This window comes from Streptomyces sp. LS-MS-L19 (assembly GCF_058382285.1).
The window spans coordinates 6,533,148-6,759,434 of the sequence record NZ_JBYCLL010000001.1; the positions used below are offsets into that span (position 1 = coordinate 6,533,148).

Consider the following 226,287-nt stretch of genomic DNA (forward strand, 5'->3'; position numbering starts at 1 on the left):
GCGGCGCTCCTGGGCGGCGACGAGGACCTGGTCTCGGCGGTCGAGGCCGCCCAGGGCTACGGCGCCCGCGTCCACCTGTGGGGCATCGAGGCACCGGAAGGCCGCAACCAGGCGGAGCCGCTGCTCTGGGAGGTCGACAGCCAGCGCACCCTCGACCTCGACTTCTTCAAGCCGTACGTCTCCCGGCGCACCCCGGCCGCCTACGAGGCGACCGCCGCCCGGCCCACCCGCGAGGCCGTCCGTTTCGTCGGCGCGCAGATCGCGGCCAAGTGGCTGGGAGAGCGGGGGAGGGATGCGCTCCAGGAGCTCCTGCCCGGCCATCCGTATCTGCCGGGCTCGGTGGACCAGGACCTGCTGGTGGAGGCGGAGGGACTGCTCCAGTACTCCCTGCGCGGGCAGTCCGACCTGCGGCGGGCCCTGCGGGACGGGTTCTGGGAGCACCTGCAGGGGCAGTACTGATCCCTTATCGGCCGGTGCCGCCGTGTTCTGTGCTGTCCCAGAAGTCGGCCAGGGCGCGGGCCGTGGGGAGCGGCTCGTCGGCGTTGGGGGAGTGGTCGGCGCCCGGGATCACCGTGCGGCGGGCCCGGAGCCGTACGGCCATGTCGTCCAGCAGCGGGACGGGCCAGGCGTCGTCCTGGGAGCCGGACAGGACGTGGAACGGCAGCGGAACGGCGGCCAGTTCCGCGACCCGGTCCGGCTCGGTGCACAACTGGCGGCCCGCCGCGAGGAGTTGCGCGGGCTTGTTGCCGAGCCAGCGGCGGCGGAGCTGCACGACGTCCCCGATGCCCTTCGCGGGGCCGCCGACCTCCTCCGGCGGGCCCATGGCCAGGATCGCGTCCCACACCTCGGCCATCGTCATCACACCGAGCGCGTCCCGCAGCAGCTTCACGCGCTGCTGCTGGGAGTCGGAGATCTGCGCCGGGCCCGAGGAGACGAGGGTGAAGGACAGGAAGGGGGAGTGGTCGAGGAGGACGGCCGCGCGGGAGACCTGGCCGCCCATGGAGTGCCCGACCAGGTGCAGGGGCGTCCCCACGGCGGCGGCCTGGGCGAGCACGTCCCGCGCCAACTCGTCCTGCGCGTAAGCGGATTCGTCGGACTCCGGCCCGTCCGACTCGAACTGTCCCCGGCCGTCCACCGCCACGACCCGGTACCCGCGTGCCGTCAACGGCTCGTGCAGCAGCGTGAAGTCCTCTTTGCTCCCGGTGAACCCCGGCACGAACAGGACGGTGCCCTTCTCGGCGACACCGGCGGGCACGTCGGAGTCCACGACCGCGAAGTCGCCGCGGGCCGTGTGCAGGGGGTAGGTGCGGGCGCCGGGGGGCGGGGCGAAGACGGCTCGGGTGCTCACGGGGTGAGGGTATCTGGCGGGGTGGGGGGAGGGGTGGCTGCCGGGGGCGGGCGGGGGTGTGGCTGCGGGTGCGGGCGCTGGGTGCGGGCCTGTGGGGGGCCGGTCGCGCAGTTCCCCGCGCCCCTGGGTGGGTGCGGTGGGGGCGGCTGCGTGGTTCCGGAGTCGGGGGGGAGGGGGGGAGGTGGGACGCCGACGGCCCGGCCCCCGTGAGGTAGGCCGGGCCGTTCGGTGTGGGATCAGCTGTCCGCGGGTTCCGCGGCGGCCGTCTTGCGGGTACGGCGGCGCGGTGCGGCCGCCTTCGGCTCCTGGTCGGCCTGAGCCGGGATGTCGGCGGTCACCGCGGGCTCGGCGGCCTTGCGGGTGGTGCGCCGACGGGGCTTGGCCTCGGCGGTCTCGTCCGCGGCGGTCTCCGCCGGGGCGGCAGCCGTGGTCTTGCGGGTGCGGCGCGGCTTGGTGGCCGTGCCTTCCGCGGTGTCCACCGCTGCCTCGGCGGCCTTGGTCGCGGCCGTCTTGCGCGTCCGGCGCGGCTTGGCGACCTCGGCCACCTCCGGCTCCTGGACCGTCTGGACCGGGATCTCGGCGGTCACCGTCTCGGCCGGCTCGACGGCCTTGCGGCTACGGCGGCGCGGCTTGGCCTCCACGGCCTCGACCGTGTCCACGGCAACCTCGGCAGCCTCGGCGGCCTTGGTGGCAGCCGTCTTGCGGGTGCGGCGCGGCTTGGCCTCCGTGGCCTCGGCGGTGTCCACCGCGGCTTCGGCGGCCTTGGTCGCGGCCGTCTTGCGGGTGCGGCGCGGCTTGGCCTCCGTGGCCTCGGCGGTCTCCACCGCGGCTTCGGCGGCCTTCGTCGCGGCCGTCTTGCGGGTCCGCCGCGGCTTGGTCTCCGCGACCTCCGTGACGTCCGCGACCTGCGAGGTCTCCACCGTCTCCACCGCGGCTACGGCGGGCTCGGCGGCCTTGCGGGTACGGCGGCGCGGCTTGGCCTCCACGGCCTCGGCCGTGTCCACGGCAGCCTCGGCGGCCTCGGTGGCCGGAGCGGCGGCAGCGGTCTTGCGGGTACGGCGCGGCTTGGCGGTCGGCGCCTCCGCGGCGACCTCCGTGACCGGCGCGGTCTCGACGACCGGGGCCTGCGTCTCCGCGACCGCGGCCTGCGTCTCCGCGACCGCGGCCTGCGTCTCCACGGCCGGCGCTTCCGCGGACCTGCGGGTCCGGCGGCGGCGCGGCTTGGCCGGGGCCTCGGTGTCGAGGGACGGACCCTCCGCCGTGGTCACCGCGGCCTCGGCCTCGGACCCGGCCGGCTCGACCGCCACCGCTGCCGTGGACGCCGTGACCGGCGCGGAGTCGGCTGCTCCACCGCGGGTGCGGCGACGGCGGCGCGGGGTACGGGTCGCGGTCACGTCCTCCGCCGGGGTGGTCGCGCCGGTCTCCGACGGGGCGACCGTCTCGGCGGTGGCCGTAGCGTCCAGCGGGGTCCCGCTGCGGGTACGGCGGCGACGGCGCGGGGTGCGCTCCGAACGCTCGCGGTCGGCGGAGCGGGACTCGTCCCGGCCGCCCCGGCCGCGACCGCGGTCCCGGTCGCCGCGGCCACGTGCACCGCGTCCGCCCGGCTCGCCCAGGTCCTCGAGCTCCTCCGCGTCGAGCCCCGCGCGGGTGCGCTCGGCCCGCGGCAGGATGCCCTTGGTGCCCGCGGGGATGTTCAGCTCCTCGTAGAAGTGCGGGGAGGTGGAGTACGTCTCCGGCGGGTCGTTGAAGTTGAGCTCCAGCGCCTTGTTGATGAGCTGCCAGCGCGGGATGTCGTCCCAGTCGACGAGGGTGATCGCGATGCCCTTGGCGCCCGCGCGGCCGGTACGGCCGATGCGGTGCAGGTACGTCTTCTCCTCTTCGGGCGACTGGTAGTTGATGACGTGCGTGACGCCCTCGACGTCGATGCCGCGGGCGGCGACGTCGGTGCAGACGAGGACGTCCACCTTGCCGTTGCGGAAGGCGCGCAGCGCCTGCTCGCGGGCGCCCTGGCCGAGGTCCCCGTGGACCGCGCCGGCCGCGAAGCCGCGCTGCTTGAGCTGGTCGGCGAGGTCGGCCGCGGTGCGCTTCGTACGGCAGAAGACCATGGCCAGGCCCCGGCCGTCGGACTGCAGTATCCGCGCGACCATCTCGGGCTTGTCCATGTTGTGCGCGCGGTAGACGAACTGCGCGGTGTTCGCGACCGTCTTGCCCTCGTCGTCCGGCGCGGTGGCGCGGATATGGGTGGGCTGCGACATGTAGCGGCGCGCGAGACCGATGACCGCGCCCGGCATGGTCGCCGAGAACAGCATGGTCTGGCGGCGGGCCGGCAGCAGGTTGATGATCTTCTCGACGTCGGGCAGGAAGCCCAGGTCGAGCATCTCGTCGGCCTCGTCGAGGACAAGCGCCTTGATGTGGCCCAGGTTCAGCTTCTTCTGGCCCGCGAGGTCCAGGAGCCGGCCCGGGGTGCCGACGACGACGTCGACGCCCTTCTTGAGGGCCTCGACCTGGGGCTCGTAGGCGCGGCCGCCGTAGATGGCGAGAACGCGTACGTTGCGCACCTTGCCCGCGGTCAGCAGGTCGTTGGTGACCTGCGTGCACAGCTCACGCGTGGGGACGACGACGAGCGCCTGCGGGGCGTCGGTGAGGTCCTCGGGCTTGGCGCGGCCGGCCTCGACGTCGGCGGGGACGGTGACGCGCTCGAGGAGCGGGAGGCCGAAGCCCAGCGTCTTGCCGGTGCCGGTCTTGGCCTGGCCGATGACGTCGGTGCCCGAGAGGGCGACCGGAAGCGTCATCTCCTGGATGGGGAAGGGGTTGATGATGCCGACGGCTTCGAGGGCCTCGGCCGTCTCGGTGAGAATCCCGAGATCGCGGAAAGTCGTAGTCAGGGTGCTGCCTCTTCTGTGTGCGCGGTGCGAGGCGAGCGCGGGGGTCGTCATGACCGTGCTGGGGACGTCGGCTGCCTTACGGGCGAAGCCGTAATGGCACGGGACCACTGCCGACGCTCTAGCGCTCGTACCGCTGAGGGTCCCCCTCCGAACTCCGTACGCACAGTGCCGTACGGGCGAGGAGGGCTGTCGGGTCGGAGCCGATCGGGCCACCGACCGGGCATCCTCATACGTGCGGCCTGTCGAGGTATGGCGCACTAGTGAAGTGCCGTCGTACCAGCAGGCGCATTACCACCATACCCCGGAATCGCGCACATGTGATGGCCGATTTGGTCACGTAGTCGTCGTCACACTGATTGACCAGGGACTTCCGAGGCGCGGCGGGCGGACTATTGTGCGCTTCATGACGACGCCTGACAACACCTCTGACGCACCCGCCGAACGCACCGGAGTGGCCGCCCAGGACTGGGCCCAGGCCGCCGCGGAACCGCAGTACCGGGCCGCGGTCGTCGATCTCCTCGGCGCGCTGGCGTACGGCGAGCTCGCGGCCTTCGAGCGGCTCGCGGAGGACGCCAAGCTGGCGCCGACCCTGGCGGACAAGGCGGAGCTCGCGAAGATGGCGTCGGCCGAGTTCCACCACTACGAGAAGCTGCGCGACCGGCTGACCGAGATCGGCGAGGAGCCGACCCTCGCCATGGAGCCGTTCGTCGCCGCGCTGGACGGTTTCCACCGGCAGACGGCGCCCTCGGACTGGCTGGAAGGGCTCGTCAAGGCGTACGTCGGCGACTCGATCGCCAGCGACTTCTACCGCGAGGTCGCGGCGCGCCTCGACACGGACACGCGCGAGCTGGTGCTGGCCGTGCTCGACGACACCGGGCACGCCGGTTTCGCCGTCGAGAAGGTGCGGGCGGCGATCGACGCGGAGCCCCGGGTCGGCGGCCGACTCGCCCTGTGGGCACGGCGGTTGATGGGCGAGGCGCTGTCGCAGTCGCAGCGCGTGGTCGCGGACCGGGACGCCCTGTCGACGATGCTCGTGGGCGGGGTCGCCGACGGGTTCGATCTCGCGGAGGTGGGCCGGATGTTCTCCCGGATCACCGAGGCGCACACCAAGCGGATGGCCGCGCTGGGGCTGGCCGCGTAGCGCCTACGGGCTCGGGGGGCCGTGCTTGTCGGGCGGCCGTGATCGGTGGTGCCCGGTCGCGGCCCCACGGCGGAACCGCGCGTCGGCACGGCCCCGCGCCCCCGGAATGTCCGCTACGCCGTCGCCGAGCGACGGAGTCTTCCCGACGGGCGCAGCAGGAGCGACAGCGACGCCACGGAGACGACCGCCGCGCCCAGGAGGATCAGCAGGACATTGCCCGGGTCCAGGGCGGTGTGGGTGACGAAGGCGCCGAAGAGGGCTCCCGCGGGGCCCGTCGCGAGGACCAGGGAGCGGGCGGGCAGGCGGTGCGAGAGGCGGTGGACCGCCACCCCCGCCAGCACCAGACCGAGCAGAGCGGAGCCGAGCGCTTCGAACAACATCATGGGGTCCCTCCCACACGGCCACACTGCGCGTCACGGTCGTAGCCCGTCATACCCGTGACCTGCGGAATGCAATCCTCCTCCGGGCGCGACTTGTGCTCCATATGCGGAGGGAGAATTCCGCGTACGACGCGCGGAGGGGCCCGGCGACTTCGAGTCGCCGGGCCCCTCCGCGTCTGCTTCGTCCGTCTGCCTACAGCGCGCCGAAGCCCACCTTGCGCGGAGCCGGCTCACCGAGCTCGACGTACGCGAGACGGTCGGCCGGGACGAGGACCTTGCGGCCGTGCTCGTCCACCAGGCTCAGCAGCTGAGACTTGCCGGCCAGCGCCTCCGCCACCGCCCGCTCGACATCCTCGGCGCTCTGACCGCTCTCCAGAACGATCTCGCGGGGCGCGTGCTGCACGCCGATCTTGACCTCCACGGCTATGTCCCTCCGACGGTCAGTGAAGTGCGCGACCTTCCGCGCCGTACCCAGCACACATTAGCCCGGTGAGGGGACGTACACGCTCCGCGCGAGAACGCCAACAGCGAACACCGGACGGGAACAAACGACCCGCACGCGTGCGTGCGGGTCGGATGGTGTTCCCGGCGGTGCCCGGTGGCGGCGTCCTCAGTGGTGGTCGGTGCCGTGCAGCGGGAAGCCGGCGATGCCCCGCCACGCCAGGGAGGTCAGCAGCTGGACCGCCTGGTCGCGCGGCACGCTGCGGTCGCTGTGCAGCCAGGAGCGCGCCACGACCTGGGCGAGGCCGCCGAGACCGGAGGCCAGCAGCATCGCCTCGGCGGGAGACAGGCCGGTGTCCTCGGCGATCACGTCGCGGATGGCTTCCGCGCACTCGTTGGTGACCTTGTCGACGCGCTCGCGGACCGCGGGCTCGTTGGTCAGGTCCGACTCGAAGACCAGCCGGAAGGCGCCGCCGTCGTCCTCGACGTACGCGAAATAGGCGTCCATGGTCGCCCGGACGCGCTGCTTGTTGTCGGTCGTCGACGCCAGCGCGCTGCGTACGGCCTGGATGAGGGACTCGCAGTGCTGGTCCAGCAGGGCCAGGTAGAGGTCGAGCTTGCCCGGGAAGTGCTGGTAGAGCACCGGCTTGCTGACGCCGGCCCGCTCGGCGATGTCGTCCATCGCGGCCGCGTGGTAGCCCTGTGCCACGAAGACTTCCTGCGCGGCGCCCAGCAGCTGGTTCCGTCGGGCACGGCGCGGCAGGCGCGTCCCTCGCGGGCGTGCCGCCTCTGTCTGCTCGATGGCTGTCACGCCGCCTCCCAATGTCGTCCACATGCGGTGTGCGCCGCGCCGCCATCGTACTTTTCGGTAACCGTGCTGTGCGCGGTGCGAACGCAGAATTTCACGGACCGGACGGTGACGAAAGCCGCGCAAAGGTTTCAAACAGGGATCTCACGGGCAGTGCCCGCCCGCTTCCTGCTCAGGAATGCCCTGATGAGTGCTTTGTCGTGGGCCCTTCGCCGGCGGACCGGTGTCGTGTCGACGTCACCGATAGTCGTCCTCGTCGATCGAGACGACCCTGGCCTGCTCGATGAGGTCGGCCTCGCTGGCCCGGTCGGGGTCCACACCGGTCAGCGGGTCGTCGCGGTTCGGCGCGATGTCGGTGTGCTGCTCGGCCGCGTCGACCTCCGGGGCCTCGACGTCGAGCTCGACGACGTCGGTCTCCTCCTCGAACTCTCCCTCGAAGGCCTCGGGGTCGGTGGGGTCGTAGGCCATGGCGGGGGCTCCCTTCCTAGAACGTCCCTGATGCGCACAGGGGGCCACATGCGGGTGCCCTGCCTACGAGCCTAGGAGACACACGATCTGGACGCCATGCGGTGTGCGTGCGGTGTGTGTGCGATGTATGTGCCCCGGTGTGCCCCACTCTTGAGCCTTGTGCGGCGTGCCCTTGTGCCTCATGTGGCGCGTCGCACGCGTGTCTGTGACAGCGAACACGTGAACCACTGCGTGATCGTCTCGTAACATTGCCGCATGTCTTCGACCGAGGTGCCCTTCGTGCCGCCCGCCAACGTGCTTCCGAAGGTGTCACCCGTCAGGGTCGGTGAGGGCGAGCGGCTCCGGTCGGTGGGGCTCCAGGGGATCACCCTGACGGTGCGTTCCCGGCCACCCGCGCGCGAGGGGCTGCCGCCCGCGTTGTACGTCCACGGCCTCGGCGGTTCCTCGCAGAACTGGTCGGTGCTGATGGAGCAGTTGGAGGGCGATGTCGACGGCGAGGCCGTAGACCTGCCCGGCTTCGGGGACTCCCCGCCACCGGACGACGGCAACTACTCGGTCACCGCGCACGCACGCGCGGTGATCCGTTTTCTCGACGCCTCCGGCCGCGGACCCGTCCACCTCTTCGGGAACTCCCTCGGCGGCGCGGTGTCCACGCGCGTCGCCGCGGTGCGGCCGGACCTGGTCCGCACCCTCACCCTGGTCTCGCCGGCCCTCCCGGAGATCCGCGTCCAGCGCTCGGCCGTGCCCACGGGACTGCTGGCGCTGCCCGGCGTGGCCCGGCTGTTCACCCGGTACAGCAGGGACTGGACGGCCGAGCAGCGCGTCCGCGGCGTCATGGCCCTCTGCTACGGCGACCCCGGCCGGGTCACTCCCGAGGGCTTCCAGCATGCCGTGGAGGAGATGGAACGGCGGCTGCAGCTGCCGTACTTCTGGGACGCGATGACACGCTCCGCGCGCGGGATCGTCAACGCGTACACGCTGGGCGGCCAGCACGCGCTGTGGCGCCAGGCCGAGCGCGTCCTCGCCCCGACCCTGCTCGTCTACGGCGGCAAGGACCAGCTTGTCGGCTTCCGTATGGCCCAGAAGGCGGCCCGCGCCTTCCGCGACTCCCGGCTGCTGACGCTGCCGGAGTCGGGGCACGTGGCGATGATGGAGTACCCGGAGACGGTGGCGGGCGCGTTCCGCGACTTCGTCGCGGACAAGGAGGAGGCCTCTGCGGAGGCTTCCGGTTCCGTGGGGCGCGCTGAGGGGAGCTCTGGTCCGGGGGGCTCGGGTGAGGGGAACTCGGGTCCGACGGGGTCGGGTGAGGGGAGCTCGGGCCGGAGGGGCTCGGGTCGCGGGGGCGATGCCGGGGCGGCCTCCGGTGACGGCGCCGATGCCACGACCGTGGGGAGCTGAGGCGGGGCGTGGGACGCCACAGTCGACGCGGGCCCGCTCCCAAGAAGGGGTCCGACAAAGGCAGTGCAGGTAAGGGCGGTTCCGGGCAGCCGGGGGGTGCCGGCGCCACGGGTTCCGCGGGTGTGGGCGCGGAGGTGACCGGTCGGGGACGGAACCTGACCCAGGCTTTCCCGGCGCAGGCACAGTCGCCGTCGCAGCCGTCGTCGTCGCAGGGGGTGCCTGCGGCGGGCGGACGCGGAGGGACAGGGGCAGCCGGAGGGGCCGGATACCGGGTCCCGGCACAGGGCGGCCCGAGGCTCCCCGAAGGCACTCCCGCGCACGGCTTTCCCCGGCTCCCGGAGGGCGGCCCCGCTCGGGGTCTGCCTCGGCCGGCGGACGGCACGCCGGCGCATGGATTTCCGCGGCTTCCCGACGGTACGCCTGCGCATGGGTTCCCTCGTCTTCCGGACGGCACTCCCGCGCGGGGACTGCCTCGGCCGGCGGACGGTACGCCGGCGCATGGATTTCCGCGGCTGCCGGACGGCACGCCTGCGCACGGGTTCCCTCGTCTTCCGGACGGCACTCCCGCTCGGGGCTTTCCCCGGCTGCCTGACGGCACCCCCGCTCACGGCGTCCCCAGGGCGCGTGGTGGGCATCCCGAGCAGCGGGAATCCGGGGGCGGCTGGGGGGAGTTGGGTGGCCGTGGTCCGGGCGGGCAGGCTGCCGCCGGGCCCAGGGGCGCTTTTCCGCGGCAGCGGCAGCAGTCGGCGGGGTCGCGGTCGGGGCCCCGGCAGGAGTATCTCGACGCGTTCTCCGACGACGCCGATCTCTTCGACGCCGGTGCCCCGCGGGGTCCTCAGGGCCCTCGGGGCCCCCGCGGCCCTCAGGGGCTGCGTACGGCGCAGGGGCCCCGAGGCGCCGGGATGCCCGTCGCCGCGCACCCCTCCGACCCGTACGGCACCGATCCCCACGGCTCCGTCACCGACTGGCCGGACGACACCTTCGGCGGCACCGGCACCGGCACCGAAACCGGCGCTGGCCCCGATGACGTACCGCCCCTCGACGCGCCGCCGGCGGCCAAGGGCGGCAAGGGCCGGGCGTTCACCGGCATCGCGGCCGCCGCCGTCGTCACCGTGCTCGCCGTCGTCGTGGCCGGACAGGTCACCGGCGAACGCGGCACCGCCGTCGGCCCCCGGTCGGCGACCGACCAGGCGAGGGACGCCCGGGACCCGGTCACGGACGGACAGCCGACGCCGTCGGTCTCGCCCAGCGTCGCGACGCTGACGTACGACCAGAAGATGGCCACGAAGTACCCGCTCAGCCCCAAGCTCGACGGCTCGGGGAAGTTCGACGCGGTCCCGGGCGTCGACAAGGCACCCGGCAAGGGCCAGAAGTACACCTACCGCGTCGACGTGGAGCAGGGGCTCGGGCTCGACGGCGCGCTCTTCGCCGAGGCCGTCCAGAAGACGCTCAACGACGACCGCAGCTGGGCCCACGACGGCGCCCGGACCTTCGAGCGCATCTACTCCGGCAAGCCCGACTTCGTCATCACGCTCGCGAGCCCCGGCACCACGGCCGACTGGTGCGCCAAGTCCGGCCTCGACACCACCGAGGACAACGTCTCCTGCGACTCGGCCGCCACCGAACGAGTGATGATCAATGCGTATCGATGGGCGCAGGGATCAACCACATACGGTGATCGGATCCATGCTTACCGTCAAATGTTGATCAACCATGAAGTCGGTCACCGTCTGGGCTACTCCCATGTCACCTGCGACAAGAACGGCGAGCTCGCCCCGGTGATGCAGCAGCAGACCAAGTTCCTCGACCATGACGGGATCCACTGCCGGGCCAACCCCTGGCCGTACCCCGGGAGTTGACGGATTGAGCAGGCGTCACATTGACATGGGTTGATTCGGTCGTACATATTGCTGGGCATGTGGTCTAGTCATGCCGTCGAGAACAGCGCCGCCATTCAGCTGGCGCTCATCGGCGTGACCCCGCTCTGCGTGGCCGACATTCTCTGTCGCTGACGCCCGCCCCTCAGGCGCGCGTCGCGAATTCCGTATTTCCTCCCGTGACCTGGGTCACGGCTTTTCGACGACCTGACGCCGGGGCAGACGTCCGTCCACGTTCGTCTCACTCTTCGTCAATCCGTCTCGCAATTCGAGACTCATCATTCCGAGAGGTCGTCTCCGATGCGTCAACCGTCCCTCACGAAGCGCCGCGTGGCCGCGGTGTCCGTAAGCCTGGTTCTGGCAGCGGGCGCCGCTGCCTGCGGCCCTGAGGACAACGATGCCAAGAGCTCCGGTGGCGACTCCACGCCCCACAAGGGCGGGACCCTCACGGTCCTGAACGCCGAGGCCCAGTCGGACTTCGACCCGGCCCGCCTGTACACCTCCGGCGGCGGCAACGTGCCGTCCCTCGTCTTCCGCACGCTCACCACCCGCAACCGCGAGAGCGGCGCGGCCGGCGCCAAGGTCGTCCCGGACCTCGCCACCGACACCGGACGCCCCAACAAGGACGCGACCGTGTGGACGTACACCCTGAAGAAGGGCCTCAAGTACGAGGACGGCACCGCGATCACCTCGGCCGACATCAAGTACGGCATCGAGCGGTCCTTCGCGCCCGAGCTGTCCGGTGGCGCCCCCTACCTGCGGGACTGGCTGGTCGGCGCGGCCGGCTATCAGGGGCCGTACAAGGACAAGAAGGGCCTCTCGGCGATCGAGACGCCGGACGCCCGGACCATCGTCTTCCACCTGAACAAGCCCGAGGGCGAGTTCCCGTACCTCGCCACGCAGACGCAGTTCACGCCCGTGCCGAAGGCCAAGGACACCGGTACGAAGTACGAGGAGCACCCGGTCTCGTCCGGTCCCTACAAGGTCGTCAAGAACGAGAACGACGGCCAGACGCTCCTCCTGGAGCGCAACACGTACTGGTCCGCCGCGACGGACGCCGAGCGCAAGGCCTACCCGGACAGGATCGACGTCAAGTCCGGACTCGACTCCTCGGTGATCAACCAGCGGCTGTCGGCGTCCCAGGGCGCGGACTCGACCGCGGTCACCACCGACACCAACCTCGGCCCGGCCGAACTCGCCAAGGTCGCCGGCGACAAGGAGCTCGCGGCCCGCGTCGGCACGGGCCACTTCGGCTACACGAACTACATAGCGTTCAACCCGACGGTCAAGCCGTTCAACGACATCAAGGTGCGGCAGGCGATCTCGTACGCCGTCGACCGGTCCTCCGTGGTGAACGCGGCGGGCGGCTCCGCGCTGGCCGAGGCCGCCACGACCTTCCTGCCGAACCAGAAGTCCTTCGGCTACGAGCCCTACGACCTCTTCCCTGCGGGCGCCACCGGCAACGCGGCCAAGGCCAAGGAACTGCTGAAGGAGGCCGGTTACCCGAACGGGCTGACCGTCACGCTGACCCACTCCAACGCGCAGGACTTCGAGACGAGCCCCGAGATCGCGACCGCGCTCCAGGACGCGCTCAAGAAGGCCGGCATCACGGTCAAGCTGCAGGGGCTGGAGGACAACAACTACCGGGACAAGATCCACGGTGTGAAGACCGAGCCCGGCTTCTTCCTCGCCCACTGGGGTGCCGACTGGCCCTCCGGCGGTCCCTTCCTGGCCCCGATCTTCGACGGCCGGCAGATCGTCAAGGACGGCGCCAACTTCAACTCGGGCCTGCTCGACGACAAGTCGGTCAATGCCGAGATTGACGCGATCAACAAGTTGACCGATCTTGACGCTGCCGCCAAGCGCTGGGGGGCACTGGACAAGAAGATCGGCGAGCAGGCGCTGACCGTGCCGCTGTTCCACCCGGTCTACAAGCGGCTGGTCGGCAAGGACATCAGGAACGTCGTCATCAGCGACTGGACCGGCGTCCTGGACATCTCGCAGGTTGCGGTCAAGTAACCCGATGAGCGAGGCACTTGTCGCCACCGAGATCCCCGAGGCAGCCGCCCCGGGGGTCTCGGGGGCGCGTCAGTTCTGGCGGCGGCTGCGGGCGCAGCGCGCCGCCATGGCCGCGGCGGCCGTCGTCGCGCTGCTCGTCCTGGTCGCGCTTGCCGCGCCCCTGCTCACCGCGCTGGAGGGCCAGGACCCGACCACCTACCACCCCTCCCTGATCGACTCCGCGCGCGGCGGTGTGCCGATCGGGCCCTTCGGGGGCGCCGGCGGGGACCACTGGCTCGGCGTCGAACCACAGACCGGACGCGACCTGTTCGCCCGTCTGGTGTACGGCGCCCGGGTCTCCCTGGGCGTCGCGCTGGGCGCCACCGCCGTCCAGGTCCTCCTCGGTGTCGTCGTGGGCGTCGCCGCCGCGCTCGGCAATCGATGGGTTGATCAACTGTTGAGCCGGATCACCGACATCATCGTGGCGATGCCGTTGATGATCATGGCGTTGGCCCTGCTCGCGATCGTGCCCGAGAACTTCCCGAGGCCGATCCTGGTCGCGCTCATCATCGGCTTCGTCGCCTGGGGCACCATCGGCAAGATCGCGCGCGCCCAGACCCTCACCCTCAAGGAACTCGACTACGTGGCCGCCGCCCGGCTCAGCGGCTGGGGCACCTGGCGGATCGCCCGCCGGGAACTGCTGCCCGGTCTCGCCGCGCCCGTCATCACCTACGCCGCGCTGATGGTCCCGGCGAACATCAGCATCGAGGCGGCCCTGTCCTTCCTCGGCGTCGGCGTGAAGCCACCCACCCCGTCCTGGGGGCAGATGCTCTCCTCGGCCAACGTCTGGTACCAGGCGGCCCCGCAGTACCTCCTGCTGCCCGCGGCCGCGCTCTTCGTGACCGTGCTCGCCCTCACCGTCCTCGGGGACGGCGTCCGCACCGCCCTCGACCCGCGCGCGGCCTCCCGGCTGCGCATCGGGACGGGCCGGCGGCAGGAGGCCAAGGCGGGCGAGTCCACAGCGGGCGGGCCGAAGGCCGGCGAGTCCCAGGTGGGCAAGGCGGACGAGTCCAAGGTGAGCAAGGAGACCACCTCATGAGCGGCTTCGCGGGATTCGCCGTACGCCGGACCGTGAGCGCCGTCCTCACCCTGCTCGCCCTCTCGGTCATCATCTACGTCGTCTTCTACGCCACCCCCGGCAACGTCGCCCAGATCACCTGCGGTCCGCGCTGCTCGCCGGAACAGGTCCACCAGGTCGCCCAGCAACTCCGGCTCGACGACCCGCTGTACCTGCGCTACTGGCACTTCCTCCAGGGCATCGTCGTAGGCCACGACTACTCCACCGGCACCTCCGTGGAGCACTGCTCGGCGCCCTGCCTCGGACTGTCGTACCAGAGCGACCAGCAGGTCACCCAGATCATCCTGAACAAGCTGCCCGTCAGCCTGTCCCTGGTCATCGGAGGCATGGTGCTGTGGCTGCTGCTGGGCGTCGGCACCGGCGTGCTCTCCGCCTGGCGGCGCGGCCGGTTCACCGAGCGCGCGCTGACCGGCATCACCCTCGCCGGCGTCGCCACGCCCGTGTTCGTCATCGGCCTGGTCCTGATGATCGTGGTCTGCGGCCAGCTGGAACTGCTGCCCTTCCCGGAGTACGTCGCCTTCTCCGACGACCCCGAGCAGTGGGCCTGGGGCCTGCTGCTGCCCTGGGTCACGCTCGCGCTCGGTGAGGCCGCCTACTTCGCCCGGCTGACCCGGGCGTCGATGCTGGAGACGCTCGCCGAGGACCACATCCGCACCTTCCGGGCCTACGGCGTCGGTGAGCGCTCCATCGTCGGCCGGCACGCCCTGCGGGGCGCCCTGGCGCCGATCATCGCCCTGAACGCCAACGACTTCGGCAGCGCGGTGGGCGGTGCCGTCCTCATCGAGTCGCTGTTCGGACTGCCCGGCATCGGCCAGGAGCTGGTCCACGCCGTCACCGTCGTCGACCTCCCGGTCGTCGTCGGCATGGTCCTGGTCATCGGCTTCTTCGTGGTGCTCGCCAACGCCGTCGCGGACGTTCTGTACGCGGTGGCCGACCGACGGGTGGTGCTCGCATGAGTCTCGTCCAAGTAACGGACCTGACGGTCGAGTTCGGCGACCTGCGCGCCGTCGACGGGCTCACCTTCACCCTGGAGCAGGGCGCGGCTCTCGCCCTGGTCGGCGAGTCCGGCTCCGGCAAGTCCACCGTCGCCTCGGCCCTGCTCGGACTGCACCGCGGCACGGGCGCGCGCGTGCGCGGCTCGGTCGAGGTCGCCGGGGTGGACGTACAGCAGGCGTCGGACGACGAACTGCGGCGGCTGCGGGGCGCGAAGGCCGCCATGGTCTTCCAGGACCCGCTGTCGTCCCTTGACCCTTACTACGCGATCGGTGACCAGATCGCCGAGGTGTACCGCGTGCACACGCGTGTGTCGCGTCGGACCGCACGCGCGCGTGCGGTGGAGGTGCTGGACCGGGTCGGGATTCCGGACGCCGTACGGCGGTCCCGGTCCCGTCCGCACGAGTTCAGCGGCGGTATGCGCCAGCGCGCCCTCATCGCGATGGCGCTGGCCTGCGAGCCCGGCCTGCTGATCGCCGACGAACCGACCACCGCGCTCGACGTGACCGTCCAGGCCCAGATCCTGGACCTGCTGCACACCCTGCGCCAGGAGACCGGCATGGGCCTGCTGCTCGTCACCCATGACGTCGGGGTCGCCGCCGAGAGCGTCGACGACGTGCTCGTCATGCGGCACGGTCGGGCGGTCGAGCACGGGCCGGTCGACGCGGTGTTGGGGGCGCCCGCGGAGGCCTACACCCGCGACCTGCTCGCCGCGGTCCCGCGCGTGGACGCGCCCCGGGCGCCTTCCGGGGCGGCGGGCGACGTGGTCCTCGAGGCGAAGGGCCTGCGAAGGGAGTTCGGGCGCGGCAAGAAGGCCTTCGCGGCCGTGGACGACGTCTCCCTGACGGTCCACCGGGGCGAGACCCTCGGTGTCGTCGGCGAGAGCGGCAGCGGCAAGACCACGCTCGGGCGGATGCTGGTCGGACTGCTGGAGCCGACGGCGGGCGAGGTCCGCCACGACGGCCACACGTGTGTGGGCGTGGACCCCGCCGTGCAGATGGTGTTCCAGGACCCCGTCTCCTCCCTCAACCCCCGCCGCAGTGTGGGCGAGTCGATCGCCGACCCGCTCCGGGCCCGGGGCGAGAGGGACGAGCGACGGATCAGGGGGCGCGTGGCGGAACTCCTGGAGCGCGTGGGGCTCGAAGGGGCGCACTACGACCGCTACCCCCACGAGTTCAGCGGCGGTCAGCGCCAGCGCGTGGGCATCGCGCGGGCGCTCGCGGCCGACCCGCGCGTCATCGTCTGCGACGAGCCCGTCTCCGCGCTCGACGTCACCACCCAGGCCCAGGTGGTGTCCCTGCTCGGCGAGCTGCAACGGGAGCTCGGACTCGCGCTGGTCTTCGTCGCGCACGACCTCGCCGTCGTCCGCCAGGTCAGCGACCGGGTCGCCGTGATGCGGCGCGGCCGGATCGTCGAACAGGGCCCCGCCGACGAGGTCTACGACAGCCCGCGGGACCCGTACACCAAGCAGCTCCTGGCCGCCGTACCGGCGCTCGATCCGCGGATCGCGGCCCGGCGGCGGGCGGAGCGCCGGGCAGTGGCCGTGAGCTGACGTTCCGTGTCCGCATGATCTCTTAGCGCGACCGAACGCAACCCGCACGGGAAAGTTACGAGCGTTCACCCCTTTTGGTGGCGCGATGGACAACCGTCCGTCGCGCCACCGCCTTGTCCGCATACGTTCGTCCCGCGGCGAGCCGCCGGGCCAACGGCGGCTCCTCATACGGGAGATCGGGGGTGCACTCGTGCGCATCGGACTGCTTACGGAGGGTGGCTATCCGTATGTGAGCGGTGACGCCAGGCTCTGGTGCGACCGGCTCGTGCGCGGGCTCGAGCAGCACGAGTTCGACATCTACGCGCTCAGCCGCAGCGAGCACCAGGAGGACGAGGGCTGGGTCCCCCTGCCGCCGCAGGTCGACAGGGTGATCACCGCCCCGCTGTGGGTCGCCGAGGACGACGGGGTGGTGTACGGGCGGCGCGCGCGCCGTCGGTTCGCCGAGTCCTACGGGGAGTTGGCGGCGGCGCTGTGCGAGGGGGGCGTCGCGGAAGCTGCCGGGCGGGCCTCGGGAGGGTCCGAGGAGGCGCCCGCCGTTGAGGCGGACCGTTTCGCCAGCGCCCTGTACGGGCTCGCCGAACTCGCCCGTGACGAGGGCGGGCTGGTGGGAGCGCTCCGCTCCGAGACCGCCGTACGAGCCCTGGAGCGCGCCTGTCGTGCGCCCGGCGCCCGGCAGACGGCTCGCGAGGCGCGCGTACCGGATCTGCTCACCGTGGCCGCACACCTGGAACGCGCCCTGCGCCCCCTCTCGCTCGACTGGTACGAGGACGACGGCCTCGGCGCGGTCGACCTCTGCCACGCGGCCGCCGGCGGCGCGGCCGCCCTGCCCGGGCTCCTCGCCCACCACTTCTGCGGCGTACCGCTGCTGGTGACCGAGTACGGCGTGCGGCTGCGCACGCACTACCTGGCCGACACCGAGTCCTCGCCCGTGGTACGCGCCCTGCTCGCCGCCTTCCACGGCCGGCTCGCCAGCGAGACCTACCGGCGGGCCGCGGTCGTCACCCCCGGCAACACCCACGCCCGCCGCTGGCAGGAACGCTGCGGCGCCGACCGGGAGAAGCTGCGCACGGTCTACCCCGGCATGGACGCCGGCCACTTCGCGGAGGTCGGCGAGTCGGCGGAGTGCGTGGACCCGGACACCCTGGTGTGGGTCGGCCGGGTCGAACCCGCCAAGGACCTGATCTCGCTGCTCCACGCCTTCGCGGAGATCCGCAAGGAGGAGCCCAAGACACGCCTGCGGATCGTCGGTGCGCCCACCGGCGCCGAGGGCGAGGCCTATCTGGGGCACTGCAAGGCCCTGGCCGCACAGCTCTTCCCCGACGAGGCGGAAGGGCTGCACGCCGTCGGCGACAACCCGGTCTCCTTCGAGGAGATCGGCGGCCCGGAGGTGCCTACCCTGGCCGACGCGTACGCCTCGGGCGCGGTCACCGTGCTGTCCAGCGTCGTCGAGGGCTTTCCGATCAGCCTGGTCGAGGCCATGTTCTGCGCCCGGGCGACCGTGTCCACCGACGTCGGTGCGGTGGTGGAGGTCATCGGGGGCACGGGGCTCGTCGTCCCGCCGCGCAACCCCAAGGCGCTCGCGGAGGCGTGTGTGACCTTGCTGCGCGACCCCGAGCGCCGTGAGCGCCTGGGCGCCGCGGCGCGCGCCCGCGCACTCGAACTGTTCACCGTGGAACAGAACATCACGGCATTTCACGGCATTTACCTGGAGATCGTCTCGAGCACCCCGGTCCGCCGGGTCGTCCTGGACGGCACCGGCGAGCCCCTGCCGTTCGCCGCCCCCGCCGAGGCCCATGTCCCCGGCCGCTGGACCGAGCGCAGCACCCGGGTCGCGGCCCGCGGCGGCCCCGGCTGGGCGGCGGGGCCTCCGGTCCGCGCGACACCTCCCTTCGCCGCCACGGAAGGAGCGCCGGGATGAGCGACCTGGAACTCGACCGCCCGGGCACTGCTGGCATCCCTGGCAGCACCGGGTCTCAGGACACGGAGTCGGGGGAGTGGCCGGCGGGGGAGCCGGGGGAGACGGGTGCGGGTGACGTGCGGGGGCCCGCTGGGGGTGCTGTCGATGTTGACGGCGGCCGGGGGGAGGCGTCTGTGCCCGGAGCCGGGGGTGACTCCGGGTGGCCGGTGACGGGCGGTACCGACGGGCTGGGGGAGACGGAGGCGGGCGCCTCCGATGCGCTGGGCGAGCGCGGGAGGGGTGGTGCCGACGGGCTCGGTGAGCGCGAGACAGGCGGTATTGGCGGGCTCGGGGAGCGCGATACAGGTAGCACCGGCGGGCTCGGGGAGCGAGAGACGAGCGGTACCGGAGGACCCGGCGAGCGTGAGACGGGCACTACCGACGGACCCGGGGAGCAGGGGCCGCACGCTTCGGAGGCCGCCGGGAATGCGGACGCGCGCGGTGCCGTCTCGCCTGCGGGGCCGGACGCCCTCGCCGACGAGCCTCCGGGACCCGCCGAACCCCAGGTGCGGGCCGACGAGATCCCCGCTCAGGCGCGATCCGCGGCGCGGGCCAGCGAACTCCCGGCTCAGGCGCAATCCCCCGAGCCGGCCGACCCGATCGCCCCCTCCGCAGCGCCGGACACCCCTACTCCACCGGCGCCCGCCCCCCGCGCCCCCGAGATCTCCACCGGCCGCACCCCCACCCCTGCCCGGCGTCCCGCGGCAGACCCGGTGAAGGCCCTGATGCACCGGCACCGCGAACTGTGCGAACGGGCCGTCGACCCCTTGGAGATCGCGGCGGGCCTGGAGGCCCACGGCCTCACCGACCGCACCGCCGTCCGTTTCCGCCACCGGGACGTCTTCTCGCTCGCCGAAGAGATGTACGCCCGCGTCCCGAGGGACGGCGAGACACCCCCGCCCCCCACGGCCGACAAGACACCGCGCTCGCGCGCCGACTGGGCCCTCCTCGCCCTCCTGCCCGGCGCCCTGTGCGCGGCCACGGTCGCCGGCATCCGCCTCACCGAGGGTCAGCCCCGCCTGGTCATCGCCCTGGTGGGCGCCCTGGCCGTCTCCTTCGCCGTACGCGCGGCCCTGTCCCGCGGCCCGCTCGGCACCCCCGACCGCGCCCCCACGACCACCCCCTCCACCTGGACGTACTGGCTGCTCGCCTACGCCGCCCTCGGCGACGGCCTCCTCGGCGCGGCCCTGACCGGCGGCCCCGACGCGCTCCCCACCGGCGCCGCCGACGCACCCTGGCCCGTGGCCACGGCCCCCCTCCTCGCCCTGACCCTGTCCTGCGCCCCCGCGGCCTGGTCCGCCCACCTCTTCAAGGACCGCGCCCGCCGCAAACTGACCGCCAGCCGAGGCCTGGTGGACTTCGCGGCCTCCGTACGACCCCTGCTGCTCGGCACGTTCGCCCTGTACCTGTGCGCCCTGACCGCCCTCCTCGGCCTGTCCGCCACAGCCCTGGACGAACCCGCCCCCTATGCACAGACCCTCACCCTCGGCGCCCTCCTCTTCCTCGCCCGCGTTCTCACCACCCACGGCTTCACCCACGCCCCCGTGGTGGTGCTCATCGCCGCCACGACAGCCGAGGCGACGACCCTGGCCGCGACCTTCGCGTCCCGCCTGCCGGGCTGCGCCTTCCTGGCCACGCCGGTGGACGCCCTCGTGAACCTCTGGGGCCCGGCCGGCATCCAGACCCTCTCCTGCGGAATCGGCGCCCTCACCCTGCTGATCCACGCGATCCGCAAGCTGACCAGGGCATCGGCCCACGCCAAGGAGGAGCCGTGCTGACCCGACCCCGCCCCACACATCCGCCGTAGCGCCGACCACCCGCTCCAGCGACCGCCCGCCCGAGCGACCACCCGGCCCAGCGGCGCTGCTCCGGTGGCGACCAGCTCCGGTGGTGACCAGCTCTGGCGGCGCCCGCTCCAGCCGCGACCGCGGCGGTAGATGGCGCGGCCAAGGTGCCCCGCCCGGCGTGGGCGAGGCCGCCGGCCCCCTGAACCCGCCCCAGGGCGCGACCACCATCCGCCGCAGGCACACCGGCCCCACCGCCGGAGGCAACTCGCACACCGGCCCCACCGCCGGAGGCAACCCGCAAGCCCCTCCCGAAGGAGAACCCGCAATGACCACCTCCCGACCCGCCCCCAAGGCCCCGGGAGCAGCCCGATGAGAGTCCTGCTGATCGGAGCCAACGGCTACCTCGGCCGCTTCGTCGCCGACCGTCTGCTCGCCGACCCCGCCGTCCAGCTCACCGCCCTCGGCCGCGGTGACGACGCCGACGTCCGCTTCGACCTCGCGTCCGGCAGCCCCGGCGCCCTCACCCGCTTCCTCGACGCGGTCCACCCGGGCGTCGTCGTCAACTGCGCCGGCGCCACCCGCGGCGGTGCCCGCGAACTCACCCGCCACAACACGGTCGCCGTCGCCACCGTCTGCGAGGCCCTGCGCCGCAGCGGCTGCGGAGCCCGGCTGGTGCAGATCGGCTGCGGCGCGGAGTACGGCCCCAGCCAGCCCGGCTCCTCCACGGCCGAGGACGCCGTCCCGCGCCCCGGCGGCCCGTACGGCGTCAGCAAACTCGCCGCCACCGAACTGGTCCTGGGCTCCGGCCTCGACGCGGTCGTCCTGCGCGTCTTCTCCCCGGCCGGCCCCGGCACCCCCGCCGGGTCCCCGCTCGGCCGGCTCGCCGAGGCCATGCGCCGCGCCATGCAGTCCGGCGACGGCGAACTGAAGCTCGGCGGCCTCGGCGCCCAGCGCGACTTCGTCGACGTCCGTGACGTGGCCCGCGCCGTCCACGCCGCCTCGCTCTCCGCCGCGCAGGGCGTCATCAACATCGGCTCCGGCCGTGCCGTCCGCCTCCGGGACGCCGCCGCGGTGCTCGCCCGGGTCGCCGGATACGGCGGCGCCCTCCACGAACTCGACGGCCCTCCCGGCCCGCTGCGGGCGACCATCGGCCACCCCCGCTCCGAGTCGGACCACGCGGCACCGGTCGCGTACCCGTACCCCGACGGCTGCGGCAGCTGGCAGCAGGCCGACGTCCGCACCGCACGGGACCGGCTGGGCTGGCGCCCCCGGATCAACCTCGAAGAGTCCCTCGCCGACATCTGGATGGAGGCGGCATGCCGCATCTGACCAGCACGAAGAGCAGTACGCCGAGCACCGAACTCCATACCGGCCTGGGAGTCCCCGGCTTCGCCCACCCCCTGGTCGCGCCCGCCGAGTGGGCCGAACTCACCCGCCCCGGCACCCCGTTGCACTGGACCGTCCTCAACATCGCCGACGGCCCCGGTGCCCGCCCCGACCCGCACTGCCTCGAGGCGGTCGGCCGGCTGCGCAACGCGGGTGTCCGGGTCCTCGGCCACCTCGACACCACGTACGGGTCCCGGACCTTCGGCGAGCTGATCTCCGAGGGGCAGCGCTACCTCGACTGGTACCGGGTCGACGGCTTCCTCCTGGACCGCTGCCCGACCGGACGCGCCGCGCTCCCCGAGATCCGCCGCACCGTCACCACGCTCCGCGCGCTCCGTGACGACGCCCACATCGTCCTCGGCCACGGCACCCACCCGTACCCCGGATACGCCGAGAACGCCGACCAGTTGATCACCTTCTCCGGCCCCTGGAGCGACTACCGCTGGTCGCAGGTGGCCGAGTGGACCGCCGACTACCCGCCCGAGACCTTCTGCCACCTCGTCCATGGAGTGCCGGGCCCCCATCTCGACGAGGCCCTGCGGATCGCCCGCTGGCAGGGCGCCTCCACCATCTGGTTCACCGACCGCACGGACCGGGGCGGCCGTGTGGACCCCTGGGAGACCATGCCCGGCTACTGGGACGAAATCGTCTCGCGGATCGGAACGGGTGTCTCGGAATGAAGAAGCCCATGGCAGTGTTACGGGGAGAACAACTGTAGTGATTGACCGACCAACGGAGTCCCCGTGTCGCTGCCACCCCTGGTCGAGCCGGCCGCCGAGCTCACCGTAGACGAGGTCCGCAGGTACTCCCGCCACCTGATCATCCCCGACGTGGGGATGGACGGGCAGAAGCGGCTGAAGAACGCCAAGGTGCTCTGTGTGGGCGCCGGCGGCCTGGGCTCGCCGGCGCTGATGTACCTGGCCGCGGCGGGCGTCGGCACGCTCGGCATCGTGGAGTTCGACGAGGTCGACGAGTCGAACCTGCAGCGGCAGATCATCCACAGCCAGGCCGACATCGGCCGCTCCAAGGCCGAGTCCGCCCGCGACTCCGTCCTCGGCATCAACCCGTACGTGAACGTGATCCTTCACGAAGAGCGGCTCGAGGCCGAGAACGTGATGGACATCTTCAGCCAGTACGACCTGATCGTCGACGGCACCGACAACTTCGCGACCCGCTACCTGGTCAACGACGCGTGCGTGCTGCTGAACAAGCCGTACGTCTGGGGCTCGATCTACCGCTTCGACGGCCAGGCGTCCGTCTTCTGGTCCGAGCACGGTCCCTGCTACCGCTGCCTGTACCCGGAGCCCCCGCCGCCGGGCATGGTCCCCTCCTGCGCCGAGGGCGGCGTCCTGGGCGTGCTGTGCGCGTCCATCGGCTCCATCCAGGTCACCGAGGCCATCAAGGTCCTCACCGGCACCGGCGAGCCGCTCGTCGGTCGCCTGATGATCTACGACGCCCTGGAGATGCAGTACCGCCAGGTCAAGGTCCGCAAGGACCCGAACTGCGCGGTCTGCGGCGAGAACCCGACCGTCACCGAGCTCATCGACTACGAGGCCTTCTGCGGCGTCGTCTCCGAGGAGGCCCAGGAGGCGGCCGCCGGCTCGACGATCACTCCCAAGCAGCTCAAGGAGTGGATCGACGACGGCGAGAACATCGAGATCATCGACGTCCGCGAGATCAACGAGTACGAGATCGTCTCGATCCCCGGCGCCAAGCTGATCCCGAAGAACGAGTTCCTCATGGGCACCGCCCTCGAGGGCCTTCCGCAGGACAAGAAGATCGTCCTGCACTGCAAGACGGGTGTCCGCAGTGCGGAAGTCCTCGCGGTCCTGAAGTCCGCGGGCTTCTCCGACGCGGTCCACGTCGGCGGCGGTGTGATCGGCTGGGTCAACCAGATCGAGCCCGACAAGCCGGTCTACTAGACCCGCGTTGTCCCGGCAGGGGCTCGGCACCAGGTGTGCCGGGCCCCTTTCCGTCATTGACCCTGGGCGCAGACCTTGCCGTCCTTCGGCACCGTGCCCTTCAGCAGATACGCGTTCACGGTGGAGTCCACGCAGTCGCTGCCGTTCCCGTACGCCGTGTGCCCCTGGCCCTCCCAGGTGAGCTCCACACCGACCCCCTTGCCCAGTTCGTCCGCCATCTTCCTGGCGCCCTCGTACGGCGTCGCCGGATCGCCCGTGTTGCCGACCACCAGCACCGGTGCCGCACCCGGCGCGCTCACCTCCGGCGTCCGCGACTGCCCGGCCACCGGCCAGTCGTGGCACCAGCCGGCCGCGTCCCAGCCCAGGAAGGGACCGAACACCGGCGAGATCCTCTCGAACTCCGGCAGCAGCCTCTTCGCCTGCGCGAGCGTGGGCCGCTGCCTGTCGTCCAAGCACGATATGACCCGTTGGGAATGCGGGAGCAGTCCGTAGTGCCCGGACGGATCACGCTCGTTGTAGCCGTCGGCGAGCGCCAGCAGTTCGGAGCCGTCCCCCTGCTCGGCCGTCTGGAGAGCGCTGGTCAGTGAGGGCCAGCTGTCCTGGCGGTACAGCGGATAGACGATGCCGGTGAACGCGAGCACCTGGGTCAGCTTCCGCCCGGAGAAGGTGTCCAACGGCTTCGCGTCGATCCGCTCCAGCAGGTCCGCGATCTTCCGGGTGCCCCGCGCGGGGTCCTGGCCGGTGGACTTCAGGTAGTTGTCGAGCGCGCGCTGGAAACCCCGGGCCTGGTTCCTCCGGTGGCCCACCGCGTCGGCGCTCGGGTCGACGACCGCGTCGAGCACCATCCGCCCGACCTTCTCCGGGAACAGGTGGGCGTAGACACCGCCCAGCTGGGTGCCGTACGAGATGCCGAAGTAGTACATCTCGCGGTCGCCCAGGACCTGACGCATCAAATCCATGTCGCGCGCGGTGTCGGTGGTCGAGACGTGCGCCAGCAGCTTGCCCGCGTCCTTCTCGCAGCCCCGCGCGAAGTCGCTGGCGTCCTGGAGGTAGGCCCGTTCCTCGGCCGGGGTGTCCGGGGTGGCGTCCACCGACTCGGCAGCCTGGATGTCCTTGTCGCTGCGGCAGCGGACGCCTTCGCTGGCGCCGACCCCGCGCGGGTCCCAGCTCACCAGGTCATAGCGCTCGCGCAGGAGGGAGGCGGTGGCGGCGTACGCCGGGAGTGTGCCCACACCGGTGAGGCCGGGGCCGCCGAAGTCGAAGAGGAGTGAGCCGATGCGGTCGCCGCCGCGGGCCTTGGTGCGGATCAGCGCGAGGTCGATCGTCTCGCCGTCCGGCTGCGACCAGTCCAGGGGCGTCTTCAGCGTCGCGCACCGCCAGTCCTTGCCCGGCGGGGAGGAGTCCCCGGTGGCCTTGCAGCGCCCCCAGTCGAGCCGCTGCGAGGTCAGCGAGGCGGGCAGCGCCTGCGCGTCCCTCGTGCCGGGCCCCGCGCTGCGGGCCGGCTCGTCCCCGTCACCGCCGGACGAGCTCCCCGACGAGCCGCCGGAACAGCCCGCCGCCAGCAGCGCGGCCGCGGCGGTCGCCGCCGCCCACCGTACGAAACGCCCCATGACAGTCCCCCTCCCAAGCCGTCCGTGCCGAGCCACGAACGTCGGTCCGGCCATCGTAGGCCGAGCACGTGAAGCCCGTCGGGGCCTGTGGATAACGCTGTGACCTGGGAGTTCATGGACGGTGGGGAGTCATGAACAGACGGTGCCCGCCGCCGGCACCTTCCCGTTCAGGAGGTAACCGTCCACCGCCGCCTGCACACACCTGTTCTTGCTGCCGTAGGCCCCGTGCCCCTGGCCCTTGTACGTGAGCTCGACACCCACGCCCGTGCCGAGCGCCTCCACCATCTTCCGGGCGCCCTCGTAGGGGGTGGCCGGATCGCCCGTGTTCCCCACCACGAGGATCGGCGCGGAGCCGGCCGCGTTCACGTCGGGATGGTCGGCGGCGCCCGCCACCGCCCAGTCCGTGCAGCTCACCATGGACCAGGCCATGAAGTCGCCGAACAGCGGGGACGCGGCGCGGAACGCGGGCAGCCTCCGCTCGACGTCGGTCGCCGTGTACCGGGGTCTGTCGTCGGCGCAGTTGATGGCGATGTTGGCCGCGGTGATGTTGCTGTACTCGCCGTTCTCGCTCCGCCCGTTCATCGAGTCGGACAGCAGCATCAGGATCCTGCCGTCACCGTCGTACGCCTGCTCCAGGCCCTCGACGAGGTACTCCCAGAAGTCCTTCGAGTACAGCGACTGTGCGATGCCGTTGGTCGCGGCGGTCTGTGTCAGCGGCCGTTGGCCGATTCCCGGGATGGGTTTCCTGTCGAGGTCCGCGAGCAGCTTGGCGATGCGGTCCTTGACGTCCTGGGCGGTGTCGCCGACGGGACAGTCCTCGGGCTTGGAGGTGCAGTCCTCGGCGAAGTTGTCGAGCGCGAGCTGGAAGCCCTCGGCCTGTCCGAGGGAACCCTGCTCACTGCTCTGCGTCGGGTCGACGACCGCGTCGAAGACCGCGCGCCCCACGTGTTTCGGGAAGAGGTGGGCGTAGACGCCGCCGAGTTCGGTGCCGTACGAGATGCCGAAGTAGTACAGCTTGTCGTCGCCGAGGACCTGGCGCATCAGGTCCATGTCGCGGGCCGCGTCGGTGGTGCGCACATGCGGCAGCATCTTCTGGGAGTTCTCCTCGCAGGCCGCGTTGAACTCCTTGGTGTTGGCCATCAGCGCGGTGCGCTCGGCCGAGTCGTCCGGGGTCCAGTCCTGTTCGAACCAGTAGTCGAGCTGCGGGTCGTTCAGGCACTCCACGGGGGCACTGCGGCCGACTCCCCGGGGGTCGAAGCTCACCAGGTCGTAGCGGGTGCGCAGGGTCGCGTAGTCCGCGCCGAAGGCGGGCAGGGTGGTGACGCCCGAACCGCCGGGGCCGCCGAAGTTGAAGACGAGCGAGCCGATGCGCCTGTCCTCGGCGCCGCTGGTCTTGGCCCGGATCAGCGCGAGGTCGATCGTGTCGCCCTTGGGCTTGGCCCAGTCGAGCGGGGCCTTGAGGGTGGCGCACTGCCACTCGGCGCCGCCCGGCAGGGGAGAGGGCGGGTCACCGCCGCCCTCGGCCCGGGACGGGGCCGGGCAGTCCTTCCAGCTGAGCTCCTGGGCCGACAGGTCCTCGTCCTGGGAGTCGCCGCCGCAGCCCGCCAGCGCGCAGGACAGCAGCAGGACGGCGGCGGTCAGGGCGGCAGTGCGCGGTCGAGGGGGGTTCGGCATGCTTCCATCCTGCGGTCGCGCGCGGACGAACGCTCGGGGCGCGCGCCGTAAGGGGTACGCCCCGCAGCGTTACAGCGCGCCCTTGCGGGACAGGTGGTTGAAGGCCAGCCAGCCCGGCAGCACCGGCAGCCAGAGCGTCAGCAGACGGAACAGCAGGACGGCCGGGGCGGCGACCTCCTTGGGCAGTCCCACGGCGATCAGACCGACCGTCAGGGTCGCCTCGACGGCGCCCACGCCACCCGGGGTCGGGGCGGCCGACCCGAGGGCGTTGCCGGCGAGGAAGACGACGGCGACGCTGGCGATGCTCAGTGACGTGCCCTCCTGGCCGAAGGCGCGGATGGAGGCGTCCAGGCACATCACGAAGCAGGCCGTCAGCAGCAGCATGCCGCCGATGCCGGTGACCAGCTTCTGCGGTCGCTGGAGCACGTCCAGCATGCGCGGCACGACACCCGCGAACAGCGACCTCACGCGCGTGACGACGAATTTCCTGAGGAACGGCACCGAGGTGACCACGAGCACGAGCACCGCGACCGTCAGCAGACCCGCGATGACCGTCCGGGACGGCGACAGCGACGGCGTCTTCTCGGTCCCGGTCAGATAGCCGAAGGACAGCAGCATCAGGATGTGGCAGCCGAGCCCGAAGAGCTGCGAGGCGCCGACGCTCGCGACCGCGAGCCCGGGCCGCACCCCCTGGCGTTGCAGGAAGCGCGTGTTGAGCGCGACACCGCCCACCGCGGCCGGCGCGACGATCTTCACGAACGAACCGGCGACCTGGGCCGCGACCGTCCGCAGGAACCCCACCCGCTCGGGCACGAAGCCCAGCAGCGACATGGCCGCGGCGAAGTAGCTGCACGCCGAGAACAGCACGGCCGCGGCGACCCAGCCCCACTCGGCGTTCTCGATGAGCGGCCCGAACTCGATGTGGGTGAGCTGCGTCAGCAGGAAGTACGCGCCGATGGCGCCCGCGATGACGCTGATCAGGGTGCGCGGCTTGACCCGCTCCAGACGGGCCGGCTCGACCGGCGCCTGCGGCCTGATCAGCAGGACCTCATGGCGGATCTGGCTCAGCAGATCCTCCTCGCGGGCCTCCTCCAGGGCCTCGTCGATGGCCCGCTTCTCGGCCCGCGCCTCCGCGCGTACGGCCTTCTTGTCGGGCTTTTCCAGTACGGGCCTGGAGTCCTGCGGCCCCTCGTCCAGGTGGGCCTGCTTGGCCTGCCGGGACGCCTCCAGGACCGCCTCGCGCTCGCGCTGGGCCCGCTCCCGGGCGAGTCTGCGCAGCGTCGCGCGCGTGGAGCGGGTCAGCGCGATCGGCTGGAGCATCGGCAGGCAGTCGGCGACGGCGTCGGGACCGAGGACCTCGACCCCGGAGGCGACCGCGCGTTCCGCGCCCGCGAGCAGCCCCAGGGTCGTCACCAACTGGGCGACGTCCATGCGCAGCAGCAGGGTGCTGGCCGCGATCTCGCCGCCGCGCAGGTCGGTGAGGATCACCGCGCCGGAACGATCCACCAAGATCGCGTCACCGGCGAGCCTGCGGTGCGCGATGCGCCGCGACTGGAGCGCCTTCACCTGGCGCCAGGTGTTGCGCAGCAACTCGTCGGTGATCTCGTCCTCGGCCAGCGATTCCAGCGTGCGTCCGCCGGTGTGCTCGTAGACGAGCATCACGGCGTCGGGGCCGAGTTCGGAGGTGGCGATCAGCTTGGGCGCGTTGGCGCCGGCCGCGATGGCGGCGTAGGCGAGCAGGGCCTCCTGCTCCAGGGCCTGGCGCAGCGACTGGAGGCTGCTGCGGGTGGCGAAGCCGCGCAGCGTGAGGTTGCGCCAGACCCGGTAGAAGAAGCCCTGCGCCTGCTGCTCGCGGTCGACCACGGTGACGTCCAGCGGCGGGCCGTCCTCCAGGGTGACGAAGTAGCGCCGGCCGCGGTCGCCGTTCTCGGCGGTCTCCGGGGCCTCCTCGCGGGCCGCGCTGACCGGGTGGAAGCCGACGGTCCGCAGGCCCGCCATCAGGGTCTGCCCGGTGGGCCGGACATTGGGCGAGCCGACCGCGTAGAGCGTGCCGTAGGCGACCGTCCAGCCGATCAGCACCGTCAGGATGATCGAGAACGGTGTGGTGTAGCCGGTGACGAGCATCGAGAACGCGTCGAGCATCAGCACGATCCACAGAACCGCCCGCCAGCGCGGCCTGCGGGACATGCCGACGGCCGTCATATAGGCGATGACAGGCGCCAGATAGCCGTGCACGGGATCCGTGAGGGCGTGGATGTCGCCGGGGGAGGGCTGGGTGAGCGCCTCCTGGATGGAGTCCGGGGCGGCCTTGGCGACCCACAGGTCGGTGGCGAGCGTCACCCCGTGGGCGAGGACCGCGGCGAGCACGCCGTCGGCGATCCGCAGTCCGTCACGCTTGATCAGCCGTTCGATCGCGAACGCGACCGGGACCAGGAGGATCGCGATGCTGGAGGCGAGACCGGCGATCTTGATGAGCAGGTCGGGCGCCTGTCCGGTGCCCTTGTTGATGTCCTGTTCGAGACCCGAGGTGGTGCCGTGCGCGAACGCGGCGATCGCCAGCAGGACGACGACGGCCAGCACGCCGACCAGCAGCCGCATGAGGTCGGAGGGCCGGTGCACGCGCGCGGGGAGCAGCGGCTCGTCGCCCTCCACCTCGTCGGCGTGCACCTCCGCGGTGTCCGCGTCGGCGGTCTGGTCGTCCGCGTCGGCGGCGTCAGGGCGCGACGAGGCGACAGAGGTGCTCTCGGCATCCTCCGGGTGCACACCCTGTGGCTTCATCGTCTCTTCTTGATCTCGTATCACCAGTCACCGCCCGCACGATGGTGGCATGCCCCACCGACACACGGGGATGTCAGGGTGCACCTGCGGGGGCGCACAGTCTGCCCGAAGCGCCCTTCCCGGGCGAGGAATACGCACGGTCGCGGGCCCGTCACATTGTCGGTGGGGTGGGGCAGGATGGGGCGGATGAGCGAGCAGAGCCTTCCTCGGGACGCCCACCCGGAGTACGCGGACACCCTGCCGGAGTACGCCGAGCGGGTCCTCGACGTCGCCGAACGCATCCCGCCCGGGCGTGTCATGACGTACGGCGACGTCGCCGAGTGGCTGGAGGAGGGAGGGCCCCGCCAGGTGGGCCGGGTCATGGCCCTGTACGGCTCGCCGGTGCCGTGGTGGCGTGTCGTGCGCGCGGACGGCGTCCTGCTGCCCGGTCACGAGCTGGAGGCGCTCGGCCGCTACCGCGCGGAGGGCACGCCCCTGAAGGAGGCGAGCAGGGCCGCCGAGGGCCATCTGCCGCGTCTCGACATGAGACGGGCGCGCTGGGACGGTGACGAACGCGCGGAGGGTCACACCTGACAGCTTCCGCCATCGTGCGGGCCCGGGGACACCCCGAGACCCGTACGGGGGAAGCGGGGCATGTCCGAGGCATGGCGTACGTTCGTGAGGAGTGGGACGCACGGGGCGGCGGTGTCGTGAGTGGTCCGAGGGAAGAAGGGGAAGCCCTGCTTCCGCTCCACTCGTCGGCGTAGCGTCGGCTGCACGCGTCCCCCTCACCCCCCGTCCACCGCCCTCCACGCGCGGCGGGCCGCCCAACAGCACACCCACCAGGACCGGCGAACCACGTGAGCTCCTCTTCCTCCACCAGGCGCCTGTCGCACTCCCCGGTGCGACAGGGGGCCCGTGGCGCTTACCGACTGGTTCGTACCCCGCCGGCCCGAGTGGATCCCCCTCTACTGGACGCCGCACAGCGCGCCGTGGTTGAGCACAAGAGCGGTCCTTTGCTCGTCCTCGCAGGTCCGGGCACCGGCAAGACCACCACCCTCGTCGAGTCGGTGGCCTCACGAATCGCCCGCGGAGGCGACCCCGCGCGCGTGCTCGTGCTGACGTTCAGCCGCAAGGCGGCCGTCGAACTGCGCGACCGCATGGCGCTGCGCATAGGAGCGGCGCGCGCGCCCCAGGCGACCACCTTCCATTCCTTCTGCTACGCCCTGGTCCGCGCCCACCAGGACAGCGACCTGTTCGTGGAGCCGCTGCGGCTGCTGTCCGGACCCGAACAGGACGTCGCCGTCCGCGAACTGCTCGCCGGACAGCCCGACCTGGAGCGGCTCGGCCTCGCGCACGTGCGCTGGCCGGACGAACTGCGCGCCTGCCTGACCACTCGCGGCTTCGCCGACGAGGTCCGCGCGGTGCTGGCCCGCAGCCGCGAACTGGGCCTCGGCCCCGGCGCCCTGGACGCCTTCGCCCGCCGCATCGGCCGCCCCGACTGGCGGGCCGCGGCCGCCTTCCTCGCCGAGTACCTCGACGTCCTCGACCTCCAGGGCGTCCTCGACTACGCCGAACTGGTCCACCGCGCGGTGCTCCTCGCCCGCCGCCCCGAGGTCGCCGGGCAGCTCGCCGCGCAGTACGACGCCGTGTTCGTCGACGAGTACCAGGACACCGATCCGGCCCAGGTACGGCTGCTCGACGCCCTCGCCGGCGGCGGCCGCACCCTCGTCGCCTTCGGCGACCCCGACCAGTCGATCTACGCCTTCCGCGGCGCCGACGTGAACGGCATCCTCGACTTCCCGTACGCCTTCCCGCGCGCGGACGGCCGTCCCGCACCCGTGGAGGTCCTGCGCACCTCCCGCCGCTCCGGCGCCGACCTGCTGGCCGCGACCCGCCTGGTGACCCAGCGGATGCCGCTGACCCGGCTGCCGGCCGAGAAGGTCCGCGCCCATCGGGAGCTCGCCCCGGTCCGGGACGGGGGGCGCGTGGAGGTGTACACCTACCCCACGTCCGGCACCGAGCTGGACAACATCGCGGACATCCTGCGCCGGGCGCACCTGGAGGACGGCGTGCCCTGGGGCGAGATGGCGGTTCTGGTCCGCGCGGGGTCCCGCACGATCCCGACGGTGCGGCGCGCGCTCACGGCGGCCGGAGTGCCCCTCGACATCGACGGCGACGACCTCGCACTGCGGCACGAACCGGCGGTGGCGCCCCTGTTGACCGCCCTGCGGGCGGTGGCCATGGCGGAGGCGGCGGAGGGCGTCGTACGACCGGAAGCGGCGCGGACCGACGAGGGCGCGGCTTCCGAGGAACCGCTGCCGGAGGGGGAGGCCGTCTCCGAGGAGCAGCTGTCGGAGGCGGCCGCCGTGTCCGAGGAGCAACCGGCGGACGCGGACGCTGTCTCAGGGGAGCAGCCGTCGCCCACAGAGCCGCAGCCGACAGCCACCGAGCCGCAGCCGTCGGTCACGGAGTCGCAGCCGACAGCCACCGAGCCGCAGCCGTCGGTCACGGAGTCGCAGCCGACAGCCACCGAGCCGCAGCCGTCGGTCACAGAGCCGCAGCCGTCGGCCACCGAGCCGCAGCCGTCCGTCGCCTCCTGGCTCGACACAGAGACCGCCCTCACCCTCCTCGCCTCCCCCCTCGCCGGCATGGACGCCGCCGACCTGCGCCGCCTAGGGCGGGCCCTGCGGGACGAGGAGCGGGCCGCCGGCAACGCCCTGCCGCCGCCCTCGGACGAGCTGCTCGCGCGGGCCCTCGCCGAGCCAGAGCGGCTGGCCGTGCACGACCCCGCGTACGCGCGCGGGGCGCAGCGGCTCGGCGCGCTGCTCGGCAAGGCCCGTCAGCGCCTCGCGAACGGCGGCAGTGCCGAGGAGGCGCTGTGGGACCTCTGGGAGGGCACACCGTGGCCCGGTCGCCTGGAGCGGGCGGCCAGGCGCGGCGGGGCGGCGGGGCGCAACGCGGACCGTGATCTCGACGCCGTGTGCGCGCTGTTCGCGACGGCCGCGCGCGCGGAGGAGCGCACCGGCGGCCGGGGCGCCCTGAACTTCCTGGAGGAGATCGACGCCGAGGACATCGCCGCCGACACCCTCACCCGGCGTGCCGTACGCCCCGACGCGGTCCGCCTGATGACCGCGCACCGCTCCAAGGGCCTGGAGTGGCGCCTGGTCGTCGTCGCGGGCGTCCAGGAGGGCCTGTGGCCCGACCTGCGCCGCCGGGGCTCCCTCCTGGAGGCCGACCGCATCGGCCGCGACGGACTCGCCGAACCGCTCACCCCTGGCGCCCTGCTCGCCGAGGAACGCCGCCTGTTCTACGTCGCCGCCACACGCGCGCGTGAGCGCCTGGTCGTCACCGCGGTCAAGGCACCGGCCGACGACGGCGACCAGCCCTCCCGCTTCCTGACCGAACTCGGCGTCGAGCCCAAGGACGTCACCGGCCGCCCCCGCCGGCCCCTGTCGGTCGCCGCCCTGGTCGCCGAACTCCGCGCCACGACCGTCGACCCGCGGGTCTCGGACACCCTCAGGGAGGCCGCCGCGAGGCGCCTGGCCCGGCTCGCCGCCCTCGCCGACGACGACGGCCGCCCGCTCGTCCCCTCGGCCCACCCCTACCGCTGGTGGGGCATGTTCGAGCCGACCGAGTCCAAGGTGCCGCTGCGCAACCGCGACCAGCCCGTCGTGCTCTCCGGCAGCGCACTGGACCAGCTCGCCAACACCTGCGCCCTGCAATGGTTCCTGGGCCGCGAGGTGAAGGCCGACGCACCCGCGACCGTCGCCCAGGGCTTCGGCAACGTCGTGCACGTCCTCGCCGACGAGGTCGCCTCCGGACACACCCCCGCCGACCTCGACGTCCTCATGGAGCGCCTGGACTCCGTGTGGAACGCGCTCGCCTTCGACGCGCCCTGGAAGTCGGCGCAGGAGAAGGAGCACGCGCGCGTGGCGCTCGAACGCTTCCTGAAGTGGCACGTCATGGACCGCACCGGCCGCACCCCGGTGGCCAGCGAGCACGACTTCGACGTCACCCTGGAGGCGGGCGAGGTCGAGGTGCGCATCCGCGGCCAGATGGACCGCGTGGAGGCCGACGGCGAGGGCCGCGCCTACGTCGTCGACTTCAAGACCGGCAAGCAGCCGGTGAGTTCGGCCGAGGTGGAACGCCACCCCCAGCTCGCCGTCTACCAGCTCGCCGTGCGCGAGGGCGCCGTGGACGAGGCCTTCGACGGCGTACGGCCCGAACCGGGCGGCGCCGAACTCGTCCAGCTGCGCCAGGGCGCGCCCAAGCGGGACGGCGGCGAGACCCTGCCCAAGGTGCAGGCCCAGGAACCGCTGGAGGGGGAGTGGGTCGGCGACCTGCTCGCCACGGCGGCCGGCAAGGTCCTCGACGAACGGTTCACGCCGAGCGCGGGACAGCACTGCTCCCACTGCGCGTTCCGGGCCTCGTGCAGCGCGCAGCCGGAGGGACGGCACGTCGTGGAGTGAGCGGAACGCGCGGGTGTGATCAGTCGCACCACGTGCGCTGACCTGCGTATCTTCCGGACCGGGGGGCGATTCGTCCTCCGTTGTCAGTGCACGCCGCTAGCCTCTCCGACATGGCCGCCCGTATCACCGATCCCGATCAGCTCAAGGAGCTCCTCGGGATCCCGTTCACCCCGGAGCAGACGGCCTGCATCACCGCGCCGCCCGCCCCGCAGGTGATCGTGGCCGGTGCCGGCTCGGGCAAGACGACGGTGATGGCGGCCCGCGTGGTCTGGCTGGTCGGCACCGGCCAGGTCGCCCCCGAACAGGTCCTCGGCCTCACCTTCACCAACAAGGCCGCCGGTGAACTCGCCGAGCGCGTCCGCAAGGCGCTCATCAGGGCGGGCGTCACCGACCCCGACGTCATCGACCCGGACAACCCCCCGGGCGAGCCCGTGATCTCCACCTACCACGCCTTCGCGGGCCGCCTGCTGACCGACCACGGGCTGCGCATCGGCCTCGAACCGACCTCCCGCCTCCTCGCCGACGCCACCCGCTACCAGCTCGCCGCGCGCGTGCTGCGCGAAGCCCCCGGCCCCTATCCCGCCCTGACCCGCTCCTTCGCCGACCTGGTCAGCGACCTGCTCACCCTCGACGCCGAACTCTCCGAGCACCTCGTACGCCCCGAGCAGGTGCGGGCGTACGACGCCGAACTGCTGCTGACCCTCCAGGCCGCCAAACTCACCAACGACACCCTGCGCAAGGTCCCCGAGGCGGCCGCCGCCCGCCGCGAACTCGCCGACCTGGTCGTCCGCTACCGCGCCGCCAAACGCGAACGCGACCTCCTCGACTTCGGCGACCAGATCGCCCTGTCGGCACGCCTCGCGGGCATCCCCGAGGTGGGCCGCGTCCTGCGCGAGGAGTTCAAGGTGGTGCTCCTCGACGAGTACCAGGACACCTCGGTCGCCCAACGCGTCCTGCTGGCGGGCCTGTTCGGCGGCGGCACCGGCCACCCGGTCACCGCCGTCGGCGACCCCTGCCAGGCCATCTACGGCTGGCGCGGCGCCTCCGTCGCCAACCTCGACGACTTCCCCGAGCACTTCGCCCACCCCGACGGCCGGCCCGCCACCCGCCAGGCGCTCAGCGAGAACCGCCGCAGCGGCGGCCGCCTCCTCGACCTCGCCAACGGCCTCGCCGAGCCCCTGCGCGCCATGCACGCGGGCGTGGAGGCCCTCCGCCCGGCCCCGGGCGCCGAACGCGACGGCATGGTGCGCTGCGCCCTCCTGCCGACCCACGCGGAGGAGATCGACTGGCTCGCCGACTCCATCGCCCATCTCGTACGGACCGGGAAGGAGCCCGGCGAGATCGCCGTCCTGTGCCGCACGGCCACCGACTTCGCCGAGATCCAGGGCGCGTTGGTCGAGCGGGACGTCCCGGTGGAGGTGGTGGGCCTCTCGGGCCTGCTGCACCTGCCCGAGGTCGCCGACCTGGTCGCCGTCTGCGAAGTCCTCCAGGACCCCGGCGCCAACGCGGCCCTGGTCCGGTTGCTGACCGGCCCGCGCTGGCGCATCGGCCCGCGCGACCTCGCCCTCCTCGGGCGGCGCGCCCGGCGCCTGGTGTCCTACGCGCGCGTGGACGGCGACGACGACCCCGACCGCCGGCTCGCCGAGGCCGTCGAGGGGGTCGACCCGGCCGAGGTGATATCGCTCGCCGACGCCCTGGAGACCTTCCTGGAGACACCCCTCCACAGCGACGAGGACGACGACGGGCTGCCCTTCTCGCCGGACGCGCGCGTGCGGTTCGCCCGCCTGGCCGCCGAACTGCGCGACCTGCGCCGCTCGCTCGCCGACCCCCTGATGGACGTCCTGCACCGCGTCCTCGCCGTCACCGGCCTGGAGGTCGAACTGTCGGCGTCGCCGCACGCGTTGGCCGCCCGCCGCCGCGAGACCCTGTCCAACTTCCTCGACATCGCCGCCTCCTTCGCGGCGGGTGACAACGAGGCGACCCTGCTCGCCTTCCTCGCCTTCCTGCGCACCGCGGCCCAGTACGAGAAGGGCCTCGACAACGCCCTGCCGGGCGGCGAGAACACCGTCAAGGTCCTCACCGCGCACAAGTCCAAGGGCCTGGAGTGGGACGTGGTCGCCGTCCCCGGCCTGGTCACCGACACCTTCCCCAGCGCCAAGGGCCGCGAGAAGTGGACCGCGCAGAGCAAGGTGCTGCCGCACGCCCTGCGCGGCGACGCCGAGACCCTGCCCGACATCGCCTCCTGGGACTCGCGCGGCATGAAGGCCTTCCATGAGGCCATGAAGGACCACCAGCACACCGAGGAGCTCCGCCTCGGCTACGTCACCTTCACCCGCCCCCGCTCCCTCCTCCTCGGCTCCGGCCACTGGTGGGGGCCGACGCAGAAGAAGCCCAGGGGACCGTCCGACTTCCTCCAGGACCTCTACGACCACTGCGCGGCCGGCCACGGCGAGATCGAGGCCTGGGCCGACGAGCCCGCCGAGGACGAGGAGAACCCGGCGCTGCACAGCCGGACCGAGGACCAGGTCTGGCCCCTGCCCCTGGACGACAAGGCCCTCGCCCGACGCCGGGCGGCCGCGCAGACGGTCCTGGACCACCTGGATGCCCTCGCCGACCACACGGACCCGCATCCCGCGGCCGTACACGATCCCGACACCTACGACGACCCGGACTGGCCTCCGCCGCCGGACGACGACGAGGTGCCCTACGAGGACGTCGTCGAGCAGGACAGCGCGTCCGACTGGGACAGCTGGACCACGGAGCGCCCGGCCGTCCCGCACCAGGCCACGGCTCCGGAAGCACCCCCGGCCCCACGCCGGCCCACGCCGGGAGCCCCCACCGCACCGGCCCGCCCGCACCCCCTGGAACGACAGCCCCTCACCCCCGAGGAAGCCCGCACCATCGCCTCCTGGGACCGCGACCTCGACGCCCTCACCGGCGAGCTCCTGCGCGCGCGGGAAGCCGTGACCGACGTACCCCTGCCCGCGTCGCTCACCGCGTCCCAGGTGCTGCGGCTGGCCGCCGACCCGGACGGGCTCGCGCAGGAACTCGCGCGCCCCATGCCGCGCCCGCCACAACCCGCCGCACGTCAAGGCACCCGCTTCCACGCCTGGGTCGAGGCCCGCTTCGAAGCGCTGACCCTGCCCATGCTGGAGCCCGACGACCTCCCCGGCGGCGACGCCGAGATCGCCGACGAGCGCGACCTGGAAGCCCTCAAGGACGCCTTCGAACGCAGCGAGTACGCCCACCGCACCCCCTACCGCCTCGAGACGCCCTTCCAGCTCGCCATCGCCGGCCGCGTGGTCCGGGGCCGTATCGACGCCGTCTACCGCCACACCGACGGGGAGACGACGAGGTACGAGATCGTCGACTGGAAGACCAGCCGCACCCGCACCGCCGACCCCCTCCAGCTCGCCGTGTACCGGCTGGCCTGGGCCGAGCGGCAGGGGGTGCCTGTGGAATCGGTCACGGCCGCCTTCCTGTACGTCCGCACCGGAGACGTCGTCCGCCCCCGGAACCTGCCCGGCCGGGCCGCGCTGGAACGGCTTCTGACCCAGGAACCGGGCGGTTCCGCACCAGCAAACTGTGAGGAACCGCCCAACGAGGATGTCGGTGCGGGCCGATAGGCTCATGACCATGAGCCAGACCCCGGACAGCGCCGTCCGTACGTACATCGAGCAGCACCGCGCCGCCTTCCTCGACGACCTCGCCGAATGGCTGCGCATCCCGTCCGTCTCCGCCCAGCCCGACCACGGACCCGATGTACGCCGCAGCGCCGACTGGCTCGCCGCCAAGCTCAGGGAGACCGGTTTCCCCACGGCCGAGGTCTGGGAGACCCCGGGCGCGCCCGCCGTCTTCGCCGAGTGGCCCGCACAGGACCCCGCGGCGCCCACGGTCCTCGTCTACGGCCATCACGACGTCCAGCCCGCCGCCCGCGAGGACGGCTGGGACAGCGACCCCTTCGAGCCGGTCGTCCGGGACAACCGCCTCTACGCGCGCGGGGCCGCCGACGACAAGGGCCAGGTCTTCTTCCACACCCTCGGCGTCCGCGCCCACCTCGCGGCCACCGGCCGCACCGCCCCGGCCGTGCACCTGAAGCTGCTGATCGAGGGCGAGGAGGAGTCCGGCTCCCCGCACTTCCGCGCCCTCGTCGAGGAGCGTGAGGAGCGGCTCGCCGCCGACGCGGTGATCGTCTCCGACACCGGCATGTGGGACGAGAACACCCCCACGGTCTGCACGGGCATGCGCGGCCTCGCCGAGTGCGAGATCGTCCTGCACGGCCCCGACCAGGACATCCACTCCGGCTCCTTCGGCGGCGCCGTCCCCAACCCGGCCACCGCCGTCGCCCGCCTCGTCGCCGCCCTGCACGACGAGCACACGCGTGTGGCGATCCCCGGCTTCTACGACGGCATCGTCGAACTCACCGACCGTGAGCGGGAGCTCTTCGCCGAGCTGCCCTTCGACGAGGAGCGGTGGCTGCGCACCGCCAAGTCGTACGCCACCCTCGGAGAGGCCGGACACACCACCCTGGAGCGCGTCTGGGCCCGCCCCACCGCCGAGGTCAACGGCATCGGCGGCGGCTACCAGGGCCCCGGCAGCAAGACGATCGTCCCGTCCTCCGCGATGGTCAAGATCTCCTTCCGGCTGGTCGCCGGCCAGGACCCCGACCACATCGAGAAGGCCGTCCGCGACTGGGCCACGGCACAGGTGCCCGCCGGGATCCGCCCGGAGATCACCTTCGGCGCCGGCACGCGCCCGTGTCTGACCCCGCTGGACCACCCGGCCCTCCAGTCCGTCGTACGGGCCATGGCCCGCGCCTTCGACCAGCCGGTCCGCTTCACCCGTGAGGGCGGCTCGGGCCCCGCCGCCGACCTCCAGGAAGTCCTCGGCGCACCCGTGCTGTTCCTCGGCATCTCCGTCCCCTCCGACGGCTGGCACGCGCCGAACGAAAAGGTCGAGCTCGACCTGCTCCTCAAGGGCGTCGAGACCTCCGCGTACCTGTGGGGTGACCTCGCCGAGAACTTCAGCCATGCGCCCTGAGCGTCCCGCGTCGTACGTCCCGCCGAACCGCCCGCCGAAACAATCCGCTGCACCGGGGGAGTTGGAAGCACCCGTGACCACCTGGACCGACCACACCGCCGACCGTCCCGTCTCGCTCACCGCCCCCAGTGGCATCGACCGCGCCGCGCACCACCGGCTCGACGAGGCCTGGCTCGCGGCGGCGTGGAGCCACCCCACGACCCGCTGCTTCGTGGTCTCCGGCGGTCAGGTCCTGATAGACGAGACGGCGGACGGCCGTACCGAACTCGTCATGACCCCGGCCTTCGAGGCCCCGCTCACCGAAGCGCACCGCTACTTCCTCGGCATCGACGAGGAGGGCGTGCGCTACTTCGCCCTCCAGAAGGACGCCCTGCCCGGTCGCATCGACCAGTCCGCGCGCCCTGCGGGACTGCGCGAGGCGGGTCTGCTGCTGTCCGCGCGTGAGGCGGGCCTGATGGTGCACGCGGTCGGGCTGGAGAACTGGCAGCGCACCCACCGCTTCTGCTCGCGCTGCGGCGAGCGCACGGTCATCGCAGCGGCCGGCCACATCCGCCGCTGCCCCGCCTGCGGCGCCGAGCACTACCCGCGCACCGACCCGGCCGTGATCATGGCCGTCACCGACGACCAGGACCGCATTCTGCTGGGCCGCCAGGTGCACTGGCCGGAGGGCCGCTTCTCGACGCTGGCCGGGTTCGTCGAGCCGGGCGAGTCCATCGAGCAGTCGGTGCGGCGCGAGGTCTTCGAGGAGGCCGGCATCACTGTCGGCCCGGTCGAGTACGTCGCCAGCCAGCCCTGGCCGTTCCCCTCCAGCCTCATGCTCGGCTTCATGGCCCGCGCCACCTCCACCGACATCAATGTCGACGGTGACGAGATCCACGAGGCCCGCTGGTTCTCCCGCGACGAACTCCAGACCGCCTTCGAGTCCGGCGAGGTCCTCCCGCCGTACGGCATCTCGATCGCGGCCCGACTGATCGAACTCTGGTACGGCAAGCCGCTGCCGACGAGGAGCTTCGTCTGAGGCAGCCGCGTCATCGGCGCGTGAACAACGGAAGGCGGCCCCTGAAGCGCCTCAGGGACCGCCTTCCGGACAGCACGTCCGCGGTGCGGACTACGCGCCGATCTTCTGCTTGACCTGTGCCAGCGACGGGTTCGTCAGGGTCGAACCGTCTCCGAACAGCACGGTCGGAACCGTCTGGTTGCCGCCGTTCGCCTTCTCCACGAACGCCGCGGACGCCGGGTCCTGCTCGATGTTGATCTCGGTGTACGCGATGCCCTCGCGGTCCAGCTGCTTCTTCAGCCGCTGGCAGTAACCGCACCAGGTGGTGCTGTACATCGTCACAGTGCCCTGCATGTCTCGCGCGCTCCTTCGGTGACTCGGGGAAGAGCTCGTCCTGTAGGGGAACGTAAGGGACCGGGGCGCAATTCCCGGCCCCGGATACCCGGCGAGGTGACGCCTGCCGCATTAGTACGACTGCGGCTGGTTGCCTGTGGACAACCGGCTCACCCGTCTCCGCCGACCTGGCAGCATGGCCGTGTGACAGCAGCAACGCATTCCACGCTCTTCCCGCGCACACCGGACTCGGCCGACGCCGTGCTCGAAGGGCTCGACCCCGAGCAGCGCGAGGTGGCCACCTCGCTGCACGGGCCGGTGTGCGTGCTGGCGGGCGCCGGCACCGGCAAGACGCGGGCCATCACCCATCGCATCGCCTACGGGGTGCGGGCCGGGATCCTCCAGCCCTCCAGCGTGTTGGCCGTCACCTTCACCAACCGGGCCGCCGGGGAGATGCGCGGCCGACTGCGCCAGCTCGGGGCGTCGGGCGTCCAGGCGCGCACGTTCCACTCGGCCGCCCTGCGCCAGCTCCAGTACTTCTGGCCGAAAGCCGTCGGCGGGTCCATGCCCCGGCTCGTCGACCGCAAGATCCAGCTCGTCGCCGACGCGGCCGCCGCCTGCCGCGTCCGCCTCGACCGGGGCGAACTGCGGGACGTCACCGGCGAGATCGAGTGGTCCAAGGTCACCCAGACCGTGCCCGCCGACTACGCCCTCGCAGCCGCGAAGGCCGGCCGCGAGACGCCCCGTGCCGCCGCCGAGATCGCCCAGCTCTACGCCGCCTACGAAGACCTCAAGCGCGAGCGGTCCGTCATCGACTTCGAGGACGTGCTGCTGCTGACCGTCGCCATCCTCCAGGACCGGCAGGACATCGCCGACCAGGTCCGTTCCCAGTACCAGCACTTCGTCGTCGACGAGTACCAGGACGTCAGCCCCCTCCAGCAGCGCCTGCTGGAACTGTGGCTCGGACGGCGGGACAGCCTGTGCGTGGTCGGCGACGCCAGCCAGACGATCTACTCCTTCACAGGAGCAACTCCCGACCATCTGCTCGACTTCCGCACCCGCCACCCCGGGGCCACCGTCGTCAAGCTGGTCCGCGACTACCGCTCCACGCCCCAGGTCGTCCACCTCGCCAACGGTCTGCTCGCCCAGGCCCGCGGCCGCGCCGCCGACCACCGGCTGGAACTGATCTCCCAGCGCCGGCCGGGCCCCGAGCCCGTCTACACCGAGTACACCGACGAGCCCGCCGAGGCCGAGGGTGCCGCCCGGCGCATCCGGGACCTCATGGACGCCGGCGTGCGGGCCAGCGAGATCGCGATCCTGTTCCGCACCAACTCCCAGTCCGAGACCTACGAACAGGCCCTGGCCGACGCCGGAGTGCCCTACCAGCTGCGCGGTGCCGAGCGGTTCTTCGACCGGCCCGAGGTCCGCAGGGCCATCGTCAACCTCCGGGGCTCGGCCCGCTTCGGCGGCAACGACTCCCGGCTGGACGACGCCGTCGACCTGCCCTCCCAGGTGCGAGCCGTGCTGTCGGGCGAGGGGTGGACCAGCGAACCGCCGGCCGGCTCCGGTGCCGTCAGAGAGCGCTGGGAGTCACTGGCCGCCCTGGTGAACCTCGCGCAGGACTTCGCCGCCGCCCGCCCCGGCGCCACCCTCAACGACCTCGTGGCCGAACTCGACGAGCGGGCCGGCGCCCAGCACGCCCCGACCGTCGAGGGCGTCACCCTGGCCTCCCTGCACTCCGCCAAGGGCCTGGAGTGGGACGCCGTGTTCCTGGTCGGGGTCGCCGAGGGCATGATGCCGATCACCTACGCCAAGACCGACGAGCAGATCGAGGAGGAGCGCCGGCTCCTCTATGTCGGCGTCACCCGCGCCCGTGAGCGCCTCCACGTCTCCTGGTCGCTCTCCCGGTCGCCCGGTGGCCGCCCCAACCGCCGTCCCAGCCGCTTTCTCGACGGACTGCGCCCCGGTTCCACCGCCACCGCGGGGCGCGCCGCCGCGGGCGGGCCCGGAGGTGTGGAGCGCGGCTTCACGACCCCCGCGGCCGCCGCCCCCAGACGCACCCGGCGCACCCCGGCGCGCTGTCGGGTCTGCGGGCGCACGCTCACCGACGCGGGCGAGATGAAGCTGATGCGTTGCGAGGACTGTCCCTCCGACATGGACGAGGGGCTCTACGAGCGGCTGCGTGAGTGGCGGGCCGTGCAGGCGGAGCGCAGCGGACAGCCCGCCTTCTGCGTCTTCACCGACAAGACGCTGATGGCGATCGCCGAGGCCGTCCCCGACGACGAGCAGGAACTGACCCGGATCCCGGGCGTCGGCCTGCGCAAGCTGAACCGTTACGGAGCCGATGTGCTGGCCATCTGCGCAGGCCAGGAGGTCGCGCAGGAAGAAGACGAGGACTGATCCGAACTCGTCGGAAAAATAGTTTGCGCATGCCCCGGGAATCCCCATAGGTTCTTAGCCACGGGGACGGAGGCCTTCTCGGAGGCCCCGATTCCGTGTTCTACTTGCATATCCGTCGGACAGTGGCTCGCGCCGCGGTCCCCTTAGACGCCGAGAGGAGGCGATTGAAGTGATCAGCATCAACAGCAGCAAGGCCGTCAACACCGCCAAAATGACCGATCGCTCGGTCGTCTCCATGTGCATGCTCGGCGTCTCGAACCTGGGCACCGGTCTGTCCGGCATTCCTGCCGCGCGTCCGGCGTCCGCCCTGTCTCTCGCGGTCCTTCCCGTCCGTGAGCGCAATGAGCGACCGACCAAGGCACTGGATGCAGTAGTGGCACAGGCCCATGCCTATGCCTTTGCGGCGGCCGGTGCCGGATTCCGGAAGCAGACGACGCAGCACCACCTGATGTGGGCCTTCCGTGGGCCAGAACCCTGGAGTGATCCAGCCTGATCATCGATCAGGCCGGCGCCTTCAGGGCCGCGGAACCCCATCCGGGATCCGCGGCCCTTCTGTTTTCCCCGAACGGGGAGAGCGGAGCGAAGGGGCCTCGGGACAAGAAAAGAACCCGGTACCAAGCCGACTACCGGTCCAACAGGGCCGGACCGACAGACGAGGAAGACGAACCGTGCAACTCGAAGCGCACGCCCCGTCCGTACCGCCTTCCGAAACGATCCCCCCGCCCGGCCTCACGGAGGACTCCACCTTGATCCCGCTCACGGCGCTCACCGCGCTCGACGACGCCATCGAGAACCTCGGCGTACCCGTCCCCTGCCGTTCCTACGACCCGGAGGTCTTCTTCGCCGAGTCGCCGGCCGACGTCGAGTACGCCAAGTCCCTCTGCCGCACCTGCCCGCTGATGGAGGCCTGCCTCGCCGGCGCCAAGGAGCGGCGTGAGCCCTGGGGCGTCTGGGGTGGCGAGCTGTTCGTCCAGGGTGTTGTCGTAGCCCGGAAGCGGCCGCGTGGTCGCCCGCGCAAGAACCCGGTCACGGCATGAACACCATCGCAGGAACGATCGACCGCCCCCTCACGAACGACCCCAAGAAGCAGGCCCCGATGAAGCCGTCCACCAGCGAGCCCGCAGGCTCCGCGATCCCAGACTTCACCACCACCGGCGCGATCGACTCGCGTCAGAACAGGACCCGAGAGATGCAACTCATCCCAGAAGCCCTGGCTCGTGCGCATATGCACGACCGGCTGCATGAGGCTGAGCAGGAACGCCGGGCGATCCGCCTGGCGAGTGCCCGCCGGATGCAGCGCCGGGCCGAGCGCGCCTCCCTGCGTGCTCGCCGTGCGCTCGCCATGGCCGTCATGCAGTAATCCGACCCGGTAGTACCCCCGCGGGGGCCGGTCCGTCCGAACGGACCGGCCCCCGCGGTGCGTTGTCCGCACCGAAGCCGCGACCCGGCTTATCGTCGAAGGGTGACGAGTGTTCCCGGGGACGGTGGCGACAGCGAGACGGAGCCCCTCGTGTGTGCCCGCTGCGGCACGCGGGCCGAGGGTCGCGTGCCCACCTGGACCTGCTCCGTGGAGAACGGCGTCCGCCAGTACTTCTGCGACACCTGCTCCCGGGAGAACCTCCGGTCCATCGAGGGGAGGCTCGACTCGGCCTGGTGGTAGGACGGGTCGGGCGTCACGCCTCCGCGGCCGACTCCTCCTCGCCGCTCTCGTCCTCCGGCAGGAACCCCGGGAGCCACTCCTCCAGTTCCTCGCGCAGGCGGACCGCGGCGCCCAGCTGGCACAGGACACCGATGGTGCTCAGGGTCACCCGGTGGATCAGCAGGTAGGCCGGGGGGAGGTTGAGCTGTTTGCCCAGCTGGTGGGCGGGGGAGCGCGGGTCGGCGATCCGGGCGGCCTGGCTGCGCATCCAGCCGCGGGTGAAGGTGAACTCCTCGACCACCGCCGGTTCGATGATCGGCAGGAGGTAGTCGAGGACGGCGTCCGGGTCCAGCTCTATCGAGTCCTTGACGAAGCCCTCGGTGCGCAGGAGTTCGTAGACCGCCTCGGCGTCGCCGTCCAGCGTCATGCGCAGGGACGTGCCGATGGTGTCCGGCAGACCGCCGGGGAGCCGGTCGACCGTGCCGAAGTCCAGGACGCCCAGGCGCCAGTCGTCCTCGCCGTCGGGGCCGCCGGGCAGGAGACGGAAGTTGCCGGGGTGCGGGTCGGCGTGCAGCAGACCGGTGCGGGCGGGGCCGGAGAAGAGGAAGCGGGCCAGGAGCTGGCCGGCGCGGTCGCGCTGCTCCTGGGTGCCGTCGGCGATCACCTCCGACAGCGGGACGCCGTCGATCCACTCCGTGATCAGGACCTGCTCGCTCTGGTGGACCACCGCCGGCACCACGACGTCCGGGTCGTCGGCGAACTCCTCGGCGTGGGTCTGCTGGGCCTGGGCCTCCAGACCGTAGTCGAGTTCCTCCGAGACCCGGTCGCGCAACTCGTTGATGAGGGGCTTGATGTCGATGCCGGGTACGAGGGGCCCCAGCAGGCGGGCGAAGCGGCCCAGTTGGTTCAGGTCGGACAGCAGGGCCTCACCGGCCCCCGGGTACTGGACCTTGACCGCCACCTCGCGCCCGTCGTGCCACACGGCCCGGTGCACCTGGCCGATCGACGCCGCCGCGGAGGGCCTGTCGTCGAACTCGGCGAACAGCTCCTGCCAGTCCTCGCCCAGCCGCTCCTCGAGCACCGTGTGCACGGTGCGGGTGGGCATCGGAGGTGCCGCCTCCTGGAGCTTGGTCAGGGCGGCGCGGTAGGGACCGGCGACCTCCTCGGGGAGCGCCGACTCGAAGACGGACAGGGCCTGGCCGAACTTCATGGCCCCGCCCTTGAGCTCCCCGAGCACCTTGAACAGCTGGTCGGCGGTGCGCTGTTGCAGTTCGCGGCCGACGATCTCCGCGGACTCGCCCACGATCCGCTTGCCGAGTCCCCAGGTGGCCCGTCCGGCGAAGCCGAGCGGGAGCGCGGCGAGTTTGGCGGTCCGGGTGACCGCCTTCCGGGGAAGATCAGACATGCGCCCTCCAGGTCCCAGCAGGCCGTGGTGCGGTTGCCTTGCGGCACGACGTTCCCGACGACCCTTGCACCGTCATTGTCTCGTGTGCAGCCTCCTCCTTGGAGGTGTGTTCTCCCTTACCTTTCTCCGCGGCCCCGCACGGGCATGCGGAATGCGGCCACACCGGTCGCGCGTGCCAGGTCAGACCGGGCAGCGACACCTCCCAGCGGGCACCCGCGCTCGACGGGACCCGGCCGTCCAGGAAGGCGAGGGCGTGTGCGGCCGCCAGTCCCGCGACGGTCGTGGCCAGCGCCAGGTCGCAGGGGCGGGCCTGCGTGGGCCTGCTGCCCGAGCGCCACTGGGTGACCAGCCGGGGCCAGGCCCGGTCCCGGTCGGTCCGCGTCTCGTGCAGACAGCCCGCGCAGCCCGTCTCGCCCGGAAGGACGAAGGGGCCGACCACTCCCGTCGCCTCGACCACTCCCGCGTACAGATGAGGTGTCCCGGACCGAACGAGGGGTTCGGCGCCGGCCGGGGCGGGCGCGTACACGTCGACATCGTCCCGCGGGGTGAGGATCACCAGGGAGAAGCCGGGGTCGTCCGCTCCCGTCGCGGTCCGGGAGACGCGGCGCGGCGGGCGGCCCGGAGCCGCCGCTGACACGGCCCGGCGTGCGGCCGTGTCCCTGCGGTCACCGACGGACGCGGCGGGCAGTCCGCCCGGGGCCACGTCCCCCGGTTCGACCCGGCCGTAGTCCCGCACGTCGACCTCCCCCACCCCGGCGCCCGAGAGCACCGCCGCCAGCGCCACGCCCACGCGGCCGGCTCCCCTGACCTGCACGCGCAGTGACCCGCGGGCGGCCAGCAGCCTGATCGCGTCGCCCGGTTCCGACGTGGTCAGGGAGAGGGACGCCAGGTCGGGCGCCAACCGGTCGAGGACCTCCTTCTTGCCGCGCAGCGCATCCGCGGCCGGCCCGCCGCCCTTCGCGTCCTCGACGAGCCCGGCCCGGGCGAGCCGGTCCACCAGCGAGTCGACATGGCCCTCCGGGAGATCCATCCGGCGTGCCTCCTCCCGCAGCAGCGCGAGGCCACGCGTGCCGTTGAGCAGGTCCAGGAAGCTGCCCGTCGCCGTGTCCATCGGGCCCAGCGTCATCGCGTGCGCCGGGGTCATCCCGAACTGCACGGTGTTGAGATCGCGCCAGCCGCGCCGCAGCGCGGGCTTCATCCGCGGAACCATGGTGTGTGCCGGCGGAACCACTGCTTCCATGACAGGCCCCCGTAACCCTCGTAGATCATCCCCGTGCACCGCCGGAGCCGGGCGATGGTCGGTCGCGGTCCCGGCGGCGGTGCCAGCATGCCCCGACCCGGCCCACACGTGCCGAAAGTTGTCCACAGGTGAGGGCTGTTCGTCGTACAAATCAGACGCATGGTGGGCGATCGGAACCGAACCGTCCCGGAGTCGGGACTTCCCCCGTGTGCAGCGGGTAACGTCGGGGCGTGCCCGCCGACCCACTGCACAGCGCCGGAACGCCACAGCGCAGCACGACGAGCCAGCCGCCGAGCGGCTCGGGGGCGAGCGCGATCGAGGTGCGCAGGAGCAGCCGTCGACGCCGGACGGTCTCCGCGTACCGCGAGGGCGATCGCACCGTCGTGCTCATCCCTGCCCGGATGTCCGAGGCCGAGGAGCAGCGCTGGGTCAGCGTCATGCTCGACAAGCTGGCCGCGCAGGAGAGCAAACGGGTGCTGGGCGACGCCGAGCTCTCCGAGCGGGCCCGGCGGCTGTCGGCGCAGTACTTCGACGGCCGGGCACGGCCCGCCTCGGTGCGCTGGGTCACCAACCAGAACACACGCTGGGGCTCGTGCACCCCGTCCGAGGGCAGCATCCGGCTGTCGCACCGGCTCCAGGGAATGCCGGAGTACGTCGTCGACTACGTGCTGCTCCACGAGCTCGCGCATCTGCTGGTGCCCGGTCACGGTCCCCGGTTCTGGCGGCTGCTGGAGGCGTATCCGCGCACCGAGCGGGCCAAGGGCTACCTGGAAGGCGTGGTCGCCGCGGACCGGTTGCCGCATCTGCCGTCCACGCGCGGAGAGTGACCACCGACCCGAACGGGTTTTTGTACCGGATCTGTACCGACCTGCGCCGGTGTCGGACTTTGCAGTTAGCCTGTCGCGACGCACTCGCATTCGGGATGGGGGACGGTCGTTACGCATGGCCAGGGAATTCCAACGCGGCCACAAGGCCAAGATCAGTGACCTGACCGCGGGCACGGACCTGTACGTGGGCGTACAGATCTCCGGCCCCGGACTGACCTTCGACATCAGCTGCTTCGGCCTCGACGCCGAGGAACGGCTCTCCGACGACCGGTACTTCATCTTCTTCAACCAGCCGAAGTCCCCCGAGGACTCCATCCAGCTTCTGGGTGCGCAGTCCGGCGACACGGAGTCGTTCCGGGTCACGCTCGATCAGATTCCGTCACAGATTCAAAAGTTGTCGTTCACGGCGACGATCGACGGCGACGGCCAGATGTCGCAGATCGCCCCCGGCTACCTGCGGATCGTCGCGGGCGGCGAGGAAGTGGCCCGGTACTCGTTCGACGGCAGCGAGTTCTCCACCGAGCGTGCCGTGATGGTGGGCGACCTGTACCTGAAGGACGTCTGGCGGTTCGCCGCGGTCGGCCAGGGCTTCGACGGCGGGCTGGAGGCGCTGCTGAGGAACTTCGGCGGCGAGGTCGCCGAGGAGGAGTCCGCACCCGAGGCCGCGCCCCAGGCCGGCGTCCCCGCCCAGTCCCAGGCGCCGGCCTTCGCCCCGCCCCCGCAGGCCGCCCCGGCGCCCTCGTTCGGCGCGCCCCCGGCGCCCGCCCCGGCCCCGACCACTCCTGCCGCGCCGTCGCCCGCGCCCGCCGCGCCGACGAGCCCGCAGACGTTCACCCCTCCCGGGCAGACGTTCACCCCGCCCGGAGCACCTCCGGCGGGCCAGTACGCGCCGCCCGGAGCACCCCCAGCGAACCAGTACGCGCCCCCCGGCGCACCCGCCGGCCAGTTCACGCCTCCGGGTGCCATCGCCGGTCAGTTCGCGCCCCCCGGAGCGCCCGGCGCGTTCCCAGGTCAGGCGCAGCCCTTCGGCGGCGGCACCCAGCTCGCCCCCGTGCCGCCGGAGGCGAATGTCCGGGTCGTCCTGACGAAGTACGCGGAAGCGCCCGTCGGCGACCGCTGGACCGAGCAGAACGCCAACCTGGTGCGGGCCACCCTCACCAAGGACGCGCCCATCCTCGCCAAGCAGGGCAGCATGGTCGCCTACCAGGGCGACATCGACTTCGCCCACAAGGGCTCGGGACTGCTCGGCAAGCTCACCGGCGCGCTCACCGGCCAGGGCATGTCCCTGATGCGCTGCACCGGCAACGGCGAGGTGTTCCTCGCCGACGAGGCCAGCCGGGTCTTCGTGATCCGCCTCCAGGGCGAGCAGCTCTACACCAGCGCCCAGGGCGTACTGGCCTTCGACGAGACCCTGGAGACCGAGGTCCGCCGCATCGAGGGCGCGGGACTGCCCGGCGGGGGCTTCTTCAGCATGCTCTTCTCCGGCACCGGCGCGGTCGCCGTCAAGACCCGCGGTGTGCCCGTCGTCCTCCCGGTCGGCGCGGCCACCTACGTCGACGGCAACGCCGTCATCGCCTGGTCCGCCGGTGCCCAGGCGGTCACCACGACCTCGCTCAGGCTGCGCCGCTCCGGGTACGCCCGGCAGACCACCGAGGCCGTGAACCTCCAGTTCCGCGGCGCCCCCGGCAACTTCGTCGTCGTACAGCCCTTCGAGGTGTGAGGCCATGGACTCCCAGACTCTGAGTGCGCACCGCGCCGCCGCGACCGGCGTCCGTATGAGTGTGCACAGCTCCAAGACGCTCAAGGTCACCATGGTCACCGGGCAGGACCTGATCGCCAAGGCCGGCTCGATGATCGCCTACGACGGCTATGTGCAGTTCGACGGGGCGCCCGCGAGCCTGCGCCGCTCGGCGGAGGAGATGGTCACCGGCGAGGGCGGCCGGCTGATGCTGGCCCGCGGTGACGGCGACCTGTACCTCGCCGACTACGGCGGCGACATCCTCGTCCTGCACCTCAACGGCGAGGCCCTCTCGGTCAACGGCGCCACCCTGCTGGCCTGCGACGCCTCGCTGGAACTGGCCATCGAGCCGGTCAAGGGGCTCGCCAAGCTGTCCGGTTCCGGCCTGACCAACCTGGTCGTCAAGGGCACCGGCTGGGTCGCCCTGGTCAGCCGGGGCATCCCGATGGCCCTGGACTGCGCCGAGCGCGAGACCTACGTCGACCCGGACGCGCTCGTCGCCTGGACGACCGGCATGGAGATGAAGGCCCGCCGCACCATCAAGGCGAGCGCCCTCATCGGCCGCGGCAGCGGCGAGGCTTTCCAGATCGGCTTCAAGGGACAGGGCTTCGTCGTCGTCCAGCCGAGCGAGGACACCGGCGACCGATTCAAGATCCGGGGCTGAGGGGAGCACCAGGCACCATGCACAGCACACTCTTCGCACACGTCCCGGTCGAGTCGACCGGGCGCTACACCCTGCAGAACCCGCAGCTTCTGAAGACCGAGGTCACCCAGGGCGGCAGTCCGATCCTGGCCCGGCAGGGCGCCATGGTGGCCTTCGAGGGACAGGTCGAGTTCGACAGCCAGTACCGCAACCGCAGCTGGCGCAACGTCGAGCGGATGACCGGCGAGGGCCTCGACCTCATGCGCTGCAAGGGCACCGGCACCGTCTACCTGGCCAACGTCGCCCAGCACTTGCACATCATGGAGGTCGGCCGCGGCATCACCGTCGACAGCTCCTACATCCTCGCCTTCGACGGCTCCCTCGGCGTCGGCATCGTCGCCGTGGACAGCGCCGTCGAGGTGGCCTCCGCGGGCGCCTACAACCTGGAGCTGTCCGGCTCCGGGCAGGTCGTCCTGATGACCTCGGGCGAGCCGCTCGTCCTCGAGGTGGGACCCGACAAGAACGTCTGTGTCGACTCCGACGCCGTCATCGCCTGGTCCACGTCCCTGCGCACCCAGCTCCAGGCGCCCACCTCCACCTCCGGAGTGTGGCGTCGCCGGGGCACCACCGGTGAGGGCTGGGAGATGCACTTCGGCGGCACCGGCCACGTCCTGGTCCAGCCCAGCGAGCTCCTGCCACCGCAGGGCATGCGCAACGGCGGCATGCTCGGCCAGTTCGGCATGCGCGGCAACTCCCTCGGGGGCAGCAACAGCTAGACCCCTCGAAGGTCACGTGTAGGGGGCGCCCGCCATTGCCGGGCGCCCCCTACATATGCGCTCACCGTCCCGCGTACCGCGCTCACAGCCGCGCGCGCGTCGCTTCCAGCAGTCGTACGACCGAATCGTCGGCGACCTCCGCCACCTCGTCGTAGGCGAACCAGCGCACGTCGAGGGACTCGTCGCTGATCGTCTCCACGGCCCCGGACGGCGCGAGGGCCGCGTACTGGACGTCCAGGTGCCAGTTGCAGGGTGCCGGGATGGGGTGCCGGTCCAGGCGGACCGGGCCGCCGGCCAGCAGGGCCAGACCGGCGACGCCGGACTCCTCCGTCGCCTCGCGCACGGCCGCCGCCTCCAGGGAGACGTCCTGCGGCTCGCAGTGGCCGCCCATCTGGAGCCACATCCGCAACTTCTTGTGGAGGGTGAGCAGGACCTGGCCCCGTGACGGGTCGATCACCAGGGCGCTCGCCGTGAGGTGCCCCGCCTCGCAGGACTTCCACATGCCGTCCGGATGCGCCGCGAGGTGGTCCAGGTAGGCCTGGCGAAGATCTGCCTGGTCCTCGTATCCCTTGAGGACCAGGGCAGCGTCGTCATGGAGGCTCACTCGGAGTCGTCGTCCTTCTTCTTGAGGTCGGGCTTCTCCGCCGCCTCGCCGAGCATCTTGTCCAGCTCGGAGAAGTCCAGCTGCTCGCGGTGCACGAAGCCGTCCGGGTCGTCGAGGTCGGACGCGGTCGGCAGCATGTCCGGGTGGGCCCACAGGCCGTCCCGGCCGTCGACACCGCGCGCGTCGGTGAGCGAGGCCCACAGACGGGAGGCGTCCCGCAGGCGGCGCGGGCGGAGCTCCAGGCCGATCAGGGTGGCGAAGGTCTGCTCGGCCGGACCGCCCGAGGCGCGGCGGCGGCGCAGGGTCTCGCGCAGCGCGTCGGCGGACGACAGACGCGGCTTCGCGGCCGCGTGGACCACCGCGTCCACCCAGCCCTCCACGAGCGCCAGGGCCGTCTCCAGACGGGCCAGGGCCGCCTTCTGCTCCGGGGTGTCCTCCGGCTGGAACATGCCCTGCTGAAGGGCGTCCTGGAGCTGCTCGGGGTTCTGCGGGTCGAACTGGCCGACCACGTCCTCCAGCTTGGCGGTGTCGACCTTGATCCCGCGCGCGTAGCCGTCGACCGCGCCGTACAGATGCGAGCGCAGCCACGGCACGTGCGCGAAGAGGCGCTGGTGGGCGGCCTCGCGCAGGGCGAGATACAGCCGCACCTCGTCCTTGGGAACGCCGAGGTCCTTGCCGAAGGCCTCGATGTTCACCGGCAGCAGCGCGGCCTTGCCAGCCGGGCCGAGCGGCAGGCCGATGTCGGTGGAGCCGACGACCTCGCCCGCGAGCACGCCCACGGCCTGCCCGATCTGGGTGCCGAACATGGCGCCGCCCATCGAACGCATCATGCCGATCAGCGGGCCCGCCATGGCCTGCATCTCCTCCGGCAGGACATCGCCCATCGCGGTGCCGACCCGCTCGGCGACCGGGTCCACGAGCTCCTTCCACGCGGGCAGGGTCGCCTCGACCCACTCCGCGCGGGACCACGCCACGGCGGTTCCCGCACCGGACGGCAGGGACGTCGCGTCGTCGAGCCACAGGTCCGCCAGGCGGACGGCCTCCTGGATCGCAGTGCGCTCGGCGGGGCCGACGCTCGCGTCCTTGGTGCCGTCGGAGGTGCCCTGGGAGACCGTCTGGCGGGCGATCTGCTTGGCCATGTCCCAGTTCACCGGGCCGCCCTCGTACGAGAGCATCTGGCCCAGCTGCTGGAAGGCGGCGCCCAGGTCGGTGGGGTTCAGCGACCCGAACATGGCAGCGAGCGGATTGTCCGCGCCGGGGCCGCCAAAGCCTCCGGCGCCGGGCAGGCCGCCGAAACCGAACGGGTTGTTCGGTCCCTGACCACCGCCGCTCTGCTGGTCCTTCTTCTTGCCCTCGTCGCCGTCGTCCGGCTCCTCCGGCGGAAGGCCGAATCCGAATGGGGTGTCACTCACGGGATTCCTCGGCTGGTAAGGCCACCGGTTGCCCCGGTGGCGCGGCTGCCCGATAACACCCCCCAGCGTAGACACCAAGGGCCGTGAGGGCCTCGGTGCTCCGCCGACTCTCCGCCTGCGGCAGGATGGATGCCACCTGGTACGTACGCGTCACTCGCGTTCCTACTGAAGACAACCGCTGGAGACGCCCGGTGAGTTCCCCTGATCCGCAGGTTCGCGCAGCGCGAAACCAGTCAACCAATCCCGCCACGCGCGGGCCAGTCGTCGCGGTCACCGGTGCCGCGTCCGGCATCGGAGCCCTCCTCACCGAGCGGCTCGCCGCCTCGGAGGAGATCAAGCAGGTCATCGCGCTGGACGAGCGGCGCGGTGAGTGCGCCGCGGCGCAGTGGCACATCCTGGACGTGCGGGATCCGGCCATCGCGGACAAGCTCCGCGGGGCCGACGTCGTGGTGCATCTGGCCCTCGACCTCGACCTGGAGACGGACCCCGCCGCGCGGACGGCCTACAACGTCCGGGGGACGCAGACCGTGCTGACCGCGGCCGCGGCCGCCGGCATCCACCGGGTCGTCCTGTGCACCTCCGCCATGGTCTACGGCGCGCTCCCCGACAACGAACTGCCGCTCTCGGAGGACGCCGAACTGCGGGCCACCGCGGAGGCGACCGGCGTCGGGGACCTGCTGGAGATCGAGCGGCTCGCGCGGCGGGCCCCCCGCGCGCACCCCGGGCTCAACGTCACCGTCGTGCGGCCCGCCGTGCTGGTGGGAGGCGGCACCGACACCGCGCTGACCAGGTACTTCGAGTCGCCGCGGCTGCTGGTGGTGGCGGGGTCCCGGCCCGCCTGGCAGTTCTGCCACGTCGAGGACCTGTGCGCCGCTCTGGAGTACGCCGTCCTGGAGAAGGCCGACGGGGAGCTGGCCGTCGGGTGCGACGGGTGGCTGGAGCAGGAGGAGATCGAGGAGCTCAGCGGGATCCGCCGGATGGAGCTGCCGTCGGCGGTGGCGCTGGGCGCGGCCGCGCGGTTGCACCGGATCGGACTGACGCCGTCCCCCGCCGGGGACCTCGCGTACACGATGTACCCCTGGGTGGTGAGCGGGAGCCGGCTGCACGACGCCGGGTGGCGGCCGCGGTGGACCAACGAGGAGGTGCTCGCGGAACTCCTTGAGGAGGTCGCGGGGCGGCACACGGTGGCCGGGCGGCGGCTGGGGCGGAAGGACGCGACGGCGGCGGGGGCGGCGGGGGCGACGGTCGCGCTGCTCGGTGCGGCTGCCGTTGTGCGGCGGGCTCGGAAGGCGCGGCGGAGGATCTGAGGTGCGCCTCGGGGGGCGCCGCGTTCGGTCGGGCGGCGGCTGACGGCCGGTGGGGGCGGGTCGCGCAGTTCCCCGCGCCCCTTCGGGCGCACACACCTGGACGAGCCTCCAAACGCGCACACGCGTGTGCCGGGCGATCACGCTATTCCCTGTCGTCTTCGGCGTGCGGCACGATGGACGTATGGCACCCACCTTCGATCACCCTGGCGAGCAGACCGCCGATGAGCCCATCAAGCTCATCGGTATCCGCGAGACCCCCCTCTCCCTCGACGAGGTCTTCCGGGCCGTGGGGGACGACGCCGCCGGGGGGACCGCGCTGTTCGTCGGGACCGTCAGGAACCATGACGGGGGTGCCGATGTCGACAAGCTCGGGTACTCCTGCCACCCCAGTGCCGAGGCCGAGATGCGGCGGATCGCCGAGAAGGTCGTCGCCGAGTTCCCGGTGCGGGCGCTCGCCGCCGTGCACCGGGTCGGGGATCTCGGGGTCGGTGATCTCGCCGTCGTCGTCGCCGTGTCGTGCCCGCATCGGGGCGAGGCCTTCGAGGCCTGCCGGAAGCTGATCGACGATCTCAAGCACGAGGTGCCGATCTGGAAGCACCAGACGTTTTCTGACGGTACGGAGGAATGGGTCGGCGCCTGCTGAACCCTTCCTTCACCCCTCCGGTTGCGTAACCGCACCCTGGGTACCAGCGTTGTCAGTGCGGATGGTTAATCTGCTGATCAGTCAGTTTTCCGCGATCGCTCGGCGCACGCCCGGCGGTCGCTCGGTGCGGGGTCGGAGGTCGGCATGGGGGCGCTCGTCTGGTTGTTGATTCCGTTGTTGGCCGCGGTCGCGGCCGGACTGTGGGGCAGCTGGGCCAACCGCACCCGCAAGGTCCGCAGCGACGGCCCCGAGCTCGACGGATACGCCCGCTTTCGCGCCGCCATGGAGAAGTCTCACTCCGGTACCTGACGATGGTCTGACAGACACGTCCCGTACTGTCGTGCCATGCCACGCCGCACCGCGACGATGCTCGCCTCCACCCTGATGCTGATCGCGCTCCTGTGCGCGGGAGTCTTCATCAACGTGCCCTACTCCGAGATGTCACCGGGCCCCACGGTGAACACCCTCGGGGACCACGGCGGCGAGCCGGTGCTCCAGATCGCGGGACGCAAGACGTATCCGACGAGCGGTCACCTGAACATGACCACCGTCCGGGTCACCAGCGCCGACTACAAGATGAACCTCGTCGAGGCCGTCTACGGCTGGCTGGCGCACGACGCCAAGGTCGTCCCGCACGACACCCTCTACCCGGACGGCAAGACCGAGGAGCAGTCGACCCAGGAGAACGCCGAGGAGTTCAGCCAGTCCCAGGAGAGCGCCAAGGTCGCCGCCCTGAAGGAGCTCCGCGTCCCGGTGCAGTCCTGGGTGATCGTCTCCACCGTCGTCAAGGACTCCCCGGCCGAGGGCAAGCTGCACGCCGGTGACGTGATCAAGGCCGTCGACGGTACGACGGTGAAGGCGCCGGACGACGTCGCCAAGCTGGTGACCAAGCACAAGCCCGGCGAGAAGGTCGTCTTCACGATCGTGCCGGCCAAGGAGCAGGCCGCCGCCGAGAAGGCGAACAAGGCGGCGACGAAGACCGAGCAGATCACCATCACCACCAGGGCGTCCGACGACGACGGCGCCAAGCGGGCCATCGTCGGGATCGCCGCCGGGACCGACCACACCTTCCCGTTCACCATCGACATCAAGCTCGCCGACGTCGGCGGCCCGAGCGCCGGTCTGATGTTCGCGCTCGGCATCTACGACAAGCTCACCCCGGGCAGCCTCACCGGCGGCAAGTTCGTCGCCGGGACCGGCACGATCGACGACGACGGGAAGGTCGGCCCGATCGGCGGCATCGAGATGAAGACGGTCGGCGCGCGCGACAAGGGCGCCCAGTACTTCCTGACGCCCGCCGACAACTGCGCGGCCGCCGCCAAGGACACCCCGAGCGGGCTCACCCTGGTCAAGGTGAACACCATCGACGACGCCCTCGGCGCGCTCAAGGACCTCCGCGAGGGCAAGACCTCCGACCTGCCGAAGTGCACGAAGAGCTAGCCGGCCTCTGACGTCCGGCTCGGCCGGGCTACCCCTCGAACGTCGCCGACAGGGCCTCCGCGAGGCCCGGGACCAGGTCGCCGCCCGTGAGGACCTCCGTGGGGGAGTCCTTCTCGCGCAGCCGCAGGGCCGAGTCGCGGGTGCCGTCGCGCAGCACCGCGACCGTCATGCGGACCTCCTGGCGGTCCGGGTGCTCGGCGACCCACTTCGCCAGCTTGGCCTCGCTCAGCCCCTGCGGGACGGACGCCTCGGCGGACGGCGGCAGCATCAGCCGCTCCACGGTGAGCGCACAGCCGGCGACCCCGTCGGGCCAGGCGATGGTGCCGAGGAACTCGTCGAGCGGCTTGCCCGCGGGAATCTCCTCCTGCTCGATCGGGGTCAGGGCCGCGGCCTGCTGCCCGTCCTCCAGACCGAGCTGACGCGCGAGAGCGGGTTCCTGGGCCCGCAGCCGGGCGGTGTCTACGAGGGCGAAGAGGCGGGCGGGCTGGTCCCAGCCGAGGCCGGACGCGTACTCGTCGATCTCGAGTACGGCCCGGGTGAGCGGGCTCGCCGCCATGGGGGTGTTGGACATGGTCACAATCCTGCCTCGTTCGTGACCTGAATCGGGAACCGAGTAAACGGTGAGTAAGTTGCATAGGTGTGGACCCGCGATCACGGGGGCCACCCAGGGGTCCGCGAACACGAGGGCCTGACGGATCGACAGCGAACTTCGAGGTGCGCACCTTGGCTTTCCAGATGCCGGACCGCGGCGGAGGCCCGACAGGGCCGCGGATGAGAGTGGGCCGCCCGTCCCGGCGTGCCAGGACCCTGCTCATGACGCTGGGCGTCCTTGCCGTCCTCGGCATGGCGTTCACCATGTTCGCGGGCTTCTGGACGGACTGGCTCTGGTACCGCTCGGTGAACTACTCGTCCGTGTTCACCACCACGCTGTGGACCAAGATCGGGCTGTTCTTCGTCTTCGGCGTGCTGATGGCGCTCGCGGTCGGCGTCAACATCTGGCTCGCCCACCGGCTGCGCCCGCCGCTGAGCGCCATGTCCATGGAGCAGCAGAACCTCGACCGCTACCGGATGGGCATCGCGCCGTACAAGCGGTGGCTGCTGCTCGGGGTCACCGCGCTGGTGGGCCTGATCGCGGGCGCCTCGGCGGCCGGCCAGTGGCGGACCTGGCTGATGTGGGTCAACGGCGTCTCCTTCGGCCAGAAGGACCCGCAGTTCCACCTCGACATCTCCTTCTACACCTTCGACCTGCCCTGGTACCGGTTCCTGCTCGGCTTCGGGTTCGCCGCCACGATCCTGTCCGTGATCGCCGCGGCGCTGACCCACTACCTCTACGGCGGCCTCAGGATCACCTCGCCGGGCGCGCGGGCCACCGCCGCGGCCACCGGGCACCTCTCGGTGCTGCTCGGCGTCTTCGTCGCCCTGAAGGCGGTCGCCTACTGGCTCGACCGGTACGGCCTCGCCGTCAAGTCCAGCGACTTCAAGGCGACCGACAGCTGGACCGGCCTCCGGTACGTCGACGCCAACGCCTATCTGCCGGCCAAGACGATCCTGTTCTGCATCGCCGTCATCTGCGCGCTGCTGTTCTTCGCCACCCTGTGGCGGCGCACCTGGCAGCTGCCCGTGATCGGCTTCGGCCTGATGGTCCTCTCGGCGATCCTCATCGGCGGGCTCTACCCGGCGATCGTCCAGAAGTTCCAGGTCCAGCCGAACGAGCAGGCCAAGGAAGCCCCGTACGTCGAGAAGAACCTCAAGGCGACGCGTGAGGCGTACGGCATCGACGACGCCTCGGTGACCGAGTACGACGGCAAGTCCACCACCACGGACAAGACCCAGCTGCGCGACGACGTCGACGCCACGGCCAGCATCCGGGTCATGGACCCCAACGTCGTCTCGCCGACGTTCCAGCAGCTCCAGCAGATGCGGAACTACTACGCGTTCCCGACCAACCTGGACGTCGACCGCTACAGCAAGGACGGCAAGGACCAGGACACGGTCATCGGGCTGCGTGAGCTGAACCTGGCGGGCATCCCGAAGAACAACTGGATCAACGACCACTTCCGCTACACCCACGGCTACGGCGTGGTCGCCGCCAAGGGCACCGAGGCCGACGACGAGGGCCGCCCGGTCTTCACCGAGTCCAACCTGCCCTCCCAGGGCGACCTGGGCGAGTACCAGCAGCGCGTCTACTACGGCGAGAAGACCACCACCTACTCGATCGTCGGCGGTCCCCAGAAGGAGATCGACTACTCCGACGACGACGGTGAGAAGACCTACAGCTACAAGGCCAAGAGCGGGGTCAACCTCTCCAACCCGGTCAACCGGGCCGCGTACGCGGTGGCGTTCAGCGAGCCGCAGATCCTCTACTCCGGAGCGATCGGCGAGGGTTCGCGGATCCTGTACAACCGCACGCCCAAGCAGCGCGTCGAGGCGGTCGCGCCCTGGCTGACCATCGACGGCGACGCCTACCCGGCAGTGGTGAACGGCAAGATCCAGTGGATCGTCGACGCGTACACCACGACCAACGGCTATCCGTACTCCTCGCGTACGACCCTCGGTGACACCACGGCCGACTCGCTGACCGCGACCAACAACCAGCGCGCGGTGGTGGCCCAGCAGAACCAGGTCAACTACATCCGCAACTCGGTGAAGGCGACCGTCGACGCGTACACGGGCGAGGTCAAGCTCTACCAGTGGGACACCAAGGACCCGGTCCTCAAGACCTGGATGAAGGCGTTCCCGGGCACGGTGGAGCCCAAGAAGGACATCTCCACCGACCTCATGGCCCATCTGCGGTATCCGCAGGACCTGTTCAAGGTCCAGCGTGAACTGCTCGCCCGCTACCACGTCGAGGACGCCGACACCTTCCTCAGCGGCAGCGAGGTGTGGCAGGTGCCGGACGACCCGACCAACAAGTCGGGCGACGCGGTGCCGCCGTACTACCTGAGCATGAAGATGCCCGACCAGTCGGCACAGGCGTTCTCGCTCACGACGACGTTCACGCCCAACGGCCGGGACAACCTCAGTGCGTTCATGTCGGTCGACGCCGAGGCGGGCACCCGTGACTACGGCAAGATCAGAATCCTGAAACTGCCGACCAACACCACGGTCAACGGGCCCAAACAGGTGCAGAGCCAGTTCAACTCCGAACAGGACATCGCCGAGACCATCAGCCTCCTCAACAGAGGCGACTCCAATGTGGAGTACGGCAATCTCCTGACGGTGCCGCTCGACGGAGGACTGCTCTACGTGGAGCCGGTCTACGTACGCGGTGGTGGACTCAAGTACCCGCTGCTGCGGAAGGTGTTGGTGACCTACGGCGGCAACACCGCCTTCGAGGACACCCTGGACCAGGCCTTGAACAAGGTGTTCGGAGCGGACGCCTCCACCACCCCGCCACCGGAAGACGACGGCGGGGACACCACCAAGCCGCCGCCGACCTCCAGCAACCCGACGGTCCAACAGGCGCTGGACGACGCCCAGAAGGCCTTCACTGCCGGCCAGGAAGCCCTGAAGAAGGGTGACTGGGAGGCGTACGGCCGGGCGCAGGCGGATCTGGAGGACGCGCTGAAGCGGGCCGAGGACGCGCAGAACGCGGCCGACAAGAGCGGCAGCAGCCCGAAGCCCAGTAACAGCGCGAAGCCCAGCAGCAGCCCCAAACCCAGCGGCAGTCCGAAACCCAGCAGCAGCCCCAGCGGCTGAGCAACCGCTCGGTAAAAGCCCACCTCCGCGCCGTGATACGGTTGCAACACAACGGCGCGGGGTGGAGCAGCTCGGTAGCTCGCTGGGCTCATAACCCAGAGGTCGCAGGTTCAAATCCTGTCCCCGCTACTGGAATCGAAGGCCCGGATCCTTTTCAGGATCCGGGCCTTCGTGATGTGCGAACGCATGTGCCGGACAAGTGACGGCCGCGCCGCCGACGGCAGTTGGCGGGAACTGTGTTTCACTTGTCGTTCTGTGGGCATGTCGACAAAACGCTGAAGTGACCTCACTGGCTGCGGTATACCAGGTGTACCCAGGTTGCAGGTGGTGCGACGATGGACGTTATGGGGGACAAGGCAACTCTGTTCGAGACAGGGCGTTTTGTGCAACCTTCCGGGCGGGACGGGGCCGGGGAGGCGCCTGACGACGCCGCCGAGGAGGTCCGGCAGCGGCTCGCCGCCGAAGCCGGCGACGTCGAGGCGATGAGCGTCCTCGGCGCCCTGCTGCTGCGCCGCGGTGATCTCGACGGAGCCGAGCCCCATCTGCGTGCCGCCACCGCCGCCGGCGACCGGGCGGCCGCCAACAACCTGGGTGTCCTGCTGCACCAGCGCGGCTACGCCGACGACGCGGCCGGCTGGTGGCGCATCGCCGCCGTCGCCGGATCCGCCGCGGCCGCGCACGCGCTGGGACGCCACCACCGTGAGCGGGGCGACGAGCCGGCCGCCGAGTACTGGCTGCGCCAGTCCGCCGAGCAGGGCCACGCGCTGGGCGCCTACGCGCTCGCCGACCTGCTGGAGCACCGCGGGGACGTGGGCGCCGAGCAGTGGATGCGGACCGCCGCCGAGCGGGGGCACCGGGAGGCGGCCTACCGGCTGGCCCGCGCGCTCGACCGCCGGCTGGGTCCCGAGGGGGACGTCGGGGACGACCAGGGGGCCGGGGCCGACGCCGAGCAGTGGTACCGGCAGGCCGCCGCGCGCGGGCACCGGCGGGCGGCCCTGCATCTCGGGGCGATCCTGGAGCGGCGCGGCGCGCTCAAGGAGGCCGGGCGCTGGTATCTGACCTCCGCGAAGGACGGTGAGGCGCGGGCCGCCTGCGCGCTCGGGTTCCTGCTGCGGGATGCGGGCGACACCGAGAGCGCCGCCGTGTGGTGGCTGCGCGCCGCCCAGGACGGCGACGGCAATGCGGCCAACGCGCTGGGCGCATTGCACGCCGAGCGTGGCGAGCCGCAGACCGCCGAGCGCTGGTACCGGGCCGCGATGGACGCCGGTGACGACAACGGCGCGTACAACCTCGGGCTGCTCTGCGCCGAGCAGGGGCGGACCGCGCAGGCCGAGCAGTGGTACCGGCGGGCCGCGTACGCGGGGCACCGGGAGGCGGCCAACGCGCTCGCCATCCTGCTGCTCCAGGGCGGCGACACAGCCGGCGCCGAGCCGTGGTTCTCCAAGGCCGCGGAGGCCGGAAGCGTGGACGCCGCGTTCAACCTCGGCATCCTCTTCGCCGGGCGTGGCGAGGAGGCCGTCGCGCTGCGGTGGTACGAGCGGGCGGCCGCCGCCGGGCACACCGAGGCGGCGCTCCAGGTGGGCATCGCCCTGCTGCGGGACGGCGACGAGGCCGGCGCCGAGCGGCATCTGCGGTGCGCGGCGGGGGGCGGCAGCGCGGAGGCCGCGTACCGGCTCGCGACCGTGCTCGACGCCCGGCGGCCGCCGGTGCCCGCGCACACGCTCGGGGAGCCGGTGGACGAGAAGAGCGAGTGCGAGGAGTGGTACGAGCGGGCGGCCTCGCAGGGGCACCGCCGGGCTCAGGTGCGGGTGGGCATGCTCGCGGCCGCTCGGGGTGACGTCGTGGAGGCGGCCCGCTGGTACCGGGAGGCCGCGGAGGCGGGGTCCCGCAACGGCGCCTTCAACCTGGGGCTGCTGCTGGCCCGGGAGGGGAGTGAGCCGGAGGCCGCGGTGTGGTGGACCCGGGCCGCCGACGCCGGGCACGGACGGGCGGCGTTGCGGCTGGCCCTGGTCTACGCGCGTCGGGGGGAGCTGGCGGAGGGGCAGCGCTGGGCGGACCGAGCGGTGGCGCTGGGGCCGGCCGAGGTCTCGGAGCGGGCGGCTCGGTTGCGGGACGCGCTGCGGGAAGAACTGTCCGCCTGAGGGGGTGGCGGGTCAGGTCGTACGGCGGGTGCGGGTCCGTCGTGGCTTGTCGCGCCCGCGCGGCGGAGCCGCACTGATACAGCCCCGCGCTCCTGGGTGGGTGCAGTGAAACGATTTGCTTCTGGGCTCGTCCCTCACGTAACGTTGCATTCATCGACGCGGGGTGGAGCAGCTCGGTAGCTCGCTGGGCTCATAACCCAGAGGTCGCAGGTTCAAATCCTGTCCCCGCTACTGAAGGCCGAGGGCTGGAATCCGAAAGGGTTCCGGCCCTCGGTGTTTTCACGGCGTGTGGCCCACCGCCTCCTCGTACAGGGCGCGGTCCACCGTCCTCGACTCCGGCAGGGGGTCGCCCTCCGCCACGCCCTGTGCCTTGTACGCCGCCTGCAAGCGGTCCGTCGTGCCCGTGCGGATCTCCCAGTCCATGCGCAGGGACGGCGTGGACCGGAGGATCGCCTCGTCGGTCTTCAGGAGCTTCGCCAGGTAGGTGACGAAGGTCGCGTCCGCCTTGTAGTCGCCGGCGAAGTACGTGTTCACGGTGCGGATGTACGCCCGCAGCAGGGCGACTCCCGCGTCCACGTCGTCGTTCAGCAGGCCGGGGCCGTACAGCATGCCGCCCAGGGGCTCGCCGAGCGGCTGGCCGCCGAGGAAGGCGTAGCCGGGGGCGCCGTCGACCCTGCGCCAGACCGGGTCCAGGAGCCAGGCCGAGTCGACGCCGCCGTTCTGGAGGGCCGTCAGGACGTCCGCCGAGCCGAGCTGCTGGTACTGGATCTCGTCGAGGCCGCCACCGTGTTTCTCCAGGGCCTTCTCCATCGGGTACGCGATCACCGAGCCCTTGCCGATCATCGTGCCCATCCTGCGGCCGGCCATCTTCACCTGGCCGGCGCTCTCGCCGTCCTTGAGCCGTACCCACAGGCCGCTCTTCGACTTCGGGTCGGGGGAGAAGTTCGCGGCGACCCAGCGGATGTCGAAGCCGCCCCTGACGCCGTTCATGACAGCTGCCTCGGGGGCCGCCCACAGTGCGTCGATGTCGCCCTTGGCGAGCAGCGGGAGCGAGTCCGGAGTGGGCAGGACCTTCAGGGTGACGTCCAGGCCCTCCTTCTTGAACTCGCCCTTGTCCACGGCCACTTGCAGCGGTGCCACGTACTCCGCGCTCAGCGTGCCCGTCGCGATCGTCAGCTTGCGGGGCTCGGCGAGGGGGCGTGGGGCGGGAGCGCCGGTGTCACAGCGGGCCGGCGCGCGGGTGGGGGAGAGATCGGCGGGGTCGGTCCAGGAGTGCGCCCCGCAGCCCGCCACCGGGCGGACGGTCCGGGCCCCGCCCCCGTCCGCCTTCGACTCCGGGCTTCCTGGGGGCTGGGACGCCGTGCAGGCTGTTGACGTCAGCAGGGTGAGGGCGGTCAGGAGGGTGCCGTAGAAGAGTGTTTTCATGACTGGCCCCTTCCGCGGTCCTTCGGGGCCCAGGGGGTGAGCAGGCGGCCCAGGAGGCGGACCAGTTCGGAGAAGAGGACGCCGAGGACGGCCACGCAGACGATGCCGACGAACATCACGTCGTTCTGGAAGAGGGCGCGGGAGTCGAAGATCAGGTGGCCCAGGCCGTCGGTGGCCGCTATCTGCTCCGAGGCGACGATCACCAGGACCGCCACGCCCGCCGCGATCCGGGCGCCGACCAGGACGGACGGGAGGGAGGCGGGGAGGAGGATGTGGCGGAACGTCTGCCACGCGGAGGCGCCGAAGACCTGGCCCGCGTCGCGGTGGCCGGAGGGGATCGAGATCACCGCCGACATCGTCTGGATCCACACGAAGAAGAAGACCGTCGCCGCCACCAGGGCGATCTGCGGGCCCTCGCCCAGGCCGAACATGTTCAGGAAGATCGGGAGCAGGGCCAGCTTCGGGACCACGTACAGGGCGTCCAGGAGGGGTTCCAGGGCTGCCCGGACCAGGGGCAGTGAGCCCATCAGGAGGCCCAGGGCGTAGCCCGTGGCCGTGCCGATCGCGTAGCCGGCCAGGACGCGTTGTGTGGTGGCCCGGACGTCCGGCCACAGGTCGCCGGCCGCCGCGCGGCCCCAGCCGTCGGCCAGGATCGTGGCGGGGGCCGGGTAGACGCGGTCGTCGATCCAGGCCCGGGTGGCGGCCAGTTGCCAGAGGAGGACCAGGAGGAGGGGGACGGCGGCCGCCAGGGTGAGTTCCAGGGCTCGTCTGCGGCGGTGGGTGCGGGCCGGGTGCAGTTCCTCCGGGCCGGGGCGGCGGACCAGGACGGATTCCGGTTTCTCGGGGGCCACGGTGGTCATGCCGGTACCGCTTCCTTCCTCAACAGGTCCCACAACTCGCTCTTGAGGGAGGTGAATTCGGGTGCGGAGCGGATGTCGCCGGTGCGGGGGCGGGGGAACGGCGGGCGGCGTTCGGCGATCAGCCGGCCCGGGCGGGCGGACATCACCAGGACGCGGTCGCCGAGGACGATCGCCTCCTCCAGGCTGTGGGTGATGAAGAGCGTGGTGGTGCGGAGGGTTTGCGTGATCTCCAGCAGCTCGTCCTGGAGAATCATGCGGAGTTGGGCGTCCAGGGCGGCGAAGGGCTCGTCCATCAGCAGGAGTTCGGGCTCCACGGCCAGGGCCCGGGCGATGGCCACGCGCTGGCGCATGCCGCCCGAGAGGGTCGCGGGGTAGGCGTCGGCGAAGTCGGACAGGCCCATGCGGGCCAGCCACTCGTCGGCGCGGGCGTTGGCCTCGCGGCGCGGGACGCGCTGGATGTCCAGGCCGAAGCGGACGTTGGCGCGGACCGGCTTCCAGTCGTGGATGCCGTAGTCCTGGAAGATCATGGCGGCCGGGCGCGGGGTCCGGGCGCGGATCTCCAGGGTGCCGGCGCTCGGGCGGAGCAGGCCCGCGGCGATGCGCAGCAGCGTGGACTTGCCGCAGCCGGAGGGGCCGACCAGGCAGACGAACTCGCCCGGGGCGACGGCGAGATCGAGGGGGCCGAGCGCGTCGACGGAGCGGGGCGGGCGGCCGAAGACGCGGGTCAGGCCGGTGGCTCGGAGTTTGGGGTGCGGGTGGTCCGGGGGCGGTGGTTCTGGCGCGGTGGGGTCGGGGTGCGGGTCTCCCACGGTTGCTCCCTGGGGCAGGAGTTCGGTACGGAGAGGGTGGCCGGACGACGATATGACGGTCCGTCAGATTCAGGAAGGCCGTGGACCGCTCGAATGCCTGTAGGCAGCACAAAGCCCCGGTGTCCGGGAAGGACGCCGGGGCTTCGGTGAAGGGTGTTACGCCGCCGCGCAGTTCGGGCACACGCCGCGGTACGTCACCTCGACGTCCGAGACCGTGAAGCCGAAGCGCTCGGAGTCGGGCAGGTCGGCCATCGGGTTGCCCGTCGGGTGGACGTCCCGGATGGCGCCGCACTGGGCGCAGACCAGGTGGTGGTGCGGCCGGTGCGCGTTGGGGTCGTACCTCTTGGCGCGCTTGTCGGTGGCGACCTCGAGCACCTCACCGAGGGAGACCAGCTCGCCCAGGGTGTTGTAGACGGTCGCCCGGGAGATCTCGGGCAGCTTGGCCACGGCGCGCGCGTGGACCTCGTCGGCCGTCAGGTGGACGTGTTCGCCGTCGAGGACCTCGGCCACGACGCGCCGCTGCGCGGTCATCCGCCATCCGCGGCCGCGCAGTCGTTCCAGAAGGTCGCTCATGCGCACCAGCCTAACAGCTGGAGACCAGAATCCGAACGGGTGTGAGATTGGATGGCTGCTTGAATTGGATTGAGTCCAGTGTGGCGGGTCTGGTGTCCTAGTGTGACGAGCCGCTGCCGGCCGGTACGCGCTGCCGTGCCGGTGCCCAGCAGCGGATGATGTCGCGGACCGAGACGATGCCCGCGGGCTCACCGCGGTCCAGGACGATCAGGTGCCGGAAGCCGCCGTGCGCCATTGCCTGCGCGGCCTCCTCCAGGGTCCAGGTCGGGGTGGCGAAGACGACGTCGGTGGTGGTGTGGGCGTGGGCGTACTCCGTGTCCGGGCTCTGGCCGAGGCCCACGGAGTTGAGGATGTCGCGCTCGGTCAGAATGCCGGTGCCGGTGCCGTCGGGATCGAGGACCACGGCCGCGCCCACCCGGCGGGCGGACATCAGGGCGGCGGCCTGGCGGAGGGTGTGGGCGGGGCCGATGGTGAGGACCACCGTGCTCATGGCGTCGCGGACGAGCATGGGTTCTCGGTCACCTCCTGGGAGCCGGTGAAATAGTTCACCGATTCACAAGTTCACAAATGAGGGTCCCCTCAGAGTCCCAGGTAAAGCGGGGGTCAACAAGAGGGCGCGCGTCGCCGATTGAGGGCGTGCGCGCTCAGATGTGCTCCCCAAGAGCGCTGCCCTGTCCTAATACCGCTCGTTGAGGTAGCCCAGCAGCTCGTCGTGGAGCAGGCCGTTGGAGGCGGCGGCGTTGCCGCTGTGCGGGCCGGGGCGGCCGTCGAGGCCGGTGAAGGTGCCGCCGGCCTCGGTGACGACGATCGCGTTGGCCGCCATGTCCCACAGGGACAGCTCCGGCTCGGCGCAGATGTCGATCGAGCCCTCGGCGACCATCATGTACGGCCAGAAGTCGCCGTACGCGCGCGTGCGCCAGACCTCGCGGGTCAGGTCGAGGAAGCCGCCCAGGCGGCCCTGGTCCTCCCAGCCGGTGAGCGAGGAGTACGCGAAGGACGCGTCGGTGAGCTTGCCGACCCTGGAGACGTGCAGGCGGGAGGCCGAGGACAGGCTGCGGCCGGTGAAGGCGCCGTGGCCCTTCGCGGCCCACCAGCGGCGGCCGAGGGCGGGGGCCGAGACCACGCCGACGACGGGCTGGTAGCCGCCCTCCGCCGCCTCCATCAGGGAGATCAGGGTGGCCCAGACGGGGACGCCCCGTACGTAGTTCTTGGTGCCGTCGATGGGGTCGATGACCCAGCGGCGGGGGCCGGTGCCCTCCACGCCGTACTCCTCGCCGAGGATCGCGTCCCTCGGGCGGGCGCGCTTGAGGTGGTTGCGGATGAGTTCCTCCGCCGCCTTGTCGGCTTCGCTGACCGGGGTCATGTCCGGTTTCGTCTCGACCTTGAGGTCCATCGCCTTGAAGCGGTCCATGGTGGTCGCGTCGGCCGCGTCGGCGAGGACGTGGGCGAGGCGGAGATCGTCGAGGTAGTCCGGCATGTGGCGAACGGTATCTGCCGACGTCGGTACGGTGCTATAGGGGTCGGAGTGTGGACGCTCAGGGGATGCCGGGCCGGGTCGCCCCCGCGACCGTGGGTGCGGCTGAGCCGCCAGCGAGGTTCACGCGCTCCCTCATGCCCCCGCGAACCCTTGACAGTGCCTCCGTGCGCGTCAAATCTGGGCGCAGAGCTGCTTGCTCCCTGGGAGGCGATGATGCCTGCTGCGCGGGAATCGCTGCTGGATGCCGCTTACGCGGCGCTGGCGCGCCGGCCGTGGTCCGCCGTGAGGATGGTGGATGTCGCGGCGGTGGCCGGAGTGTCCCGGCAGACGCTGTACAACGAGTTCGGGAGCAAGGAAGGGCTGGCCCGCGCGCTGGTGAGACGAGAGGCCGACGGGTATCTCGTGGGCGTCGAGCGGGCGCTCACCGCGCACGGCGACGCCCGCGAGCGGCTGACCGCGACCGCCGAGTGGACCACGGTCCTGGCGCGGGAGAACGCGCTCGTGCGGGCCATGCTCACCGGCTGCTGGAGCGAGCGGCTGCCCTCGCCGACGCTCTCCGCGGTGCCGTCCTCCTCCGCGGTGCCGGCGCAGCGCCGGGCGGACGGGCCGCTGCCCTCGCCCGGCGAGTTCGTGGCCCTGGTGCGCGACCGTGCCGTGACCGTCCTGGCCGGGCCCGGTGTGCACAAGGCGGACGTCCCCGAGCTCGCCCGCTCCTGCGAACTGGCCGTCCGGCTCGCGCTGTCCTGTGTGGCCGCGCCGCCGGGTGAGGGCGGGGTCGCGGACCTGGTCCGCAGCGCGCTGCCCCGGCAGTTCGCGTGACGCCGGGAGCCAGGGCCTCTCGGACGATTCCCGTCTGCCGCGCGACGCCCGGCACGCGCGCTCGCGGCGTTGCCGAGACGCCCACGTGACAATTGTCAGACAGGCCCTAGTGCTGGGACCCCGACAGCTGGAGTCCGATCACGCCGATGATCACCAGGCTGATGGAGACGATCTTCAGCGTGGACACCAGGTCGTCGAGGAAGATCATTCCGTAGATCGCGGTGCCGGCCGCGCCGATGCCGGTCCACACCGCGTACGCGGGGCCGACGTCCAGCTTCTTCAGGGACAGGGTCAGCAGACCGAAGCTGCCGAGCGCGAAGATGCAGAACGCGATCGTCGGCCACAGCCGGGTGAACCCGTGGGAGAGCTTCAGACACACGGCGAAACCGGTCTCCAGCAACCCGGCCACCACCACCAGCAGCCACGCCATGTGCTGTCCTCCCGTATGTCCGGCTCGGTGCGAGTATGCACTTACCGAACTCGCGTACACCCAAACACCGGGGAGGTCAGTCCCCCTCGGTCCGCTCCCGCGTGGCCAGCAGCCGGCGCAGCGAGTACAGCCGGGCCGGATCGGCGTGACCCTGTGCCACCCACTCGTCCAGCGCGCAGTCCGGCTCGTCGTGACTGCACGCGCGCGGGCAGTTCTCGGTGCCGGGTTCCAGGTCGGGGAACGCGTGGATCACCCGGGACGGGTCCACGTGGTGCAGCCCGAACGACCGTACGCCCGGGGTGTCGATCACCCAGCCGTCGTCTCCCGCCAGGGGCAGCGCGAGCGCCGAGGTCGTGGTGTGCCGGCCGCGTCCGGTCACCGCGTTCACATGCCCGGTCAGCCGCCTGCGGTCCTCCGGGACCAGCGCGTTGACGAGGGTCGTCTTGCCCACGCCGGAGTGGCCCACGAACGCCGTGATCTTGCCGTCGAGCTGTTCACGCACCCGGTCCGCCGCGTCGCCGTTCTCCAGTTCCTCGCGGCTGGTGACGACGTACGGGATGTCCAGGTCGCCGTAGAGCTCCAGGAGCTTGTCCGGCGGGGCGAGGTCCGACTTGGTCATGACCAGGAGCGGGGTGAGGCCGCCGTCGAAGGCCGCCACCAGGCAGCGGTCGATGAGGCGGGGGCGGGGTTCCGGGTCGGCGAGGGCCGTGACGATGGCGAGCTGGTCGGCGTTGGCGACGACCACCCGCTCGTAGGGGTCGTCGTCGTCGGCGGTACGGCGCAGGACCGACGTGCGCTCCTCGATGCGGACGATCCGGGCGAGGGTGTCCTTCTGGCCGGACAGGTCGCCGACCAGGGCCACCCGGTCGCCGACGATCGCCGCTTTGCGGCCCAGTTCGCGGGCCTTCATCGCCATCACGATCCGGTCGTCGACGAGGACGGTCAGGCGGCCCCGGTCCACGGTGAGGACCATGCCCCAGGAGGCGTCCTCGTGCTTGGGCCGGATGTGCGTGCGCGGCCGGTTGCCCTTGCGGTTCGGGCGGCTGCGGATGTCGTCCTCGTCGGTGTGCTTGCCGTAGCGGCGCATCGTCTACGTCCCTACGGCCTGTCGCTCCCGAGCATCCCTGTCCACATATCCGGGAAGTCCGGCAGGGTCTTGGCCGTCGTGGCGACGTTCTCGATCCGTACGTCCTCGACCGCGAGGCCGATGATCGCGCCGGCGGTGGCCATGCGGTGGTCCTCGTAGGTGTGGAAGACACCGCCGTGCAGCGGGCGCGGACGGATGTGGAGGCCGTCGGCCGTCTCCGTCACGTCTCCGCCCAGTTCGTTGATCTCCTTGGTGAGCGCGGCCAGCCGGTCGGTCTCGTGCAGGCGCAGATGGGACACCCCGCGCAGCGTGGAGGGGGAGTCCGCGAGGGCCGCGACCGCCGCGATGCCCGGGGTCAGCTCGCCGACCTCGCCGAGGTCGACATCGATGCCGTGGATCGCACCCGAACCGGTGAACACCAGGCCGTACTCGGTGAGTTCGCAGGAACCGCCCATCTCGGTGAAGATCTCGCGCAGCCGGTCCCCGGGCTGGGTGGTGCGGGCCGGCCAGTCGGGGATCACGACCTTGCCGCCGGTCACCAGCGCGGCCGCGAGGAACGGCTGGGCGTTGGAGAGGTCGGGCTCGATCGTGAGGTCCCGGCCCAGCAGCGCGCCCGGCGTCACCCGCCAGACGTTCGGCTCGCCGCCCGACTCCGGGGTGTCCACCTGGGCGCCGACCGCGCGCAGCATGTCGACGGTCATGCGGATGTGGGGCAGGGAGGGCAGGGTGGAGCCCACGTGGCGGACCTCGACGCCCTGGTTGAAGCGCGGGCCGCTCAGCAGGAGGGCGCTCACGAACTGGGACGAGCTGGAGGCGTCGATCTCCACCGGGCCGCCGTCCAGGGCGCCGCTGCCGTGGACCGTCAGGGGCAGCGCGCCGCGGCCGTCGTCGTCGATCCGGGCGCCGAGGACGCGCAGGGCGTCGATGACGCCGTGGAGGGGGCGCTCGTACGACCTCGGGTCGCCGTCGAAGCGGATCTCGCCGTCGGCGAGGGCGGCGACGGGAGGCAGGAACCGCATCACGGTGCCCGCGTTGCCGACGTCGACCGTGGCGGGGCCCCTGAGCCCTGCCGGGAGGACGCGCCAGGTCTCGCCGGTGCCGTCGGGGCCCACTCCCTCCTCGATGCCCACGCCCATCTCGCGGAGGGCGGCGGCCATGAGGAGGGTGTCGCGGGAGCGGAGGGGGCGGCGGAGCCAGCCCGGTTCTGAAGCGAGGGCCGCCAGTACGAGGGCTCGGTTGGTGACTGACTTCGACCCCGGGACGTGGACTGTTGCGTCGACGGCTCCGCTTGCTTGGGGGGCGGGCCAGAGGGCGGTGTCTGAGGGGTTCAAAGCCATGGGTTCACTTTAGTCGGGGGTCGCGTGTCGGGTGCTGCGCCGTTGGGGCTGGTCGCGCAGTTCCCCGCGCCCCTGACGCCTGCCCCTTCGGGGCGCGTCATACCTCCAGCAGCCACCTGCCCCCGCCTATCAGCGAGCACAAGCTCACCGCGTGGAACAGGAACAGCCACAACCCCGCCGGGACGTGGGTCAGGCGGGACAGCTGGTCCGCGTCCGAGTCGCCCGCGCCGCCCCTCGACCGCTTCGCCTGTAGCTCGAAAGCGGGACGGACGCCGCCCAGGAGCAGGAACCACACCACCGCGTAGGCGAAGGCCGCCTGCACCTGCGGGCCGGCGAGCCAGGAGACCACCACGAACGTGCTGCCGGTGAGCACCACCGTCAGCGCCCCGTAGGCGTTGCGGATCATCACCAGCATCGCTATCAGCAGGGCCGTCGCCGCCCACAGCAGCAGGGTGATGCGTCCCGCCGCCAGCAGGGCCGCCCCGCCCAGGCCCAGCAGCGGGGGAGCGGTGTAGCCGGCCGCCGCCGTGAGGATCATGCCGATGCCGTGCGGCTTGCCCCTGCTGACGGTGAGGCCGCTGGTGTCGGAGTGCAGCCGTATGCCGGTGAGCCGGCGGCCGGTGCACAGGGCGACCAGTCCGTGCCCGCCCTCGTGGGCGATGGTGATCGCGTTGCGCGAGACGCGCCACAGCGGATGCGGGACCACGATGGCCAGCGCCGCCACCAGGGTGGCCAGCACCACCCACAGGTCGGGGTCGGGCTGGAGGCCGGTGAGCTCGTCCCAGAGAGAGGTCGCTGTGCTGGTGTCCATGTTTCCCGGTGGCTCCCTCTCCTCGTACGGAGTCTGGCAGTGTGGCACGTATGTGCGGACGGTATGCAGCGAGTCGTGGGCCCGAGGATCTCGCAGGAATCTTTGAGATCGAGAAGTGGGAACCCGAGGAGACCCTGGAGCCCGATTACAACGTGGCCCCGACCAAGGAGGTCTACGCCGTCCTCGACCGCCCTCTTAAGGACGTGGATGATCCGCGACCGGTTCGACAGCTGCGCAGGCTCAAGTGGGGACTGGTGCCGAGCTGGTCGAAGACGCCCGAGGGCGGCGCCCGGATGATCAACGCCCGCGCGGAGACCGTGCACGAGAAGCCGTCGTACAAGAGGGCCTTCTCCACCCGCCGGTGCATCATCCCGGCCGACGGCTACTACGAGTGGGTCACCGGCACCCAGGAGCGCGACCTGGAGGTCGAGGGGAAGAAGAAGCGGCCGCGCAAGCAGCCCTACTTCGTGCTGCCCGCCGACGGCTCGGTCTTCGCGATGGCCGGGCTGTACGAGTTCTGGCGGGACAAGACCCTGCCCGACGACCACCCGGGCGCCTGGTGGGTGACCTGCTCCGTCATCACCACCGAGGCGGAGACGGGCCCCCTGGCCGTCTCCCCGGCCGACGGACCGCGCTCCCTCGCCGACATCCACCCCCGGATGCCGCTCATGCTCACCCCGGACCGCTGGGACAGCTGGCTCGACCCGTCCCGCACGGACGTGGAGGACCTGCGCTCCCTGCTCGCGCCCCCGCCCGAGGGCCTCATGCGCGCCTACCCGGTCAGCACGGCCGTCAGCAACGTCCGCAACAACGGCCCGGAGCTGCTGAAGGAGCTGGACGGGCCGGAAGAGGGCACACTCTTCTGACGTGACCAAAGAGACCTCCGAAGCGACCTCCGAAGACACCTCGGAGATCATCGGCACCGAGGCGGGGGACGCCCGCGTCACCTGGCACCGGGCGGGGAACGCACGGCTCGTGCTGGCCGTCAGCCATGGCGCCGGCGGTGGCATCGGGGCGCGGGACCTCCAGGCGCTGGCCCGGGTGCTACCCGGCCACGGAGTGACCGTCGCCCTCGTCGAGCAGCCCTGGCGGGTGGCCGGCAAGAAGCTCGCGCCCGCGCCGAAGACCCTGGACATGGGCTGGCGGGGCATCTGGCCCGCCCTGGCCAAGCCGGGCCTGCCGGTGATCTCCGGCGGGCGCAGTGCCGGCGCCCGGGTCGCCTGCCGTACGGCCGTGGAGCTGGGCGCGGCCGCCGTGCTCGCCCTCAGCTTCCCGCTGCACCCGCCCGGCAGGCCGGAGAAGTCGCGCGCCGACGAGCTGCTCGGATCCGGGGTGCCCACCCTGGTCGTCCAGGGCGGCAACGACCCCTTCGGGAGGCCGGAGGAGTTCCCGGACGGCTCCTTCGAGCTGGTCGAGGTGCCGTACGGCGATCACGGCTTCGCCGTACCGAAGCGGGCGGAGATCACCCAGGAGGAGGCCGTGACGGTCATCACGGACGCGGTCGTGACGTGGGCCGGGTCACTGGGGTGAAGGCCCGGGAATGTTGAGCCGCGGCCCTCTGTTGAGGCGGACAGAAGTGCTGAACACCCAGCACTGACCGCCGTGGAGAGGAAGTCCGCCGCATGGGTTCGACCTTCTGCCCGAGCCGCAGCAGCCGTGCTGACCTGGACTGGACGGTACTGCATGCGGCCAAGACCACCCCGATTCGAGGGGCGGCCGGGACGGGTAGTCGTCTATCCTCCAATTCCGGTGGCACCGGTTTCGGTGCTGCCCGGAATCTTGAGGAGGTGGGTCCGGTCACTGGGATCGACGCAGGGACCGACAACGGCCAGGCGGAGCAGCCCGAGGGCCAGGGCACGAGCACGGAGTCCACTGCGGAGCGCACCGCGCGCTTCGAGCGGGACGCGCTCGAATTCCTCGACCAGATGTACTCGGCCGCTCTGCGCATGACGCGCAACCCGGCCGACGCCGAGGACCTGGTGCAGGAGACGTACGCCAAGGCGTACGCGTCCTTCCACCAGTTCCGTGAGGGCACCAACCTCAAGGCGTGGCTGTACCGGATCCTCACCAACACCTTCATCAACTCGTACCGCAAGAAGCAGCGCGAACCCCAGCGCTCCGCGGCCGAGGAGATCGAGGACTGGCAGCTCGCCCGCGCCGAGTCGCACATGTCGACCGGTCTGCGCTCCGCCGAGTCGCAGGCGCTCGACCACCTGCCCGACTCGGACGTGAAGGAAGCACTCCAGGCGATCCCCGAGGAATTCCGCATCGCCGTCTATCTCGCCGACGTAGAGGGCTTTGCGTACAAGGAGATCGCGGACATCATGGGGACACCCATCGGTACGGTGATGTCCCGCCTGCACCGCGGCCGCCGTCAACTGCGCGGCATGCTCGAGGACTACGCCCGTGAGCGCGGGCTCGTCCCGGCCGGTGCAGGGGAGTCGAACGAAGCGAAAGGCTCGGGCTCATGAGCTGCGGAGAGCCGCACGAGACGGACTGCTCTGAAGTCCTGGACCATCTCTACGAGTTCCTCGACAGTGAGATGCCGGACGTCGACCGCGCCAAGTTCAAGCAGCACTTCACGGAGTGCTCGCCGTGCCTGGAGAAGTACGGGCTCGAAGAGGCCGTGAAGAAGCTCGTCAAGCGGTGCTGCGGTCACGACGACGTGCCGACCGACCTGCGCGCCAAGGTCCTGGGGCGGCTCGACCTGATCCGCTCCGGGCAGACGGTGCCCGAGCACGACGTGGCGGCCTCGCCGGCGGCACCGCAGGAGTCCTGAGCGCGGACGCAGGAGTCCTGAGCGCCACCGGCCGCCGAGCCACCGGATCCCGCGGAATACCGCGGGATCAGATCTCCAGGCCGTTCTCGATCCGCTTGAGGCCGTGTCGTGCCAGGGCCAGGTTGCTGCGGGACCGGTCCAGGGCGACGTAGAAGAACAGCGAGCCCTGGCTGCTCGTGAGCGGGCGGATCAGGTGGTACTGCTTGCCGAGCGTGATGAGGATGTCCTCGATCACGTCGTCCATGTCCAGCGAGGCCAGGGTGCGCATCTTCGCCCGCACCACCTCGGTGTTGCCCGCTCCCGCGAGTTCCAGGTCGAGGCCCGGCCCGCCGCCGAGTGAGCCGAGGGTCATGCCGCTGTCATAGTCCACGACGGCGGCGCCGATCGCGCCGTCCAGGCTCATGGCTTCCTTGAGTGCGGTCTCGATGTTCACCGGTTTCCTCAATTCTTCCGTGCTGCTGACCGGTCGATGCTCGGCCAACTACGATCGACGCCAAGCGACTCAGGGGTCACTTCGCGCCAACTTCGGCGTGTGTGGCGAAACTTGTCGTTCAAAGTAGTGCGTGGTGTCTGACCGTGGAGGGCCAATGGGGGAAAAGGCGACGGCGCTCCAGACCTCCCTGGACCGGCTGCTCGATTCCCCCGGCGTCACGGGCGTCGCCCTGATCGACGCCGTGACCGGACTGGTCTACGGTGCCGCGGGCGACGTCACCGAGGCCGGCGACGGCGCGGAGCACAGCGAACTCGCCGCCCTCATCGCCCAGCGGCTCGGCGAGGCCGGGGCCGAGGGCGACCTGGAGAGTGTGATCCTGACCAGCCGGCGCCGCCACCAGATGCTGTTCTCCGTCGTACGGCCCGCCGGTGACCCCCTGATCCTCGCGGCCGGCCTGGACCGCGACCGGGCCAACGTGGCGCTCGCCCTGCGCAGCCTGGGCGACCGCGTCACCGAGGTGCTGGCGTGAGGGCGCCCGCCGCGCGCAATGTCCCCGCGCTCCTCCAGGCGCTGCGGGAGGAGGAGTTCACCGGCACGGTCCGGGTCTCCGGGTCCCCCGGCGGAACGATTCACCTCCGGAACGGCCTGGTCGGCGCGATCGAGACGCCCGGTGCGCCGACCGCCACCTCGGCCCTGCTCACCACGGGCCGCATCGACGACGAGGCCTGGCTCGCCGCCCGCGCCGCGGAACCGGACGTGGACCGGCTCGGCGCCCATCTGGTCACCGCCGGGCTGATCGGCGCCGCGGAACTGGAGATCGTCTGTACGGCCGCTGTCCACGACGGCGCCTTCGCGATGTCCCTCGGCACGGCGGGCGGCTGGGACACCGGCGACCGCGAGCCGACGCTGGTCGCGGCGCCGGGGGTGGAGCCCCGGGCGGTGACCGAGGAGGCCGCCCGCCGGGTGGGTCTGCTGGGGCGGACGGGGGCGACGGCGGGGGAACTGGCACGGCTGCGGCCGCAGGCGGTGGGGGAGCCCGGGCCGCACACCGCGCCGCTCGCCGGGCGACGGGGCGCACCGTGGGTGTCGCCGCGGCTCCGGGAACTGCTCGGTGCCGTCAACGGTCGCCGGACTTCCCGAGACCTCGCCTTCGCCCTGGGGCGCGGGCTGTACGCGGTCATGCTGGACCTGAACCGCCTGGACTCGCAGGGGCTGATCCGCTGGGAGGCCAGGACCGCCCCCGGTGGCCGACCGAGCACCGCGCCCCGCGTGACACCGGGGGACTCCGCCGCCGACGGGAGCGCACCCACCGGCGGTCCCCTGCCGAGACGCCGACCGGGGGGCGGTAGGGCTTCGGGCGGGGAGCGGGGTGCTCGCGGTGATTCCGGCGGACGTGGTGATGCTGGGAGTCGTGATGATTCCGGTGATCGTGGCGATCGTGGAGAGAAGGGCGACCGGTGAGCCCGGCAGCCGAAGAGCCCGCGAGACGGCGGAGGGCTCGGGGGCCGGGGTCCGGGAAGCCGACGCGATCCGTCGGGCCTCCGGACGCCGAGGAACCTTCCGAGGCCGGACAGCCCGGCCCGGAACCCACCCCGCCGTCACCTCCCGCACCGAGGTCCGAGCCCGACCGGGGCTTACGTCCGGCGAAGGCGCCGAGAGCCGCCAAGTCCTCTGATGCCGCGAAGACTTCGGGTGCCGCGAAGTCCTCCGGCGCTGCGAAATCTTCCGGCACCGCGAAGTCCTCCCGTGCCGCGAAGTCCTCCGGCACCGCGAAGACCTCTCGAGCCGCGAAGACCTCCGGCACCGCGAAGTCCTCCCGTGCCGCGAAGTCCCCCGGCGCGGCGAAATCTTCCGGCACCGCGCAGACCTCCGCACCCGCGCAGACCTCCGCACCCGCGAAGACCTCCGCCACCGCGAAGAAGCCGGGCACCGCCACGCCCCGGAGTGCCCCCGGCTCCGATCTTCCGCCCGCGCACCCGCCCCTCCCGGTGCGGGGTGTGGATCCCTCCTCCGCGCCACCGTTCGCGTATCCGACCCCCTCGCCCGAGGAACTGGCCGCCGAACAACCCTCGACCGAAACACTGCGGCGCGTCCGTCAGGGGCTCAGGGCTCTCCCCGAGAACACGAGCCCGGCCGAACCCCCGACGACATCCGGACCAAGGAGCACGTGTCCATGACCGAAACCCCCTCGCCCCGGCCGGACGGCGAACCGCACGACTCCGGCACCGCCCTCACCGACATCCTGGCCTCCCTGCGGGACCGGGTGATGGGCGTCAGCGAGAGCGTGCTGTCCACCGCGGACGGACTGCTCGTCGTCGCCGACGTCGACTCCGTGCACCCCGAGTCCGTTGCCGCACTCGCCGCTGCGACCCTCGGCGTCGGTCGCCGCATGGCCGACCAGGGCGGTGCGGGACCGCTGCGCGAGGTGGTCGTGCGGGGCGGCACGGGACATGTCGTCGTCACGGCCGTCGGCGCCCGCGCGCTGCTCACCCTGATCTGCGACGAGGGCCTCGACCTGGCCGCCCTCCAGCGCGAGTCGCCCGCCGTCGTGGAGGAACTCGGCAAGGTGCTCGCCGCGGACGTCCCCCACTGACGCAGCCACGCCCCGCAAGCACGCCCCGCAAGCACGCGCGGCAAGCACGAGTCCGCCCCCGCCCGGCCACCGTACGAACCGCACAATCGCCCTCGGGAACACCCGCTCGCAGATCACCCGATCGGGCTAATCCTGCTGCCATATGCTCGCAGATTCCCCCATAGCGGCACCCGCGGCCCGCACCTCGTTCTAGGCTCCGGAGCCGGAACAGGCGCGGCCGGGGAGGGCGTTGGCGTGGAGGCGGTACCGGCACGCGCGCGTGCGTACGTCGCCTGTGTCGCCGTAGCCGCACTGCTCTGTCTCCTGCCGCTGCCCGCCGTCCACACACCCTGGTGGGAGACCGCCCTGCTCGCCGCGCTGTACGCCGGATGCGAGCGGGCCGCCGCCCGGTGGCGGTTCGCCGGCACCTTCCACCCGGTCCTGCTCGCCGGCGCTTTCCTGCTGCCGCCCCCCGCCGCCGCCCTCGTGGCCCTGCCGGGGGCGCTGCTGTCCTCCGTCGAGCAGCGCCCGCGGTGGCTGCGGCGGGTCTGGCGGGCCGCGCAGCTCGCCGTCGGGGTGTGGGCGGCCGCCCGGGTGCACCGGGCGCTGGGCGGCCGGGACGCGGTCACGGCCTCCGACTTCCCGTACGCGCTGGTCCCGGCCGGGGCCGCGGTGCTCGTCTGCTGCCTGGTGCTGAGCCTGCTGGACGGCGGCATCCTGGCCCTCGCCGACCGGATTCCCGTACGGCGGGCCTGGCGCGGTCTCTTTCTCCGCTCCCTCGCCCCGCTCGCCGTCCACGGCCTGGCCGGGCTCATGATGGCGGTGCTGTGGCGCAGTCCCTACGGTCCCGTGGCGGCCCTGCTGGTGCTGCTGCCGATGTGTGTCTCCTGGTGGGTGTTCGCGCAGTACCACCGGGAGCGGGCCGCGCACCAGGCCACCATCCGGGCCCTCGTGCAGGCCGTCGACATCAAGGACGAGTACACGCGCGGGCACAGCGAGCGGGTCGGGCAGGCGTCGATGATGATCGCGCGGGAGCTCGGCATGGACGACACCCGGACCGAGGTGCTGCGGTTCGCCGGGATCCTGCACGACGTGGGCAAGCTCGGGGTGCCGACGCGGCTGCTCCGCAAGGACGGCCCGCTGACGCCGGAGGAACGGCGGGTCATCGAGCTGCATCCCGAGTACGGGCACGAGATGGTGCGCGGCATCTCCTTCCTCGGGGAGGCCCGGGCCGCCGTGCTCCATCACCATGAGCGGCTGGACGGAAGCGGCTACCCGTACGGACTGATGGGGACTCAGATCCCGGAGTCCGCGCGGGTGGTGGCGGTCGCCGACGCCTTCGACGCCATGACCTCCACCCGCTCCTACCGCCGGGCCCGGCCGGTCGGCGCCGCGTTGGAGGAGCTGGAGCGGTGCGCGGGCAGCCAGTTCGACCCACGGATGGTGACGGCCCTCGTCCGTGCCCTGTCCCGGCACGGCTGGCATCCCGCGGTCACGGCCGACGAGACGGACGAGGCCGGTGTGCCGCGTCCCCGGCCGACCGTCCCGGGGCGGTCGGGGGCACGCCGGTGAGCGCCCCCGGCGCAGCCCGCCGGTCGCCGCTCCTCACCCTCGCCCACACCTCCGCCGCCCTCCTCGCCCTCGGCTCCCTGTCCTGCACCCTCTGGACCGGACTGGAGGAGCGCGGCACGGCTCTCGCCTTCGGGGTGCTGGTCGCGCTCGGGGAGCTCAACCGGCGCAGCGGTCCCCATGTCCGGGAGTCCGCGCCGCTCGGGGCCGCCGGGGCGCTGTCGTACGCGCTGCTCGGGGAGAACGCGGGCGCGCCCACCCATCACGGCGCCGCCCAGGTCGTGACCGTCGTCCTCGCCGCCTCCCTCGTCGGCAGCGTGCCGCACGTCGCACGCGGCCAGGGCCCCACCGCCGACCAGTCGGCCCGCCGGGTGCTCACCGTCGGGTTCGCCGCCGTGTGCTTCCAACCCCTGTACAACCAGGGCACGTTCACGCACTGGACCGGCCCCGCCTATGCCCTGCTCCTGCTCGCGCTGCTCTCCCTCACCGCGCTGTGCGACGCCGTGCTCGCCGCCGCGCTCGCCCACTCCCGCACCCGCTGGCCCTTCGCCCCGCTGCTCAGGGACGAGCTGCGGGCGCTGCTCGGCATCGGGTCCGCGGTGGTCGCCACCGGGGCCGTGATGGCGCTCGCGGTGGCCGTCGCGGGGCTGTGGGCGCTGCCCGTCTTCTCGGTGCCGCTGCTGCTCACCCAGCTCGCCGTCCGCCGGTACGCCGCCGTCCGCGCCACCAACCGGCAGACCATCGCCTCCCTCGCCCGCGCCACCGAGATCGCCGGCTACACCCCGGCCGGACACGCGCGCCGGGTCGCCGCGCTCAGCCGGGAGGTCGGCCGTGACCTGGGCCTTTCCCGGCCCGAGCTCACCGTCCTGGAGTACGCGGCCCTCATGCACGACATCGGCCAGCTCAGCCTCGTCGACCCGGTGCCCGCGGGCGCCACCGCCGGGCTGCCGGTCGCCGAACAGCGCCGGATCGCCCTGCTCGGCGGGGCCGTCGTACGGCAGACGGGCGTGGACGCGGCCGTAGCCGTGGTCGTGGAGCGGCAGGCGGACCCCTGCCGGGAGCAGCCGACGGCCGCGCGGATCGTACGGGCGGTGAACGCGTACGAGGAGAAGACCCGGGACGCCGGACCCGGCGGGCCCCTGACCGCGCTCGAGGAGCTGCGCCTGGGCACCGCGGGGGACTACGCTCCGGAGGTCGTGGAGGCGCTGGCCAGGGTGCTGTCGAGAGACTGTCTGACCTCGCCTGCGACGGGGTAACCCATGGGTAATGAGCGCCCTTCCGACGACACGTGGTTGGATGCGAGAGAGCGGGTGTCCGGGGGCACAGCCAGCCCACTCGACGGAACTGGCAGGCGGGAATCGTGAGGATCTTCGGCAAGGGACGGCACCGGCCCTCCGCCTCCTGGCGGCAGGCCACGGACCGTGCGTTCACGCTGATCGGCGACGGCCGGTACGAGGACGCGGGCGCGCTGCTGACACGTGCCGCGGACCTGGAGCCGTGGCTGTCCGAGTCCTGGTTCAACCTCGCCCTGCTGCACAAGTTCCGGCACGACTGGGAGCAGGCGCGGGCGGCGGGCCTGCGGGCCGTCGCGCTGCTCGACCGGGAGACCGGGGCGCCCGACTGGTGGAACGTGGGCATCGCCGCGACCGCACTCCAGGACTGGCCGCTGGCCCGGCGGGCCTGGCAGGCGTACGGGCTGCGGGTGCCGGGGGGTGCCACGGCGTCGGGCGAGCCGCTGGGGATGGACCTGGGCAGTGCCGCCGTACGGCTGTCCCCGGAAGGGGAGGCCGAGGTCGTGTGGGGGCGGCGGCTGGACCCCGCCCGCATCGAGGTGCTGTCCATTCCGTTGCCGTCCTCGGGGCGGCGCTGGGGCGAGGTCGTGCTGCACGACGGGGTGCCGCACGGCGAGCGGACCACCGCGTCCGGCCACGCCTATCCCGTGTTCGACGAGATCGAGCTGTGGGCGCCTTCGCCGGTGCCGACGTGGGTGGTGCTGCTGGAGGCGGCCACCGAGGCGGACCGGGACGCGCTGGAGCAGCTCGCGGCCGACGCCGGGTTCGCCGCCGAGGACTGGTCCTCCTCGGTACGGCTGCTGTGCCGGATGTGCTCCGAGTCGCGGATGCCGTCCGACGAGGGCGACGGGGAGCATCTCGATCCGCACGACCACAGTGAGCCGGGGCATCCCGGGCCGCTGGGGCATCGCACGGACGGGCAGTTGTGGGTGCCGGAACGGGAGTGCGGTGTCGCGGCGCCCGCCTCGCTGGTACGGGGGCTGCTGGACGGGTGGGTTGCCGACAGCCCTGATTCGCGGGACTGGCGTGACCTCGAAGAGGTCTGCTGACACATCGCCGTACCCTTTAGCACTGAATCCCAGTTTTCCAGGAAGGCATCCGTAGGTCATGGCCCAGCAGGACACCGATCAGCAGCACGCGGGCGTGCTCCCCGTCGACGACGACGGGTTCGTCATCGACACCGAGGAGACCGAGGAGCGGGAGAACGCCTGGCGTGAGCGCGGCACCTCGCGGCCCATCACCGTCGTCGGGAACCCCGTGCTGCACAAGGAGTGCAAGGACGTCACCGAGTTCGGCGCGGAGCTCGACCAGCTGGTCGCGGACATGTTCGCCAGCCAGCGCACCGCCGAGGGCGTCGGCCTCGCCGCCAACCAGATCGGCGTCGACCTGAAGGTCTTCGTGTACGACTGCCAGGACGACGAGGGCAAGCGGCACGTGGGTGTCGTCTGCAACCCGAAGCTCGTGGACCTGCCCGCCGACCGGCGCCAGCTGGACGAGAGCAACGAGGGCTGCCTCTCGGTGCCGACCGCCTACGCGCCGCTCGCCCGCCCCGACTACGCCGAGGTCACCGGGCAGGACGAGAAGGGCAACCCGATCAAGGTCCGCGGCACCGGCTACTTCGCCCGCTGCCTCCAGCACGAGACCGACCACCTGTACGGCTACCTCTACATCGACCGGCTCTCCAAGCGCGAACGCAAGGACGCGCTGCGGCAGATGGCCGAGAACGAGCCCCGCTACCCCGTGGTCGCGAACGACTGACGTCGCACAACGCCCGTCCGCACGGCGCCTGTTCAGGGAGCACTCCCTCAACAGGCGCCGTTCGCATGTGCGTCGCACGTTCGATCGGATGTGCTCACGCAGTGATCCGATTCAGGTCACGTACGGGGAGAATCTCGGCATCGTGGGGTAGTGAACGAAGCAAATCCGTTCTCAAAACGGTCAGTTGTGGTGCTGAATGGGAAGTGCGGGGATACGCAACGGCGCACGCCCGGTTCAGCGGAGGGTGTGCGTCAACTGGCGGCTGGAAGGGGTTTGTTCGTGCCTGCTTTCCAACACAGCATCACGTCGTCGGCGCCGTCGCCGACGGCGATCGCGGTTCCACCGTCACTCTCTCTCCCGGTGATCGAGGCAGCGTTTCCCAGGCAACTGCATCCGTATTGGCCCAGGCTCCAGGAGAACACCCGCACCTGGCTTCTCGAAAAACGGCTCATGCCGGCCGTCGCGGTGGCGGAATATGCCGACGGACTGTGCTACACGGACCTCATGGCGGGGTACTACCTCGGCGCCCCCGACGAGGTGCTCCAGGCGATAGCGGACTTCAGTGCGTGGTTCTTCGTCTGGGACGACCGGCACGACCGTGACATCGTCCACCACCGCCCGGCGGCCTGGCGGCGGTTGAGGCGCCGGCTGCACGCGGCGCTCGACTCGCCGCGGACCCATCTGCGCCACCAGGACCCGCTGGTCGCCGCCTTCGCGGACACCCTCGCGCGGCTGTACTCGTTCCTGCCGCCGACGTGGAACACCCGGTTCGCCCGGCACTTCCACGCCGTGATCGAGGCCTACGACCGGGAATTCCACAATCGTGTCGAGGGGGTCGTTCCCCCGGTCCAGGAATACCTGGCACTGCGCCGCCTCACTTTCGCCCACTGGATCTGGACGGACCTCCTGGAGGCCGGTGCGGGATGCGAACTCCCGGACCGCATAAGGAAACACCCGTCCTACCGGCGGGCCGCTCTGCTCAGTCAGGAGTTCGCCGCCTGGTACAACGACCTGTGTTCACTCCCCAAGGAAATCGCGGGCGACGAGGTGCACAATCTCGGAATCAGTCTCATCCACCATGAGGGACTGACCCTCGAAGAGGCGATCCGGGAAATGCGGCGGCTGGTCGCGAAATGCGTGGACGCATTCCTCGTGGCCGAGGCCGACGCCCTCCAGTTCGCCCTCGGTCTCGACGACGGCACCGCGCGCGGAAAAGAGCTGAGCGGGGCCGTCCGGGCCTGCGTCGGCAATATGCGCAACTGGTTCAGCACCGTCTACTGGTTCCACCACGAGTCCGGCCGTTACATGGTCGACAGCTGGGACGACCGGTCCACGCCCCCGTACGTCAACAACGAAGCGGCAGGTGAGAAATGACCGTCGAATCCGTGAACCCCGAAGCAGCGGTGGCTCCCGAGCCCGGTGAGCCGCCGATCGCCGGCAGCCGGGTGCCCCTCCTCGGGCACGGTCTCCGGCTCGCGCGCGACCCGCTGACCTTCCTGTCCGGGCTCCGGGCCTACGGCGACGTCGTACGCCTCAGGCTCGGCCCCAAGACGGTGTACGCGCCCACCACCCCGGAACTGACCGGAGCGGTGGCGCTCAACCCCGACTTCATCATCGCCGGTCCGCTCTGGGAGTCCCTGGAGGGGCTGGTCGGCAAGGAGGGCGTGGCCACCGCCAACGGCCCGCAGCACCGGCGTCAACGGCGCACCATCCAGCCCGCGTTCCGGCTCGACGCGATACCGGCGTACGGGCCGGTCATGGAGGAGGAGGCGCAGGCGCTGGCCGAGCGCTGGCAGCCCGGTGAGACGGTCGACGCCACCCTGGAGTCCTTCCGGGTCGCCGTGCGCATCGCGGCCCGGTGCCTGCTGCGCGGCGACTACATGGACGAGCGCGCCGAGCGGCTGTGCGTCGCGCTCACGACCGTCTTCCGGGGCATGTACCGGCGGATGGTGATACCCGCGGGGCCGCTGTACAAGCTGCCCCTCCCGGCCAACCGCGCATTCAACCGGGCGCTCGCCGATCTGCATCTCGTGGTCGACGAGATCATCGCCGAACGCCGGGCATCCGGTCAAAAGCCGGACGATTTGCTGACGGCATTGCTGACGGCGAAGGACGCGAATGGCGATCCCATCGGGGAACAGGAGATCCACGACCAGGTCGTCGCGATACTCACCCCCGGCGGGGAAACCGTCGCGTCCACGATCATGTGGCTGCTTCAGGTGCTCGCCGAACACCCGGAACACGCCGACCGGGTGTGCGCGGAAGTCGAATCCGTCACCGGGGGGCGTCCCGTGGCATTCGAGGACGTACGGTCGCTCACGTACACGAACTATCTGGTGGTCGAGACCATGCGTTTGTGGCCCGCGGTATGGATATTGACGCGGCGGGCGGTACGCGACACCGAACTCGGTGGCTATCGCATTCCGGCCGGGTCCGACATCGTCTACAGTCCCTACGCGATCCAGCGGGACGCGAAGTCCTTCGACGACAGCGCGGAGTTCGACCCGTTGCGCTGGAGTCCGGAACGCGCCAAGGCCGTTCCGAAACACGCCATGAGCCCGTTCAGCACGGGCAACCGGAAGTGCCCGAGCGACCACTTCTCGATGGCCCAGCTGACGCTGCTCACGGCGGCGCTGGCCCGGAAGTACCGCTTCGAGCAGGTGGCCGGCTCCGACGACACCCCCCGCCCCGGCATCACCCTGCGGCCGAACCGGCTCATGGTGCGGCCGGTGCTCAGGTGACGCCTCAGGCGGCCGCCTCCGGGCCCTGGAAGGTGCGCCGGTAGGCGTTCGGGGTGGTGCCCACCGCCCGCAGGAACTGGTGGCGCAGCGCGGCCGCGGTGCCGAACCCGGTTCGGCCCGCGATCGCGTCCACCGTCTCGTCCGTCGCCTCCAGCAGCCGCTGGGCCAGCAGCACCCGCTGGCGCAGGATCCAGCGGTAGGGAGTGGTCCCCGTCTCCTGCTGGAAGCGGCGGGCGAAGGTGCGCGGGGACATCAGCGCGCGTTCGGCCAGCTGTTCGACGGTGACGTCCTCGTCGAGGTGCCGCTCCATCCACACCAGCACCTCGCCCACGGTGTCGCACTTCGACGCGGGCAGCGGCCGCTCGATGTACTGGGCCTGTCCGCCGTCCCGGTGCGGGGGTACGACCATCCGACGGGCGATCTTGTTGGCGACCTCGGGGCCCTGCTCCGTGCGCACGATGTGCAGACAGGCGTCGATGCCGGCGGCGGTGCCCGCCGAGGTGATCACCGGCCCCTCGTCGACGTACAGGACGTCGGGCTCGACGGTCAGCCGGGGGTACGCCCGGGTCAGCTCGTCCACGTGCTTCCAGTGCACGGCGGAGCGCCGGCCGTCGAGCAGCCCGGCGGCGGCCAGCACGAACACGCCGGAGCACACGCTGAGCACCCGGGCGCCGCGCTCGACCCCGCGCCGCAGGGCCTCCAGCAGCTCGGGCGGGAACTCCCGCGACTCGTAGCAGGCGCCGGCCGGCACGGCGATCAGGTCGGCCGACTCCAGCCGCTCCAGGCCGTGCTCGACGTGCAGGGAGAAGCCCGAGCGCGAGGTCAGCGTGGGGCCCTCGGCCGAGGCCACCGCGAAGTCGTACACCGGCAGTCCGTCATCGCTGCGGTCGGTGCCGAAGACCTCGCACACGACACCGAGCTCGAAGGGATTCACACCGTCCAGGACGACGGCGGCCACGTTCGTCAGCATGCCGCCAGTGTGCCTCAGGCTTGGCAGTAAATCGAGGGTGTGCGGCAGTCCTGCCACTGTTTGTCAGGAGTCTGGGGCGCGACAGTAGTGACATGACTTCAGCGCAGACAGAAGGACTGATCGGAATGCTGATTGTTCTCGGAATCCTCGCTCTGCTGGTGCTCCCGTCCGTGATCGGGATCGTCCACGACAAGCGCGTCGACCGTCAGATCCGGCAGGCGCAGCGGCGCTACTTCACCACCACGGTGACCCACCACTCCTGAATGCCCTTGCAGGAGACCTTGCCGGTCTCGGTGGCGCACAGGGGGCGCGACGACGTCAGTCGCACCTGTCCCGCCGAGACCGCCCTGTACGCCGCGTTCGCGTCGCCTGGCTGGAGCACGAAGCCGCTGTTGACGGGCTCCAGACCGGTGCCCTTGACGGTGACCGGGCTCCAGGGGCGGCTCTTCGTCCCGTCCAGGCTCAGCCGGACGGTGTCGCCCACGGCCAGACAGACCGTGGCGCCACTGTCGGAGGCGCCGAGCTCGGGGACGGACGTACAGCCGGGTGACGGCGGTGCGGACGCCGAGGGGGACGACGACGGGGGTGACGGCGACACGGTGGTGCCGTCACCCCCGTCGCTTCCTGCCTGGGTGCCGCATCCCGCCCCCGCCAGCAGGGTCAGTGCGGCGAGGGCGAGGGTCGTGCGGTGGGTCGTACGACGCATGGGGATCTCCTCTCCCCCCTTGGACGTACGACACCTACTCCTGGATCCGGGTCAGCTGGTCGTGACGGCCGTGTCGTCGATGACGAAGCTGGTCTGGAGCGAGGAGTCCTCCACGCCGCTGAACTTCAGGGCGACGGTGGAGCCGGCGTACGAGGAGAGGTCGAAGGACTTCTGGACGTAGCCGGAGGCCGCGTTGACGTTGGAGTAGGTGGCCAGGGTGGTCGAACCGGCGGTGACCGTCAGCTTGTCGTAGGCGGTGCTGCCGGTCTCCGCGGTGTCGATGTGCAGGTAGAAGGTGAAGGTCGCCTTGCACCCGCTCGGGACGGTCACCGACTGGGAGAGCGTGTCGGTGTGGCTCGACCCGTAGCCGTCGAGCCAGGCGTAGTAGGAGCCGGCGTGCGCCGACTCGCCGGTGGCGTTGGTGATGACGCCGCTGGAGGAGGTCCAGGTGGTGCTGCCCGACTCGAAGCCGGGGTTGCCGAGCAGCTGGGCCGAGGTGCAGGTGCTGCTGGACGAACCGACGGTCCAGGTGAAGGAGGCCGAGCCGGAGGCGCCGGTCGAGTCCTTCGCGGTGACGGTGACCTGGTAGGTGCCCGCGGTGGACGCCGTACCCGTGATCTTGCCGGTCGAGCTGCTGATCGACAGCCCGGTCGGCAGGCCGGTCGCGCTGTAGGTCAGGGCCGCCCCGGCGCTGTCGGTCGCGCTGATCTGGAGGCTGGCGGTGCCGCCGGTGGTGGTCGACTGGCTGCCCGGATTGGTGACGGTCACCGTGTTGCCGGTGGTGGTGCCGGCGGTGAAGGCGGTGGTGCCGTTGGGAGTGCCCCAGCCGGTCGGGCCGTCGTAGCCGGTGGCCGCGGTGCAGAAGTACGACGGGGAGCAGGAGCCGTTGTTGCCGCTGGTGACGTCGTACAGGTTGCCGGTGTGGGAGTAGGGGTACTTCGCCGGGTAGTCACTGGAGCCCGGGGTGCCGGCGAGGGCGTACACACCGGCGATGATCGGGGCGGAGGCGCTGGTGCCGCCGTAGACGGCCCAGCCGGAGCCGCCGTAGGTGTCGTAGACCGCGACACCGGTGGCCGGGTCGGCGACCGCGGAGACGTCGGCCTCCATGCGCTTGGAGCAGCCCGTGTCCGTCTGCCAGGCGGGCTTCGGGTCGTACGCGGAGCAGCCCGAGCCGGTGCCCTCGGTGGAGCTGGTCTTCCACACCGACTCGGTCCAGCCGCGGGAGTTGGAGGACGTCGACAGCGCCGTACCGCCGACCGCCGTCACGTACTGGGAGGTCGCCGGGTACTCGGCGCCGTAGGCGGAGTCGCCGGCGGAGACGGTGATGGCGACACCGGGGTGCTTGAAGTACGAGGTGTCCTCGCTGGTCTGGGAGGAGGCCTCGTCGCCGCCCCAGCTGTTGGAGACGAACTTGGCGCCCAGGGACACGGCCTCGTTCTCGGCGATGCCGAGGTCGGAGTCGTTGGCCGAGTTGGCCTCCACGAGGATGATGTTGCAGTTCGGGCAGACCGCGCTGACCATGTCGATGTCCAGCGCCTCTTCACCGGCCCAGCCGGTGTCGTTGCTGGGCAGCGAGGTGGTGGAGCCGGTCTGGCTGACCTGCTTGAAGCAGCCGTTGGCCTTGGTGCAGGCGGAGAGGCCGTACTGCGAGCGGTAAGTGGCCAGGTCCGACTCGGCGTTGGGGTCGTTGTAGGCGTCGACCACGGCGACCGTCAGGCCGGAGCCGCCCGTCGAGGGCAGGTTGTAGGCGCTGTGCAGGTTGGCCGGGCTGAGGCCGGAGGGGGCCGCGGCGGCGGAGGCCAGCGCGGTGGCGAGCCGCTGCTTGATGTCGGTGCGGCGCTGGGCGAAACAGGAGGCCTGGCCGGGGGCCGCCGTCGCGCACAGGTGGGTGGTCGGCACCTTCTGGCCGGCCTTGCCGGTGGTGTGGAAGGTCTGCCGGGCGGGGGAGGTGAGGGCGGTGGCGTTCTGGGCCACACGCGAGGTGTGGGTGGTCGCCGGTGCCGCGTGGGCCGGGGTGGCCGCGAATCCGGCGAGGGCGAGCGCGAGGGCGGGTATCGCGGTGGTCAGGAGTCTTCGCAGGCTCCGTCGGGGCGTTTCACGCATGGGGTACTGCCTCCATCGGTGGGGTTACAGGCAGGCCCGTGACGCGCGTAGCGGCGGCAGATCACGCAGTCATGAGCATGACGTGCCAGAAGCTAGCGGCCCACGTGAAGGCGGGAGAAGCGGCGAAGGGAGATCTTTGCTGCTCCATAGCAGGCTCATGGACGGCCCATGGAAGCTCCATGGGCCGTCCCAGGGCCCGGCTAGAAGTCCCGGCTAGAAGTCCTCGTCCAGGTCGACCGTGCCCTCCACGGCCACCTGGTACGCGGACGGCCGCCGCTCGAAGAAGTTGGTCAGCTCCTGGACGCCCTGCAACTCCATGAAGGAGAAGGGGTTCTCGGAGCCGTACACCGGGGCGAAGCCGAGCCGCGTGAGGCGCTGGTCGGCGACGCACTCCAGGTACTGCCGCATCGATTCGGTGTTCATGCCCGGCAGTCCGTCGCCGCACAGGTCCCGCGCGAACTGGAGTTCCGCCTCGACGGCCTCCGCCAGCATGTCGGTGACCTGCTGCCGGAGCTGCTCGTCGAAGAGCTCCGGCTCCTCCTTGCGGACGGTGTCGACCACGTCGAAGGCGAAGGACATGTGCATGGTCTCGTCGCGGAACACCCAGTTGGTGCCGGTCGCGAGACCGTGCAGCAGGCCCCGGCTGCGGAACCAGTAGACGTACGCGAAGGCGCCGTAGAAGAACAGGCCCTCGATGCACGCGGCGAAGCAGATCAGGTTGAGCAGGAAACGGCGGCGGTCGGCCTGGGACTCCAGGCGGTCCAGCTTCTCCACCTCGTCGATCCACTTGAAGCAGAACTCCGCCTTCTCGCGGATCGAGGGGATGTTCTCCACGGCGTCGAAGGCCGCCGCCCGGTCCTCCGGGTCGGGGAGGTAGGTGTCGAGCAGCGTCAGGTAGAACTGGACGTGCACGGCCTCCTCGAAGAGCTGGCGGCTCAAGTAGAGCCGCGCCTCGGGGGAGTTGATGTGCTTGTAGAGCGTCAGCACCAGGTTGTTCGCGACGATCGAGTCACCCGTCGCGAAGAAGGCCACCAGACGGCCGATGAGGTGCTGCTCGGCCGGGCTGAGCTTGGCGAGGTCGGAGACGTCGGAGTGGAGGTCGACCTCCTCGACGGTCCAGGTGTTCTTGATGGCGTCCCGGTAGCGCTCGTAGAAGTCCGGGTAGCGCATGGGCCGGAGGGTCAGCTCGAAGCCCGGGTCGAGGAGGTTCTTGGCTTCGGTGGTCATTACTGGCATGCCTCGCAGGACTCGGGGTTTTCCAGGGAGCAGGCGACGGCGTCTTCCGGGGCCGCCTGCTGGACGGGGACGGTGGCCTGAGCCGCGCGGGCGATCCGGGTCGCCGGGCGCGAGCGCAGGTAGTACGTCGTCTTCAGCCCGGACTTCCAGGCGTACGCGTACATCGAGGAGAGCTTGCCGATGGTCGGCGTCTCCAGGAAGAGGTTCAGGGACTGCGACTGGTCGAGGTACGGCGTGCGCGCCGCCGCCATGTCGATCAGGGAGCGCTGCGGGATCTCCCACGCGGTGCGGTACAACGCCCGTACGTCCGCCGGGATCCACGCGAAGTCCTGCACCGAGCCGTTGGAGTCGCGCAGCGCCTCACGGGTGCGGGCGTCCCAGACGCCGAGCTCCTTGAGGTCGTTCACCAGGTACGAGTTGACCTGGAGGAACTCTCCGGACAGCGTCTCGCGCTTGAACAGGTTGGAGACCTGCGGCTCGATGCACTCGTACACTCCGGCGATCGAGGCGATGGTCGCGGTGGGCGCGATGGCGAGCAGCAGGCTGTTGCGCAGCCCGGTGCCGGCCATGCGCTCGCGCAGTGCTGCCCAGCGCTCGGGCCAGTTCGAGGTGACGTCGTAGTGGTCGGGGTGCAGGACGCCCTGCGCGGTACGGGTCTTCTCCCAGGCCGGCAGCGGGCCGTTGCGCTCGGCGAGATCGGCGGAGGCCTCGTAGGCGGCGAGCATGACGCGCTCGGCGATCCGGGTGGAGAGCGCCTTGGCCTCCGGCGAGTCGAAGGGCAGCCGCAGCTTGAAGAAGACGTCCTGGAGACCCATCGCGCCCAGGCCCACCGGACGCCACTTGGCGTTGGACCGCCCGGCCTGCTCGGTCGGGTAGAAGTTGATGTCGACGACCCGGTCGAGGAACGTGACGGCGGTGCGGACGGTGGCGTCCAGCCGCTCCCAGTCGAGGTCGGTCCCGTCCACGAAGGCGCCGAGGTTCACCGACCCCAGGTTGCAGACCGCCGTCTCCCCGTCGTCCGTGACCTCCAGGATCTCCGTGCAGAGGTTGGAGGAGTGGACCGTGTGCCCGGGCAGGGCCGTCTGGTTGGCGGTGCGGTTGGCCGCGTCCTTGAAGGTCATCCAGCCGTTGCCGGTCTGCGCGAGGGTGCGCATCATGCGGCCGTAGAGGTCGCGGGCCGGGATGGTCTTGCGCGCGAGCCCCTGCGCTTCGGCCTTGCGGTACGCCGCGTCGAACTCGTCGCCCCACAGGTCGACCAGCTCCGGCACGTCGGCGGGGGAGAACAGGGACCACTCGGCGTCGGCGTTGACCCGGCGCATGAACTCGTCCGGGATCCAGTGCGCGAGGTTCAGGTTGTGCGTACGCCGGGCGTCCTCACCGGTGTTGTCCCTGAGCTCCAGGAACTCCTCGATGTCGGAGTGCCAGGTCTCCAGGTACACCGCGGCGGCACCCTTGCGCCGGCCGCCCTGGTTCACGGCGGCGACACTCGCGTCCAGCGTCTTCAGGAACGGGACGATGCCGTTGGAGTGCCCGTTGGTGCCCCGGATCAGCGAACCGCGGCTGCGGACGCGGGAGTACGCGATGCCGATGCCGCCGGCGTGCTTCGAGAGCCGGGCCACCTGGTGGTAGCGGTCGTAGATGGAGTCGAGCTCGTCCTTCGGGGAGTCGAGGAGGTAGCAGGACGACATCTGGGGGTGCCGGGTGCCGGAGTTGAAGAGGGTGGGGGAGGAGGGGAGGTAGTCCAGGCGGCTCATGAGGCCGTAGAGCGCGGCGACTTCGGTGAGCGCGCGAGGGGTGTCGTCCTCGGCCAGCCCGGCTGCGACACGCAGCATGAAGTGCTGGGGCGTCTCGATGACCTTGCGGGTGATCGGGTGCCGGAGGAGATAGCGGCTGTGCAGGGTGCGCAGACCGAAGTAGCCGAAGCGGTCGTCTCCCTCAGGGTCGATGAGCGCGTCGAGGCGGTCGGCGTGGACCCGTACGAACTCGGCCGTACGGTCGGCGATCAGGCCCTCGCGGTGGCCGACGGCGACCGAACCGGTGAACGAGGTGACGCCCTGGGAGGCGGCCTCGGCGGCGATGGAGATCGTCAGCAGCCGCGCGGCCAGCCTGCTGTAGGCGGGGTCCTCGGAGATGAGTCCGGCCGCGGCCTCGGTGGCCAGCTCGCGCAACTCCGACTCGTCGGCCCGCGCGGACCGGCCGCGGAGCGCGGCGGCGGCGACCCGGCCGGGGTCGGCGTCGGGAAGGTCGGCCGTCAGGGCGGTCAGGGTCCGCAGCAGCGCGGCACCGGGGCCGTCGGTCTCCTGCTCGGTCCGCTCGATCGCTGCTGAAGCCGGGTCGGCTGGCGCGATGGTCACGTGGGGGCTCTCCCTCGCTGGCACGGGGCCTTGAGGGCAGGGGGCAGCACGCGAGCGCGCACGGCGTCGCGTCCACCGGCCCATTCCACGAGGCCCGGACGTCATGACACCCGGGCCACGGTGGCCGGGCGTACTGTCGGCAGGTCCTCGGACTTACGCTCATGTGTGCTGATGCACGCATGAGTACACCGTTGCGGGACAGTTCCGGATTCACACCGGATTCCCCTGCGGCGACAGCGAGCATGAGCATACATCTTGTGCCGGGTGATGGAAGCAGGCCCATATGTTGTGTCGCGGTGACTTCAGAGCGTCAACTCGTAGGTGAGGAGCGTGAAGTCGGGGGACTCCGGAACGGGGTGCCAGTCGCGCTCCGGGGCGCGGGTGAAACCCAGGCGTTCGTAGATGCGGTGGGCCGTGTGCATAGTGGGCTGGGTGCACAGGACGAGGTCCGTGCCGGCGGCGCTCGCGCGGTCGATGCAGGCCTGGACGAGAGCTCGTCCTACGCCTCGGCCGCGGGCCTCGTGGGTTACGGCGAGCATGCGGATCTCCGCCTCTCCGGGGCGGGCTATCTCCGACAGGGGGCCGCCGTCGGGGACGTAGGTGACTCCGCCGAGCAGTTCTGATCCGGAGACGGCGACCAGGACTTCGGCGTGTGCGGCTCGCTTGGCCACGTTCTTGAGCTCTTCGAGGTACCAGTCGTCCTCGTCGCCGAAGGCCAGGAGGCCGTCGTTCAGGTAGGCCCTTGCGGTGATCTCGCCGAGGGCTGTGTAGTCGGTGGGGTCTGCGGGGCGGATCACGATCGTCATGGGGGTGAGTGTGCACGAAAGCGGGCCGCCGAGGGTCTTGCTCCTCGGTGGCCCGCTGCCGGTTGTGTGTGGTTGCTCGCGCAGTTCCCCGCGCCCCTGGGTGGGTCAGTGGGAGGTTCCCGCGGTAGCGGGCGGGAGTTCTACCTCGACCCCCGGGTCGCCCGCGTCCGCCGTGTAGTCCTCCGGGCTGGTCTCGTCGATGCCGTCGGGGGCCTTGGCCGCCTTCAGGATGAAGGTGAGGACCACCGTCACCGCCACGTTCAGGATGAACGCGGTGAGGCCGATGTAGCCGATCTCGCCGATGCCCGGGATCTCCTTCGCCGAGCCGCCGAAGTGCTTCTGGGTCGGGGAGGCGACGCCGTACGCGGCGACCGTGCCGTAGATCATGCCGACCGCCCAGCCGGCGAGCAGCGCCCAGCGGTGGAACCAGCGGGTGAACAGGCCGCCGACCAGGGCCGGGAAGGTCTGGAGGATCCAGATGCCGCCCAGGAGCTGGAAGTTGATGGCGACCGTCTTGTCCATGGTGAGGACGAAGACCAGGGCGCCCACCTTCACCAGCAGGGACACCAGCTTGGAGACCTTCGTCTCCTGGGCCGGCGTGGCGTCCGGCTTGATGAAGTCCTTGTAGATGTTGCGGGTGAAGAGATTCGCGGCCGCGATCGACATGATGGCCGCGGGGACGAGCGCCCCGATGCCGATGGCCGCGAAGGCGACGCCCGCGAACCAGTCCGGGAACATGTCCTCGAACAGCTGCGGGATCGCCAACTGCGGGTTGGTGACCTTGACCCCGGCCGCGATCGCCATGAAGCCGAGCAGGGCCAGCAGGCCGAGCATCAGCGAGTACAGCGGCAGGATCGTGGTGTTGCGGCGGATCACCTCACGGCTGCGGGAGGAGAGCGTCGCGGTGATCGAGTGCGGGTACATGAAGAGCGCGAGCGCGGAGCCCAACGCCAGCGTGGCGTACGTCCATTGGCCCGCCTCCAGGGGGACCAGTCCGCCCGCCTTGGCCGCCGTGTACTTCTCGCTCGCGGCGCCGAAAACGTCGTCGAAGCCGCCCAGCTTGATCGGGATGTAGATGATCGCCACCGCGATGACGATGTAGATCAGCGTGTCCTTCACGAACGCGATCAGGGCAGGGGCGCGGAGGCCCGAGGAGTACGTGTAGGCCGCGAGGACACCAAAGGCGATCAGCAGCGGGAGGTCCTTCACGAACCAGTTGGTGTTCTCGCCGCCACCGACGCCCATGACGTCCAGGACCGCCTGGATGCCGACCAGTTGGAGCGCGATGTACGGCATGGTCGCGAGGATGCCGGTGACCGCCACCGCCAGCGACAGGCCCTTGGAGCCGAAGCGGCCGCGCACGAAGTCCGAGGTCGTGACGTACCCGTGCTTGTGGGAGACCGACCACAGGCGGGGCAGGAAGGTGAAGATCAGCGGGTACACCAGGATCGTGTACGGCACCGCGAAGAAGCCGGCCGCGCCCGCCGCGTAGATCGCCGCGGGCACCGCGACGAAGGTGTACGCCGTGTAGAGGTCGCCGCCCAGCAGGAACCAGGTGATCCAGGTGCCGAACGACCGGCCGCCCAGGCCCCATTCGTCGAGGCTGTGCTCGTTCTCGGCCTTGCGCCAGCGTGCGGCGAGGAAGCCCATGACCGTGACGGCCAGGAAGAAGAGGATGAAGACGGCGAGAGCCACGCCGTTGACGCCGTCGTTCACTTGGAACCTCCACGACGGGCGCGCTGGTCACGCTGCCACAGCTGGTACGCGATCATCGTCAGCGCGGTGGAGATCAGCACCCACAGCATCTGGTACCAGTAGAAGAACGGGATGCCGATGAACTCGGGGTCGACCTTGGCGTACGAGCCGACCCACAGCATCGCCACGAACGGGGCGATCAGACAGAGGGCGATGACCACCCGTACCGGTGTCACCACCGGTGGTCTCGCTTCAGGCGCATCCGACATGTCCTGCCTCCGTCCCCTCGCTGATCACCTGTAACGCGCAGGCAATCTAGGTCACCGTGTCACGTGAGCGAAAGACCTCGTCCGCATATCGGTATGTCGATTCTGTGAAGCAGCGAGGTCCTCCCGTCCAGTTGGAGTCGGGAGGACCGTAGAGCAGGAAGCGCGGTTGCGCCACAGGGTGTGCGTCGGTCGACGGGCCGCTTGAGGCAGGCCACGCTGCATTGTTCCGGGGGGCGACCCCCGGACCCCCCAGCCGACGCCGCTTGCCGCGTGCCTCAATCCATCGGCCGCTTGAGCCTGGCCACGAACTTGTACCGGTCTCCCCGGTACACCGACCGCACCCATTCCACCGGCTCGCCCGTCTTGTCGTACGAGTGCCGGGACAGCATCAGCATCGGCAGGCCCACGTCGGTGCCGAGCAGGCCCGCCTCGCGCGGGGTGGCCAGGGAGGTCTCGATCGTCTCCTCGGCCTCGGCGAGATGGACGTCGTAGACCTCGGCCAACGCCGTGTAGAGGGACGTGTACTTGACGAGGGACCTGCGCAGGGCCGGGAAGCGCTTGGCGGAGAGGTGGGTCGTCTCGATGGCCATCGGCTCGGCGTTCGCCATGCGCAGTCGCTCGATGCGCAGCACCCGGCCGCCGGCCGTGATGTCGAGGAGCTCGGCGAGCCGGTCGTCGGCGGTGATGTAACCGATGTCGAGCAGCTGCGAGGTGGGTTCCAGGCCCTGGGCGCGCATGTCCTCGGTGTACGAGGTGAGTTGCAGCGCCTGGGACACCTTCGGCTTCGCGACGAAGGTGCCCTTGCCCTGGATCCGCTCCAGGCGCCCCTCGACCACCAGTTCCTGGAGCGCCTGGCGGACGGTCGTGCGGGAGGTGTCGAACTCGGCGGCGAGGGTGCGCTCGGGGGGTACCGGGGTGCCGGGCGACTGGGTCTCCGTCATGTCGAGCAGGTGCTTCTTCAGGCGGTAGTACTTGGGCACGCGCGCGGTACGGACGCCTGCCCCGCCCTCGGTCTCCGCACTGCTGACGTCGCTGCTCATGGTCTGCCTTCCCGGCTCCGGATGCGGGTCACATCGTGATCCCTTCTGTATACCGTCGCCGACTCTTTTGGTCTAGTCCACAGAGGTGAGTGGTATAGCGGACGACACTACTCCGCCGCCGCTGTTTTCGCTGGCTTCTTTACTAATGGTTCCTGCATATGTAGCTCGCATAACGGCTGGTCAGAGCGGTTTCGCAGGCTCTTGACAGGCCCCGTGGTCTGGTCCAAGCTCCCCCTACTGGTCTACACCATTGGTCCAGGTCCCGGCTCGTGGGCGGGAGGTGTGGGCATCCCTGAGGAGGGTGGCGTGAAGCGCAAGCTGGCAGCCGCGATAGGCATCGCGGGCATGATGGTCTCGGTCGCGGCATGTGGGGGCAGCGACAGCGGAAGTTCGGACAACAGCGGCGCGGACGCCAAGGAGCTGACCGTCTGGCTCACCGTCGACGCCCAGAACAACTGGCCCGAGCTGGTGAAGGCCGCGGACGCCGCGGTCCAGAAGAAGCACCCCGGCATCAAGATCAACCACGAGTACTACGGCTGGCCCGACAAGAACACCAAGCTCGACGCGGTCCTCGCCACCGACAAGGCCCCCGACGTGGTCGAGATGGGCAACACCGAGATGCTGGGCTACATGGTCAAGGGGGCTTTCGCGCCCCTGGACGCCTCGAAGTTCACCAACTCCTCCGCCTGGCTCGACGGCCTCAAGGCCTCGGTGACGTACGACGGCAAGACCTACGGCGTCCCCTACTACGCGGGCGGCCGCGTCGGCAACTGGCGCAAGGACGTCTTCGCCTCGGTCGGCGTCAAGTCCACCCCGAAGACCTACGCGGAGCTCACCGCCGCGCTCGACAAGGTCCAGAAGAAGGAGGGCGACAAGTTCTCCGCCTGGTACCAGCCCACCCGTGACTGGTACGCGGCCATGTCCTTCGTCTACGACGCCGGCGGCTCCATCGCCGTCGACTCGGGCGGCACCTGGAAGGCCAACCTCTCCTCGCCCGAGTCCATCAAGGGCCTCACCGAGTTCAAGAACGTCGTCGACAAGTACATGCACGGCGACAAGACCAAGGACGAGTCCGACCGTTACATCGTCTACGGCCAGGGCAAGTCCGGCATGATCTTCGGCGCGGCCTGGGAGGGTGCGACCTCCGCCGACCCGAAGAACGACAAGACCGGCAAGCTCAAGGACAACCTCGAGAACTTCGTGATGCCCGGCCCGTCCGGCAAGAACCTGCCCGTCTTCCTGGGCGGTTCGGACCTCGCCGTGCCCGTGAAGTCGAAGGCGCAGGCCGTCGCCGCCGAGTGGATCAACGCCTTCACCGGTCCCTCCGGCCAGAAGGGCCTGATGGCCAAGGGCAACCTGCCCAACAACAAGACCGACCTCGCCACCCTGAAGAACGACCCGGCGACGGCGGTCCCGGCCACCGCGGCCGAGTCCAACTGGTTCGTGCCCATGGCACCCGGCTGGGGCCAGGTCGAGAAGGCCCAGGTCCTGCAGAACATGCTGCAGAACATCGGCACCGGCAAGCAGTCCGTCGAGGCGGCGGCCAAGGCGGCCGACGCGGCGATCGACAAGGTCATCAACACCAAGTGACCGCAGGCAGGGCCCCGTTGAGAACGGCGGGGCCCTGCTTCCCGTACGACCAGAGGGACCGCTGAGGAGCGCGCCATGAGTGCCGCAGACACGACCACCCCCACCGAGGTGCCGCCGCCGATGCCGGTACCACCGCCCTCCCCGCCGGTGGCGCCCCGCAGACGGCGGAGCTCCGGCACCACCCCCTGGCTGCTGCTCGCGCCCTGCCTGCTCATCCTCGGCCTGGTCATGGGCTATCCGCTGGTCCGCCTGGTCACCCTGTCGTTCCAGAAGTTCGGCCAGTCCCAGCTGTGGGGCTTCCAGCCCGCCGAGTGGGTCGGCTTCGACAACTTCACCGGCGTGCTCGACGACGGCGAGTTCTGGGCGGTCGTCGTTCGGACCATCGTCTTCGCCGCGGGCTGCGTCATCTTCACGATGGTCGCCGGCATGCTGATCGCCCTGCTGCTCCAGCGGGTCTCCGGCTGGGTGAAGACCCTGATCAACATCGCGCTGGTGGCCAGCTGGGGCATGCCGATCATCGTCGCCACCACGGTCTTCAAGTGGCTGTTCGACGCGGACTACGGCATCCTCAACGCGCTGCTCAGCAAGCTGCCCGGCGTCGAGATGATCGGCCACAACTGGTTCGCCAGCGGTCCCCAGGGCCTTGCCGTGATCATGCTGCTGGTGGTCTGGGGCGCGGTGCCCTTCGTGGTGATCACCCTGAGCGCCGGACTCACCCAGGTCCCCAAGGAGATGGAGGAGGCCGCCCGTCTCGACGGCGCCGGCGCCTGGGGCGTGTTCCGGTACGTCACCCTGCCGATCCTCAAGCCCATCATCGTGATGCTGACGACCCTGTCGGTCATCTGGGACATGGGCGTCTTCCCGCAGGTGTTCGTGATGCGCAACGGGCACCCGGAGCCGGAGTTCCAGATCCTGCCCACGTACTCCTACGACCGCGCCTTCGTGGTCAACGACTACGCGCAGGGCTCCGCGATCGCCCTCATCACCGTGCTGCTGCTGCTCGGGGTGGTCGCCGTCTACATGCGTCAGATGCTGAAGATCGGAGAGGTCGAATGACCATCATGGACGCCGTCGCCAGGACGGGGAGCGGCTCGGGGAGCACCGCGCGGGCCCGGAAGTCCAAGGTCGGCTGGAACCTCCTCGGTCTCCTCGTCTTCCTCACCGCCGGCTTCCCGGTCTACTGGATGCTCAACACGGCGTTCAAGCCGGCGAAGGACGCCATCGACCCGGACCCGAGCCTGCTGCCGACGGGCGTGACGCTGAGCAACTTCAGCCGCGCGCTGGACATCGCCGACTTCTGGGGTCCGGTCGGCCGCAGTCTGATCGTCTCCCTGGCGGTCGTGGCGATCGGCATCGTGGTCGGCACCCTGGCCGCGCTCGCCATCTCCCGCTTCGCCTTCCGCGGCCGCAAGATCGTGATCGTGGGCATCCTCGCGGTCCAGATGGTCCCCCTGGTCGCGATGATCATTCCGGTCTTCCTGCTCCTGAACGACCTCGACCAGTACGACAAGCTGTCCGGCCTGATCATCACCTATCTGACCTTCATCCTCCCCTTCACGGTGTGGACGCTGCGCGGCTTCATCGTCAACATCCCGAAGGAGCTGGAGGAGGCGGCGATGGTCGACGGCTGCTCGCCCACCGGCGCCTTCCTGCGGGTGGTCTTCCCGCTGCTGGCCCCCGGCATGGTCGCCACCTCGGTCTACGCCTTCATCCAGGCCTGGAACGAGTACCTCTACGCCCTCATGCTGCTCAGCCAGAAGAACCAGACCGCGACCGTCTGGCTCGGCAACTTCACCACCAAACACGGCACCGAATACGCCCCGATGATGGCCGGTTCCACCATGATGGCCGTGCCGATCGTGGTCCTCTTCCTCCTCGTCCAGCGCAAGATGGCCGCGGGCCTCACCGCGGGCGCCGTGAAGGGATAACGCCCCCCGATGACGACTTTCGCCAGCGGCACCGACACGCTCACGCGGGACGCCCTCACGGTCCTCCAACCAGGCTTCACCGGCACCACCGCCCCCGACTGGCTGCTGCGCCGGCTCGGCGAGGGCCTCGCCTCGGTCGGCCTGTTCGGCCGCAACATCGCCTCCCGGGAACAACTGGCGGCCCTGACGGCCCAGTTGCGTGCCGAACGCGACGACGTCCTGGTCGCCGTCGACGAGGAGGGCGGTGACGTGACCCGCCTGGAGGTGGGCACCGGCTCGTCCTTCCCCGGCAACAACGCCCTCGGCGCCGTGGACGACGTGGAACTCACCCACGCGGTGGCCGCCGAGCTGGGCCGCCGCCTCGCGGCCTGCGGGGTCAACCTCAACTGGGCCCCCTCGGCCGACGTGAACTCCAACCCCGCCAACCCGGTGATCGGCGTGCGCTCCTTCGGCGCCACCGCCGACCTGGTCGCCCGGCACACGGCGGCCTACGTCACCGGGCTCCAGTCGGCGGGCGTCGCCGCCTGCACGAAGCACTTCCCGGGCCACGGCGACACCGCGATCGACTCCCACCACGCCCTGCCGCGCATCGACGTGGACCGGTCGGTACTGCTGGAGCGCGAACTGCGGCCCTTCCGCGCGGCCATCGCCGCCGGCACCCGCGCGGTGATGACCGCCCACATCCTGGTCCCGGCCCTGGACCAGGACCGCCCGGCAACGCTGTCCCACCCGGTCCTGACCGATCTGCTCCGCGGCGAACTCGGCTACACCGGCCTCATCGTCACCGACGGCATGGAGATGCAGGCCATCGCCGGCACCTACGGCATCGAGCGCGGCAGCGTCCTCGCCATCGCCGCCGGCGCCGACGCGATCTGCGTGGGCGGCGGCCTCGCCGACGACGAGACGGTACGGCGCCTGCGCGACGCCCTGGTCTCCGCGGTCCGCGCCGGCGAACTCCCCGAGGAGCGCCTCGCCGAGGCGGCGGAACGGGTGCGCACCCTGGCCCACTGGACGGCGGCCGGTGCGGCCGACACCCAGCTCCCGGCCGACGAGGAGGTGGGCCTGCGCGCGGCCCGAAGGGCGTTGCACGTCACCGGCGCGGACGGCTTCACCCCCCTCACCACCGCCCCTTATGTCGCCGCCTTCACCCCGGTGGCCAACATCGCGGTCGGCGACGAGACCCCCTGGGGCGTGGCCGCCGAACTCGCCCGGCTCCTGCCCGGCACGGAGACGGGCAGCTTCGCCGGCGACGACGCGGGCCTCGCGACCCTGGCCGCGGCCGGCCCTCGCCGCATCGTGGCCGTGGTCCGCGACGAACACCGCCACCCCTGGATGACGGCGGCCCTGGACACCGTCCTGCGCACCCGCCCCGACACCATCGTCATCGAAATGGGCCTTCCCCAGGCCCCCACCCGAGGAGCCCTCCACATCGCAACCCACGGGGCGGCAAGGGTGTGCGGCAGGGCGGCGGCGGAGGTCATCGCGGGGGAGAAGTAGGCCTTACGACGCAACAGGTGCCGGTTCCTTCGAAAGGGACCGGCACCTGCCTTTGTCAGGGGTACGGGGCAGCGTTGGATATGCGGCTACCGCCGCGTGTGCGCGACCAGCCACAGACGACCGCACCCGGCAACAAACAGAACCCCGCGGACGCGAACCGCTTTAAATCCCCTGCCAGTCAGGCTTGTTGACAAAGGTGTGCCGGAAGTAGTCGGCCAGCTTCAACTTCGACGCCGCCCCCTCGTCCACCACCACCGTCGCATGTGGATGCAACTGCAACGCCGACGCAGGACACACGGCGGCCACCGGTCCCTCCACCGTCGCCGCCACCGCATCCGCCTTGCCCTCGCCCGTCGCCAGCAGCACCAGATGCCGGGCCTCCAGGATCGTCCCGATCCCCTGGGTGATCACATGGTGCGGCACCTGCGCGATGTCCCCCTCGAAGAACCGCGCGTTGTCCACCCGGGTCTGCTCGGTGAGCGTCTTGATCCGGGTCCGCGAGGCCAGCGAGGAACACGGCTCGTTGAACCCGATGTGCCCGTCCGTCCCGATCCCGAGCAGCTGCAGATCCACGCCCCCGGCGTCGGCCAGCGCCGCGTCGTACGCCTGGCAGGCCCCCGGGATGTCCTCCGCGGTTCCGTCCGGCCCCATGAAGGAGTCCATCGGTATCCCGAGCGGCTCCAGCACCTCCCGCCGCAGCACCGACCGGTACGACTCCGGATGCTCGGCCGGCAGCCCCACGTACTCGTCGAGCTGGGCTATCCGCGCCCGCGAGGCGTCCACGGCACCGGCCCGCACCTTCGAGGCCAGGGCCTCGTAGATCGGCAGCGGGGTCGAGCCGGTCGCCACCCCGAGCAGGGCGTCGGGCTTGCGCCGCAGGAGCTGGGCCATGGCCTCGGCGATGAGCTCGCCACCCGCCTTGGCGTCCGGAACGATGACAACTTCCACGCTGGGCCTGCCGATCTGAGGAAACGATCTGAACTGGAGAAACGCTCTGAACCGGGAGGGCTCGACCGGACCCGGCACAGCCCATGTGGTTTAGACCAATCTAACAGAATCGGCCTCCCCGGCCCAGGGTCCCCGGAGGTCGTCACCACGTCACCTCCGCGTCACGTCCACGTCGGCCGCCCTTCCTCGCGGGGGAGCGGAACGGGTAGTGGAATAGGAGCCATGACCACCGTCACGACACCCGACCCGCACCGCGAACTCCCCGGCCGGATCATGGCCCGCGAGATGGCCGAACAGCCCGCCGTGCTGCGCCGCATCCTGGACGAGGGCGCCCCGGCCATCCGCAAGGTCGCCCAGGAGATCGCCGCCCGGGCACCCCGTTTCGTCCTGCTCACCGCCCGCGGCACCTCCGACAACGCGGCCCTCTACGCCAAGTACCTCCTGGAAGTCCGCCTCGGCCTGCCCTGCGGCCTCACCTCCATGTCGACGACCACCGCCTACGGAGCCCGCCCCGACCTCACCGACGTCCTGGTCGTCACCGTCAGCCAGTCCGGCGGCTCTCCCGACCTGGTGGCCTCCACCCGGGCCGCCCGCGAGGCCGGCGCCATCACCCTCGCGGTGACCAACAACCCCGACTCCCCGCTGGCCGGGGTCTCCGAGTACCACATCGACGTCATGGCCGGCCCGGAGAAGGCCCTCCCCGCGACCAAGACCTACACGGCCTCCCTCCTCGCGCTCTATCTCTTCGTCGAGGGCCTGCGGGGCGGCGACGGAGGCCCCGCCCAGGTGCTGCCCGAGCTGGCCGCCGGACTGCTCGCCCGCCAGAACGAGGTCCGCGCCCTCGCCGCCCGCTACCGCTTCGCGGAGCGCATGGTGATCACCTCCCGCGGCTACGGCTATCCCACCGCCAAGGAAGCCGCCCTCAAGCTGATGGAGACCAGCTACATCCCGGCCCTCGCCTACTCCGGCGCCGACCTGCTGCACGGCCCGCTCGCCATGGTCGACAACGTCTCCCCGGTCATCGCCGTGGTCACCGACGGCAAGGGCGGAGAGGCCCTCCAGCCCGTCCTCGACCGGCTCCGCGGCCGCGGCGCGGACCTGGTCGTGATCGGCCCCCGCGGTCAGGTCGAGCGTGCCTCGGCCGGCTTCGTCCTGCCCACCGAGAACGTGGCCGAGGAGGTCCAGCCCGTCCTGGAGATCATCCCCCTCCAGCTCCTGGCCTACGAGGTCACCATCGCCCGCGGCCAGGACCCGGACGCACCGCGAGCGCTGGCGAAGGTGACGGAGACGCACTGAGCGGCGAGACCGGGTTCCGGGGCGTGCTGCCGCAGGGCCCCGGCGCACTGAGCGGCGAGACCGGGCTCCGGGCCGAGGTGGCTCAGTGCCCACGCGCGCACTGGGCGGCAAGGCCGGGCTCCGGGCCGCCGTGCCACAGCGTCCGGCGCTCTAGTGCAGGCTCAGCAGCGAACCCCCTGTCGCGTCGATGTGCTGCCCGGTGACCCAGCGGGAGTCCGGTGAGGCCAGGAACGCCACCACGTCCGCGACCTCGGACGCCGTGCCGACCCGTCCGAAGACCGACACCGACTCGGCGTGTGCGCGTATCGCCGGGTCGGAGAGCGCGGCGCTGGTCAGATCGGTGTCGATGAACCCCGGCCCCACGGAGTTGGCGGTGATCCCGCGCGGTGCCAGCTCGGCCGCGAGGGAGCGGGTCAGGGTGGTCACCGCGCCCTTGGCCATGTGGGTGGCGGCGATGGGGGCGATCGCCGCCTCCGTGGCCGCCGTGACGTTGATGATCCGGCCCTGGTCGCGCAGCCGGTGCAGGCCGTGCTTGATGATGAAGAAGGGCGCTCTGGCGTTGACCGCCTGCGTCCGGTCGTACATCTCCTCGTCCGTCTCGACGATGCCGGCGAAGATAGCCATCCCCGCGTTGCTCACCAGGATGTCCAGCCCCTGCGCATACCGGTCGAAGGCCTCCCACAAGGTCTCCGCGTCACCCGGCACACCGAGCTCGGCGCGGATCGCGAACGCGCTGCCGCCCGCCGCCTCGATCGCGGTGACCGTCTCCTTCGCCGCCGCCTCATTGCTGCCGTAGTGCACGGCGACCCGCGCCCCGTCCCGCGCCAGCCGCTCGGCCACGGCCCGTCCGATTCCCCGGCTCGCTCCGGTGACCAGTGCTGTCCTGCCCGTAAGCACGCCCATGTCGACGCCCCCTCCACATTGCCTAGCGGTCGCTACAAAAAGAACGTACAGCAGCCGTCCGCCCTTTCTCTAGCACCCGCTATACAATTCACTCCATGGTGAGCCGCCGGGACACGAAAGCGCAGGTCGCAGCCGCGACCGCACCCTCCAGGCCGCGTGGCCGCCCCCGCTCCTTCGACCGGGAGACCGCGCTGGAGAAGGCGATCCTGGCGTTCTGGGAGCGCGGGTACGAAGCCACCTCCGTCTCCGACCTCACCCGGGTGATGGACATCGGCGCCCCGAGTCTGTACGCCGCCTTCGGCGACAAGCGCTCGCTCTTCGAGGAGGTCGTGAGCGTCTACGACTCCCGATACGCGGCCTTCGCCGACCGTGCCCTCGCCGAGGAGCCCACCGCCCGCGCCGCCGTCGCGCGCACGTTGCGCGAGGCCGCCCGCGCGTACACCGACCCAGGCCGCCCGCAGGGTTGTCTCATCGCGCACGCGGCCATCAACTGCACGACTCCCGAGGTCGCGAAGTCGCTGCGGGACCGGCGCAACGCCATGATCGCCGCCTTCGAGAGCCGTATCCGAGCCGGCATCGCCACAGGTGAACTGCCTCCCGGCACCGACGCCCGAGCCCTTGCCCGGCACAGCGGCGCGGTCGTGCACGGCATGTCCCAGCAGGCGCGCGACGGCGCGAGCCGCGAGGAGCTGGAGGCCGTCGCGGAAATTGCCATGGCGATCTGGCCCCGCACATGAACCCACACGCGTTAGGCTGCGTGGTGGATGTTAGGGCGTCCGACTAGTTGGCTCCCGTGCGGGAAAGCTCCAACAACAAACAGGCTCCAACGCATGGACACGCCTAGTGGTCTAGTCCACAATTGAACCGCGCTTCCGTCTTCCCCGCACAGGAAGGCGGACCGAGGAACCGGAGCTCTCTGCCCTGACTGCCCCGGGTCCTCATCCTTCGGCCGACCGGGACCGCACACCCCACGGCCGATATTGCTCCGGGCTGCGGTGCCGGGAAGGTTGAGGGTCCTTCCCAGGCGCCGCGGCCCGCGGGTGTTTCCGGGGCAGGGTCTCCGGTGAGCACGGTGGTTTCACGCCACTCACATACCCCCAGGTACGCTCGCACCCGTGCCCTCCATGAACGAACTGGTCCGCCAGCACACCGCACTCGACGACTCCGACCTCGAGTGGCTGCATCTGCTGGTCTCGGAGTGGCAGCTGCTCTCCGACCTCTCCTTCGCCGACCTGGTCCTGTGGGTCCCCACCCTCGACGGCACCCGCTATGTCTCCGTCGCCCAGATGCGCCCCAACACCGGCCCCACCTCCTACCAGGACGACATGGTCGGCCACCTCGTCCCGCGCGGCCGCCGCCCGCTGCTGGACGCGGCGCTCGACGAGGGCCGGATCGTGCGCGAGGGCGACCCGGAGTGGCGCGAGGAGGTCCCGGTCCGGGTCGAGTCGATTCCGGTACGGCGGGAGGGGCGCGTCCTCGGTGTCATCGCGCGCAACACCAACCTGCTCACCGTCCGTACCCCGAGCCGGCTCGAACTGACCTATCTCCAGAGCGCGTCGGACCTGGCGCAGATGATCGCGGCCGGCTCCTTCCCGTTCCCCAACCAGCAGATGGACATGGACGCGGCCCCGCGCGTCGGCGACGGCCTGATCCGGCTCGACGCGGACGGGATCGTCCAGTACGCCTCCCCGAACGCGCTGTCCGCCTACCACCGCATGGGCCTCGCCTCCGACCTGGTCGGCCAGCACCTCGGCCGGACCACCGCCGAACTCGCCCCCACCCGGGGCCCGGTGGACGAGGCGCTCGCCAAGGTCGCCAGCGGCTGGGCACCCCGAGAGTTCGAGATCGAGGCGCACGACGGGGTCATCCAGTTCCGGGCCATCCCGCTCAAGCCCAAGGGAAGCCGCATCGGTTCACTGGTGCTGCTCCGGGACGTGACCGAACTGCGCCGCCGTGAGCGCGAGTTGATCACCAAGGACGCGACCATCCGGGAGATCCACCACCGGGTGAAGAACAACCTCCAGACGGTGGCGGCCCTGCTCAGGCTCCAGGCCCGGCGCATCGAGTCCGACCGCGGCCGCGAGGCGCTGGAGGAGGCGGTCCGCCGGGTCGGCTCCATCGCGATCGTGCACGAGACGCTGTCCCAGAACCTGGACGAGCGCGTGGAGTTCGACGAGATCGCGGACCGGGTGCTCGCCATGGTCGCCGAGATCTCGCCCGGCAAGGTCACCGGCCGGCGCAGCGGCCGCTTCGGCATCCTGGACGCCGAGGTCGCCACCCCGCTGTCCATGGTCCTGACCGAGATCCTCCAGAACGCCCTGGAGCACGGCTTCCGTGAGGGGGAGACCGGCACCGTCGAGGTCTCCGCCGTCCGCGGCGGCACCACCAAGGAGGCCCGCCTCCTCGTCACCGTCCAGGACGACGGCGTCGGCCTGCCCGAGGGCTTCGACCCGCACACCGCGGGTAACCTGGGCCTGCAGATCGTACGGACGTTGGTGGAAGGGGAGTTGGGCGGTACGTTCGACATGGTCCCGGCGCCGGAGGGCGGGACCAGGGTGATCCTGGACGTGCCGGTGCGGGCGCACAAGTAACGCAGGATCAGCGCAACTGCCGTACGACCGCTGCCGTCGCTGTCGTGGCTACGGCGCCGGACAGCAAAAAGCCCCGGACCGTTCAGGGGTCCGGGGCTCAAATGCTCGTTGCCAGCTTTTGCTGCGCATCGGGGGTACTGCGCGCTGCGGCTCGGGGGCGGGAGAAGCGTACGCGGTGTACGCGCCGCCAAGCTCAGGCTGTTTTGCGGGGCGGGTGTGTCAGGCAGAAGCCTGACGGGCCCGGTTGCGGGCGGCACGGCGCTTCATGGCGCGACGCTCGTCCTCGCTGAGACCACCCCAGACGCCGGAGTCCTGGCCGGACTCGAGCGCCCACTGCAGACACTGATCCATAACGGGGCAGCGACGGCAGACGGCCTTGGCTTCCTCGATCTGCAGCAGCGCAGGACCGGTGTTGCCGATGGGGAAGAAGAGCTCGGGGTCTTCCTCGCGGCAAACGGCGTTGTGACGCCAGTCCATGGCTGCTACCTCTCCTTGGTATTACGTGCAAGTTGCTTGTGAATGTGAACGCTTTCACGAATCCCTCAACAAGTGAAGGGCCGCCCGCCGAGTCTTCCCCGGCGTGGTCCTGTGGATTGAAGAGGGGTTCCGGTGGTCAGTGGACGCTGGTGTTGCGGGCTGTCCCGACCGCCACGTAGAGACTCGCAAACCTCAGCGGCGGATACAACCCCTTCCGGAAAGTTTTTTTTGATTCCTCGGTGTCGACTAGGTCACAGCCGTACTTCCATGGGGTGGACCCTGGTCTAAACGTTCGAGTGAAAGGACTTTAGCCCCTTCTGCTCACACAATCACACGCAGTGCACGGCGTACGCCTGTGAACGTCACGCTCGTGCGCAGTCCGAGGTGGTCGCCGTCCATCTGGAGGGGCAGAGGCACCTTCGAATGCAAGGTGAACCGGTCCAGGTCGTGCAGGGACACAGCGTGCTTGCCGTGGGGGCCGCGTTCGGGGGACGAAGTGAGCAACTGGGTGCCATATCGGGCGATCGCGGTCGTCGTCATGCGGCTGAGACCGAGTACGTCGAGGCCTTTATCGAACGAGGCCTTAGGCGACGCGTACATCGGGTGATTGCCCAGGAAGGTCCACGGAGAGGTGTTCGAGACTATGGAAAGGACCAGATCGGTCACCGGTTCCGCATCCGGCCGTTCCAGGGTGATCGTCCCGTGCCGGCGGTGCGCCTCGCCGAAGAACTGGCGCAGTGCCTGGCGGACGTAGAGAGCGTGTGTGGATTTCCTGCCGCGTTCCCGCTGCTGCTCCACCCGTCCCACCACACCGGCGTCGAATCCGAGCCCCGCGTTGAAGGTGAACCACCGGCCCGGCACGGCTTCGTCCTCGGTGCCGGGTGTGCCGGAGGCCAGTCCGAGGCCGACCGTGCGCTCGCTGCCCTCGCGCAGGGCGTCCAGGAGGGCGCCGGTGGCCTCCACGGCGTCGTTGGGCAGGCCCAGGGCGCGGGCGAAGACGTTGGTGGAGCCGCCGGGGACGACGGCGAGACCGGGGAGGCGCTCGGGGTCGGGGCCGGCGTACAGAAGACCGTTGACGACCTCGTTGACCGTGCCGTCGCCGCCGAGGGCCACGACCAGGTCGATGTCCTTGCTCTCCGCCGCCTGCCGGCCCAGGTCGCGCGCGTGGCCGCGGTACTCGGTGGTGACCGCCTCGAGTTTCATCTCGCTCGCGAGCGCGTGGATCAGGACATCGCGCGTACGTGCGCTTGTGGTGGTTGCCGCCGGATTGACCACGAGAAGTGCACGCATGAGTTGCAGCGTACCTACTGGGTGGTACCGGGCACAGGTCGAGGTAGGGATCACGTAAGACTTGGCTGCGTGAACCTTGCCACGGGGGCGTGAGGCAACCCGCGCGCGGAGGTGTGCGTCGACCACGCCTCACCCGCGGGGTTTCGGGGCCGAGGGCTACCCTTCAAGGGTGAGCAGCGAGCAGACTCCCACCACCCCCGGGACCGGGACCGCCGGTCCGCGCCCACGGCGACTGACGTACGCCGCCGCCCTGGCCGCGCTGGAGGGGCTCGCGCTCGTCGTGGGAGGCGCCTGGATCCTCGTGGAGGGACTCGTCGGCGATCCGGACGACCGGCAGTCCGCCGTCACCGGGGGCATCACGCTGATCGTCCTCGCCCTGCTGCCGCTGCTCGCCGCGCGTGGGCTGCTCGCCCGCCGCAGCTGGAGCCGGGGCCCGGCCGTCATCACCCAGATCATGGCCCTCCCCGTCGCCTACAACCTCCTCCAGGCCGACAGCGCGGCGATCCCGGCAGGCATCGCCCTCGCGGTCGTCGCGCTGGCCGCCCTGATCCTCCTGATCAACTCCGAGACGACCCAGGCACTGGGGATCAGGGGACCGGGACGGACCGAGGGCGGGGAACGGCAGTCGTAGTACTGCGCAAGGGGCGGGGGCGAAGGCTGACCTGCCTCGCCGCCGGGGAGGGGCTCGGGCAGCCTGGCCCGCACGGCAGTGACTGTCGCTTCGGGACGTGCCGCGTCCTTGGCTCGATGCACTGCTGACCCAGGAGGGGCCCACGCGATGTCGTAGAGCCTGAGGGCGGTGGGTGGCCGCCGTGCCGGTGGGTGTCCGAGGGGCCCTGTGAGGCCGGACGGGGTCGGTGGACCGGCAGTCGCCGGGGAGCCTGCGTGGGGGCCGCCCTGTGGAGGCGAGACTGTGCTTTGGAGAGCCGGTCCTGGGGCCTCGGGACGGTCGATGTGGTCGCCGGCCCGTTGTCCGACGGGCGGTCTTGCTGAGGGTGGCCCGGATCGATGTGGCTTGCTCCCCCTGCTCCGCGGCGGGCCGTCTGTCGGCCCTCGGCCCGACCGAGCCCGCCGGTGGGGCAGTCGGGCTCGCCGGGACGTGGGGCTACTCCTCCACCAGGAGCTTTTCCCGGAGCTGGGCCAGGGTGCGGGCCAGCAGGCGGGAGACGTGCATCTGGGAGATGCCGACCTCCTGCGCGATCTGCGACTGGGTCATGTTGCCGAAGAACCGGAGCAGCAGGATTCTCTTCTCGCGCGGAGGGAGATCCTCCAGCAGCGGCTTCAGCGACTCGCGGTACTCGACGCCCTCCAGCGCCTCGTCCTCCGCGCCGAGGGTGTCCGCCACCGCCGGAGACTCGTCGTCGGTGTCCGGGACGTCCAGGGACAGCGTGGAGTACGCGTTGGCGGACTCCAGACCCTCCAGGACCTCCTCCTCCGAGATGGCCAGCTTCTCGGCCAGCTCATGGACCGTGGGGGAGCGGCCGTGCTGCTGGGAGAGCTCGGCCGTGGCCGTCGTGAGGGCCAGTCGCAGCTCCTGGAGGCGCCGCGGCACGCGGACCGCCCAGCCCTTGTCGCGGAAGTGACGCTTGATCTCACCGACGACCGTGGGCGTCGCGTACGTCGAGAACTCGACGCCGCGGTCCGGGTCGAAGCGGTCGACCGACTTGATCAGACCGATCGTGGCGACCTGGGTCAGGTCGTCCAGGGGCTCGCCGCGGTTGCGGAAGCGGCGCGCGAGGTGCTCGACGAGCGGCAGGTGCATCCGGACCAGCCGGTTGCGCAGCTCCGCGTACTCCGGGCTGCCGTCCTTCAGCGCGCGCAGCTCGACGAACAGCGCGCGTGCTCCGCTGCGGTCATGTGGATCATGGTGCGGGACCGGCGTGTTGTTCGCGCCCGCCGCGCCGTCCTCTGCGTTTCGCTCGTGCTCGCTCATCGTCCCGCCCGTCGCCCTTCCACGAGCCCTCGCCTCCGTCCGCACCGGGAAGACCCCGGTCCGCCCTGCCGGAGGCGCGCCCTGCACGGCACCTTCCCGATCACGCTGCCCGTCGTCCAGGAGGCCGGTCGCCGTGGTGTCACCGACGCCCTCCTCCGGGTGCGGCCGGGCCTGCTCGGGGATGCCGTCGATGCCGTCCACCATGCGTCGGGAACCGCCGGGGCCGTCGTCGCCCAGGCTGCCGGCGCCGCTCGGGTGGTCGGGGCGGTGTCCGCCCTCGGCCGGCAGCTCCCGTGTGCCGCGCTCTTCGTCCCGCACCGGCCCGTCCCCGTTCCTCACGCCGGCCCGGGTCCCGCGCCGCGCTGTTTGTAGAGGCTGATCGAAACGGTTTTGTCCTCGTCCACGGCCGACGAGACCTTGCCCGCGAGGGCCGACAGGACGGTCCAGGCGAAGGTGTCGCGCGAGGGTGCGTGACCGTCCGTGGTCGGGGCCGAGACGGTGACCTCCAGCGAGTCGTCGACGAGTCGGAAGACACAGCTGAGCACCGAGCCGGGCACGGCCTGCTGGAGCAGGATCGCGCAGGCCTCGTCCACCGCGATGCGCAGGTCCTCGATCTCGTCGAGGGTGAAGTCCAAACGGGCTGCGAGGCCGGCCGTGGCCGTCCGCAGCACCGACAGGTAGGCACCCGCGGCCGGCAGCCGGACTTCCACGAAGTCCTGGGTCGCGGGCTCGCCTGCGATCTGGGACACCCTCACCTCCAAGGTGGTACAAGCTTTTCGGGGGCCGAGGGTCGCCCCCCGGAGTAACGCGAAGTGTGGTTCTGCGGTGACGCTACCGCGCTCTCGGCTTTCCTGTCCCGGGACCCCAACCCCTTGCCGTCACTCACAGTAAACCTGTGGACACGCTCCGTGTCTAGGGGTTTGCGGCTCCAATTGGGAAGAACGCGCGCCGGGTTGACGTACCCAGACGTCAGACGGTCGAACCGTCCTGGCACCCGGGGGTCCAGCGTCACACAAGGACGTGGTCGACGAAGCACCAACGCCAGTTCTCTCCTGGTTCATGGGTGCGCATGATCGGGTGGTCGGTGTCCTTGTGGTGCTTCGTCGCGTGCTGTCCCGGCGAGGAGTCGCAGCAGCCGACGTGACCGCACGTGAGGCACAGGCGCAGTTGTACCGGGTGGGTGCCGTCCCTCAGGCACTCCGGACACGTCTCGTTGAGAGGCTCGGGTTCCGGGTGCGGCAGCGCGTCGGCGTGCGTGCACTGTTTCATGATTGCCAGGTTACGACGGGCGCGCGGATGCTTGCGCGGAAAAGCGAGGGTGGGCGCACGACGATGGACGAGGGTGGGCGAGGGTCATGGACGTGATGCCACTGCTGTTGCTGGTGGCGGGGAGCGCGGCGGTCGCCGCGGCCGCCCGGCGCACCCCGGTGCCGGCGCCACTGCTGCTGGTCGCGGCCGGGCTCGTGATCTCCTACGTCCCCGGGGTCCCGGAGTACACGCTGGACCCGGACGTGGTCCTGCCCCTCATCCTGCCGCCGCTGCTGCACTCCGCGGCCACCGACAGTTCCTATCTCGACCTGCGGGCGCAACTGCGGCCCGTGGCGCTGCTGTCGGTGGGGTACGTGCTCTTCGCGACCCTCGTCGTCGGCTGGGCGGCGTACCGGATCGTGCCGGGGCTGTCGCTGACCGGGGCGCTGGTGCTGGGCGCGGTGGTGGCGCCGCCGGACGCGGTCGCGGCCACCGCGGTCGCGCGCCGGGTGGGGCTGCCGTCCCGGATCACCACGATCCTCCAGGGCGAGTCCCTGGTGAACGACGCGACCGCGATCACCGCCTACCGGGTCGCGCTCGCGGCCGCGGTCGGCGAGGGCGCGTCCTGGGCGGGCGGCATCGGGGAGTTCCTGCTCGCCGCGGTCGGCGGGGTCGTGGTCGGCCTGTTGCTGATGGTGCCGATCCACTGGCTGCGCACGCACCTCAAGGAGCCGCTGCTCCAGAACACGCTGTCCCTGCTGATCCCGTTCGTCGCCTACGCGGCCGCGGAGTCGTTTCACGCCTCCGGAGTGCTCGCGGTCGTCGTGGTGGCGCTCTTCCTCGGACACCGCGCGTGGGAGGTCGATTTCGCGACGCGCCTCCAGGAGGACGCCGTATGGAAAATGGTTGCCTTCGTCCTGGAATCGTCGGTGTTCGCCCTCATCGGACTGCAGCTGCCCGTCGTCCTCAAGGGCCTCGGGGAGTACGAGGGCGGACCCGCCGCCTGGTACGCGGTCGCCGTCTTCCTCGTGGTCGTCGTGTCGAGGTTCGTGTGGGTCTATCCGGCGACCTTCCTGCCGCGCATGCTGTCCGCGCGGATCCGCAAGCGTGAGGACAACCCGACCTGGAAGGGACCGTTCGTCATCGCCTGGGCCGGGATGCGGGGTGTGGTCTCGCTGGCCATCGCCTTCTCGATCCCGGAGCACCTGCACGACGGCGAGCCCTTCGAGGGCCGCAACCTGATCCTCTTCCTCACCTTCACCACGGTCATCGGCACCCTCGTCGTGCAGGGCGTCACCCTGCCCCCGCTGATCCGCATGCTGAAGCTCCCCGGCCGCGACCAGCAGGCCGAGACCCTCGCGGAGGCCAACGCCCAGGCGCAGGCCTCCAGGGCCGCCGAACGCCGCCTGGACGAACTCCTCTCCGACGAGCGCAACGCCCTGCCCCCACCCCTCGCCGACCGCCTGCGCAACGTCCTGGAACGCCGCCGCAACGCCGTCTGGGAACGCCTCGGCCAGTCCAACCCGCTGACGGGCGAGACGGTCGACGACACCTACCGCCGGCTGTCGCGCGAGATGATCGGCGCCGAGCGCACGGTCTTCGTGAAGCTGCGCGACCTGCGCTACATCGACGACGAGATGCTGCGCACGCTGCTGCGCAGGCTCGACCTGGAGGAGGCGGCGGCCTACCGGGAGGCGGCCGAGTAGCACCGGCAGCGGCGGGGGGTCAGGGGAAGGGGCGGCCCGTGACCACTGCCACGACGGTCGTCCCGCGCGCGAAGGTGCCTTCCTCGGCGAGGGCGACCAGTCCGTACAGCAACTTGGCGACATAGAGACGTTCCACGGCGACGCCGTGCCGATCCTCGAAGTCCTCGGCGAACGCTTCGAGTTCGGGGGTCGTGCGGGCGTAGCCGCCGAAGTGGAAGCGGTCGTCCAGGGTCCAGTCGCCGCGTCGCGCCCCGAAGGCGCGGACTTGCAGGGACTCCACGTCGGCTGTCAGGAAGCCGCCCTTGAGGACCGGTATGCCCAGGGCCCGCTGGCCCGGGGGGAGGCCCGCGGCCAGGCCCGCGAGGGTGCCGCCGGTGCCGCAGGCGATCGCCACGACGTCGGCCAGGCCGGACAGTTCCTCGCCGAGCGCGCGGCACCCCCGTACGGCGAGGGTGTTGCTGCCGCCCTCCGGGACGACGTACGCGTCCTCGGCGTCCGCCGCGCGCAGCACGCGCGCGAGGGTGGCCGGATCGGTCTTGGCGCGGTACGTCGACCTGTCCACGAAGTGCAGTCGCATGCCGTCGGCCGCGCACCGGGTCAGGGACGGGTTGAGGGGACGGTCGGCGAGTTCCTGGCCGCGGACCACACCCACCGTGGGCAGGCCGAGGAGGCGTCCGGCAGCGGCCGTGGCGCGCAGGTGGTTGGAGTAGGCGCCGCCGAAGGTGACGACGGTGCGGCCGGCCGCCGCGGTGAGGTTCGGCGCGAGTTTGCGCCACTTGTTGCCGACGATCTCGGGGTGGATCAGGTCGTCCCTCTTGAGGAGGAGGCGCAGGCCGTGACGGGTGAAGCGGGGGTCCGACAGCTCCTGCACGGGGGAGGGGAGGCGGGGGCGCAGGGTGTCGAGACCGGTCACGCCCCCATTGTGACCTGCGGGGTCACGTCAGGCGCTCGCGGATCCGGCCGCGCAGCCAGGACATGGTGAAGCCGCGGGGGTCCACCTTTCCCGGCTGCCACTCCAGGTGGCCGATGACCGAGCGTTCGGTCCAGCCGTGGTGGCGGCACACCGCCGCGGAGACCCGCTCGATCGCCGTCAGCTGGGCGGTCGGCCAGGGGTCCTCGCCGTCGCCGAGGTTCTCGCACTCGAAGCCGTAGAAGTGGCGGTTGCCGTCGGTGTTGGCCTCGTTGTCGGCCGGCAGCGCCGTCTCCGCGATCACGGCACGCAGGACGTCGTCGTCGCCGAGACCGGCGTGGTTGGCGCGGCCGTAGCCGACGAGATGGACCCTGCCGTCCTTGGTGATGACGCCGTGGCAGAGGGGGCCGGGCAGACCCGTGTAGCCCTTGCGGCACAGCTCCACCGTCGCCGCGCTGCCCTGGGTCACCGTGTGGTGGATCATCACGCCGTGCACGGGCCCCCAGGCGCCGACGTGGTTGCGGTTGTGGTGCTCCCAGTCGCCGACCTCGACGACGGTGGCGCCCTCCGCCCGCAGGACGGCCAGGAATCTAGCGGCGGACATGGGTGAGGCCATGGCCCCTCCTTCGCACTGCGCGCCGGCCGCCGGACGCGGGTCGGCTCGTACCGGTGCTTGTACCGAAGGCGGCGGGATCCGACTCCTGACTCGTACAGCGTGCGAGCTGATTCGGACAGTCATCTTCCGCTCGGGCAAACGGACTTGACCGGACCGGAGTGGACAGAAATCGCTCACATGCCCAGCCCGGCGGTGATCCATTCCCGCTCTTTCGTGTAATAGCACCGGCACACTCCGTGAGGAAGGCTTGGTCCCGCACATCGATGCCCGGGAGCAGATCGCGTCCGGGCATGTACCGGGAGGGCAATTCCTTATGTCGGTAGGCGAAGAGGTCCGCACCGAGCAGGACCGGCCGCAGCAGAGCCTCGGCACGGCGGCCGCGCGGAACCTGGCCACCACCACCAAGTCCGCACCCCAGATGCAGGAGATCAGCTCCCGCTGGCTGCTGCGCATGCTGCCCTGGGTGAACGTCCAGGGCGGCACGTACCGGGTGAACCGACGGCTGAGCTACGCCGTGGGCGACGGCCGGGTGACGTTCGTGAAGACCGGCGACCGGGTCGAGGTGATCCCCGACGAGCTGCGCGAGCTGCCGGCGCTCAGGTCCTACGAGGACGACGACGTGCTCTCCGAACTCGCCCGGCGCTGCCAGCAGCGGGAGTTCGCCCCGGGCCAGGTGATCGCCTCGTTCGGCGGCCAGGCCGAGGAGGTGTACCTGCTGGCGCACGGCCGGGTCGAGAAGGTCGGCACCGGCCCCTACGGCGACGACGCGGTCCTCGGAGTCCTCGCCGACGGCGCCTACTTCGGCGAGCAGGCGCTCCTGGACCCGGACGCCATCTGGGAGTACACCGCCCGCGCTGCCACCACCTGCACGGTCCTGGTGCTGCCCCGCCAGGACGTCGAGCAGGTGGCCGAGCGCTCCGACGCCCTGCGCGAGCACCTGCGGGAACAGAGCGCGATCCCCTCGCAGCGCACCAACAAGTACGGCGAGAAGGAGATCGACCTCGCAGCGGGCCATGACGGCGAGCCCGACATCCCGCACACCTTCGTCGACTACGACGCCCGGCCCCGCGAGTACGAGCTGAGCATCGCCCAGACCGTCCTGCGCATCCACACGCGCGTGGCCGACCTGTACAACCAGCCGATGAACCAGACGGAGCAGCAGATCCGGCTGACCGTCGAGGCCCTCAAGGAGCGCCAGGAACACGAGCTGGTCAACAACCGCGAGTTCGGGCTGCTGAACAACTGCGAGTACGACCAGCGGCTCCAGCCGCACGACGGTGTGCCGAGCCCCGACGACCTGGACGAGCTGCTCAGCCGCCGACGGGGCACCAAGCTGCTGCTGGCCCACCCGCGCGCGATCTCCGCGATCGGCCGTGAGCTCAACAAGCGCGGGCTGGTGCCCGAGACCATCGACGTGGGCGGCAACCGCATCCCCACCTGGCGCGGGGTGCCGATCTATCCCTGCAACAAGATCCCGGTCACGCCGGAGCGGACCACCTCGATCATCGCCATGCGTACCGGTGAGGCCGACCAGGGGGTCATCGGTCTCCAGCAGGCGGGCATCCCGGACGAGATCGAGCCGAGCCTGTCGGTGCGGTTCATGGGCATCAACGAACAGTCGATCATCAAGTACCTGGTGACGGCCTACTACTCGGCGGCGGTGCTGGTGCCGGACGCGCTCGGGGTGTTGGAGAACGTCGAGATCGGCCGGTGGAGGTGACGTTTCTGCACCTGGGAGCCGTGTTCCCGCCCACGGTGGCGGGTACATCCCGGTCGAACACCGGGGTGGAGACACCCCGGTGGAACGCGCCCACCCACAGCGGAGGCGCAACCGTCCACGGACTGACCGAGGGGGGTCCCATGGCGGAGTTCACGACGGACACGCAGGCGCGGGCGACAGATGGAACGGGGGGAAGCGCGCCGACGGCAGGGGGGACGGAGGTGCCGGCCGCCGTGGGGGTTGAGGTGCCGCCTGCCGGGGTGACGGGGGTGCCCAGGGCTATGGGGGTTGAGGTGCCGGCCGTCGGGGTGATGGGGGTGCCCAGCGCCATGGGGGTTGAGGTGCCGGCCGCCGGAGTTACGGCGGTGCCCAGCGCTACGGGGATCCAGGTGCCGCCTGCCGGGGGGACGGAGGTGCCGAGCTCTACGGGGACGTGGGCTGCGGCTGCCACGGGGACGGAGGTGCCGCCTGCCGGGGAGACGGAGGTGCCGGGCGCCGGGGGGACGGAGGCATGGGTGTCCGGGAGGACGGAGGCGTTGACCGCCGGGGGGACCGAGGTGCCGACCGCCAGAGGGGCGGAGGAGCCGGTGTCCGCAAGGGCCCAGGTGTCGGCCGCCACGGGGGAGGAGACGGCGGCCTCCGGCGGGCCGGCAGCGTCGGTGGCCGGGCGGATCCGGGAGCAGACCGGGGTCTCCAGGTGGGCCGGGGAGTCGGGGCCCGGCGGGGAGACAGGGGCGCTCGTGGGGTTCGGGGCGGGTTCCGGGGCGGGGGGCGATGCTCGTCCGTCCGACGGGCACGAGGCCGGTGTGATTCTGGAGCGGGTTCGGGCCGCCGTCGATCCCGCGTTGCGCCGCGCGGTGGAGTCGCTGCCCGGGTCCCTGCGCAGGATCGCGCTCTACCACTTCGGCTGGGAGCGCGCCGACGGCACCCCCGCGGCGGGCAACGCCGGCAAGGCGATACGGCCCGCTCTAGTCCTCACCGCGGCCGCCGCACTCGGCGGTGAACGGGCGCGGGCGGCGGCCGTACCGGCGGCCGTGGCGGTGGAGCTGGTCCACAACTTCACCCTGCTCCACGACGACGTGATGGACCGCGACACCACCCGCAGGCACCGCCCCACCGCGTGGACCGTGTTCGGCGACGCCGACGCGATCCTCGCCGGGGACGCCCTCCAGGCGCTGGCGCTGCGGCTGCTGGCCCAGGACCCGCACCCCGCCGCCGGGGCCGCCGCGGCCCGTCTCGCGGACTGCGTGGTCGAGCTGTGCGAGGGCCAGCACGAGGACACCGCCATGCAGGGCCTCGGACCCGGCGAGGTCACCCTCGACCAGGTGCTCGTCATGGCCGAGGCCAAGACGGGCGCGCTGCTCGGGTGCGCCTGCGCGCTCGGGGCGCTGTACGCGGGCTCGTCCACCGAGGACGTCGAGGCGATGGACGCGTTCGGCCGGGAGGCCGGGCTCGCCTTCCAACTCATCGACGACGTGATCGGCATATGGGGCGACCCGAGCCGCACCGGCAAACCGGCCGGCGCGGACCTCGCCGCCCGCAAGAAGTCCCTCCCGGTGGTCGCCGCACTCACCTCGGGCACGGCGGCGGCCGCGGAACTGGCCGAGCTGTACGCGGCGCCGTACGACGAGGGGGACCTGGCGCGTACGGTCCTCGCCGTCGAGGAGGCCGGGGGACGGGACTGGGCGCAGGTGCAGGCGGCCGACCGGATGGCCAGGGCGATGGGGCAGCTGGCCCGTGCGGTGCCCGATCCGGAGGCGGCGGGCGGGCTGCTGTCGCTGGCCGAGTTCGTGACACGGCGCAGCAGTTGAGGGCCCCGGAGCGGCCGGGACCGGGCGGTTCCTGACCCCGCCCGGCCTCGGCGGACTCCGGTGCGTGCGGGTCCCGCACATCCCCACGGTGTGCGGGGCCCGCTTCCGCATGCTCACCGGCTAGGCTCAACAACCCTGCAAGCAGAGGCTGTTGAGACCAAAGGGGCGGGCAATGGGCGTGGCGATACGGACGGCGGACAGAGCCGACCGCGAGCTGGTCGCGAGGCTGCTGGACTCGGCCTTCCAGGACGATCCGGTCAGCGGGTGGATCTTCCCGGGGGAGGAGTACCGCCGGACCACCCATCCGCGGCTGATGGCCGCGTTCGTCGACATCGTCCTGGAAGAGGGCCGGATCGACGTGACGGAGGACGGGGCGGCCTGCGCGCTGTGGCTGCCGGTGCCGGCGGAGAGCGCCGAGGACGAGGAAGACTTCGCCGCGTTGCGCGAGGCGCTCGATCCGGACAATGAGCGGATCGAGCAGATCGGCACGCTCACGGCCGAGGTGCATCCCGCCGGGCGGGCGCACGAGTACCTGTGGATGATCGGCGTGGCGCCCGGGCGGCAGGGGGAGGGACTGGGGACCGCGCTCATCGGGTCGGTTCTCGAACGGTGCGACCGGGAGGGGGTGCCGGCGTACCTGGAGGCGAGCAGCGAGCGGAGCCGGGGGCTGTACGAGCGACTCGGTTTCGAGCTCGTGGACCGACCGCTCGATCTCCCCGACGGCCCCCAGATGTGGCCCATGTGGCGCGAGCCGGGCGCTGCGCGATAGGGCCGGAGCGGGCCAGTGCCGGGCGCGGGCACCGACACCAACACCGGCACTGGCACTGGCACTGGCACTGGCACTGGCACTGGCACCGACACATGTACCGGCACCGGCACCGCCACCGGTACAGGTGCCCATGACGCTGCCCACGCCGACGGCAGCCCCGCTGGCCGAAGAAGGCCGGTACGGCGCCCGGAGCGGCGCTTCGCCGAACCGACCGAGGCGGTCCCCCTACCGGCTACCGGCTATCGCCCCCCCGGCACGATCGTCTCCACGATCCGTTCGACCAGCCCGTCCGGCACACCCACCCCCGGCAGCACCCCCTCCAGCACCCCCGGCAGCGTCAGGTGCTCCAGCAGCAGGCCCAGTACGGCGAGGTACAGCACCGTGACCGTCTCGTCGCCGCCCGGCAGGCCCGCCTCGCGGTGGAACCGGATGCCCTCCTCCAGGTCCGCGCGGACGGACTTGGTGTAGGAGGCGCGGAGTTCGGGGCGACGGGTGGCTTCCAGGCGCAGTTCCAGCAGGGCCAGATAGCCCGTGCGGTCACCGGTCGCGCGGGCCATCAGGTCGTGCATGAACGCCGCGACCAGGGAGCGGTCCTTCGGCCGCGCCATGAGCTCGGCCAGCACCTCGGGGTTCGGCGCGAGCCGGACATGCAGGCGGGTGTCGATCTGGCGGAGCAGGTCGTCGCGGCTCGTGAAGTAGTTCGAGGCCGTGCCCACCGGCACGCCCGCCTCGGCGTCCACCGCGCGGAACGTCAGCCCGCGCGCCCCCTCGCGGGCGAGCACCTCGACCCCCGCGTCCACGAGCGCGGCCCGGCGCTCCGGGTTGCCGGCCATGCGGAATCACCTCTCCCAGTTAAGTCCGGTACCGAAATCGGCTTGCGACCACTACAAGTGAAGTACTACAACTGAAGCACTACAACTGAAGTAGTTCACGCATCAGAGCGCAGCCTACGAAAAGAGACCAGCTTGCGAAAGCTCACGTATTACATCGCCTGCACCATCGACGGCTTCATCGGGGACGAGAGCGGCGACGCGTCGTTCATGTACCGGTTCGTCGACGAGGAGTTCCTCGCCTACCTCAAGGCCGAGTACCCGGAGACCATCTCGGCCCAGGGGCGCAGGGCCCTCGGCATCCACGACCTGGCGCACCGGAGGTTCGACACGGTCGTCCAGGGCCGCGGCAGCTATGAAGTGGCGCTGAAGGAGGGCATCACCAGCCCCTACGACCACCTGCGCGAGTACGTCGCCTCGCGCACCCTCACCGAGTCCCCCGACCCGCACGTCGAGATCATCGGCGCCGACCTGCTCGGCAAGGTGCGCGAACTGAAGGCGGAGGACGGAGAGTTCGGCATCTACCTGTGCGGCGGCTCCGCGCTCGCGGGCGAACTGCACGAGGAGATCGACGAACTCGTCGTCAAGACGTACCCCGTCGTCCTCGGCACCGGCATGCCGATGTTCGGCTCCGGATTCCCCATCACCGAGTTCACGCTGGACACGACCCGCACGTTCGACAACGGCGTCGTGGTGCGGACCTACAGCAGGACCTAGAGCAGGACCTAGAGCAGGACCGAGAGCAGGGCCCACAGCAGGACCCACAGCAGGCAGCACTGAGGGAAGCGCCCGCGCCCCCTTCGCCCTACCCTGAGGACATGGGCAGCGACGAACGCGTCTGTCCCGCTTGCGGACAGCCGGTCCAGACAGTCGTACGGCGGCACAAGACGCTGGGCGCATGGGTCCCCGTGTGGACGGGCGGCCCGTGCCACAACCCCGAGTGCGAGGCGTACGCCGACGAGGGCGCCGAACCCGACGAGGACCACGGCGGCGCACCCGCCGGAAAAACTTCCTGAACCCGTGTCGAGAATCCGCACCCGGCTCCGACGCCCCCAGTGAGAGCCGCCGATCCGTGCGGCCGAGCCGAAGGAGCGGACTCATGAAGTACCTGGTCATGGTGCAGGCGACGCAGGCCGACTACGAGGCCATGCGCGGCAAGGGCTCCGAGCAGTCCCCCGTCTGGAGCGAGCAGGAGATCCAGACGATGTACGCCTTCATGGGCGCCATCAACAACGACCTCTCCGAGACCGGCGAGCTGGTCGACGCCCAGGGTCTCGCCGAACCCGCCAGGATCCGGCACGTCAGCCGGGACGCGGACGGCAAGGCGGTGATCACCGACGGCCCGTACAGCGAGACCAAGGAGCTCATGTGCGGCTACTGGGTCCTGGAGTGCGAGACCCTGGAGCGGGTCACGGAGATCGCCGAGCGCATCGCCCAGTGCCCCCAGCCCGCGGGCGCTCCCGAGTACCCGGTGGTGATCCGGCCCTTCCTGGACGGCGCCGGGGACATCTGAGGACCGTGTCGGGAACCACCGGGACCGAGGACCTGCTGCGCCTGCACGCGCCGCAGGTCCTCGGCGCGCTGGTCAGGCGGTACGGCCATTTCGACGCCGCCGAGGACGCCGTACAGGAGGCACTGCTCGCCGCCGCCGGGCAGTGGCCTGCGTTGGGAGTCCCCGACAATCCGCGCGGGTGGCTCATCAAGGTGGCCTCGCGGCGGCTCACCGACGCGCTGCGCGCGGAGCAGGCGCGGCGGGCCCGGGAGGAGAAGGCGGCGGCGCTGAGCGTGCGCGTCACGCCGGTCGGCGACCGTGCGCCGCGCGAGGACGACACCCTGTCGCTGCTGTTCCTGTGCTGCCATCCGGAGCTGACCGCGTCCGCGCAGATCGCGCTCACCCTGCGCGCGGTCGGCGGTCTGACCACGGCGGAGATCGCCCGCGCCTACCTGGTCCCCGAGGCGACCATGGCGCAGCGCGTCAGCCGCGCCAAGCAGAAGGTGCGGGGCGTACGTTTCGGGCGGCCGGACCAGTGGGAGGAGCGGCTGCCCGCGGTCCTGCACACCCTCTACCTGATCTTCAACGAGGGCCACACGGCGACCTCCGGCCCCGCGCTCCAGCGGCGCGACCTCGCCGGTGAGGCGATCCGGCTGACCCGCGCGGTCCACCGGCTCCTCCCCGACGACTGCGAGGTCGCGGGCCTGCTCGCCCTGATGCTCCTCACCGACGCCCGCCGCGACGCCCGCACCGGCCCGGACGGCGACCTCGTCCCCCTCGACGAACAGGACCGCGCCCGCTGGGACAAGGCGGCGATCGAGGAGGGCGTCGCGCTGATCACCGGGGCGCTGGCCCGGCGCCGCGCCGGGCCCTACCAGATCCGCGCGGCCATCGCCGCCGTACACGACGAGGCGCCCTCGGCGCGGGAGACCGACTGGCGGGAGATCCTCGGGCTCTACGACGTTCTCGTACGGCTGGTTCCCGGGCCGGTGGAGCGGCTGAACCGGGCGGTCGCGGTGGCCATGGTCCACGGGCCGCGGGCGGGGCTCGCGGAACTCGACGAACTGCCCGACGAGTTGGGGCACCGGCCGGACGCCGTGCGCGGGCATCTGCTGGAGCGGGCCGGCCGGCGCGAGGAGGCGCGGGCCGCGTACGAGTCGGCGGCCGCCGGCACGCTGAGCCTGCCCGAGCAGCGGTACCTGCAGGGGCGGGCGGCCCGGCTGAGGCCTTACCGTGACGGCATGTCCACAACGAACGTCATCGTGCACCTCACCGAGCGCTCCCTCTGGGAGGAGGCCCGGGCCCAGGGCACGTACGAGATCTCCACGCGCGGCCGCACCCTCCAGGAGGAGGGCTTCATCCACTGCTCGACGCGCGAGCAGCTGCCGCGCACGGCCGCCGCGTTCTTCGCCGACGTGCCCGACCTCGTGGTCCTCGTCATCGACCCCGCCCGTCTCGACGTACCCCTGAAGTACGAGGCACCCGAGCCCGGCGCCGAGGAGTTCCCGCACATCTACGGGCCGCTTCCGGTGGCCGCGGTCGTGGACGTGGAGCCGTGGGGGTGACGGATCGCCGTGGGTTATGGCGCTGGGCGCTGGTGGTGTGGGCGGCGCTCGTGGTCGTCGCGGGCGGGCTGACGTTCTGGCTCCAGGACTCGGCGGAGCCGCAGGGGTCGTACGGATGGGAGAGGGCGAGCCCGACGCCCTCGGCGTGTGCCGACGCGACCCCCGACGACGAGGGCCGGACCCTCTGCTTCGTCAGGATCACCCGCTAGGCAGCCCGCCCGTCTCCGGGTCCCGGCCCGTCAGGCAGTACAGTCCGCCCGCCGGGTCCCTCATCACCGTCCAGCTCCTGCCCTCGGTGACGAACTCGGCGCCCAGCCGCTCGTGTTCGGCCCGTGTCGCCCCGATGTCCGCGCAGGCCAGGTCCAGATGGGCGGAGGCGGGGCGTTCCTCCTCCAGGCGCTGGAGGAGGATACGGACCGGGAGCCCGGGCGGGGGCACGAGGACGTGGAACTCCGGGAGTGCGCCGGGACGTGACTCCCACTCCGGCAACAGGGCGGACCAGAGAGCGACTTCAGCGTCGTACAGGGACGGCGGGACGTCCAGGCAGACCTGGTCGAGCCGGCTGCCCCGGAAGACCCGCGGGCGGGCCGACTGCCCGCGCCAGGGATCGGCGCAGAACAGCAGACCGGCGGGGGAGCGCAGCACGACCAACGTCCCGTGATCGGCGACCACATGCGCACCGAGCGCCTGCGCCGCCTTCGCGAACTCCCGTACGTCGTCCACGCAGAAGTCGAGATGCGCGCCGCCGGGCCCCGAGGCGACGGCCTGGATCTTGACGCAGGCGTCGGTCCCCTCATCCGCTACGAGTGTCACGAACTCCCGCCGCTCGCCCCGGAACTCGGACAGGTGCGTACCGGTGACACCGGTCCAGAAATCACAGGCCTGAGCGAACCGGGCTACGGGGCGGTCCACGAAGGCATAAGTCCAGCGGGTAGTCATGCGGTGATCGTAGGCGCCCTACTTCGGCACCTCCATGAACCGCAACATGTTCCCCGCCGGATCCCGAAACGCACAGTCCCGCACCCCGTACGGCATGTCCGTCGGCTCCTGGATCACCTCGGCCCCCGACTCCCGCACGCGCGCGAACAACGCGTCACAGTCCGTCGTCGTGAAGTTGACCCCCCGCAGCAACCCCTTCGCCAGCAGCCGCGCCATCGCCTCCTTGTCCGCGGGCGACGCGTCCGGATCCGCCGCCGGAGGCTCCAGCACGATGTCCACGTCCGGCTGGAGCGGCGAGCCGACCGTCACCCACCGCATCCCCTCGTACCCGACGTCGTTGCGCACCTCCATGCCCAGGACGTCCCGGTAGAACGCGATCGCCTTGTCGTGGTCGTCGACGGCGATGAAGCAGTTCTTGAGTTTGATGTCCATGGGTTCACGTTAGGCCCGCCGGGGCCGGGTGTGCCTGCGGACGACGCACGGGGGGATCCCGGCCGTCTCCTCGTGGGAACGGGCCCGGTACGCGCTCGGTGTCTCGCCCACCAGCTGTGTGAACCGCGAGCTGAAGGAGCCGAGGGAGGTGCAGCCCACGGCCATGCAGACCTCGGTGACCGACAGGTCGCCCCGCCGCAGCAGCGCCTTCGCGCGCTCGATGCGCCGGGTCATGAGATAGCCGTACGGCGTCTCCCCGAACTCCGCGCGGAAACTGCGCTGGAAGTGGCCCGTGGACATCAGCGCGGTGCGGGCGAGCGCGGTGACGTCGAGCGGCTCGGTGTACTCGCGGTCCATGCGGTCCCGCGCCTGCCGCAGCCGCACCAGATCCTCGATGCTCACCATCACGCCAGCATCGCACGATGCTCACCAGCCGGGTGCGTGGATCTGGAGCGGGCTTTGCCTCGCGTTCGCCTGCCGTACGGAAGCGCTTGCTCCCATGAGGGGCATGGACCACATCACGTTCCTCGTGGCGGTCGTCATCGTCACGGCCCTGGCCTTCGACTTCACCAACGGATTCCACGACACGGCCAACGCGATGGCGACGTCCATCGCGACCGGCGCGCTGAAACCGAGGACCGCGGTCCTGGTGAGCGGTGCCCTCAACATCGTGGGCGCCTTCCTGTCGACCGAGGTCGCCAGGACGATCTCCGGCGGCATCGTGGACGACACCCTGGTCTCACCGGCGATGATCTTCGCCGGGCTGGTCGGAGCGATCCTGTGGAACCTGCTGACCTGGCTGGTCGGCCTGCCCTCCAGCTCCTCGCACGCGCTGTTCGGCGGGCTCATCGGCGCCGTGTGGGTCGGCGCGGGCAGCCACGGTGTGCACTTCGACAAGGTGGTCGAGAAGATCCTGATCCCCGCGGTGGCCTCCCCGGTCGTCGCGGGCGTGGCCGCCCTGATCGCCACCTACCTCGCCTACAAGCTCACCGCCCGCGCCCGCAAGGACTCGGTGACCAAGGGCTTCCGCCTCGGCCAGATCGTCTCCGCGTCCCTCGTCTCCCTCGCGCACGGCACCAACGACGCCCAGAAGACCATGGGCGTCATCACGCTGACCCTGATCTCGGCGGGCGCGCTCGGCCACGACGCCGGTCCGCCGGTCTGGGTCATCGCCGCCGCGGGTCTCGCGATCGGCCTCGGCACCTACCTCGGCGGCTGGCGGATCATCCGCACCATGGGCAAGGGCCTCACGGAGATCCAGTCCCCGCAGGGCTTCTCCGCCGAGACCGCGTCCACGACGGTCATCCTGACCTCCGCCCACCTCGGCTTCGCGCTGTCCACCACCCAGGTCGCCTCCGGCAGCATCCTCGGCGCGGGCCTCGGCCGGCGGCTCGCGGAGGTCCGCTGGGGCGTGGCGGGCAGGATGGTCCTGGCCTGGCTGATCACCCTGCCCGCCGCCGCGCTGGTGGGCGGCGTCTCCGCGAGCGCGGTCAAGCACGGCGGCAACTTCGGCACGCTCGTCGTCGCCCTGGTCGGCGTGGCCGTCGCCGCAGGCATCGTGCTCCTCTCCCGCCGCAACCCGGTGAGCGCGCACAACGTGAACGACACCCACGAGGTCACCCTCCGCACCGAGCCGCCGGCCCGCGTCGGCACGGCCGCCTGAGCCCACCGGGAGTTCCTGACATGAGCATCGACTGGACCGCACTCGGCCAGGTCACCGCGGTGAGCGTCGGCGTCACCGTCGCCGTGGTCGTGGTCTTCGCCCTCGGGGTTCTCGGCCTCGCCCGATTCGAGGGAGCGAGGGAGGATGGCGGAAGCACGTCGACTCTCGGCGTCGCCCAGGCCGGCCTGTGCTTCCTCGCCTGCGCGGCGGTGGTGGCGTACGGCATCTACCTGATCGTGCCGCAGCTGCACTGACCCACCGAGAGGAGAGGGGACCCAGGATGACACCTCTGCTGACCGACCTGAAGGTCGACTACACCGATCCCGACGACCCCGTGCTCATCCGCCCCGACGGCAGCCCGATCGACACCTGGCGGGAGAACTACCCCTACGCGCACCGCATGGAGCGCAAGGAGTACGACTGGCACAAACGGCTCCAGCAGATCGAACTGCTGAAACTGCAGAGCTGGATCAAGGAGACCGGGCGCCGGCTCGTGATCGTCTTCGAGGGGCGGGACGCGGCCGGCAAGGGCGGCACGATCAAGCGCTTCACGGAGCATCTGAACCCCCGTGGCGCGCGGGTGGTGGCGCTGGAGAAGCCGACCGAGCGGGAGCGCGGGCAGTGGTACTTCCAGCGGTACGTCGAACACCTGCCGACCGCCGGTGAGATCGTGTTGTTCGACCGGTCCTGGTACAACCGGGCCGGTGTGGAGCGGGTCATGGGCTTCTGCACGGACGACGAGTACCGGCGCTTCATGCGACAGGCCCCGCTGTTCGAGCGGATGCTGGTGGACGACGGCGTGGACCTGCTGAAGTTCTGGTTCTCGGTCTCCCAGGGCGAGCAGCGCACCCGCTTCACGATCCGTCAGATCGATCCCGTACGGCAGTGGAAGCTCAGCCCCATGGACCTCGCCTCCCTGGACCGCTGGGACGACTACACCGCCGCCAAGGTCGCCATGTTCCGTGAGACGGACACCCAGTTCGCCCCCTGGACGGTGGTCAAGAGCAACGACAAGAAGCGCGCCCGCGTCGAGGCCATGCGCAGCGTCCTGGCCCGCTTCGACTACTCCGACAAGGACGAGGAGGTCGTCGGCACCCCGGACCCACGGATCGTGGGCGCGGCGGCGGGACTGCTGGAGGCGGGGGAGGCCTAGGGGCGGTCCGGCGGCAGCTCCCCGGGGTGAAGGGCAGGGGTCGCCTGGGCCCGCAGGAGCTTGCGCAGCGGTGTGGGACCACGCTGCGCCACCGCTTCGCCGACGTCCCCGCCCACGTCCGCGTCCCTGCTTCCCCTGTCGGCTCGCGGATCGACTTACGTGGCGAGTGCCGCCGGAACTGGGGCTGTTCGCCGGGTCGGTATGAGTACCGGTACTCATGTCGGCGTGCGGTGGTCGGGACATCGTGGGGGGAGCCCACCGGACCGTCCCTAAGGAAGCCGCGATGTCGAAAGCCTCCCGTCCACGCCGACTGCTCGCCCTCGCCACCGGCAACCGGCACGCCCGGGGCTACCTCGCGGTCGTCGCCGGTTCGGTCGTGTGCTCGTTGCTCTTCCCGGACAGTCCCCTGGCCATGGCCCCGATGCTGCTCACCGCCCCCCTCTCCTTCCTGGGCGTGGCCCTCCCGTTCGGCGCCGGCACCCAGGGCTCCTCGGCGGTCGAGGCACTCGCGATCGGCCTCTGGGCGCTGTGGTTCCTGGCCTGCGCCCTGGTGAACGCGGCCGTGCTGGGGGCGCTCGCCACGGGTGCGGCGGGGGACGGGACGGTGACCGAGCGGTCCGGCGCGTGGTCCGGGCGGTCGGGGCCGGCCCGTGCCGGTGCGCGGGACGGGGTCGCGCACCGGGTCCGGAACCTCCTGGCGCCCGCCGTCGACAATTGGCCCGCGCGCGGGTACCTCGCCGTGGTCGCGGTGGCCCTGGGGTTCTTCCTGGGCGCCGAGTACGTGCTGGCGGACCCCGGGTTCGCCGGGATCTGGCCGCTCATGACGACGGCTCCGCTCAGCTTCCTGGCCATCGCGCTGACGCCCGCGGCGGACACCGGGCCCGAGTGGCTGAGCCCGCTGCTGTTCGCCGCCGGCTCGGCGCTGTCCGGCCTCGTCAACGCCGTACTGCTCGGCAGGCTCACCCGTCGCCTCCGGTCACCGCAGATCCGCCCGGTCGCCTGAGACGGCGGACCGCCGAAGGGGCCCGGTCGTGACGACCGGGCCCCTTCGGGATTCCCGTTGACCTGCGATGGTGCACCGATCGCGGGTCGGCGGAGGCTGACGCGGAGGTCAGGCCTTCTTGGTCTCCCAGAAGATCTTGTCGATCTGGGCGATGTAGTCCAGAGCCTTCTGGCCCGTGGCCGGGTCGGTGGACGCCTTCGCGGCCGAGAGGGCCTTGAGGGTGTCGTTGACCAGCTGGTGCAGCTCCGGGTACTTCTCGAAGTGCGGGGGCTTGAAGTAGTCGCTCCAGAGCACGGAAACGTGGTGCTTCGCGAGCTCGGCGCGCTGCTCCTTGATGACCGTGGCACGCGCCTGGAAGTGCGGGTCGTCGTTGGCGGCCATCTTCTCCTGCACGGCCTTCACCGACTCCGCCTCGATGCGGGCCTGGGCCGGGTCGTACACACCGCAGGGCAGGTCGCAGTGTGCGCTGACCTTGACCTTGGGGGCAAACAGGCGGGAAAGCATGGAGCATTCCTTCCTCGTGATCGTCTTCTCAGGTGCGACATTACTCCCTGCGAGAGGCGAATTCGCGGGTGCCCCCATGGGCTTAGGACAAAAGTCCGGGGTCAGACTGAGACTGGTGGATGAACGTACCGGGGAGGTGCCGGGGATGCCGGAGCTGTCGCAGGAGACCGAGCGGGGGAGGTCCTTGCTGCCCTTTCTCGGGGTGGCCGAGGTGACCGGGCCGTCGATGGTGCCCACGCTCCGGCACGGGGACCAGCTCGTCGTGCACTGGGGGGCCAGGGTCGGGGTCGGCGACATCGTGGTCCTCAGGCATCCGTTCCAGCAGGACCTGCTCGTCGTCAAGCGGGCCGTGGAGCGCCGTGAGGGCGGCTGGTGGGTGCTCGGCGACAACGCGTTCGCGGGCGGCGACAGCACGGACTACGGCGTCGTACCGGAGGACCTCGTGCTGGGGAAGGCCCGGCTCAGGTACCGGCCGCCGGGGCCCGGTCAGCGTTCGCCGCTGGCCGCGGTGCGCTGGGCGGTGTCCGCGCTACGGCCCGTCCTCGCCGACCGGTCGGCCTCCAGGCGCTTGCGGGCCCGGTAGGCGGCCACGTTGGCGCGGGTGGCGCAGCGGTCGGAGCAGTAGCGCCGGGAGCGGTTGGTGGACGTGTCGAGGTAGGCGTTGCGGCAGGGGGCCGCCTCGCACAGGCCGAGCCGGTCCACGCCGTACTCGGTGAGGTGGAAGGCCAGGCCCATCGCGGCGATGGCCGCGTAGCCCGCCGTCGCGTTGGACGGGTGGTCCGCCAGGTGCATGTGCCACAGCGGGCGGCCGTCGTCGTCGCGGAAGTCGTGCCCGGAGATCTGCGGGCTCACCGGGAACTCGAGGAGCAGCGAGTTCAGCAGGTTCACCGCGGTCTCCTCGTCGCCCTGGTCCGCCGCCTCGAAGACCGCCCGCAGCCGCGCCCGGACCGAGCGGAAGCGGGTCACGTCGGCCTCCGTGGCCCGCCGGCCCGCCTCCTGGCCGGCACCGAACAGCTCGCGGACGGCCTCGACCGAGGTCAGGGAGTCCTTCCCGCGGGCCGGGTCCTCACTGTTGACCAGACGAACGGCGTAGTCCGAGTAATAGGCCAGTTCCACTTGTAGTCCTTACGGAGGCGTTCTATCGTCGTGGTGCGGTCGGGTAACAGCTGATCGTGCTTCCAGGGTATTACGGCTGTGACGGGACAGGGGGCTTTGATGGCGACCGGTGTCGGAACCGACTGGCAGGCCTGGCAGGAGAGCTGGGACCGGCAGCAGGAGTGGTACATGCCGGACCGCGAGGAGCGGTTCCGGGTCATGCTCGACATGGTGGAGGCCCTCGTCGGACCCGAGCCGAGAATCCTCGACCTCGCGTGCGGCACCGGCAGCATCACCGCCCGGCTGCTCGCCCGCTTCCCCGACGCCACCAGCACCGGCGTCGACCTCGACCCCGCCCTGCTCACCATCGCGCGCGGCACCTTCGAAGGCGACGGCCGGGTCACCCTCGTCGAGGCCGACCTCACGGACCCGCGGTGGCCGTCGCGGCTGCCGCAGGAGTCGTACGACGCGGTCCTCACCGCCACCGCCCTCCACTGGCTGCGCCGCGAACCCCTCGCCGAACTCTACGGGCGGATCGCCCAACTCGTCCGCCCAGGAGGCGTGTTCCTGAACGCCGACCACATGAGCGACGACAGCACACCCCGGATCAACGCGGCCGAGCGGGCTCACCGGCACGCCGTCATGGAGCGGGACCGGCGCGCGGGCGCCCTCGACTGGGCGGACTGGTGGCGGCTCGCCGCCGCGGACCCGGTCCTCGCCGGACCCACGGCCCGCCGCTTCGAGCTCTACGGCGAACACGCGGAGGGCGAGACCCCCTCGGCGCAGTGGCACGCGCGCGTGCTGCGCGAGGCCGGCTTCGACGAGGTCCGCCCGGTGTGGTCGTCCCCCTCGGACACGCTGCTGCTGGCGCTGAAGTAGTCCGGAAGAGGGCGTCGGCGCCAAACAGCACGCACCCCGCCATGCGGAAGCGCATGACGGGGTGCAGGGGGATCCCGGTGGCGGGTCAGAGCACCTTGGAGAGGAAGGACTTGGTGCGTTCGTGCTGCGGGTCCGTCAGGACGTCGCGCGGGTGGCCGGACTCGACCACGACACCGTCGTCCATGAAGACCAGTGAGTCGCCGACCTCACGGGCGAAGCCCATCTCGTGGGTGACGACGATCATCGTCATGCCGTCCTCGGCGAGATCGCGCATCACGTCCAGTACCTCGCCGACCAGCTCGGGGTCGAGGGCCGAGGTCGGCTCGTCGAAGAGCATCAGCTTGGGCTCCATCGCCAGCGCGCGGGCGATGGCCACGCGCTGCTGCTGACCGCCGGACAGCTGGGCCGGGTAGTGGCCGGTCCGGTCGCCCAGACCGACCCGGCTCAGCAGCCGCCCCGCCCGCTCGCGGGCCACGGCCTTGCTCTCGCCCTTGACCTGGACCGGTGCCTCCATGACGTTCTCCAGCGCCGTCATGTGAGGGAAGAGGTTGAAGCGCTGGAACACCATGCCGATGTCCCGCCGCTGCGAGGCCACTTCCTTTTCCTTGAGCTCGTAGAGCTTGTCACCGCTCTGCCGGTAGCCGACCAGACTCCCGTCGACGTAGAGCCGGCCGGCGCTGATCTTCTCCAGGTGGTTGATGCACCGCAGGAAGGTGGACTTGCCGGAGCCGGACGGGCCGATGAGGCAGAACACCTCGCGCGGGTTCACCTCCAGGTCGATGCCCTTGAGGATGTGCGCGGCCCCGAAGGACTTGTGCACTCCCTCGGCCCTGACCATCGGGCGACCGCCCGCGGGCTGGGCGACGTCCTTGCTGATACCGCTCATCGGGCCACCTCCGGGCGGCGGAAGGAACCGAAGTGACGGAGGTTCTTCCTCAGGCGCTGCAACGGGGTCGGCGGCAGGCTGCGTGAGGATCCGCGGGCGTAGCGGCGCTCCAGGTAGTACTGGCCGATGCTGAAGACGCTGGTCAGCATCAGGTACCAGATCGAGGCCACGAAGTACATCTCGACCACCGCGAGCGAGGTGCTGGAGATGTCCTGGGCCCGCTTGATGAGTTCGTTGAACTGCACCACGTACGCCAGGGACGACGTCTTGAGCATGTTGATGTACTCGTTGCCCGTCGGCGGCACGATCACCCGCATCGCCTGCGGGAGGATCACCCGCCGCAGGGTCTTGCCCTGGGTCATGCCCAGCGCGTGCGAGGCCTCCGTCTGGCCCTCGTCGACCGACTGGATGCCGGCCCGGACGATCTCCGACATGTAGGCGGCCTCGTTCAGGCCGAGTCCGAGCAGGGCCGCCAGGAACGGCGTCATCACCTGGTTCATCTCGTCCTTGTAGAACCCCAGGTTGAGGACGGGGAACACGAGGGCGATGTTGTACCAGATGAGCAGCTGGACCAGCACGGGAGTGCCGCGGAAGAACCAGACGTAGAACCAGGCCACCGTGCTGGTGACCGGGTTCGACGACATCCGCATGACCGCGAGGATCACACCCAGGACCAGCCCGAGCACCATGGCGAGCACGGAGATGTACAGCGTGTGCCAGGCGCCGGACAGGATCGTCCCGTCCGTGATGTAGTCCGGGATGATGCCGTAGTTGATGTCCGCGTTGGAGAACGCGATGCCGATCAGCACGACGATCCCGATGACCACGGCGCCGGCGACCCAGCGGCCGTAGTGGCGTACCGGGATCGCCTTGATCTGCTCCGGCGGCACCGACGGCGTCGGTGCCTTGTCGACGATGTCAGTCACTGTGACTGCCCTTCAGTATTGCTTCAGGCAGGGTCAGGAGCCGCCGTTGACCTTGGCCTCGGTCACCGCACCGTCCGTGACGTTCCACTTCTCCAGGATCTTCTTGTACTCGCCGTTCTCGATGATGGCGTTCAGAGCCGCCTGGAGGGCGTCCCGCAGCTGGGTGCTCTCCTTGCTGACACCGATGCCGTACGGCCCCGCCTCGATCTGCTCGCCGACGACCTCGAAGTCCTTGCCGCCGCCCGAGGTCTTCGCGTTGTACGCGGCGACCGGGAAGTCGTTGAGGTCGGCGACGGACGCCCCCTGCTTGAGGCGGAGCAGTGCCTCGGGGTCGGTGTCGAAGGTCTGGAGCTTGATGGCCTTCTTGCCGTCCGTCGTGCACTTCTTGCTCTGGTCCTTGGCGATGCCCTCGGACGTGGTGCCCACCTGCAGGGCGACCACCTGGCCGCACAGGTCGTCCAGGGACTTGATCCCCTTGGGGTTGCCCTTCTGGACCAGGATCGAGGTGCCGGCGGTGAAGTAGTCGACGAAGTCGATGCCGTTGCCGACCTTCTTGCCGGTGTCCGAGTCGATGCCGTTCTGGCGGTCCTTCGTGTCGTTCATCGCGGACATGATCACGTTGAACCGCTTGGCCTGGAGGCCCACGATGAGCTGCGCGAACTTGCCGTTCTGGAACTCGAACTTCACACCGAGCTGCTTGCCGAGCGCCTCGGCGATGTCCGGGTCGATACCGACGGCCTTGCCGCCCTCCATGTACTCGACCGGCGGGTAGGCGATGTCGGAGCCCACCTTGATGACGCCGGCCTTGCGTACGTCTGCGGGGAGCTTGGCGGCGAGGGGCGCGGACGACGTGGACGACTCCGAGCTGTCGCCGCTCTTGTCCGTCTGGTCGCCGCAGCCGGTGAGAATCAGGGCGCCTGCGACCGCGATCGCACCTACCGCGGCTGTCCTGGTGCGCGCGGCGGTCGTACGACGGGTGGAGCTTGCGGTCATTTTGGGTTCCTCCGGCGGATGGGTGGAGTTGCCGATGGGCGGGGGCCGCTGCCGATGGGTTCGGCGAACTGCCTTCATTCCTCAGGTCGACGAGAGCACACGCCTTCGAGTGTCGCGACCTCGTGTGATTACGGCATCTTGCCATTCGGACTGGACCATTCTGGGGGCCGGTCATGTCAAAATCGGATAACGGGTGACCCCCGAACCGCACCATGTCCGTACATCGTGACCGGACCATCTGCGGGAATCTGGCATTCCGGCCGGAAGATCTTCGGTGAGGGTCGAGGAGCGGACGACCCGCGCCGCGCCGCCCGACGTCGCCCGAGCGGCTCCCCGATGATCGTCAAGGGCCCGCCGATGGTTTGTCCGGATGCCGTTCCATGATTCATGTCACCGCCCCCCGATGATCGATGATCGATTTGCGTCGCGGCATGTGACCTTGGACGTATTGGACTCGTCCTCGACGCCGGTCGTCCGGTAAGAAGGTTCTTTACACCCCTCATCCGGGGCTCAGGGCGCGTGTGCGGCGCGCCCGTCGCGTACCGGCCCGTACGCATCAGTGACCAGGGCCGTACGCGGTGCCCGCCCACTTCTCAACCAGGAGTGGCCACCCTCAAACCATGAAGACCTAAGGGGTAAGACAAAGTGGCAGCGGAGATCGTCAATCCTCGCAGCGACAGCGATACGGGACAGGACGGAGGGGCCGAGCCCCTCGATTCCTTCGACCCCGCGTTCGCGCTGCACCGCGGCGGCAAGATGGCCGTGCAGGCCACCGTGCCGATCCGCGACAAGGACGACCTGTCCCTCGCGTACACGCCCGGCGTGGCGAAGGTGTGCAGCGCCATCGCCGAGCAGCCGGACCTCGTCCACGACTACACGTGGAAGTCGTCGGTCGTCGCCGTCGTCACCGACGGTACGGCCGTGCTGGGGCTCGGTGACATCGGGCCCGAGGCCTCCCTCCCGGTGATGGAGGGCAAGGCGATCCTGTTCAAGCAGTTCGGCGGGGTGGACGCGGTTCCGCTCGCGCTGGCCTGCACCGACGTCGACGAGATCATCGAGACCGTGGTCCGTCTCGCGCCGTCCTTCGGCGGCGTGAACCTCGAGGACATCTCGGCTCCCCGGTGCTTCGAGATCGAGCGCCGGCTCCAGGAGCGGCTCGACATTCCCGTCTTCCACGACGACCAGCACGGCACGGCCGTCGTGACGCTGGCGGCGCTGCGGAACGCGGCGCGGCTGAGCGGGCGCTCCATCGGGGATCTTCGTGCGGTGATCTCCGGTGCGGGCGCGGCGGGCGTGGCCATCGCCAAGATGCTCGTCGAGGCGGGCATCGGGGACGCCGCCGTCGCCGACCGGCGCGGTGTGGTGTCCGCCGACCGGGACGACCTCACGTCCGTCAAGCGGGAGCTGGCCGGGTTCACGAACAAGGCCGGCCTGTCGGGGTCGCTGGAGGACGCGCTCGCGGGCGCCGACGTCTTCATCGGCGTCTCCGGCGGTACGGTCCCGGAGTCGGCCGTCGCTTCCATGGCGGAGGGGGCCTTCGTGTTCGCGATGGCCAACCCGAACCCCGAGGTGCACCCGGACGTCGCGCACAAGTACGCGGCCGTGGTCGCCACCGGGCGGTCCGACTTCCCGAACCAGATCAACAACGTGCTGGCGTTTCCGGGGATCTTCGCGGGGGCGCTCCAGGTGCGGGCCTCGCGGATCACGGAGGGCATGAAGATCGCGGCGGCGGAGGCGCTGGCGTCCGTGGTCGGTGACGATCTGGCGGCGGACTACGTGATCCCCTCGCCGTTCGACGAGCGGGTCGCTCCGGCGGTCACCGCGGCGGTCGCCGCGGCGGCTCGGGCGGAGGGCGTTGCTCGCCGCTGAGGTCTGGTGAGTGCGGTTGGCCCCGTCCGGGGGTTCTTCGGAATCTCCGGGCGGGGCCGATTTTTTGCCTTCGGGTACGGCTGATCGGGTGTCGGGCGTGGTGTCGGGGTTCGAGGGATGGTTGACATCGCCGACGGTCCTGGACGCAACCTTCGGGTGGGTCCGCGTGTCCACGTGGTGTGCTGACGAAACGCAGAACGTGGCAGACAGCGGCGGCCGCCGCTGTCGCGACCGCCGTCATGGCGCTCGCAACCCCGGCCGCGCACGCCGCCGGAACGACGCTCGTCCTGGACGCCCAGGAGAGCTACACCCTCCCCACCGAGGGCGAGGGCCCGAACCTGGGCCTCGGCATCACCGCCTCGGGCGGGGACGCCCATGACGTCTCGGTCGCCGTCGACGCGTCCTCCCTCGCCGGAAAGGCGACGATGGTCGTCACGGGGGACTGCGTGAGCACCGGCACCCTGAAGGTCAGGTGCGACGTGGGCCCGCTGTCGGGCGGCGAGTCGATCGACCCGTTCTTCCTGAAGCCCACCGCCGCTGCCAAGGCGGGTGGCACCGGTGCCATCACCTACACCGCCACCGCCTCCGACGCGCCCACCGTGACCGGTAGGACGGACGTCCTGGTCGGCGGGCCGAAGCTCGTCAGCCGGCCCTACCCGGCGCTGAAGGGCATCGCCCCCGGCGCCGGCTTCGAGCGCACCCCGGCCTTCGCCAACACCGGCGCGGCCCCCGCCGACAAGGGCGTCATGCTGCTGGTGCAGGACTCGGAAGGCGTCTCGCTCGCCCGGGACCACTCCAACTGCCACTACTCGGACCAGCCCGACGTCGGCGCCTGGTGCAGGTTCGACACCCCGGTCGCGCCCGGCGCCGCCTACGAGACCGACGTGCCGCTGCGCTACACCGCCGCCCAGGACACGATGTACGGCTACAACACCTACGTCGTGTGGCCGGTCGGCGGCACCGCGCCCGACTCCTTCGACCCGTCCGACTTCCCCGCGGCCGGCACCGGCGCGGCGCTCGGCCTGAAGCCCGTCCCCTCCGGCTCCGGCTTCACCGGCTCCGGGTACGGCACCTTCGCCACCACCCAGCACGCCGACTACCAGGCACTCGGCGACACGGTCGAGGGCAAGGTCGGCGACACGGTGAGCATCACCGTGGGCGTGCGGAACAACGGGCCGGGCCGGATGGGCCTCCAGTGGATGGACGCGGACAACTCCGGCACGTTCGTGGTGACTCCGCCCGCGGGCACCACCATCACCGGCGCGCCCGGGCCCGGTGAGCAGGGTGATCCCGGGCCGCGGTGGAACTGCACGCCTCAAAAGGCCGGCGCGAAGAGCTACACCTGCGACATCGGCAGCACGGACTTTCGGCCGGGTGACTCGGTGACGCAGGAGTTCACCGTGCGGATCGACCGGGTCGTGCCTGGCGCGCGGGGCGGTGTGAAGGCGGTGGGGAACCCTGAGTACCCCAACCGTGACGACGACTCGGCGAACGACACGGCGGCGGTTGCGGTGACGGTCACTGGCTCGGCCACGTCCAGTCCGTCGCCGTCGCCGTCGGTTACCGGCGCGGGGAGTCCTGCCGGGGCCGGGGGGCCTGTGACTGGGGGTGCGCTTGCTGCGACAGGGGCGGATGGGGTGGTGCTTCGAGGGGGCGTTGCTGTGCTGTTGGTGGTGGGTGGGGGTTTGGTGTTGTTGATGGTGCGGGTTCGGTGGGGGCGGGCGTCTTTGCGCAGTTCCCCGCGCCCCTGAGAGGCCTGCGGCGGCCCCTTGCTGTCCGGTGGGGGCGTGTGTGGCGCGTGCTGGTTCGTTTGGGGTCGGTGCCGGGGTGGGGGGTGTCCGTCCTCGGTCCGGCGGCTCGGTCCCTTGAGATGTGCTCGGTTCCGGACGCCGGCCGCTGCGGGCGGACACCCCCCACCCCGTCCCCTGCGCGCCGTACGCGGCGAACGGTGCTTCGTGGCGGGCGTGACTGCGACCCCCTAGGGGCGCGGGGAACTGCGCGACGAGCCACAACGCACCTGCACCCGCCCGACGATCTGACCCGGCACTCTGGTAGCCCGCTCTGCGGCACGTGTCACAACGCGTCTTGGTTCCCCGGGGCGGCGGTGGACCCTATCGTCACGGTCATGTTCGCTGTCTACGCCGCCCGAATCGACCGCGACGACCCACTCTCCGGACTGGAGTTGGGGGAGCGTCCGGCTCCCGAAGTCCGACCCGGCTGGAGTGTCGTCGACGTCAAGGCCGCCTCCCTCAATCACCATGACCTCTGGTCCCTGCGGGGCGTGGGCCTCGCGGAGGACAAGCTGCCGATGATCCTCGGCTGTGACGCCGCCGGTGTCGACGAGGACGGCAACGAGGTGGTCCTGCACTCCGTCATCGGGCAGAGCGGACACGGCGTCGGCCCCAAGGAGCCGCGGTCCATCCTCACCGAGCGCTACCAGGGGACGTTCGCCGAACAGGTGGCCGTGCCGACCTGGAACGTGCTGCCCAAGCCGAAGGAGCTGTCCTTCGCGGAGGCCGCCTGTCTGCCCACGGCCTGGCTGACGGCGTACCGGATGCTGTTCACCAACGCCGGTGTGCGGCCCGGTGACTCCGTGCTCGTGCAGGGCGCCGGCGGTGGTGTCGCCACGGCCGCCATCGTGCTCGGGAAGGCCGCGGGGCTGCGGGTCTTCGCCACCAGCCGGGACGAGGCCAAGCGCAAGCGCGCGGTGGAACTCGGCGCGGTGGAGGCGCTGGAGTCCGGTGCGCGGTTGCCGCAGCGGGTGGACGCCGTCATCGAGACCGTGGGTGCCGCCACCTGGTCGCACTCCGTGAAGTCGCTCAAGCCCGGCGGCACCCTGGTCATCTCCGGTGCCACGAGCGGCGACCGTCCCTCGCACGCCGAGCTGACCCGGATCTTCTTCCTGGAACTCAAGGTCGTGGGGTCGACCATGGGCACGAAGGACGAGCTGGAGGATCTGCTCGCCTTCTGCGCCGCCACCGGTGTGCGGCCGGTCATCGACGAGGTGCTGCCCATGGACCGTGCCCGTGAGGGCTTCGAACGGGTCGCGTCCGGCGAGCAGTTCGGCAAGGTCGTGCTCACCAACAGTTGATCTCTCTCGTTTCGCTTCCACGGCCGGCTCCTTCCGGGGCCGGCCGTTGGCGTTTGTCAACTGATGTTGACAGGTGGGATCTGTCAACGTAAGTTGACATCATGACCGAAGCAACGGATCTCGCCGAACGTGCGGGCGATCGCGATCCCCGCGTCGGCCTGCGTGCCGTCGCCGCGCTGCGCAGGCTGCTGGAGCAACTGGAGTCGGTGCAGGTGCGCAGTGCGCGCCATCAGGGCTGGTCGTGGCAGGAGATCGCCGCCGAACTCGGCGTGAGCAGGCAGGCCGTGCACAAGAAGTACGGGAGGCATTGATGTTCGAGCGGTTCACGAAGGATGCCCGGGCCGTGGTGGTGGGGGCGATCGAGTACGCCGAGGAGGCGGGGGCGGAGTCCGTGGACGCCGAGCATCTGGTGCTCGCGCTGCTGGACCAGGAGGGCAGTCGGGCCTCCTTCGCCCTGGCCGCCCTCGGGCTCGCCGAGCGCGGGGACGCCGTACGGGAGGCGCTGGGGGAGGCGCGGCGGCGGGCCGGGCTGTCCCAGGCGGACGCCGAGGCGCTGGCCGGGCTCGGGATCGATGTGTCGGAGATCGTCGCCCGGGTGGAGGAGGCTCACGGGGTCGGGGCGATGTCCGGCGACCGGAAGGGCAGGGGGCGGTGGTCCGGACGGCGTCCCTTCGGGCGGAGCGCCAAGGAGATCCTGGAGAAGTCGCTGCGTGTCGCCGTGGCGCGGCGGGACCGGCACATCGGTGACGAGCACATCCTGCTGGCCCTGACGATCAGGCCCGGAGTGTCAGGAGAGGTGCTCGCCGATCACGGCGTGACCTATGAGTCGGTCCAGCGGGTCCTCTACGGCGGCCAGGGCGGCTACGGCGGGGGAGAGGCCAAGGCCGGCTGACCGGCCCGTGCGGCAAGGGCTGCGGGTGCGGGCGGGCTGCCCGCTCCGGCGGTACGGCGTCGCCGGCGGGGCCGGAGCCGTCGTACCGCCGGAGTGCGGGGCGGTCACGCCTTCGGTGTCCGCAGCAGTGCTCCTATGTGGGCCGCCGCCGTCGACAGGTGGCGGCGGGCGTCGCGGAGCTGGTCCGCTGTGATGCCGTGGTCGCGGGCCGCGTCACGGATGTCGTCGCGGAAGCGGTCGAGCAGGCGGTCCAGGTCGCGGGCCGGATTTCCGGTGGAGTCCTCGTGGGCCCAGGACGGTTCGTGCTCGGCGGGGAAGTCCTCGGGGGTGTGCGAGTACTCCGGGGTGGGCGCCGTGCCCTCGGCCTTGTCGAACCGCTCGGCCTTCTCCGACCTCGCGGCTCCGCGGCCGAAGCCGAAGTCCTTCCCGAACTCCTTGCCGTAGTCCTTCCCGAACTCGCCGAACTCCTTGGCCAGTTCGGTCAGCCCCTCGCGCACCCCCGTCGGCCAGTCGCCGCGCGCGAAGTGGTCCTGCACCTGCTCCTGGACCCGGCGGGCGATGCGCTGCACCTCTTCCTGGGCCTGCTCCCTCGCCCGGTCCTGGGCCTCCTTGGCCTGGCGGCGGGCCCGCTGGGCCTCCTCACGGGCGCGGCGGCTCTCGTCCTTGGCGCGCCGGGCCTGCTCCTTCCACTCCTGCTTGACGCGGCGCATCTCCTCCTTGGCGGCGCGCCACGACTCCTTGTCGCCAAAGTCGGTGAAGTCCCCGAAGGGGCCTTCGTGTTCACCGCCGGAGCCCTTGGAGGCGCTACCGGTGCCGCGGCGGGCCTCGGAGGCGGCCGCCCGCATCTCGCGCCGCAGGTCCCCGGCCGCGCCGCGCACATCGGCGCGGATCTCGGCGGCGAGCTCGGCGACCGACTCGCGGATCTCCAGCTCCAGGTCGGCCAGTTCGCCGCTGCGGTCGGCCAGCTCGGCGCGGCCCGCGTCCGTGATGGCGTACACCTTGCGGCCGCCCTCGGTGGTGTGGGTGACCAGGCCCTCGGCCTCCAGCTTGGCGAGGCGCGGGTAGACGGTGCCCGCCGAGGGGGCGTACAGGCCCTGGAAACGCTCCTCCAGGAGCCGGATCACCTCGTAGCCGTGGCGCGGGGCCTCGTCCAGCAGCTTCAGCAGGTAGAGGCGGAGGCGGCCGTGGGCGAAGACGGGGGGCATGTCAGAGCACCTTCTTGTCGGTCGTGCCGTCGGCCGGGGCGCGGGTGGGGGCGTCGGAGGCGGCGTTCGTCGGGTTGCCCGTGCCGGCGTCCGCGGGGTCGTCGTCCTGGCCGGAAAGGTGATTGTCCCCCGAGGTGCCCCGCTCGCCGTCCACCGGGTCGGTGTCGATGACGTCGGCGGGTCCGTGGCCGGTGGGGCGGTGGGTGGCGTCCGTGGCCCCCTCCTTCTCGAAGGGATCCGTCTCCCACGGCTCCTCCTCGTCCTCCCGGGGTGGGCGGCGCAGCAGGGCGATGGAGCCGGAGACGGTGGTGGCGCGGAGCTTTCCGGTGCCGGCGCCCAGGCGGCCGGTGACCTTGTGGGCGCCCCACTGGCCGTGCACCCGCAGGCCGTCGAAGGCGTTGGAGATCGTCCCGCTCGCGGTGTTGGCCTCCACCTCGGCGTCGGCCGGCTGCGGCAGCCGGATGGCGATCTCACCCGAGACGCTGGTCAGCCGGACGTCGGTGGGGCCTTCCGGGTCGAGGTCGACGATCATCGAGCCGCTGACGGAGTCCGCCCGCACGGAGGGGCCCGAGCCCTCCACGACGGTGAGGTCCCCGGAGACCGAGTTGAAGCGCAGGTCGCCGGTGACGGCCTGGGCTTCGAGATTCCCGGAGACGGTGTCGGCGCGGACGGTGCCGGACAGGCCGACGAGGGTGGTGTCGCCGTTGACGCCCTTCACCACCGACGGGCCGCGCACCCCCGACACGACGGCCGCGGCGCTGACCACGCCGACCTCGACGCGGGTGTCGGCCGGCACGGCCAGTGAGACGACCGCGCTGCGGCGCCAGCCCTTGCGGTCGAGCCACTTGAGGAAGCCCTTCCAGGGCAGGTCCTCGTAGGCGACCGTGAGGGTGCCGCGCTCCTGGGTGACGATCAGGGGCGGGCCCTCGATCTCGGAGACCTCCAGACGGGCGGAACCTTCGTCGGTGCCCACCACGTTCACCGTTCCGTTGACGATGCGTACGTGGAGTTCGCGGACGGGCTCGTCGAAGGTGAGCTTCCTGGGCTCAGTGACGGACCACTCGGACATGGTGCAGACCTCCCCGTAGCAACGCGCCATATCGCGTCTCCTGCAATTCACGATATATCGTGGGCAGGGAAAGTCAAGACACTCTTTCCGGTGACGCCGGAGGCTGGGAGCTGGGAGCTGGGTATAGGCGCGGGGTGAGGGGCCGAGCGTTCTCGTCCGGGAGGGCAGACAGGCCCTGGCTGCGCGGCGGGGAGCCCGAGCAGCGTGTCTCGGCGGGCGGGACACGGCTCTGTGGTGGGACACCGACCGTGGTGACGCACCCGCGTAACTCACACGCACGCGGGACTTGCACATCCGCGGCTGGCATCGGAGCACGACTAAGCCCCCCGCGACTGGCTCGCGCGCGAGGCTGCCCCCGCGTAATGGACGCCCCCGCATGGCTTGCACGCCCTCGGCGGTCGGCGCCCAAGCGCGACTGAGGCCCCCACACGACCGGCACGCGCGCATGGATCGACGCACCCCGCACGACTTGTGCCGCGCGCCACTTACACACCCCTGCGGCTGACTTTCGAGCGCGACCGAGGCACCCCGGCAACCGACACGCGCGCGTGACTTACGCACGTGCACTACACACCCCTGCGGCCGACACCCGAGCGCACCCAAGGCACTTCCGCGCTCACCCGCGCCTGCCCCCGCGCGTGACCTACGCCCCGCGACACTCGAGCGCGACCGACGCACCCCCGCGACCGCCCCCGCACGTGACGCACGCCCCCGCGACACCCGAGCGCGACCGACGCACCCCCGCGACCGCCCCCGCGCGTCATCTACACCCCCACGACACCCCAGCCCGACCAAGGCACCCCCCGCGACCGACACCCCCACCCGACCACCCCCCACCGGCACGAAACCCCACGGCACACAAAAACGGGGCACCCAAAGGCACCCCGTCTCGCCACCGCCGTACCCGCTACTCGTCGTCCTCGTCGTCCAAGCGGGCCAGCCATGTGGCCAGTCGTTCCACCGGGACCTCGAAGTCGGGGTTCAGGTCCACGAATGTGCGCAGCTGCTCGGCGAGCCACTCGAAGGTGATCTCCTCCTCGCCGCGCCGCTTCTCCAGTTCCTCGATGCCACGGTCCGTGAAGTACATGCCGTCAAGGATATGTGGGCGGAAACGGCCGGGCCGCACCCCTCCGGAGAGGGGTGCGGCCCGGTGACGTGCTGTCCGCGCGAGCGGTCGGCGGTTACGCCTCGAACACCTCACGCACCAGCTGCTCCTGCTCGGCCTGGTGGCGCTTCGCGGAGCCCACCGCCGGCGACGAGCTGTGCGGGCGCGAGATGCGCCGCAGGCGCTCGCCGTGCGGGACGTCCGCGCCGACCGCCAGGTCCAGGTGGTCGATCAGGTTGAGCGCGATGAACGGCCACGCACCCTGGTTCGCCGGCTCCTCCTGGGCCCACAGGTACTTCTCGGCGTTCGGGTACTTCGCGATCTCCGCCTGGAGCTCGGCACCCGGCAGCGGGTACAGGCGCTCGATGCGGATGATCGCCGTGTCCGTGATGCCGCGCTTCTGACGCTCGGCCTCGAGGTCGTAGTACAGCTTGCCCGCCACGAAGACGACCTTGCGGACCGCGGCCGCGTCCACCGTCTCGTCGCCGATGACCGGGCGGAACTGACCCGAGGTGAACTCCTCCGTCTTCGACGCGGCGGCCTTCAGACGCAGCATCGACTTCGGGGTGAAGACCACCAGCGGCTTGTGGTGCGGGTTGTGCACCTGCCACCGCAGGAGGTGGAAGTAGTTCGACGGCAGGGTCGGCATCGCGACCGTCATGTTGTTCTGGGCGCAGAGCTGGAGGAAGCGCTCGACACGGGCCGAGGAGTGGTCCGGGCCCTGGCCCTCATAGCCGTGCGGCAACAACAACGTCACACCCGACGTCTGGCCCCACTTCTGCTCCGCCGCCGAGATGTACTCGTCGACGACCGTCTGCGCGCCGTTGACGAAGTCGCCGAACTGCGCCTCCCACATCACGAGCGCGTCGGGGCGGGCCAGCGAGTAGCCGTACTCGAAGCCCATGACCGCGTACTCGGAGAGCAGGGAGTTGTAGACGTTGTAGCGGGCCTGCTCCTCGGCGAGGTACTGGAGCGGGGTGTGCTCCTCGCCCGTCTCACGGTCGATGAGGACCGCGTGACGCTGGCCGAACGTGCCGCGCTGGGAGTCCTGGCCCGACAGGCGGACCGGGGTGCCCTCCAGGAGCAGCGAGCCGACGGCCAGGGTCTCGCCCATGCCCCAGTCGATCGTGCCGTCCTCGACCATCGCCGCGCGGCGCTGCAGCTGCGGCAGCAGACGCGGGTGGACGTGGAAGGTGTCGGGGATGTTGACCTGGGACTCGGCGATCCGCTTCACGGTCTCGGTGGAGATCGCGGTGTTCACTGCGACCGGGAACTCGGCCTGCGGGTCGGAGACGGGACCGGCGGCCGGCTGGGCCGTGACGGCCTCGCGGACCTCGGTGAAGACCTTCTCCAGCTGCCCCTGGTAGTCCTGGAGCGCCTGCTCGGCCTCTTCCAGGGTGATGTCGCCGCGACCGATGAGGGACTCGGTGTAGAGCTTGCGCACCGAGCGCTTCTTGTCGATCAGGTCGTACATCAGCGGCTGGGTGAAGGCCGGGTTGTCCGACTCGTTGTGACCGCGGCGGCGGTAGCAGATGAGGTCGATCACCACGTCCTTGTTGAACGCCTGGCGGAACTCGAAGGCGAGCCGCGCCACGCGGACCACGGCCTCCGGGTCGTCGCCGTTCACGTGGAAGATCGGGGCCTCGATCATCCTCGCCACGTCCGTCGCGTACATCGACGAGCGGGAGGACTCCGGGGCGGCCGTGAAGCCGACCTGGTTGTTGATGACGATGTGGACCGTGCCGCCGGTGCGGTAGCCGCGCAGCTGCGACATGTTCAGGGTCTCGGCCACCACGCCCTGGCCCGCGAAGGCCGCGTCACCGTGCAGGGCGACCGGCAGGACGGTGAAGTCCGTGCCGCCCTTGTTGATGATGTCCTGCTTGGCGCGGACGATGCCCTCGATGACCGGGTCGACCGTCTCCAGGTGGGAGGGGTTCGCGGCCAGCGAGACCTTGATCTGCTCGCCGTCCAGGCCGGTGAAGGTGCCCTGGGCGCCCAGGTGGTACTTCACGTCGCCGGAGCCGTGCATCGACTTCGGGTCGAGGTTGCCCTCGAACTCGCGGAAGATCTGCGCGTACGACTTGCCCACGATGTTGGCGAGGACGTTCAGGCGGCCGCGGTGGGCCATGCCGATGACGACCTCGTCCAGACGGGACTCGGCGGCCGAGTCGAGGACCGCGTCGAGCAGCGGGATGACGGACTCGCCGCCCTCCAGGGAGAAGCGCTTCTGGCCGACGTACTTGGTCTGCAGGAAGGTCTCGAAGGCCTCCGCCGCGTTCAGCCGGCGCAGGATGCGCAGCTGCTCCTCGCGCTCCGGCTTGGTGTGCGGGCGCTCGATGCGGTCCTGGATCCACTTGCGCTGCTTGGGGTCCTGGATGTGCATGAACTCGATGCCGGTGGTGCGGCAGTACGAGTCGCGCAGCACGCCGAGGATGTCGCGCAGCTTCATCAGGGACTTGCCGGAGAAGCCGCCGACGGCGAACTCGCGCTCCAGGTCCCACAGGGTGAGGCCGTGCTCGGTGATGTCCAGGTCGGGGTGCTTGCGCTGGCGGTACTCCAGCGGGTCGGTGTCGGCCATGACGTGACCGCGGACCCGGTAGGAGTGGATCAGCTCGAAGACCCGGGCGGCCTTGGTGACGTCGTCGTCGTGGCTGGCGTCGATGTCCTTGAGCCAGCGGACCGGCTCGTAGGGGATGCGCAGCGCCTCGAAGATCTCGTCGAAGAAGCCGTTCTCGCCGAGCAGGAGGTTCGCGACGATCCGCAGGAACTCGCCGGACGCGGCGCCCTGGATGACCCGGTGGTCGTAGGTCGACGTGAGCGTCATGACCTTCGAGATGCCGAGCTTGTTCAGGGTGTCCTGGGAGGTGCCCTGGAACTCCGCCGGGTAGTCCATGGAACCGACGCCCATGATGACCGACTGGCCGGGCATCAGACGCGGGACCGAGTGGACGGTGCCGAGGCCGCCGGGGTTGGTCAGGGAGACCGTGACACCGGAGAAGTCGTCCATCGTCAGCTTGCCGTCGCGGGCGCGGCGGACGATGTCCTCGTAGGCCTGCCAGAACTCGAAGAAGTTCAGCGTCTCGGCCTTCTTGATGCCGGCGACGACGAGCTGGCGGTCGCCGTTGGGCTTCACCAGGTCGATGGCGAGGCCGAAGTTGACGTGCGGCGGCTTGACGAGGGTGGGCTTCCCGTCCTTCTCCGCGTAGTGCCAGTTCATCGACGGCATGGCCTTGATGGCCTGCACCATCGCGTAGCCGATCAGGTGCGTGAAGGAGATCTTCCCGCCCCGGGCGCGCTTGAGGTGGTTGTTGATGACGATGCGGTTGTCGAAGAGCAGCTTCACCGGGACCGCGCGCACGGACGTGGCCGTGGGCAGCTCCAGGGAGGCGTTCATGTTCTTCGCGACCGCGGCGGCGGGACCGCGCAGGGTGATCAGCTCGGGACCGTCCGCGGCGGCGGGCTCGGCCTTGGCCGCGGGCTTCGCGGCGGCGGGCTTGGCGGCCGGGGCGGGCGCGGCCTTCGCGGGAGCGGCGGCCGGAGCGGCGGCCTGAGCCGGAGCGGCGGCCGCGGGCTTGGCGGCCGGAGCCGCGGGAGCAGCCGCGGCCGGGGCGGCGGCAGGCGCCGGGGCCTGGGCGGGAGCCGCCGGGGCGGGCGCCGACGCCGTGCTGGTGGTCTCTGCGGCCCCCGCGGCCGCAGTACCCGCCGGAGCCGAGGCGGCGGGCGCCCCTGGCTTGTAGTCGGCGAAGAAGTCCCACCAGGCTCGGTCTACCGAATTCGGGTCCTGGAGGTACTGCTGATAGATCTCGTCGACGAGCCACTCGTTCGGGCCGAACGCGGCAGCGGGGTTCTTGCCCGCTTGGTCTGCGTCGGTGGAGATGCTCGAGTTACTGGGGGACTGTGGCGACACGGCGGCAACCGCCCTCTTCCGCTTCACAAGGTGATGGACAGCGGAAATAAAGGCTACGCCCCCGAGACGGTGAAGGTCAGGCCGGGCCGGTCCATCGTCGTGTAAGTCACATCAAAGACCGGGTTTCGGGGGTGAAAATGGCGGGAAACAAGCGTGGTTCTGCCAGATGAATCCGCCTGAGGGAAGCGCCCAGCGGGGCTCTGCGCGACAGCGGCGCGGCCCTCTGCCTGATCACACGTGTCCGTCAGCGCGGACAGAGATGGATCTTGTGGCTCCGCTTTGAACTTTACGTCAACTTGGCACAGAGGGAAGTCCCGGAAGGGTGACAAGAATCCGGCAGCCCCGCTGGGATTCGGCCACACCGATCCGGCCGCCGTGCAGATCCACCGCCCAGCGGGCGATCGCGAGCCCGAGCCCGGTGCCGCCGTCGCTGCCCGGGCCGTGCGGCCGTAGGACCTGACCGCGGTTGAACCGCTCGAAGACCCGGTGCCACTCGGAGCGCGGAATACCGGGGCCCTCGTCGAGGACCTCCAGCTCAAGGGATTCCGGCAGGGCCCCGCGCCGCGCCTTGACGGTCACCCGGCCGTGCGGCGGGCTGTGCTTGACGGCGTTGTCGATCAGGTTGGCGACGACCTGGTGGATGCGCTCCGGGTCGGCGTGCGCGGTCAGCTCCGGCGGCGACACGTCGAGGTGCAGATGGACGTCGTTGCGGGTGTGGCTGCCGGATCCGGAGGCGATGCCCGCGCGCGCGGTGGCGACCATGTTGGCCTCCTTCAGCACGCCCGAGAGATACGGCCACACCTCGAAACGGCGCTTCTTCAGCGGTACGACGCCGTTGTCCAGGCGGGACAGGTCCAGCAGCGTCTCCACCAGCCGGCCGAGCCGCTCGGTCTGCTTCAGGGCGGTGCGCATGGTCTCGGGGTCGGCCTGGGTGACCCCGTCGACGATGTTCTCCAGCACCGCGCGCAGGCCCGCGATGGGGGTGCGCAGCTCGTGGGAGACATTTGCCACAAGTTCCTTGCGCTGGCGTTCCTGGGCCTCCAGGTCGTCCGCCATGCGGTTGATGGTCTGGGCCAGGTCGCCCAGTTCGTCCCGGCGGTTCTCGCGGACCCGGCGGGTGTAGTCGCCGTGCGAGATGGACCGGGCGACCGCGTTCATGTCGTCCAGCGGGGCGGTGAGCGAATGCGCCACGAACTGCGTAATGAGCAGTGTGGCGATCATCGAGAAGACCGTGATGAAGCGCAGCTCGGTCGCCGTGCGCATCGCGATCATCATCAGCCCGGTGGTGATGAGGACCGCGATGACGACCAGCGCGCCCAGCTTCGTCTTGATCGAGAACGGGCTGATGCCGCCCCAGGGCTCCCTGGGGCTTCTCCGGCCGGCCGGACCCTCGCTCATGGCGTCGGCGTCTCCAGGGCGTAGCCCACGCCGTGCACCGTGCGGATCCGCTCGGCGCCGATCTTCCGGCGCAGGGCCTTGATGTGGCTGTCGACCGTGCGGGTGCCGGAGGCGTCCGCCCAGTCCCACACCTCGGCGAGCAGCTGCTCACGCGAGAGCACCGCGCGCGGGGTGTTCGCCAGGCACACCAGCAGGTCGAACTCGGTGGGGGTGAGGTGGACGTCCTCGCTGCGCACCCGGACCCGGCGCTGCGCGTGGTCGATCTCCAGCTCGCCGAGCCGCAGGATGCCGCTTCTGGGCGTGGCGGCGGCCAGCGCGGCCCGCTCGACCCGCCGCAGCAGGACGTGCACGCGCGCGGCCAGCTCACGCATCGAGAAGGGCTTGGTCATGTAGTCGTCGGCGCCGACGCCGAGCCCGACCAGCATGTCGGTCTCGTCGTCCCGCGCGGTGAGCATCATCACCGGCACCGGCCGGGCGGCCTGCACGCGGCGGCAGACCTCCAGACCGTCGAAGCCGGGCAGCATGATGTCGAGGATCAGCAGATCGGGCTGCCAGGCCTCGGCCGTGTCGACCGCCGACGGACCGTCGACCGCCGTTTGCACGAGGAATCCCTCGGCGCGCAGGCGGGTCGCGATGGCGTCGACGATCGTCGGATCGTCCTCGACGACCAGGACCCGGCGCTGTGCGCCCGGAGTAGCCGTCGTGCCGTTCTGGGAGGTGTGTGTCTGCTCCATCGCCCGCCCCTGGGGAGTGCTTTCCGGAACCATGTGGGGTGATTCCTTGTCTGCGCATGACTGCGATTGACGCTTGAATGATCGGCGTAGGGAAGCAGAGTACGGGGAGTCATCACCCCTTTGCTATCCAGGTCGGACGGCGAGATGTACGACGTCGGGTACGCCCCGGGCAACGGGGATCTCCTCGGTACGTACCTGTTGGAACCCGGCATTTGCTAGGGATCCCTCAAATTCCGCTGAGGGCTGCGCGGACCACACGGCCAGTACCCCGCCCGGCTTCAACACCCTTGCGCAGCTTGTGAGTCCGGTAGGGCCGTACAGGCCGTGGTTGCCGTCCGTGACCGTCCAGTCGGGGCCGTTGTCGATGTCGAGGCACAGCGCGTCAAAAGTGGCGCATGTCTCATTGACGAATCCGACTAGATCCGTTTCCAGAATGTTCGTCCGCGGATCGGCCAGCGCCGCCGCCGAGAGCGTCGAGAGCGGCCCCGAGCGGTGCCAGTCGATGACGGCCGGCTCCCGCTCCACGACCGTGATCCGGCCCCAGCGCGGATTCGCGGCGGCGTGTGCGAGCGAGAAGCCGACGCCGAGGCCGCCGATGAGGACGTGCGGGTCCGGTCGGTCGTCGAGCGCGCCGAGCGCCGCGTCGACGAGCAGCCGCTCCGAGCGGCCGTCGGAGGTGTCCATCAGGAAGCAGCCGTTGGCGATGATCTGGAGCAACTCGCCGTGGCGCCGCAGGACGACCTCCCCGTAGGGGCCCTCGCGACGGTCCAGGACTTCGGGGATGTCGTACGAGGTGGGCATCGGCCCATCCTGGCAGGAACGGCGTGCGGGGCGGGACTTCTTGAGAAGTCACTGTGAATCAGCGCCGAGGTGGCGCGGGTCACAGACAGCGGGTGGGTCGGGCGCGAAGGCTGGGGTGAAACGGAAGGAGCAGCTCACCTTGGACCGGACCGCGCCGACGGCTCCTCCCGACCCGACCGGGCCGCCCCCCTCGGTCGGGCCCGCTCCGGACGCCTGCTTCCCGGATGTCGCCGGGCTGCTCGACGGGATGCCCCGGCAGCGGAGCGGGGCACCGGCGGTCACCGGCAGGCCGCGGGAGGCGGCAACGCCCGTACCCGTCCGCCGGGTTCACGCCCTGCGGCGCATGGGGCGGGTCTTTCCCACGCCCACCGAGACCCCGTTCACTTTCGGCTACGGCGCCGTCCTGGCCGTGGTCTCGCTCGTCTCGGCGCAGCTGGACCCCACCCTCGTGCACACCCTGCACCAGGGCTCCAGTACCGACGTCGCGCACCTGGTCCGTACGCCGGTGCAGGTGCTGCTCACCAGCGCGCTGTGGATCGCGGGCGGCATCCTGTCGCCGTACGCCATCGCCCTGTTGTTCGTCCTCACGGCGCTGGAGCGAAGGATCGGCGGGGTCCGCGCGGCCGCCGTCTTCCTGCTCGGCCATGTCGGCGCGACCCTCGCGACGGAGGTCCCCATCGGCGTCGCGGTCCTGGCCGGGCACCTCCCCGCCTCCTCGCTGCACCGCCTCGACTACGGCGTCAGCTTCGGCGTCGCCGCGAGCCTCGGCGCGCTCACCGGGCTGCTCAGGCCGTGGCTGCGGTGGCCGCTGCTCGCCCTGTTCGCCTGGCCACTGCTGACCGACCTGCTCGCCTTCACCGACCCGTTGACGGACTGGGGCCACCCGATCGCCCTCCTGATCGGCGTCTCGACCTGGCCGCTGGTACGGCGGTGGCACCGGGCACGGCTGGTATTTCCCGACGGCGAGGGCTGTTCGGCGGCTTGAGCCGGCTGTTTGGGACGCTGGCGACGGACGCTCCGGCTCCGCGACGCCGACATGACCCGCCGGGTTCGCCGCGCGACCGCCCCCTTCGCCGACGCCGCTGTCCCCCTGCGTCCTGGCGCGTTCAGGCAGGCTCCTCGCCGGGGCCAGGAGCGTGCGCACGTCCCCCTCGGCACGGCCAGGCCGGGGCCGCCAACGGGCTTGCCTTGCGCGGGCATTCGCCGTGTGCGCCGACGCCGCTGTCCCCCCTGCGTCCCGGCGCGGTCCAGCGGGTTCCTCGCCGGGGCCAAGAGCGTGCGCACGTCCCCGTCGTCCGCACGCCGGGCCGGAGCCGTCAACGGGCTTGCCGTGTGCGGGTGTTCGCTGTCCGCCGCGGTCAGCGGTCCGTCGGTATCCAGATGTACGGCGTCGTCGTGGTCACCGCGTGGAAGCCGAGGCGGCGCAGGATGGGCGCGCTGTCGTCCGACGCGTCCACGTGGAGATACGTGACCCCGCGGGAGACGGCGAGAACCGCGCGCAGGGCGACCAGGGCGCGGTAGATGCCCCGCCCCCGCCACTCGGCGAGCGTGGAGCCGCCCCACAGGCCGGCGAACTCCGTGCCCGCGCGGAACACCAGCCAGGCCGCGCACACCACCTCGCCGTCCGCCTCGGCGACGTACACCGCGATCTCGTCCGGCGCGGCGGCGACCCGGCCGATCAGGTCGTCGGCGAGCCAACTCCAGTTCTGGCCCCACACCCGCGACTCCATCGCGGCGATCCGGCGCATGTCCGCGTCGGCCGTGACCCGGCGCACGGTCACACCGTCCGGCAGCGTGGGTTCCCCTGCGGCCATCTCGGCAGCCCGGCCGATCAGCACCGTCTCCCGCCCCTCGGGCACGAAACCGGCCGCGCGCAGCCGCTCGGTGAGGTCGGCCGGGGTGTCGTGGGCCCGGGTCTTCCACTCCAGCGCCTCGCCGCGCGCCGCGAAGAAGTCGCGCTGGCGGGCGATGAGGTCGTCGAGCGCGTCACCCTCGACGCCGAGGTCGCGCGGACCGCTCACGAAACCGCGGAACTGGCCGACGATCCGCAGCAGCGGTCCGTCCTGCTCGTAGGTCACGCCGGCGGGCGGGGTCGGGGGAGCGCCGCGCATCTGGTCGTCGTAGGCGGAGAGGAGGGGGCGTATGTCCACCGTGGTCACGCTCGACGGGCCTTTCGGTTGTCGTGGTTGTCCTGGCTGTACTGGCCGTACTGGCTGTGCCCGGTCGGCGTCCCGCACGGCCGGGAAGAGAGCGGCGCGGCCGGGTGTTGCCCACCAAGCGGTCCCTCCGGGGTGTCGGGTCGATCACCGGCGCAGCATGACAGAGGCCGGGCCGCCGCCGGGTCCCGCGGGCGGTGACGGACGGTCACCCGGCGTCCGGTCCCACGAACTTCGCACTGGTGAGCGGAGCCTCCACATGCCAGCCCAGAGACTCGTACAGCCCCCGGCCCGCCGGGGTGCCCGCCAGTACGCCGGTCTCCGCCCCCGTGGCGGACGCCGTGGTCTGGAGGGTGCGCATGACGAGGCTGCCCAGCCCGCGGCGCTGATGGGCGGCCACGGTCTCGATCTGGTCGAAGACGGCGGTGGCGCCGGTCGGGGCGACCTGGCCGCGGGCCGCGAGGGAGCCGTCGGGCGCGGCGACGAGCACGCGGGTCACACCGCCGACGGTCCAGGTGCGCAGCCGGTATCCGTGCGGGGCCACGGTCCGGTGCGCCGAAGCGGTCAGCGGGACCGTCATCAGGAACCCCGGCTCGGGATCCACCCACCAGCCCTCACCCAGCCAGTTCCCGACGGTCTCCGGCCCCTGGAACACCTTCAGCCACACCCCGGCGCCCGTCACCCCGTCCGCGACCTTGCGCACGGCCTGCTCGTCCACACCGTCGCCCAGGGCGTCGAAGACATGCCGCGAGACCTGCGCGATCTGTCCCACGTCCACGGTGAACCCCCACGGCTCACGCTGCGGCGGGGCGGCCCCGCGGGACACGACCCAGCCGTCCACCCAGGCCTGTACGACTCCGTCCACCGGGCCCCCTGTAATAGTCGCTTTGCCTTCTCGCTTATTACCGGCTTCACGATAGGTGTCGGGGGTTCCCCCGCGACAGCGGTGATCGCCCACAGCGAACAGGGAAGCGAGTGGGGAACATTCGAAAGTCCCCGGGCATTGAGTCGGCATAGCTCAACTTGACTGCCGAAGGGGAGATCATGGCTTCGACGTCCACACCGCTCACTCTGCCTGTGCTGCCGCTCGACGACGAGGTCGTGCTGCCCGGAATGGTGGTGCCGCTGGACCTGAACGACGCCGACGTCCGCGCCGCGGTGGAGGCCGCCCAGGCCGCCGCCCGCTCGGAACCAGGCAAGCCCAAGGTCCTGCTGGTGCCACGGATCGACGGGACCTACGCGAGCACCGGTGTGCTGGGCACCGTCGAGCAGGTCGGCCGACTGGCCGACGGCGACCCGGGTGCCCTCATCCGCGGCCGGGGCCGGGTGCAGATCGGTGCGGGGACCACCGGCCCGGGCGCCGCCCTGTGGGTCGAGGGGACCACGGTCGACCAGACCGTCCCCGACCCGCTGCCCGGTCACGTCACCGAACTGGTCAAGGAGTACAAGGCCCTCGCCACCGCCTGGCTGCGCAAGCGCGGCGCCTGGCAGATCGTGGACCGCGTGCAGGCCATCGACGACGTGTCCGCCCTCGCCGACAACTCCGGTTACTCACCCTTCCTGACCACCGAGCAGAAGGTCGAGCTGCTGGAGACCGCCGACCCGGTCGCCCGCCTCAAGCTCGCCACCCAGCAGCTGCGCGACCACCTCGCCGAGCAGGACGTCGCCGAGACCATCGCGAAGGACGTCCAGGAGGGCGTCGACAAGCAGCAGCGCGAGTTCCTGCTCCGCCGTCAGCTGGAAGCCGTACGCAAGGAGCTGCGCGAGCTCAACGGCGAGAAGGACGGCGAGGAGTCCGACGACTACCGCGCCCGCGTGGAGGCCGCCGACCTGCCCGAGAAGGTGCGGGAGGCCGCCCTCAAGGAGGTCGACAAGCTGGAGCGGTCCTCCGACCAGTCCCCGGAGGGCTCCTGGATCCGCACCTGGCTGGACACCGTCCTCGAACTGCCGTGGAACGAGCGGACCGAGGACGAGTACGACATCCAGGGCGCCAAGGCGGTCCTCGACGCCGAGCACGCGGGCCTCGAGGACGTGAAGGAGCGGATCACCGAGTACCTGGCGGTGCGCAAGCGCCGCAGCGACCGGGGCCTCGGTGTCATCGGCGGGCGGCGCGGCGGTGCCGTGCTGGCGCTCGTCGGCCCGCCCGGCGTCGGCAAGACCAGCCTCGGCGAGTCCGTCGCGCACGCCATGGGCCGCAAGTTCGTCCGGGTCGCCCTCGGTGGCGTCCGGGACGAGGCCGAGATCCGCGGACACCGCCGTACGTACGTCGGCGCGCTGCCCGGCCGGATCGTGCGGGCCATCAAGGAGGCCGGTTCGATGAACCCGGTCGTCCTGCTCGACGAGATCGACAAGGTGGGCTCCGACTTCCGCGGCGACCCCGCGGCGGCCCTGCTGGAGGTCCTGGACCCGGCGCAGAACCACACCTTCCGCGACCACTACCTGGAGGTCGAACTCGACCTGTCCGACGTGGTGTTCCTCGCCACGGCGAACGTCCTGGAGGCCATCCCCGAGGCCCTGCTCGACCGTATGGAGCTGGTCCGCCTCGACGGCTACACCGAGGACGAGAAGGTCGTCATCGCGCGTGACCACCTGCTCCCGCGCCAGCTGGAGCGGGCGGGCATCGACAAGGACGAGGTGACCCTGGAGGAGAGCGCGCTGCGCAAGCTCGCCGGCGAGTACACCCGCGAGGCGGGCGTGCGCACCCTGGAGCGCTCGATCGCCCGGCTGCTCCGCAAGGTCGCGGCACAGCACGAACTGGGCGAGCGGGAGCTGCCGTTCACCATCGGCGCGGACGACCTGCGGGCCCTGATCGGGCGCCCGCACCACGTGCCCGAGTCGGCGCAGGACCCGGCCGAGCGCCGTACGGCCGTCCCGGGCGTGGCGACCGGACTCGCGGTCACCGGAGCAGGCGGGGACGTCCTCTACGTGGAGGCGTCGCTGGCCGACCCGGAGACGGGTGCGGCGGGTCTGACCCTGACCGGCCAACTGGGTGACGTGATGAAGGAGAGCGCGCAGATCGCGCTGAGCTTCCTCAGGTCGCACGGCGCCGAGCTGGAACTGCCGGTCGCCGACCTCAAGGACCGGGGCGTGCACATCCACTTCCCGGCGGGCGCGGTCCCGAAGGACGGCCCGAGCGCGGGCGTCACGATGACGACGGCGCTGGCGTCGCTGCTCTCCGGCCGCCTGGTCCGCACGGACGTGGCCATGACGGGTGAGGTCTCGCTGACCGGCCGGGTCCTGCCGATCGGCGGTGTGAAGCAGAAGCTGCTCGCCGCGCACCGCGCCGGGGTGACGACCGTCATCATCCCGAAGCGCAACGAGGCCGACCTGGACGACGTCCCGGCGGAGATGCTGGACAAGCTCGACGTCCACGCCGTCACCGACGTCCGCCAGGTCCTGGAGCTGGCGCTGTCCCCGGCGACGAACGGGGCGGCGCCGGAGGTTCCGGTCGCGGCGTGACGGACGCGATCGGATGAGGTGAAGGCCCGGGTTCTCGTGAGGGAGGCCCGGGCCTTCGCCGTGTCCGCGAGCGGCCTTGGGGTCAGCCCTTGGCGAGGGCCTGCACGCGGTCCAGGGCCCCGTTGAACTTGTCGTGGTCGCCGACCGTCGGTCCGGAGGACGTGTACTGCCACATCGTGTACGTGCTCCACCCGGCCGGCAGGGTGCCCGCGGTCGAGGCGTAGCGGGCGATCCACAGCGGGTTGGCGGAGAACCCGGCGTAGTTGCCGGTGCACTGGGACCACCAGCTGGTGGACGTGTAGATGACGGCGTTGCGGCCGGTGCGGGCCTTGTACTGGTTCAGGAAGTCACGGATCCAGCTGACCATCCCGCTGGCGGTCTTGCCGTAGCAGGAGTCGCCGTACGGGTTCCACTCGATGTCGAGGGTGCCGGGCAGGGTCCTGCCGTCGGCGGACCAGCCGCCGCCGTGGTCGACGAAATAGTTGGCCTGCGTTGCGCCGCTCGTGGTGTCCGGCGTCGCGAAGTGGTAGGCCCCGCGGATCATGCCGACCCCGTAGGAGCCGGTGTACTGCTGGGAGAAGTAGGGGTTCGTGTAGTACGTCCCCTCGCTCGCCTTGTTGTAGGACCAGCGGACTCCGCTGTTCCACAGGGTCGTCCAGGAGACGTTGCCCTGGTAGCTGGCCACGTCGACGCCCTCGGTCTGGGCGGCGCGGGTGCCGGTGGGCAGACCGGCCTGGCCGTCGTGGGCGACGACGCCCATGCCCATGCGGGCGGTGCCGCGCGGTGGGGTGGTGGGGGCGTCGGCCGTGGCCTGGGCGCCGGCGCTGTCGGCGGCGTCGGGCGACTGCGCGGCCGACGCCGGGGCTATGGGCACCAGGGCGCATACGGCTATGAGGGCGCCGGCGAGGAACAGGCGCCGTGGGCGGGGGGATCCGGGTCTGTGCACGGGCATGGCGGGCCTCCGAAGGGCTCGGTGATGCTCGGTGGGGGAACACCCGGCCGGGGGTGTATGGCGTGGGCATGCCAGACATCGCCTGGTCAAGAAGCTACGCACGTCTGCGAGCGGCTGGGAAGAGGGACCGGCTGCTGCCGTAGGTCTAGCCCTGCGAAATACTTACGGAGCTGCGGCGAGGGCGCAATTTGGCGGAAACTTTCAGGACCGGGAAATCCGAGGCAGGGGCTGACGTGCACGAAGACGGAAACGGCGGCGCGGGCCGGGGCGGGACCGACGCCCCGCCGAGCGGTGTGGACCAGCCGGGGTTCCTCGCGCTCGAACGCGAGTTGACCGTCCTGCTGCGGCGCGCCCGGGCCAACCAGGGGGAGATGGCCCGCGAGGTCCACCCCGACCTGGAGTCGGCGGCGTACGGGCTGCTGGTCCGTCTGGATGAATGCGGCCGCCAGCGGGCCACCGAGCTGGCCGGCTACATCGGGGTCGGCAAGGCCACGATGTCCCGTCAGCTGCGGGCCCTGGAGGAGCTGGGCCTGGTCGCCCGCGAACCGGACCCCGCCGACGGCCGTGCCTGGCTGGTCGACCTCACCGAGGAGGGCCGCACCCGAGTCCAACGCGTCCGCGACGCCCGCCGAGCCCGCTACGCAGGCCGCCTGGCCCACTGGAACCCAGAAGAGGTCACAGAACTGGCCCGCCTCCTGCACCAGCTGAACCGGAACATGGAGAAGTAGGCCCACCGGCCGTCACCTGAACGGACGGGCCGGTCGGGTGGCCCGCCTCGGCCGGCCGAGGCGCCAGGCGCCGGCCGACCGCACCCGGTCGGGTCACCCCTCACAGCTCCGCGTACACCACCGTCGCGTCGTCGTGGGTCTTGCTGCGTCCCAGATACGTCCGCGCCTCCGCGTCGGCGCGCTCCAGTTCTCGGACCCTGTCCACCAGCGCCTGGGCCCCCCGCTTGCGGACGAACGTGAAGCAGTCGGTCCAGTCGCCCTGCTCGAAGCGTTCCACCCAGCGCGCCGCGCCGTCCGTGAGCGCGGTCAGGGTGCGGACCTGCGCGCGGTCCAGGGAACCCGTCACCGCGCGTGCCGCCACCGAAGGATCCGCGGCCGCCGTGAAGAAGCCGCCCTCCTTGTTGCGGAGGTTGGCGTCGATCAGCGCGTCCGTGGCCAGCGCGGCGCGCGGCAGACGCGCCAAGCGGTCGTCCAGCACCGGCGTCACCACCCCCTCGGGCGACTCCACCAGCAACGCCGAGTCGGACAGCACCAGGTACTCCACGGCCGCCGGCGACCACCGCGCCATCACCACCGTCGCCTGGGGCGTACGCGGGTGAGAAAGGTCACAACCTTCACCGTGTGACCGAGCTGTGCGCGTGATGGCCCCGGACAGCACCTCGACCAGCGGAACATCCATGAGCGAAACGGCCAGTTCGGTCAGCGCCCCGCCGAGCCGCGCCGTGAACCAGGGAACCGAATGCAGACACCCCGTGCCACTCCGCGGTGGCGTGACCCCGTCGAGCGCGACCAGTACTCCGCCCCGCCCGGACGCGGGCAGGGCGACACTCGCGAAGTCCTCGTTGGGCCGCTGGACATCACCGGGTTCCGAGACAAGTTCCGTACGCATTCGGCCAGTCTGCACGACCCCTTCACAAGCTTCGTCAAAGCCCGCCAACGGTCGCGGAATTGACGCAGTCGCGCAGGTCAGACGCCCTGTTTAGGGGGGAATGGCGCACTCCGGGCCGGCGTGGTGGCGAATATTGCCACCGGTTCTCCCCGGCGTCCAACCGGCCCACCGCACCCGACACGCGCGCGTGCCCCAGGAACTTGCCCGCCAACTCCCCAACGGGGTTCACTCCTTCGGGTGGCGGCTCAGGTGATGCTCGCCCACCGCCCACCGGCGCTGGGAGGGTCGGGAATCGTACCCCGGTGTGCACACCAGTTGACGGAGCGTCACTCCGGGCCCATGGGTATCACGAGTTCAGGAATGCGAGCAGCGGTGCAGAAGACGCGGCCTCGTCGCACAGGCAAGCAGACGGCCTCCGGCCACGGCACGGAGCCCACGTCCGGCGCCCCCGAGACCCCCGTCGGCAAGGGCCGCCCCACCCACGTCCGCACCCGGCTGATCCTCGCCGTCGCCGTCGTGGCCGCCGCGATCGCCGGAGCCGGTGCCCCCTCCCTCGTCACCGCGTCCTCGGACCTCCACGACTCCCAGGACCTGGTGACGCTCGCCGAGCAGACCCAGGACGCCCTCGACCTCGCCCACGCGCTCGCCGACGAACGCGACGAGGTCACCCCCTACATCGCGGCCGGCCGCCCCAAGTCCAAGGCACCCGGCGAACAGTCCAGCGCCCGCGTCGACCGCCAGGTCGAGGAACTGCGCACCGACACGGACCTCTCCCCGGCGCTGCGCGGCGACCTCGACGCCATCGCCGCCGTACGGCGCTCCGCGCTCACCGGCAAGTCCACCGCCCTCGAAGCGCACAACGCCTACTCGGCCGCCATCACCGAGCTGCACCGCCTCGCCGAGGACCTGGCCGCGAAGACACCGCCCCGCGCGGGCTCCGGCGGCTACGCCCTCGCCGAGCTCGACTCCGCCGTACAGCAGGCCGCCGCCACCCGAGGACTGCTGCTCGCGGCCCTCAGCGTGCCCACGACGACTCAGAGCGTCTACGACCCCATCACCGGCCTGACCACCACCAAGAAGGTCACCTCGGCCGCGGACGCCAAGCAGCGCGACGCGCTCAGCGCCGCCGCCCAGCAGGCCCGGCTGCGCTCCGACGCGGCCCTCTCCGACTTCCAGGAGTCCGCGCCCGCGGCCGCCAAGGCCAGCTACGACTCCACGGTCACCGGCCCCGAGGTCAACTCCGCCGACCAGTACCTCGCGGCCCTCACCGACCAGCCCGCCCTCTCCAACGGCGAGCTGGGCACCAGCACCACCAAGCTGGACGCCGCCCTCTCCGCCCGCGTCGACCTGATGCGCGGCGCCGAGTCCGCCCTCTTCGACCGCCGGGTCAAGGCGCTGGAACAGCTGCGGGACGACGACGTCACCGCGCTGGAGCTCCGGGTCGCGATCCTCGGCGCCCTGATGCTGCTCGCCGTGGGCATCGCCACCGCCATGGCCCGCACCCTCACCCGGCCCCTGTCCGTGCTGCGCCGCGGCTCCGCCCGGCTGGCCGGGGCCGAGGACCCCACCACCGAGGAAGCGGTCTCCTTCACCGGCCGCAACGACGAGTTCGCCCAGGTCGTCCGCTCCGTCAACGCCCTGCACGCGCACGCCGTCGGGCTCGCCGAGCGGATCACCACGCTGGAGGCCGACCGCAAGCACCTGGTCGGCCAGCGCCAGAAGATGGCCGACGCCCGCGAGCAGCTCAAGGGCGAACTGGCGGAGTCCGCCGCCCAGTTGACGCGACTGCGGGAGACGATCGGCGCCACCTTCGTCAACCTCGCGCTGCGCACCCTCGGCCTCGTCGAGCGGCAACTCGCCGTCATCGAGAACCTGGAGGAGCGCGAGCAGGACCCCGAGCGCCTCGCGACCCTCTTCAAGCTCGACCACTTCGCCACGGTCATGCGCCGCCACAGCGAGAACCTCCTCGTCCTGGCCGGCACCGAACACGTCCAGCAGAGCGCGGGCCCGGTCCCGCTGGTCGACGTCGTGCGGGCCGCCGTCAGCGAGATCGAGCGCTACGAGCGGGTCCGTATCGCCGCCCTGCCGCCGCACGCCCATGTGGCGGGCTTCGCCGCGGACGACCTCTCCCACCTGCTGGCCGAACTGATGGAGAACGCCACCGCGTTCTGCCCGCCCGACCTGCCCGTCGAGGTCTCCGGCTGGCTCCTGGAGAGCGGTGAGGTCATGCTCTCCGTCCAGGACGAGGGCATCGGCATGACCGCCGAGCGCATGACGGCCCTCAACTCCCGCCTGGCCGACTTCGATCCCGAGGCCGCCTACGAGTCGTACGACGAGGGCGAGGAGGGACTCGGCCTGGGCCTGTACGTCGTGGCCCGCCTCGCGCACCGGCACGGCGTCCGCGTGCAGCTGCGCGAGCAGAAGCAGGGGGGCGTGGCCGCGGTCGTCGTCCTCCCCGGAACCCTGCTCACCGCCGCGCCCACGTCCGCCGTACCGGCCGCCGACGCCCCGGTCAGCGGCGCCGGCCACTCCTTCGCCCTCCCGGGCGCGGACGCGGAGGCCAACTCCAACGTCCTGAGCGGCCGTTCCCAGGGCGACCCGCTGGTCACGCTGGCCGAGCAGGCCGTACGCGAGCAGACGGCGGAGTCCCCGGCCGAGCAGGCTGCACGGGAGCAGACGGCGGAGTCCCCGGCGGAGCAGGCTGTGGAGGCCCCGGCCGAACACGCCGTGGAGTCCCCGGCCGAGACGACGATGGAGCTGCTGGCACCGGTGCCGGCCCAGGACGAGCCGGAGCCCGTACGCGAAGAGCCCGAGGCGCGTGAACCCGCCGCCGAGGCCGAGACCGAACACACCCGCGCCGACGAGGAGCCCGTCACCGACAAGGGCCTCCCCAAGCGCACGCCCAAGATCACCGCACCCACCGCCCCGGCCCCGCGCCGGCGCAACGCGTCCGTGGATGCCGAGGCACTCCGCCGCAGGCTGGGCGGCTTCCGTCGGGGGGCGGAGGCCGGTCACCGGGACGTGGCGGCCGAGATCGAGGAACGGACCGGCGAGACCAAACTGCCGGCCCCGGAACACCGCACCGCATCCGAAGAAGCCACGGGGGGCACAGTCGAGGAGGCAAGCAGTTGACCGCGCCCAGTACCTTCGGACTGAGTCGTGAAGCCCGCAATCTCCACTTCCTGCTCACCAACCTGGTGGAGGAGGTCCCCGGCGTCCAGTCCGTCGCCGTCGTCTCCTCCGACGGCCTGCTCCTGCTCTCCTCCGACGCCGAGCGGAACGCCGAGGCACGCGAGGCCAGGGACGGGAAACCCGCGGGCCCGCGCGGCTCGTCGGCCGACCTCGCGACCATCGTGTCCGGCATCGGCAGCCTCACCCTCGGCGCCGCCAAGCTCATGGACTTCGGCTCCACGAAGCACACCATGATCGCGATGGACGACGGCAGCCTGTTCGTGATGTCGATCAGCGACGGCTCGCTGCTCGGTGTCCACGGCTCCGCGGACTGCGACATGAGCGTGGTGGCGTACCACATGGCCCTGTTCGTCGGCCGCGCCGGACACGTCCTGACCCCCGAACTCCGCAGCGAGCTACGGCAGTCGCTGGAGCACGAGGGGACGGGGAGCGCCCGATGACGAACCGGCCCGACCTCCCCGTCCGCGGCGGCGACCGCAAACCGGCCCGCGTCCGGCCGTACTCCCTCACCGGCGGCCGCACCCGCTTCGGGCACGTCCTCCTGGTCGAGACGTTCGTGGCGAGCACGGCGGCTCTCGAAGCGCCCGAGGAGCGCAAGGAGCTGACCAACGGCTCGCTGAAGTCGGTGATGCCGGAGCTGCGGGCCATCGTCGAACTGTGCCGCCGGATGCGCACGGTGGCCGAGATCGCCGCGCTGCTGAAGATGCCGCTCGGCGTGGTCCGGGTGCTCCTCAGCGACCTCGCGGACCAGGGAAAGATCCGTGTGTACGGCACCGGTACCGCTCACGGTACGGGCCGTCCCGACCGCGCTCTGCTGGAAAGGGTGCTGAGTGGACTCCGTCGCCTTTAGGGACCTCGCTCTCGAGGACACCGACGACAACCTGAAGTCCTGGCAGACGGACCGCACCCGGGCGCCCGTCGCCACGAAGATAGTCGTGGCCGGCGGCTTCGGCGTCGGCAAGACCACCCTCGTCGGCACCGTCTCGGAGATCGAGCCCCTCCAGACGGAGGCGCTGATGACCGAGGCCAGCGAGCAGGTCGACGACCTCACCGGCACGCCGGAGAAGGTCACCACCACCGTGGCCATGGACTACGGCCGCATCACGCTCGACGACGACCTGGTCCTCTACCTCTTCGGCACCCCGGGCCAGGAGCGGTTCTGGTTCATGTGGGACGACCTGGTGCGCGGCGCGATAGGCGCCGTCGTCCTCGCGGACACCCGCCGCCTCAAGGACTCCTTCCCCGCGCTCGACTACTTCGAGAGCTGCGGACTGCCGTACGTCGTCGCGGTCAACCACTTCGACGGCAGCGAGCTGTTCGACCCGCAGGACGTGCGGGAGGCGCTCACGGTCCCCGCGCACATACCTGTCATGATCATGGACGCGCGGCGGCGGATCTCGGTGATCGAGACGCTCCTGTCCCTCGTCGGCCACGCGCTGGACGTCACCCCCGAGTAGCCCCGGTCCACAGCCCCGGTTAAGGAGCCACCACCCGCATGCGGAAGATACTCGTCGTCGGAGCCGGCCAGTCCGGACTCCAGCTCGCCCTCGGCCTCCAGTCGCACGGCTACGAGGTCACCCTGATGTCCAACCGGACGGCGGACGAGATCCGGGCCGGCCGGGTCATGTCGACGCAGTGCATGTTCCACACCGCACTCCAGCACGAGCGCGACCTCCAGCTGAACTTCTGGGAGTCCCAGGCCCCGAGGATCGAGGGACTCGGCGTCTCCGTCGCGGCCCCCGGCTCCTTCGACCCGGGCCCCTCGCAGCGCGCGATCGACTGGCTGGGGCACCTCGACGGGTACGCGCAGTCGGTCGACCAGCGGGTGAAGATGGCCGGCTGGATGGAGACCTTCGCCCAGCGCGGCGGCCAGCTCGTCATCCACGGCGCGGCCGTCGGCGACCTCGACTACTTCTCCCGTACGTACGACCTGGTGCTGGTCTCGGCGGGCAAGGGCGAGCTGGTGTCGATGTTCGCCCGCGACCCCGAGCGCTCCCCGTACACCGAGCCGCAGCGCGCCCTCGCGGTCTCCTACGTCCACGGACTGGGCCCGCGCCCCGAGCACCCGGACACCGAGGCGGTCCGCTGCAACCTGGTCCCGGGCGTGGGCGAGCTGTTCGTCATGCCGACGCTCACGACCTCCGGCCGGGCCGACATCCTGTTCTGGGAGGGCGTACCCGGCGGCCCGCTCGACGTCTTCAACGGCGTGAAGGACCCGGCGGAACACCTCTCCCTGACCCTGGAACTCATGGAGAAGTTCCTGCCCTGGGAGTACGCGCGCGCCACGAACGTCGAACTCACGGACGCCGGTGGCACGCTGGCCGGCCGCTACGCGCCCACCGTGCGCAACCCGATAGGCCGCCTGCCCGGTGGGGGACTGGTCCTGGGCGTGGCCGACGTCGTCGTCGCCAACGACCCGATCACCGGGCAGGGCTCCAACTCCGCGTCCAAGTGCGCGGCCTCGTATCTCGCGTCGATCCTGGAGCGGGGCGAGAAGGAGTTCGACGAGGAGTGGATGCGGGGGACCTTCGAGCGGTACTGGGCCACGGCCCAGCACGTCACGAAGTGGACCAACGCGATGCTGGCCCCGCCGCCGGAGCACATCCTGAACCTCATCGGCGCCGCGGGCCAGCTCCAGCCGGTGGCGGACCGCTTCGCCAACGGCTTCGACAACCCGGCGGACTTCGAGAACTTCTTCTACGAGCCGGAGAAGACGGGCGCCTATCTGGCGTCGGTCACAGGGGCCTGATCATCGCGGAGGGCGGTCCGGGCGGACGGCTCCGAGGATCGGGTGGGAGGCGATCGGGGAGATCCTGATCTTCTTGCCTGTTCTCGGGGCCTCGATGACCTCTCCCTTGCCCAGGTAGATCGCCACGTGCGTGGCCTGCGGGAAGTAGATGACCAGGTCGCCGGGCCGCAGGTGCTTCAGCTCGACCCTCGGCAGCCGGGCCCACTGCTCCTGGCTGGTCCGGGGGATCGGGGTGCCGGCGTGGGCCCAGGCCTGTGACGTCAGGCCCGAGCAGTCGTACGTCTTCGGGCCCTCCGCGCCCCATTCGTACGGCTTCCCGAGCTGACGTCGGGCGTACGCCAGGGCCCGCTCGCCCTGCCGGGTCGGTTCGCGCCGGACGTCTCCGAGTGCGCCGGAGGTCGTCAGCTCCTCCTGCGCCCTCGCCACCCCCTTCTCCTCGAACTCGGCCAGCCGGGCGAGCTGTTCGGCGGTGAGGGAGGCGAGGAGTTCCTCCACGTCGGCGAGCTTCTCCCGTACGGCGTCCCGGTTCCTCTTCTGCCGGGCCGCGAGGGTGAGCTGGTCGTCCAGGGCTTTGCGGGCCGCGCGGGCGAGGGCGTCGGCGCGGTGCTCGGTGCCGGTGAGGCGGCCCACCGTCTTCGCCCGCTCCCTCGCCAACTGGCCGATGACATGGCCCTGTTCGAGTGCGTGCTGGGGATCGCGGGCGAGCAGCAGACGGACGTACGGCGAGATCTCGGTGACGCTCTGGTACTGCTGGCGGGCCAGCCGCCCCGCGGCACCCCGGCTGTCGTGGAGGGAGAGCCGGGTCCGGGAGAGCGCGGTGTCCAGGCGGGTCACCTCGGCGCGCTTCTCGCGCAGCCTCTCCTCGGTCGCGTTGTAGGTCTCGGTGGCCTGCTCGGCCTCCTGGTACAGCCGCTGAAGGTCCGTCAGCAGCTCGGCCACGGTCCGCTCGCGCGGCTCCGGCCCCGGTACGGCCGCCGCCGGCAGCGGTGCGAGGACGGTGCCGGCCACCACGGCCGCCGTACACACCAGACGCAGAAGCCTTCCTGACACGTCATCACCTCCCGTGCGGAGCAGCCCCTCTGTTCCGCACGGCGAGCATCAGGCGGTGCCCGGCCTCCCGCGCGCCGGGTGGGCGGTTCGGCGCAACCTGGTCACCCGTCGGTGTCAGCCGGCCCGCCGGGCTTGGACCACGGCCACTTCAGCCGGCCCTCCGCCTCCCCCTCGGGGGCGTACTCGTACTTCCACCCCTTCTGGATCCCCAGCCTGGTGTGCCCCCTCGGCACCCGGCGGTACACCAGCACGGTGGGCGGGCCGCCGGCCGCGCCGGGGACCGGGATGCGGTACGTCTTCGGCGGGTGGCCCGTCGGTCCCAGCAGCACGGGCAGCACCCGGCCGTCCATGGGGCCGCCCTCGAAGGGGGTGTCTTCGCTCTTCACGGCACCAGTCTCAGCCATCCGCCGCGAGGGCCGTGACCAGCGCCGCGGTCTGCGGGTCACGGTTCGCGGTCACCGAGAGCACGGCGACGAACTGCTCGACCAGCCAGTCGCGCAGCTCCGCCACGGGGGGCTGCTTGCCCTCGTCGAGCCAGATCAGCGAGGCCGCCTCCACCGCGGTGATCCACATCCGGACGGTCATACGGAGCCTGAGGCCGGGCTCGGGGACGCCGAGGTGGCCGAGGATGTTCTCGGCGGCGGCCCGTCGTACACCGTCGACGATGGCGGTGGTCCGGGACGTCTCGACGACACTGCCGCCCTGGAGCAGGGCACTGAAACCGGCGTCGTGCTCGTCGACGAAGGCGACGTAGCGGTCGAGGGCCCGGGACAGGCGGACGAGGAGGGGCCCCTCCCGGGGCTCGTCGAAGCACTGCTCCAGCTCGTCGGCGGCGGACCTCAGCGCGGCCTCGTAGAGCTGCTGCTTGCCGCCGGGGAAGTACCGGTAGACGAGGGGACGGGAGACTCCGGCCGCTTCCGCCACGTCGTCCAGGGACACGTCCTCGGGGGCGCGGTGCGCGAAGAGGCCGAGGGCGGCCTCCAGCAGCTGGCTGCGTCGCTCCTCGACACTCAGACGGCGGTAGGCGGGCGCGGCAGGGGTCATGGAGGCAGCGTAGTCGGGCGTCCGCGGGTGCGTCGTGGCTGGTCGCGCCCGCGCCGGAAACCCGGTGGCCCCGGGCGGGACCGCCCGAGTAGGTTCGGGCGGTGCCCGAGCTGAAGCGGTTGCATGCCCATCACGCCCCGGCGGTCCTGGCCTTCGAGCTGGCGAATCGCGCGTACTTCGCGGCCTCGGTCTCCGACCGTGGTGACGCCTTCTTCGACCACTTCTCCGACCGGTTCGACGCCCTGCTGGCCGAGCAGGAGGCCGGCGTCTGCGCCTTCCACGTGCTCGTCGCCGAGGACGGCTCGGTCCTCGGCAGGTTCAACCTGCTCGACCTCGAGGACGGCACGGCGGAGCTCGGCTACCGCGTCGCGCGGCACGTGGCGGGGCGTGGTGTGGCGACGGCGACCGTACGGGACCTGTGCCGGCTGGCACCCGACCGGTACGGCCTGCACACCCTGCGGGCGGCCGTCGCCCACCAGAACCCCGCGTCCCGGAAGGTCCTGACCAGAGCCGGGTTCCTCCCGGCGGGCCCCGCCGGCCCGGCCGACCTCGGCGGCAAGCACGGCACCTGGTACCGACGCGACCTGACACTCCTCCAGGTCCCGGAGCGGGAGGACGACGGCCACCGCTGAGCGGCCCCGCCGTCGCCCACCCGACCGCTCAGGCCAGCAGCCCCGACGACCGCCACAGCCGCCGCCCGACGCCCCGGAGCACGCCGATGTCGTCCAGGAAGTCGGTCAGCCGCTTCGCGCCGGTCTGCATGACCTCCTTGCGGTGCCCGCTCGCCTTCACCTGCGCCAACGCCTCCCGCCGGTCGAGGCCCACGTTCGTGTAGACCTCGGGGTTCACGAAGGCCACCGAGAACACCCGGGCGAACTCACCCGAGGTGACCCGGGTGAACTCCTGCGACCACCGCGGCGCGGTCAGCATCTGGCGCCGCAGCTCCTCGCGGGCGTACCGCACATGCCGGGCCTCCTCCACCACATGGATCCGCGTCACGCCCCGGACCAGCGGCTGCACCCGCTCGTCGGGGAAGGTCAGCCGCTGCATCCAGTCGAGGACCTCCTCGCCGAGCAGCGTGGCGGTGAAGGACCCCGGTGTCGTGGAGATCGTCTTGAACAGCCGTCCCAGCTGCTGATGGGCCCGGCTCACCGGGTACCAGGGCGTCCCGCCCCGCGTGATCAGCCGCGCGAACATCTTCGAGTGCCGGCACTCGTCCTCGATCTCGGTGAGCGCGTACCGCACATGGGCGCTCGTCGCCGCCTTGTCGTAGATGTGACGGCACAGCAGCTGCATGAGGATGATCTCGAACCAGATCCCGAGCGAGGCCAGCGCCGCGGCCTCGTGCTGGGAGAGCAGGATGCGCTGCTCCTCGCTCATCCGCTTCCACATCGGGGTGTCGTAGAGCGAGACCAGTTCCGGCGGCCAGAACCACTTGCCCTCCTCGAAGGGCGCGTCCCAGTCCAGTTCCTCGTCCGGGTCGAAGGAGTGCTTCGCGGAAGAGTCGAGCAGCCGCTCGGCCACCTGCTCCCGGTCCTTGAGCAGACCGAGCGCGTCACGCAGCCCTGCGAGCGCGTCGACTTCTGTCAGACTCGTCATGGCCCTTATGAGACTGCCTGTCAGCAAGCTCGTCAATCCCCCGCGCACGACTTGTTGACCCCGCGTCTACGAAGGGGCAGCCTGCGGGACATGCCGACTTTCGACCTGTACACCACGGACCCCGGGGACCCCCACTGGCAGGTACCGGCGACGGGCAAGGCCCGCTTCAGCTGGGAGTACGACAACGGCCGCGACCGCCTCCTGGCCCTCTACCAGAAGGGCAAGGACAAGCAGTGGGACGGGCAGACCCGCATCGACTGGGAGCTGGAGGTCGATCCGTACGACCCCCTCGGCACCCCCGACGAGTCCATCTCCCTCTACGGCACCAAGTACTGGGCGAAGTTCACCGACAAGGACAAGGGCGAGCTCCGCAAGCACCTCGCCTCCTGGCAGTTCAGCCAGTTCCTGCACGGCGAACAGGGCGCGATGGTGTGCGCCGCGCGGATCGTCGAGTCCGTGCCCGACCTCGACGCGAAGTTCTACTCGGCGACCCAGACCATGGACGAGGCCCGGCACGCGGAGATCTACGGCCGGTTCCTGCACGAGAAGATCGGGATGCTGTACCCGATCAACGACAACCTCCAGTCCCTGCTGGGCGACACCCTCAGGGACTCCCGCTGGGACATGCCGTACCTCGGCATGCAGGTCCTCATCGAGGGCCTGGCGCTGGCCGCGTTCGGCATGATCCGCGACACCACCGACAAGCCGCTGCCGAAGCAGATCCTCGCGTACGTCATGCAGGACGAGGCCCGCCATGTCGCCTTCGGCCGGATGGCGCTCCGCGACTACTACCGGCAGCTCTCCGACGCCGAACTGCGCGAGCGCGAGGAGTTCGTCATCGAGGGCTGCTACCTGATGCGCGACCGGCTGCGCGGGGTCGAGGTCCTGGAGAACTTCGGCATCCCCACGGCCGAGGCCGAGGAGTACGCCGAGCGCTCCGAATTCCTGGCCCTCTTCCGCCAGTTGCTCTTCTCCCGGATCGTCCCCTGCGTCAAGGACATCGGCCTGTGGGGCAAACGCCTCCAGCAGGCCTACGTCGACATGGGCGTCTTCGAGATGGGCAACTCCAACCTCGACCTCCTCATGGCCCAGGACGAGGAGATCGCCGAGAAGCTGGACGCGGAACGGTTCGCGACGGAGGAGGGGGAGCGGGTCGCGGAGGTGGAGCGGGCGATCGAGGAAGGGGCCGCTGACGTGGAGTAACGTACTGGCGTGTCCATGCCCCAGGGCCCCTACGGGCCGCCGAACCCCTACAACCAGCCGCCGCCGCAAGGGGCTTACGCTCCGGGGCCGTACGCCCAGCAGCAGCCGTACGCCCAGCAGCAGCCGTACGGCCCGCCGCCGGTGCCGCCGCAGCAACAGCCGTACGGCTGGGGTGCTCCCCCTGTCGCCCCGCCCCCCAAGAGGCGCCCGCTCGTCGTGATCCTCGCCGTCGTGGGCGGACTCGTCGCCCTGGGGGTGGCGGGCGCGGTCATGCGCGGGGTGGAGGAGGCGAGCGGTTCCGGCTATCCGGACGCCGAGTACACGCTCGACCTGCCCAGGACGCTGGTGGACGGCCGCTACGAACTCGGCCGGAACCTCTCCGACTCCGAAGCCGCCCGGACGATCGAGGACCAGGCGGTCGGAGCCCCGGGCTACAAGGACGTCAAGGCCGCCGTCGCGCAGTACAGCCTGGGCGGTGACGACACGAAGGGCACGCTCGTGGTGTCGGGCATGTACGGGCGGTTCAAGAACCCCGACAGGGTGCGGGAGAGCCTGCTCGACGGCGCGGCGGAGGGCGAGGACTCCCAGATCGCCGTCTCGGCACAGGACTTCCACCCCGACGGCGCCGACGGGACCACCGTCACCTGCGAGGTCCTCACCAAGGATCAGGGCGACACCAAGCTGACGGTCCCGATCTGCGCGTGGGGCGACGGCAACACGGGCGCGGCCGTGGCCGAGCTGACGACGGCCACGGCCACCACGGACCCGCTCGAGATCGACCTGGACAAGGCGGCGGCGACGACGGCCCAGGTCCGCGCGGAGATGCGCAAGCCGATCCGCTGACGCCCTACACCGAGCACCCCAGGTCGTCCGGCAGCTCCAGGGCGACCGCCGGCTCCGCGCCCTGGGCCGGGAAGAGCCGGCGCAGGGTGAAGGCGTACGGGGTCGGGCCGTTGGTGCGCAGGTGCAGCAGGCGGGACTCCGCCTCGGCGACCGTGGGGCGGTGGCCCGCCGGGACCCACCACAGGGTCACCATCGCCTCCTGGACCCGCTCGAAGAACTCCCTGCGGCGCGCGAGCATCTCCCGGTGCCGCCCCTGGTACATGTACGCCGTCAGCGCGTCGGCGTCCCGCCACACCGACATGTTGATGATCAGCCACTCGTCGCCGAACACGGCGATGTCCGTGGCGTCGCCCTCGTCGCTCTGCAACCGCCAGACGAACCCGTCGGCGGCGTCCGCGTCGGCGTTCACGGGGTCGAGGTTGTCGACGAAGTCCTTCAACTGCGCTGAGTCCAGCGGGGCCTTGAGCCGGCCGATGTTCACCTGGGCGAGTTGGTACGAGGCGGCTTCAGTCATGGACCGAACGTTAGGTCGGTGTCCAGTGCCGCCTCAACCCCCGTCTCACTCCTTGGAGTTGAGCACCGCCTCCATCACCGCCCGCGCGATCGGCGCCGCCACCCCGCCCCCGGTGATGTCCCCGCGGTCGGCCGCCGCGTCCTCCACCACCACGGCCACCGCGACCTTCGGCTCCACGTCCCGGTCACCCTGCGCCCAGGACACGAACCAGGCGTACGGCGTCCCCGCGTTGCCGATGCCGTGCTGGGCGGTGCCGGTCTTGCCACCGACGACCGCGCCCGGAATCGCGGCATTGGTGCCCGTGCCCTCCGTGACCACCTGCGTCATGAGTTCCTTCAGCTGTGCGGCGGTCGACGGGTACATCGCCTGCCGCGCCGGCCGCGGGCCCGTCGTCGCCACGGTGGAGCCGCCGGCCGTCGTGGTCCGCTCCACCAGGTAGGGCGTGCGGATCTGCCCGCCGTTGGCCACCGCCGCCGAGACCATCGCCATCTGGAGCGGAGTCGCCCGGGTGTTGTACTGGCCGATCGACGACAGGGCCAGCTGCGCCCTGTCGACGGTCGGGTCGAAGGTGGACCGGGCCACCGAGAAGGGGATCCGCAGTGAGTAGTCGTTGAAGCCGAAGGCGTGCGCGGTGGCCGTCATGTCACCGACCCCCACGTCCACCCCGAGCTTCGCGAACACCGTGTTGCAGGACCACCGGAAGGCCTCCCGCAGCGAGAGGTCCTCACAGCCGTCGGACTCGTTGGTCAGCGAGGTCCGGGTGCCGGGCAGGGTGTACGGCGCGGGCGAGTCCGTCGGCGCGTCCACGTCCGAGACGACACCCGCGTCGAGGGCCGCGGCCGCCGTGACCACCTTGAACGTCGAACCCGGCGGATAGGTCTGCCGTACCGCCCGGTTGAGCATCGGCTTGTCCCGGTCCGCGTTCAGCCGTGCCCACGACCGGCCCACCCCCGGGTCGTTGCCCGACAGCACCCCCGGGTCGTACGACGGCGAGGACACCAGGGCCAGGATCCGGCCCGTCGTCGGCTCCACGGCCGCCACCGCGCCCTTGCGCCCGGCGAGCCCGTCGAAGGCCGCCTGCTGCGCGGCCCCGTCGATCGTGGTCACCACGTCCCCGCCCGGGTTGCGCCGCCGCGTGAAGTCGTTCCACAGCGGGAACGGCGTCAGCAGCGGGTCCGAGCCGGACAGGACCCCGTCCTCGGTGTGCTCCAGCAGGGTCGTGCCGTACTCCTGCGAGGCGAAGCCGGTCACCGGCGCGAACAACGGCCCGTCGGCGTACGTCCGTTCATAGCGCAGCTGCTCCCCGGTGTCCCGGGATCCGGTGACCGGCCGCCCGTCGACCAGGATGTCGCCGCGCCGCAGGCCGTAACGGGCGATGTTCTCGCGGCGGTTGGCCGGGTTCTCGTCGTGGGCGCGCGCCTCGAAGACCTGGACACGGGTGGCGTTGACGAGCAGCGCGATCAGCAGCAGGGCGCAGAAGCAGGCCGCGTGCCGGATGTAGCGGGCCATGCCGGAAGCGCGCGCGGTCATGGGGCCTCCGTCCCGTCGTACTGGCCGCGGGCCGAGTCGCTCACCCGGATCAGCAGGGCGACGATGGCCCAGTTGGTGACGACCGACGAGCCGCCCTGGGCGAGGAACGGCATCGCCATGCCGGTGAGCGGGATCAGTCCGCCCACCCCGCCCGCGATCACGAACACCTGGAGCGCCACGATCGAGGCGAGCCCGGTCGCCAGCAGCCGCCCGAACGGGTCGCGCAGGGCGAGGCCCGCCCGGTAGCCGCGCTCCACGAGCAGGCCGTACAGCAGGAAGATCGCGGACAGGCCGGCCAGCCCGAGCTCCTCGCCGGCCGTGGCCAGGATGAAGTCGGACTTCGCGGCGAAGCCGATCAGGACGGAGTGGCCGAGCCCGAGCCCGGTGCCGAGGACCCCGCCCGCCGCGAAGGAGAACAGGGACTGGGCGAGCTGGTTGGGGCCCAGGCCCGCCTCGATCGACGCGAACGGATGCAGCCAGTCCTCCACCCTGCTGTGCACATGGGGCTCCAGCCAGCCCACGGCGAAGGCGCCGACGGCGGCCAGCAGCAGCCCCAGCGCGATCCAGCCGGTGAGCCCGGTGGCGACGTACAGCAGCACCACGAACAGCCCGAAGAACAGCAGCGAGGTCCCGAGGTCCCGCTCGAGGACCAGCACGCCCACACTGATCAGCCAGATGGCGAGCAGGGGGCCGAGGACCCGCCCGGTGGGCAGCTGGAGCCCCCAGAACCGGCGCCCCGCGAACGCCAGCGCGTTGCGGTTCGCGGCCAGGTACGCGGCGAAGAACACCGCGAGCAGCACCTTCGCGAACTCGCCCGGCTGGATGGAGAATCCGGCGATCCGGATCCAGATGCGGGCGCCGTTCACGGAGGGGAAGAGGATCGGCAGGGTCAGCAGGACGAGCGCGGCGGCCACACAGACGTACGCGTACCGCTGGAGCACCCGGTGGTCGCGCAGCGCCAGCACCACCACGATGAACAGGGCCACCCCGACCGTGGACCACACCAGCTGGGTGGGGGCCGCGCGGTCGCCGGGCGTCTCCAGGTCGAGCCGGTAGATCAGCACCAGGCCCAGGCCGTTGAGCAGCACCCCGATGGGCAGCAGGAGCGGGTCGGCGTCCGGCGCCCGCAGGCGTACGGCGAGATGCGCGAGGAGGGCGAGCACGCCGAGCCCGGCGCCGTAACCGGCGGCGCCGGGCGGGACGGTGCCGTGCCGGGCGAGGCCGACAGCGCAGTAGCCGTACACGCTGAGCAGGACGGCGAGGACGATGAGGGCCAGTTCGATGCCACGGCGCCGGGGCAGGCGTACCGCGGAAGCGGGGGTGTCCGCGGGGGCCACGGTGGTTCCGGCCTTGGTCATGTCCGGAACCTACCCAAATAACATGGGTTGTCTGCGCTGTTTCGGGGTGGTGTCAGCACCTTCGTGGCGAGGGCCCGAGGTCCCTGATGTACCGGGCCGAGCCCCAGGCCCAGGTGCCGTCGGTGAGCAGGTACCACTGGCGGTTGCCCTGGACGTTCTGCCCGTCGGTCCGGCAGAAGACGGTGACGATCTCCCCCCGGTTGGCATACCGGATGATCTGCCCGCCCCGGTTGGGCGCGCTGCGCAGGGCGAGCGAACTGGCCGTCACGACACCCCGGTACAGCCGCTGGTTGTGGTTCTGGCCCTGGTTGTGGTTCTGGGTCTGATTCTGGTTCTGGTGGCTCGCCGAGTCGCCCCGGGGGTCGCCGTCCCACTCGTCGGCCGCGGCGGCGGGCACGGCGAGGGCCGAGACGGCGAGGGCGCCGGCGGTGACGGCTATGGAGAAGCGAGAGCGCAGGGACATGGGAGACCTCCGTGGGAGGGGGCGACAAACCTGACTGTTCGCCACGTTAAGGGCGCTCTGAGGCGGTCGCCTTTCCGAATGGGCCGTAGGAGAACCCACCCAGGGGCGCGGGGAACTGCGCGAGAAGCCCCACCCGCCGTCGGCCCGACAACTACGGCAGCGCCAACGTCGCGACCGCCCCACCATCGACCGCATTGGAGAACGAGAGCCGGGCCCCCAGAACCTCGGCCTGGCCCACGGCGATGGTCAACCCGAGACCGTGCCCCCGGGCCCCACCCTCCGTCCGGAACCGCTGCGGCCCGTGCTCGACCAGGTACTCCGGAAACCCGTCCCCGTGATCCCGCACGGTCACCACGGGCCCGTCCACCGTCAAGGACACCGGCCCCCGCCCGTGCCGGTGCGCGTTGGCCACGAGATTCCCCAGCACCCGCTCCAGCCGCCGCCGGTCCGTCTCCACCGCGACATCCCGCACGACCACCACCTCGGTGTCCGTCCCGGAAGCCCGCACCACCCGCTCGGCCACCGCGGCCAGCCGTTCCGTGTCCAGCTCGACCGTCTCCCGCCCGGTGTCCAGCCGCGAGATCTCCAGCAGATCCTCCGTCAGCGTCCGCAACGCCCCCACCCGGTCCCGCACCAGCTCCGTGGGCCGCCCCGGCGGCAACAGCTCGGCGGCCGCGTGCAGTCCCGTGAGCGGCGTACGCAACTCGTGCGCCACGTCCGCCGTGAACCGCTGCTCGCTCTGCAGCTTCCCCTGGAGGGACGCGGCCATGGAGTCCAGCGCGGCGGCCACCGCGGCCACCTCGTCCGGCGACCCGTCCTTCGTGCGGGGGTCCTCGACGCGCGCGTCCAGGTCGCCAGCGCTGATCCGCCGGGCCACCCGGGCGGTCGTGTGCAACCGCCTCGTCACCCGGGTCACCGCGAACGCCCCCACCAGCAGCGTCGCCGTGATCGCCAGCCCCGACGACCACAGGATCGCCCGGTCCAGCCCCGCGATCGTGCGCGCGCCCTGCGAGTAGTCGACCTCCACGGCCAGCGCCCGGTTCCCGTCCACCGGACCGGCCGCCCACATCGTGGGACGCCCGCGGTGCTCGCCGACCATCGTGCCGCGGTCCCCGGCGACCGCCAGCGCGCGCAGCGACCCCGGCAGGTCCGGCGGATCCACCCCGGCGTCCCACCGCAGCGTGTCCCCGGCCTCGTAGGCCGCCGTCGCGTCCCGCAGCCGGCTCAGCGCCAGGTCACGGGTCTCGCCGACGGTCTGGTTGGTCACCGAGACATGCACCAGGACACCGAGCAGCGCGGCGAGGGCGCAGCACATCACGGTGATGAAGACGGCCGACTTCACCGCGAGCGTGCCGGACCAGCGGGGGAGTCTCATCGCGCGCTCGCCGAGGGGCCGGGCGAGCGCCCCTCCGGCCCGGAGCGCAGCATCTCGTCGTGCGTCAAGAGCATCGATTTCTGCTGCGGGTCCCAGGTCCACTGGAGCCGGTACTCGTAGCCGGCCACCTCGGACGGCGACCGGATGATCACGGACCGCCCGGCCAGCTCCACCCCGCTGACCGCGTCCTCCCAGTGCATGACCCGCACGAGCCGGTGCTTCTCGACGGTGTAGACGCGCACCGCGGTGACGTTCCCGGGCAGCTGCCGGAAACCCAGCGTCAGATCGGCGTGCCCGTCCCCGGTGAGGTCGCGGTAGTACGGCTCCAGGACGGGACACCGCTGCCCGGCCGCCCCCTGCTTGCCGCAGTCCGCCATCCGGTGGAGCGTCTCGACGTACCCCGCGTTCTCGTAGTCGCTCGAGTCCTCCTTGATCTCGGCGCGGACGACGGCGACCGGGTCCACCCGGCGGATGTCGTCGCCGGGCACGGGAATGCCGGCCACCACCTCCGACTCCACCTCCCCGACCTCGAAGGCGGGGCTGGAGGCGGGCGTCAGCTGCGGCCACAGCCGGTCCGGGCTGATCGCGGTCGGCGTCGACCCCGCCCCCACCAGCCCGCCCGCGTCCCCGCAGCCCGCCACGGCCGCGAGCATCAGCGCTACGGCGACGGCGGCGACGGCGGCGACGGCACGGGTCGTGCGGGGCGCGCGGCGGGGCGCGCGGGATGCGCGGGATGCGCGGGGCGGGCGGGGGGCACTGTGCTCCTGGGAGGGGCAGGGGTGGGGCCGGGGCAGGAGTTTGCACTGGCCCGACCACCTTATTCGTGTGGAAGTCCTTTTTGCGTTCCTGTCGGCCCCGGGGGCTACTCGGTCAGCTCCTCCAGCAGCCGGGCCGTCGACAGTCCGGCCTGGAGGTACTCGACGAACAGTTCGTTGTGCAGCGCCCACGGCGAGCGGCGGCCCCGGATCAGCCGGATCGCCGCGTCCGCCGTATGCCCCCGACGCATCAGGGCATGGGCCACGACCAGGCCCGAGCGGTTGTAGCCGTGGTAACAGCGGACGAGGACCTTGCGGCCCTCGTCCAGTGCGTCGCTCGCGGCCTGCGCCAGCCGGATCACGCCCGCGAGCTGGGTGCCGTCCAGCGGGCCGTCCGGAATCGGCCACACATGGTGTTCCACCCCGGGATCGGGACCGTGCCCCGGCAACCGCAACAGCGTCTGCACGACATCGAACTCGTCCCGTACGACGGCGAACTCCCGTTGTCCGGACAGGCCCTGGAACTCGTGCCCGCCCATCCACAGCCCGGGCACGATCTCGTTCCACGCCCGCTCCGGAGCCGGTACATCGGGTTGCTTCCTGCGGGTCCGCAACAGCGCCTCCCCAAGCCCCTGCGCCAAGCCCTGCAATTCACGGCAACTCACTGCGACTCACCCCAAAGGTAACCGGCTTCTTGCCTGCGCAGCACCCCGCCTGTTCCCATGGTCCATGGGGTGATGGTGCATGAGCTCACTGCGCGTCGTACCGACCTGGCGCCATGGTCAGGAGCGGCTCTACGTCTGCCTCACGGACGGCCGGAACATCGCCTGGTACGACCGTGAGGCGGCCCGGGTCAACCTGCTGAGCGAGGACCGCAGAGAGGATGTGCTGGACGTCCTCGGGCCCTTCCTCACCGGCCCGGTGGCGGTGGGTCCGCCCCCGGTGCCGACGCCCGCCGAACTGGCCCGGCTCACCCTCCATCCGGACGACGACCTCGCGCCCAACCGTCCCGGCGAGGCGCTCCAGATCGACCTGGACCGCGACCCGGGGCCCGCGCACCGGATCCGCCGCGACCCGCGCCGGCGTGCCCTGGAGGCCGAGCAGACGGTGGGCGAGGCGCTGGACCGCCTCGACGGGGCGGGCTGGCACACCCTGCACTCCGTGCCGCTGCCCGGCGGCGAACGCGTCCACCACCTCTTGATCGGCCCCGGCGGACTGTTCGCGGTGCACGCCCTGTACGCCCGCAAGCAGCGGGTGACGATCGCCGACCCGATGGTCACCCTGGGCCGCCGGGACCCCCACCCCTTGCTCCGCCGCGTCCGAGCCGACGCCGACCGAGCCTCCTACGCCCTGACAGCCGAGGTCCACCCGATCCTCGCCCTGGTGTCCCCGTCCGACATCACCACCACCCTCCCACCCCGAGACCTCCGCATCCTCACCGACACCGACCTGGACGGTCTGTCCCGCCTGGGCGGCACGTTGAAACCGGCCGACGTGGAGGCGTTGCACGCGATGGCGAGGGACCGGCATACGTGGTCGAAGGTCTGAGCTACGGCCACCAGGGGCTTCGCAGGGTGAGTTGGGGTTGGGGCGGACCTGGGCCTTGGGCTGGGCTGGGTGCTGGGCTGGTCGTGAAGGTGTAGCCGGCCTCCGGGACGAGTGCGAAGGCACGCGCGAAGCCTGCCGGCCTGGGCTCGGCTGGGCGTGAGACGCGGCCGGGGGCTGGGTCGGGTGGGCAGGTAGGGCAGGGGCCTGTCGGCCTGGGCTCGGTTTGGCGTGAGACGCGGCCGGGGGCTGGGTCGGGTGGGCAGGTAGGGCAGGGGCCTGTCGGCCTGGGCTCGGTTTGGCGTGAGACGCGGCCGGGGGCTGGGTCGGGTGGGCAGGGAGGGCAGGGGCCTGCCGACATGGGCTCGGCTGGGCCGGCAGGTGTGCCTGGGGTCTGTGCCGAAAGTACAGGTGCGCGGGGGCCGGGGGGCCGGGCCGGCCTGGTGAAGGTGCGCGGCCTGGACCTGCGCTGGGCCGGCGTGAAGACACGCGCGAGACCTGCCGGCCTGGGCTCGGCCGGGCGTGAACGTGTGGCTGTGCTCCGGGCCGAGTACGAACCCGCGCGTGTGCCCGGACGGAGCCTGAGCCGGCCCGCATCCCGACCAAGGCCCCCTGCAACCCCCCAGGGGCGCGGGGAACTGCGCGACAAGCCCCCACCCACCCGCACCCGCCCGACAACCCAACACCCGGCACCCCCCTAGGCGCCCGCCCGACAAGCGCCCCCGGCACCCCCTAGGCGTCCGCCCGACAACCCAACCCCGGCACCCCCTAGGCACCCGGCAACCGAGCCGCCCGCCCACCATCCAGCAACGGAGCCAGCAGATCGCCGTAGTCCTGCAACCGAGGCACCATGTCCCCCGCCTGAAAGGCCAGCCGCCCAGGCGCCCCGCACTCCTCCACCTCCCCCCACGTGACCGGCGCCGACACCAACGGCACCGCCCGCGCCCGCAGCGTGTACGGCGTCGCAGTCGTCTTGCGCGCGGCGTTCTGACTCCAGTCCACGAACACCTTCCCCGGCCGCAGATTCCGCGTCATCCGGTGCAGAGCCAGCCGCGGCAGAGCCCGCTCCGCCTCCACGGCCAGCCGCTTCGCGTACTCCGACACCTGATCGGACGACGCCCCCCGCACCGCCGCCAGCAGATGCAGCCCCTTGGACCCGGCCGTCTTGGGATAAGCCTCGACCCCGTCCGCAGCCAACCGCTCCCGCAGCCACAGCGCGACCTCGCAGCACTCGACGATCGTCGCGGGCGCCCCCGGATCGAGGTCGAGGATCAGCCGGTCCGCCTCCTCGGGCGCACCGACCAGCCACTGGTGGGTGTGGAACTCCGTGACCAGGTTCGCCGCCCACATCAGACTCGCCAGATCCTGGACCAGCACCATGCGGGCCGGCCCCTCGGAACGCGGCACCTCGGCCGTGGTGACCCAGTCGGGCGTACCCGGAGGGACGTTCTTGGCGAAGAACACCTGCCCCTCGGGCCCGTCCGGATAGCGCAGGAAGGAGACGGCACGGTCACGCAGATGGGGGAGGAGGACGTCCGCGGTGGTGGCGTAGTAGTGGAGCAGCTCGCCCTTGGTGAAGCCGGTGGCCGGATACAGCACCTTCTCCAGATTGCTGAGCGCGAGCCGTCGCCCCTCCACCTCTGTGATCGGCGTCATACGATGAGAATCTCACGCATACCTTATGAAAATGGCGTAAAACCCCAGAAAGGGTGCTGCTGGTGAGATCCATATGGAACGGCGCCATCTCGTTCGGCCTGGTCAGCATCCCGATCAAGCTGGTCAACGCCACCGAGAGCCACTCGATCTCCTTCCGCCAGATCCACACCGAGGACGGCGGCCGGGTCCGCTACCGCAAGGTCTGCGAACTGGAGGACCGTGAGATCACCCAGTCGGAGATCGGCAAGGGCTACGAGGACGCGGACGGCACGATCATCCCGATCACCGACGAGGACCTGGCCCATCTGCCGCTCCCCACGGCGAAGACGATCGAGATCGTCGCCTTCGTGCTGGCCGACCGGATCGACCCGCTCCAGATGGACGCCGCGTATTACCTCCAGGCGGGCGGCGCCCCCGCGGCCAAGCCGTACACCCTGCTGAGGGAGGCGCTCAAGCGCAGCAACAAGGTCGCCATCGCCAAGTTCGCACTGCGCGGCCGGGAACGCCTCGGCATGCTCCGAGTGGTCGAGGACGCCATCGCGCTGCACGGACTGCTCTGGCCGGACGAGGTCCGCGCGCCCGAGGGACTCGCCCCCGACACCAAGGTCACCGTCAGCGACAAGGAACTCGACCTGGCCGACGCCCTGATGGACACCCTCGGCGAGATCGACCTGGACGAACTGCACGACGAGTACCGCGAGGCCCTGGAGGAGGTCGTCGCCGCGAAGGCCGCGGGGGAGGCCCCACCGGAGGCCCCGGAACCGGCCCGCAGCGGCAAGGTGCTCGACCTCATGGCCGCGCTGGAGAAGAGCGTGCGGGAGGCGAAGGAGTCGCGGGGCGAGGAGCCGGGCGAGGTCAGACAGCTGCCGCAGCGCAAGTCGGCGCGGGCGGCGCCGAAGCAGACCGGCGGGAAGAAGTCGACGGCGAAGGCCACCCCGGCGAAGAAGACGGCCGCGGCCAAGAAATCGACGGCGAAGTCGACCGCGAAGTCGACGGCCAGGTCGTCACAGGGGACGAAGAAGACGGCGTCGGCGAAGAAGACGGCCGGCGCCAAGAAGACGACGGCGAAGAAGACGACCGCCCGGAAGCGGAGCGCGTGACCCGCACAGTGCCGTCGGCACCGCGCGGGCCACGTCGGCCTCAGGAACCGTAGGTCAGTCGACGACCTTCGCGGACTCGATGATCACCGGCTGCGTCGGCACGTCACCGTGACCGCGGCTGCTGCCGGTCCGTACGCCCTTGATCTGGTCGACGACGTCCTGGCCCTCGGCGACCTTGCCGAACACGGTGTAGCCCCAGCCGTTCGGGCTCTTGGCCGTGAAGTTCAGGAACTCGTTGTCCGAGACGTTGATGAAGAACTGGGCGGTCGCCGAGTGCGGGTCGCTGGTGCGTGCCATCGCCACGGTGTACGCGGTGTTCTTCAGACCGTTGTCGGCCTCGTTCGGGACCGGCGCGAGCGTGGGCTTCTGCACCATGTCCGCGGTGAAGCCGCCGCCCTGGACCATGAAGCCGTCGATCACCCGGTGGAAGATGGTGCCGTCGTAGTGCCCGTTGCCGACGTACTTCAGGAAGTTCTCGACGGTCTTGGGTGCCTCGGCGTCGGCCAGCTCGAGGACGATGCGGCCGAAGTTTGTGGTCAGCTCGACCCTGGACATGGGGATCGTCCCTTTCTGGTGGGGCATGACCGAAGCATCTTGTCACACGGCCGTACGCCCCCGACGGCCCTCAGGGGCGAGCGGTGTCTGGGGCGCTCCCGGGCGGGGCGAGGCCCGCGGGTGTCGGTACGACCGTCTGCGGGGAGGGAGCCGTGGACGGCAGCGGCGACACCGGCCCGGGGGAGCCGCTCGGAGAACTGCGCGGAGGGCTGCTAGGGGAACCGCTCGGGCGGCCGCTGGACGGAGCCATCGGCACCGAGGAACGGTCCGGACCCGTACCGGGCAACGCGGCCACGACCCCCGCCGCGAGCACGGCCGCCACCAGGGCTCCCACGGCGCCCGAGACCGCCGTACGACGGCGTCGGATCCGTCGGCCACCCACGACCGCCGCGTCGGTGACGCTGGGGAAGGCGGGCTCCCGCGAACCGTCGAGGATGACCTCGAAGGCGCCGCGTACGCCGCCGCTCTCCTCGTACGCGCTGTCCTTGCCGTAGTCGTCGGACATCTCCCCCCTCACCTCCCGCTCGTCTCGCCGGCCAGGCCCTCGACGAGCCCCCGCAGCCGGACCAGTCCGCGCGCGCTCTGGCTCTTGACCGTGCCCGGGGTCACCCGCAGCGCCTCGGCGGTCTGCTCCACACTCCAGTCCTCCCAGAACCGCAGTACCAGCACCGCCCGGTAGCGGGGCGGCAGTTCCATCAGCGCCGCCTGCATCACCAGCCGCAGCTCCGGGGTGACCGGAGGCTCGGCCGAGGCCGGCTCGGGCACGTCCTCCGTCGGCTCCTCCCGCCAACTCCGTTTGCGGTACTGGTCGATGAAGGCGCGGGTGAGGATCGTACGGGCGTATGCCTCGACATTGCCGTCGCGGCGGACCCGTCCCCAGGAGGCGTACAGCTTCATCAGGGTCGTCTGCGTCAGGTCCTGGGCCTGGTGCCAGTCCCCGCACAGCAGATACGCGCTGCGCCTGAGCTGCCCCTGCCTGGCCTCGGCGAACTCCCGGAACTCCCGCTCCCGGACTGCTTCCCGCACCCGCCGCCCCTCCGCCGTACCGGTCACACCTGTCCTTGAGAGGTACGGGGAAGGGCTCGGCGAGGTTGCACGCCCCGGGAAGAAAAGTTTCCGGCCCGGAGCGTGCAACCCGGCACGGCAGGTGCCCCGTACTCCTCTCACGCAACCGACCCGACCACCGAGGAGCACTCTTGACGAACCGTCATGGCATCCGACCCACCCGCCGTCTCCTGATCGCCGTCGTCGCAGGAGGTGCTGTGGCCGTGGCGGGCTGGGCAGCCGTCGCGGGCGCGGCGACGGGTTCAACGACGACGCAGAAGCCGACGGCGGTGCCGTCCGCGGTGCCGTCGGCGGCGCCGTCCGCTGTACCGTCCGTGGCGCCTTCCACCGTGCCGTCACCGGTGCCGTCTCCCGTGGCGACCCAGAGGCCGTCCCAGCCGAGTCCGGTGCCGTCGGTCCCCGGGGGCGCGCCGAGTCCGGTGCCGTCGGTCCCCGGCACCGCGCCGAGTCCCGTGCCGTCCGTGCCGGGGGGCGAGCCGAGCACCGTGCCGATGGTGGTGCCGAGCCAGAAGCCTTCGGCCGCCCCGAGCCCCGTCCCCACGGTCACCACGCGGCCGTCGAAGTAGGGCGGCGGCAGACCGGGTAAGACCGCCCGGGCACCGGCCCTTGTCCTGTGCCCGGCCGGTCAACTTGCCTCAGCCACGCGCTGGTTGAGCTGGTGCAGCCGATGGAACCGGCTGAACGGCCTCCCGCCGGAAGGCCCAACGCAACTCCGGCTCCACGACGTACCGGAGCGCGCGCCGGACGGGCGGGGTGCACAGCACGGTCACGACGGCGCCGGCGACGAGGGCGACGAGGCCCACGCCGAGCGGCTCGTGCACCCAGGCGGCCCCGTACCAGCCCCAGGACCGGGAACCCTGGACGAGGAAGCCGTGCAGGAGATAGCCGTAGAGCGTGCCCGAGCCCAGCACGGTGAACCAGGTCCGCCGCCCGGGCACCAGGGCGAAGAAGCACGCGACCAGGACCAGCGAACAACCGAAGGCGACCAGCGTCATCACCGGCCCCGACCAGGCGGGCCCGCCCAACTCCTGGGCGCTGTCCCGGTGGTAGAGCCAGGCGGCACTCATCCGCGGCACCGCCACGTAGGCCAGGACCAACGCGAGGGCGAACACAGGCCCGGCGGCCAGCCGGACGGCCCGTCGCCGGACCAGCTGGAAGTGCTCGGGCCGAAGGCAGAGCCCCAGCACGAAATACGGAAGGAACTGCAGAACACGCTGGAGATCGAGGCCGTCGCCGATCGAAGGCGAGAGCGTGGCGAGCATCGCGACGGCGAGGGCGACCGGAACAGGCTGACGCAGCCGCTGCCACACGGGCGTGCTCAGCCGCCACACGAACAACGCGACGAGGAACCACGTCAGATACAGCGGATCCAGCAGACTCACCGGCCGGTCCGGCACGCCGTCCGTCCACCGCGTGAAGAAGGTGTACGCCGCCTCGAACACGACGTACGGCACGACGAGCCCGCCCACCAGCCGCCGCAGCCGCCCCGGGCTGGCGTCGAAGTTCCGCGAGAAGTACCCGGACACGACGATGAACGCCGGCATGTGGAACGCGTACACGAGCAGGTACAGCGCGGACACCGCCCGGCTCCCGTCCCGCAACGGCTCCCAGGCATGCCCCACGGCGACCAGCACGATCGCCAGGTACTTTGCGTTGTCGAAGAACGCGTCCCGCTCAGCCATCCCGGTCGCCTCACCGTTTCCCGGCGGACCAAACCGTGGACATGTGTGCGCAGGATCACGAGTGCACACACGTTGACGGGACCGCCCTCGGGGCCCTGCAACCCAGGCCTCTGGCATCCCGCCAGGAACCTCGTTGCATCGTGACGCTCAGGCTCCGGTACGCGGCGAGTCCGGCGTTTCACCTGCTCCCGTCTGCGCCAGGACACGCATCACCTCTCGAACGGTGCCCACCAGAAAACCGGCCGCGAGCAGCCCGAACAGCACAGAACCCAGCCGAAGCCCGCCGGCGTCGGATCCGCCCAGAAAGTCAGCGTGGCGGACCTCAGAAGGGTCCGACGGGTCATAGACGACGGGAACGTGCCCCCCAGGCTTCAGGTCTCTCCCCGAGTCGCCCCCGACATCGATATGCGCCTCCACGACGCCGGACGGCGCAACGAAGCGCACGGCCAGGTAATTCGGCCAGCCTTCCTCCGACCGGCCGGCAATGGCGACCACGGTCGCTTCGGCCCTGCGCCCGTGCTCCCGGAGATCGTGCAGCAACTGGTTCTCCTGGCCGGCTTCCCATCCCATGATCCCGGCAACACTGCCGAACAACAGGAACCCCACGGCAACCGACCGAGCCCTGCCCCAGCGGGATCCCGACAACGGCAACGACACACCGACCCTCGAGACCAGCGCCCCCACGACCCGACCCGGCGAAGGGATCCGCCCACCCCAACGACGAGCCCACGCCCACCGACGCAACAACAGTTCCGCGACGGACAGCCCGACGGCCGCACCAAAAACCTGACTCCAGGTCAACGAAAACGGACGGAACACAAGCCACACCACAAAGGCCCCGCCCCCCACCACCGAGCCCCACCCACCAAGAAGACGAACCTTCCCTCGCTCGTCACCCTGCTCGAACCCGCGCTCCCACATCGGCGCCTCCTAGCCCCCACGACCTAGGACACACCGACCACCGCTGAGGTTGCAGCGGTAGCCGACGCTAGGTCTGAGGCGCCGCCGTTGCCCGACCCCGACATGGGGCTGACGCGGCCTGCATACGCCTGCACATACGCGAAGACCCCGGCCTCAGCGTTTCCGCTGGTGACGGGGTCTTTGGGCACCGTTTGAAGGGTGCCCCCGGCAGGATTCGAACCTGCGCACACGGCTCCGGAGGCCGTTGCTCTATCCCCTGAGCTACGGGGGCGTGTCGGGTGCGAGGTGGTGGCTCGCGGCGACGGGTAGAACACTACCAGCTTCGTCGGGGTGATCAGGAACGGGTTTGCGGGGTGGGGGAGCCGCGCGTCCCCCTCGCGGGGTGGAAGTGGGGAAAAGCCGGACGCGGTGGCCGGTCCGCACCTACTCTCGAGTTGTGCCAGGCGCGTCGGGTCGGGTGCTTGTTGTGGACGACAACAAGGTCATCCGGCAGTTGATCAGGGTCAATCTCGAGCTGGAGGGTCTCGAGGTCGTGACCGCGGCCGATGGCGTCGAGTGTCTGGATGTCGTTCATCAAGTGCAGCCCGATGTCGTGACCCTCGATGTGGTCATGCCCCGGCTGGACGGGCTGCGGACCGCCGCACAGCTGCGTTCCGACCCCCGGACCGCCCACCTTCCCCTCGCCATCGTCAGCGCCTGTACCCAGTACGAGGTCGACAGCGGCCTCGACGTCGGCGTCGACGCCTTCCTCGCCAAACCCTTCGAGCCCGCCGAACTCGTCCGGCTCGTACGGCAGTTGATGGAGCAAGCCGGTCAAGCGACCGACGTTCAGGACGGCGACGGCTCGTTCGTTGTGCCTGTCCTGGGTAGTGGAGAGGCTGAGCGCGCCAGTCACGCCGGCGGTTGAGCCCCCCGGGCCGCCCCGGATCGCTGTGATCTCGCGAGTCACCGGAAGGGCCGATGGTCTCTCCACCCCGACCGTCCACATCCCGGACCCCCGCCAAACCCGCTCGCCTACCCACCCCCCTCCTCCCATACGCTTGTCCCGTGACCCCCGTCGAGCTCTCCCGTACCGTGCTGCGCGCGGTGCGTCGTGCTGTCGACGACGGGGAGCTGGACGTGGTCGTGCCGACGGGGGCCAAGGTGACCGCTCCTGGGCCCGGTGGGTGTGGGGACTACGCCACCAACCTCGCCCTCCAGCTCGCCGGTCCCGCCGGGCAGCCCCCGCTGCGGGTCGCCGAGATCCTGCGCCGGCGTCTCGCCTCCAGCGACGGCATCAGCGATGTCGTCGTCACCGGGCCCGGCTTCCTCAACATCAGTCTGCGCGGGAACCAGGCCGACCTCGTGCGGGAGATCCGCCAGCTCGGACAGAGGTACGGGCACGTCGACCGGCCCACCGGACAGCTCGTGCAGCTGCACGCGCCTCACGAGGTCCGCGCCGTCGTCGTCATGGACGCCCTCGCCCGTGTCCTCCGCTCTCAAGGCGCCCTCGTCCGTACCAGCTGCGTTCGCAGGCCCGCCCCCGCGTGGGTCGACATCCTCGGCGTCGAGGTCGACGCGTACGGCACGTCCGACGCCCCCGCGCCCCTCGACGTCAACGTACGCCCGGTGCCGGCCGACTCCGACCCCACCTTCCTCGGCCGGGACGCCGCCCGCTGGGCCCTGCTCCACCCGGCCCCCCACGACCGTCCCCGTATCACCGCCGACCACCTCGTCCAGCGTGAGAGCAACCCTCTCTTCCGCGTCCGCTACGCCCACGCCCGCACCCGGGCCCTGCGCCGCAACGCCTCCGACCTGGGCTTCCACGCCGAGCCCGGCGACCCCGCACTCCCGGGTCGCCCGCTCGCAGAGTCCGGCGACCCCACCGCCCCGGTGCACCCCCTCACCGAGCCCGGTGACACCTCACCCCCAGTTCCCCCGCTCGCAGAGTCCGGCGACACCGCAACCCCGGTTCCTCCGCTCGCAGAGTCCGGCAACCCCACACCCCCGGGTCGCCCCCTCACCGAGCCCGGCGACACCACACCCCCGGGCCACCCCCTCACCGAGCCCGGCAACACCGCAACCCCGGGCCACCCGCTCACCGAACCCCGCAACACCCACCCCGCCCGCGCCGCCGTAGAGCAGACCCAAGACGCAGCCGACCTCAAGGCTCTCCACGCCGTCCTCGCCGATCACCCCCGTGTCCTCGCCCGGGCGGCCGCGCAGCATGCTCCCGATCGGCTGGCCCGGCATCTCGTCAGCGTCGCCGATGCCGCTCTGCCCTTTCTCGTCACCGTCCTTCCGCGCGGCGCGGAGAAACCCTCGGCCGCCCACCGTGCCCGGCTCGCGCTTGCCGAAGCCGTCGGGGCGGTGCTGGCCGGTGGCCTCACCCTGCTCGGCATCGACGCACCCGAACACCTCTGAAAGACGACAACGATGAGCCGTTCCGCACACCCCGCCGGGCCCCGCCACGCCGACGTTCTCCCCGAGGGCCACTACTCCGCCCCGCCCGCCGACCTCAACACCCTCGACCCCAAGGTCTGGGCCCAGACGGTCACGCGGGACGACAGCGGTGTCCTCACCGTGGGTGGCATCCCCGTCACCCGGCTCGCCGAAGAGCACGGCACCCCCGCCTACATCGTCGACGAGGCCGACTTCCGGGCACGCGCGCGTGCGTGGCGCAGCGCCTTCGGGGCCGACGCCGACGTCTTCTACGCCGGCAAGGCCTTCCTCTCCCGCGCCGTGGTGCGCTGGCTGCACGAAGAGGGGCTCAACCTCGACGTCTGCTCCGGCGGCGAACTCGCCACCGCCCTCTCCGCCGGCATGCCCGCCGACCGCATCGCCTTCCACGGCAACAACAAGTCCACCGAGGAGATCCGCCGCGCGATCACCGAAGGGGTCGGGCGGATCGTGCTCGACTCCTTCCAGGAGATCGTCCGGGTCGCGCACATCGCCCGTGAGCTGGGCACGCGGCAGCGCGTGCAGATCCGGATCACCGTCGGTGTGGAGGCGCACACGCACGAGTTCATCGCCACCGCCCACGAGGACCAGAAGTTCGGTATCCCGCTCGCCGGCGGGCAGGCCGCGGAGGCCGTGCGGCGGGCGCTTCAGCTCGACTCGCTCGAACTCATCGGGATCCACTCCCACATCGGGTCGCAGATCTTCGACATGTCCGGATTCGAGGTCGCCGCGCACCGCGTGGTCGGGCTGCTCAAGGACGTCCGTGACGAGCACGGCGTCGAGCTTCCCGAGATCGACCTCGGCGGCGGGCTCGGGATCGCGTACACCTCCGACGACGACCCCCGCGAGCCGCACGAGATCGCCAAGGCGCTCACCGAGATCGTCAGCCGTGAGTGCGACGCCGCCCGGCTGCGGACCCCGCGCATCTCCGTCGAGCCCGGGCGGGCCATCGTCGGGCCCACCGCGTTCACGCTCTACGAGGTCGGCACCATCAAGCCCCTCGACGGGCTGCGCACCTACGTCTCCGTGGACGGCGGGATGTCGGACAACATCCGCACCGCGCTCTACGACGCCGAGTACAGCGTCGCCCTGGTGTCCAGGACCTCCGACGCCGCGCCCATGCTCGCCCGGGTCGTCGGCAAGCACTGCGAGAGCGGGGACATCGTGGTCAAGGACGCGTTCCTGCCGGCCGACCTGGCACCGGGTGACCTGATCGCCGTACCGGCGACGGGGGCCTACTGCCGGTCCATGGCCAGCAACTACAACCACGTGCTGCGTCCGCCGGTCGTCGCCGTCCACGACGGTGCGTCCCGGGTCATCGTCCGCCGCGAGACCGAGGAGGACCTGCTGCGGCTCGACGTCGGCTGAACACACCAGCGCTGGAAGATCTACGGTCTTCCACCCCCGGACAAATGAAATAGATGTCTCATAATCCGGACGAGGGGCAGAAACTCCCGTCCGGTGAGTGAGACTGGTCCCACCGTGACGGTATGAGGAAACGAGGTCGGATGATGCGTACGCGTCCGCTGAAAGTGGCGCTGCTGGGCTGTGGAGTGGTCGGCTCAGAGGTGGCGCGCATCATGACGACGCACGCTGACGACCTCGCCGCCCGCATCGGGGCCCCGGTGGAGCTCGCGGGGGTCGCGGTACGGCGGCCCTCCAAGGTCCGTGAGGGCATCCCGCAGGAACTCGTCACCACCGACGCCACCGCCCTCGTCAAACGCGGGGACATCGACGTCGTCGTCGAGGTCATCGGGGGGATCGAGCCCGCGCGATCCCTCATCACCACCGCCTTCGAGCACGGGGCGTCCGTCGTCTCCGCCAACAAGGCCCTCCTCGCCCAGGACGGCGCCGCCCTGCACGCGGCGGCCCTCAAGGCCGACAAGGACCTCTACTACGAGGCCGCCGTCGCCGGTGCCATCCCGCTGATCCGCCCGCTGCGCGAGTCCCTCGCCGGTGACAAGGTCAACCGGGTGCTCGGGATCGTCAACGGCACGACCAACTTCATCCTCGACAAGATGGACTCCACGGGCGCCGGTTACCAGGAGGCCCTCGACGAGGCCACCGCGCTCGGGTACGCGGAGGCCGACCCGACCGCGGACGTCGAGGGGTTCGACGCCGCCGCCAAGGCCGCCATCCTCGCCGGGATCGCCTTCCACACGCGTGTGCGTCTCGACGACGTCTACCGCGAGGGCATGACCGAGGTGACCGCGGCCGACTTCGCCTCCGCGAAGAACATGGGCTGCACCATCAAGCTGCTCGCCATCTGCGAGCGCGCCGAGGACGGCCGGTCCGTCACCGCGCGCGTGCACCCCGCGATGATCCCGCTCACCCACCCGCTCGCCTCCGTCCGCGGCGCGTACAATGCCGTGTTCGTCGAGTCCGACGCCTCCGGCCAGCTGATGTTCTACGGCCCGGGCGCGGGCGGCGCCCCCACCGCCTCCGCCGTCCTCGGCGACCTCGTCGCCGTCTGCCGCAACCGGCTCAGCGGCACGACCGGGCCCGGTGAGTCCGCGTACGCCGCCCTGACCGTCTCGGGCATGGGCGAGGTCGTCACGCGCTACCACATCAGCCTGGACGTGGCGGACAAACCGGGTGTTCTCGCTCAGGTGGCCACCGTGTTCGCCGAGCACGGGGTGTCCATCGATACCGTTCGGCAGCAGGGGAAGGACGGCGAGGCGTCTCTCGTCGTCGTCACGCACCGCGCGTCCGACGCCGCCCTGGGCGGCACCGTCGAGGCGCTGCGCAAGCTCGACACCGTGCGGGGTGTCGCCAGCATCATGCGGGTTGAAGGAGAGTAACCAGCAATGACCCACCAGTGGCGCGGAATCATCGAGGAGTACCGGGACCGGCTGCCCGTCTCCGACAGCACGCCGGTCGTGTCGCTCCGCGAGGGCGGCACGCCCCTCGTGCCCGCGCAGGTGCTCTCCGAGCGCACCGGGTGCGAGGTCCACCTCAAGGTGGAGGGCGCCAATCCCACCGGGTCCTTCAAGGACCGCGGTATGACCATGGCCATCACGCGGGCCAAGGAGGAGGGCGCGAAGGCGGTCATCTGCGCCTCCACCGGCAACACCTCCGCGAGCGCCGCCGCCTACGCCGTGCGCGCCGGCATGGTCTGCGCCGTGCTCGTCCCGCGGGGCAAGATCGCGCTCGGCAAGATGGGCCAGGCCCTCGTGCACGGCGCGAAGATCCTCCAGGTCGACGGCAACTTCGACGACTGCCTCACCCTGGCCCGCTCGCTGAGCGACAACTACCCGGTGGCGCTGGTCAATTCGGTCAACCCGGTGCGCATCGAGGGCCAGAAGACGGCCGCCTTCGAGATCGTCGACATGCTCGGCGACGCGCCCGACATCCACGTCCTGCCGGTCGGCAACGCGGGCAACATCACGGCGTACTGGAAGGGCTACAAGGAGTACGCCGCCGACGGTGTCGCCGCGAAGACGCCCCGGATGTGGGGCTTCCAGGCCTCCGGCAGCGCCCCGATCGTGCGCGGCGAGGTGGTCAAGGACCCGTCGACCATCGCCACCGCCATCCGGATCGGCAACCCCGCCTCCTGGCAGTTCGCCCTCGGGGCGAAGGAGGAGTCCGGTGGGTTCATCGACGAGGTGACGGACCGTGAGATCCTGCGCGCCTACCGGCTGTTGGCCGCCCAGGAGGGCGTCTTCGTGGAGCCCGCCTCCGCCGCGTCGGTGGCCGGTCTGCTGAAGGCGGCCGAGCAGGGCAAGGTCGACCCGGGCCAGAAGATCGTCTGCACCGTCACCGGCAACGGCCTCAAGGACCCCGACTGGGCCGTCGCCGGCGCGCCGCAGCCGGTCACCGTCCCGGTCGACGCGGCCACCGCGGCCGAGCGCCTCGGGCTCGCCTGACGCTCGCCTGACACGGAATCCGTGACTCCGCCGGGAGATCCCGGTAAGGGGTGCACAGGGGGCTTACGACACGCATCGTGCGCCTCCTGTGCGCCCTATGTCGCCACAGAACCTTCCTTCGATAGGCTGTACCGAACCCGCCCCCTGCATATGCCTCCGCGTATGGCAGGGAGCCGCGTAGTCTCCGCGGCCTGAGGGTCTCCAGGTACCCATCGAACGTCTTCGACCATCACGCAGCTCAAGGAGAGTCATCGAGAGATGGCCGGTCCCGCCTTCCGCGCCGCCGCCGTCCGGGTGCGCGTCCCCGCCACCAGTGCCAACCTCGGTCCGGGCTTCGACGCCCTGGGCCTCTCCCTGGGGCTCTACGACGACGTGGTCGTCCGGGTGGCCGACTCCGGGCTGCACATCGACATCGCGGGGGAGGGGAGCGAGACGCTCCCGCGTGACGAGAACCACCTTCTCGTACGCTCCCTGCGCACCGCCTTCGATCTGCTGGGCGGCCAGCCGCGCGGCCTGGAGATCGTCTGCGCCAACCGCATCCCGCACGGCCGGGGCCTCGGCTCCTCCTCGGCCGCCATCTGCGCCGGGATCGTGGCCGCGCGTGCCGTGACCATAGGCGGCGAGGCCCGCCTCGACGACACCGCGCTGCTTGAGCTCGCCACCGAGATCGAGGGCCACCCGGACAACGTGGCCCCGTGTCTGCTCGGCGGCTTCACGCTCGCCTGGATGGAGGCCGGCGCCGCCCGGGCGATCAGGCTGGAGCCCCACGATTCCATCGTTCCGGTGGTTTTCGTGCCCGGAAAGCCCGTCCTGACCGAGACCGCGCGCGGACTGCTCCCGCGCACCGTGCCGCACGTCGACGCCGCCGCCAACGCGGGCCGCGCCGCGCTGCTCGTCGAGGCCCTCACCAGGCGCCCCGAGCTGCTGCTGCCGGCCACCGAGGACCGTCTCCACCAGGAGTACCGCGCTCCCGCCATGCCGGAGAGCGCGGCGCTGGTGGAGCGGCTGCGGGCCGACGGAGTCCCGGCAGTCATCTCGGGAGCGGGCCCGACCGTGCTCGCGCTCGTCGACGCGGAAAGCGCCGACAAGGTGGCCCATCTGGCGGGCGAGGGCTGGGCCGCCAACCGGCTCGAACTGGACGACCAGGGGGCGAGCGTGCTTCCGCTCGCGGCCGCCGGTGACATGTGAGATCCGGCGTGTGCCGGATTTCGAGAGGGGGAATGTTTGTTGGATCCGGTAGTGTTAACCTCAAGTCTGCACCCGACCCCACCATGGCGAGGTGCTTCACGTCCCCGTCCGGGACAGACATTCTTCCGGGAGCCTCCCAAGCCGCACTGTGTTTCGTACGACGTACATGGGCAGTACCTCGTACGCGAGCACTGAGCGACTTGCCGGGCACGCTCCGGAACCGGTGCGTCCAAGCCACGTGACACGGACACTCAGTGCCACGGCTCTCGGAAGCGCCGTCACCACATTCCTCCGCCGTTGAGGCGGACCACCGCCCCGGCTCGGTCCACAAGGATGGGACCGACGTCGGACAGCACAAACGGTCGCCGAGCCAGACAGGCCGACGTCCGCTCCAGGGAAGGACCCTTCGTGAGCGACACCACCGATCTGATGGGCGCACGTGTCGAGGACACCGCTGCCGCGCCCGCCACGGACGCCGCGCCTGCCAGCGGTGCCGGCTCCCGGCGGCGCCGCGGTACCGGCCTCGAAGGCATGGTGCTGGCCGAGCTGCAGCAGGTCGCATCCGGCCTCGGCATCAGGGGCACCGCGCGGATGCGCAAGAGCCAGCTGATCGAGGTCATCAAGGAGGCGCAGGCGGGAGGTGGGGCCCCGGCCAAGGCCGAGACCGCCACCGAGACCAAGCCGAAGCGCCGCGCCACCTCCAAGGCCCGCACCGGCGAGGCCGCCGAGAAGAAGGCGGAGGCGAAGGCCGAGGCCCCCGCCGAGAAGGCCGTGGCCCAGCAGCAGATCGAGATTCCCGGCCAGCCGGCCGCCGAGCGCGGGTCGGACGACGCCCCCGCCGAGCGCCGCCGTCGCCGCGCCACCGCCGAGGCCGGCGCCCCCGCGGGCAGCACCGAGACGATCGTGGCCGAGGCGAAGACCGAGCCCAAGGCCGAGACGCCCGCGCAGGCGCAGCAGCAGCCGCAGGCCGACGCCGGTGACGGCGAGGGCCGTGGCCGCCGCGACCGCCGTGACCGCGGCCGGGACCGCGGGGAGCGCGGCGACCGCCAGGACCGCGGTGACCGTCGCAAGAGCGACGACCAGCAGGGCCAGGGCGGTCAGCGCCAGCAGCAGAACCAGCAGCAGGGCGGTGGCCGTCAGGACCGCCAGCAGCGCGACAACGGCCCGCAGGACGACGACGACTTCGAGGGCGGCCGCCGCGGCCGTCGGGGCCGTTACCGGGACCGTCGTGGCCGTCGCGGCCGTGACGAGATCGGTGGCGCGGGCGAGCCGCAGATCAACGAGGACGACGTCCTGATCCCGGTCGCGGGCATCCTGGACATCCTCGACAACTACGCCTTCATCCGTACGTCGGGCTACCTGCCCGGGCCGAACGACGTGTACGTCTCCCTCGCCCAGGTCCGCAAGAACGGCCTGCGCAAGGGCGACCACATCACCGGCGCGGTCCGTCAGCCCAAGGAAGGCGAGCGGCGCGAGAAGTTCAACGCGCTGGTCCGCCTCGACTCCGTCAACGGCATGGCGCCCGAACACGGCCGCGGCCGCCCGGAGTTCAACAAGCTGACCCCGCTGTACCCGCAGGACCGCCTCCGCCTGGAGACGGACCCGGGCGTGCTGACCACCCGCATCATCGACCTCGTGTCGCCGATCGGTAAGGGCCAGCGCGGTCTGATCGTGGCCCCGCCGAAGACCGGCAAGACCATGATCATGCAGGCGATCGCCAACGCGATCACGCACAACAACCCCGAGTGCCACCTGATGGTCGTCCTGGTCGACGAGCGTCCGGAAGAGGTCACCGACATGCAGCGGTCGGTCAAGGGCGAGGTCATCTCCTCGACCTTCGACCGCCCGGCCGAGGACCACACCACGGTCGCCGAGCTCGCCATCGAGCGCGCCAAGCGCCTGGTGGAGCTGGGCCACGACGTGGTCGTGCTGCTCGACTCGATCACGCGTCTGGGCCGTGCGTACAACCTCGCCGCGCCCGCCTCCGGCCGCATCCTGTCCGGTGGTGTCGACTCGACCGCCCTGTACCCGCCGAAGCGCTTCTTCGGTGCGGCCCGCAACATCGAGGACGGCGGCTCGCTGACCATCCTCGCCACCGCCCTGGTGGACACCGGGTCCCGCATGGACGAGGTGATCTTCGAGGAGTTCAAGGGCACGGGCAACGCCGAGCTCAAGCTCGACCGCAAGCTCGCCGACAAGCGGATCTTCCCCGCGGTGGACGTGGACGCGTCCGGTACCCGCAAGGAAGAGATCCTGCTCGCCCCGGACGAGCTGGCCATCGTGTGGAAGCTGCGCCGGGTGCTGCACGCCCTCGACCAGCAGCAGGCGGTGGAGCTGCTTCTCGACAAGATGAAGCAGACGAAGTCGAACGCCGAGTTCCTGATGCAGATCCAGAAGACGACGCCGACGCCCGGCAACGGCGACTGAGCGAAGTCCGTGAAAGGGCCGTCCCCCGTTTCGGGGGGCGGCCCTTTTCGGTGTGTCCTGGCGGGTTAGGATCGCGCTCTTCGGTCGCGTTCGCGATTTCCGAACTTCTGATCCCTAGGGGGGACTTGCATGGGCATATCCATGTCCGGAGGGGCCGGTCGGCGCAGACGGCGGCTGTGGATCGCGCTGCCCGTCGCCGTGACCGCCGCGCTGCTGGCCACGTCGGCGAGCGCCGCCACCGTGACGCCCGCCCCCGAGCCGCCCGTCAAGACCGTCTCCGTGCCCTCGCAGGCCGAGCTGAAGAAGCGGCTCGTGGCCGCCGTGGCCGCCGACGACGGCTCCGGCGCGGTCGTCCGCCCGTCGAGGTCGACGGCGAGCAGCCCGGCCGTCGACGGCACCGTCTCGCCGATGATCATCGGCGGCACTACGACCACGATCTCCGCGGCGCCGTGGATGGCCCAGCTCTGGTACGTCGACGACAAGGGCACCACCAGCACCAGCGACGACACCGGCTTCTTCTGCGGCGGTGCCGTCGTCGCGCCGACGAAGATCCTCACCGCCGCGCACTGCGTCAAGGGCGCGAACTGGGCGAAGGGCGGTCTCGTCGTCACCGGGGCCACCCAGCTGCTCTCCGACGACGGGGACCTGCACGGCGGGACGGCGACGGCCGTACTGCGCCAGTGGTACCACCCGTCGTACAACGAGGACACCATCGACAACGACATCGCGGTGCTGACCCTGGCGGCTCCCGTCAAGGCCACCCCGATCCGTATGACGACGTCCACGGACACCGGCTCCTACGACCCCGCCACGACCGGCGCCAAGACCGCCAAGGTCTACGGCTGGGGCCGCACCAGCTCGACCAACGACAACGTCTCCCAGACGCTGAAGACGGCCACGCTGCCCATCAAGTCGGACGCCACCTGCGCCGCGGCCTACGGCTCCTGGTTCATCAAGGGGCACATGACCTGCGCCGGCCCGCCCGCCAGCGGCCGCGACTCCGGTACGACCGCCATCTGCAGCGGCGACTCCGGCGGACCGCTCGTCGTCAACGGCCGGATCGTCGGCGTGGTCTCCTGGAACGTCACGGACTGCGTGGCCAAGGGCGCCTACAGCGTCTTCACCAAGGTCAGCAAGTACGTCGGCGCCGCCTACCCGCGCGTCGACGACACCAACCTGAGCTTCGACCACAAGGCCGACCTGTGGGTGCGCAAGTCGTCCACCAAGGTCGGCTACGAGCTGGACTCCAAGGGCACCACCCTCGCCGCCCCGCAGTCCTGGGGCGACTGGAACGGCGTGAACCTGGTCCGGCAGACCGACCTGAACCGGGACGGCTACCAGGACCTCGTGTACCGCGTCTCCGCCACCGGTGACGTGTACTGGCTGCGGTTCGTCCCGTCGTCCACCGGCGGTGCCTGGGCCGACCCGAAGAAGGTTTTCACCGACTGGCGGACCCGCACCCGGATCGTCACCCCCGGCGACGTCACCGGCGACTACAAGGCCGACCTGCTCTCCGTGGACTCCGCGGGCGTCCTGTGGATCTACCCGGGCAAGGGCGACGGCAGCTTCGCGGCCCGGGTCCGGGTCGGCGGCGGCTGGAGCCAGTACAACCAGCTCCTCGGCCACGGCGACTTCACCGGCGACGGCAAGGCGGACGTGCTCGCCCGCAACAAGACCACCGGCGACATCTACCTGTACAAGGGCACCGGCAAGTCCGGCACCGGCGTCTTCGCGGCCCGCGTCAAGGTGCGCAGCAACTGGAGCGGCTACAACGCCTTCGACGCCGTCGGTGACATCACCGGCGACGGCAGGGCCGACCTGGTGGCCCGCACCGCCGGCGGCACGCTCTACCTCTACAAGGGCACCGGCAAGGCCACCAGCGAGATCTTTGCCACAAGGGTCACCGTTGGTACCGGTTTCCAGCAGTACGACATCTTTGGCTGAAACCGCTGGTGAGCAAGGCTCGCCCTGAGGTTCTTGTGACGTCCTGTGACCATCGCTGCACGCGGTGGTCACAGCGCGTTGTGCAACCCTTTCTCGAGTTTCGCCGTCTGACCAGGCGGAGCGAACATGGTGCGGTACGGGTCTTTTTGTGACCACGTCTGACCCTGAAAACAGGGGGTAACCGACCGGACGAGATTCGAGGAGCGCATGTCAGCCGAGAGCACGCCGACACCCGGGAAACCGGGCGGCAAGGGACGTCGCCGCAAACCCCGCGGCAGGAAGCACAAGGGCCTGCTGATCACGGCCTGGGTCGCCGCGGGGATCGTCGTGCTGGGCGGTACCGGGGCCGGCTACCTGTACTTCAAGCTCAACGGCAACATCAAGAGCGTCGACATCGACCAGGTCCTCGGCAGCGCCCGGCCCACGAAGGTCGACAACGGCTCCGAGAACATCCTCGTCCTCGGCTCGGACACCCGCTCCGGCTCCAACCGGAAGCTCGGCGGCGGCACCGACGACGGCAGCGCCCGCTCCGACACCGCGATGATCGTGCACGTCTACAAGGGCCACAAGAAGGCCACCGTGGTCTCCATACCGCGCGACACCCTGATCGACCGCCCCGAGTGCACCGACACCGACGGCAAGGAGCACGACGCGGCCAGGGGCGTCATGTTCAACTCCGCCTACACTACCGGCGGCGCGCCCTGCGCGGTGAAGACGGTCGAGTCCATGACCGGCATCCGCATGGACCACTACCTGGAGGTCGACTTCAGCGGCTTCGAGAAGCTGGTCGACGAACTCGGCGGGGTCACGGTCACCACGACCAAGGCCATCAAGGACCCCGACAGCCACCTGGACCTCAAGGCCGGCACGCACGAGCTCACCGGCGCCCAGGCCCTCGGCCTCGTCCGCACCCGGCACGGCGTCGGCGACGGCTCCGACCTCGGCCGCATCCAGCTCCAGCAGGCCTTCATCAAGGCCCTCGTCAAGCAGGTCAAGGAGGTCGGCCTGCTGACCAACCCCAAGAAGCTGTACGACCTCGCCGACACCGCCACCAAGGCCGTCACCACCGACTCCGACCTCGGCTCGGTCAACTCCCTGGTCTCCTTCGCGAGCGGCCTCAAGGGCATCGGCCCGGCGCACATGACCATGGTCACCATGCCCGTCCAGTACGACCCGGCCAACCCGAACCGCGTGCTCGTCCAGAAGACCAAGGCCAGGCAGATCTGGACGGCCCTGGAGAACGACCGGACGATCCCGAAGTCGGCCACGGAAGGCAACGCGACGGGCCAGGCCAAGGGTGTCGTGACGTCGTAGAGGACCGCTCGCGGTCGGCTGGGAATAGTTCGTGGCCACCCCTCGTTTTGGGGGATGCGGCCAGTGCTGGCAGACTGGTACGTCGGCCCCGGTTCACGCTCCCGCATCCCGCGGTGGCGACCCGGTGCCCTCCCGAAACTAGGAGACACCTTGAAGCGCGACACCCACCCCGAGTACGTCGAGACGCAGGTCAGCTGCACCTGTGGCGCGTCGTTCACCACCCGTAGCACGATCACCAGCGGCACCATCCGTGCCGAGGTCTGCTCCGAGTGCCACCCGTTCTACACGGGCAAGCAGAAGATCCTCGACACCGGTGGCCGTGTGGCCCGCTTCGAGGCCCGCTTCGGCAAGGCTGCTGCCAAGAAGTAGCGAGCCACCAGCGCCGGTCCACGCCGCACTCCTCGGAGTGCGCCGGGACCGGCGTTTTTGGTCGCACGCCTTCCCCTTTCGTCCGCAGTACAGGAGCCAGAGATGTTCGAGGCCGTCGAGGAACTCCTCGGTGAGCACGCCGACCTGGAGAAGAAGCTCGCCGACCCGTCGGTCCACTCCGACCAGGCCAACGCGCGCAAGCTGAACAAGCGCTACGCCGAGCTCACCCCGATCGTAGCCACGTACCGCTCCTGGAAGCAGACCGGCGACGACATCGAGACGGCGAAGGAACTCGCCGCCGACGACCCGGACTTCGCGGCCGAGGTCAAGGAGCTGGAGCGCACCCGCGAGGAGCTGACCGAGAAGCTGCGGCTGCTGCTCGTGCCCCGGGACCCGTCCGACGACAAGGACGTCATCCTCGAGATCAAGGCCGGTGCCGGCGGTGACGAGTCCGCGCTGTTCGCGGGCGACCTGCTGCGCATGTACCTGCGCTACGCCGAGCGCGTCGGCTGGAAGACCGAGATCATCGACTCCACCGAGTCCGAGCTGGGCGGCTACAAGGACGTCCAGGTCGCCGTGAAGACCAAGGGCGGCCAGGGCGCGACCGAGCCCGGCCAGGGCGTGTGGGCCCGTCTCAAGTACGAGGGCGGGGTGCACCGCGTCCAGCGGGTGCCGGCGACCGAGTCCCAGGGCCGTATCCACACGAGCGCGGCCGGTGTCCTCGTGACCCCCGAGGCAGAGGAGGTCGACGTCGAGATCAACCCCAACGACCTCCGCATCGACGTCTACCGCTCCTCCGGGCCCGGCGGACAGTCCGTCAACACCACCGACTCCGCGGTGCGCATCACGCACATCCCCACCGGGGTCGTCGCCTCCTGCCAGAACGAGAAGAGCCAGCTGCAGAACAAGGAGCAGGCCTTGCGTATCCTGCGCTCCAGGCTGCTCGCGGCGGCGCAGGAGGAGGCGGAGCGCAATGCCGCCGACGCCCGGCGCAGCCAGGTCCGCACCGTCGACCGCTCCGAGAAGATCCGCACGTACAACTTCCCGGAGAACCGCATCTCGGACCACCGCGTCGGCTTCAAGTCGTACAACCTGGACCAGGTCCTGGACGGCGACCTCGACGCGGTGATCCAGGCCTGCGTCGACGCGGACTCGGCGGCGAAGCTGGCGGCCGCGTAGGACCGCGCCAGGTGGCAGGGCCCGTGATCCCGGCCCGACCCGGGAGGCACCGCCTTAAGGTACGTACGCACGACCGAGTACGACACGGAGGACTTGCGTGAACCTGCTGCTCGCAGAGGTGGCCCAGGCCACCCAGCGGCTGGCCGACGCCGGCGTGCCCTCGCCGCGCAACGACGCGGAGGAGCTCGCCGCGTTCGTGCACGGCGTGAAGCGGGGCGAGCTGCACTCCGTGAAGGACGCGGACTTCGACGCCCGCTACTGGGAGACCATCGCGCGCCGTGAGCAGCGCGAGCCGCTCCAGCACATCACCGGCCTCGCCTACTTCCGCTACCTCGAACTCCAGGTGGGCCCCGGGGTGTTCGTGCCCCGGCCCGAGACCGAGTCCGTGGTCGGGTGGGCCATAGACGCCGTGCGCGCGATGGACGTCGTCGAGCCGTGCATCGTCGACCTGTGCACCGGCTCCGGCGCGATCGCGCTGGCGCTCGCCCAGGAGGTCCCGCGCTCCCGCGTGCACGCCGTGGAGCTGTCCGAGGAAGCCCTCCAGTGGACCCGTAAGAACGTCGAGGGGTCCCGGGTCGACCTGCGCCAGGGGAACGCCCTGGACGCCTTCCCGGACCTCGACGGCCATGTCGACCTGGTCATCTCCAACCCGCCCTACATCCCGCTCACCGAGTGGGAGTACGTCGCCCCCGAGGCGCGGGACTACGACCCCGAACTCGCCCTGTTCTCCGGCGAGGACGGCCTCGACCTCATCCGTGGCCTGGAGCGCACCGCGCACCGGCTGCTGCGCCCCGGCGGTGTCGTCGTCATCGAGCACGCCGACACCCAGGGCGGCCAGGTGCCGTGGATCTTCACCGAGGAGCGGGGCTGGGCCGACGCGGCCGACCACCCCGACCTCAACAACCGCCCCCGGTTCGCGACGGCCCGCAAGGCGATGCCGTGAGCCACTTCCCGATGACTTCAGAGCAGTACGTGTACGAGGAGGCCCGCTAGATATGGCACGGCGATACGACACCAACGACGCGACCGACCGCACGACCGGTCTGCGCGAAGCCGCGTCCGCCGTCCGCCGTGGCGAGCTCGTGGTCCTCCCGACCGACACGGTGTACGGCATCGGCGCCGACGCGTTCTCCTCCGAGGCCGTCTCCGACCTCCTGGAGGCCAAGGGCCGGGGCCGCAACATGCCCACCCCCGTGCTGATCGGCTCCCCGAACACCCTCCACGGTCTCGTCACCGACTTCTCCGAGCTGGCCTGGGAGCTGGTCGACGCCTTCTGGCCGGGCGCGCTCACCCTCGTCGCCAAGCACCAGCCGTCCCTCCAGTGGGACCTGGGCGACACCCGGGGCACGGTCGCCGTGCGCATGCCCCTGCACCCGGTCGCCATCGAACTGCTGACCGAGGTCGGCCCCATGGCGGTCTCCTCCGCGAACCTGACCGGCCACCCGTCCCCGGAGACCTGTGACGCCGCCCAGGACATGCTGGGCGACTCGGTCTCCGTCTACCTCGACGGCGGCCCGACCCCCGGCAACGTCCCCTCCTCGATCGTCGACGTCACCCGCGAGGTGCCGCTGCTGCTGCGCGCGGGCGCGATCTCCGCGGACGAGCTCAGGAAGGTCGTACCCGACCTCGAGGTGGCGAATTGACGGCCCCTGACGCGGGGCGTGGCATATGGGACGGGGAAGAGACGCGGACCTTCACGGGGCTCCCGCGGGACAGCTTCCGCATCCTCCACGTCAGCACCGGCAACGTGTGCCGCTCGCCGATCACCGAGCGGCTGACCCGGCATGCCCTGGCGGACCGGCTCGGCGACCCGCTGTGGGGCGGGCTCGTCGTGGAGAGCGCGGGGACCTGGGGCCACGAGGGCGCGCCCATGGAGGCCAACGCGGAGGCGGTGCTCGCCGACTTCGGCGCGGACGCCTCCGGCTTCACCGGGCGTGAGCTCCTCGACGAGCACGTCATCATGGCCGACCTGGTCCTGACCGCCACCCGCGACCACCGCCAGCAGGTCATCTCCATGGGCCACTCGGCGGGCCTGCGCACCTTCACCCTGAAGGAGTTCACCCGCCTGGTGAAGGCGATAGACCCGGCGACCCTGCCGCCCCTGGAGGACGGCCTGGTCGTCCGCGCACGGGCCCTGGTCCGCGCCGCGGCGGCTCTACGCGGGTGGCTCCTGGCCCCCACCGCCGAGGCCGACGAGGTCTTCGACCCGTACGGCGCCCCCCTGACCTTCTTCCGCTCCATCGGCGACGAGATACACGAGGCGCTGGACCCGGTGGTGACGGCGCTGACGGGGGTGCCCGCCCGCACCTAGATGCCGGGGGAGCACAGGCCCGCACGGGTGCAACAACGGGGCGTCCCCGACCACCCCGGCCTACATTGGGTGTACGTCATCGTCGACGCCCCGGAGTCCACCATGTCGGTCACCCATGCGCCCCAGACCGCCGACGTCCTCGCGCGGCAGGACCCCGAGCTGGCCGAGATCCTGCTCGGGGAGCTCGACCGGCAGTCCTCGACGCTGCAGCTGATCGCGGCCGAGAACTTCTGCTCGCCCGCGGTGCTGGCCGCGCTCGGCTCCCCGCTCGCCAACAAGTACGCCGAGGGCTACCCCGGCGCCCGGCACCACGGCGGCTGCGAGATCGTCGACGTCGCCGAACGCCTCGCCGTCGACCGGGCCAAGTCCCTCTTCGGCGCCGAACACGCCAACGTGCAGGCCCACTCCGGCTCTTCGGCGGTCCTCGCCGCCTACGCCGCCCTGCTGCGCCCCGGCGACACCGTCCTCGCCCTCGGCCTGCCCTACGGCGGCCACCTCACCCACGGCTCGCCCGCCAACTTCTCGGGCCGCTGGTTCGACTTCGTCCCCTACGGCGTCGACGCGGAGACCGGGATCATCGACCACGAGCAGGTGCGCGCCCTCGCCCTCAGCCACCGGCCCAAGGCCATCGTGTGCGGCTCCATCGCCTACCCCCGCCACCTCGACTACGCCTTCTTCCGCGAGGTCGCCGACGAGGTGGGCGCCTATCTCATCGCCGACGCCGCCCACCCCATCGGGCTCGTCGCCGGGGGAGCGGCGCCCAGTCCGGTGCCGTACGCCGACATCGTCTGCGCCACCACCCACAAGGTGCTGCGCGGTCCCCGCGGCGGGATGATCCTGTGCGGGAGCGAGCTGGCCGAGCGGGTGGACCGGGCCGTCTTCCCGTTCACGCAGGGCGGCGCGCAGATGCACACCATCGCCGCGAAGGCGGTCGCGTTCGGCGAGGCGGCGACACCGGCGTTCGCCGCGTACACCCATCAGGTGGTCGCCAACGCGCGCGTGCTGGCGGCCGGCCTCGCGGGGGAGGGGTTCGTCGTCACCACCGGCGGGACCGACACCCACCTCGTGACGGCCGACCCGGCACCCCTCGGCGTCGACGGACGCACCGCCAGGGGACGCCTCGCGGCCGCGGGCCTGGTGCTCGACTGCTGTGCGCTACCTCACGCCGACACCCGCGGACTGCGTCTGGGGACCGCCGCCGTCACCACCCAGGGCATGGGCGAGAAGGAGATGCAGAGGATCGCCGCCCTGCTCGCAGGGGTGGTGCGCGGGGGGACCGACAACGCCTCGGCACGTGAAGAAGTCCGGGACCTGGTCGACGGATTTCCGCCGTATCCCGGCTGAGCGGGGGTATTCGCACCTGCGTGCACAGCCACACGTGCAACCATCGTCGCTACCCGGAAGTCCACAACCATATGCGTCCGTCGCTAGGGTGTGGTGCTGAGATGGCCAGCGAGACCTGTGGGGAAGCCCGTGCGTGAATACCTGCTGACGCTCTGCATCACGGCCGCGGTGACGTATCTGCTGACAGGGCCGGTACGGAAGTTCGCGATCGTGGCCGGAGCGATGCCGGAGATCAGGGCCCGTGACGTGCACCGGGAACCGACTCCGCGACTCGGCGGTATCGCCATGTTCTTCGGACTGTGCGCGGGGCTGCTGGTCGCCGACCACCTGACCAACCTCAGCGAGGTCTTCACCAAGTCCAACGAGCCGCGCGCGCTGCTCTCCGGTGCCGCCCTGATCTGGCTCATCGGCGTCCTGGACGACAAGTTCGAGATCGACGCGCTCATCAAGCTCGGCGGCCAGATGATCGCCGCCGGCGTGATGGTCATGCAGGGCCTGACGATCCTGTGGCTGCCCATCCCCAGCGTGGGCTCGGTCGCGCTGACGCAGTGGCAGGGCACCCTGCTGACGGTCGCGTTGGTCGTCATCACCATCAACGCGGTGAACTTCGTCGACGGCCTCGACGGCCTCGCGGCCGGCATGGTGTGCATCGCGGCGGCGGCGTTCTTCCTGTACGCCTACCGCATCTGGTACTCGTACGGCATCGAGGCGGCCGCCCCGGCCACGCTGTTCTCGGCGATCCTGATGGGCATGTGCCTGGGCTTCCTGCCGCACAACATGCACCCGGCGCGGATCTTCATGGGCGACTCCGGCTCGATGCTCATCGGCCTGGTGCTCGCCGCCGGCGCGATCTCCATCACCGGGCAGATCGACCCGGACGCCCTGAAGCTGTTCGCCGGGTCCGAGAAGGCGGCCGTGCACCAGACGGTCCCCGTCTACATCCCGTTGCTGCTACCGCTGACGATCATCGCGGTGCCGGCCGCCGACCTGATCTCGGCGATCGTGCGCCGCACCTGGCGGGGTCAGTCGCCGTTCGCCGCCGACCGCGGCCATCTGCACCACCGGCTCCTGGAGATCGGGCACTCGCACAGCCGGGCGGTGTGGATCATGTACTTCTGGTCGGCGCTGATCGCGTTCGGCTCGCTCGCCTACTCGGTGAACTCGGCGTCCATGTGGATCGTGCTCGGTGTGGTGTTCCTCAGCGCGATCGGGCTCGTCCTGCTGCTCCTGCCGCGCTTCACCCCGCGCGCCCCGATGTGGGCCCAGGCCTTCGTGCCGCCGCGCTACCGCCGCCGCAGGCGTCCCGTGGTCGCCGAGCCGGTGGAGGTGGAGCAGCGCACCCCGGTCGCCGTGGGGGTGGCGGGTGTCAACGGCGCGACCGCTCTGGGGGCCCGTTCGCGGGTGCCGGAGAGGCGTAAGGCCGAGACGTCGCGCTGACGGCCAAGGTAAGAATCTGACTAAAGCATTGCCAACGCGTGGGAGTTCGGCGGGGCGACAAACCGCCCTTATACCAGACAACTCGACCGTGTTTCTGCACGAACGCGCGTCTTCACTCTCATGTGTGACAGCTGGCACACCATCTAGGTAAAGACCGCATCAAATAGTTTGTGATACGGTTCACGAGAACCCGGGGCAGAGCCGAAGGACCGTAGTGCGACGGTCCCTTGGCGTGAGGGTCACTCTCAGCCCGGGACTACGCTCGTCCATGACGACACACCCCCCCCCCTTTGAAAGCGGAGTTGCCGCCATGCCGTCCAATGACGTCCGGATCCTGGCTCAGGCCGCCGTGCCCACGGCTGCCGTCGGCGCTGTCGCCGCCGTCGTCAGTGGTGTGGTCGCCGGTGGCAAGGGCGCGATCGGGGCGGGTGTGGCGACGCTGGTCGTCATCCTCTTCATGGGAATCGGCCTCTACGTCCTGCAGCGCACTGCCAAATCGCTTCCGCACCTCTTCCAGGCGATGGGCCTGATGCTCTACGCGGCTCAGATCCTGCTGCTGTTCGTCTTCCTGGCCGCGTTCAAGAACACCACGCTGTTCCACCCGAAGGCTTTCGCTCTCACGCTCGTCGTCGGCACCCTGACCTGGATCGCCGCCCAGACACGCGCCCACATGAAGTCCAAGATCCTCTACGTCGAACCCGATTCGGACACCAAGTCCGAAAAAACCGGGCACTCGTCGTGAGAGGTAGGGCCGGGATAAATGCGACCGAGAGACCCTGCTATCGTCCGGTGCCAACTGCGGCATCGCGGGCGCGGGCATCCGAGCTGACGCCTGCTCGAACGCGAGGCTCGATGCCCCCCGGCCGCCCCCACATCCGTTACACCAGTCCCGTGCCGAACCGCGGCCTACCGCCGCGCCGACACAACGAGGTTGCCGTACCTATGCGCCACGATGAAGGAGCCCGCGGTGAGTGCTGACCCGACGCAGACGCTCGCTTTCGACACGAGCTGTCACCTGTTCGACGGGTGTGGCTTCCCGGCTCCGGGCCTGCACTCGTTCATGTTCGAGCCCCTCTGGGGCGACGCCGACGGCAACGGCCTCTACTTCAACAAGCCGATGCTGCTGGCCCTGCTCGGCTCGGTCATCATCGTGGGCTTCTTCTGGGCCGCGTTCGCCCGCCCGAAGATGGTCCCCGGCAAGCTCCAGATGATCGCCGAGGCCGGCTACGACTTCGTCCGCCGCGGTGTCGTCTACGAGACGATCGGCAAGAAGGAGGGCGAGAAGTACGTACCGCTCGCCGTCTCGCTGTTCTTCTTCATCTGGATGCTGAACCTGTGGTCGATCATCCCGGTCGCCTCCTTCCCGGTGACGTCGATCATCGCCTACCCGGCGGTCCTGGCCGCGATCGTCTACGTCACCTGGGTCTCGCTGACCTTCAAGCGGCACGGTTTCGTCGGCTTCTTCAAGAACGTGACGGGCTACGACAAGTCGCTCGGCGCGGTGCTCCCGCTCGCCATGGTCATCGAGTTCTTCTCGAACCTGCTGGTCCGTCCGTTCACGCACGCGGTGCGACTCTTCGCGAACATGTTCGCCGGCCACACCCTGCTGCTGCTCTTCACGATCGCCAGCTGGTACATGCTGAACGGCATCGGCATCGCCTACTCCGGCGTCTCGTTCGTGATGGTCATCGTGATGACGGCCTTCGAGCTCTTCATCCAGGCGGTCCAGGCGTACGTCTTCGTCCTCCTGACCTGCACCTACATCCAGGGCGCGCTCGCCGAGCACCACTGAGCACCGCCCCCGCCACACCCCCAGAGACATCCGGTGGCCAACCCCCACCGGTCACTGAAAGAGAAGGAAGAACCGGCATGTCCGCTCTCCAGACCCTCGCTGCGGTCGAAGGCAACCTCGGCTCCATCGGTTACGGCCTCGCCGCGATCGGCCCGGGCGTCGGCGTCGGCATCATCTTCGGCAACGGCACCCAGGCCCTCGCCCGCCAGCCCGAGGCGGCCGGCCTCATCCGCGGTAACCAGATCCTCGGCTTCGCGTTCTGTGAGGCGCTGGCCCTCATCGGCCTCGTCATGCCGTTCGTCTACTAAGACGAACCACGACGACAGCCCCATTCGACGAAAGGCACTGATGTGAACCACGCACTGGTTCAGCTGGCGGCCGAGGCGGAGAAGGAGAATCCCCTCATTCCGCCGTGGCCGGAGCTCGTCATCGGCCTGATCGCCTTCGTCATCGTCTTCGGCTTCCTCGCCAAGAAGCTCCTCCCGACCATCAACAAGGTTCTGGAAGAGCGTCGCGAGGCCATCGAGGGCGGTATCGAGAAGGCCGAGGCCGCGCAGACCGAGGCCCAGAGCGTCCTTGAGCAGTACAAGGCACAGCTCGCCGAGGCCCGCCACGAGGCCGCGCGCCTGCGCCAGGAGGCTCAGGAGCAGGGCGCCACGCTCATCGCCGAGATGCGCGCGGAAGGCCAGCGGCAGCGCGAGGAGATCGTCGCCGCCGGTCACGCGCAGATCGAGGCCGACCGCAAGGCCGCGTCCTCCGCGCTGCGCCAGGACGTGGGCAAGCTCGCCACCGACCTGGCTGGCAAGCTGGTCGGCGAGTCCCTCGAGGACCACGCCCGCCAGTCCCGCGTGATCGACCGCTTCCTCGATGACCTCGAGGAGAAGGCCGAGGCCGCGCGATGAACGGAGCGAGCCGCGAGGCCCTGGCAGCCGCACGCGAGCGTCTCGACGCGCTGACGGACAACACGTCCGTGGACGCCGGCTCGCTCGCCGACGAGCTGGCCGCCGTCACCGCGCTGCTCGACCGCGAGGTGTCGCTGCGTCGGGTCCTGACCGACCCGGCGCAGGCCGGCGAGGCCAAGGCCGAACTGGCCCAGCGTCTGATCGGTACGCAGGTCGGCGGCCCCGCCGCGGACCTCGTCGCCGGCATGGTGCGCTCCCGCTGGTCGCAGTCGCGCGACCTGGTGGACGCGCTGGAGGAGCTGGCGAACATCGCCGACCTCACCGCCGCGCAGCGGCGGGGCAAGCTCGACAACGTCGAGGACGAGCTGTTCCGGTTCGGCCGGATCGTCACCTCGAACACCGAGCTGCGCGCCGCACTGACCAACCGCTCCGCGACGGCCGCGGCCAAGCGCGAGCTGCTCGGCAGCCTGCTCGGCGGCCGTGCCGACGCGACGACCGAGCGTCTGGTGACGCGCCTTGTGGCCGCGCCCCGGGGACGTAGCCTGGAGTCGGGACTGGAGTCCCTGTCCAAGCTCGCCGCCGAGCGCCGGGACCGCATGGTGGCCGTCGTCACCTCGGCGGTTCCGCTGAGCGACCGGCAGAAGCAGCGCCTGGGCGGTGCCCTGGCCAAGCTCTACGGCCGCCAGATGCACCTCAACCTCGACGTGGACCCCGAGGTCCTCGGCGGGATCCGGGTGCAGGTCGGTGACGAGGTCATCAACGGCTCGATCGCGGACCGCATCGAGGACGCCGGCCGCCGCGTGGCGGGCTAGCAGCAACTTCATAGCAGTACGTACGGACGACGGCCCTGGTTGGGCCGTACATGAAGAATCCTGGGGGTCGCCCCCAGACCCCCAAAGTGAAACTTCGGGCCCAACAAGGAGAGCAGGGAACCCAGATGGCGGAGCTCACGATCCGGCCGGAGGAGATCCGGGACGCGCTGGAGAACTTCGTCCAGTCGTACAAGCCGGACGCGGCCTCGCGCGAGGAGGTCGGTACGGTCACCCTTGCCGGCGACGGCATCGCGAAGGTCGAGGGTCTGCCCTCGGCCATGGCCAACGAACTGCTGAAGTTCGAGGACGGCACCCTCGGCCTCGCGCTCAACCTGGAAGAGCGCGAGATCGGCGCCATCGTCCTCGGTGAGTTCAGCGGCATCGAGGAGGGTCAGCCGGTCTCCCGTACCGGTGAGGTCCTCTCCGTGGCCGTCGGCGAGGGCTACCTCGGCCGTGTCGTCGACCCGCTCGGCAACCCGATCGACGGCCTCGGCGAGATCGAGACCAGCGGTCGTCGCGCCCTCGAGCTGCAGGCCCCCACGGTCATGCAGCGCAAGTCGGTGCACGAGCCGATGGAGACCGGCTACAAGGCCGTCGACGCCATGACCCCGATCGGCCGTGGCCAGCGTCAGCTGATCATCGGTGACCGTCAGACCGGCAAGACCGCCCTGGCCGTCGACACGATCATCAACCAGCGCGACAACTGGCGCTCCGGCGACGTGAACAAGCAGGTCCGCTGCATCTACGTCGCCATCGGTCAGAAGGGCTCCACCATCGCCTCCGTGCGCGGTGCCCTCGAAGAGGCCGGCGCGCTGGAGTACACGACCATCGTCGCCGCCCCGGCGTCCGACCCGGCCGGCTTCAAGTACCTGGCGCCGTACACCGGTTCGGCCATCGGCCAGCAGTGGATGTACGAGGGCAAGCACGTCCTCATCATCTTCGACGACCTCTCGAAGCAGGCCGACGCCTACCGCGCCGTGTCCCTGCTGCTGCGCCGCCCGCCGGGCCGTGAGGCCTACCCGGGTGACGTCTTCTACCTGCACTCCCGTCTGCTGGAGCGCTGCGCGAAGCTCTCCGACGACATGGGCAAGGGCTCGATGACCGGTCTGCCGATCGTCGAGACCAAGGCCAACGACGTCTCGGCGTTCATCCCGACCAACGTCATCTCCATCACCGACGGCCAGTGCTTCCTGGAGTCGGACCTCTTCAACGCCGGTCAGCGCCCCGCGCTGAACGTCGGTATCTCCGTCTCCCGAGTCGGTGGTTCCGCGCAGCACAAGGCGATGAAGCAGGTCTCCGGCCGACTGCGCGTCGACCTCGCCCAGTTCCGTGAGCTGGAGGCGTTCGCCGCCTTCGGTTCCGACCTGGACGCCGCGTCGAAGGCGCAGCTGGAGCGCGGTCAGCGGATGGTCGAGCTGCTCAAGCAGGCTCAGTACCAGCCGATGTCGACCGAGGACCAGGTCGTCTCCGTCTGGGCCGGCACCACCGGCAAGATGGACGACGTCCCGGTGAACGACATCCGCCGCTTCGAGAAGGAGCTCCTGGAGTACCTGCACCGCAAGGAGCAGGGCCTCATGACCTCCATCAAGGAGGGCGGCAAGCTCTCGGACGACACCCTCACCGCTGTTGCCGACGCGATCGCCGACTTCAAGAAGCAGTTCGAGACCTCGGACGGCAAGCTTCTCGGCGAGGACGCCCCGGCCGCCGCCAAGTGACGTAAGGAAGGGACCTGACTCATGGGAGCCCAGCTCCGGGTCTACAAGCGTCGCATCCGATCCGTCACCGCGACCAAGAAGATCACCAAGGCGATGGAGATGATCGCCGCCTCGCGTGTCATCAAGGCACAGCGCAAGGTGGCGGCGTCGGCGCCCTACGCCAAGGAACTGACCCGCGCGGTGACCGCGGTCGGTACCGGCTCGAACACGAAGCACCCGCTGACCACGCAGGCCGAGACGGTCAGGCGGTCCGCGGTGCTGCTCCTGACGAGCGACCGTGGTCTGGCCGGCGCCTTCAACTCCAACGCCATCAAGGCCGCGGAGCAGCTGACCGCGCGTCTCGAGCGCGCGGGCCAGGAAGTCGACGTCTACATCGTCGGCCGCCGTGGTGTCGCCCACTACAACTTCCGTGAGCGCAAGATCTCGGAGTCGTGGTCGGGCTTCACCGACGAGCCGACGTACGCGGACGCCAAGAAGGTCGCGGGCCCGCTGATCGAGGCCATCGAGAAGGACACGGCCGAGGGCGGAGTGGACGAACTCCACATCGTCTTCACCGAGTTCGTCTCGATGATGACGCAGACGGCGCTCGACGACCGACTGCTGCCGCTCAGCCTCGAAGAGGTCGCCAAGGAGGCCGCGCCCAAGGGCGAGATCCTCCCGCTGTACGACTTCGAGCCCTCGGCGGAGGACGTCCTCGACGCCCTGCTGCCGCGCTACGTGGAGAGCCGTATCTACAACGCGCTCCTCCAGTCGGCCGCGTCCAAGCACGCCGCCACCCGGCGCGCGATGAAGTCGGCGACCGACAACGCGGGAGAGCTCATCACCACGCTCTCCCGACTTGCCAACGCGGCCCGCCAGGCCGAAATCACCCAGGAAATCAGCGAGATCGTCGGTGGCTCCGCAGCCCTGGCCGACGCGACCGCGGGGAGTGACCGCTAATGACCACCACTGTTGAGACCGCGACGGCCACGGGCCGCGTCGCCCGGGTCATCGGCCCGGTCGTCGACGTGGAGTTCCCCGTCGACGCGATGCCCGACATCTACAACGCCCTGCACGTCGAGGTCGCCGACCCGGCGAACGAGGGCGAGCTGAAGACGCTGACCCTGGAGGTCGCCCAGCACCTGGGTGACGGCCTGGTCCGCACCATCTCCATGCAGCCCACCGACGGTCTGGTCCGCCAGGCCCCGGTCACCGACACCGGCTCCTCCATCACGGTGCCCGTCGGCGACTTCACCAAGGGCAAGGTGTTCAACACCCTCGGTGAGGTGCTGAACGTCGACGAGCAGTACGAGGGCGAGCGCTGGGGCATCCACCGCAAGGCCCCCAACTTCGACGAGCTCGAGTCGAAGACCGAGATGTTCGAGACCGGCGTCAAGGTCATCGACCTTCTCACCCCGTACGTCAAGGGTGGAAAGATCGGTCTGTTCGGTGGTGCCGGCGTCGGCAAGACGGTGCTCATCCAGGAGATGATCTACCGCGTCGCCAACAACCACGACGGTGTCTCCGTGTTCGCCGGTGTCGGTGAGCGCACCCGTGAGGGCAACGACCTCATCGAGGAGATGTCGGACTCCGGCGTCATCGACAAGACCGCGCTGGTCTTCGGCCAGATGGACGAGCCCCCGGGCACCCGTCTGCGCGTGGCCCTGGCCGGTCTGACCATGGCGGAGTACTTCCGCGATGTGCAGAAGCAGGACGTGCTGTTCTTCATCGACAACATCTTCCGCTTCACCCAGGCCGGTTCCGAGGTGTCGACCCTGCTCGGCCGTATGCCCTCCGCGGTGGGCTACCAGCCGAACCTGGCCGACGAGATGGGTCTCCTCCAGGAGCGCATCACCTCGACCCGTGGTCACTCGATCACCTCGATGCAGGCGATCTACGTCCCCGCGGACGACCTGACCGACCCGGCCCCGGCCACCACCTTCGCCCACCTCGACGCGACGACGGTTCTCTCCCGTCCGATCTCCGAGAAGGGCATCTACCCGGCCGTGGACCCGCTGGACTCCACGTCCCGGATCCTGGACCCGCGGTACATCGCCGCGGACCACTACGAGGCCGCCATGCGCGTCAAGGGGATCCTTCAGAAGTACAAGGACCTCCAGGACATCATCGCGATCCTCGGCATCGACGAGCTCAGCGAGGAGGACAAGCTGGTCGTCCAGCGTGCCCGCCGCGTCGAGCGCTTCCTGTCCCAGAACACCCACGTCGCCAAGCAGTTCACCGGCGTCGACGGTTCGGACGTGCCGCTGGACGAGTCGATCGCCGCGTTCAACGCGATCTGCGACGGCGAGTTCGACCACTTCCCGGAGCAGGCGTTCTTCATGTGCGGTGGCCTGGAGGACCTCAAGGCCAACGCCAAGGAGCTGGGCGTCTCCTGAACTCCCTGAGTTCGAAGTGAACCCTGTGGTTCACGCTTGAGGGGGCGGGGCACGTCCCGCCCCCTCTTTTCTGCCTACTAGACTTGTAACCAACACCCGGCACAACCGCCGGGTGGTGACCCGAGGAGCCACCTTGGCTGCTGAGCTGCACGTCGCGCTGGTCGCGGCCGACCGAGAGGTCTGGTCCGGCGAGGCCACCCTGGTCGTCGCGCGCACCACGTCCGGCGACATCGGCGTCATGCCCGGTCACCAGCCGCTGCTCGGTGTGCTGGAGTCGGGCCCGGTGACCATCCGCACGAGCGACGGCGGGACGGTCGTCGCCGCGGTGCACGGCGGTTTCATCTCGTTCGCCGACAACAAGCTGTCGCTGCTGGCCGAGATCGCCGAGCTGTCGGACGAGATCGACGTCCAGCGCGCGGAGCGGGAGCTGGAGCGCGCGAAGGCGGAGGGCGACGCCGCCGCCGAGCGTCGCGCGGACGTACGACTGCGCGCGGCGACCGCGCGCTGAACCAGCGCGGAGCCGTATGACGTCACTCAGCCGCGGCCGGCACCGGAGCGATCCGGAGCCGGTCGCGGCTGAGGCAGATCTGGATGTTTTTTCCGTTCCGTTACCTATCGAAGGTACCTAGGAGACGAGGAGGTCGGTGTCGATGGTCCTCGCTCTGACTGTGTGCGGAATCGTCGTGGCCCTGGTGGTGCTGGGGCTGTTCGTCTTCGGCCTGCGCCGCAGGCTCATCCAGCGCTCCGGCGGCACCTTCGACTGTTCGCTGCGCTGGGACGTCCCGGAGAAGACCGACACCAGCGGCAAAGGCTGGAGCTACGGCGTCGCCCGCTACAACGGCGACCGGGTCGAGTGGTACCGCGTCTTCTCCTACGCCTACCGTCCGCGCCGCGTCCTGGAACGTGCCGCGATCGAGGTGGCGGGCCGCCGTCTCCCCGAGGGCGAGGAGGAGCTGGCGCTGCTCTCCGACGCCGTCATCCTGACCTGTGTGCACCGGGGCACGCGTCTCGAGCTCGCCATGAGCGAAGACGCGCTGACCGGTTTCCTCGCGTGGCTGGAGGCAGCCCCGCCCGGTCAGCGCGTCAATGTCGCTTAGCTCTTTCTGCTGATTTACGACAGCCCGCTGTTGATGGCGCTCACCAGCTCACCGTTGCCGGTGTCGCCGCTGAACTCCCAGAAGAACGCGCCGCCCAGGCCCTGGTTCTTGGCCCAGGTCATCTTGCCGGCGATCGTCGCGGGGGTGTCGTAGGACCACCAGTTGGTGCCGCAGTAGGCGTATGCCGTGCCCGCTACGGTGCCGGTGGCGGGGCAGGAGTTCTTGAGGACCTTGTAGTCCTCGATGCCCGCCTCGTAGGTGCCGGGTGCCGCTCCGGTCGCGGTGCCGCCGGGGGCGGCCTGGGTGACGCCGGTCCAGCCGCGGCCGTAGAAGCCGATGCCGAGCAGCAGCTTCTTGGAGGCGACGCCCTTCGACTTCAGCTTGGCGATCGCGTCGGCGGAGTTGAAGCCCGCCTGCGGGATGCCGGCGTACGAGGTCAGCGGTGAGTGCGGGGCGGTCGGGCCCTGGGCGTTGAAGGCGCCGAAGTAGTCGTAGGTCATCACGTTGTACCAGTCGACCGAGGCCGAGGCGCCGCCGTAGTCCGCCGCGTCGATCTTGCCGCCGTTGGAGCCGTCGGCCGTGATCGCCGCGGTGACCAGGTAGTTCGAGCCGAACTCGGTGCGCAGCGCGGACATCAGGTTCTTGAAGGCCGCGGCCCCGCTGGTGTCGCAGGTCAGGCCGCACGCGTTCGGGTACTCCCAGTCGATGTCGATGCCGTCGAAGACGTCGGCCCAGCGGGGATCCTCCACGACGGCCTTGCAGGACTTGGCGAAGGCGGCCGGGTTGGCGGCGGCCTGCGCGAAGCCGCCGGAGTAGGTCCAGCCGCCGAAGGAGTACAGCACCTTGATGTGCGGGTACTTGGCCTTCAGCTGGCGCAGCTGGTTGAAGTTGCCGCGCAGCGGCTGGTCCCAGGTGTCGGCGGTGCCGGAGACCGACTGGTCGGCGGTGTACGCCTTGTCGTAGGCGGCGTAGGTGTCGTCGACGGTGCACTGACCGTTCTTGACATTGCCGAACGCGTAGTTGATGTGGGTGATCTTCGCGGCGGAGCCCGAGGTCACCAGGTTCTTGACGTGGTAGTTGCGGCCGTAGACGCCCCACTCGGTGAAGTAGCCGAGCTTGACCTTGTCCCCGGTGGGCGGCTCCGTGGTGCCGCCGGTGGTGCGCACCGCGCGGGCGCCGCTGACCGGGCCGGTCTGGTCGGCGGTGTCGCGGGCCTGGACGGTGTAGGAGTAGTCGGTGCCGGCGGTCAGGCCGCTGTCCGTGTACGAGGTCGTCGTCACGGTCGCGACCTTGGCGCCGTCGCGCAGCACGTCGTAGTTCTTGACGCCCTTGTCGTCGGTGGCGGCGCTCCAGGCCAGCTTGACCGAGGTGTTGGTGATGTCGGAGGCGGTGGGGGTGCCGGGCGCGGACGGGGCCGCGTCGCCCGGGACGGTGCCGCCGTCACAACTTCCGCCGTTCAGCTTGCAGTTGGCGGGGGAGCCGGCGCCGGCGCCGTTGAAGCCGAAGGAGACGGAGGCGCCGGGGGCGAGGGTGCCGTTCCAGGACTTGTTCTTGGCGGTCCAGTGGGTGCCGGAGGAGGTGACGTCGGCGTCCCAGGCGGAGGTGACCGAGGTGCCGGAGGGGAAGTCCCACTCGACGGTCCATGAACTGAGGCTGGTGGTACCGGTGTTCTTCACCGTCCACTTGCCTTCGAAGCCGGTGCCCCAGTCCTGGGTCTTGGCGTAGGTCGCGGTGGCGGAGGTCGCGGCCTGGGCGGGGCTCGCGAGGCCGACCAGGCCGGCGAAGGGGAGCAACAGCGTCGCGAAACCGGCCGCGGCTCTGTGTCTGAAGCGCATCGTGCGCCTCCTTGGGGAGGAGTTGGGGCGTGACTGAGCCTCACGCCCACGGTGCCGCGAGAATAGAAAGGTCTGGACCACGGGTCAATAGGTCTGGACCACTCTCGTCCAAGGTGCAACTAGACACCCAACTCCTGCGCCAGTACGGCCGCTTGTACCCGGCTGCGCAGCTCCAGCTTCCCCAGCAGACGGCTGACGTGGGTCTTCACCGTCGCCTCCGCCATGTCGAGCCGGACCGCGATCTCCGCGTTGGACAGGCCCTCCCCGAGGCAGGAGAGCACCTCGCGTTCCCGGCGGGTCAGGGTGTCCAGGACGCCGGGATCGGCGGTCGGCTGCCGCGCGGGCCCGGCGGCGAACTCGGCGATCAGACGCCGGGTGACGGCGGGCGCGATCAGCCCCTCCCCGCGCGCCACGGTCCGCACCGCTTCCAGCAGCTCCCGGGCCTCGGTGTTCTTCAGCAGGAAACCGGCCGCGCCCGCCCGCAGCGCCCCGAACACGTACTCGTCGAGGTCGAAGGTGGTCAGCACGAGGACGTCGGCGAGGTGCTCCTCGACGACCTTCCGGGTCGCCGACACCCCGTCCAGCCGCGGCATCTGCACGTCCATCAGCACCAGGTCGGGTCGCAGCTCCCGGGCCAGCGCCACCGCCTGCTCACCGTCCGCCGCCTCCCCGACCACCTCGATGTCCGGGGCGCTGCGCAGGATGAGGACGAGCCCGGCGCGGACGGCGGACTGGTCCTCGGCGACGAGGACGCGGATCATGCGGATTCTCCTTCCGAGAGGGGGAGCGTGGCGTGCACGGCCCACAGCGCGCCCTGCGGTCCGGCCCGGAAGGTGCCGCCGAGCAGCGCGGCCCGCTCCCGCATCCCGGTCAGTCCGGCGCCGGAGCCGGGGGCCCGGGGGCCGTCCCGATGGCCGTAGGGGCTGGTGACCCGCACGTCGAGGAAGCCGTCCCGGCGGGCGAGGGCGACCGTGACCCGCCCGGGGCAGGCGTGCTTGAGCGCGTTGGTCAACGACTCCTGGACGATCCGGTACGCGGCGAGTTCGACCGGCGCGGGGACCTTGCCGTGGTCGTCGGCATCGAGGCACACGTCCAGGCCGTTGGCGCGGGCGCCGTCGACCAGGGCCGCGAGACCGTCGAGGGTGGGTGCGGCGGCGGGCTCGGTGTCGCCGCCGGCGTCGCGCAGGATGCCGATCAGCCGGCGCATCTCGGCGAGGCCCGCGACGCTGTTCTCCCGGATGACGGACAGGGCCTGCCGCGAGGTGGCCGGTTCGTCGATGGACAGGGCGGCCGTGGAGTGGATGGCGATCGCCGACAGGTGGTTGGCGACCATGTCGTGCAACTCCCGTGCCATCCGCGCCCGTTCCGCGGTGATCGCCTGGGCGCGGTCCATCTCGGCGAGCAGCGCGGTCTGTTCGGCACGCAGCCGGGCGGCCTCGGCGGCGTCCCGGTGGTTGCGCACGATCCAGCCGGTGGAGGCGGGCGCGTACGCCACGACCCCGACGACCACCCCGATCAGCAGTGCCTCCGGCTCCCGCCACACCGCGAACGGCACCAGCGTCCCGGCCGCCGTCAGCAGCCCGGTGATCCACTGGATACGGCGGGCCGAGGCGAGCGGGCCGTACAGCACGGCCGCGTAGATCACGTCGGTGAACATCAGGAGGGTGGCCAGGTTGCCCTGGGTCACGACGTCCGCGCAGACCGCGACCGTGGCGGTCAGCAGGGCCGTACGAGGGGCCGACCGGCGCAGCAGCTCGCAGCCCGACATCACCACGAGCGGCGGCAGCACCGGCCAGGGGCCGTCGAAGAGGGTGATCGGGTCGGAGGACGGCCGGGTGGCCAGGCCGATGGCCACCAGCAGCAGGCCGCCGAGCAGCCCGCCGACCGCGATGTACACGTCGAAGCGGTGCGGGCGGGGGAGGGCCATGACCCCATCCAACACGCTGTCCGCGCCCCGCGCCTGATCCCCGGGGACGGTCCTGGACTGCATCTTTCGATGTACGGCGGTCTCGTCACCGCCGACGACGAAAGGGACCGGGAGCTCCGTGAGCCTGGAAGGGTGAGCGAAGGGAGCGTGTCGTGGTCGTCGGACTGATCATCGCCTGCGAGGTGGCCTTCTGGGTGCTGCTCGCGGCCGGACTGGCCTTCCGCTACGGGCTGCGGATGCCGCGCACCGGGCTGGCCCTGCTGCTGTGCGAGCCGCTGCTGGAGCTGGTGCTGTTCACGGTCACCGCGATCGACTTGAAGAACGGCGCCGAGCCCGACTGGAAGCACGGCCTGGCCGCCGTCTACATCGGCTTCACCGTGGGCCTCGGCCATTCGACGATCAAGTGGGCGGACGCCCGGGTCGCCCACCGGTTCGCGGGCGGCCCGCCGCCGGTGAAGCCGCCGAAGTACGGCACGGCCCGCGCCGTCCACGAGTGGAAGGTCGCGGGCCGCTGGATCCTGGCCGCGGTGGTCGCCGTGGTCCTGCTCCAGGCCGCGGTCTGGTACGTCGGCGACGGACAGACCGACTCGCTGCGCGCCTGGCAGCAGCGGATGCTGTGGCTGATCGGCATCAACGTGCTGATCGCCGGGAGCTACACGCTGTTCCCCAAGCGCGAGCGCTAACGCTCCCCGCCCGGCACCCACAGCACGTCCCCGACGTCCTTGTTCGCCGTGCGCGCCAGGATGAACAGCAGGTCGGACAGCCGGTTGAGGTAGGTCGCCGTGAGCGGGTTCATGTGGTCGCCGTGGACCTCCAGCGCGGCCCACGTCGAGCGCTCGGCACGCCGTACGACCGTGCAGGCCTGGTGGAGCAGGGCCGCGCCCGGGGTGCCGCCGGGGAGGATGAAGGAGCGGAGCTTCTCCAGCCGCTCGTTGAAGCGGTCGCAGTCCGCCTCCAGCTTGTCGACGTAGAACTGCTCGACGCGCAGGGGCGGGAACTCCGGGTTCTCGACGACGGGTGTGGACAGGTCGGCCCCGACGTCGAACAGGTCGTTCTGGACGCGGGTGAGGACCTTGACGACCTCCTCCTCCAGGCCGCCCAGGGCGATCGCCGTACCGATCACCGCGTTCGCCTCGTTGGCGTCCGCGTACGCGGAGATCCGCAGATCGGTCTTGGCGACCCGGCTCATGTCACCGAGGGCGGTGGTGCCCCGGTCGCCGGTCCTGGTGTAGATGCGCGTCAGATTGACCATGAGGCCAGCGTAGTTACGCCCCGGCCGTCCGGAACACGCGTGTGCCCACCGTCACGGCGACCACCGCGAAACCGACGGCGACCAGGACGCCGTACAGCATGTGATCGGTCGTGTAGGCGCCGACGTAGGCGTCCCGCATGGCGTCCACCAGATAGCGGAACGGCATGAAGTGCGAGAGGACGTCCAGCCAGGCCGGGCCCAGGGTCATCGGGAGCATCAGGCCGGACAGCAGCATGGAGGGCATCGACACCGCGTTGACCAGCGGGCCGAACTCCTGGGGCGTGCGGACCTTCATCGCCAGCGCGTACGACAGGGAGGCCAGCGAGACGGTCAGCAGGGCGACGAACCCGAAGCCGATCAGGATCCCGGCCAGCGGCGCCCTGAGCCCCATCGCCAGCGCGGCCAGTACCAGCAGCACCGCCTGGAAGACGAAGACGGTGGCCTCGCGCAGCACCCTGCCCAGCAGCAGGGCCAGCCGGCTGACCGGGGTGACCCGCATCCGCTCCACCACGCCCTGGCCGTTCTCCAGGATGATCATGAAGCCCGCGAACAGCGCCCCGAACAGCCCCAGTTGGAGCAGCAGCCCCGGTACCAGGACCTGCCAGGAACTGCCCCTTCCGCCCAGCGGGAGACCGGTGAGCAGCGGTCCGAAGAACACCAGGTACAGCAGCGGCATCAGCACGCCGAACAGCAGCGCGAAGCGGGAGCGCAGCGACTGGCGCAGGTAACGGCCGTAGACGATCGCGGTGTCGTGAAGAAGCATGGCTGTCCTATACGGCTACGGGGGCGGCGTCGGCCGGGGAGGGACCGCGGCCGGTGATCGCGAGGAAGGTGTCCTGGAGCGGGGCGTCGATCGAGCCGCCGTTCTGGAGCTTCAGGGCGCTCGGGGTGCCCTCGGCCACGACCACGCCGTGATCGACGATCACCAGGCGGTCGGAGAGGGCGTCGGCCTCGTCGAGGTAGTGCGTGGTCAGGAAGACGGTCGTGCCGTACGCGTCGCGCAACCGGCGGACCAGGTCCCACAGGGCGGCGCGGCTGGCGGGGTCCAGCCCGGTCGTCGGCTCGTCGAGGAACAGCACCTTCGGGCGGTGCGTGAGCGCCATCGCGATGTCGAGGCGGCGGCGCTGACCGCCGGAGAGCGTGCCGCACCTGCGGTCGAGCAGGTCGGTGAGGTCCAGGTCCCGGGCCAGCTCCGCGGCGCGGGCCCGGGCCTGGTCCTTGGTCAGGCGGTACAGGCGCCCCTGGGTGACCAGCTCCTCCCGCACGGAGATCTGCGGATCCACCCCGCCCGACTGGGCCACGTACCCGCACACCCGGCGGACCACCGCGGCGTCGGTCGCGAGGTCGTGCCCGGCGACGGTGGCCGAGCCGCCGGTGGGCGCCAGGAGGGTGGTGAGCATCCGGAGGGTGGTGGTCTTCCCGGCTCCGTTCGGGCCGAGGAGGCCGAGGATCTCGCCCTCGTGGACGGTGAGGTCGATGCCGCGGACGGCTTCGACGGGGCCGTGCTTGGTCTGGAAGGTGCGGGCCAGTCCGGCCGCGCTGATGACTGCTGGCATGGAGCCAGAAAAACAGAGTCCCTTAAATTTTGCAATGACCCCAAAATTCAAGTGAGCCCAGAACGGGCTACGATGCGGCCATGGCAGAGGGGCTCAGGGAGCGGAAGAAGCGGCAGACCCGGCAGTACATCTCGGACGTCGCCACCGGGCTGTTCGTCGAGCGGGGCTTCGACGCCGTGACCGTCGCCGAGATCGCCGAGGCGGCCGACGTCTCCGTCAACACGGTCTACAACTACTTCCCGGCCAAGGAGGACCTCTTCTTCGACCGCTCCGCCGGGGTGGTCGACCGGCTCGCCCGGTGGGTGGGCGGTCGGCGCAAGGGGGAGTCGGCCGCCGCCGCGGTGCTGCGCGAGTTGCGCGAGGAGGTCGAGGCGGTCTCGCCCAGGGTCGGGCTGATGCCCGGATATGCCGCCTTCATGCGGGTCATCGAGGATGCGCCCGCGCTGCGTTCCCGGCTGTGGGCGATCGGCCAGGAGGTCGAGGCGAACCTGGAGACGGCGCTGCGGGAGGAGACCGGTGCCCCGGCCGACGATCCGATGCCCGGTCTGATCGCCGGTCAGATCGGCTGGGTCCACAGCACCGTCATGGCGGTCATCGGCCGTGAGATGGTCAAGGGGCGCGAACCGGACGAAGTATCACGAGAGACACTCGCGCTTCTCGACGACCTGGAGGAGTTGTTGAGCGATAAGGTGCTCAACTACGCCGTGCGAGACCACTAGTGACGCCTGCCGGTGTGATGTCCGTCAGATGAGACGTGACGCGCATTACTTACCGGTCACACAGCCCTTCCCGAGCGCTAGTGTCCGCCGCAGAGGCAACGTAAACAGGGCGTAAGGCGTTTCAAAGGGGAGTCGCAACAGTGGCACGGAAGCTTGCCGTCATCGGCGCCGGCTTGATGGGTTCCGGCATTGCCCAGGTCTCTGCCCAGGCGGGCTGGGACGTGGTGCTGCGGGACGTGACCGACGAGGCGCTGAAGCGCGGTACCGACGGCATCAAGGCTTCGTACGACAAGTTCGTGAGCAAGGGCAAGCTGGAGGCGCACGACGCCGACGCCGCCCTCGCCCGGATCACCGCGACCACCGATCTGGACGCGGCCGCCGACGCCGACATCGTCGTCGAGGCCGTGTTCGAGAAGCTGGAGGTCAAGCACGAGATCTTCCGCGCGCTCGACAAGATCGTGCGCCCGGACGCCGTGCTCGCCTCCAACACCTCCGCGATCCCGATCACCAAGATCGCGGCGGCCACCGAGCGCCCGGAACGGGTCGTCGGCGTGCACTTCTTCTCGCCGGTGCCGATGATGCAGCTCGTCGAGCTGGTCCGCGGCTACAAGACGAGCGACGAAACCCTCGCCACCGCGCGGGAGTTCGCCGAGTCGGTCGGCAAGACCTGCATCGTCGTCAACCGGGACGTGGCGGGGTTCGTGACCACCCGTCTCATCTCCGCCCTCGTCGTCGAGGCGACCAAGCTCTACGAGTCGGGCGTCGCGACCGCCGAGGACATCGACCTGGCCTGCAAGCTGGGCTTCGGCCACGCGATGGGCCCGCTGGCGACGGCGGACCTGACCGGCGTCGACATCCTGCTGCACGCCACCGGCAACATCTACACCGAGTCCCAGGACGAGAAGTTCGCCCCGCCGGAGCTGATGCGCCGGATGGTGGACGCCGGTGACATCGGACGCAAGAGCGGGCAGGGCTTCTACAGCTACTGAGGCCACCCCGGTCGCCGAGACACTGCCTGAACGACCACTGAAACCGCACAAGCCCCTCTGGTTTCACACCTCAGGGTGAATTCGGTATCGGTTCGCTTACGGACGGCAACCTCTGGCCGCTCAACGCAGTCAGAGGTGTCATCACTGGACATCACATTCGTGGAGTACTACACGCACTCACGGGGAGCGCATATGTACATCAGGGGCGACCACGCCGAGCTGGTCGTCGGGGGCCGCCTCGACGTCCGCAGCGCGGCGGACGCCCGTACGGTCCTGCACTCGGCCGTCGACGACGGAGCCGGCGACCTGGTGCTCGACCTGTCCGAGCTGGATTCCTGGGACGCCACCGGCCTCGGGGTGATCATGGGGGCGCACCGCAGGGCCGGCCGCTGCGGCCGCCGCCTGGTGCTGCGCGACGTACCGCCGCAGATGCAGCGCCTCCTGGTCGCCACCCGACTGCACCGGATCCTGGCCATCGAGGGCGGCATCGGCGTGGAGTCGCTGCCCCGGGTCTGACCGGTCCCGTGGCGAAACGCCTGGCACGCGTGGCGAAACGCATCTCCCGCCCAATCCTCACGAGACTGTGACGTCTCGGACGGCGCGGTACCCCGGGCTGTCGTAGATACTGTGCGAAGGTTTAGGGTTCGGTCGCCCGCTGCCTGCATCCCTTCCAGCGGGCCCGGACCAGAAGCGACAGCGCTGTGTGCTGCCGGCCGGGAGGGGCCACTGACGGCACACGAGACGCTTTTGGGGGGCTTGAACCTATGGACCCGAACAACCGGGGACCCGAGGAGTACGGCCATGACGGTGACGGCGGTTCGCCGCGTCAGCGGCCTCCCAGGGACTCCCTCACACCCGACTTCGGCCAGCACTCACCGGCGCTCGCCCGCACCGTGCAGCTCGTCGCCGGCGACTTCCTGCTCACCGTCAACCCCGTCGACGGCAGCGAGATAGAGGCCTGCCCGCCCGGCGAGCGTCCCGGTCGGCCCGAGAAGTTCGGCGCCGCCGAACGCGCAGAGGTGGACCGCGCGGCCCGCCCGCCCGTCCCGCCGGGACCCACCCGCACCGCACAGCCGCTGCTGGCCCGCCAGGACGAGCGCGAACAACTCGTCCGGCTGCTCGCCCGCGGCCGCTCGGTCCGGCTGACCGGCCCCTCCGGCTCCGGCCGCACCAGCCTCCTCGACGTCGTCGCCGAGGACTGCTCGGACCTCGCCCCCGACGGCGTGATCCGCCTCACCGGCTTCCACCGCACGGCGAGCGAGCTGCTGTACGACCTCTACTACGCCGTCTACGACTCGCCCCTGCACCGCCCCGACCAGGACGAGCTGCTCTCCTGCGTCCGTGAGATCGGCGCGGTCGTCGTCCTCGACGACATCGAGTTCGGCGGAGCCGCGCTCGACGAACTCCTCGACGCCACGCCCGAGTGCGCCTTCGTGATCGGCGCCACGCCCGACGTGCCCGCGCCCTCCGCCGACTCCGCCGTCGAGGAGGTCGTCCTCAGCGGCCTCGAGCGCGCGGACGGCGTGGAGCTGCTGGAGCGTTGCGTCGGCCGGGTGCTGACGGAGGAGGAGTCGAACTGGGCGGGCGACCTCTGGTTCGAGTCCGAGGGCCTGCCGCTGCGCTTCGTCCAGGCCGGCGCCCTGCTGCGGCAGCGCGACCGGCAGCGGGCCGGCGCCGGAGCCGTCGACGAGTTCGGCGTCTTCGCGGACATGGCCGTGCTCGACACCCCGCTGACCTCCGAGGGCGACGAGGACATCCCGCTGCCCGCGCTGGGCGACGCCGCCGCGCCCGCCCCGCTGCTCGCCTCCCGGCTCAGCGAGTCCGCGCGCGCCACCCTGCGGTTCGCCGTCGCCCTCGGCGGCGAGGTGCCCCACCAGGCCCACCTGCCCGCCCTGGTCGGCGACACCCACGCGGACGCCGCCCTCGGCGAGCTCGCCGGCTCCGGCCTGGTCTCCCCGGTCGGCTCCCGCTACCGGCTCGCCGCCGGGGTCCTCACCCAGCTGGAGGCCGCCGGATACGGCGACGACATCGAGGACCGCGCCCGCACCGCCGCCCAGCACTACGCCTGGTGGGCCGGCCACCCCTCGGTCACCCCGGAACGGGTCTGCGCCGAGGCGGACGCCCTGCTCGCCGCCCTCACCGTCCTGGTCCCGGCGACCACCGCGCCCCTCGAGGGCGAGGAGACGACCACCGTGCAGCTGGCCCGCACCGCGGCGCCCGCGTTCGCCGCCGGCGGTCACTGGGGTGCCTGGGAGCGGGCCCTGCGCTCCGGCGCGGAGGCCTCCCGGCTCGCCGGTGAGGTGTCCGAACAGGCCTACTTCCACCACGAACTCGGCATCCTCGCGCTCTGCGGCGGACAGCTCGACCGGGCCCGCGCCGAACTGGAGGCCTCCATCGGCCTGCGCGGCGCCCTCGCCGACAAGCGCGGCACCGTCGCGGGCCGGCGCGCCCTCGCCCTGGTCTCCGACCGGGACGGGACCACACCCGCGCCCGGCCTGGTGGGTCTCGGCGCGATGGCGGGCGAGGAGGTGCCCGACGCGCGCCACGACGAGTCGGCCTCACCGCCTGGGGGAGTGCCCGCGGCCTTCCCGCAGCTCCAGCCGCCCGCCGACTCCCAGACGATCGTCGTCCACCGCACCCCCGGCACGGCGCCCTCGCGCAAAGCCCGGGGCGGTCTCAAGGGCCTCGCCAAGCGCAACCTCGTCGCGGCCGGCGCGGGCGCGTTGCTGGTCGCCGTCCTCGGCACGGTCGTGACCCTGGGCGCCACCTCCGACAACGACCCGAACGCCCCGTCCAACCAGGTCGGCGTCAACCCGTCGGCCAGCGTCGGCATCGACGACGGCAACCTCGGCGCGGACGTCCCGAAGGACGACGACGGCAAGGGCGACACCGGTACGGCGACGTCCCGGCCGACGGATCCGGGTCCTGACGGCACGTACGGGACGTCGGACGATCCGACGCCGACGGGTGGGGCGACGCCTTCGGACAAGCCGAGCGGGACGCAGGGCAGCGGTTCGTCACCCACGTCCAGGCCTTCGTCGCCGCGCCCGTCGAACACGTCGAGGCCCCCGACCTCGCCCACCGGCAATCCGAGCGGCTCCGGTTCCGCGTCAGCGACGCCGTCCGGACCGACCAGCACGCCGACGACAACGCCCACCCCGACCCCGACCGACACCACCCCGAGCAACTCCACCTCGGCCAGTGGTCCCGCCTCCACCACCCCGGTGGAGACGAGCAGTTCGGCCGCCGCCCCCGGGAGCAGCACCGTGAGCTCGCCCAGCGGGTCGGTCATCTAGGAACACGCGCAAGAGGGCCGGGTCCGTGACGGACGGACCCGGCCCTCGTCGTCGTAGCAGAAACCGCCGTAGAAGAAACCGCCGTAGATGAAGACGCGCTGTCAGAACAGCCGCAGCTTGTCGTCCTCGATGCCGCGCAGCGCGTCGTAGTCCATGACGTGGCAGCCGATGCCGCGGTCGGTGGCGAGGACGCGGGCCTGGGGCTTGATCTCCTGGGCGGCGAAGATGCCGCGGACCGGCGCGAGATGCGGGTCGCGGTTCAACAGCTCGAGGTAGCGGGTGAGTTGCTCGACGCCGTCGATCTCGCCGCGCCGCTTGATCTCCACCGCGACGGTCTGCCCCTCGGCGTCCCGGCACAGGATGTCGACCGGGCCGATGGCCGTCATGTACTCGCGGCGGATCAGGGTGTAGCCGTCGCCGAGCGTTTCGATGCGGTCGGCGAGCAGTTCCTGAAGGTGTGCTTCCACGCCGTCCTTGATCAGGCCCGGATCGACGCCGAGTTCGTGCGAGGAGTCGTGGAGGACCTCCTCCATCGTGATGATGAGCTTCTCGCCCGCCTTGTTGATGACGGTCCAGACGCCCTCCTCGTCGCCGGTTCCCTCCTTCAGCGTGCAGGGCGGCGACATCCAGTTCAGAGGCTTGTAGGCGCGGTCATCTGCGTGGATGGAGACGCTGCCGTCGGCCTTCACCAGGATCAGACGGGGGGCCGAGGGCAGGTGGGCGGTGAGCCGGCCCGCGTAGTCGACGGAACACCGGGCAATGACGAGACGCATGGTCGGCAACGCTACTCGACGGGCGCATGTCCACGCGATTCGGCCCGTAAGGCTGTGGAGAAACCCTGTTCACTTGTGGCCGATTGTGGGCCTGTTGGGAGTGCCCTTTGTTCGCATTCTCCTGGTGCCGCCACCGGCCGTTGCCTACCGTAGTAAACGGGAGGTCGCGAGGCATGTACTGAGAGTGTCCGGCAGCGCGAACTCCCTTTATCTGTCCGGCAACCCCTGAGGAATCAGGGGTGCGAGAGGAGAACCCATGTCGCTCGACGTCTCACCGGCCCTACTCGAGAAGGCCGAGCGAGGCGAGGTCGACGAAGCCGAATTCGTCGACTGCGTCCGGACCTCCCTGCCCTACGCATGGGAGATGATCAGCTCCCTGGTGGCCCAGCTGAAGGTGGACGGCGGCAACTTCGCCGACAACCAGACGCCCCCGCCGGACGAGCAGGCACGCGGTCAGCTGCTGCGTGCGCTTGCGAGTGACGCGATACGCGGCGCGCTGCAGCGGCACTTCGGTGTGCGGCTGGCATTCCAGAACTGCCACCGGGTGGCGGTGTTCCCGTTGGACTCCTCTGTCGACGAGACGCTGAGCCGCTTCACCTCGGTGCGCAGCCAGCTGCTGAACCAGTCCCCGGAGTTCCGGGACTGCTGACGTCAAGCGCCTGCTTGCCGCTCCGTACGCGGGAGGTGCATCAGTACCGGGGCGGCAAGCTCCCGCCGGACAGGGTTGTCCTTTCAGGTCAGGTGCGGCAGTACTTCCGCACCGAGCCGTCGTACGTTCTCCTCCGTGGCCGCAAGGTCTCCCGAGCCCTCGACGAGCAGGGCGAAGCGGGAGATTCCGGTCCGCTCGCTGGTCGCCGCGAGGCGGTCGGCGCACAGCCGCGGGGTGCCCACCGGGTGCAGTCCGCAGAGCAGTTCGGTGTAGGCCACCGGATCGCGCATCTGCCGTGCGCGGCCGTCGACCGTGACATGGGCGCCGAGCCCCTGCCTGAGCCAGCCCGGCATCGCCTTCACCAGCGCCTCCACCGCGTCCGTACGCCGGTCCGCGATCTGGCAGACACCGGCCGAGACATGGGGCGCGTCCAGGACCTTCTGCGGCGCGTGTCCGGCCGCGCGCGCCTGCCTGCGCCACAGGGCGACCATCTCCGCCTTCTCCTC

The 226,287-nt window shown here is 71.0% G+C and carries 212 protein-coding genes, 3 tRNA genes, 1 pseudogene and 1 riboswitch (2 of these 217 running past the window's edge); of the genes and pseudogenes, 125 read left to right on the forward strand and 91 right to left on the reverse strand.

Annotation, left to right across the window (positions count from 1 at the left end):
- Window positions 1–459, forward strand: the 3' portion of a protein-coding gene (locus AC2XR2_RS29325; RefSeq protein ID WP_381307816.1) for an NYN domain-containing protein. The gene continues 435 nt to the left of window position 1, outside the view; 459 of the gene's 894 nt are visible here — the last part of the coding sequence; the start codon falls outside the window, past its left edge; its stop codon occupies window positions 457–459.
- A 4-nt stretch (window positions 460–463) separates the two neighbouring features.
- Here AC2XR2_RS29325 and AC2XR2_RS29330 read toward each other — a convergent pair whose 3' ends face one another.
- Together AC2XR2_RS29330 and AC2XR2_RS29335 are read right to left on the reverse strand one after the other, a co-directional pair.
- On the reverse strand, window positions 464–1,348 hold the full coding sequence (locus AC2XR2_RS29330) for an alpha/beta fold hydrolase (RefSeq protein ID WP_491516717.1): 885 nt from the start codon (window positions 1,346–1,348) through the stop codon (window positions 464–466).
- A 236-nt stretch (window positions 1,349–1,584) separates the two neighbouring features.
- Window positions 1,585–4,140 (reverse strand): DEAD/DEAH box helicase, encoded by a 2,556-nt coding sequence (locus AC2XR2_RS29335; protein ID WP_491518524.1) that lies wholly within the window; start codon window positions 4,138–4,140, stop codon window positions 1,585–1,587.
- Between the two features lie 496 nt (window positions 4,141–4,636).
- On the opposite strand from AC2XR2_RS29335, the gene AC2XR2_RS29340 reads away from it, so the two are divergent.
- Window positions 4,637–5,374: a ferritin-like fold-containing protein gene (locus AC2XR2_RS29340; protein WP_381309145.1), complete on the forward strand. Its 738-nt coding sequence runs from the start codon at window positions 4,637–4,639 to the stop codon at window positions 5,372–5,374.
- Between the two features lie 113 nt (window positions 5,375–5,487).
- Here the strand turns inward: AC2XR2_RS29340 and AC2XR2_RS29345 are convergent, their stop codons facing one another.
- The 4 genes from AC2XR2_RS29345 to AC2XR2_RS29360 form a co-directional block, all read right to left on the reverse strand.
- Window positions 5,488–5,754, reverse strand: a complete 267-nt coding sequence (locus AC2XR2_RS29345; RefSeq protein ID WP_330269613.1) for a hypothetical protein — start codon at window positions 5,752–5,754, stop codon at window positions 5,488–5,490.
- Window positions 5,755–5,947: 193 nt separating this feature from the next.
- On the reverse strand, window positions 5,948–6,175 hold the full coding sequence (locus AC2XR2_RS29350) for a DUF3107 domain-containing protein (protein WP_123762915.1): 228 nt from the start codon (window positions 6,173–6,175) through the stop codon (window positions 5,948–5,950).
- 189 nt (window positions 6,176–6,364) lie between these two features.
- Window positions 6,365–7,006, reverse strand: a complete 642-nt coding sequence (locus tag AC2XR2_RS29355; RefSeq protein ID WP_028809475.1) for a TetR/AcrR family transcriptional regulator — start codon at window positions 7,004–7,006, stop codon at window positions 6,365–6,367.
- A gap of 234 nt (window positions 7,007–7,240) precedes the next feature.
- Entirely contained in the window at window positions 7,241–7,471 is a 231-nt protein-coding gene (locus tag AC2XR2_RS29360; protein ID WP_381306732.1) for an Rv3202a family protein, read from the reverse strand.
- A gap of 255 nt (window positions 7,472–7,726) precedes the next feature.
- Here AC2XR2_RS29360 and AC2XR2_RS29365 point away from each other — a divergent pair, with 255 nt between their 5' ends.
- The 12 genes from AC2XR2_RS29365 to moeZ all read left to right on the forward strand — a co-directional run bounded on the left by AC2XR2_RS29365 (window position 7,727) and on the right by moeZ (window position 23,479).
- Window positions 7,727–8,869 carry an alpha/beta fold hydrolase gene (locus AC2XR2_RS29365; RefSeq protein ID WP_491516718.1) on the forward strand — a complete coding sequence of 381 codons (1,143 nt, stop codon included), beginning with the start codon at window positions 7,727–7,729 and terminating at the stop codon, window positions 8,867–8,869.
- Window positions 8,870–8,877: 8 nt separating this feature from the next.
- Window positions 8,878–10,728, forward strand: a complete 1,851-nt coding sequence (locus AC2XR2_RS29370; RefSeq protein ID WP_491516719.1) for a DUF3152 domain-containing protein — start codon at window positions 8,878–8,880, stop codon at window positions 10,726–10,728.
- Between the two features lie 57 nt (window positions 10,729–10,785).
- The gene (locus tag AC2XR2_RS29375) at window positions 10,786–10,881 is read left to right on the forward strand and encodes an Ms4533A family Cys-rich leader peptide (RefSeq protein ID WP_330264584.1); all 96 of its coding nucleotides are present in this window, start codon (window positions 10,786–10,788) and stop codon (window positions 10,879–10,881) included.
- Window positions 10,882–11,046: 165 nt separating this feature from the next.
- Window positions 11,047–12,765, forward strand: coding sequence for an ABC transporter substrate-binding protein (locus AC2XR2_RS29380; protein ID WP_381306727.1), 1,719 nt, complete (start codon window positions 11,047–11,049; stop codon window positions 12,763–12,765).
- A gap of 4 nt (window positions 12,766–12,769) precedes the next feature.
- On the forward strand, window positions 12,770–13,843 hold the full coding sequence (locus AC2XR2_RS29385) for an ABC transporter permease (protein WP_491516720.1): 1,074 nt from the start codon (window positions 12,770–12,772) through the stop codon (window positions 13,841–13,843).
- Window positions 13,840–14,838, forward strand: a complete 999-nt coding sequence (locus AC2XR2_RS29390; protein ID WP_330264581.1) for an ABC transporter permease — start codon at window positions 13,840–13,842, stop codon at window positions 14,836–14,838. Before AC2XR2_RS29385 ends, AC2XR2_RS29390 begins: the two co-directional genes overlap by 4 nt.
- Entirely contained in the window at window positions 14,835–16,427 is a 1,593-nt protein-coding gene (locus tag AC2XR2_RS29395) for a dipeptide ABC transporter ATP-binding protein (RefSeq protein ID WP_491516721.1), read from the forward strand. The genes AC2XR2_RS29390 and AC2XR2_RS29395 overlap by 4 nt, the downstream gene beginning before the upstream one ends.
- A 190-nt stretch (window positions 16,428–16,617) precedes the next feature.
- Entirely contained in the window at window positions 16,618–18,345 is a 1,728-nt protein-coding gene (locus AC2XR2_RS29400) for a DUF3492 domain-containing protein (protein ID WP_491516722.1), read from the forward strand.
- A gap of 638 nt (window positions 18,346–18,983) precedes the next feature.
- Window positions 18,984–20,162, forward strand: a complete 1,179-nt coding sequence (locus tag AC2XR2_RS29405) for a hypothetical protein (RefSeq protein ID WP_491518525.1) — start codon at window positions 18,984–18,986, stop codon at window positions 20,160–20,162.
- A gap of 378 nt (window positions 20,163–20,540) precedes the next feature.
- Window positions 20,541–21,500 carry an NAD-dependent epimerase/dehydratase family protein gene (locus AC2XR2_RS29410; protein WP_037719791.1) on the forward strand — a complete coding sequence of 320 codons (960 nt, stop codon included), beginning with the start codon at window positions 20,541–20,543 and terminating at the stop codon, window positions 21,498–21,500.
- Entirely contained in the window at window positions 21,488–22,237 is a 750-nt protein-coding gene (locus tag AC2XR2_RS29415) for a spherulation-specific family 4 protein (protein ID WP_491516723.1), read from the forward strand. Before AC2XR2_RS29410 ends, AC2XR2_RS29415 begins: the two co-directional genes overlap by 13 nt.
- Before the next feature lie 63 nt (window positions 22,238–22,300).
- Window positions 22,301–23,479, forward strand: coding sequence for an adenylyltransferase/sulfurtransferase MoeZ (gene moeZ / locus AC2XR2_RS29420; protein WP_123762925.1), 1,179 nt, complete (start codon window positions 22,301–22,303; stop codon window positions 23,477–23,479).
- A 53-nt stretch (window positions 23,480–23,532) separates the two neighbouring features.
- Here moeZ and AC2XR2_RS29425 read toward each other — a convergent pair whose 3' ends face one another.
- The 3 genes from AC2XR2_RS29425 to AC2XR2_RS29435 form a co-directional block, all read right to left on the reverse strand.
- On the reverse strand, window positions 23,533–25,089 hold the full coding sequence (locus tag AC2XR2_RS29425) for an alpha/beta hydrolase (RefSeq protein WP_491516724.1): 1,557 nt from the start codon (window positions 25,087–25,089) through the stop codon (window positions 23,533–23,535).
- A gap of 129 nt (window positions 25,090–25,218) precedes the next feature.
- The gene (locus AC2XR2_RS29430) at window positions 25,219–26,763 is read right to left on the reverse strand and encodes an alpha/beta hydrolase (RefSeq protein ID WP_491516725.1); all 1,545 of its coding nucleotides are present in this window, start codon (window positions 26,761–26,763) and stop codon (window positions 25,219–25,221) included.
- 69 nt (window positions 26,764–26,832) lie between these two features.
- Window positions 26,833–29,541: a lysylphosphatidylglycerol synthase transmembrane domain-containing protein gene (locus AC2XR2_RS29435; RefSeq protein ID WP_449349737.1), complete on the reverse strand. Its 2,709-nt coding sequence runs from the start codon at window positions 29,539–29,541 to the stop codon at window positions 26,833–26,835.
- A 186-nt stretch (window positions 29,542–29,727) separates the two neighbouring features.
- Here AC2XR2_RS29435 and AC2XR2_RS29440 point away from each other — a divergent pair, with 186 nt between their 5' ends.
- The 5 genes from AC2XR2_RS29440 to nudC all read left to right on the forward strand — a co-directional run bounded on the left by AC2XR2_RS29440 (window position 29,728) and on the right by nudC (window position 40,050).
- Entirely contained in the window at window positions 29,728–30,114 is a 387-nt protein-coding gene (locus AC2XR2_RS29440; RefSeq protein ID WP_330264574.1) for an MGMT family protein, read from the forward strand.
- Between the two features lie 266 nt (window positions 30,115–30,380).
- Complete coding sequence (locus tag AC2XR2_RS29445; protein ID WP_491516726.1) at window positions 30,381–33,992, forward strand: ATP-dependent helicase; 3,612 nt, start codon at window positions 30,381–30,383, stop codon at window positions 33,990–33,992.
- A 110-nt stretch (window positions 33,993–34,102) separates the two neighbouring features.
- The gene (locus AC2XR2_RS29450; protein ID WP_491516727.1) at window positions 34,103–37,618 is read left to right on the forward strand and encodes an ATP-dependent helicase; all 3,516 of its coding nucleotides are present in this window, start codon (window positions 34,103–34,105) and stop codon (window positions 37,616–37,618) included.
- 10 nt (window positions 37,619–37,628) lie between these two features.
- Window positions 37,629–39,032 (forward strand): dipeptidase, encoded by a 1,404-nt coding sequence (locus tag AC2XR2_RS29455; RefSeq protein WP_449349735.1) that lies wholly within the window; start codon window positions 37,629–37,631, stop codon window positions 39,030–39,032.
- A gap of 73 nt (window positions 39,033–39,105) precedes the next feature.
- Window positions 39,106–40,050, forward strand: coding sequence for an NAD(+) diphosphatase (gene nudC / locus AC2XR2_RS29460; RefSeq protein WP_381306691.1), 945 nt, complete (start codon window positions 39,106–39,108; stop codon window positions 40,048–40,050).
- A gap of 90 nt (window positions 40,051–40,140) precedes the next feature.
- On the opposite strand, the gene AC2XR2_RS29465 is transcribed toward nudC, so the two are convergent.
- Window positions 40,141–40,383, reverse strand: coding sequence for a mycoredoxin (locus AC2XR2_RS29465; RefSeq protein WP_123762935.1), 243 nt, complete (start codon window positions 40,381–40,383; stop codon window positions 40,141–40,143).
- 183 nt (window positions 40,384–40,566) lie between these two features.
- Between AC2XR2_RS29465 and AC2XR2_RS29470 the strand changes: the two genes are divergently transcribed.
- The 5 genes from AC2XR2_RS29470 (at window position 40,567) to AC2XR2_RS29490 (ending at window position 44,422) form a co-directional block, all read left to right on the forward strand.
- Window positions 40,567–42,762, forward strand: a complete 2,196-nt coding sequence (locus AC2XR2_RS29470) for an ATP-dependent DNA helicase UvrD2 (protein ID WP_491516728.1) — start codon at window positions 40,567–40,569, stop codon at window positions 42,760–42,762.
- Window positions 42,763–42,931: 169 nt separating this feature from the next.
- The gene (locus AC2XR2_RS29475) at window positions 42,932–43,255 is read left to right on the forward strand and encodes a hypothetical protein (protein ID WP_491516729.1); all 324 of its coding nucleotides are present in this window, start codon (window positions 42,932–42,934) and stop codon (window positions 43,253–43,255) included.
- 175 nt (window positions 43,256–43,430) lie between these two features.
- The gene (locus tag AC2XR2_RS29480; RefSeq protein WP_020119791.1) at window positions 43,431–43,799 is read left to right on the forward strand and encodes a WhiB family transcriptional regulator; all 369 of its coding nucleotides are present in this window, start codon (window positions 43,431–43,433) and stop codon (window positions 43,797–43,799) included.
- Complete coding sequence (locus AC2XR2_RS29485; RefSeq protein ID WP_381306683.1) at window positions 43,796–44,122, forward strand: putative WhiB-interacting protein; 327 nt, start codon at window positions 43,796–43,798, stop codon at window positions 44,120–44,122. The genes AC2XR2_RS29480 and AC2XR2_RS29485 overlap by 4 nt, the downstream gene beginning before the upstream one ends.
- Before the next feature lie 102 nt (window positions 44,123–44,224).
- Complete coding sequence (locus tag AC2XR2_RS29490; RefSeq protein ID WP_491516730.1) at window positions 44,225–44,422, forward strand: hypothetical protein; 198 nt, start codon at window positions 44,225–44,227, stop codon at window positions 44,420–44,422.
- Window positions 44,423–44,435: 13 nt separating this feature from the next.
- Here AC2XR2_RS29490 and AC2XR2_RS29495 read toward each other — a convergent pair whose 3' ends face one another.
- Both AC2XR2_RS29495 and AC2XR2_RS29500 read right to left on the reverse strand, forming a co-directional pair.
- Entirely contained in the window at window positions 44,436–45,806 is a 1,371-nt protein-coding gene (locus AC2XR2_RS29495; RefSeq protein ID WP_491516731.1) for an ABC1 kinase family protein, read from the reverse strand.
- A complete protein-coding gene (locus tag AC2XR2_RS29500) occupies window positions 45,799–47,016 on the reverse strand; it encodes a TOMM precursor leader peptide-binding protein (protein ID WP_381300446.1) in 1,218 nt (405 codons plus the stop codon). The genes AC2XR2_RS29495 and AC2XR2_RS29500 overlap by 8 nt, the downstream gene beginning before the upstream one ends.
- A 260-nt stretch (window positions 47,017–47,276) precedes the next feature.
- Here AC2XR2_RS29500 and AC2XR2_RS29505 point away from each other — a divergent pair, with 260 nt between their 5' ends.
- From AC2XR2_RS29505 to AC2XR2_RS29520, 4 genes are all read left to right on the forward strand, one after another.
- On the forward strand, window positions 47,277–47,873 hold the full coding sequence (locus tag AC2XR2_RS29505; RefSeq protein WP_449349730.1) for a M48 metallopeptidase family protein: 597 nt from the start codon (window positions 47,277–47,279) through the stop codon (window positions 47,871–47,873).
- Between the two features lie 115 nt (window positions 47,874–47,988).
- Window positions 47,989–49,593: a TerD family protein gene (locus AC2XR2_RS29510; RefSeq protein WP_491516732.1), complete on the forward strand. Its 1,605-nt coding sequence runs from the start codon at window positions 47,989–47,991 to the stop codon at window positions 49,591–49,593.
- A gap of 4 nt (window positions 49,594–49,597) precedes the next feature.
- Window positions 49,598–50,275, forward strand: a complete 678-nt coding sequence (locus AC2XR2_RS29515) for an AIM24 family protein (RefSeq protein ID WP_330264562.1) — start codon at window positions 49,598–49,600, stop codon at window positions 50,273–50,275.
- A gap of 17 nt (window positions 50,276–50,292) precedes the next feature.
- Window positions 50,293–51,030 (forward strand): AIM24 family protein, encoded by a 738-nt coding sequence (locus tag AC2XR2_RS29520; protein WP_330264561.1) that lies wholly within the window; start codon window positions 50,293–50,295, stop codon window positions 51,028–51,030.
- Between the two features lie 82 nt (window positions 51,031–51,112).
- On the opposite strand, the gene AC2XR2_RS29525 is transcribed toward AC2XR2_RS29520, so the two are convergent.
- Both AC2XR2_RS29525 and AC2XR2_RS29530 read right to left on the reverse strand, forming a co-directional pair.
- Window positions 51,113–51,634, reverse strand: coding sequence for an NUDIX hydrolase (locus tag AC2XR2_RS29525; protein WP_491516733.1), 522 nt, complete (start codon window positions 51,632–51,634; stop codon window positions 51,113–51,115).
- Window positions 51,631–53,046, reverse strand: a complete 1,416-nt coding sequence (locus AC2XR2_RS29530) for a zinc-dependent metalloprotease (protein WP_330264559.1) — start codon at window positions 53,044–53,046, stop codon at window positions 51,631–51,633. The genes AC2XR2_RS29525 and AC2XR2_RS29530 overlap by 4 nt, the downstream gene beginning before the upstream one ends.
- Window positions 53,047–53,237: 191 nt before the next feature.
- Here AC2XR2_RS29530 and AC2XR2_RS29535 point away from each other — a divergent pair, with 191 nt between their 5' ends.
- The 4 genes from AC2XR2_RS29535 (at window position 53,238) to AC2XR2_RS29550 (ending at window position 56,436) form a co-directional block, all read left to right on the forward strand.
- Complete coding sequence (locus AC2XR2_RS29535) at window positions 53,238–54,353, forward strand: SDR family oxidoreductase (RefSeq protein ID WP_381300360.1); 1,116 nt, start codon at window positions 53,238–53,240, stop codon at window positions 54,351–54,353.
- A gap of 181 nt (window positions 54,354–54,534) precedes the next feature.
- Window positions 54,535–54,996 carry a molybdenum cofactor biosynthesis protein MoaE gene (locus AC2XR2_RS29540; protein WP_330264557.1) on the forward strand — a complete coding sequence of 154 codons (462 nt, stop codon included), beginning with the start codon at window positions 54,535–54,537 and terminating at the stop codon, window positions 54,994–54,996.
- Window positions 54,997–55,140: 144 nt separating this feature from the next.
- Complete coding sequence (locus tag AC2XR2_RS29545; RefSeq protein ID WP_185806150.1) at window positions 55,141–55,305, forward strand: hypothetical protein; 165 nt, start codon at window positions 55,141–55,143, stop codon at window positions 55,303–55,305.
- A 36-nt stretch (window positions 55,306–55,341) separates the two neighbouring features.
- On the forward strand, window positions 55,342–56,436 hold the full coding sequence (locus AC2XR2_RS29550) for a YlbL family protein (protein ID WP_491516734.1): 1,095 nt from the start codon (window positions 55,342–55,344) through the stop codon (window positions 56,434–56,436).
- Window positions 56,437–56,464: 28 nt separating this feature from the next.
- Here AC2XR2_RS29550 and AC2XR2_RS29555 read toward each other — a convergent pair whose 3' ends face one another.
- Entirely contained in the window at window positions 56,465–57,007 is a 543-nt protein-coding gene (locus AC2XR2_RS29555; RefSeq protein ID WP_330264555.1) for a PPA1309 family protein, read from the reverse strand.
- Between the two features lie 164 nt (window positions 57,008–57,171).
- Here AC2XR2_RS29555 and AC2XR2_RS29560 point away from each other — a divergent pair, with 164 nt between their 5' ends.
- The 4 genes from AC2XR2_RS29560 (at window position 57,172) to AC2XR2_RS29575 (ending at window position 62,507) form a co-directional block, all read left to right on the forward strand.
- A complete protein-coding gene (locus AC2XR2_RS29560) occupies window positions 57,172–60,135 on the forward strand; it encodes a UPF0182 family membrane protein (protein ID WP_491518526.1) in 2,964 nt (987 codons plus the stop codon).
- A 55-nt stretch (window positions 60,136–60,190) separates the two neighbouring features.
- A tRNA-Met gene (locus AC2XR2_RS29565) sits at window positions 60,191–60,264 on the forward strand.
- Window positions 60,265–60,470: 206 nt separating this feature from the next.
- The gene (locus AC2XR2_RS29570; RefSeq protein ID WP_381300363.1) at window positions 60,471–62,276 is read left to right on the forward strand and encodes a tetratricopeptide repeat protein; all 1,806 of its coding nucleotides are present in this window, start codon (window positions 60,471–60,473) and stop codon (window positions 62,274–62,276) included.
- A 157-nt stretch (window positions 62,277–62,433) separates the two neighbouring features.
- Window positions 62,434–62,507, forward strand: a tRNA-Met gene (locus AC2XR2_RS29575).
- A gap of 48 nt (window positions 62,508–62,555) precedes the next feature.
- Here the strand turns inward: AC2XR2_RS29575 and AC2XR2_RS29580 are convergent.
- The 6 genes from AC2XR2_RS29580 to hisN form a co-directional block, all read right to left on the reverse strand.
- Window positions 62,556–63,701, reverse strand: a complete 1,146-nt coding sequence (locus AC2XR2_RS29580; protein ID WP_491516735.1) for an ABC transporter substrate-binding protein — start codon at window positions 63,699–63,701, stop codon at window positions 62,556–62,558.
- Window positions 63,698–64,561, reverse strand: a complete 864-nt coding sequence (locus tag AC2XR2_RS29585; RefSeq protein ID WP_491516736.1) for an ABC transporter permease — start codon at window positions 64,559–64,561, stop codon at window positions 63,698–63,700. Before AC2XR2_RS29585 ends, AC2XR2_RS29580 begins: the two co-directional genes overlap by 4 nt.
- Window positions 64,558–65,370 (reverse strand): ABC transporter ATP-binding protein, encoded by an 813-nt coding sequence (locus AC2XR2_RS29590; RefSeq protein ID WP_491516737.1) that lies wholly within the window; start codon window positions 65,368–65,370, stop codon window positions 64,558–64,560. Before AC2XR2_RS29590 ends, AC2XR2_RS29585 begins: the two co-directional genes overlap by 4 nt.
- A gap of 156 nt (window positions 65,371–65,526) precedes the next feature.
- Window positions 65,527–65,943, reverse strand: a complete 417-nt coding sequence (locus AC2XR2_RS29595) for a Fur family transcriptional regulator (RefSeq protein WP_037720110.1) — start codon at window positions 65,941–65,943, stop codon at window positions 65,527–65,529.
- A 97-nt stretch (window positions 65,944–66,040) separates the two neighbouring features.
- Window positions 66,041–66,451, reverse strand: coding sequence for a CBS domain-containing protein (locus AC2XR2_RS29600; protein ID WP_330264550.1), 411 nt, complete (start codon window positions 66,449–66,451; stop codon window positions 66,041–66,043).
- A 168-nt stretch (window positions 66,452–66,619) separates the two neighbouring features.
- Window positions 66,620–67,420, reverse strand: coding sequence for a histidinol-phosphatase (gene hisN, locus AC2XR2_RS29605; protein ID WP_381300368.1), 801 nt, complete (start codon window positions 67,418–67,420; stop codon window positions 66,620–66,622).
- A gap of 210 nt (window positions 67,421–67,630) precedes the next feature.
- Between hisN and AC2XR2_RS29610 the strand changes: the two genes are divergently transcribed.
- Window positions 67,631–68,239, forward strand: coding sequence for a TetR/AcrR family transcriptional regulator (locus AC2XR2_RS29610; RefSeq protein WP_449349721.1), 609 nt, complete (start codon window positions 67,631–67,633; stop codon window positions 68,237–68,239).
- Window positions 68,240–68,345: 106 nt separating this feature from the next.
- Here the strand turns inward: AC2XR2_RS29610 and AC2XR2_RS29615 are convergent, their stop codons facing one another.
- The 4 genes from AC2XR2_RS29615 to AC2XR2_RS29630 all read right to left on the reverse strand — a co-directional run bounded on the left by AC2XR2_RS29615 (window position 68,346) and on the right by AC2XR2_RS29630 (window position 71,904).
- Window positions 68,346–68,669, reverse strand: coding sequence for a DMT family transporter (locus AC2XR2_RS29615; protein ID WP_030320555.1), 324 nt, complete (start codon window positions 68,667–68,669; stop codon window positions 68,346–68,348).
- 76 nt (window positions 68,670–68,745) lie between these two features.
- On the reverse strand, window positions 68,746–69,756 hold the full coding sequence (gene rsgA, locus AC2XR2_RS29620) for a ribosome small subunit-dependent GTPase A (RefSeq protein ID WP_381300370.1): 1,011 nt from the start codon (window positions 69,754–69,756) through the stop codon (window positions 68,746–68,748).
- Window positions 69,757–69,767: 11 nt separating this feature from the next.
- The gene (gene aroA / locus AC2XR2_RS29625) at window positions 69,768–71,093 is read right to left on the reverse strand and encodes a 3-phosphoshikimate 1-carboxyvinyltransferase (RefSeq protein ID WP_381300371.1); all 1,326 of its coding nucleotides are present in this window, start codon (window positions 71,091–71,093) and stop codon (window positions 69,768–69,770) included.
- Between the two features lie 97 nt (window positions 71,094–71,190).
- Entirely contained in the window at window positions 71,191–71,904 is a 714-nt protein-coding gene (locus tag AC2XR2_RS29630; protein ID WP_381300372.1) for a M50 family metallopeptidase, read from the reverse strand.
- Window positions 71,905–71,954: 50 nt separating this feature from the next.
- On the opposite strand from AC2XR2_RS29630, the gene AC2XR2_RS29635 reads away from it, so the two are divergent.
- From AC2XR2_RS29635 to rsrA, 4 genes are all read left to right on the forward strand, one after another.
- On the forward strand, window positions 71,955–72,770 hold the full coding sequence (locus AC2XR2_RS29635; protein WP_381300373.1) for an SOS response-associated peptidase: 816 nt from the start codon (window positions 71,955–71,957) through the stop codon (window positions 72,768–72,770).
- A 1-nt stretch (window position 72,771) separates the two neighbouring features.
- Window positions 72,772–73,434: an alpha/beta hydrolase family protein gene (locus AC2XR2_RS29640; protein WP_491516738.1), complete on the forward strand. Its 663-nt coding sequence runs from the start codon at window positions 72,772–72,774 to the stop codon at window positions 73,432–73,434.
- A gap of 257 nt (window positions 73,435–73,691) precedes the next feature.
- Window positions 73,692–74,375: an RNA polymerase sigma factor SigR gene (gene sigR / locus AC2XR2_RS29645; RefSeq protein WP_221225818.1), complete on the forward strand. Its 684-nt coding sequence runs from the start codon at window positions 73,692–73,694 to the stop codon at window positions 74,373–74,375.
- Entirely contained in the window at window positions 74,372–74,683 is a 312-nt protein-coding gene (rsrA, locus tag AC2XR2_RS29650) for a mycothiol system anti-sigma-R factor (protein ID WP_330264541.1), read from the forward strand. The genes sigR and rsrA overlap by 4 nt, the downstream gene beginning before the upstream one ends.
- 67 nt (window positions 74,684–74,750) lie before the next feature.
- Here rsrA and AC2XR2_RS29655 read toward each other — a convergent pair whose 3' ends face one another.
- Window positions 74,751–75,116, reverse strand: a complete 366-nt coding sequence (locus AC2XR2_RS29655; RefSeq protein ID WP_381300376.1) for a hypothetical protein — start codon at window positions 75,114–75,116, stop codon at window positions 74,751–74,753.
- A gap of 154 nt (window positions 75,117–75,270) precedes the next feature.
- Here AC2XR2_RS29655 and AC2XR2_RS29660 point away from each other — a divergent pair, with 154 nt between their 5' ends.
- From AC2XR2_RS29660 to AC2XR2_RS29700, 9 genes are all read left to right on the forward strand, one after another.
- Entirely contained in the window at window positions 75,271–75,645 is a 375-nt protein-coding gene (locus tag AC2XR2_RS29660) for a hypothetical protein (protein ID WP_381300377.1), read from the forward strand.
- Entirely contained in the window at window positions 75,642–76,577 is a 936-nt protein-coding gene (locus AC2XR2_RS29665) for a DUF4388 domain-containing protein (RefSeq protein WP_491516739.1), read from the forward strand. Before AC2XR2_RS29660 ends, AC2XR2_RS29665 begins: the two co-directional genes overlap by 4 nt.
- 712 nt (window positions 76,578–77,289) lie before the next feature.
- Complete coding sequence (locus tag AC2XR2_RS29670; protein WP_381300380.1) at window positions 77,290–77,709, forward strand: roadblock/LC7 domain-containing protein; 420 nt, start codon at window positions 77,290–77,292, stop codon at window positions 77,707–77,709.
- Window positions 77,710–77,943: 234 nt separating this feature from the next.
- Window positions 77,944–79,260, forward strand: coding sequence for an HD-GYP domain-containing protein (locus AC2XR2_RS29675; RefSeq protein WP_491516740.1), 1,317 nt, complete (start codon window positions 77,944–77,946; stop codon window positions 79,258–79,260).
- Window positions 79,257–80,513 carry an HD-GYP domain-containing protein gene (locus tag AC2XR2_RS29680; protein WP_491516741.1) on the forward strand — a complete coding sequence of 419 codons (1,257 nt, stop codon included), beginning with the start codon at window positions 79,257–79,259 and terminating at the stop codon, window positions 80,511–80,513. Before AC2XR2_RS29675 ends, AC2XR2_RS29680 begins: the two co-directional genes overlap by 4 nt.
- Window positions 80,514–80,617: 104 nt before the next feature.
- Window positions 80,618–81,598 (forward strand): tetratricopeptide repeat protein, encoded by a 981-nt coding sequence (locus tag AC2XR2_RS29685; protein WP_020119821.1) that lies wholly within the window; start codon window positions 80,618–80,620, stop codon window positions 81,596–81,598.
- Window positions 81,599–81,656: 58 nt separating this feature from the next.
- Window positions 81,657–82,307: a peptide deformylase gene (gene def, locus AC2XR2_RS29690; RefSeq protein ID WP_123762969.1), complete on the forward strand. Its 651-nt coding sequence runs from the start codon at window positions 81,657–81,659 to the stop codon at window positions 82,305–82,307.
- Window positions 82,308–82,586: 279 nt separating this feature from the next.
- Window positions 82,587–83,681, forward strand: coding sequence for an epi-isozizaene synthase (gene cyc1, locus AC2XR2_RS29695; RefSeq protein WP_491516742.1), 1,095 nt, complete (start codon window positions 82,587–82,589; stop codon window positions 83,679–83,681).
- The gene (locus tag AC2XR2_RS29700; protein WP_449349911.1) at window positions 83,678–85,048 is read left to right on the forward strand and encodes a bifunctional albaflavenone monooxygenase/terpene synthase; all 1,371 of its coding nucleotides are present in this window, start codon (window positions 83,678–83,680) and stop codon (window positions 85,046–85,048) included. Before cyc1 ends, AC2XR2_RS29700 begins: the two co-directional genes overlap by 4 nt.
- A 4-nt stretch (window positions 85,049–85,052) precedes the next feature.
- Here AC2XR2_RS29700 and AC2XR2_RS29705 read toward each other — a convergent pair whose 3' ends face one another.
- A complete protein-coding gene (locus AC2XR2_RS29705; protein ID WP_330264537.1) occupies window positions 85,053–86,018 on the reverse strand; it encodes a helix-turn-helix domain-containing protein in 966 nt (321 codons plus the stop codon).
- Between the two features lie 125 nt (window positions 86,019–86,143).
- Here AC2XR2_RS29705 and AC2XR2_RS29710 point away from each other — a divergent pair, with 125 nt between their 5' ends.
- A complete protein-coding gene (locus tag AC2XR2_RS29710; protein ID WP_330264536.1) occupies window positions 86,144–86,281 on the forward strand; it encodes a hypothetical protein in 138 nt (45 codons plus the stop codon).
- Here the strand turns inward: AC2XR2_RS29710 and AC2XR2_RS29715 are convergent.
- From AC2XR2_RS29715 to AC2XR2_RS29750, 8 genes are all read right to left on the reverse strand, one after another.
- Window positions 86,248–86,724, reverse strand: coding sequence for a hypothetical protein (locus tag AC2XR2_RS29715; protein WP_381300387.1), 477 nt, complete (start codon window positions 86,722–86,724; stop codon window positions 86,248–86,250). The two genes, AC2XR2_RS29710 and AC2XR2_RS29715, sit on opposite strands and share 34 nt — an antisense overlap.
- 51 nt (window positions 86,725–86,775) lie before the next feature.
- Window positions 86,776–88,827: a putative Ig domain-containing protein gene (locus tag AC2XR2_RS29720; protein WP_449349912.1), complete on the reverse strand. Its 2,052-nt coding sequence runs from the start codon at window positions 88,825–88,827 to the stop codon at window positions 86,776–86,778.
- A 213-nt stretch (window positions 88,828–89,040) separates the two neighbouring features.
- Window positions 89,041–90,054 (reverse strand): ribonucleotide-diphosphate reductase subunit beta, encoded by a 1,014-nt coding sequence (locus AC2XR2_RS29725; RefSeq protein ID WP_491516743.1) that lies wholly within the window; start codon window positions 90,052–90,054, stop codon window positions 89,041–89,043.
- Entirely contained in the window at window positions 90,054–92,417 is a 2,364-nt protein-coding gene (locus AC2XR2_RS29730; RefSeq protein ID WP_491516744.1) for a ribonucleoside-diphosphate reductase subunit alpha, read from the reverse strand. The genes AC2XR2_RS29725 and AC2XR2_RS29730 overlap by 1 nt, the downstream gene beginning before the upstream one ends.
- Window positions 92,418–92,538: 121 nt before the next feature.
- A riboswitch (cobalamin riboswitch) is annotated at window positions 92,539–92,667 on the reverse strand.
- 52 nt (window positions 92,668–92,719) lie between these two features.
- Window positions 92,720–93,223 carry a GNAT family N-acetyltransferase gene (locus AC2XR2_RS29735; RefSeq protein WP_381300392.1) on the reverse strand — a complete coding sequence of 168 codons (504 nt, stop codon included), beginning with the start codon at window positions 93,221–93,223 and terminating at the stop codon, window positions 92,720–92,722.
- 105 nt (window positions 93,224–93,328) lie between these two features.
- Window positions 93,329–94,939, reverse strand: coding sequence for a monocarboxylate uptake permease MctP (mctP, locus tag AC2XR2_RS29740; RefSeq protein WP_391191278.1), 1,611 nt, complete (start codon window positions 94,937–94,939; stop codon window positions 93,329–93,331).
- A complete protein-coding gene (locus AC2XR2_RS29745; protein ID WP_330264530.1) occupies window positions 94,936–95,187 on the reverse strand; it encodes a DUF3311 domain-containing protein in 252 nt (83 codons plus the stop codon). Before AC2XR2_RS29745 ends, mctP begins: the two co-directional genes overlap by 4 nt.
- A gap of 275 nt (window positions 95,188–95,462) precedes the next feature.
- Window positions 95,463–96,227 carry a GntR family transcriptional regulator gene (locus AC2XR2_RS29750; protein WP_330264529.1) on the reverse strand — a complete coding sequence of 255 codons (765 nt, stop codon included), beginning with the start codon at window positions 96,225–96,227 and terminating at the stop codon, window positions 95,463–95,465.
- A gap of 306 nt (window positions 96,228–96,533) precedes the next feature.
- Between AC2XR2_RS29750 and AC2XR2_RS29755 the strand changes: the two genes are divergently transcribed.
- From AC2XR2_RS29755 to AC2XR2_RS29770, 4 genes are all read left to right on the forward strand, one after another.
- Window positions 96,534–97,817 carry an extracellular solute-binding protein gene (locus AC2XR2_RS29755; protein WP_330264528.1) on the forward strand — a complete coding sequence of 428 codons (1,284 nt, stop codon included), beginning with the start codon at window positions 96,534–96,536 and terminating at the stop codon, window positions 97,815–97,817.
- Window positions 97,818–97,892: 75 nt separating this feature from the next.
- The gene (locus AC2XR2_RS29760; RefSeq protein ID WP_330264527.1) at window positions 97,893–98,873 is read left to right on the forward strand and encodes a carbohydrate ABC transporter permease; all 981 of its coding nucleotides are present in this window, start codon (window positions 97,893–97,895) and stop codon (window positions 98,871–98,873) included.
- Window positions 98,874–98,878: 5 nt separating this feature from the next.
- Complete coding sequence (locus AC2XR2_RS29765) at window positions 98,879–99,745, forward strand: carbohydrate ABC transporter permease (RefSeq protein WP_491518527.1); 867 nt, start codon at window positions 98,879–98,881, stop codon at window positions 99,743–99,745.
- A gap of 9 nt (window positions 99,746–99,754) precedes the next feature.
- Window positions 99,755–101,242 carry a glycoside hydrolase family 3 protein gene (locus AC2XR2_RS29770; RefSeq protein WP_491516745.1) on the forward strand — a complete coding sequence of 496 codons (1,488 nt, stop codon included), beginning with the start codon at window positions 99,755–99,757 and terminating at the stop codon, window positions 101,240–101,242.
- A 162-nt stretch (window positions 101,243–101,404) separates the two neighbouring features.
- Here the strand turns inward: AC2XR2_RS29770 and nagB are convergent, their stop codons facing one another.
- Entirely contained in the window at window positions 101,405–102,190 is a 786-nt protein-coding gene (nagB, locus tag AC2XR2_RS29775; protein ID WP_491516746.1) for a glucosamine-6-phosphate deaminase, read from the reverse strand.
- Between the two features lie 222 nt (window positions 102,191–102,412).
- On the opposite strand from nagB, the gene AC2XR2_RS29780 reads away from it, so the two are divergent.
- Window positions 102,413–103,486: an SIS domain-containing protein gene (locus AC2XR2_RS29780; protein ID WP_381300398.1), complete on the forward strand. Its 1,074-nt coding sequence runs from the start codon at window positions 102,413–102,415 to the stop codon at window positions 103,484–103,486.
- A gap of 150 nt (window positions 103,487–103,636) precedes the next feature.
- Here AC2XR2_RS29780 and AC2XR2_RS29785 read toward each other — a convergent pair whose 3' ends face one another.
- Window positions 103,637–104,389 (reverse strand): SDR family oxidoreductase, encoded by a 753-nt coding sequence (locus AC2XR2_RS29785; RefSeq protein ID WP_491516747.1) that lies wholly within the window; start codon window positions 104,387–104,389, stop codon window positions 103,637–103,639.
- A gap of 95 nt (window positions 104,390–104,484) precedes the next feature.
- Here AC2XR2_RS29785 and AC2XR2_RS29790 point away from each other — a divergent pair, with 95 nt between their 5' ends.
- Window positions 104,485–105,126 carry a TetR/AcrR family transcriptional regulator gene (locus AC2XR2_RS29790; RefSeq protein ID WP_491516748.1) on the forward strand — a complete coding sequence of 214 codons (642 nt, stop codon included), beginning with the start codon at window positions 104,485–104,487 and terminating at the stop codon, window positions 105,124–105,126.
- 387 nt (window positions 105,127–105,513) lie between these two features.
- Window positions 105,514–106,980: a sensor histidine kinase gene (locus AC2XR2_RS29795; RefSeq protein ID WP_491518528.1), complete on the forward strand. Its 1,467-nt coding sequence runs from the start codon at window positions 105,514–105,516 to the stop codon at window positions 106,978–106,980.
- Between the two features lie 219 nt (window positions 106,981–107,199).
- Here AC2XR2_RS29795 and AC2XR2_RS29800 read toward each other — a convergent pair whose 3' ends face one another.
- Window positions 107,200–107,457 carry a WhiB family transcriptional regulator gene (locus AC2XR2_RS29800; protein WP_006142322.1) on the reverse strand — a complete coding sequence of 86 codons (258 nt, stop codon included), beginning with the start codon at window positions 107,455–107,457 and terminating at the stop codon, window positions 107,200–107,202.
- Between the two features lie 321 nt (window positions 107,458–107,778).
- Window positions 107,779–108,747, reverse strand: a complete 969-nt coding sequence (locus AC2XR2_RS29805) for a diacylglycerol/lipid kinase family protein (RefSeq protein WP_381300401.1) — start codon at window positions 108,745–108,747, stop codon at window positions 107,779–107,781.
- Window positions 108,748–108,916: 169 nt separating this feature from the next.
- Here AC2XR2_RS29805 and AC2XR2_RS29810 point away from each other — a divergent pair, with 169 nt between their 5' ends.
- Window positions 108,917–109,378 carry a hypothetical protein gene (locus tag AC2XR2_RS29810; RefSeq protein WP_381300402.1) on the forward strand — a complete coding sequence of 154 codons (462 nt, stop codon included), beginning with the start codon at window positions 108,917–108,919 and terminating at the stop codon, window positions 109,376–109,378.
- A 474-nt stretch (window positions 109,379–109,852) separates the two neighbouring features.
- Here the strand turns inward: AC2XR2_RS29810 and AC2XR2_RS29815 are convergent, their stop codons facing one another.
- From AC2XR2_RS29815 to AC2XR2_RS29825, 3 genes are all read right to left on the reverse strand, one after another.
- Window positions 109,853–110,998, reverse strand: coding sequence for an RNA polymerase sigma factor SigF (locus tag AC2XR2_RS29815; RefSeq protein WP_330264518.1), 1,146 nt, complete (start codon window positions 110,996–110,998; stop codon window positions 109,853–109,855).
- 17 nt (window positions 110,999–111,015) lie between these two features.
- Complete coding sequence (locus AC2XR2_RS29820) at window positions 111,016–111,429, reverse strand: ATP-binding protein (RefSeq protein ID WP_004925829.1); 414 nt, start codon at window positions 111,427–111,429, stop codon at window positions 111,016–111,018.
- 259 nt (window positions 111,430–111,688) lie between these two features.
- Window positions 111,689–111,949 carry a UBP-type zinc finger domain-containing protein gene (locus AC2XR2_RS29825; protein WP_330264517.1) on the reverse strand — a complete coding sequence of 87 codons (261 nt, stop codon included), beginning with the start codon at window positions 111,947–111,949 and terminating at the stop codon, window positions 111,689–111,691.
- Window positions 111,950–112,035: 86 nt separating this feature from the next.
- On the opposite strand from AC2XR2_RS29825, the gene AC2XR2_RS29830 reads away from it, so the two are divergent.
- Entirely contained in the window at window positions 112,036–113,634 is a 1,599-nt protein-coding gene (locus AC2XR2_RS29830) for a Na+/H+ antiporter (RefSeq protein ID WP_391191268.1), read from the forward strand.
- Window positions 113,635–113,653: 19 nt separating this feature from the next.
- Here AC2XR2_RS29830 and AC2XR2_RS29835 read toward each other — a convergent pair whose 3' ends face one another.
- Window positions 113,654–114,547, reverse strand: a complete 894-nt coding sequence (locus tag AC2XR2_RS29835) for a 1-aminocyclopropane-1-carboxylate deaminase/D-cysteine desulfhydrase (RefSeq protein ID WP_491516749.1) — start codon at window positions 114,545–114,547, stop codon at window positions 113,654–113,656.
- Between the two features lie 22 nt (window positions 114,548–114,569).
- Window positions 114,570–115,160: an N-acetylmuramoyl-L-alanine amidase gene (locus tag AC2XR2_RS29840; protein WP_330264514.1), complete on the reverse strand. Its 591-nt coding sequence runs from the start codon at window positions 115,158–115,160 to the stop codon at window positions 114,570–114,572.
- 313 nt (window positions 115,161–115,473) lie between these two features.
- On the opposite strand from AC2XR2_RS29840, the gene AC2XR2_RS29845 reads away from it, so the two are divergent.
- From AC2XR2_RS29845 to AC2XR2_RS29855, 3 genes are all read left to right on the forward strand, one after another.
- Window positions 115,474–116,880: a family 2B encapsulin nanocompartment shell protein gene (locus AC2XR2_RS29845; protein ID WP_381300407.1), complete on the forward strand. Its 1,407-nt coding sequence runs from the start codon at window positions 115,474–115,476 to the stop codon at window positions 116,878–116,880.
- Between the two features lie 740 nt (window positions 116,881–117,620).
- Window positions 117,621–118,691, forward strand: a complete 1,071-nt coding sequence (locus AC2XR2_RS29850; RefSeq protein ID WP_491518529.1) for a family 2 encapsulin nanocompartment cargo protein polyprenyl transferase — start codon at window positions 117,621–117,623, stop codon at window positions 118,689–118,691.
- 172 nt (window positions 118,692–118,863) lie between these two features.
- Complete coding sequence (locus tag AC2XR2_RS29855; RefSeq protein WP_381300408.1) at window positions 118,864–119,460, forward strand: GNAT family N-acetyltransferase; 597 nt, start codon at window positions 118,864–118,866, stop codon at window positions 119,458–119,460.
- A 239-nt stretch (window positions 119,461–119,699) separates the two neighbouring features.
- On the opposite strand, the gene AC2XR2_RS29860 is transcribed toward AC2XR2_RS29855, so the two are convergent.
- Window positions 119,700–120,293 (reverse strand): TetR/AcrR family transcriptional regulator, encoded by a 594-nt coding sequence (locus tag AC2XR2_RS29860; protein WP_491516750.1) that lies wholly within the window; start codon window positions 120,291–120,293, stop codon window positions 119,700–119,702.
- Window positions 120,294–120,425: 132 nt separating this feature from the next.
- On the opposite strand from AC2XR2_RS29860, the gene AC2XR2_RS29865 reads away from it, so the two are divergent.
- The 6 genes and pseudogenes from AC2XR2_RS29865 to AC2XR2_RS29890 all read left to right on the forward strand — a co-directional run bounded on the left by AC2XR2_RS29865 (window position 120,426) and on the right by AC2XR2_RS29890 (window position 123,556).
- Window positions 120,426–121,007 carry a dihydrofolate reductase family protein gene (locus tag AC2XR2_RS29865; protein ID WP_491516751.1) on the forward strand — a complete coding sequence of 194 codons (582 nt, stop codon included), beginning with the start codon at window positions 120,426–120,428 and terminating at the stop codon, window positions 121,005–121,007.
- A gap of 101 nt (window positions 121,008–121,108) precedes the next feature.
- On the forward strand, window positions 121,109–121,306 hold the full coding sequence (locus AC2XR2_RS29870; protein ID WP_330264509.1) for a hypothetical protein: 198 nt from the start codon (window positions 121,109–121,111) through the stop codon (window positions 121,304–121,306).
- A gap of 83 nt (window positions 121,307–121,389) precedes the next feature.
- Window positions 121,390–121,803, forward strand: a complete 414-nt coding sequence (locus AC2XR2_RS29875) for a YciI family protein (RefSeq protein ID WP_381300414.1) — start codon at window positions 121,390–121,392, stop codon at window positions 121,801–121,803.
- A pseudogene (locus tag AC2XR2_RS29880) lies at window positions 121,800–123,011 on the forward strand (RNA polymerase sigma factor); the annotation flags it as partial. The gene AC2XR2_RS29875 and the pseudogene AC2XR2_RS29880, both read left to right, overlap by 4 nt.
- A 12-nt stretch (window positions 123,012–123,023) precedes the next feature.
- Entirely contained in the window at window positions 123,024–123,347 is a 324-nt protein-coding gene (locus tag AC2XR2_RS29885; protein ID WP_491518530.1) for a DUF952 domain-containing protein, read from the forward strand.
- Window positions 123,344–123,556, forward strand: a complete 213-nt coding sequence (locus tag AC2XR2_RS29890) for a hypothetical protein (RefSeq protein ID WP_491516752.1) — start codon at window positions 123,344–123,346, stop codon at window positions 123,554–123,556. The genes AC2XR2_RS29885 and AC2XR2_RS29890 overlap by 4 nt, the downstream gene beginning before the upstream one ends.
- On the opposite strand, the gene AC2XR2_RS29895 is transcribed toward AC2XR2_RS29890, so the two are convergent.
- The 3 genes from AC2XR2_RS29895 to AC2XR2_RS29905 are packed head-to-tail and all read right to left on the reverse strand — an operon-like array spanning window position 123,546 to window position 125,123.
- Window positions 123,546–124,286 (reverse strand): VOC family protein, encoded by a 741-nt coding sequence (locus AC2XR2_RS29895; protein WP_491516753.1) that lies wholly within the window; start codon window positions 124,284–124,286, stop codon window positions 123,546–123,548. The two genes, AC2XR2_RS29890 and AC2XR2_RS29895, sit on opposite strands and share 11 nt — an antisense overlap.
- An 18-nt stretch (window positions 124,287–124,304) precedes the next feature.
- Window positions 124,305–124,718, reverse strand: coding sequence for a VOC family protein (locus AC2XR2_RS29900; RefSeq protein ID WP_381300418.1), 414 nt, complete (start codon window positions 124,716–124,718; stop codon window positions 124,305–124,307).
- Window positions 124,719–124,727: 9 nt separating this feature from the next.
- A complete protein-coding gene (locus tag AC2XR2_RS29905) occupies window positions 124,728–125,123 on the reverse strand; it encodes a helix-turn-helix transcriptional regulator (RefSeq protein ID WP_330264504.1) in 396 nt (131 codons plus the stop codon).
- 103 nt (window positions 125,124–125,226) lie between these two features.
- Between AC2XR2_RS29905 and AC2XR2_RS29910 the strand changes: the two genes are divergently transcribed.
- The 4 genes from AC2XR2_RS29910 (at window position 125,227) to AC2XR2_RS29925 (ending at window position 128,537) form a co-directional block, all read left to right on the forward strand.
- Window positions 125,227–126,381 (forward strand): inorganic phosphate transporter, encoded by a 1,155-nt coding sequence (locus AC2XR2_RS29910; protein WP_491516754.1) that lies wholly within the window; start codon window positions 125,227–125,229, stop codon window positions 126,379–126,381.
- 20 nt (window positions 126,382–126,401) lie between these two features.
- On the forward strand, window positions 126,402–126,635 hold the full coding sequence (locus AC2XR2_RS29915) for a hypothetical protein (RefSeq protein ID WP_381300422.1): 234 nt from the start codon (window positions 126,402–126,404) through the stop codon (window positions 126,633–126,635).
- Between the two features lie 26 nt (window positions 126,636–126,661).
- Window positions 126,662–127,534 (forward strand): polyphosphate kinase 2, encoded by an 873-nt coding sequence (gene ppk2 / locus AC2XR2_RS29920; protein WP_330264501.1) that lies wholly within the window; start codon window positions 126,662–126,664, stop codon window positions 127,532–127,534.
- Window positions 127,535–127,817: 283 nt separating this feature from the next.
- Window positions 127,818–128,537: an SCO4225 family membrane protein gene (locus AC2XR2_RS29925; RefSeq protein WP_491516755.1), complete on the forward strand. Its 720-nt coding sequence runs from the start codon at window positions 127,818–127,820 to the stop codon at window positions 128,535–128,537.
- A 108-nt stretch (window positions 128,538–128,645) separates the two neighbouring features.
- Here the strand turns inward: AC2XR2_RS29925 and sodN are convergent, their stop codons facing one another.
- Window positions 128,646–129,041, reverse strand: a complete 396-nt coding sequence (gene sodN, locus AC2XR2_RS29930) for a superoxide dismutase, Ni (protein WP_020136639.1) — start codon at window positions 129,039–129,041, stop codon at window positions 128,646–128,648.
- Window positions 129,042–129,186: 145 nt separating this feature from the next.
- Between sodN and sodX the strand changes: the two genes are divergently transcribed.
- Complete coding sequence (gene sodX / locus AC2XR2_RS29935) at window positions 129,187–129,624, forward strand: nickel-type superoxide dismutase maturation protease (RefSeq protein ID WP_330269602.1); 438 nt, start codon at window positions 129,187–129,189, stop codon at window positions 129,622–129,624.
- Here the strand turns inward: sodX and AC2XR2_RS29940 are convergent.
- The gene (locus tag AC2XR2_RS29940) at window positions 129,528–130,157 is read right to left on the reverse strand and encodes a CGNR zinc finger domain-containing protein (RefSeq protein WP_330264499.1); all 630 of its coding nucleotides are present in this window, start codon (window positions 130,155–130,157) and stop codon (window positions 129,528–129,530) included. The genes sodX and AC2XR2_RS29940 overlap by 97 nt on opposite strands.
- A gap of 99 nt (window positions 130,158–130,256) precedes the next feature.
- On the opposite strand from AC2XR2_RS29940, the gene AC2XR2_RS29945 reads away from it, so the two are divergent.
- Window positions 130,257–131,015, forward strand: coding sequence for a class I SAM-dependent methyltransferase (locus AC2XR2_RS29945; RefSeq protein ID WP_381300441.1), 759 nt, complete (start codon window positions 130,257–130,259; stop codon window positions 131,013–131,015).
- A gap of 85 nt (window positions 131,016–131,100) precedes the next feature.
- Here the strand turns inward: AC2XR2_RS29945 and AC2XR2_RS29950 are convergent, their stop codons facing one another.
- From AC2XR2_RS29950 to AC2XR2_RS29960, 3 genes are read right to left on the reverse strand one after another with little or no spacing between them, the layout of a single operon-like run.
- The gene (locus AC2XR2_RS29950; protein WP_381300442.1) at window positions 131,101–131,901 is read right to left on the reverse strand and encodes an amino acid ABC transporter ATP-binding protein; all 801 of its coding nucleotides are present in this window, start codon (window positions 131,899–131,901) and stop codon (window positions 131,101–131,103) included.
- Window positions 131,898–132,827 carry an amino acid ABC transporter permease gene (locus AC2XR2_RS29955; protein ID WP_491516756.1) on the reverse strand — a complete coding sequence of 310 codons (930 nt, stop codon included), beginning with the start codon at window positions 132,825–132,827 and terminating at the stop codon, window positions 131,898–131,900. The genes AC2XR2_RS29950 and AC2XR2_RS29955 overlap by 4 nt, the downstream gene beginning before the upstream one ends.
- A 33-nt stretch (window positions 132,828–132,860) precedes the next feature.
- Window positions 132,861–133,820: an ABC transporter substrate-binding protein gene (locus tag AC2XR2_RS29960; protein ID WP_381300443.1), complete on the reverse strand. Its 960-nt coding sequence runs from the start codon at window positions 133,818–133,820 to the stop codon at window positions 132,861–132,863.
- 645 nt (window positions 133,821–134,465) lie between these two features.
- Here AC2XR2_RS29960 and AC2XR2_RS29965 point away from each other — a divergent pair.
- The 5 genes from AC2XR2_RS29965 to AC2XR2_RS29985 all read left to right on the forward strand — a co-directional run bounded on the left by AC2XR2_RS29965 (window position 134,466) and on the right by AC2XR2_RS29985 (window position 139,672).
- Entirely contained in the window at window positions 134,466–135,689 is a 1,224-nt protein-coding gene (locus tag AC2XR2_RS29965; RefSeq protein WP_491516757.1) for an NAD(P)-dependent malic enzyme, read from the forward strand.
- A gap of 239 nt (window positions 135,690–135,928) precedes the next feature.
- Window positions 135,929–137,440 carry a hypothetical protein gene (locus tag AC2XR2_RS29970; protein WP_491516758.1) on the forward strand — a complete coding sequence of 504 codons (1,512 nt, stop codon included), beginning with the start codon at window positions 135,929–135,931 and terminating at the stop codon, window positions 137,438–137,440.
- A 374-nt stretch (window positions 137,441–137,814) separates the two neighbouring features.
- A complete protein-coding gene (locus tag AC2XR2_RS29975) occupies window positions 137,815–138,780 on the forward strand; it encodes a zinc-binding dehydrogenase (RefSeq protein WP_491516759.1) in 966 nt (321 codons plus the stop codon).
- Window positions 138,781–138,881: 101 nt separating this feature from the next.
- Window positions 138,882–139,091, forward strand: a complete 210-nt coding sequence (locus tag AC2XR2_RS29980; RefSeq protein ID WP_013000766.1) for a helix-turn-helix domain-containing protein — start codon at window positions 138,882–138,884, stop codon at window positions 139,089–139,091.
- Window positions 139,091–139,672 (forward strand): Clp protease N-terminal domain-containing protein, encoded by a 582-nt coding sequence (locus AC2XR2_RS29985; RefSeq protein WP_491516760.1) that lies wholly within the window; start codon window positions 139,091–139,093, stop codon window positions 139,670–139,672. Before AC2XR2_RS29980 ends, AC2XR2_RS29985 begins: the two co-directional genes overlap by 1 nt.
- Window positions 139,673–139,776: 104 nt before the next feature.
- Here the strand turns inward: AC2XR2_RS29985 and AC2XR2_RS29990 are convergent, their stop codons facing one another.
- The 7 genes from AC2XR2_RS29990 to AC2XR2_RS30020 all read right to left on the reverse strand — a co-directional run bounded on the left by AC2XR2_RS29990 (window position 139,777) and on the right by AC2XR2_RS30020 (window position 149,891).
- Window positions 139,777–140,877 (reverse strand): PadR family transcriptional regulator, encoded by a 1,101-nt coding sequence (locus AC2XR2_RS29990; protein WP_381308886.1) that lies wholly within the window; start codon window positions 140,875–140,877, stop codon window positions 139,777–139,779.
- Between the two features lies 1 nt (window position 140,878).
- Window positions 140,879–141,946, reverse strand: a complete 1,068-nt coding sequence (locus AC2XR2_RS29995; RefSeq protein WP_491516761.1) for a DUF4097 family beta strand repeat-containing protein — start codon at window positions 141,944–141,946, stop codon at window positions 140,879–140,881.
- Between the two features lie 907 nt (window positions 141,947–142,853).
- Window positions 142,854–143,033, reverse strand: a complete 180-nt coding sequence (locus AC2XR2_RS30000) for a DUF6104 family protein (protein ID WP_028420339.1) — start codon at window positions 143,031–143,033, stop codon at window positions 142,854–142,856.
- Window positions 143,034–143,127: 94 nt separating this feature from the next.
- Window positions 143,128–146,958: a multifunctional oxoglutarate decarboxylase/oxoglutarate dehydrogenase thiamine pyrophosphate-binding subunit/dihydrolipoyllysine-residue succinyltransferase subunit gene (locus AC2XR2_RS30005; protein WP_491516762.1), complete on the reverse strand. Its 3,831-nt coding sequence runs from the start codon at window positions 146,956–146,958 to the stop codon at window positions 143,128–143,130.
- Window positions 146,959–147,249: 291 nt separating this feature from the next.
- Window positions 147,250–148,356, reverse strand: a complete 1,107-nt coding sequence (locus AC2XR2_RS30010) for a HAMP domain-containing sensor histidine kinase (RefSeq protein ID WP_381304346.1) — start codon at window positions 148,354–148,356, stop codon at window positions 147,250–147,252.
- The gene (locus AC2XR2_RS30015) at window positions 148,353–149,090 is read right to left on the reverse strand and encodes a response regulator transcription factor (protein WP_123765170.1); all 738 of its coding nucleotides are present in this window, start codon (window positions 149,088–149,090) and stop codon (window positions 148,353–148,355) included. Before AC2XR2_RS30015 ends, AC2XR2_RS30010 begins: the two co-directional genes overlap by 4 nt.
- A gap of 123 nt (window positions 149,091–149,213) precedes the next feature.
- Window positions 149,214–149,891: a spermine/spermidine synthase domain-containing protein gene (locus AC2XR2_RS30020; RefSeq protein WP_330264486.1), complete on the reverse strand. Its 678-nt coding sequence runs from the start codon at window positions 149,889–149,891 to the stop codon at window positions 149,214–149,216.
- Window positions 149,892–150,030: 139 nt separating this feature from the next.
- Between AC2XR2_RS30020 and AC2XR2_RS30025 the strand changes: the two genes are divergently transcribed.
- Window positions 150,031–150,876: a rhomboid-like protein gene (locus tag AC2XR2_RS30025; protein WP_491516763.1), complete on the forward strand. Its 846-nt coding sequence runs from the start codon at window positions 150,031–150,033 to the stop codon at window positions 150,874–150,876.
- A gap of 373 nt (window positions 150,877–151,249) precedes the next feature.
- Here the strand turns inward: AC2XR2_RS30025 and AC2XR2_RS30030 are convergent, their stop codons facing one another.
- Together AC2XR2_RS30030 and AC2XR2_RS30035 are read right to left on the reverse strand one after the other, a co-directional pair.
- Window positions 151,250–152,002, reverse strand: a complete 753-nt coding sequence (locus tag AC2XR2_RS30030; RefSeq protein ID WP_491518531.1) for a GNAT family N-acetyltransferase — start codon at window positions 152,000–152,002, stop codon at window positions 151,250–151,252.
- Window positions 152,003–152,255: 253 nt separating this feature from the next.
- Complete coding sequence (locus tag AC2XR2_RS30035; RefSeq protein WP_491516764.1) at window positions 152,256–152,912, reverse strand: GNAT family N-acetyltransferase; 657 nt, start codon at window positions 152,910–152,912, stop codon at window positions 152,256–152,258.
- Between the two features lie 179 nt (window positions 152,913–153,091).
- On the opposite strand from AC2XR2_RS30035, the gene lon reads away from it, so the two are divergent.
- Window positions 153,092–155,506: an endopeptidase La gene (lon, locus tag AC2XR2_RS30040; RefSeq protein ID WP_491516765.1), complete on the forward strand. Its 2,415-nt coding sequence runs from the start codon at window positions 153,092–153,094 to the stop codon at window positions 155,504–155,506.
- An 82-nt stretch (window positions 155,507–155,588) separates the two neighbouring features.
- On the opposite strand, the gene AC2XR2_RS30045 is transcribed toward lon, so the two are convergent.
- Complete coding sequence (locus AC2XR2_RS30045; RefSeq protein ID WP_491516766.1) at window positions 155,589–156,458, reverse strand: lysozyme; 870 nt, start codon at window positions 156,456–156,458, stop codon at window positions 155,589–155,591.
- Between the two features lie 233 nt (window positions 156,459–156,691).
- On the opposite strand from AC2XR2_RS30045, the gene AC2XR2_RS30050 reads away from it, so the two are divergent.
- Window positions 156,692–157,186: a MarR family winged helix-turn-helix transcriptional regulator gene (locus AC2XR2_RS30050; RefSeq protein WP_330264480.1), complete on the forward strand. Its 495-nt coding sequence runs from the start codon at window positions 156,692–156,694 to the stop codon at window positions 157,184–157,186.
- A 100-nt stretch (window positions 157,187–157,286) separates the two neighbouring features.
- Here AC2XR2_RS30050 and AC2XR2_RS30055 read toward each other — a convergent pair whose 3' ends face one another.
- The gene (locus AC2XR2_RS30055) at window positions 157,287–158,075 is read right to left on the reverse strand and encodes a hypothetical protein (RefSeq protein ID WP_491516767.1); all 789 of its coding nucleotides are present in this window, start codon (window positions 158,073–158,075) and stop codon (window positions 157,287–157,289) included.
- A 372-nt stretch (window positions 158,076–158,447) separates the two neighbouring features.
- On the opposite strand from AC2XR2_RS30055, the gene AC2XR2_RS30060 reads away from it, so the two are divergent.
- Genes AC2XR2_RS30060 through AC2XR2_RS30080 form a run of 5 tightly spaced genes read left to right on the forward strand, consistent with a single transcriptional unit; the run spans window position 158,448 to window position 164,016 of the window.
- Complete coding sequence (locus AC2XR2_RS30060; protein WP_491516768.1) at window positions 158,448–161,207, forward strand: sensor histidine kinase; 2,760 nt, start codon at window positions 158,448–158,450, stop codon at window positions 161,205–161,207.
- The gene (locus AC2XR2_RS30065) at window positions 161,204–161,707 is read left to right on the forward strand and encodes a roadblock/LC7 domain-containing protein (RefSeq protein WP_330264477.1); all 504 of its coding nucleotides are present in this window, start codon (window positions 161,204–161,206) and stop codon (window positions 161,705–161,707) included. Before AC2XR2_RS30060 ends, AC2XR2_RS30065 begins: the two co-directional genes overlap by 4 nt.
- The gene (locus AC2XR2_RS30070; RefSeq protein WP_330264476.1) at window positions 161,704–162,117 is read left to right on the forward strand and encodes a DUF742 domain-containing protein; all 414 of its coding nucleotides are present in this window, start codon (window positions 161,704–161,706) and stop codon (window positions 162,115–162,117) included. The genes AC2XR2_RS30065 and AC2XR2_RS30070 overlap by 4 nt, the downstream gene beginning before the upstream one ends.
- On the forward strand, window positions 162,098–162,724 hold the full coding sequence (locus AC2XR2_RS30075; protein WP_020136614.1) for a GTP-binding protein: 627 nt from the start codon (window positions 162,098–162,100) through the stop codon (window positions 162,722–162,724). The genes AC2XR2_RS30070 and AC2XR2_RS30075 overlap by 20 nt, the downstream gene beginning before the upstream one ends.
- A gap of 38 nt (window positions 162,725–162,762) precedes the next feature.
- Window positions 162,763–164,016 (forward strand): styrene monooxygenase/indole monooxygenase family protein, encoded by a 1,254-nt coding sequence (locus tag AC2XR2_RS30080; protein WP_491516769.1) that lies wholly within the window; start codon window positions 162,763–162,765, stop codon window positions 164,014–164,016.
- Here the strand turns inward: AC2XR2_RS30080 and AC2XR2_RS30085 are convergent, their stop codons facing one another.
- From AC2XR2_RS30085 to AC2XR2_RS30095, 3 genes are all read right to left on the reverse strand, one after another.
- Window positions 164,017–165,066, reverse strand: a complete 1,050-nt coding sequence (locus tag AC2XR2_RS30085) for a C40 family peptidase (protein ID WP_491516770.1) — start codon at window positions 165,064–165,066, stop codon at window positions 164,017–164,019.
- Between the two features lie 101 nt (window positions 165,067–165,167).
- Window positions 165,168–165,452: a DUF8847 domain-containing protein gene (locus tag AC2XR2_RS30090; RefSeq protein ID WP_491516771.1), complete on the reverse strand. Its 285-nt coding sequence runs from the start codon at window positions 165,450–165,452 to the stop codon at window positions 165,168–165,170.
- 10 nt (window positions 165,453–165,462) lie between these two features.
- The gene (locus AC2XR2_RS30095) at window positions 165,463–166,110 is read right to left on the reverse strand and encodes a TetR/AcrR family transcriptional regulator (protein WP_330264472.1); all 648 of its coding nucleotides are present in this window, start codon (window positions 166,108–166,110) and stop codon (window positions 165,463–165,465) included.
- Between the two features lie 101 nt (window positions 166,111–166,211).
- On the opposite strand from AC2XR2_RS30095, the gene AC2XR2_RS30100 reads away from it, so the two are divergent.
- The gene (locus AC2XR2_RS30100) at window positions 166,212–166,742 is read left to right on the forward strand and encodes a GNAT family N-acetyltransferase (RefSeq protein WP_491516772.1); all 531 of its coding nucleotides are present in this window, start codon (window positions 166,212–166,214) and stop codon (window positions 166,740–166,742) included.
- Window positions 166,743–166,770: 28 nt separating this feature from the next.
- On the opposite strand, the gene AC2XR2_RS30105 is transcribed toward AC2XR2_RS30100, so the two are convergent.
- Window positions 166,771–167,709: an AurF N-oxygenase family protein gene (locus AC2XR2_RS30105; RefSeq protein ID WP_381304320.1), complete on the reverse strand. Its 939-nt coding sequence runs from the start codon at window positions 167,707–167,709 to the stop codon at window positions 166,771–166,773.
- Between the two features lie 90 nt (window positions 167,710–167,799).
- On the opposite strand from AC2XR2_RS30105, the gene AC2XR2_RS30110 reads away from it, so the two are divergent.
- Both AC2XR2_RS30110 and AC2XR2_RS30115 read left to right on the forward strand, forming a co-directional pair.
- Entirely contained in the window at window positions 167,800–168,912 is a 1,113-nt protein-coding gene (locus AC2XR2_RS30110; RefSeq protein ID WP_491516773.1) for a ferritin-like domain-containing protein, read from the forward strand.
- 15 nt (window positions 168,913–168,927) lie between these two features.
- Complete coding sequence (locus AC2XR2_RS30115) at window positions 168,928–169,755, forward strand: hypothetical protein (RefSeq protein ID WP_491518532.1); 828 nt, start codon at window positions 168,928–168,930, stop codon at window positions 169,753–169,755.
- A gap of 4 nt (window positions 169,756–169,759) precedes the next feature.
- Here the strand turns inward: AC2XR2_RS30115 and AC2XR2_RS30120 are convergent, their stop codons facing one another.
- The 7 genes from AC2XR2_RS30120 to AC2XR2_RS30150 all read right to left on the reverse strand — a co-directional run bounded on the left by AC2XR2_RS30120 (window position 169,760) and on the right by AC2XR2_RS30150 (window position 176,364).
- Window positions 169,760–170,269, reverse strand: a complete 510-nt coding sequence (locus AC2XR2_RS30120) for a DUF3291 domain-containing protein (protein ID WP_491516774.1) — start codon at window positions 170,267–170,269, stop codon at window positions 169,760–169,762.
- 45 nt (window positions 170,270–170,314) lie between these two features.
- Window positions 170,315–171,778 (reverse strand): peptidoglycan D,D-transpeptidase FtsI family protein, encoded by a 1,464-nt coding sequence (locus AC2XR2_RS30125; RefSeq protein WP_381304353.1) that lies wholly within the window; start codon window positions 171,776–171,778, stop codon window positions 170,315–170,317.
- A 17-nt stretch (window positions 171,779–171,795) separates the two neighbouring features.
- Window positions 171,796–173,157, reverse strand: coding sequence for an FtsW/RodA/SpoVE family cell cycle protein (locus AC2XR2_RS30130; protein WP_381304314.1), 1,362 nt, complete (start codon window positions 173,155–173,157; stop codon window positions 171,796–171,798).
- 52 nt (window positions 173,158–173,209) lie between these two features.
- Complete coding sequence (locus AC2XR2_RS30135; RefSeq protein ID WP_449349942.1) at window positions 173,210–173,620, reverse strand: SH3 domain-containing protein; 411 nt, start codon at window positions 173,618–173,620, stop codon at window positions 173,210–173,212.
- Between the two features lie 151 nt (window positions 173,621–173,771).
- Window positions 173,772–174,995, reverse strand: coding sequence for an ATP-binding protein (locus AC2XR2_RS30140; protein ID WP_491516775.1), 1,224 nt, complete (start codon window positions 174,993–174,995; stop codon window positions 173,772–173,774).
- Window positions 174,992–175,648 carry a hypothetical protein gene (locus tag AC2XR2_RS30145; protein WP_491516776.1) on the reverse strand — a complete coding sequence of 219 codons (657 nt, stop codon included), beginning with the start codon at window positions 175,646–175,648 and terminating at the stop codon, window positions 174,992–174,994. The genes AC2XR2_RS30140 and AC2XR2_RS30145 overlap by 4 nt, the downstream gene beginning before the upstream one ends.
- A 209-nt stretch (window positions 175,649–175,857) precedes the next feature.
- Window positions 175,858–176,364: a protein-tyrosine phosphatase family protein gene (locus AC2XR2_RS30150; RefSeq protein WP_330264463.1), complete on the reverse strand. Its 507-nt coding sequence runs from the start codon at window positions 176,362–176,364 to the stop codon at window positions 175,858–175,860.
- A gap of 130 nt (window positions 176,365–176,494) precedes the next feature.
- Between AC2XR2_RS30150 and AC2XR2_RS30155 the strand changes: the two genes are divergently transcribed.
- The gene (locus AC2XR2_RS30155; protein WP_491516777.1) at window positions 176,495–177,298 is read left to right on the forward strand and encodes a nuclease-related domain-containing protein; all 804 of its coding nucleotides are present in this window, start codon (window positions 176,495–176,497) and stop codon (window positions 177,296–177,298) included.
- 765 nt (window positions 177,299–178,063) lie between these two features.
- Here the strand turns inward: AC2XR2_RS30155 and ligD are convergent.
- Window positions 178,064–178,951, reverse strand: coding sequence for a non-homologous end-joining DNA ligase (gene ligD, locus AC2XR2_RS30160; RefSeq protein WP_381304306.1), 888 nt, complete (start codon window positions 178,949–178,951; stop codon window positions 178,064–178,066).
- Between the two features lie 62 nt (window positions 178,952–179,013).
- Here ligD and ku point away from each other — a divergent pair, with 62 nt between their 5' ends.
- Window positions 179,014–180,051 (forward strand): non-homologous end joining protein Ku, encoded by a 1,038-nt coding sequence (gene ku / locus AC2XR2_RS30165; RefSeq protein ID WP_491516778.1) that lies wholly within the window; start codon window positions 179,014–179,016, stop codon window positions 180,049–180,051.
- Between the two features lie 54 nt (window positions 180,052–180,105).
- Here ku and AC2XR2_RS30170 read toward each other — a convergent pair whose 3' ends face one another.
- From AC2XR2_RS30170 to AC2XR2_RS30200, 7 genes are all read right to left on the reverse strand, one after another.
- A complete protein-coding gene (locus tag AC2XR2_RS30170; RefSeq protein WP_037721366.1) occupies window positions 180,106–180,606 on the reverse strand; it encodes a peptidylprolyl isomerase in 501 nt (166 codons plus the stop codon).
- A gap of 70 nt (window positions 180,607–180,676) precedes the next feature.
- The gene (locus AC2XR2_RS30175; protein ID WP_491516779.1) at window positions 180,677–181,111 is read right to left on the reverse strand and encodes a hypothetical protein; all 435 of its coding nucleotides are present in this window, start codon (window positions 181,109–181,111) and stop codon (window positions 180,677–180,679) included.
- Between the two features lie 8 nt (window positions 181,112–181,119).
- On the reverse strand, window positions 181,120–181,632 hold the full coding sequence (locus tag AC2XR2_RS30180) for a SigE family RNA polymerase sigma factor (protein WP_123765176.1): 513 nt from the start codon (window positions 181,630–181,632) through the stop codon (window positions 181,120–181,122).
- 181 nt (window positions 181,633–181,813) lie between these two features.
- Window positions 181,814–182,218 (reverse strand): hypothetical protein, encoded by a 405-nt coding sequence (locus AC2XR2_RS30185; protein ID WP_491516780.1) that lies wholly within the window; start codon window positions 182,216–182,218, stop codon window positions 181,814–181,816.
- Window positions 182,219–182,306: 88 nt separating this feature from the next.
- The gene (locus tag AC2XR2_RS30190) at window positions 182,307–183,353 is read right to left on the reverse strand and encodes an acyltransferase family protein (RefSeq protein ID WP_491516781.1); all 1,047 of its coding nucleotides are present in this window, start codon (window positions 183,351–183,353) and stop codon (window positions 182,307–182,309) included.
- 147 nt (window positions 183,354–183,500) lie between these two features.
- Window positions 183,501–183,959 carry a DUF3592 domain-containing protein gene (locus AC2XR2_RS30195; protein ID WP_491516782.1) on the reverse strand — a complete coding sequence of 153 codons (459 nt, stop codon included), beginning with the start codon at window positions 183,957–183,959 and terminating at the stop codon, window positions 183,501–183,503.
- A gap of 514 nt (window positions 183,960–184,473) precedes the next feature.
- Window positions 184,474–184,545: transfer RNA gene (locus tag AC2XR2_RS30200), tRNA-Arg, on the reverse strand.
- Window positions 184,546–184,740: 195 nt separating this feature from the next.
- Between AC2XR2_RS30200 and AC2XR2_RS30205 the strand changes: the two genes are divergently transcribed.
- The 26 genes from AC2XR2_RS30205 (at window position 184,741) to AC2XR2_RS30330 (ending at window position 212,785) form a co-directional block, all read left to right on the forward strand.
- A complete protein-coding gene (locus tag AC2XR2_RS30205) occupies window positions 184,741–185,181 on the forward strand; it encodes a response regulator (RefSeq protein WP_381302468.1) in 441 nt (146 codons plus the stop codon).
- A 140-nt stretch (window positions 185,182–185,321) separates the two neighbouring features.
- On the forward strand, window positions 185,322–186,677 hold the full coding sequence (nrtL, locus tag AC2XR2_RS30210) for an ArgS-related anticodon-binding protein NrtL (RefSeq protein ID WP_491516783.1): 1,356 nt from the start codon (window positions 185,322–185,324) through the stop codon (window positions 186,675–186,677).
- 12 nt (window positions 186,678–186,689) lie between these two features.
- The gene (lysA, locus tag AC2XR2_RS30215) at window positions 186,690–188,081 is read left to right on the forward strand and encodes a diaminopimelate decarboxylase (RefSeq protein WP_491516784.1); all 1,392 of its coding nucleotides are present in this window, start codon (window positions 186,690–186,692) and stop codon (window positions 188,079–188,081) included.
- A 140-nt stretch (window positions 188,082–188,221) separates the two neighbouring features.
- Window positions 188,222–189,514 carry a homoserine dehydrogenase gene (locus AC2XR2_RS30220; protein WP_381302471.1) on the forward strand — a complete coding sequence of 431 codons (1,293 nt, stop codon included), beginning with the start codon at window positions 188,222–188,224 and terminating at the stop codon, window positions 189,512–189,514.
- 6 nt (window positions 189,515–189,520) lie between these two features.
- Window positions 189,521–190,579, forward strand: coding sequence for a threonine synthase (gene thrC, locus AC2XR2_RS30225; protein ID WP_491516785.1), 1,059 nt, complete (start codon window positions 189,521–189,523; stop codon window positions 190,577–190,579).
- Window positions 190,580–190,837: 258 nt separating this feature from the next.
- Complete coding sequence (thrB, locus tag AC2XR2_RS30230) at window positions 190,838–191,767, forward strand: homoserine kinase (protein WP_330264448.1); 930 nt, start codon at window positions 190,838–190,840, stop codon at window positions 191,765–191,767.
- Window positions 191,768–192,175: 408 nt separating this feature from the next.
- Window positions 192,176–194,194 carry a transcription termination factor Rho gene (gene rho / locus AC2XR2_RS30235; protein WP_491516786.1) on the forward strand — a complete coding sequence of 673 codons (2,019 nt, stop codon included), beginning with the start codon at window positions 192,176–192,178 and terminating at the stop codon, window positions 194,192–194,194.
- A gap of 141 nt (window positions 194,195–194,335) precedes the next feature.
- A complete protein-coding gene (locus tag AC2XR2_RS30240; RefSeq protein WP_491518533.1) occupies window positions 194,336–196,138 on the forward strand; it encodes a trypsin-like serine protease in 1,803 nt (600 codons plus the stop codon).
- A 207-nt stretch (window positions 196,139–196,345) separates the two neighbouring features.
- Window positions 196,346–197,452, forward strand: a complete 1,107-nt coding sequence (locus AC2XR2_RS30245; protein WP_491516787.1) for an LCP family protein — start codon at window positions 196,346–196,348, stop codon at window positions 197,450–197,452.
- A gap of 150 nt (window positions 197,453–197,602) precedes the next feature.
- Window positions 197,603–197,821 (forward strand): 50S ribosomal protein L31, encoded by a 219-nt coding sequence (rpmE, locus tag AC2XR2_RS30250; RefSeq protein ID WP_020136574.1) that lies wholly within the window; start codon window positions 197,603–197,605, stop codon window positions 197,819–197,821.
- 102 nt (window positions 197,822–197,923) lie between these two features.
- Window positions 197,924–199,000, forward strand: a complete 1,077-nt coding sequence (gene prfA, locus AC2XR2_RS30255; RefSeq protein ID WP_381302474.1) for a peptide chain release factor 1 — start codon at window positions 197,924–197,926, stop codon at window positions 198,998–199,000.
- A 97-nt stretch (window positions 199,001–199,097) separates the two neighbouring features.
- Entirely contained in the window at window positions 199,098–199,943 is an 846-nt protein-coding gene (gene prmC / locus AC2XR2_RS30260; protein WP_123763079.1) for a peptide chain release factor N(5)-glutamine methyltransferase, read from the forward strand.
- A 52-nt stretch (window positions 199,944–199,995) separates the two neighbouring features.
- A complete protein-coding gene (locus tag AC2XR2_RS30265; protein ID WP_062027086.1) occupies window positions 199,996–200,643 on the forward strand; it encodes an L-threonylcarbamoyladenylate synthase in 648 nt (215 codons plus the stop codon).
- On the forward strand, window positions 200,640–201,311 hold the full coding sequence (locus AC2XR2_RS30270; RefSeq protein WP_330264444.1) for an arsenate reductase/protein-tyrosine-phosphatase family protein: 672 nt from the start codon (window positions 200,640–200,642) through the stop codon (window positions 201,309–201,311). The genes AC2XR2_RS30265 and AC2XR2_RS30270 overlap by 4 nt, the downstream gene beginning before the upstream one ends.
- 102 nt (window positions 201,312–201,413) lie before the next feature.
- Window positions 201,414–202,655, forward strand: coding sequence for a serine hydroxymethyltransferase (gene glyA / locus AC2XR2_RS30275; RefSeq protein ID WP_381302476.1), 1,242 nt, complete (start codon window positions 201,414–201,416; stop codon window positions 202,653–202,655).
- Between the two features lie 129 nt (window positions 202,656–202,784).
- A complete protein-coding gene (locus AC2XR2_RS30280) occupies window positions 202,785–204,092 on the forward strand; it encodes an MraY family glycosyltransferase (RefSeq protein ID WP_330264442.1) in 1,308 nt (435 codons plus the stop codon).
- 310 nt (window positions 204,093–204,402) lie between these two features.
- Window positions 204,403–204,834, forward strand: a complete 432-nt coding sequence (locus AC2XR2_RS30285) for a Cg1360 family ATP-synthase-associated protein (protein ID WP_330264441.1) — start codon at window positions 204,403–204,405, stop codon at window positions 204,832–204,834.
- Window positions 204,835–205,044: 210 nt separating this feature from the next.
- Entirely contained in the window at window positions 205,045–205,884 is an 840-nt protein-coding gene (gene atpB, locus AC2XR2_RS30290; protein ID WP_381302478.1) for a F0F1 ATP synthase subunit A, read from the forward strand.
- Between the two features lie 77 nt (window positions 205,885–205,961).
- Window positions 205,962–206,192: an ATP synthase subunit c family protein gene (locus tag AC2XR2_RS30295; protein ID WP_031040683.1), complete on the forward strand. Its 231-nt coding sequence runs from the start codon at window positions 205,962–205,964 to the stop codon at window positions 206,190–206,192.
- A gap of 42 nt (window positions 206,193–206,234) precedes the next feature.
- Complete coding sequence (locus AC2XR2_RS30300) at window positions 206,235–206,786, forward strand: F0F1 ATP synthase subunit B (protein ID WP_030320299.1); 552 nt, start codon at window positions 206,235–206,237, stop codon at window positions 206,784–206,786.
- On the forward strand, window positions 206,783–207,598 hold the full coding sequence (locus AC2XR2_RS30305; protein WP_381302479.1) for a F0F1 ATP synthase subunit delta: 816 nt from the start codon (window positions 206,783–206,785) through the stop codon (window positions 207,596–207,598). Before AC2XR2_RS30300 ends, AC2XR2_RS30305 begins: the two co-directional genes overlap by 4 nt.
- A 125-nt stretch (window positions 207,599–207,723) precedes the next feature.
- Window positions 207,724–209,313 carry a F0F1 ATP synthase subunit alpha gene (atpA, locus tag AC2XR2_RS30310; RefSeq protein ID WP_062027078.1) on the forward strand — a complete coding sequence of 530 codons (1,590 nt, stop codon included), beginning with the start codon at window positions 207,724–207,726 and terminating at the stop codon, window positions 209,311–209,313.
- Between the two features lie 21 nt (window positions 209,314–209,334).
- Window positions 209,335–210,252 (forward strand): F0F1 ATP synthase subunit gamma, encoded by a 918-nt coding sequence (locus AC2XR2_RS30315; protein WP_381302480.1) that lies wholly within the window; start codon window positions 209,335–209,337, stop codon window positions 210,250–210,252.
- Complete coding sequence (gene atpD, locus AC2XR2_RS30320) at window positions 210,252–211,688, forward strand: F0F1 ATP synthase subunit beta (protein WP_381302481.1); 1,437 nt, start codon at window positions 210,252–210,254, stop codon at window positions 211,686–211,688. Before AC2XR2_RS30315 ends, atpD begins: the two co-directional genes overlap by 1 nt.
- A gap of 133 nt (window positions 211,689–211,821) precedes the next feature.
- Window positions 211,822–212,196, forward strand: a complete 375-nt coding sequence (locus AC2XR2_RS30325; protein ID WP_007384727.1) for a F0F1 ATP synthase subunit epsilon — start codon at window positions 211,822–211,824, stop codon at window positions 212,194–212,196.
- A gap of 142 nt (window positions 212,197–212,338) precedes the next feature.
- On the forward strand, window positions 212,339–212,785 hold the full coding sequence (locus AC2XR2_RS30330) for a DUF2550 domain-containing protein (protein ID WP_028809448.1): 447 nt from the start codon (window positions 212,339–212,341) through the stop codon (window positions 212,783–212,785).
- A gap of 14 nt (window positions 212,786–212,799) precedes the next feature.
- Here AC2XR2_RS30330 and AC2XR2_RS30335 read toward each other — a convergent pair whose 3' ends face one another.
- From AC2XR2_RS30335 to AC2XR2_RS30345, 3 genes are all read right to left on the reverse strand, one after another.
- The gene (locus AC2XR2_RS30335) at window positions 212,800–214,620 is read right to left on the reverse strand and encodes a glycosyl hydrolase family 18 protein (RefSeq protein ID WP_491516788.1); all 1,821 of its coding nucleotides are present in this window, start codon (window positions 214,618–214,620) and stop codon (window positions 212,800–212,802) included.
- 119 nt (window positions 214,621–214,739) lie between these two features.
- On the reverse strand, window positions 214,740–215,381 hold the full coding sequence (locus tag AC2XR2_RS30340) for a response regulator (RefSeq protein WP_391195152.1): 642 nt from the start codon (window positions 215,379–215,381) through the stop codon (window positions 214,740–214,742).
- The gene (locus tag AC2XR2_RS30345; protein ID WP_491516789.1) at window positions 215,378–216,547 is read right to left on the reverse strand and encodes a sensor histidine kinase; all 1,170 of its coding nucleotides are present in this window, start codon (window positions 216,545–216,547) and stop codon (window positions 215,378–215,380) included. The genes AC2XR2_RS30340 and AC2XR2_RS30345 overlap by 4 nt, the downstream gene beginning before the upstream one ends.
- 152 nt (window positions 216,548–216,699) lie before the next feature.
- On the opposite strand from AC2XR2_RS30345, the gene AC2XR2_RS30350 reads away from it, so the two are divergent.
- Window positions 216,700–217,230: a hypothetical protein gene (locus AC2XR2_RS30350; RefSeq protein WP_330264433.1), complete on the forward strand. Its 531-nt coding sequence runs from the start codon at window positions 216,700–216,702 to the stop codon at window positions 217,228–217,230.
- On the opposite strand, the gene AC2XR2_RS30355 is transcribed toward AC2XR2_RS30350, so the two are convergent.
- Genes AC2XR2_RS30355 through AC2XR2_RS30365 form a run of 3 tightly spaced genes read right to left on the reverse strand, consistent with a single transcriptional unit; the run spans window position 217,227 to window position 219,355 of the window.
- Entirely contained in the window at window positions 217,227–217,799 is a 573-nt protein-coding gene (locus AC2XR2_RS30355; RefSeq protein ID WP_123763092.1) for a cob(I)yrinic acid a,c-diamide adenosyltransferase, read from the reverse strand. The two genes, AC2XR2_RS30350 and AC2XR2_RS30355, sit on opposite strands and share 4 nt — an antisense overlap.
- 13 nt (window positions 217,800–217,812) lie before the next feature.
- A complete protein-coding gene (locus AC2XR2_RS30360) occupies window positions 217,813–218,562 on the reverse strand; it encodes an ABC transporter permease (RefSeq protein ID WP_381302488.1) in 750 nt (249 codons plus the stop codon).
- A gap of 7 nt (window positions 218,563–218,569) precedes the next feature.
- Window positions 218,570–219,355: an ABC transporter ATP-binding protein gene (locus AC2XR2_RS30365; RefSeq protein ID WP_491516790.1), complete on the reverse strand. Its 786-nt coding sequence runs from the start codon at window positions 219,353–219,355 to the stop codon at window positions 218,570–218,572.
- An 80-nt stretch (window positions 219,356–219,435) separates the two neighbouring features.
- Between AC2XR2_RS30365 and AC2XR2_RS30370 the strand changes: the two genes are divergently transcribed.
- From AC2XR2_RS30370 to AC2XR2_RS30385, 4 genes are all read left to right on the forward strand, one after another.
- Window positions 219,436–220,074, forward strand: coding sequence for a TetR/AcrR family transcriptional regulator (locus AC2XR2_RS30370; protein WP_381302490.1), 639 nt, complete (start codon window positions 219,436–219,438; stop codon window positions 220,072–220,074).
- Window positions 220,075–220,214: 140 nt separating this feature from the next.
- The gene (locus AC2XR2_RS30375) at window positions 220,215–221,063 is read left to right on the forward strand and encodes a 3-hydroxyacyl-CoA dehydrogenase family protein (protein WP_123763095.1); all 849 of its coding nucleotides are present in this window, start codon (window positions 220,215–220,217) and stop codon (window positions 221,061–221,063) included.
- 192 nt (window positions 221,064–221,255) lie between these two features.
- Window positions 221,256–221,579: an STAS domain-containing protein gene (locus AC2XR2_RS30380; RefSeq protein ID WP_020136551.1), complete on the forward strand. Its 324-nt coding sequence runs from the start codon at window positions 221,256–221,258 to the stop codon at window positions 221,577–221,579.
- 248 nt (window positions 221,580–221,827) lie between these two features.
- A complete protein-coding gene (locus AC2XR2_RS30385) occupies window positions 221,828–224,359 on the forward strand; it encodes an ATP-binding protein (protein WP_491516791.1) in 2,532 nt (843 codons plus the stop codon).
- A 101-nt stretch (window positions 224,360–224,460) separates the two neighbouring features.
- Here AC2XR2_RS30385 and nucS read toward each other — a convergent pair whose 3' ends face one another.
- On the reverse strand, window positions 224,461–225,132 hold the full coding sequence (nucS, locus tag AC2XR2_RS30390; protein WP_123763097.1) for an endonuclease NucS: 672 nt from the start codon (window positions 225,130–225,132) through the stop codon (window positions 224,461–224,463).
- A 256-nt stretch (window positions 225,133–225,388) separates the two neighbouring features.
- Here nucS and AC2XR2_RS30395 point away from each other — a divergent pair, with 256 nt between their 5' ends.
- Window positions 225,389–225,781: an SCO5389 family protein gene (locus tag AC2XR2_RS30395; protein WP_123763098.1), complete on the forward strand. Its 393-nt coding sequence runs from the start codon at window positions 225,389–225,391 to the stop codon at window positions 225,779–225,781.
- Window positions 225,782–225,864: 83 nt separating this feature from the next.
- On the opposite strand, the gene AC2XR2_RS30400 is transcribed toward AC2XR2_RS30395, so the two are convergent.
- A protein-coding gene (locus AC2XR2_RS30400) for an LLM class flavin-dependent oxidoreductase (protein ID WP_330264427.1) crosses the window boundary here: on the reverse strand, window positions 225,865–226,287 show its 3' portion. 606 nt of this gene lie beyond the right edge of the window; 423 of the gene's 1,029 nt are visible here — the last part of the coding sequence; its start codon lies beyond the right edge, outside the window; it ends in the stop codon at window positions 225,865–225,867.

Coding starts and splice junctions, on each gene's coding strand:
- AC2XR2_RS29335 (WP_491518524.1), bottom strand. CDS start 4,140: ATGACGCTTCCGGTCGCCCTCTCGGGCACCGACGTCATCGGCCAGGCC.
- AC2XR2_RS29340 (WP_381309145.1), top strand. CDS start 4,637: ATGACGACGCCTGACAACACCTCTGACGCACCCGCCGAACGCACCGGA.
- AC2XR2_RS29345 (WP_330269613.1), bottom strand. CDS start 5,754: ATGTTGTTCGAAGCGCTCGGCTCCGCTCTGCTCGGTCTGGTGCTGGCG.
- AC2XR2_RS29360 (WP_381306732.1), bottom strand. CDS start 7,471: ATGGCCTACGACCCCACCGACCCCGAGGCCTTCGAGGGAGAGTTCGAG.
- AC2XR2_RS29365 (WP_491516718.1), top strand. CDS start 7,727: ATGTCTTCGACCGAGGTGCCCTTCGTGCCGCCCGCCAACGTGCTTCCG.
- AC2XR2_RS29375 (WP_330264584.1), top strand. CDS start 10,786: ATGTGGTCTAGTCATGCCGTCGAGAACAGCGCCGCCATTCAGCTGGCG.
- AC2XR2_RS29380 (WP_381306727.1), top strand. CDS start 11,047: ATGCGTCAACCGTCCCTCACGAAGCGCCGCGTGGCCGCGGTGTCCGTA.
- AC2XR2_RS29385 (WP_491516720.1), top strand. CDS start 12,770: ATGAGCGAGGCACTTGTCGCCACCGAGATCCCCGAGGCAGCCGCCCCG.
- AC2XR2_RS29390 (WP_330264581.1), top strand. CDS start 13,840: ATGAGCGGCTTCGCGGGATTCGCCGTACGCCGGACCGTGAGCGCCGTC.
- AC2XR2_RS29395 (WP_491516721.1), top strand. CDS start 14,835: ATGAGTCTCGTCCAAGTAACGGACCTGACGGTCGAGTTCGGCGACCTG.
- AC2XR2_RS29410 (WP_037719791.1), top strand. CDS start 20,541: ATGAGAGTCCTGCTGATCGGAGCCAACGGCTACCTCGGCCGCTTCGTC.
- AC2XR2_RS29415 (WP_491516723.1), top strand. CDS start 21,488: ATGCCGCATCTGACCAGCACGAAGAGCAGTACGCCGAGCACCGAACTC.
- AC2XR2_RS29425 (WP_491516724.1), bottom strand. CDS start 25,089: ATGGGGCGTTTCGTACGGTGGGCGGCGGCGACCGCCGCGGCCGCGCTG.
- AC2XR2_RS29430 (WP_491516725.1), bottom strand. CDS start 26,763: ATGCCGAACCCCCCTCGACCGCGCACTGCCGCCCTGACCGCCGCCGTC.
- AC2XR2_RS29435 (WP_449349737.1), bottom strand. CDS start 29,541: ATGAAGCCACAGGGTGTGCACCCGGAGGATGCCGAGAGCACCTCTGTC.
- AC2XR2_RS29440 (WP_330264574.1), top strand. CDS start 29,728: ATGAGCGAGCAGAGCCTTCCTCGGGACGCCCACCCGGAGTACGCGGAC.
- AC2XR2_RS29450 (WP_491516727.1), top strand. CDS start 34,103: ATGGCCGCCCGTATCACCGATCCCGATCAGCTCAAGGAGCTCCTCGGG.
- AC2XR2_RS29455 (WP_449349735.1), top strand. CDS start 37,629: ATGAGCCAGACCCCGGACAGCGCCGTCCGTACGTACATCGAGCAGCAC.
- AC2XR2_RS29465 (WP_123762935.1), bottom strand. CDS start 40,383: ATGCAGGGCACTGTGACGATGTACAGCACCACCTGGTGCGGTTACTGC.
- AC2XR2_RS29485 (WP_381306683.1), top strand. CDS start 43,796: ATGAACACCATCGCAGGAACGATCGACCGCCCCCTCACGAACGACCCC.
- AC2XR2_RS29495 (WP_491516731.1), bottom strand. CDS start 45,806: ATGTCTGATCTTCCCCGGAAGGCGGTCACCCGGACCGCCAAACTCGCC.
- AC2XR2_RS29500 (WP_381300446.1), bottom strand. CDS start 47,016: ATGGTTCCGCGGATGAAGCCCGCGCTGCGGCGCGGCTGGCGCGATCTC.
- AC2XR2_RS29510 (WP_491516732.1), top strand. CDS start 47,989: ATGGCCAGGGAATTCCAACGCGGCCACAAGGCCAAGATCAGTGACCTG.
- AC2XR2_RS29515 (WP_330264562.1), top strand. CDS start 49,598: ATGGACTCCCAGACTCTGAGTGCGCACCGCGCCGCCGCGACCGGCGTC.
- AC2XR2_RS29520 (WP_330264561.1), top strand. CDS start 50,293: ATGCACAGCACACTCTTCGCACACGTCCCGGTCGAGTCGACCGGGCGC.
- AC2XR2_RS29540 (WP_330264557.1), top strand. CDS start 54,535: ATGGCACCCACCTTCGATCACCCTGGCGAGCAGACCGCCGATGAGCCC.
- AC2XR2_RS29545 (WP_185806150.1), top strand. CDS start 55,141: ATGGGGGCGCTCGTCTGGTTGTTGATTCCGTTGTTGGCCGCGGTCGCG.
- AC2XR2_RS29550 (WP_491516734.1), top strand. CDS start 55,342: ATGCCACGCCGCACCGCGACGATGCTCGCCTCCACCCTGATGCTGATC.
- AC2XR2_RS29555 (WP_330264555.1), bottom strand. CDS start 57,007: ATGTCCAACACCCCCATGGCGGCGAGCCCGCTCACCCGGGCCGTACTC.
- AC2XR2_RS29560 (WP_491518526.1), top strand. CDS start 57,172: ATGCCGGACCGCGGCGGAGGCCCGACAGGGCCGCGGATGAGAGTGGGC.
- AC2XR2_RS29570 (WP_381300363.1), top strand. CDS start 60,471: ATGGACGTTATGGGGGACAAGGCAACTCTGTTCGAGACAGGGCGTTTT.
- AC2XR2_RS29580 (WP_491516735.1), bottom strand. CDS start 63,701: ATGAAAACACTCTTCTACGGCACCCTCCTGACCGCCCTCACCCTGCTG.
- AC2XR2_RS29585 (WP_491516736.1), bottom strand. CDS start 64,561: ATGACCACCGTGGCCCCCGAGAAACCGGAATCCGTCCTGGTCCGCCGC.
- AC2XR2_RS29595 (WP_037720110.1), bottom strand. CDS start 65,943: ATGAGCGACCTTCTGGAACGACTGCGCGGCCGCGGATGGCGGATGACC.
- AC2XR2_RS29600 (WP_330264550.1), bottom strand. CDS start 66,451: ATGCTCGTCCGCGACGCCATGAGCACGGTGGTCCTCACCATCGGCCCC.
- hisN (WP_381300368.1), bottom strand. CDS start 67,420: ATGCCGGACTACCTCGACGATCTCCGCCTCGCCCACGTCCTCGCCGAC.
- AC2XR2_RS29610 (WP_449349721.1), top strand. CDS start 67,631: ATGATGCCTGCTGCGCGGGAATCGCTGCTGGATGCCGCTTACGCGGCG.
- AC2XR2_RS29615 (WP_030320555.1), bottom strand. CDS start 68,669: ATGGCGTGGCTGCTGGTGGTGGTGGCCGGGTTGCTGGAGACCGGTTTC.
- rsgA (WP_381300370.1), bottom strand. CDS start 69,756: ATGCGCCGCTACGGCAAGCACACCGACGAGGACGACATCCGCAGCCGC.
- aroA (WP_381300371.1), bottom strand. CDS start 71,093: ATGGCTTTGAACCCCTCAGACACCGCCCTCTGGCCCGCCCCCCAAGCA.
- AC2XR2_RS29630 (WP_381300372.1), bottom strand. CDS start 71,904: ATGGACACCAGCACAGCGACCTCTCTCTGGGACGAGCTCACCGGCCTC.
- AC2XR2_RS29635 (WP_381300373.1), top strand. CDS start 71,955: ATGTGCGGACGGTATGCAGCGAGTCGTGGGCCCGAGGATCTCGCAGGA.
- rsrA (WP_330264541.1), top strand. CDS start 74,372: ATGAGCTGCGGAGAGCCGCACGAGACGGACTGCTCTGAAGTCCTGGAC.
- AC2XR2_RS29660 (WP_381300377.1), top strand. CDS start 75,271: ATGGGGGAAAAGGCGACGGCGCTCCAGACCTCCCTGGACCGGCTGCTC.
- AC2XR2_RS29670 (WP_381300380.1), top strand. CDS start 77,290: ATGACCGAAACCCCCTCGCCCCGGCCGGACGGCGAACCGCACGACTCC.
- def (WP_123762969.1), top strand. CDS start 81,657: ATGGCCCAGCAGGACACCGATCAGCAGCACGCGGGCGTGCTCCCCGTC.
- AC2XR2_RS29700 (WP_449349911.1), top strand. CDS start 83,678: ATGACCGTCGAATCCGTGAACCCCGAAGCAGCGGTGGCTCCCGAGCCC.
- AC2XR2_RS29705 (WP_330264537.1), bottom strand. CDS start 86,018: ATGCTGACGAACGTGGCCGCCGTCGTCCTGGACGGTGTGAATCCCTTC.
- AC2XR2_RS29710 (WP_330264536.1), top strand. CDS start 86,144: ATGCTGATTGTTCTCGGAATCCTCGCTCTGCTGGTGCTCCCGTCCGTG.
- AC2XR2_RS29715 (WP_381300387.1), bottom strand. CDS start 86,724: ATGCGTCGTACGACCCACCGCACGACCCTCGCCCTCGCCGCACTGACC.
- AC2XR2_RS29720 (WP_449349912.1), bottom strand. CDS start 88,827: ATGCGTGAAACGCCCCGACGGAGCCTGCGAAGACTCCTGACCACCGCG.
- AC2XR2_RS29725 (WP_491516743.1), bottom strand. CDS start 90,054: ATGACCACCGAAGCCAAGAACCTCCTCGACCCGGGCTTCGAGCTGACC.
- AC2XR2_RS29735 (WP_381300392.1), bottom strand. CDS start 93,223: ATGACGATCGTGATCCGCCCCGCAGACCCCACCGACTACACAGCCCTC.
- AC2XR2_RS29745 (WP_330264530.1), bottom strand. CDS start 95,187: ATGTCGGATGCGCCTGAAGCGAGACCACCGGTGGTGACACCGGTACGG.
- AC2XR2_RS29750 (WP_330264529.1), bottom strand. CDS start 96,227: ATGAGCAGCGACGTCAGCAGTGCGGAGACCGAGGGCGGGGCAGGCGTC.
- AC2XR2_RS29760 (WP_330264527.1), top strand. CDS start 97,893: ATGAGTGCCGCAGACACGACCACCCCCACCGAGGTGCCGCCGCCGATG.
- AC2XR2_RS29765 (WP_491518527.1), top strand. CDS start 98,879: ATGGACGCCGTCGCCAGGACGGGGAGCGGCTCGGGGAGCACCGCGCGG.
- AC2XR2_RS29770 (WP_491516745.1), top strand. CDS start 99,755: ATGACGACTTTCGCCAGCGGCACCGACACGCTCACGCGGGACGCCCTC.
- AC2XR2_RS29780 (WP_381300398.1), top strand. CDS start 102,413: ATGACCACCGTCACGACACCCGACCCGCACCGCGAACTCCCCGGCCGG.
- AC2XR2_RS29785 (WP_491516747.1), bottom strand. CDS start 104,389: ATGGGCGTGCTTACGGGCAGGACAGCACTGGTCACCGGAGCGAGCCGG.
- AC2XR2_RS29790 (WP_491516748.1), top strand. CDS start 104,485: ATGGTGAGCCGCCGGGACACGAAAGCGCAGGTCGCAGCCGCGACCGCA.
- AC2XR2_RS29795 (WP_491518528.1), top strand. CDS start 105,514: ATGAACGAACTGGTCCGCCAGCACACCGCACTCGACGACTCCGACCTC.
- AC2XR2_RS29800 (WP_006142322.1), bottom strand. CDS start 107,457: ATGGACTGGCGTCACAACGCCGTTTGCCGCGAGGAAGACCCCGAGCTC.
- AC2XR2_RS29805 (WP_381300401.1), bottom strand. CDS start 108,747: ATGCGTGCACTTCTCGTGGTCAATCCGGCGGCAACCACCACAAGCGCA.
- AC2XR2_RS29825 (WP_330264517.1), bottom strand. CDS start 111,949: ATGAAACAGTGCACGCACGCCGACGCGCTGCCGCACCCGGAACCCGAG.
- AC2XR2_RS29830 (WP_391191268.1), top strand. CDS start 112,036: ATGGACGTGATGCCACTGCTGTTGCTGGTGGCGGGGAGCGCGGCGGTC.
- AC2XR2_RS29840 (WP_330264514.1), bottom strand. CDS start 115,160: ATGGCCTCACCCATGTCCGCCGCTAGATTCCTGGCCGTCCTGCGGGCG.
- AC2XR2_RS29845 (WP_381300407.1), top strand. CDS start 115,474: ATGTCGGTAGGCGAAGAGGTCCGCACCGAGCAGGACCGGCCGCAGCAG.
- AC2XR2_RS29855 (WP_381300408.1), top strand. CDS start 118,864: ATGGGCGTGGCGATACGGACGGCGGACAGAGCCGACCGCGAGCTGGTC.
- AC2XR2_RS29860 (WP_491516750.1), bottom strand. CDS start 120,293: ATGGCCGGCAACCCGGAGCGCCGGGCCGCGCTCGTGGACGCGGGGGTC.
- AC2XR2_RS29870 (WP_330264509.1), top strand. CDS start 121,109: ATGGGCAGCGACGAACGCGTCTGTCCCGCTTGCGGACAGCCGGTCCAG.
- AC2XR2_RS29875 (WP_381300414.1), top strand. CDS start 121,390: ATGAAGTACCTGGTCATGGTGCAGGCGACGCAGGCCGACTACGAGGCC.
- AC2XR2_RS29885 (WP_491518530.1), top strand. CDS start 123,024: ATGTCCACAACGAACGTCATCGTGCACCTCACCGAGCGCTCCCTCTGG.
- AC2XR2_RS29895 (WP_491516753.1), bottom strand. CDS start 124,286: ATGACTACCCGCTGGACTTATGCCTTCGTGGACCGCCCCGTAGCCCGG.
- AC2XR2_RS29900 (WP_381300418.1), bottom strand. CDS start 124,718: ATGGACATCAAACTCAAGAACTGCTTCATCGCCGTCGACGACCACGAC.
- AC2XR2_RS29905 (WP_330264504.1), bottom strand. CDS start 125,123: ATGGTGAGCATCGAGGATCTGGTGCGGCTGCGGCAGGCGCGGGACCGC.
- AC2XR2_RS29910 (WP_491516754.1), top strand. CDS start 125,227: ATGGACCACATCACGTTCCTCGTGGCGGTCGTCATCGTCACGGCCCTG.
- AC2XR2_RS29915 (WP_381300422.1), top strand. CDS start 126,402: ATGAGCATCGACTGGACCGCACTCGGCCAGGTCACCGCGGTGAGCGTC.
- ppk2 (WP_330264501.1), top strand. CDS start 126,662: ATGACACCTCTGCTGACCGACCTGAAGGTCGACTACACCGATCCCGAC.
- AC2XR2_RS29925 (WP_491516755.1), top strand. CDS start 127,818: ATGTCGAAAGCCTCCCGTCCACGCCGACTGCTCGCCCTCGCCACCGGC.
- sodN (WP_020136639.1), bottom strand. CDS start 129,041: ATGCTTTCCCGCCTGTTTGCCCCCAAGGTCAAGGTCAGCGCACACTGC.
- sodX (WP_330269602.1), top strand. CDS start 129,187: ATGCCGGAGCTGTCGCAGGAGACCGAGCGGGGGAGGTCCTTGCTGCCC.
- AC2XR2_RS29945 (WP_381300441.1), top strand. CDS start 130,257: ATGGCGACCGGTGTCGGAACCGACTGGCAGGCCTGGCAGGAGAGCTGG.
- AC2XR2_RS29950 (WP_381300442.1), bottom strand. CDS start 131,901: ATGAGCGGTATCAGCAAGGACGTCGCCCAGCCCGCGGGCGGTCGCCCG.
- AC2XR2_RS29960 (WP_381300443.1), bottom strand. CDS start 133,820: ATGACCGCAAGCTCCACCCGTCGTACGACCGCCGCGCGCACCAGGACA.
- AC2XR2_RS29970 (WP_491516758.1), top strand. CDS start 135,929: ATGGCGCTCGCAACCCCGGCCGCGCACGCCGCCGGAACGACGCTCGTC.
- AC2XR2_RS29975 (WP_491516759.1), top strand. CDS start 137,815: ATGTTCGCTGTCTACGCCGCCCGAATCGACCGCGACGACCCACTCTCC.
- AC2XR2_RS29980 (WP_013000766.1), top strand. CDS start 138,882: ATGACCGAAGCAACGGATCTCGCCGAACGTGCGGGCGATCGCGATCCC.
- AC2XR2_RS29985 (WP_491516760.1), top strand. CDS start 139,091: ATGTTCGAGCGGTTCACGAAGGATGCCCGGGCCGTGGTGGTGGGGGCG.
- AC2XR2_RS29990 (WP_381308886.1), bottom strand. CDS start 140,877: ATGCCCCCCGTCTTCGCCCACGGCCGCCTCCGCCTCTACCTGCTGAAG.
- AC2XR2_RS29995 (WP_491516761.1), bottom strand. CDS start 141,946: ATGTCCGAGTGGTCCGTCACTGAGCCCAGGAAGCTCACCTTCGACGAG.
- AC2XR2_RS30000 (WP_028420339.1), bottom strand. CDS start 143,033: ATGTACTTCACGGACCGTGGCATCGAGGAACTGGAGAAGCGGCGCGGC.
- AC2XR2_RS30010 (WP_381304346.1), bottom strand. CDS start 148,356: ATGAGCGAGGGTCCGGCCGGCCGGAGAAGCCCCAGGGAGCCCTGGGGC.
- AC2XR2_RS30015 (WP_123765170.1), bottom strand. CDS start 149,090: ATGGAGCAGACACACACCTCCCAGAACGGCACGACGGCTACTCCGGGC.
- AC2XR2_RS30020 (WP_330264486.1), bottom strand. CDS start 149,891: ATGCCCACCTCGTACGACATCCCCGAAGTCCTGGACCGTCGCGAGGGC.
- AC2XR2_RS30030 (WP_491518531.1), bottom strand. CDS start 152,002: ATGCGCGGCGCTCCCCCGACCCCGCCCGCCGGCGTGACCTACGAGCAG.
- lon (WP_491516765.1), top strand. CDS start 153,092: ATGGCTTCGACGTCCACACCGCTCACTCTGCCTGTGCTGCCGCTCGAC.
- AC2XR2_RS30045 (WP_491516766.1), bottom strand. CDS start 156,458: ATGCCCGTGCACAGACCCGGATCCCCCCGCCCACGGCGCCTGTTCCTC.
- AC2XR2_RS30055 (WP_491516767.1), bottom strand. CDS start 158,075: ATGCGTACGGAACTTGTCTCGGAACCCGGTGATGTCCAGCGGCCCAAC.
- AC2XR2_RS30070 (WP_330264476.1), top strand. CDS start 161,704: ATGACGAACCGGCCCGACCTCCCCGTCCGCGGCGGCGACCGCAAACCG.
- AC2XR2_RS30080 (WP_491516769.1), top strand. CDS start 162,763: ATGCGGAAGATACTCGTCGTCGGAGCCGGCCAGTCCGGACTCCAGCTC.
- AC2XR2_RS30095 (WP_330264472.1), bottom strand. CDS start 166,110: ATGACCCCTGCCGCGCCCGCCTACCGCCGTCTGAGTGTCGAGGAGCGA.
- AC2XR2_RS30105 (WP_381304320.1), bottom strand. CDS start 167,709: ATGACGAGTCTGACAGAAGTCGACGCGCTCGCAGGGCTGCGTGACGCG.
- AC2XR2_RS30110 (WP_491516773.1), top strand. CDS start 167,800: ATGCCGACTTTCGACCTGTACACCACGGACCCCGGGGACCCCCACTGG.
- AC2XR2_RS30115 (WP_491518532.1), top strand. CDS start 168,928: ATGCCCCAGGGCCCCTACGGGCCGCCGAACCCCTACAACCAGCCGCCG.
- AC2XR2_RS30120 (WP_491516774.1), bottom strand. CDS start 170,269: ATGACTGAAGCCGCCTCGTACCAACTCGCCCAGGTGAACATCGGCCGG.
- AC2XR2_RS30125 (WP_381304353.1), bottom strand. CDS start 171,778: ATGGCCCGCTACATCCGGCACGCGGCCTGCTTCTGCGCCCTGCTGCTG.
- AC2XR2_RS30130 (WP_381304314.1), bottom strand. CDS start 173,157: ATGACCAAGGCCGGAACCACCGTGGCCCCCGCGGACACCCCCGCTTCC.
- AC2XR2_RS30135 (WP_449349942.1), bottom strand. CDS start 173,620: ATGTCCCTGCGCTCTCGCTTCTCCATAGCCGTCACCGCCGGCGCCCTC.
- AC2XR2_RS30140 (WP_491516775.1), bottom strand. CDS start 174,995: ATGAGACTCCCCCGCTGGTCCGGCACGCTCGCGGTGAAGTCGGCCGTC.
- AC2XR2_RS30145 (WP_491516776.1), bottom strand. CDS start 175,648: ATGCTCGCGGCCGTGGCGGGCTGCGGGGACGCGGGCGGGCTGGTGGGG.
- AC2XR2_RS30155 (WP_491516777.1), top strand. CDS start 176,495: ATGAGCTCACTGCGCGTCGTACCGACCTGGCGCCATGGTCAGGAGCGG.
- ligD (WP_381304306.1), bottom strand. CDS start 178,951: ATGACGCCGATCACAGAGGTGGAGGGGCGACGGCTCGCGCTCAGCAAT.
- AC2XR2_RS30170 (WP_037721366.1), bottom strand. CDS start 180,606: ATGTCCAGGGTCGAGCTGACCACAAACTTCGGCCGCATCGTCCTCGAG.
- AC2XR2_RS30175 (WP_491516779.1), bottom strand. CDS start 181,111: ATGTCCGACGACTACGGCAAGGACAGCGCGTACGAGGAGAGCGGCGGC.
- AC2XR2_RS30190 (WP_491516781.1), bottom strand. CDS start 183,353: ATGGCTGAGCGGGACGCGTTCTTCGACAACGCAAAGTACCTGGCGATC.
- lysA (WP_491516784.1), top strand. CDS start 186,690: ATGAGCCGTTCCGCACACCCCGCCGGGCCCCGCCACGCCGACGTTCTC.
- AC2XR2_RS30220 (WP_381302471.1), top strand. CDS start 188,222: ATGATGCGTACGCGTCCGCTGAAAGTGGCGCTGCTGGGCTGTGGAGTG.
- thrC (WP_491516785.1), top strand. CDS start 189,521: ATGACCCACCAGTGGCGCGGAATCATCGAGGAGTACCGGGACCGGCTG.
- thrB (WP_330264448.1), top strand. CDS start 190,838: ATGGCCGGTCCCGCCTTCCGCGCCGCCGCCGTCCGGGTGCGCGTCCCC.
- AC2XR2_RS30240 (WP_491518533.1), top strand. CDS start 194,336: ATGTCCGGAGGGGCCGGTCGGCGCAGACGGCGGCTGTGGATCGCGCTG.
- AC2XR2_RS30245 (WP_491516787.1), top strand. CDS start 196,346: ATGTCAGCCGAGAGCACGCCGACACCCGGGAAACCGGGCGGCAAGGGA.
- prfA (WP_381302474.1), top strand. CDS start 197,924: ATGTTCGAGGCCGTCGAGGAACTCCTCGGTGAGCACGCCGACCTGGAG.
- AC2XR2_RS30265 (WP_062027086.1), top strand. CDS start 199,996: ATGGCACGGCGATACGACACCAACGACGCGACCGACCGCACGACCGGT.
- glyA (WP_381302476.1), top strand. CDS start 201,414: ATGTCGGTCACCCATGCGCCCCAGACCGCCGACGTCCTCGCGCGGCAG.
- AC2XR2_RS30285 (WP_330264441.1), top strand. CDS start 204,403: ATGCCGTCCAATGACGTCCGGATCCTGGCTCAGGCCGCCGTGCCCACG.
- atpB (WP_381302478.1), top strand. CDS start 205,045: ATGAAGGAGCCCGCGGTGAGTGCTGACCCGACGCAGACGCTCGCTTTC.
- AC2XR2_RS30295 (WP_031040683.1), top strand. CDS start 205,962: ATGTCCGCTCTCCAGACCCTCGCTGCGGTCGAAGGCAACCTCGGCTCC.
- AC2XR2_RS30305 (WP_381302479.1), top strand. CDS start 206,783: ATGAACGGAGCGAGCCGCGAGGCCCTGGCAGCCGCACGCGAGCGTCTC.
- atpA (WP_062027078.1), top strand. CDS start 207,724: ATGGCGGAGCTCACGATCCGGCCGGAGGAGATCCGGGACGCGCTGGAG.
- AC2XR2_RS30315 (WP_381302480.1), top strand. CDS start 209,335: ATGGGAGCCCAGCTCCGGGTCTACAAGCGTCGCATCCGATCCGTCACC.
- atpD (WP_381302481.1), top strand. CDS start 210,252: ATGACCACCACTGTTGAGACCGCGACGGCCACGGGCCGCGTCGCCCGG.
- AC2XR2_RS30330 (WP_028809448.1), top strand. CDS start 212,339: ATGGTCCTCGCTCTGACTGTGTGCGGAATCGTCGTGGCCCTGGTGGTG.
- AC2XR2_RS30335 (WP_491516788.1), bottom strand. CDS start 214,620: ATGCGCTTCAGACACAGAGCCGCGGCCGGTTTCGCGACGCTGTTGCTC.
- AC2XR2_RS30340 (WP_391195152.1), bottom strand. CDS start 215,381: ATGATCCGCGTCCTCGTCGCCGAGGACCAGTCCGCCGTCCGCGCCGGG.
- AC2XR2_RS30345 (WP_491516789.1), bottom strand. CDS start 216,547: ATGGCCCTCCCCCGCCCGCACCGCTTCGACGTGTACATCGCGGTCGGC.
- AC2XR2_RS30355 (WP_123763092.1), bottom strand. CDS start 217,799: ATGGTCAATCTGACGCGCATCTACACCAGGACCGGCGACCGGGGCACC.
- AC2XR2_RS30360 (WP_381302488.1), bottom strand. CDS start 218,562: ATGCTTCTTCACGACACCGCGATCGTCTACGGCCGTTACCTGCGCCAG.
- AC2XR2_RS30365 (WP_491516790.1), bottom strand. CDS start 219,355: ATGCCAGCAGTCATCAGCGCGGCCGGACTGGCCCGCACCTTCCAGACC.
- AC2XR2_RS30370 (WP_381302490.1), top strand. CDS start 219,436: ATGGCAGAGGGGCTCAGGGAGCGGAAGAAGCGGCAGACCCGGCAGTAC.
- AC2XR2_RS30380 (WP_020136551.1), top strand. CDS start 221,256: ATGTACATCAGGGGCGACCACGCCGAGCTGGTCGTCGGGGGCCGCCTC.
- AC2XR2_RS30385 (WP_491516791.1), top strand. CDS start 221,828: ATGGACCCGAACAACCGGGGACCCGAGGAGTACGGCCATGACGGTGAC.
- nucS (WP_123763097.1), bottom strand. CDS start 225,132: ATGCGTCTCGTCATTGCCCGGTGTTCCGTCGACTACGCGGGCCGGCTC.
- AC2XR2_RS30395 (WP_123763098.1), top strand. CDS start 225,389: ATGTCGCTCGACGTCTCACCGGCCCTACTCGAGAAGGCCGAGCGAGGC.